Source organism: Pseudomonas sp. KH_050, assembly GCF_057838875.1.
In genome coordinates, this window is the sequence record NZ_CM174478.1 from 6042501 (window position 1) to 6273186 (window position 230686).

Consider the following 230686-nt stretch of genomic DNA (forward strand, 5'->3'; position numbering starts at 1 on the left):
TACCAGCCTGGCAAACATGGGTCGCACCCACTGCATATATATAGGTGCGATCAACCACTTCACCATCTATACGCACACCACCGGAGCCGAGAAGATCGCGCGCTACTGCCGAGTTCTTCACCAGGCCTGCCTTATTAAGGACAGCGGCAATTGGCATATCTTCAGTCGCAGTCAGTTCGATCTCTGGCAGATCATCTGGCAGCTCGCCATCCTTCATGCGATTGCCCGCACCACGATGAGCATTCGCCGCGGCCTCTTCACCATGGAAGCGCGCAACGATTTCTTCAGCCAGCTTGATCTTGATATCCCGCGGATTGGCGCCTGCCTCGACGTCAGCCTTGAAGACTTCGATTTCATCCATCGAGCGGAAGCTGAGCAATTCGAAGTAGCGCCACATCAGCACATCCGGGATCGAAACCAGTTTGCCGTACATGACACCCGGCGCTTCCTGGATCCCGACGTAGTTACCCAGGGACTTGGACATCTTCTTCACGCCATCCAGACCTTCAAGCAACGGCATGGTGAGAATGCACTGCGCCTCTTGTCCGTAAGCGCGCTGCAACTCACGCCCCATCAACAGGTTGAACTTCTGATCGGTACCGCCCAGCTCGACGTCGGCACGTAGCGCTACCGAGTCATAGCCCTGAACCAGCGGATAGAGAAACTCGTGGATGGCAATCGGTTGATTGGTCGAGTAGCGATTGTTGAAATCGTCGCGCTCGAGCATCCGCGCTACGGTGTACTGCGAAGTGAGGCGAATGAAGTCCGCCGGCCCCATCTGATCCATCCAGGTGGAGTTGAACGCCACCTCGGTCCTGGCCGGATCGAGAATCTTGAATACCTGGGTCTTGTAGGTCTCGGCATTCTCGAGAACCTGCTCACGAGTCAGCGGAGGACGCGTCGCGCTCTTGCCGCTCGGATCACCGATCATGCCGGTGAAGTCACCGATCAGGAAGATCACCTGATGCCCCAGATCCTGGAACTGGCGCAGCTTATTAATAAGCACGGTATGCCCCAGGTGCAAATCCGGCGCCGTCGGATCGAAACCAGCTTTAATACGTAGCGGCTGGCCACGTTTGAGCTTCTCGATCAGCTCGGACTCGACCAACACCTCTTCCGCACCACGTTTGATCAGCGCTAGCTGCTCTTCAACCGACTTCATAACAGACCCGCAAGGCTCAGATTCAAAGGGAGCCAACCATACAAGATCACGGACTAATTACAAGTTTTGCCCGGCGTACGGAGGCCATTCCACGAACTGGACGTTCGCGGGCTTGCTTCACAGACGATTTGGTTATATTTTATACAGTTATTTCATCTTCATCATGTCATTCATCTTTTCCAATTCATTTTTCTCAAAGTCAAAACTACCTATGACCTCCAAACCGCCTAAAGCGCCACCGCTTTATCCGAAGACCCACCTGCTCGCCGCAAGTGGTATCGCCGCCTTACTCAGCCTGGCGCTCCTGGTATTTCCTTCCAGTGACGTAGAAGCCAAAAGAACGACTTTGAATCTCGACCTGGAAACCCCGATCGAGCAACTGACACAAGTTCAAGACGCCGCAGAAGCGGAGCAAGCCACAAATGAAGTGGTTGCCCCCCCGTTTGCGCAAATTGAAGACAGCCCTGAAGAAACCCCGCAAACCGCTCTAGCGCAGCCCGCTCCAGTGGTCGCACCAGCGGTCGCGGAAGAGAAAAAAGGCCCCGAACATCGGGAAGTTATTGTTGCCAAAGGCGACACGCTTTCCACGCTGTTCGAGAAAGTCGGCCTGCCCGCGACTTCCGTGCATGAAATCCTCGCCAGCGACAAACAAGCCAAGCAGTTCACTCAGCTCAAGCGCGGTCAGAAACTCGAGTTCGAACTGGACGCTGATGGCCAGTTGAGGAACCTGCATAGCAAGGTCAACGACCTCGAAAGCATCACCCTGACCAAAGGCTCCAATGGCTTTGCGTTCAACCGCCTCACCTCCAAGCCGACGGTGCGCTCGGCCTATGTTCACGGCGTAATCAACAGCTCGCTCTCGCAGTCCGCAGCTCGTGCCGGTCTGTCTCATAGACTGACCATGGACATGGCCAGCGTGTTTGGCTATGACGTCGACTTCGCCCAGGATATTCGTCCGGGTGACCAGTTCGATGTGATCTACGAACAGAAGGTCGTCAACGGCAAGACCGTCGGCACCGGCCCTATCCTTTCCGCCCGGTTCGTCAACCGCGGCAAGACTTATACCGCCGTGCGTTACACCAACAAGCAAGGTACCAGCAGCTACTACACCGCTGAAGGCAACAGCATGCGCAAAGCCTTTATCCGCACACCGGTAGACTTCGCCCGTATCAGCTCGCGCTTCTCCATGGGCCGCAAGCACCCGATCCTGAACAAGATCCGCGCCCACAAAGGCGTCGATTACGCCGCACCACGCGGTACACCGATCAAGGCGGCCGGTGATGGCAAAGTCCTGCTGGCCGGGCGCCGCGGCGGTTACGGCAACACTGTGATCATCCAGCACGGCAATACCTACCGTACGCTCTACGGCCACATGCAAGGCTTCGCCAAAGGCGTCAAGACCGGCGGCAGCGTCAAGCAGGGCCAGGTTATCGGCTACATCGGCACCACCGGCCTTTCCACGGGCCCACACTTGCACTACGAGTTCCAGGTCAATGGTGTGCACGTCGACCCGCTGGGTCAGAAGGTGGCCATGGCCGATCCGATATCCAAAGCAGAGCGCGCGCGCTTCCAGCAACAGAGCCAGCCACTGATGGCGCGGATGGATCAGGAAAAAGCCACCACGCTGGCTTCGAGCAAGCGCTAGGCCATGGCGCTCTATATAGGTGTGATGTCCGGGACCAGCCTTGATGGCCTGGATATCGCGCTGATCGAGCAAACACCGGCGATCAAGCTGATCGCCACGCATTACATCCCCATGCCTGAAACCCTGCGCGCCGAACTGCTTGGCTTGTGCGCCAGCGGCCCCGACGAGATTGCCCGCTCGGCCATCGCCCAACAGAACTGGGTGCAACTGGCCGCTCAGGGCATCCGCGCCCTCCTCGACAAACACCATCTCAAACCTGAAGCGATTCGGGCGATCGGCAGCCACGGGCAAACCATCCGCCATGAGCCTTCAAGGGGTTTCACTGTGCAGATTGGCAACCCGGCGTTGCTGACCGAACTGACCGGAATCACCGTCGTCGGCGATTTTCGCAGCCGTGACGTGGCCGCCGGCGGCCAGGGCGCGCCACTGGTTCCAGCCTTCCACGAGGCGCTGTTTGATCAGCGTGCAGGCCATCGAGCCGTGTTGAATGTTGGCGGGTTCAGCAATCTCAGCCTGATTGAGACTGGCAAACCTGTCGCTGGCTTTGACTGCGGCCCCGGGAACGTTTTGCTGGATGCGTGGATTCAACTGCAACGCGGCGACAACTTTGATCGCGACGGCCAATGGGCTGCCAGTGGCAAGGTGGAACCTGCGCTGCTGAAGGCCTTGCTCAGTGATCCATTTTTCCTGACCAAGGGCCCGAAGAGCACTGGCCGTGAAGTGTTCAACCTGCAATGGCTACAGCGCCATCTGGCGGGCCTCCCAACACTGGCCGCTGAAAATGTACAGGCGACTCTGCTTGAACTGACCGCCTTGACCATCGTCGAATCATTGCGGGCCGCGCAAGACGAAACGCAAGAGTTGCTGGTTTGCGGCGGTGGCGCCCACAACGCTGCGCTAATGAGCCGTCTCGCTGCCCTGTTGCCCAATACCACTGTCAGCAGCACCGCCGCTTATGGCGTCGATCCGGACTGGGTCGAGGCCATGGCCTTCGCCTGGCTGGCGCATTGCTGCCTGGAAGGCATTGCCGGCAATCGTCCGAGCGTCACCGGCGCTCGCGGCTTGCGAGTGCTGGGCGCCATCTACCCGGCCTGATGGACAGACAGCAAAACGCCGCATGGCTCTATGGGAGCCATGCGGCGTTAAGTGAAACCGGTACTGTGCTGTTCGATCAGATCGAGAACGAAGAACCGCAACCACAGGTCGTGGTGGCATTCGGGTTCTTGATCACGAAACGAGAGCCTTCCAGACCTTCCTGATAATCCACCTCGGCACCCGCCAGGTACTGGAAGCTCATCGGATCGACGACCAGACTGACGCCTTCGCGCTCGACGATGGTGTCGTCATCGGCCACATCTTCATCGAAGGTGAAGCCGTACTGAAAACCTGAACAACCGCCGCCCGTAACGAATACGCGCAACTTCAAGCGATCATTCCCCTCTTCATCGACCAGGCTCTTCACCTTGTGCGCGGCACCGTGAGTGAATTGCAAAGCCATGGGGGTGAAGGATTCGACGCTCATGCTGACTATCTCCCGGCGTTACGCCGCCATAATGCGTGATGACGCGCATTATCCGCTTCTCCCAGAAAATCGGTCAACTATTGTTACGGTATATCAATCAACCTGGTTGCCAGTACAGAATGCAAAAAGGCCCGTTCACGGGCCTTTTTGCCGAGTGGGATACAGCCTTACGGCAGCATGCCGGCGTGGGACAAGCCCAGACGCTCATCCAGGCCGAACAGGATATTCAGATTCTGCACCGCCTGACCTGACGCGCCTTTGACCAGATTGTCGATCACTGACAACACCACCACCAGATCACCATCTTGTGGACGGTGCACGGCGATACGGCAGACGTTGGCACCACGCACGCTACGCGTTTCCGGGTGGCTGCCGGCAGGCATGACGTCGACGAACGGTTCGTTGGCATAGCGCTTTTCAAACAGCGCTTGCAGATCCACCGAGCGGTCCACGACCGTTGCATAAAGCGTCGAATGAATACCACGAATCATCGGGGTCAGGTGCGGGACGAAGGTCAGGCCGACATCTTTACCCGCGGCGCGACGCAGTCCCTGGCGGATCTCAGGCAGGTGACGATGCCCTTTGACCGCATAGGCCTTCATGCTTTCGGAGGTTTCGGCGTACAACGACCCCACGCTGGCACCACGACCGGCACCGCTGACACCGGATTTGCAGTCAGCGATCAAGCGGGAGGTATCTGCAAGACCTGCCTCAAGCAATGGCAGGAAACCCAATTGCGTAGCGGTCGGGTAGCAACCTGGCACAGCGATCAGGCGAGCCTGCTTGATCTGTTCGCGATTGACTTCCGGCAAGCCGTAGACCGCTTCTTCCAGCAACTCTGGCGCACCGTGCGGCTGACCGTACCACTTGGCCCATTCATCGGCGTCCTGCAAACGGAAGTCTGCCGAAAGGTCGATTACCTTGGTCCCCGCAGCCAGCAACTCGCCCGCCAGGGCATGGGCAACGCCGTGGGGCGTGGCGAAAAACACCACGTCGCAGGCAGCCAGGGTTTTGATGTCCGGTACGCTGAACGCCAGGCCATCGTAGTGGCCTCGCAGGTTCGGGTACATGTCGGCAACGGCCAGACCTGCCTCGGATCGTGAAGTGATGACCACCACTTCAGCCTGCGGATGCTGTGCCAACAGACGCAGCAGTTCGACACCGGTGTAACCCGTGCCGCCGACGATACCGACCTTGACCATATACCTGCCCTCAACGAACCCACTGGAAAGCCATCGATAATAGGGGCCGCAACGCTCTGCGACAACCGCCAAGGTGACGTGCGGACGCTCATGTGTCCTGTCTCGGGCATACGTTCAAGGTTTGGCAAGTGGATTTTGTTGTCAGACACGGCGCCGCGACGAGCCATAGCCCGCTATGGGGAGGAGCGGCAACGCAGTATGGCGACAAAAGACACTGCCAAAATTGAACAGCTATGTCCGAGACAGGACACTTTCTCTACTATTCGGGCTACCGTGAACCTGGGAATAACCAAAAATGCTTTATCTGTGGCTCAAAGCCTTTCACATCGTCAGTCTGGTCTGCTGGTTTGCCGGCCTGTTTTACCTGCCGCGTCTGTTCGTTTATCACGCGCAAAGCGAGGACAGTATCAGCAAGGAACGCTTCAGCATCATGGAGCGCAAGCTGTACCGGGGCATCATGCTCCCGGCGATGATCGCGACCCTGGTCTTCGGCATCTGGCTGATCGCCCTCAACCCGAGCATCTTCAGCCAAGGCGCCTGGATCCACGCCAAACTCACCCTGGTGGTGCTCCTCATCGGCTACCACCACATGTGCGGAGCACAGGTAAAACGTTTTGCCCGTGGCGAAAACACCCGCAGCCATGTCTTTTATCGCTGGTTCAATGAAGTGCCAGTTCTGATATTGCTGGCTATTGTAATTCTGGTCGTTGTACGACCGTTCTAAATCCTGCCAGTCGCAACTATTCGGGGTACTTCCAATGTCGCTGCCCGCTCTGCTTGAACAACGTTTGCGTCTGCCGGTGGTGGCAGCGCCAATGTTCCTGATTTCCAATCCCCAGTTGGTCCTGGCGTGTTGCCGTAACGGTGTGGTGGGGAGCTTTCCCGCTCTCAACCAGCGTGAAAGCAGCGGTTTCAAGGCCTGGCTGGAGGAAATCGAAGCAGGGCTGGCCGAACTGGAGAATCCTGCGCCCTATGCGGTGAACCTGATCGTCCACCACAGCAACCCGCGCCTGGAAGCGGACCTGGCGATCTGTATCGAACACAAGGTGCCGATCGTCATCACCAGCCTCGGCGCGGTGAAGGAGCTCGTCGATGCGGTACATAGCTATGGCGGACTGGTATTTCACGACGTCACCACCCGGCGCCACGCTGAAAAAGCCGCTGAAGCCGGGGTCGACGGGCTGATTGCGGTTGCCGCCGGCGCCGGCGGGCATGCCGGCACCTGGAGCCCGTTCTCGCTGATTGCCGAAATCCGCCAGTTCTTCGACAAGACCCTGTTACTGGCCGGTTGCCTGAACCATGGCCACGAAATTCTTGCCGCACAACTGCTCGGCGCGGATCTGGCGTACTTCGGGACACGGTTTATCGGCACCAGCGAAAGCCATGCACCCGAGGCCTACAAAGAGATGCTGCTGAACTCCAAGGCCGCCGACATCATTCATACCCCCGCCGTGTCTGGCGTCCCCGCAAGCTTCATGCGCCAGAGCCTGGTCAATGCCGGTTTCGACCTGGATGCGCTGCAGGGCAAGGGCGAAGTCAACTTCGGCTCGAAACTCAAACCCCTCAAAGACGAAGCCAAAGCCTGGAAAACCGTATGGTCGGCAGGCCAGGGCGTGGGTGAAATCGATGATCTGCCGAGTGTCGATCAATTGGTAGCACGGCTGGACGCCGAATACCGCAGTGCGCAAGCGCTGGCTGCGCAATTGCCGAAGCGCTGGCCGCGCTGACGACCTCGGGTGTTTTTGGCCAGACGCTCACGACTGGCCTTAAACTCCATCCCTACCTATTGCAACTGACAAGGATGCCCCTGAATGAGCGAAAACCGTTTCAAGATCGTATTCGACGGGGCCCTGCTACCCGGCGTCGAGATCACCACGGCAAAGCTCAACCTCGCCGAGCTGTTCAAAAGCGATGTGACGGCCATTGAGCGGCTGTTCAGCGGAAAACCCGTCGCCTTGAAGCACGGCTTGTCCCACGCGGATGCACAAACTTACCTTGATGCACTGTCGAAGACCGGTATCGACGCTCGAATCGAAGCCGAGCAGCCTATCGAGCCCAGTATCGCCGAGGTTCGTCTGCCCTCTATCGCCAGTGCATCGTCTTCCAGTGATTCCGAATCGCCCTACAGCCCTCCCCGCGCGGCAGTCGGTGAACCCCTTCCAGTGTTTTCCGAGCTGAAAGTATTCAGTGTCCAAGGACGCATCGGACGCCTGAGGTTTCTGGCCTGGACATTAGTGTCGCTAATGGCCGCAACCGCTGTCGCAGCAGCCATTACCCTGAGTTTGTTCTCTGGCGAGCACTTCATGCTGGGGGGCCTGCTGGGTAGCGTTGCGCTACTAGCCTACCTCTATGTGAATATCACCATTACCGTCCAGCGCCTCCACGACCTTGGCTGGTCAGGCTGGTTATGGTTCCTCAATCTGGTGCCACTGGTGGGGAGCGTATTCCCGATTCTGATAACGGTCATGCCGGGCAATGCCGGCGCCAACCGCTATGGCGCACCGCCGCCACCAAACAGCACCGCAGTCAAAATCCTGTGCTCTCTGTGGCTGGTGTTGCTTGCCGTGCTGATCATCGGCGCACTCGCCGGCGGCCTCAGCACCCTCACACAGGAGTACCAGAGCAGCTCCATGAGCGCCTATGAAAGCGTCGAACCCGCGACAGAAGCAGCCGAACCCGCTCAGCCACCTGTAGACTCTGCGCAAGAATGAAAAGCGCTGCGCGCCTGTGAGACGTCCGTCCCAGACGCGCAGCCGTTGCGATGGAGAACTGCATGACCCGTTACGCTCTGATCACTGGCGCTTCCAGCGGCATTGGCCTGGCCCTGGCCGAAGCACTGGCAAGGCGCGGCCGCAGCTTGATTCTGGTGGCGCGCCAACGTGATCAGTTGGAAAGCATTGCAATCGAACTGACCCAGCGCTTTGGCGTGGAGGTGTTGTTCCGCGCCTGCGACCTTGGCGAACCGCTGCGTCTCTCCGGTTTTCTGCTGGAGCTTGAGGAAGGTGACCGGCAGATTGACCTGCTGGTCAATTGCGCCGGCATGGGCACCTGCGGCCCGTTTCTGGCCCAGGACTGGATGACCGAACAAGACCTGATCGAAGTGAATATTCTGGCCCTGACCCGCCTGTGCCATGCCGTCGGCAACAGCATGGCCTTGCAGGGCGGCGGGCAGATCCTGAATGTCGCCTCAGTCGCGGCCTTCCATCCTGGCCCCTGGATGAGCACTTACTACGCCAGCAAAGCCTATGTCCTGCACTTCTCCGAAGGCTTGCGCGAAGAATTGAAAAAATGCGCGGTCAAGGTCTCGGTATTGTGCCCGGGACCGACGCGCACGGCGTTCTTTCGCACCGCCCAGCTCGACGCCAGCAAGCTGGAACACAGCAATCTGCTGATGAGCCCCGAAGAAGTCGCGCTCTACACCGTGCGCGCGATGGAGAAGAACCGCGCAATCATCATTCCTGGCCGTCGCAACCGCTGGCGCGCCTTCATTCCGCGTCTTGGCTCGCGCTGGCTGACCCGAAAAATCGCCGGTGCAATCAACAAGACTTATTGCCCGCGTTAACTCGCAACCGAGCAAAGGGCTGGGCGCAGGCAAGTCGTCTGAGTACACTCAGTCCGGACCAACACAATGGAGAAACAGCTGTGGATACTCTGTTCACCAAGATCATCAACAGAGAAATACCCGCGAAGATCATCTACGAGGATGACCAGGTACTGGCCTTCCACGATATTGCGCCACAGGCACCGGTGCATTTTCTGGTGATCCCGAAGAAACCCGTCCGCACCCTCAACGACCTTACCGAAGACGATAAGGCGCTGGCCGGACATATGCTGTTCACCGCCCAGCGCCTGGCCACAGAGCTTGGCTGTGAAAAAGGCTTTCGCGTGGTCATGAACTGCAATGAACTGGGTGGGCAGACCGTCTATCACATCCATATGCATGTACTCGGCCAGCGTCAGATGCACTGGCCTCCGGGCTGATTGCTCTAGTACAGACCTTCGCAGCACACCCTTCGCAGCCTTCAAGGTGGAGGGTGCGCTGATCCAGCGCAGGCTTCGCCTCATCGATTGGGGTAAACTGGCCGCCGAGATTCTTCCCGGAGGTATGCATGACTACCCAACGTCACTACTCGCCGATCGACCGTCTGCTGTTGCAAGCCGATACCGCGATGCGCACCCTGCTGCCCTTCAGCGGCCAGCCTTATCGCCCGTCGCCGGCTATCGTAAAGCCGGACGCGCAGATGAGCGACGAGGACACCCGGCACGTTGCCGGTCTGATGCGCATCAACCATACCGGTGAAGTCTGTGCCCAGGCGCTGTACCAGGGCCAGGCCCTGACCGCCAAGCTGCCGCAAGTACGCGCCGCCATGGAGCATGCCGCCGAAGAAGAGATCGATCACCTGGTCTGGTGCGAACAGCGCATCCGCCAGTTGGGCAGCCATACCAGCCTGTTGAACCCGTTGTTCTACGGCATGTCGTTCGGCATTGGCGCGGTTGCCGGGCTGATCAGCGACAAAGTCAGCCTGGGCTTCGTGGCCGCGACCGAACATCAGGTCTGCAAGCATTTGAATGAACACCTTGAGCAATTGCCGGCCGAAGACGAAAAGTCCCGGGCGATTCTCGAGCAGATGCGCGTCGATGAAGAGCAGCACGCCGAAAGCGCGCTGGATGCCGGTGGCTTCCGGTTCCCCGCGCCGGTCAAGTTCGGCATGAGTCTGATGGCCAAGGTCATGACCAAGAGTACCTATCGGATCTGAAAAGTCACCCTACAGAAAAGTAAAAAGGGCGCTATCAAGCGCCCTTTCTTTTTGCCTGCAGATTTTATCTTGTCATGTTGCGAGCGTAGAAGATCTCCAGCATTTCGTGCTTCACCCGCTCAGTGACCTGAGCGCGCTGTTCTGCCGACAAATTGCTGGTTGCGTCACCGAACAGGTAGTTATCCAGTTCGAAGTTCTTGAGCAGCATCTTGGTGTGGAACAGGTTTTCCTGGTACACGTTCACGTCGGTCATCTGGTAACCGTCGCGGGTGTCCTCGGAGAGGTAGTTCTGGATCGAGTTGATCTCATGGTCGATGAAGTGCTTCTTGCCTTCAACATCCCGCGTGAAACCGCGCACGCGGTAATCCACGGTGACGATATCCGAGTCGAACTGGTGAATCAGGTAGTTGAGCGCTTTAAGCGGTGAAATGACCCCGCACGTCGACACATCGATATCCACACGGAACGTCGCGATACCGTCCACCGGATGGATCTCCGGATAGGTATGTACGGTGATGTGGCTTTTGTCGAGATGAGCCAGGATGGTCTCGGGCAGTGGACCCGGGGATTCTTCGATCTGGCTGTCGGTAGGCGTCACCGGCTGCTCGGAAATCAGAATGGTCACGCTGGCGCCTTGCGGATCGTAATCCTGACGGGCGATGTTCAGGATGTTGGCACCAATGATATCGACCACATCTGTGAGAATCTGCGTCAGGCGTTCGGCGTCGTACTCTTGGTTGATGTACTCGACGTAAGCCTGTTGGTCCTGCGGAGTTTCCGCGTAGCAGATGTCATAGATGTTGAAGCTCAAGGTCTTTGTCAGGTTATTGAACCCGTGGAGCTTGAGTTTGCTTTTCACCGTTAGAAACTCTCTGTGAATGCGGCCCGGCCGCGTGATCAAGCATGCCCGTCAGATGCGAACGACGCACCTGCGTAGGACGGTAAACACCTCTTCGCGATGGCGATTTTGGTTATCTGTTCGGAGCCGTGACCTGCCTTGAAAGCAATCACTGCCCTGAAAAAAAGTGGCGCATCATGCAGACCTGGGTCGATGGTCGCCAGAGTCTGCACTGCATTTATGATAGTTGAATGTCGATTCAACCGAGCTCGACGATTTCGTAGTCGTGGGTAATCACCACGCCAGCCGCTCCGAGCATGATCGACGCCGAGCAATACTTCTCCGCGGACAGTTCGATAGCACGTTTGACCTGAGCTTCTTTCAGCGCCCGGCCCTTGACCACAAAATGCATATGGATTTTGGTAAAGACCTTCGGATCTTCAGTAGCACGCTCGGCTTCGAGAAAGGCCTCACAGCTTTCCACTGCCTGACGAGACTTCTTCAGGATGCTGACCACATCGAAATTACTGCAACCGCCCACACCGAGCAGGAGCATTTCCATGGGCCGCACACCCAGGTTGCGGCCACCGCTTTCTGGCGGGCCATCCATTACCACTACGTGACCGCTGCCGGATTCACCGAGGAACATGGCTTCGCCAGCCCATTGGATGCGTGCCTTCATCGCCAAGACTCCACTGCTAAAAAAAGGGTCGCCAGCTTAGCACAAGCCCCTGAAAGGACAGCGTTTTGCCAGCCGATGAGGGGCTGCCATGCCTGATAGATAAATTCTCAAATCTCTACAGAATGTGTCTGTTAAGCTGGCGCCAAATCACTGGCGCATGGCCAGCTGTTTACAGCGCCCTCGCCCTATAAAAAATCCAGACGACACCACACTGCACAGTCTTTTCGGGATACAACCATGGTTGCTATTACCCCCATACCCAAGATCAAGAACCTCGACAAGCTGTTGATGCACTGTCAGCGTCGACGCTACCAGGTCAAGAGCAACATTATCTGTGCCGGCGATCGTTCGGATACGCTGTTTTTCATCATCAAAGGCTCAGTCACGATTCTGATCGAGGACGACGATGGCCGGGAAATGATCATCGCCTACCTCAACTCCGGCGATTTCTTCGGCGAGCTGGGCTTGTTTGAACAAGCCGGCCACGAACAACAGCGCAGTGCCTGGGTGCGGGCCAAGATCGAATGTGACGTGGCGGAAATCAGTTACAGCAAGTTCCGCGAACTGTCCCGGCAAGACCCGGACATTCTCTACGCACTCAGCGGCCAGATCGCCCAGCGCCTGCGCGACACCACGCGCAAGGTTGGCGACCTGGCGTTTTTCGACGTCACCGGCCGGGTAGCCCGTTGCCTGCTGGAGCTGTGCAAGCAACCGGATGCCATGACCCACCCGGACGGTATGCAGATCAAGGTGACGCGCCAGGAGATCGGCCGGATCGTCGGCTGTTCTCGAGAAATGGTCGGACGCGTGCTCAAGGATCTGGAAGAACGCAACCTGGTGAACGTCAAAGGCAAAACCATGGTGGTGTTCGGCACCCGCTAGGGAGCCATCACCTCTGCAAGCATCTGCCGATACAAACTGTCCAAACGCTCGAGGGCATCTGCAGCAGCATATTTTTCATGTAAGGCGATGTGGCTCTCGGCACGTACCCGCTGCTCCAGACCACAGACCTGATTGAAGCGATTGACCGCCGCGACCATCGACTCACGCTCGTCATCCAGCAACAGCGCGCCATGCACCAGCCCCACCGGGCGCTGGCCACCCTTGCTCTGGCGCCAGCGCTGGGCGGTGCCAACCATTTTTCGACCATCAAGGTTGACGTTGAAGCGACCGTCGCAGAACGCGCCCTCTATCTCTCCCAACGAAGCATTGCCGCCGAGCTCGGTGAGCAGCTCGCAAATCGGGTCGCACAAACGCCGATACGCGGTCTCGATCCGCCCTTGGTCGCCTTCACTGCGTGGTGGCGCATAGACCAGCGCAATATTGATGGTCGCCGCAGACTGTGGCACCGGCTCACCGCCCGTTTCACGCAACAGGACTGGCCAACCGCTGGCGGCCGACGCCTGGCTGGCGGCTTCGAAACCTGGCAAGCGACTTAAACGCCTGGGCATGACCAGCGCTCGATCACTCGGCTGCCAGAACAACAGGCCGAACTCTTGTTCTCCAGCGCAAACGGCGGCCAGCAAGTCCTGCTCGGCGCGCAGGCCCGCTTCGACGGTCAAGGCAATGGGTTGAGTCATGGCAGTACGAATCCTTTTGCGATGGCTATAAAAAAGCCGGCATCGCCGGCTTCTTCATTAAATCAGGTTCAATCGAGAGTGGAGCCGCTCACCGGCACACCGCGCTCAGGGAAGAATAACCGTTGCAGCTCCGCGCCCGGGCTCTCGGCGCGCATGAACGCCTCGCCGACCAGGAATGAATACACGTCGCTGATTTCCATCAACTCGACATCGGCTCGATTGAGAATGCCACTCTCGGTGATCACCAGGCGATCACGAGGGATGCGCGGCAACAGGTCGAGCGTGGTTTCCAGATTGACCTCGAAGGTGTGCAGATTGCGGTTGTTAACGCCCACCAGTGGCGTGTCGAGGGTTTTCAAGGCCCGCTCCAGTTCGTCACCGTCGTGCACTTCAACCAGCACATCAAGTCCAACGCTTTTCGCCACGGCAGCCAGCTCGGCCATTTTCACGTCATCCAGCGCGGCGACGATCAACAGCACGCAATCGGCACCCAGCGCCCGGGCTTCAATGATCTGATAAGGATCGACCATGAAATCCTTGCGGATCACCGGCAGCTTGCACGCCGCGCGCGCCTGTTGCAGGTAAGCATCGGCGCCCTGGAAGTAATCGACATCGGTCAGCACCGACAGGCAGGTCGCTCCACCTTTCTCATAGCTCCTGGCGATGTCCGCCGGAACGAAGTTCTCACGGATTACGCCTTTGCTTGGCGAGGCTTTTTTAATCTCGGCAATCACCGCCGGCTGCTTGAGCCTGGCCTGCTTGATCAGTGCCTCGGCGAAACCCCGCGGCGCATCGGCCAATGCCGCCAGACGCTGCAACTCCGCCAGGCTCACCCGGGCGCTACGCTCGGCGACTTCCTCAGCCTTGCGCGCAAGAATTTTTTCCAGAACCGTCGGCACACTCATCCCTCATTCTCCACCTTGAATACCGCGGTAAACGCGCCCAACTCTTCGAGTTTCTCCCGAGCCAGGCCGGTGTGCAGCGCATCGTGAGCCAGGGCCACGCCTTCTTTGAGACTGCTTGCAAGATCAGCGGCATACAGCGCCGCGCCAGCATTGAGCACGATCATTTCCGCCGCCTTCTGGCCGTACTCGGTTTTACGGCGCCCCAGGGCATCGCGAATCAACTCCAGGGATGCCGCCGGGCTTTCGACCACCAGGCCGAACAGGCTCTGACTCTTTATTCCAAGGTCTTCAGGCTGGACCCAGTACTCGGTTATTGCATCATCTTTGAGCTCTGCAACGAAGGTCGGAGCCGCGAGACTGAATTCGTCCAGACCATCCTGGGAATGCACCACCAGCACATGCTTGCTGCCCAAACGTTGCAGGACCTCGGCCAATGGACGGCACAACGCCTGAGTGAACACGCCCACCACCTGATGCTTCACACCGGCGGGATTTGTCAGCGGGCCAAGCATATTGAACAGCGTACGCAGGCCCAGCTCGCGGCGCGGCCCGGCGGCGTACTTCATCGCACTGTGATGGGACTGAGCGAACATGAAGCCAATGCCGACGTTATCAATGCAACGGGCGACCTGAATCGGCGTCAGATTCAGATAAATGCCGGCAGCCTCCAGCAAATCGGCACTGCCGCTTTTACCGGAAACCGCACGGTTGCCATGCTTGGCGACGGTGCAACCGGCCGCGGCGACCACAAACGAGGCCGCTGTCGACACGTTGAAAATATTTGCACCGTCACCGCCGGTACCCACCACGTCGACTACACCGTGGAGGGTTTTCAGTTCGACTTTATCCGCCAGCTCACGCATGACCGAGACCGCGCCGACGATTTCGTCGATGCTTTCGCTTTTCATGCGCATGGCCATCATAAAGGCACCGATCTGCGCGTCGGTGCATTGCCCGGTCATGATTTCGCGCATGACATCGCGCATCTCATCAGTACTCAGGTCCAGGTGGCCGACGATACGGCTCAGGGCAGTCTTGATATCCATGAAAAGTCCTTAGCGCGTGCCGCCGCTCTGCTTGAGGAAATTGGCGAACAGCTCGTGGCCCTGCTCGGTGAGGATCGACTCGGGGTGAAACTGCACACCCTCGATGTTCAGCGTTTTGTGACGAAGGCCCATGATCTCGTCAATGGAGCCATCTTCAAGTTGTGTCCAGGCGGTCAATTCCAGACATTCGGGCAAGGTTTCGCGCTTGACGATCAGCGAGTGATACCGCGTGACCGTCAATGGATGGTTCAAGCCTGCGAACACACCCTTGTCCGCGTGGAATACCGGGCTAGTCTTACCGTGCATGACTTGACGGGCGCGTACCACGTCGCCGCCAAATGCCTGGCCGATAGATTGATGACCGAGGCATACACCAAGAATAGGTAACTTGCCGGCAAAGTGCTTGATGACTTCCAGGGAAACACCGGCTTCAGTCGGGGTGCACGGGCCAGGGGAAACGACGATGCGCTCAGGCTTGAGGGCTTCGATTTCGGCAATGGTCAGTTCATCGTTGCGCACGACCTTCACGTCCGAGCCCAGCTCGCCGAGGTACTGCACAACGTTGTAAGTAAAAGAGTCGTAGTTATCGATCATCAGCAACATGGTTACAACCTCTTGAATTCACTGATTTTTAATACGGCCTTCAGATGATTTACCCGCAGTGTCTTCCGCTCTGTCAGTTGCTGGACTTGAGCCAGCACACGCGGTGTTTCACAGGGGTAGAGAAGGCAAATCGGTACAGGTCCGGGCGGGCCGGCAGAGAAATGTCAGGCGCGCCAACGCCAACGGGCGTGGGCCTTGACTACTCGCATCAAGAGTTTGCTGACGATCAACACGGGGAAGGTCTCATTTATAGATCCCGGCACAGTAACTTAGCTGAGCAGAGGGTGCAATATGGCGCCGCCCTTGCAGGACCAAAGAACTGATGAGGCCATTAGCCATAGCTAAAGCTTAAAAGATTTTGGTACTGTCGTTTCGTTCTATACAACAATAACTAAACGGACTTGCCCATGATCAAACAGACGTTGTTTGTACCGCTTGCAGGCGCTCTTCTCTCCCTGGCCTGTGCCCAGGCGATAGCCGCCCCCTCCCCTTACTCAAACTTTGTGGTGTTTGGCGACAGCCTGAACGACGCTGGACAGTTCACTGATCCGGGCGGCCCCACCGGTGCAACGCAACGTTTTACCAACCGTACCGGTCCGCTCTATCTGGACGGCAGCGGTGAAATCCGCTCCGCCAACTCGACCCAATTGCTGGGCGCAAAACTCGGGTTTTCGCCTGACCAGGTGGCCGCCTCGACCTCGGCAGCCCGTGCCAGCCAAGGCCTGCCGGATGGTAACAACTGGGCGGTGGGCGGCTACCGTACCGATGAGATCCTCGACTCGATTACCACCGAATCCGACACCGGCGAACGCAGTCGTCCGGGTTATCTGGTGGCGAACAACTTCCGCGCCGATCCCAAGGCGCTGTATTACCTTTCCGGCGGCGGCAATGACTTTCTGCAAGGGCGGATTCTCAACGTCGACCAGGCCAACGCGGCCGCCGACCGACTGGTCGATAGCGTCCAGGTTCTGCAGCAGGCCGGGGCCAAATATATCGTAGTCTGGTTGCTTCCCGACCTGGGCCTGACACCGGCCCTCAATGGCGGTCCAGCGCAGGTAATCGGCACCCGGCTCAGCGAAGCGTTCAACCAGCAACTGGTCACGCAACTGGCTCAGGTCAAGGCCGAGGTCATCCCGCTTAACATTCCATTGCTGTTGAAGGACACCTTTGCCGACCCCGCCCGATTCGGCCTGGGCGCGGACCAGAACCTCACCGCCACCTGCTTCAGCGGCAACGGTTGCATCGAAAACGCCACCTATGGGATCAACAGCGCCAACCCTGATCCGACCAAGCTGATCTATAACGACTCGGTTCACCCCACCGAGGCCGGCCAGCGACTGATCGCCGACTACGCCTACTCTCTGCTGGCTGCGCCATGGGAAATAACCCTGCTGCCAGAAATGGCTCAAGGCACCTTGCGCGCCCATCAGGATGAGCTGCGCAGCCAATGGCTGAGCGACTGGGAAAACTGGCAAGGTGTCGGCCAATGGCGGGCAATTGTTGCGGGCGGCGGTCAACACCTGGATATCGACGATCAAAACAGTGCCGCCAGTGCCGATGGTACTGGCTATAACCTGACGGTCGGCGGCAGCTACCGGCTCACCGATGCATGGCGCCTGGGCGTCGCGACGGGTTTCTACCGCCAGGACCTTGAAGCAGGAGACCGCGATTCCGACTACAAACTCAACAGTTATCTGGGCAGCGTTTTCGCCCAGTACCAACAGAATCGCTGGTGGGCTGACGCGGCGCTGACCGGCGGCCATCTGGACTTCGACAACCTCAAACGCAAGTTCGCCCTGGGTGTCAGTGAAGGCGCCGAGAAAGGCGATACCGATGGTGATCTCTGGGCCTTCAGCACCCGCTTGGGTTATGACATCGCGCAACCAGGCAGCGAATGGCATTTGTCGCCTTTTATCAGCGCCGATTACGCGCGGGTTGAAGTCGACGGTTATTCCGAGAAAGGCGCACGTGCAACTTCGCTGACCTATGACGATCAGACGCGCACCTCCAAGCGTCTCGGCGCGGGTTTGCAGGGCAAATACCAGATCACCCGGCAAACTCAGGTGTTCGGCGAATACGCTCACGAACGCGAGTATGAAGACGATGTCCAGCACTTGAACATCGCGCTTAACAGCCTGCCCAATAACGATTTCACCCTGGAGGGCTACACCCCACAGAGCCATCTGAACCGCGTGAGCCTGGGAGTTAGTCATAAGCTGACCGCCGACCTGGCGTTACGCGGCGGTTATAGCTTTCGCAAGGACGATGACTTTACCCAACAGGGCGTGAGCCTTGGGGTCAGCCTGGATTTCTAGGTCTGGCGATCCAAAAGATCAAAAGATCGCAGCCTGCGGCAGCTCCTACATTTACGGTTGTGACAAAAAAAACGCTGCCTCTTTATGGGGGCAGCGTTTTTTTATTGGGCTAACGTCATGGCGTTTGTTCGGCGAGGGCCACGGCGCGGAACATCGCGCGGCGCTTGTTCAGTGTCTCTTCCCATTCCAGGGCTGGCACTGAGTCCGCGACGATACCGCCACCGGCCTGTACATGCAGCTCACCGTTCTTGATCACTGCCGTACGAATCGCAATCGCGGTATCCATGTTCCCGTTCCAGGCGAAATAGCCCACGGCGCCACCATAGACGCCACGTTTGACCGGCTCCAGCTCATCGATGATTTCCATCGCGCGAATTTTCGGCGCGCCGGACAAGGTGCCCGCTGGCAGAATCGCCCGCAGTGCGTCCATGGCCGTCAGGCCGGCTTTCAGTTGGCCGGTGACGTTGGAGACGATGTGCATCACGTTGGAATAGCGCTCGATGACCATTTTCTCGGTGAGTTTCACCGAACCGACCTCCGACACCCGACCGGTATCGTTGCGACCCAGGTCAATCAGCATCAAGTGCTCGGCGATTTCCTTGGCATCGGACAGCAGGTCTTCTTCCAGCGCCAGATCAGCCTCCTCGTTGGCCCCACGCGGGCGGGTGCCGGCGATTGGCCGCACGGTAATCAGATTGTCTTCGACCCGCACCAGTACTTCCGGCGAACTGCCGACGACATGGAAGTCGCCGAAGTTGAAGAAATACATATACGGCGTCGGGTTGAAACAGCGCAGCGCACGGTACAGATCGATGGGTGCGGCCTTGAAATCGATCGACATCCGTTGCGACGGCACCACCTGCATGCAGTCACCGGCGAGGATGTATTCCTTGATGGTGTCCACCGCCCGCTCGTAGTCGTCCTGGGTGAAACTCGAACGAAACACCGGATCAGCGGCCTGTTGCTTGCTGAAGTCCAGACCGCGACGCGGGGTGATCGGCTGACGGAGTTTTTCCAACAACGCTTCCAGTTGCGCCTGGCCATTCTCGTAGGCGTTTTCCTGAGAAGGATCTGCCAGGACAATCGCGTGCATCTTGCCGGCGAGGTTGTCGAACACCACCACCGCATCGGAAACCATCAGCAGAATGTCCGGCACGCCCAGCGGATCCGGGTTCGGGCATTTGCCCAGACGCTTCTCCACATAACGCACACAGTCATAGCCGAAGTAACCCACCAGCCCACCGTTGAAGCGTGGCAAGCCGGCAATGGTCGGTACGTTGTAGCGTGCCTTGAATGCTTCGACGAACGCCAGCGGGTCTTCGACCTGGTGGCTTTCGATCTCCACACCCTCCTGGGTCACACTGACCTGATGATCATGAACACGTAACACGGTGCGGCACGGCAGGCCGATGATCGAATAACGGCCCCACTTTTCACCGCCCTGCACCGATTCCAGCAGGTAGGAGTTCGGCTGGTCGGCCAGCTTCAGGTAGATCGACAACGGCGTGTCGAAGTCAGCCAGGGTTTCGCAGGCAAGCGGAATGCGGTTGTAGCCGGCAGCGGCCAAACGCAGGAATTCTTCGCGGATCATGAGTAGCCTCGTGGCTTGAGGGTCTAACGGTCAGTTGTGCAAACGCGCCGGATAACCGGCCAGAATCAAGTCAGGCGCGCCAACGCCAGCGGGCCAGGGCCTTGATGACTTTCATCCAGAGCTTGCGAGTGACCACCACGATGGAATCTCTAGGAGGGGGTTGAGCAACGTCGGCCAACGTTATCCCAGCGGCAAGATCCAGGCAACCGGGAATTAAATGGCGCAGGTCATCGATCACCAGCGCCGGCGACTCTTCGGCTATCGGTCGGCCGTGGTTGTAGCCATAGCTGAGCGCAACACACTTCACCCCCGCCGCTTTCGCCGCCAGCACATCGCTGCGCGAATCACCGACGAACAACGACTGGGACGCTGGCACGTTGGCCATTTTCATCACGAAAAACAGTGCCGCCGGATCGGGTTTCTTCTGCGGCAGGGTGTCACCACCGATGATCCAGCGGAAATACCGGCCGATCTTCATTTGATCCAGCAAGGGTGCGACAAACCGTTCGGGCTTGTTGGTGATCAGGGCCATTTCCACACCCTGCTTGTGCAACCATTTCAGCGTGTCGCGCACCCCGGGATAGACCACGGTCAGTTCATGGCTCTGCGCATAGGCTTCCATGAAAAGCTCCAATGCCTGCTCGGCTTCGGTATCGTCGACCGCTGAATGATCGAGACTTTCAGCCAGCGCGCGGCGAACCAGCACCGGCGCGCCGTTGCCAACCCATTCGCGCACCGATTCGATACCGGCAGGCGCACGCCCGAGCTTGAGCAGCATGTTATCCACGGCCAGCGCGAGGTCAGGGACCGAATCGACCAGGGTGCCATCCAGATCGAACATCACCAGTCGCGGCAGACACCCGGGGAACAGTTGCTCAAAGCCACTCATGGGCGAGCCAGCGCCAGTTCGGAACGCATCTTTTCGATCACCTCTTGGTAGTTCGGTGCATTGAAGATCGCCGAGCCGGCAACGAAGGTGTCAGCACCTGCTGCAGCGATTTCGCGAATGTTGTTCACATTGACCCCACCGTCGATCTCCAGGCGGATGTCGCGCCCCGACGCATCGATCAGCGCCCGCACTTCCCGCAGTTTGTCGAGGGTCCCGGGAATGAACTTCTGCCCGCCAAAACCCGGGTTGACGCTCATCAGCAGGATCATGTCGACTTTGTCCATCACGTACTTGAGCACGTCCAGCGGGGTAGCCGGATTGAACACCAGACCAGCCTTGCAACCGCCTTCGCGGATCATTTGCAGGGAACGGTCGACATGCAGCGTAGCTTCCGGGTGGAAAGTGATGTAAGTCGCACCGGCGTCGATGAAGTCGCCGATGATACGATCCACCGGGCTGACCATCAGGTGCGCGTCGATCGGCGCGGTGATGCCATATTTGCGCAGAGCAGAACAGACCATCGGGCCGATGGTCAGGTTCGGCACGTAGTGGTTATCCATGACATCGAAGTGCACGATATCGGCGCCAGCGGCGAGAACGTTGTCCACTTCCTCTCCCAGACGGGCGAAATCGGCGGAGAGAATCGACGGAGCAATTGCGAAGGGCTGCATGACGCACCTTTTTTGAGCAGATTCACGATGGCGCGCATTGTATACCGCATGCTTTCCAGCGCGCACTGTGACCTCGATGATTGGATGAAAGGCACTAATAAGCGGCGCGATAAATCTTCTCGATATCAACGGCACTGAGCTTGCGCGGATTGTTGCGCATCAAACGCGATCCCCGCCTTCGCGATAGGCGCGCATGCAGTCTTCGACTTCGGCCGGATCAGGCAGGACCCGATCGAAGATTTCGTACAGACTCATCGGCTCAGCCTCTTTTTATTGTTTTGAGAGCTGGGCACAAGGATAGCTGGGAAATACAACGTCGTAGGAGCTGCCGAAGGCTGCGATCTTTTGATCTTTCGCTTGAAATTCAAGTGAACCCGAGAAAAAGATCGCAGCCTGCGGCAGCTCCTACAGGGGAATGCCGTCAGACCTGAGCCGTACGCAGTTTCTCGCTACGCCCACGCAACCATTCCAGGGTCAGCAGCAGGATCACCGAAAAAGCGATCAACAGGGTGGCGGCGGCGGCGATGGTCGGGCTGAGGTTTTCGCGGATGCCGCTGAACATCTGTCGAGGCAAGGTCGCCTGTTGGGGACCGGCGAGGAACAACGTTACCACCACCTCATCGAACGACGTCGCGAAGGCAAACAGCGCCCCTGAAATCACCCCCGGCGCGATCAATGGCAAGGTCACACGGCGGAATGCCGTCAGCGGCGAAGCGCCAAGGCTGGCCGCCGCACGCACCAGATTCTGATTGAAACCTTGCAAAGTAGCCGACACGGTAATGATCACGAACGGCACGCCCAACACCGCATGCACCACGATCAGCGATATATAGCTGTTGCCAAATCCCAGCGGAGCGAAGGTCAGGTAACTGGCCACGCCAATGATCACCACCGGCACCACCATCGGTGAAATCACCAACGCCATTACCAACGGTTTGCCGGGGAAATCGCCGCGAGTCAGACCGATGGCCGCCAGTGTGCCGAAAATCATTGCGATTACAGTCGCCGCAGGGGCAACGATAATGCTGTTCTTCAGGGACCGCATCCACTCCGCCGAGGCGAAGAAATCCTGGTACCAATGCAGCGAGAAACCTTGCAGCGGGTAAACCAGGAAGCTGCCGGAGTTGAACGACAATGGAATGATCACCAGCACCGGCAGGATCAGGAACAACAGGATCAGCCCGCAGAGAATACGCAAGCTGTAGAACCAGACCCGCTCAACGGGCGACATATAAGGGCTCAGCATTTCGGTTCTCTCCTTAGCTCAGGCGCAGGCGACTGGCGCCCACCAGCCAGTTGTAAATCAGATAGAGCACGACGGTCGCCAACAGCAGCAACCCACCGAGTGCAGTCGCCATACCCCAGTTGATACTGGTGTTGGTGTAGAAGGCGACGAAGTAACTGACCATCTGATCGTTCGGGCTGCCAAGCAGCGCCGGGGTGATGTAGTAACCGATCGCCAGAATGAACACCAACAGGCAACCAGCGCCGACACCGGCATAGGTCTGCGGGAAGTACACCCGCCAGAAGCTGGCGAATGGATGGCACCCGAGGGAGATCGCCGCCCGCATATAGGTAGGCGAAATGCCTTTCATCACGCTGTAGATCGGCAGAATCATGAACGGCAGCAGGATGTGCACCATGGAGATGTAAACCCCGGTGCGGTTGAACACCAGCTCCAACGGTTTATCGATGATGCCCATGGCCATCAGCCCGCTGTTGATCAGCCCGCCCGATTGCAGCAAGACAATCCAGGCCGCCACCCGTACGAGAATCGAGGTCCAGAACGGCAGCAGCACCAGAATCATCAGCAGGTTGCTTTGCCGCGACGGCAGATTGGCCAGCAGGTAGGCCAACGGATAGGCCAGCACCAGGCAGATCGCGGTGATGATCAGACCCATCCAGAAAGTGCGGGCGAAAATATCGAGGTAAATCGCCTGGTCTGGAGTGGCCGGGGCTACTTCACCCAGATCGTCGATACGGTGATCGACAGCGGCCAGCAGGTAATAAGGTGTCAGGCTGCTGGTGTTGCGGCGGATCACCTGCCAGTACGCCGGGTCGCCCCAACGCTCATCGAGACTCTCCAACGCTTCTTTATAAGAGGCTGGCTCGGTCTTGAACGGTAGTGCTCGTGCGGTTTTGGTCAGCAGGCTCCGATAGCCGGCCAACTCCATGTTCAGGCGCTTGGACAGATCGCCCAAGGTTTGATTCTTGCGGGCTTCGGCCAGGTCTTCGCTGGCGGCCTTGTACACCGGCTCGCCCGGCAAGCCTCGACCATCCCAGGCAGCGACAGCTGCAACAGTACGCGGCATTCCGCCAACCACTTCCGGGTTAGCAACGCTCTTGTAGAGCAGCGCCACGATCGGCACCAGGAACACCAGCAACAGAAACAGCACCAAGGGCGCGATCAAGGCTTGTGCCTTCCAGCGGTTGACCCGCTCGGCGCGTGCCAGTCGCTGCTTCAAGGTGGGGCTGGTGACCTCGTTCAGGGGAACGGTGATGGCCATAGCGGACTCCGGAAATCTTTGATCGTTACAGAGGGCGGCATCCGACAACCGGAAGGCCGCCTCTGTTTATGTTTAAAACGTACATCTGTAGGAGCTGGCGTAGCCTGCGATCTTTTGACGGCCTTGAGAGCGCTGAAGATCTAAAGCAAGATCAAAAGATCGCAGACCTGCGATCTTTGGCGGCTTTGAGAGCGCTGAAGATCTAAAGCAAGATCAAAAGATCGCAGCCTGCGGCAGCTCCTACTTGGCCGCCCATGAGTTGAAGCGCTGCTCCAGTTGCTCGCCGTTGTCAGCCCAGAAGCTGACGTCGATCTGCACCTGGTTGGCGATGTTTTCCGGAGTGGTCGGCATGTCTTTCAGGACATCTTTGGCCAACAGCGGAACGGCCTGGGTGTTGGCCGGGCCGTACGCGATGTTTTCCGAGTAGGTCTTCTGCTGTTGCGGCATGACCGAGAAAGCGATGAATTTCTTCGCCGCTTCGGCGCGGGCTTTATCCAGGCCTTTTGGAATTGCCCATGCGTCGAAGTCGTAGATACCGCCGTTCCACACGACCTTCAGGTTGCTTTCTTTCTGCACGGCAGCGATCCGACCGTTGTAGGCCGAACTCATCACTACGTCGCCGGAAGCCAGATACTGCGGCGGCTGAGCGCCCGCTTCCCACCACTGAATGCTAGGCTTGAGCTCTTCGAGTTTCTTGAAGGCGCGGTCCTGGCCGTCCTTGCCGGCCAGCACCTTGTAGACGTCTTTCGGCGCAACGCCGTCAGCCATCAAGGCGAATTCCAGGGTGTACTTGGCGCCTTTGCGCAGGCCACGCTTACCCGGGAATTTCTTGGTATCCCAGAAATCCACCCAACCGGCCGGTGCGCTTTTCAGCTTGTCGGCGTTGTAGGCCAGCACGGTCGACCACACGAAAAAGCCCACGCCGCAAGGCTGGATAGCGCCTTTGACGTAGTCCTCGGTTTTGCCGAACAGCGCCGGGTCGAGTTGCTCGAACATGTCTTCGTCACAGCCGCGAGACAGCTCTGGCGATTCCACTTCCACCAGGTCCCAGGACACGCTCTTGGTGTCGACCATGGCTTTAACCTTGGCCATCTCGCCGTTGTATTCGCCGGCGACGATCTTGCCGTTACCCGCCGCTTCCCATGGTGCGTAGAAGGCTTTGACCTGAGCCGCCTTGTTCGCCCCGCCAAAGGACACCACGGTCAGGTCCGGGCCCGCCGCCATCGCGTGCGCCGCCCCCATCAGACCCAGGGTCAGAGCGGTGAATTTCAGGGATCTCAACATTTATTGTTCTCTCCACGTGCAGGATTGGTGTTGGTAAACCAAGGGGGCGATCAATGCGCCTCTAGAAGTGGGTCGAGCGCGCGAACGTGTTCGACCTGCCAGCCAAGCGGTACCACATCACCGACTGCCAGAGCCGGATCCAGCTCGGCGATCGGTTGTTTCACAAAGAAATCGTTCTTGCCGCAGACTTCCAGGCGAACGCGAACGTGGTCGCCCAGATAGATGAACTCCTCCACCCTGCCCGAGAAGCGGTTGACGCAGGATTCGCTGGAACCGTTCAGACTCACTCGCTCCGGACGAATCGACAGGGTCACTGGTTCGCCGGTCTTGCCGACATTCACCGCCAGCGCCTCGACCTTCTCGCCGCGGCTGAGCTCGACCACGCAACGATCACCGCTCTGACTGTGCAAGCGGCCATTGAGACGGTTGTTCTCGCCGATGAAGTTGGCGACAAAGGTGTTCTTCGGCTCTTCATAGAGGGTGCGCGGAGCTGCGATCTGTTGGATCTCGCCCTGATGAAATACCGCCACCCGATCGGACATGGTCAGCGCTTCACCCTGGTCGTGGGTCACGTAGACCACTGTCAAACCCAGGCGCTGATGCAGGTGCTTGATCTCCATCTGCATGTGTTCACGCAGCTGTTTATCGAGGGCACCAAGGGGTTCGTCCATCAGCACCAGTTGCGGTTCGAACACCAGCGCCCGGGCCAGGGCCACACGCTGTTGCTGGCCACCGGAAAGCTGGGCCGGATAACGCTGGGCGAAGGCGTCGAGCTGAACCATGCTCAGCACGCGTTTTACCCGATCGCTGATGTCGGTCTTGTTCAGGCCACGCACCGACAACGGGAACGCCAGGTTCTCGGCGACGGTCATGTGCGGGAACAGCGCATAGTTCTGGAACACCATGCCGATGTCGCGTTTGTGTGGCGGCACGTTGTTGATCGAGCGCCCGGCCAGCTGGATTTCGCCGGCAGTCGGGGTCTCGAAGCCCGCCAGCATCATCAGGCTGGTGGTCTTGCCGGAGCCGGAAGGCCCTAGCAGGGTGAGGAATTCACCTTTGCGAATCTCCAGGTTGAGGTCTTTGACGATCAGGTTCTCGCCGTCGTAGCTCTTTTGTACCCCACGAAAGCTGACCAGAACATCATTGGCCCCAGCACTTGAATTGACCTCGCTCATACCCACACCTTTTGTTTTGGACTGCCGTGGACTAAGCCTAGTGGAGGCTGGGGAGCACGCAAATCGGGGGGTATGAGAGATTCGCCTAAGCCGGATGGAAGCTTCGGGGTAGGGATTGCCCTACAAGGATGGCGGGATTGGAGAGCGGCAGCGGCAAGCCTCAGGCTGCAAGCCTCAAGAACGGGCGACAGCGGCTTTTCGCGGATGTCGCAAATGGATATGCCTGCACGATCCCCCGTAGGAGCTGCCGCAGGCTGCGATCTTTTTCCCCCTAGCGCCGCGAAAGCAAAAGCAAGATCAAAAGATCGCAGCCTGCGGCAGCTCCTACGGTCAGAGCAGCTTGTGCTCCATCGCGTATTTCACCAGCTCCGCCAGTGACGTGATGTTGAGTTTCTGCATCAGCCGCGCCTTATGGGTACTGATGGTCTTGCTGCTCAACGCCAGTTGCTGGGCGATGTCGTTGACGTTCGCGCCCTGGGCCAGGCGCTCGAACACCGAAAATTCGCGCTCCGATAGCAACGCATGCAATGGCCGCGAATCGGTCAGACCGACTTCGAAGACCATCCGGTCGGCCAGGTCCGGGTCAATGTAACGTCCGCCGGCCGCAACCTTGCGGATCGCGGTCAACAGCAGCGCCGGATCGCTGTCCTTGGTGGCATAACCGGCGGCACCGACTTTCAATGCGCGCGCGGCCATCTGCGCTTCGTCGTGCATCGACAGCACTAGAATCGCCGGAGGATTGTTCAGCGCGCGAATCCGTGGAATCGCCTCCAGGCCGTTGACGCCGGGCATGGAGATGTCCAGCAACACTACTTCACAAGGAATATGGCGCAAGGTTTCGAGCAATTGTTCGCCATTGCTTGCCTCCCCCACCACAATCAGATCCTTGGCCAGGCCGATCAATTGCTTGATGCCTTCACGAACAATGGTGTGGTCTTCGGCTACCAGTACACGGATCACTTTCTTCTCCTGATTAATTCAGACCGCTTCACGACCCTTCGCGGGCAAGCCGGCTTCCACCACCCCTCCACTATCCTGTAGAAGCGGCCGGGCGACGTTCCGCTTGCCCACCAAGACATCAGTGCAAACCAGGCAGCACCCTCAGGACTCACCCAGCGGCACTCGCACGCTCAATGTCGTGCCTTCCCCCAGCTCACTTTCCAGCGACAGACTGCCGCCCATGATCAATACCCGCTCGCGCATGCCGACCACACCAAACGACGTCGGCCGGCCGGTGGTCGGGACGAAGCCCTGACCATCGTCGCTGACCGTCAGGCATAAGTCGCCGCCTTCGAGGGTCAGGCTCAGTTCGACAGTATGCGCCTGAGCATGGCGCATGACATTGGTCAGCGCCTCCTGCAGGATCCGGAACAAACCAATGGCCTTGGCGTCACTGAGGACCGGCAGGTTTTCCGGCACCTGTACCAGGCACGGGATCTGTGTGCGTGCCTCGAAACGCCGCGCCTGCCACTCGATGGCCGAAGCGATCCCCGCATCGAGAATCGGCGGACGCAGCGCCGTGGCTACATCGCGCACTAGCTGGAACAGCTGGGCGATCAAGCGTTTCATGCTGTTGAGCCGCTCGTTCAAGCCTGGATCGAGTTGCGCGTAGGCCAGCTCGCACATTGAGGTTTCGAGCTTGAGAACGGTCAACATCTGACCCAATTCATCATGGACTTCGCGGGCGATACGGGCTTTTTCCTCTTCCCGCACGCTCTCCAGGTGAGCGGACAACTCGCGCAACTGCTCGCGGGAACTGGCCAACTCCAGCTCGATGCGCTTGCTTTCGCTGATGTCCCAGACAATCCCGTCCCAGACCACCGCGCCGTCCTCCAGGCGCCGAGTGATTGCCTTGATTTCCGCCCAGCGCTGCTCGCCCTGGCGGGTCACGATTCGCCCTTGCCAGGACCAGTCGCTGTCGGTATCCAGGGCCCGATCCTGGGTCCGGTGATAGCTGGCCTTGTCGTCCGGATGGACCAGGCTGCGCAAACCCATATCGCGATGGCTGAGTGTCGCCGGGGAATACCCCACCAGGCTCTCGCTGCCTTCACTGATATAGGCAAAATCGATCTGCCCGGTGACCGGCGCCCGCTCCAGACGAAACACCAGCCCCGGGACATTCGCGGCGATACCTTGCAGGCGTGCCTCGCTTTCCTGCAAGGCGGCCAGCGCCCGACGACGCTCGGTGACGTCGTTGAGATAGACCACCAAATACTCACCATCGCGAAAACGCATGAAACTCAGCGATACATCGGTGGGCAGGATACCGCCGTCGGCCCGAACGCAATGGGTCTCAAAACTCTGTGGTCCTTCCTCACTGGCGCGGGCGCGCTTCCACAGCGTCAGCCAGCGATCCATGTGCAGACCAGGTTCGAAGTCGATCAAGGGTCGGTCGATGACGCCACCCGGGGCATAACCGAGCATCGATTCTGCGGCCCGATTGGCATAACGGACATGGCTGTCCCAGTTGACCCAGAGGATGCCCACCGTGCTTTGATCAATGGAAAACTGCGTCAGGCGCAAGGCTTCTTCGCTGGCCTCACGCTGGGCGATGTCTTCTCTGGCTGCCAGCAAACGTTGCTCAAGGCTGCTTTGCTGGCGACGTTGCCAGGCGACGATGGCCATGCTGCTGAACAACAACACCGCCAGCAACAGACAGAGGTTCTGCCAAAAGCCTCGCGACTCGACCAGGCGCGGATACTTGGGTTGCAGCCAGCGATTGTGCAGCTGCTCCAGATCCTTCGCCGCAATGGCATGCAGCGCTCTTTCAACGATCCCTGCCAGCTCGGGCCAATCACGTCGTGTAGCGATCCGCAGCAATTGCGGCAGACCGATATCACCGACCACCACCAGGTCAGCGAACTCCGGCTCGGCGGACAAGCGACCAAACTGCACTTCATCAACCACCGCGTATCGGGCCTGCTGGCTCAACAGCAGCTGCAGCGCCTGGCGCTCCAGGGGGACACCTTGCAGATTGAGATTACCGTAGGTGCTGCGCAGATAATCAGCAACGGTACCGGGCATGCGCACCGCGACGCGGGTCTGACTGTCGAGCTGTTCCAGCTCAACAGCACCGGCCTCCTTCTGAGCACTGACGATCAGTTGCGGAACCCGCATATAGGGATCGGAAAACTGCCAGAGCTTCAGCCCCGCAGGGGTTTGGTTCAGGCCTGGGGCGATGTCGACTTCGCCATTGCGCACCGCGGCCTCCAACTGCGCCTGGTCGGCAAAGTTGCGCCAGCTCAGCTCGACCTGAAGGGCTTTGGCCAGCCATTGCATCAGCTCGACGTTGGCCCCGGACAAGCGCTGCAAGCGGCGATCGTACTGGGCGTACGGCGCTTGCAGCACCAGTCCTACACGCAACTCGGGGTGTTGCTCGAGCCAGTGACGTTGTTCGGCATTCAACTGCGCGCCAGGAACGGAGGGCGCAGGCGCCGCCCATACCATCAAGGGCAGGCAAAAACAGCCGATAACCAACAGGCAGCGAAAACGCATCATCTGAAGTCTCACACACTGACAAATACTGACCAACCCATTAGGCTGCCGGAATTACTTCTGGCCTGGAATATCCGATGCCCCCTGTCTACCGCTCGGCACTGCCTGCATTGTGCCTGTCGCTGATCCTGCCTTGTGCGTTTTCAGTCGAGGCCGCCGACCCGGCTCCCGCCGCCACGGAAAAAGCCGCAGAAGAAAAGCCGCTGGAGCGCCAACCGCTGCTTGAGCGTAGCCAGGAAGAAGCGGCAGCCCTCGAGCGCCAAATCCCGCAGCAGGAGCAACAACAGTTGCTGGCTGGCAACGACAATTTCCTCGCGCTCTGGAAACCGGCCAATACCGGCGAACCCCGCGGCACGGTGATTATCATCCCTGGCGCTGGCGAAACAGCTGACTGGCCTCAAGCAATCAGCCCATTGCGGCGAAAACTACCGAATGCCCACTGGAGCAGTCTGAGCATTACCTTGCCGGACCTGCGCAGCGAGGCCAGCCAGCCGCGGATTGTCGAAGCCGCGCCCGCACCGGCCGCCATGGACACTAGCAGCAAAGATGCCAGCACCGCCGAGCCCAAGCCGATCGAACAAGCGGTCGGTGGTGAGGCGGATGTCGCTGATCGGGCCGTCGCCGAAACTTCCGAAGAGCATATCAAGGCCGACGCCGAGCGGATTTTCGCCCGAATTGATGCGGCGATCGCTTTTGCCGAACAGCAGAATGCACGCAGCATTGTCTTGTTGGGCCATGGCACCGGGGCTTATTGGACCGCGCGTTACCTGAGCGAGAAGCAACCCTCGCAGATAGAGAAGTTCGTGATGATCGCTGCACAAAAACCGCTCAATGGCCAACCGGAACTGGCGGAACTGACCCCGACCCTGAAAGTGGCAACCGCCGACTTCTTCTATAAGGACAAGGCACTGGCGCGCGCCGCTGCCCTGCACCGTCTGCAAGCGAGCAAACGCTTGAAGAGCGCAAACTTCACCCAGATATCCTTGAATGCGGTGCCCGGGAATAACGTCGCCCAACAAGAGCAGCTGTTTCGGCGGGTTCGCGGCTGGCTGAGCCCACAGAATAGCGGCAGCTGAGCGCCCCCGGCCCTATCCCACAGGAGCGACATCATCCCCGGTGTGAAGCGGGCTTGTACCAATGCCGGTCAGTTAACAAAATCTAGAGTCTTGTGAGCACTTGTGGCGAGGGGGCTTGCCCCCGCTGGGGCGCGTATCGGCCCTAAAACCTGCAATCGCGTTGTATCAGGCACACCGCGGTCCCCTACTTTACGACTGCTGCGCAGCCGAGCGGGGGCAAGCTCCCTCGCCACAGGTTTTGCGTTCGGCGCTTCTTTTCTTGACTGCAAATTTTGCTTGCTAACGAAAATCCCGCCGCTGACGGATCAACGCATACGCGTTGTGCAACTCGCGAGTCTTCTCGGTCGCCTCCCGCACCTGCGACGGGTTGGCCCCACTGCCGGCAATCTTGTCCGGGTGATGCCGGCTGAGCAGGCGCCGGTAGGCACGCTTGATCTGCGAGGGCTCACTGGTGGTCGAGACCCCCAGCACTCGCATTGCCTCTTGATAAGCTCCGCTACTATTAATCAGTGGTTTTCTATGCGGTTGGTACTCATTGGCCAGCGCTTGCACCTGCTGCGATGTCCAGCCCAGCCATTTGCCCCACAGTTTGATCAACTCTCGTTCGGCGCTGCTGGCCCGACCATCGGCCCAGACCATCCGCAAGCAGGCGCGCAACACTCCTTCTGCCGCATGCGGCTGAGCACTCAGGCGCCGCAAATAATTACGCAAGTGGTCATGCCCGGTCTTGCCTCGATTGAACGCAGCGATTGCCCGCTGCTGCGCCGGCTCACTCATTTCCAGCGCACGCATCTCCTGACGAGCTTGCTGGATATGGCCCTCGACCACTTGGCCATCGCACTTGGCCAGGCGCCCCAACAAGACGAACAACAATTCATCATTGCGCAGCGCCGCACGTCCACCCAAACGTTCGCGCAGTTGCGCCCAGTCCTGCAGTTGTAACCGTCGGTCCAGTGCCTGTCCCAATAATGCACCGAGCATGGCCCCCGGAATGCTGGCTATGAAAAACCCCGCTCCGGCTCCGATCAGAGTCCCTGGCCATAACATATCAGCGGCTCGCTTCTAGCAGTTGTTCGACCTGTGCCAAACGCTCCAGTGTGCCGACATCGATCCAGCATCCCTGCATGTGTTCACCTGTGACCTGCCCTTGCGCCATGGCCTCGCGCAGCAACGGAGCCAATTTGAAAGGCCCGGCAATGCAGGTCGCGAACAGTTTCGGATGCAGCACCGAGATACCGCTATAGGTCAGCATCGCCGCCCCCGGTTCGGCGTCGCGAACCTGCCCGTCCTGCAGACAAAAGTCGCCCCCGTTCGGGTGATGCGCCGGGTTGTCGACCATCACCAGATGGGCAAGGCCGGTAATCGGTTGGCGCAACGCCGAGAAGTCGTAGTCGGTCCAGATGTCGCCGTTGACCACCAGAAACGGCTCGTCCCCCAACAACGGCAACGCGCGAAAAATACCGCCACCCGTTTCCAGCGGCTCGCCCTCCGGCGAGTACTGGATGCTTAGCCCGAACTGCGAGCCATCTCCCAGGTAGTCCTCGATCTGCTGGCCGAGCCAGGCATGATTGATGACAACCTCGGTAAATCCTGCCGCCGCCAACGCCCGCAGGTGGTGCTCGATTAATGGCACTCCGCCAGCGCGAATCAGTGGTTTGGGCGTGGTCAGAGTCAGCGGACGCATGCGCTCGCCCTTGCCCGCCGCCAGAATCATTGCCTTCATACGCAAGTCCCGACCGGCTGGCGAAGGCTGGTCAATAGCTCGGCCAAGTCGACCAACTCGGGGCGGCGCGCCACGACGGCCTCTATGTAGGCAAAAAAGCGCGGCACATCGCCGAGATAACGTGGTTTGCGGTCGCGATGGCAGATACGGGCAAAGATCCCGATCACCTTCAAATGACGCTGCACGCCCATCAGGTCGCTGGCACGCAGGAAATCTTCGACATCCGCCTGCACCGGAATCCCCAAGGCACTGGCCTGTTGCCAATAGTTTTCCAGCCAGGCCCGTACACGAGCCTCTGGCCAACTGAGGAAGGCATCCTTGAACAAACAGGTCACGTCATAAGTGACCGGCCCATAGACCGCGTCCTGGAAATCCAGCACCCCCGGGTTCGGCTCGCTGAGCATCAGGTTGCGTGGCATATAGTCGCGATGCACCAATACCTTGGGCTGGGCCAGGGCACTGTCGATCAACAGGTCGCTGAGCCGTTGCCAGAGCACCCGTTGCTCCTGGTCAAACTGGATGCCCAACTCACGTCCCACGTACCACTCGGGAAAGAGTTCCAGCTCACGACGCAACAACGCCACGTCATAACTCGGCAGAGGAGCGTCCATCGGCAACTGCTGAAAGGCCAGCAATGCCTGCACGGCGTCCTTAAACAAATTGTCGGCATTTTCGCCGTTTATCACGTCCAGATAGGTCTTGTTGCCCAGGTCATTGAGCAAAAGAAACCCGCGCGGCAGGTCCTGTGCGTAAATTTTCGGCACATTTACTCCGGATGTCGCCAGCAAGTCAGCGATATCGACGAAGGGTTTGCAGTTTTCCTGGGGCGGCGGTGCATCCATCACGATGAAGCTGCGACCCTCCCCTTCCCAGCGGAAGTACCGCCGAAAACTCGCGTCGCTGCTGGCCGCAGTCAATGTAGCCGGGGGCACGGAGCCCCAGCCTTGCGCGGTATAGAGGATTGCCAATTGCTCATCGAGCCAGACTTTCAGGTGTTGCAAGCGTACATCTTGATCAGGCATTGCAAGGGTCTCCGACGGCGCTAGCCGTCAAGCGGGTCATGCTTTATTATCCAGCATCTTTTTCAGACCATCGAGAGGCGTGCGGCCCCCACCGCGGGCAGATGGCACGCAGGAAGCCCGGACTAATAAGATGGCATTGAAATCCCCCGCGTTTCGTAAAAAATTTCCGTTGTTGGTTACCGGCAGTCTGCTGGCCCTGCAACCTCTGGCCACTCAGTTCGTAGTCGCCGCAGAACAGTATGACTGCTCAGTCTCTGCTTCGGGTGCCTGGGACTGCGCGCCGAAAACCAATGCCGCTCAATTACCTCCACGTCCCGTGCATGGCGCAGACGCGGTCAGTGCTACGGGCGAGACCCCGGCAGACAGCGGCGCAAGCGACGAAACAGCTGCCAAGACCACACTGGTCACCGAGGCCAAGGGCCGCGGCCTGCAGTCGCGCAGTGCCGACTACAGCCACCTCGACTGGGTCCCCCGCGAGAATCTCACCGCTGCGCAATTGGCCGAAACCGGTCCTTATTGCTCTGGTTCCTATGTCGAACCGATTCGTCCTGGCATGAATGACAAGACGGATAAAAAAGACGCTCCGACCTTTATCGGCGCGAAAGCCTCGCGTTACGAGCAGGAAAAACAAGTCGCAACCCTGGCCGGTGACGTGGTCATGCGCCAGGGCAGCATGCAGGCCGAAGCCGACGAGGCCAGCCTGTACCAGGCGGAAAACCGCGGCGAGCTGAGCGGCAACGTTCGCGTTCGCGACAATGGCGCGCTGCTGGTCGGCGACCACGCCGATGTGCAGCTCGACACCGGCGAAGCCAAGGTCGACAACGCTGAATACGTGCTGCACAAGTCGCGCGTGCGCGGCAGCGCGCTGTACGCCAAGCGTGCCGAGAACGCCATCATCCGCCTCAAGGATGGTACATACACCACGTGCGAACCGGACAGCAACGCCTGGCAGCTCAAGGGTAACAACATCACCTTGAACCCGGCGACCGGCTTCGGTACCGCGACCAACGTGACCCTGCGGGTCAAAGACATCCCGGTGCTCTACACCCCGTACATCTATTTTCCGATCGATGACCGTCGCCAGTCCGGTTTCCTGCCGCCGACTCTCGGCACCGGCAGCGATACCGGCTTCCTGCTGGTCACCCCGTACTACTTCAACCTGGCACCGAACTACGATGCCACGTTGTATCCGCGCTACATGAGCAAGCGCGGGCTGTTGATGGAAGGCGAGTTCCGTTACCTGACCAAGGGCAGCGAAGGTCAGTTCGGCGGCGCTTACCTCAACGACGAGAATGACGACCGCAAACTGCAGTCCGACTACGAAAAAACCCGTTACATGCTCAATTGGCAGCACAAGGGCGGGCTGGATTCGCGTGTGCTGACTGAAGTCGACTACACCGACATCAGCGATCCGTATTACTTCCAGGACCTGGAAAGTGATCAGATTGGTATCAAAACCAACGAATTCGTGAATCAGCAAGGTGCCGTCAGCTACCGAGGCGACAACTACACCGCGCGGATCAACGCACATGCCTATGAGCTGGCGACTGTTTCGGATATCACGCCGTATAACCGCTTGCCGCAGATCACCTTCAACGGTGCATTGCCGTACCAACCAGGCGGGCTGAATTTCGCGTACAACACAGAAATCGTGCGGTTTGATCGGGATTTGCAGGACGGCGACTACATTGATCAAGATGGTGTCGCAGCGCCACGACTCGATAACAACATTCAGGGTCTGGCACGCGCCAACGGCAATCGTCTCGACCTCGAGCCGGGCGTCAGCCTGCCGCTCAACTGGACCTATGGCTTCCTGAAGCCATCGCTCAAGTACAAATACACCCAGTACGATCTTGACCTCGACGGAACAGGTAAAGACCAGATAGCCTTGCAGAATGCCGAAGCTGATCGTCTCAATGGTACCTTCAGCCAGAATCAAAACCGTGGCGTGCCGATTGCCAGTTTCGACAGTGGCCTGTATTTCGACCGCAATACCCAGTGGTTCGGCAAGAACTACCGCCAGACCCTGGAACCTCGCCTGTTCTATCTCTATGTACCCGAGGAAGACCAGAGCGACATCCCGGTATTCGACACCGGCGAAAGTACATTCAACTACTCCTCGCTGTTCCGCGAAAACCGCTTCACCGGCTCCGACCGTGTCGGCGACGAAAACAAACTGTCGCTGGGCATAACCAACCGCTGGATTGAAGAAAATGGCTTTGAACGCCAAACCATCAGCGTCGGCCAGGCCCTGTATTTCAAGGACCGCGAAGTTCAGTTGCCGGGCATCGATGCAAAAACCCGCGACGATGCACACTCCAGCGTTTCACCCTACGCGCTTGAGTATGCGTACCGCTTCAACCGCGACTGGCGCGCCACCGCTGACTACAACTGGGATCCGGACAGCGGCAGCCCTCGCTCGGGCAGCGCGATGTTCCACTACCAGCCGGAAGACAACCCGAACAAGATCATCAACGCCGGTTATCGTTATCGCAACGACCAGGTCCGTTACGACCAGTCCACCGGCAAGTGGCAGGTTGGCGGCGGCGACTACGGTGTTGAAGGCCAACCAGGCTTCGTGAAGGACTATTACAAAATCAAACAGCACGACTTCTCGGTGATGTGGCCGATCGTGCCGCAATGGAACGCCATCAGCCGCTGGCAGTATGATTACAACCGCAACCGTACCCTGGAAGCCTTCGGTGGTTTCGAGTACGACAACTGCTGCTGGAAACTGCGCCTGATCAACCGTTACTGGATCGACTATGACGAGTTCAGTCAAGACGCTCCGCAAAACGAAAAAGGCGACCATGGCGTCTTCCTCCAAATTGTTCTGAAGGGGCTTGGTGGCGTTGTTGGCACCAAAGTAGAGAGCTTCCTCGACAAAGGCATTCAAGGTTATCGTGAACGTGAAGACCAAGCTTTCTGATTCTCTGCGCCCGCTGCTGCTGGGTGTATTGCTACTGGGTACCGCGGCCAACGCCGCCGTGCAGTCCATCGACAAGGTGGTGGCCATCGTCGATAACGACGTGGTCATGCAAAGCCAACTGGACCAACGGGTCCATGAAGTCCAGCAAACCATCGCCAAGCGCGGCGCTGCCGTGCCGCCAGCTGGCGTACTGGATCAGCAGGTGCTTGAGCGTCTGATCGTCGAAAACCTGCAGCTGCAGATCGGCGAGCGTTCCGGCATCCGCATCACCGATGAAGAACTGAACCAGGCGATCGGCACCATTGCCCAGCGCAACAACATGAGCGTGGAACAGTTCCGCACCGCCCTGAGCCGTGACGGCCTGTCTTACGAAGATGCTCGTGAGCAGGTTCGCCGCGAGATGATCATCAGCCGGGTCCGTCAGCGTCGAGTGGCTGAGCGCATCCAGGTAACGGAGCAGGAAGTGAAGAACTTCCTCGCCTCGGACCTGGGCAAGATGCAGCTGTCCGAAGAGTTCCGCCTGGCCAACATCCTGATCCCGACCCCGGAAAGCGCCAACTCTGAAGCGATCCAGACTGCCGGGCGTCAGGCTGCCGATGTTTATCAGCAGCTCAAGCAAGGCGCTGACTTCGGTCAGTTGGCGATCGCCAAATCCGCCAGTGAGACCGCGCTGGAAGGCGGCGACATGGGCTGGCGTAAAGCGGCGCAACTGCCACCTCCATTCGATCGCATGCTCAGCAGGATGTCGGTGGGTGACATCACCGAGCCAATGCGCACCCCAGGCGGCTTCATCATCCTGAAGATCCTGGAAAAACGCGGTGGCCAGACTCAGGTGCGTGACGAAGTCCATGTCCGCCACATCCTGATCAAACCCAGCGAAATTCGCAGCGAAGAAGAAACCAGACGCCTGGCCGAGAAACTCTACGAGCGGATCGAATCCGGCGAAGACTTTGCTGAACTGGCGAAAAGCTTCTCCGAAGACCCGGGTTCCGCCCTTAACGGTGGCGACCTGAACTGGGTCGACCCGAATTCCCTGGTGCCCGAGTTCCGCGCCGTAATGGCCGATGCCCCCCAGGGTCAGCTGTCGAAACCGTTCAAGAGCCCTTACGGCTGGCACGTTCTGGAAGTCCTTGGCCGTCGTGCCACCGACAGCACCAGCCAGGCCCGTGAACAGCAGGCGATGACCGTACTGCGTAACCGCAAATACGACGAGGAGCTGCAAACCTGGCTGCGTCAGATCCGTGACGAAGCTTATGTTGAAATCAAGCTTCCTGGCGCTGACCAGGCACAGCAGTGAAACCCAAGCGTTTCGCGCTGACCCCCGGCGAGCCGGCCGGCATAGGTCCAGACCTGTGCCTGCTGCTCGCCTCGCTAGCCCAGCCACACCCTCTGATTGCCATTACCAGCCGCGACCTGCTCCTTGAGCGGGCCGCGCAACTGGGCGTGGCTGTCGACCTGCTGGCGGTGACCCCAGACAGTTGGCCGGACTCACCGGCACCGGCTAACAGCCTGTATGTCTGGGACACCCCGCTACAGGCCAAAGTCGTTGCCGGGCAACTGGACAAGGCAAACGCCGGGTTCGTGCTCCAGACCCTGACTCGCGCAGCCCAAGGCTGTGTCGACGGGCATTTCGCCGGCATGATCACCGCGCCAGTGCACAAAGGCGTGATAAACGAGGCCGGGATACCGTTCTCGGGCCACACCGAATTCCTCGCCGACCTGACCCACACTGCGCAAGTCGTGATGATGCTCGCCACCCGTGGTCTGCGCGTGGCCCTGGTCACCACTCACCTGCCCTTGCGGCAGATTGCCGATGCAATCACCCCGGAACGCCTGGAGCGAGTGACGCGGATCCTGCACGCCGACCTGCAACAAAAATTCGGCATTGCCCAGCCGCGCATCCTGGTCTGCGGGCTCAACCCGCATGCCGGTGAAGGCGGGCATCTGGGCCATGAAGAAATCGACATCATCGAACCTACATTAGAGCGTCTGCGCAGTGAGGGCATGGATCTACGCGGCCCCCTGCCTGCCGACACTCTGTTTACCCCCAAATATCTGGAGCACTGCGACGCAGTGCTGGCGATGTACCATGACCAGGGGCTGCCCGTACTGAAATACAAAGGTTTCGGTGCCGCAGTCAATGTGACCCTCGGTCTGCCGATCATCCGCACCTCAGTCGACCACGGCACCGCCCTGGATCTGGCCGGTAGCGGAAAAATCGATACCGGCAGCCTGCAAGTCGCCCTGGAAACCGCCTACCAGATGGCCGAGACCCGTTTATGACCGAGCATTACCAACACCGGGCGCGCAAGCGCTTCGGCCAGAACTTCCTGCACGATGCCGGGGTGATCGACCGTATCCTGCGCGCCATTCATGCCCGCCCTGAAGACCGCCTGCTGGAAATCGGCCCGGGCCAGGGTGCATTGACCGAAGGCTTGCTCAACAGCGGCGCGCAGCTTGATGTGGTGGAGCTGGACAAGGACCTGATCCCGATCCTCAATCAGCAGTTCGCCGGCAAAAGCAATTTCAACCTGCATCAAGGCGACGCCCTGAAGTTCGACTTCACCAGCCTCAATGCCGCGCCCAACAGCCTGCGAGTGGTCGGCAACCTGCCGTACAACATCTCCACCCCGCTGATCTTCCACCTGCTGCGCAACGCCAGCCTGATCCGCGACATGCACTTCATGCTGCAAAAGGAAGTGGTCGAGCGACTGGCAGCAGGCCCTGGCGGCGGTGACTGGGGCCGCTTGTCGATCATGGTTCAGTACCACTGCCGGGTCGAACACCTGTTCAACGTCGGGCCGGGCGCATTCAACCCGCCGCCAAAAGTCGATTCGGCGATTGTCCGCCTGGTGCCCCACGCCGTTCTGCCGCACCCGGCCAAGGATCATCGCCTGCTCGAGCGCGTCGTTCGCGAAGCCTTCAACCAGCGCCGCAAAACCCTGCGCAACACCCTCAAGGCTTTGCTCAGCAATGCCGAGATTGAAGCCGCCGGCGTCGATGGCAGTCTGCGCCCGGAACAGCTCGACCTGGCCGCCTTTGTCCGCCTGGCCGACAAGCTGGGTGAGCAAGTCGTCGAGACGTCCAGCCTCAGCTGACACGCCATGATCGTTTTCGGGTAAGACACCAGGCGCCATGTCTGGTTTACTACCCGATACTTGGCCTAGACTGATCTCATCAGTTATGTCCCGCGCTCCGCTTTGTTTTTAAGGCCTCTTGCATGTCCGATCCTCGTTATCAGGTCGACGTCAGCGTCGTCACCCGCTTTCTGGCAGAACAATCGCTACCCGAGCAAGATCGCTTTGCCTTCGCCTACACCATTACCATCAAGAACAACGGCCAGCTGCCGGCCAAGTTGCTCTCACGGCACTGGGTCATCACCGATGGCGACGGGCACGTCGAGGAGGTCCGTGGCGCGGGCGTGGTCGGTCAGCAACCGTTGATCGGGGTGGGCCAAAGCCATACCTACACCAGCGGCACGGTGATGACCACCCGCGTAGGCACCATGCAGGGCAGTTACCAGATGCTCGCCGAAGACGGCAAACATTTCGACGCTATCATCGCGCCATTTCGTCTCGCGGTGCCCGGAGCCCTGCACTAATGGCGGTGTACGCCGTCGGCGACCTGCAAGGCTGCCTTGAACCGCTGCAATGCCTGCTTGAGCGTGTCGCCTTCAATCCCGCCAAGGACCGTCTCTGGCTGGTCGGCGACCTGGTCAACCGCGGCCCGCAGTCGCTGGAAACCCTGCGTTTTCTCTACAGCATCCGCGAATCGCTGGTGTGCGTGCTGGGAAACCACGACCTGCACCTGCTGGCCGTCGCACAAAATATCGAACGCCTGAAGAAAGCCGACACCCTGCGCGAGATCCTCGAAGCGCCTGATCGCGGCGAGCTGCTCGAGTGGTTGCGCCAGCAAAAACTGCTGCACTACGACGAACAGCGCGACATGCTGCTGGTCCACGCCGGCATACCGCCTCAGTGGTCGCTGCGCAAAGCATTGAAATGCGCGGCGGAAGTCGAAGCGGCCCTGCATGACGACATCCTATTCGCACCTTATCTGGATGGCATGTACGGCAACGAGCCGGTGAAATGGGACAATGACCTCAAGGGCGCTGCCCGCTTGCGAATGATCACCAATTATTTCACTCGCATGCGCTTCTGCACCGCCGATGGCAAACTAGACCTCAAGGGCAAGGAAGGCCCGGATACCGCACCACCGGGTTATGCCCCCTGGTTTTGCCACAAAGAGCGCAAGACCAAGGGCCTGAAGATCGTCTTTGGTCACTGGGCAGCCCTTGAAGGGCGATGCCACGAACCGGGCATCTTTGCCCTCGACACTGGCTGCGTCTGGGGCGGTGCCCTGACGCTGCTGAATATCGACACCGGTGAACGTTTGCAGTGCAAGTGCGATGCCTTGGGCCATGTCAATCCACACGTCGCCCACACTACCCCCGAACAATTGCCGGCCACCGCGAAGCGCTGAACGGCGCTTTCAGCCAGGCTACAGGAGCCCGCCATGAGCGATTTCAAACGCATCCCGCCCGAACAAGCCCAAGCCCTGCGTGAACAGGGTGCGGTAGTGGTCGATGTCCGCGATCCGGCAACCTTTGCCGCGCTGCACATCAGCGGTTCGAAGCATCTGGACAACCACTCCCTGCACGACTTCATCACCGGCGCCGACCTCGACGCGCCAACGGTAGTGGTCTGCTATCACGGAAATTCCAGCCAGGGCGCCGCGGCTTACCTGATCAGCCAGGGGTTCTCCGACGTCTACAGCATGGATGGCGGTTTCGAGCTCTGGCGTACGACTTATCCTTCGGAAACGGCGCAAGGCACTTCCGAATAATTTTTTTCCAGCGCGCAAGCCCCGGCCCCCGTGGGCTAGCGCGGTGGCAGACGAACGGTCTGCCACAACTAATTACGCATTGCGCCTTTACCTCCCGGATTCCGAACTATCCTTAAGCGCAGGCCATCCAAAACAGGGGAGAGCCGGTACACCGGCGCGCGGGTCATCGGGAGTAGCTTTCGGGGTTGTAAGCCCTGGAGGTGTTCTGGGGGGTAAACAGCAGCTGCATATTCAGCTGCTTGCCAGCATCGACTGACTGATCCGGCGTCGGCTCCACGTATCGAGCGAGGTGACGTCATGAGTATCTTTAGCCACTTCCAACAACGCTTCGAGTCCACACGCCAGGAAGAACTCTCGCTGCAAGAGTATCTAGAGCTGTGCAAAACGGATCGCAGCGCTTACGCCTCCGCAGCCGAACGCCTGCTGCTGGCAATCGGCGAGCCTGAGTTGCTGGATACCTCTGCCAACTCGCGCCTGTCGCGTATCTTTTCCAACAAGGTGATCCGCCGTTATCCGGCCTTTGAAGACTTCCATGGCATGGAGGAATGCATCGATCAGATCGTTTCCTACTTCCGCCATGCCGCTCAGGGCCTGGAAGAGAAGAAACAGATCCTCTATCTACTTGGCCCAGTGGGTGGCGGTAAGTCATCCTTGGCCGAAAAGCTGAAACAGCTGATCGAGAAAGTACCCTTTTACGCCATCAAGGGCTCACCGGTTTTCGAGTCACCTCTCGGGTTATTCAACGCCACGGAAGATGGCCAGATCCTCGAAGAAGACTTCGGTATTCCGCGGCGCTACCTGAGTACCATCATGTCGCCGTGGGCCACCAAACGCCTGGCCGAGTTTGGCGGCGACATCAGCCAGTTCCGGGTGGTCAAGCTTTACCCTTCGATCCTCAATCAGATCGCGGTCGCCAAGACCGAGCCTGGGGACGAAAACAACCAGGACATTTCTGCTCTGGTGGGCAAGGTCGATATCCGCAAACTGGAAGAATTCCCGCAGAACGACGCAGACGCCTACAGCTACTCAGGCGCCCTGTGCCGGTCCAACCAGGGCCTGATGGAATTCGTCGAAATGTTCAAGGCACCGATCAAGGTGCTGCACCCATTGCTGACAGCGACCCAGGAAGGTAACTACAACAGTACCGAAGGTCTGGGGGCCATTCCGTTCACCGGGATCTTGCTGGCCCACTCAAACGAATCGGAATGGCACACCTTCCGTAACAACAAGAACAACGAAGCCTTCATCGACCGGATCTACATTGTCAAAGTACCGTACTGCCTGCGGGTCAGCGACGAAGTGAAGATCTACGACAAACTGCTGTTCAACAGTTCGCTGGCCAAGGCCCATTGCGCGCCAGACACCCTGAAGATGCTTGCACAGTTCACCGTACTCTCGCGCCTGAAAGAGCCGGAGAACTCGAATATCTACTCGAAAATGCGCGTGTACGACGGCGAGAATCTCAAGGACACCGATCCGAAAGCCAAATCGATTCAGGAATACCGCGACAACGCCGGTGTCGATGAGGGCATGAATGGTCTGTCGACCCGGTTTGCGTTCAAGATCCTGTCGAAAGTCTTCAACTTCGACCCTCACGAGATCGCCGCCAACCCGGTGCATCTGCTTTATGTACTGGAACAGCAGATCGAACAGGAACAGTTCCAGGCAGAAACCCGTGAACGCTACCTGCGCTTCCTGAAAGAGTACCTGGCACCGCGCTATATCGAGTTTATCGGCAAAGAGATCCAGACCGCCTACCTCGAGTCCTACAGCGAGTACGGTCAGAACATCTTCGACCGCTACGTGCTCTACGCAGACTTCTGGATTCAGGATCAGGAATACCGCGATCCGGAAACCGGCGAGATCCTCAATCGCGTGGCACTGAACGAAGAACTGGAGAAAATCGAAAAACCGGCCGGTATCAGCAACCCGAAAGATTTCCGCAACGAAATCGTCAACTTCGTGTTGCGCGCCCGGGCCAACAACAATGGCAAAAACCCGACCTGGCTCAGCTACGAGAAACTGCGGGTGGTCATCGAGAAGAAAATGTTCTCGAACACCGAGGATCTGCTGCCGGTTATCAGCTTCAACGCCAAGGCCAGCAAAGAGGATCAGCAAAAGCACAACGACTTCGTTACACGCATGGTCGAGCGCGGCTACACCGACAAACAGGTACGACTGCTCTCCGAGTGGTACCTGCGGGTCAGAAAATCACAGTAACCCGCTACCGGTCGCACCGGTTGTCGTTAGCCCGGAGCCTGTGTCAGGATTATCTGGTACACAGGTTCCAGGAAGGTGTCAGAAGTCGGTAGCGAGGTCCTGGCAGTACAAACGGCTCAGGAGGCCCAATGATCGCCTCCGGGCAGTTGGTTTGTCACAGACCCGCTCACCGCTTGCAGGGCAGCTTCTAAGGAGCAGTCATGAGCTATGTGATCGACCGACGTCTCAATGGCAAGAACAAAAGCACGGTGAACCGTCAGCGGTTTCTGCGGCGCTACCGTGACCACATCAAGAAAGCTGTTGAAGAAGCCGTCAGCCGTCGCTCCATCACCGATATGGAGCACGGCGAACAAATCAGCATTCCCGGCCGCGATATCGACGAGCCGGTGCTTCATCATGGTCGCGGCGGCAAGCAGACCGTGGTTCACCCTGGAAACAAGGAGTTCACCAGCGGCGAGCATATTCCCCGTCCACCCGGCGGAGGTGGCGGCCGTGGTCCAGGCAAGGCCGGTAACTCCGGCGAAGGCATGGACGAATTCGTCTTCCAGATCACTCAGGAAGAGTTTCTCGAATTCATGTTCGAAGACCTCGAACTGCCCAACCTGGTCAAACGCAATCTGACCGGAACCGACACCTTTAAAACCGTTCGAGCAGGGATCAGCAACGAGGGCAACCCGTCGCGGATCAATATCATCCGCACATTGCGTTCGGCCCATGCCCGGCGGATTGCGCTGTCCGGCAGCAGCCGGGCAAAACTGCGTGAAGCCAGAGACGAACTGGCACGCCTCAAACGGGAAGAACCGGATAACTTCGGCGATATTCAGGAAACAGAAGCAGAAATCGAGCGATTGATTGCGCGCATTCATCGCGTGCCGTTTCTCGATACCTTCGACCTCAAGTACAACCTGCTGATCAAACAGCCCAATCCCAGTTCCAAGGCGGTGATGTTCTGCCTGATGGACGTTTCCGGCTCCATGACTCAGGCGACCAAGGACATCGCCAAGCGCTTCTTCATTCTGCTGTACCTGTTCCTCAAGCGTAACTACGACAAGATCGATGTGGTGTTCATCCGACACCACACCAGTGCCCGGGAAGTCGACGAGGAGGAATTTTTCTATTCCCGCGAAACCGGCGGCACCATCGTTTCCAGCGCCTTGAAGTTGATGCAGGAAATCATGGCCGAACGCTATCCGAGCAACGAATGGAATATCTACGCGGCCCAAGCGTCCGACGGCGACAACTGGAACGATGATTCACCTATCTGCCGCGACATCCTGATCAACCAGATCATGCCATTTGTGCAGTACTACACTTATGTGGAGATTACCCCCCGCGAGCACCAAGCCCTGTGGTTCGAGTACGAACGGATCGCCGAAGCCTTTTCCGACACTTTCGCTCAGCAACAATTGGTCTCGGCCGGAGATATCTATCCGGTCTTCCGTGAACTCTTCCAGCGCAGGTTAGTGACATGACCGCCAGAGAGCAGAAACGCCTACCCATATCCACCGGCTCGGAATGGACGTTCGAGCTGATCCAGGCTTACGACCGCGAAATAAGCAGGCTCGCGGACCGGTATGCGCTGGATACCTATCCCAACCAGATCGAAGTGATCACCGCCGAACAGATGATGGATGCCTACGCCTCCGTGGGCATGCCATTGGGCTACCACCATTGGTCCTATGGCAAACACTTCCTCAGTACCGAGAAGTCCTACACTCGTGGCCAGATGGGGTTGGCCTACGAAATCGTGATCAACTCGGACCCGTGCATTGCCTACCTGATGGAGGAAAACACCATCTGCATGCAGGCGCTCGTCGTAGCCCATGCCTGCTATGGCCACAACAGCTTCTTCAAAGGCAATTACCTGTTCCGCACCTGGACCGACGCCAGCTCGATCATCGACTATCTGGTGTTCGCCAAGCAGTACATCATGCAATGCGAAGAACGCCATGGGATTGATGCGGTAGAAGACCTGCTGGATTCCTGTCACGCACTGATGAACTACGGCGTAGACCGCTACAAACGCCCCTATCCGATCTCCGCAGAGGAAGAACGGCGGCGTCAGAAAGACCGTGAAGAGCACCTGCAAAAGCAGATCAATGACCTCTGGCGGACTATCCCCAAAGGCGCGGACAAGTTCAGCGACAAGGACAATGCGCGGTTCCCCGCCGAACCCCAGGAAAACATCCTTTATTTCATCGAAAAACACGCACCACTGCTGGAGCCCTGGCAGCGTGAAGTCGTGCGGATCGTGCGCAAGATTGCGCAGTACTTCTACCCGCAACGGCAAACCCAGGTCATGAACGAAGGCTGGGCAACCTTCTGGCACTACACCTTGATGAACGACCTGTATGACGAAGGTCTGGTGACCGATGGCTTCATGATTGAGTTCCTGACTTCCCATACCAGCGTGGTCTTCCAGCCCGGTTTCGACAGCCCCTATTACAACGGCATCAACCCCTACACCCTGGGCTTTGCCATGTACCGCGATATCCGGCGGATGTGCGAAACGCCCACTGAAGAGGACTACCGCTGGTTCCCGGAAATCGCTGGCACCGACTGGTTGTCCAGCATCAAGTTCGCCATGAGCAGCTTCAAGGACGAAAGCTTCATCCTGCAGTACCTGTCACCCAAGGTGATCCGCGACCTGAAGCTGTTCAGCATCCTCGATGACGATCAGAAGGAGGATCTGCTGGTTCCTGCTATCCACGACGAAGACGGTTATCGGATCATCCGCGAAACCCTGGCAGCGCAATACAACCTGGGCAATCGTGAACCCAACATACAGATCTACAGCATCGACCGGCGCGGAGACCGTTCGCTGACCCTGCGGCACCAACAGCACGACCGCAAACCCCTGGGAGATTCCACCGATGAAGTGCTCAAGCACCTGCACCGGCTGTGGGGTTTCGATATTCACCTGGAAACCCTGCAAGGCGACCAGGTAGTGAAAACCCATCACGTCCCCCCACGAGGTGAGCATAGCGAGGGAGATTACGGCCGCCTGGACCTGGCCGTCATCCACCTTTGATTCCAGCCAAACCTCCGAAAGTTCGACGCAAGGTTTATCCTGTCGAGCTAACGGAGGTTTTTTATGCAGATTTATAAAGTCGGCGGCGCGGTGCGCGATCGCTTGCTGGGCAAGCCTGTTACCGATATCGACTGGGTCGTGGTCGGTGCCAGCACAGAAGAAATGCTCGCCAAGGGCTTTCGCCCGGTAGGTGCCGACTTCCCGGTATTCCTGCACCCGCAGAGTGGCGAGGAATACGCACTCGCCCGGACCGAACGCAAGAGTGGTCGTGGCTATGGCGGCTTCACTTTCCACGCGAGCCCCGACGTCACCCTTGAAGAAGACTTGATTCGCCGCGACCTGACGATCAATGCCATGGCCGAGGACAATCAGGGCCGACTGACCGATCCCTATCACGGCCAGCGCGATCTTGATGACCGCATACTCCGCCACGTTTCCCCCGCATTCGCCGAAGATCCTCTCCGGGTCTTGCGAGTCGCTCGTTTTGCCGCACGCTACGCCAGCCTCGGTTTCAGCATCGCTCCCGAGACCCTCGAATTGATGCGCGAACTCAGCCAATCAGGTGAACTCGAGGCGCTGACGGCCGAGCGCAGCTGGAAAGAAATCTCCCGCGCCCTGATGGAAGATCAGCCCCAGGTGTTCATCCAGGTGCTGCGTGATTGCGGCGCACTCAAGGTCTTGCTTCCCGAAGTTGATGCGCTGTTCGGCGTGCCACAACCCGAAGTCCATCATCCGGAAATCGACAGTGGCACACATACCCTGAGCGTCCTCGAACAAACCGCCAGGCATGCCCAACCGCTGACAGTACGCTGGGCTTGCCTGCTCCATGACTTAGGCAAGGGACTCACGCCAGAGACTCAGTGGCCGCAACATATTGCCCACGAACAAAAGGGATTGCGCCTGATCAAGGCGGTGAACGAACGCTTCAAAGCGCCCAGGGACTGTTCGGAACTGGCCTTGCTGGTTGGCCAATATCACACTCATGGACATCGAGCCCTTGAGCTCAAGCCTTCGACTTTACTGGAGCTGCTGCAAAGCTTCGATGTCTATAGACGGCCGCAGCGCTTTGAAGAGTTTGTCGTCGCCTGCGAAATGGACGCCCGAGGCCGCAAAGGCTTCGAACAACGCAGTTATCCACAGGCGGAGTATTTGCGCGGTGCAGCAACCGCAGCGCGGAGCGTGGCCGTAAAGCCACTGCTGGAGCAAGGTTTCAAAGGACCGGAACTGGGTGAAGCACTCAAGGCTGAACGCTTGAAAGCGCTCAAGGCTTACAAGGAACAGCAGTAAGCCAGATCAAAAGATCGCAGCCTGGTACACCCGGCCCCTGTAGGAGCTGCCGCCGGCTGCGATCTTGGCTATTCGAAATACAACGAAGAATTATCGGCTCAGAGCAAGTTCGAGGAAGTCAGCTGCATCCCACGCCACTCAAACGCCACAGGCGCCAAAACCTGGTCAATCTGCGCCTCACTCCACAAAACCGCAAAGCTTTTGCCCACACCCGGGTGCACCCTGTCAGGCGCCATCAATGACAACGGCCACAACACAAAAGCATTTTTCAGGATTTCGGTGCGAGGAAGGATCAATCCGTCGAAATTACCCACCAGATCGCCATAGAGCAGCACGTCGATATCCAGCGGTAAGCCCTTGCGATCCGGTGCATAACGACCGTTATCCGCCTCGATGAATTTCAATCGGCGATCCAGCTCCATCAGCGGCAGATCGGAGTAGGCCGACACCACGAGGTTGAAGAACGGACCACTCTTGATGCCCACTGGCTGGCTTTCAAACACCGCCGAACAACGCATATCCACCAGGAAACCGGCCAGAGCATCCAGCCCCGCCTGCAAATGGGCGTTGCGCTCGATATTGCTACCGAGCCCTAGAAACACCTGAGTTAGCGACATCCGCGCTCGATCTCCACGCCCACACCTGTGGCGGCGGCCACTGCACCAGGCTTGGTCAGCTTGAGGTGCAGCCAGGGAATATGAAATTCGTTCATCAGCACCTCAGCCAGACGCTCGGCGAAGGTTTCCACCAGCTGGAACTGTGCCTGCTCGGCAAACGCCTGAATGCGCGAGGATACGCTGGCATAGTCCAGCGCCAGCGTCAGGTCGTCACCGGCGGCGGCCGGGCGATTATCCCAGGCGAAGCTCAGATCAAGACGCAGACACTGTCGGATGCCCCGCTCCCAGTCGTAGGCACCGATCACTGTGTCGACTTCCAGGCCCTCGATAAACACTCTGTCCAAGCACTTTTCTCCGCAGCACGACAAGGGCGCAATGCGCCGTTAGAATCAGGGCGTCCTCGCCCGGAATAGTTAGCATGTTTTGGTTACTGGCGATCCTCGCCTACCTGCTCGGCTCTCTGTCCTTTGCCATTTTGCTCAGCCGCCTGACCGGCAGCCCCGATCCGCGAATGAGTGGCTCGGGCAATGCCGGCGCCACCAACATGCTGCGCGTAGCGGGCAAAAAACTCGCCACCCTGACGTTGCTCGGCGACCTCTGCAAAGGCCTGCTGCCGGTACTGATCGCCAGCCTGGCAGGGTTGTCACTGCAGCAACAGGCCTGGGTCGGCTTATGCGCCGTCATCGGCCACCTGTTCCCGCTGTACTTTCGCTTCCGCGGCGGCAAAGGTGTGGCCACCGCTGCCGGGATGCTGCTGGGGCTGTACCCGCCGGCTGCTCTCCTGGCCCTTTGCGCCTGGCTACTGACCTTCTACCTCACCCGCACCAGCTCGCTGGCCGCCTTGATCGCCACACCGCTGACCCTGCCACTGCTGGCCTGGCAAGAGCCTGCTGCCTTGCTGCCGATGAGCGCACTGACGGCACTGATCGTCTGGCGCCATCGCGGCAATCTACGCGACCTGTTTGCCGGGCGCGAACGGCATTTTTAAATTCTGATGATGAACGCGGCTCAGGTTCCTCGGCCGCGCCCATCAAAACCACCGCCTACAGCGGCGACAACTGCTCCATCGGCCAGCGCGCCTGCACACTGATTGCCAGGCTTTCTTGCTGCCCGGCCTGTAAACGCTGGCACCCGGCAAAAGCGATCATCGCGCCGTTATCCGTGCAGAACTCCGGGCGTGCGTAGTAAACGTCGCCTTTCATGTCGCCAAGCATTTTCTCCAGCGAAACCCGTAGCGCCTTGTTGGCACTTACGCCGCCAGCGATGACCAGGCGCTTGAGACCCGCCTGTTTCAGCGCCCGCTTGCACTTGATGGTCAAAGTCTCCACCACCGCCTGCTGGAAGGCCAGCGAGATGTCGCAACGGGTTTGCTCACCGTCGTCCCCAGCGCTGACGCATTGCTGCCAGGTGTTCAAGGCAAAGGTTTTCAAGCCACTGAAACTGAAATCCACACCTGGGCGATCGCACATCGGACGCGGGAAGACAAAACGTCCCGCCAAGCCCTGCTCCGCCAATCGAGCGATTTCCGGTCCACCCGGATAATTCAGGCCCATCATCTTCGCGGTCTTGTCAAAAGCCTCGCCGGCGGCATCATCGAGCGTCTCGCCCAACAGCTGGTATTGGCCGATTCCGTCGACCCGAACCAGCTGGGTATGCCCACCAGACACCAACAAAGCGACGAACGGAAACTCCGGAGGTTTTTCCTCCAGCATCGGCGCCAGCAAATGGCCTTCCATGTGGTGCACCCCCAGAGCTGGAATGCCCCAGGCAAACGCCAGCGCCTGAGCACAGGAGGCGCCCACCAGCAGCGCCCCGACAAGCCCGGGACCCGCCGTGTAGGCGATCGCATCGATCTCGGTCGCCACGCAATCGGCCTCTGCCAGAACCTGGCGAATGAGGGGCAGCATGCGCTTGACGTGATCGCGCGAAGCCAGCTCCGGCACCACGCCACCATAGGCTCGATGCAGGTCGATCTGGCTGAATAGCGCGTCGGCCAGCAGGCCGCGTTCACTGTCGTATAGTGCGACGCCGGTTTCGTCGCAGGAGGTTTCTAATCCCAGTACTAGCATGGGTTTGCGCCTTGTAGAGGCTAAATTCGAAGGCGCGCATAATAGTCGCCACTTACAGCGCCTACCAGCGGTTTTCGATCAGAGGCTTTGCATTCCGAGCGATGAGGGGTTAACATCCGCAACCCTTAAAAACCGACGTCTTCAAGTGCATTTATGCCGCGAGGATGTTGATCCCCGGTAATGAATGAAGGTAGCTCTGGATGCCAGCCGTCAAAGTTAAAGAGAACGAACCCTTCGACGTAGCACTGCGTCGTTTCAAGCGCTCCTGCGAAAAAGCCGGTGTTCTGGCTGAAGTTCGTAGCCGCGAATTTTACGAGAAGCCGACTTCTGAGCGTAAGCGTAAAGCAGCAGCCGCTGTTAAGCGCCATGCCAAGAAAGTTCAGCGCGAACAGCGCCGCGCCGTTCGTCTGTACTAATACGCAGACGTTCGTAGCAAGCTTCTGCCAAGCCCGGCCCTCAGCCGGGCTATTGGCATTTGCGGATATCGCTTGATGCTTCACCGTCAAAGCCGCCGATGCGACCGAGACAACCTGCTTCACACGTCAGACCTGGCTCTTTTGCCAGCGGTGCACGTCTTTTCTGACGAGCCTTTCAAGGCTACTGACGAGCACACCTTACTGATTCCTCAACAGACGATCAGCCCAAGGCACGATCTCCCGTGCCCGCTTGTGAGCTATCCGAGGCCTGTCACTGGCCGTTGCCGGACTCAGAGCAACACTTTCAAATAGTCGAATACTGATTGGAACTAACGTCAGTGGATTTTCGACAGATACACTTCCCGACAGCGATCACGCAGACGACATCCGGTCGAGACGCAGACTGTTGCGCCTCAAAACAACGACCAGACTTCGGCGCCCTTCGCCCCGGATCAATTTCCGCGCAGTGATGACGAGAACGCCATGGCCGGGCTAATTCCCCAGAGCTTTATTGACGACCTTCTGAACCGCACCGACATCGTCGATGTGGTCAGCTCGCGCCTGCAAATGAAAAAGGCCGGCAAGAATTACACTGCCTGCTGCCCGTTCCACAAAGAGAAAACCCCCTCGTTCAGCGTCAGCCCGGACAAACAGTTTTACTACTGCTTCGGCTGCGGCGCTGGCGGGAATGCTCTCGGCTTCATCATGGACCACGACAATCTGGATTTCCCCCAGGCTGTCGAAGAACTGGCCAAAGCCGCCGGCATGGAAATTCCCCGAGAGGAAAGCGGCCGACCGCACAAACCCCGGCAACCGACCGACTCGCCGCTCTACCCCCTGCTCACTGCTGCCGCCGATTTCTATCGCCAGGCACTAAAAAGCCATCCGGCGCGCAAGGCTGCCGTCGATTATCTCAAGGGCCGCGGCCTGACCGGCGAGATCGCCCGGGATTTCGGCCTCGGATTCGCCCCGCCAGGCTGGGACAATCTGTTCAAGCACCTGAGCAGTGACACCCTGCAGCAGAAAGCCATGATTGATGCCGGTCTGCTGGTCGAGAATGCCGAAACCGGCAAGCGCTACGACCGGTTCCGCGATCGCGTGATGTTCCCTATCCGCGACAGTCGCGGGCGGATCATCGCCTTCGGCGGCCGGGTACTGGGCGACGACAAGCCGAAGTACCTGAACTCCCCGGAAACCCCGGTGTTCCACAAGGGCCAGGAACTCTACGGGCTGTTTGAAGCTCGCAAGAATAATCGCAACCTCGACGAAATCATCGTCGTCGAAGGCTACATGGACGTCATCGCCCTCGCCCAACAAGGCCTGCGCAATGCCGTCGCCACACTCGGCACCGCCACCAGCGAAGAACACCTCAAACGACTGTTTCGGGTGGTCCCCAACGTATTGTTCTGCTTTGACGGCGACCAGGCCGGGCGCAATGCCGCATGGCGCGCACTGGAAGCGACCTTGCCAAGCCTGCAGGACGGTCGGCGCGCGCGCTTTCTGTTCCTGCCCGAAGGCGAAGACCCGGACACCCTGGTCCGCTCCGAAGGTACAGACGCGTTCCGCGCGCGGATCAACCAGCATGCACAACCGCTGGCCGATTACTTTTTTCAGCAGCTGACCGAAGAGTCCGACCCCCGCTCGCTCGAAGGCAAGGCCCATATGGCCACCCTTGCAGCGCCGTTGATCGACAAGGTTCCAGGGGCCAACCTGCGCACCCTGATGCGCCAGCGACTCACGGAAATCACCGGCCTCAACAGCGAGGCGGTCAGCCAACTGGTGCACAGCGCGCCACAAGAGGCTCCGCCCGCCTACGACCCAGGCATCGATTACGACGCCATGCCGGATTACGCCGATTACCACCAACCTCAAGAGGCCTACGCGCCTCAACAGGAGTGGACGCCGAAAAAACCGGGCAGCGGCGGCAAGAAATGGGAAAATAAACCCTGGGATAAAAAGGGCAAGCGTCAGGGTGATCGCGATCAGCCTCGTGCCCCACGCATTCCCGCAGCTGTAGAGCCACCAACGCTGGCGGCCCTGCGCACATTGCTGCATCACCCGCAACTGGCGGAAAAAGTCGAGGATGCCGGGCACTTTGCTGCCGAGGATCACACCAATACACAACTGTTGGTGGCGCTACTCGAAGCCGTGCAAAAGAATCCCAAGCTAAACTCAATTCAGTTGATTGCTCGCTGGCACGGCACCGAACAAGGGCGCCTGCTCAAAGCGCTGGCAGAAAAGGAATGGCTGATTGAGGGCGATAACCTTGAACAACAGTTTTTCGACACTATAACTAGCTTGTCAGCTCGCCAACGCGAGCGGAGTTTGGAACAACTGCTCAGGAAAGCACGTCAAAGTGAATTGAGTACCGAGGAGAAAAATCAGCTGCGCGACCTCTTGAGTCGCAATGTTTCCGCATCAAACCCGACCTCAACTGGCGCGTGAGGTCATAGCTCAGGTATAATCCTCGGCTTGTTTTTTGCCCGCCAAGACCTTCAGTGGATAGGGTGTTATGTCCGGAAAAGCGCAACAGCAGTCTCGTATCAAAGAGTTGATCGTTCTTGGTCGTGAGCAGGGCTACCTGACTTACGCGGAGGTCAACGACCACCTGCCGGAGGATATTTCAGATCCGGAACAGGTGGAAGACATCATCCGCATGATTAATGACATGGGGATCAACGTATTCGAGGTTGCGCCAGATAAGGATTCCCTTATGCTGGCCGACGCCGACACCGACGAGGCCGCTGCGGAAGAAGCAGCGGCTGCGTTGGCAGCGGTCGAGACCGACATTGGTCGCACCACTGACCCAGTGCGCATGTATATGCGTGAAATGGGCACGGTAGAACTCCTCACACGTGAAGGCGAAATTGAAATCGCCAAGCGTATTGAAGAGGGCATTCGTGAAGTGATGGGCGCAATTGCGCACTTCCCTGGCACGGTTGACCACATTCTCTCCGAGTACACTCGCGTCACCACCGAAGGTGGCCGCCTGTCCGACGTCCTGAGCGGTTATATCGACCCGGACGATGGCATTGCGCCGCCTGCTGCCGAAGTACCGCCGCCCGTCGATACGAAAACCGCGAAAGCGGATGACGATTCCGACGACGACGAAGCCGAAGCCAGCTCTGACGACGAGGAAGAAGTCGAAAGCGGTCCGGATCCGGTCATCGCCGCACAGCGTTTCGGCGCCGTGGCTGACCAGATGGAAGTCACTCGCAAGGCACTGAAAAAGCACGGTCGTGGCAACAAGCTGGCAATCGCCGAGCTGGTGGCCCTGGCTGAACTGTTCATGCCGATCAAACTGGTACCGAAGCAATTCGAAGGCCTGGTTGAGCGTGTGCGTAGTGCTTTGGATCGCCTGCGTCAGCAAGAGCGCGCGATCATGCAGCTCTGCGTTCGTGACGCACGTATGCCGCGTACCGACTTCCTGCGCCAGTTCCCGGGCAATGAAGTCGACGAAAGCTGGTCCGATGCACTGGCCAAAGGCAAAAGCAAATACGCTGAAGCCATTGGTCGCCTGCAACCGGATATCCTTCGTTGCCAGCAAAAGCTGACTGCATTGCAGACCGAAACCGGTCTGACGATTGCCGAGATCAAGGACATCAACCGTCGCATGTCGATCGGTGAGGCCAAGGCCCGCCGCGCGAAGAAAGAGATGGTTGAAGCGAACTTGCGTCTGGTGATCTCCATCGCCAAGAAGTACACCAACCGTGGTCTGCAGTTCCTCGACTTGATCCAGGAAGGCAACATCGGTTTGATGAAAGCGGTGGACAAGTTCGAATACCGTCGCGGCTACAAGTTCTCGACTTATGCCACCTGGTGGATCCGTCAGGCGATCACTCGCTCGATCGCCGACCAGGCCCGCACCATCCGTATTCCGGTGCACATGATCGAGACGATCAACAAGCTCAACCGTATTTCCCGGCAGATGTTGCAGGAAATGGGTCGCGAACCGACTCCGGAAGAGCTTGGCGAACGCATGGAAATGCCTGAAGACAAGATCCGCAAGGTATTGAAGATCGCCAAAGAGCCGATCTCCATGGAAACCCCGATCGGTGATGACGAAGACTCCCACCTGGGTGACTTCATCGAAGACTCGACCATGCAGTCGCCAATCGATGTCGCCACTGTTGAGAGCCTTAAAGAAGCGACTCGCGAAGTTCTCTCCGGCCTCACTGCCCGTGAAGCCAAGGTCCTGCGCATGCGCTTCGGCATCGACATGAATACCGACCACACCCTCGAGGAAGTCGGTAAACAGTTCGACGTTACCCGCGAACGGATTCGTCAGATCGAAGCCAAGGCGTTGCGCAAGCTGCGCCACCCGACGAGAAGCGAGCATTTGCGCTCCTTCCTCGACGAGTGATCACAAAACCCCCAGCCCTGCTGGGGGTTTTGCTTTGTGCAGATAAAATCCTCCAGGCATCCCTCCCGCCGAATTGCCCGTCTACACTCGATCCTACTCCCCGAGCCATAACGAGACCGTTATGCCCAGAATGCCGGCTGTGTTTCTGCTGTGGCTGATGACCTGGACTGCAACGGCTGGCGCGCTGACTCTTACCGACGAAGAACGTAGCTGGCTTGCGGCCCACCCGGACTTGCGTCTGGGGGTCGATGCATCATGGCCACCTTTTGAATATCGCGACGAAGAAGGCCGTTATCAGGGCCTGGCGGCGGATTACATTCGCCTGATCCAGGAACGCCTGAGCATCAAGGTTACTCCCGTGGAGCCGGTCAGCTGGAGCCAGGTGCTGGAACAGGCCAGACAAGGCAAGCTGGACCTGCTGCCAGGGATCATGTCGACTCCCGAACGCCAGACTTATCTGGCCTTCACACGGCCCTACCTCGACTTCCCGATTGTGATCCTGGCCCACGAAGGCGGACCACAACCGCACAACCTCCGCGATCTGTATGGCCTGAAGATTGCCGTCGTGGAAAACTATGCGCCCCATGAACTGTTACGCACCCACCACCCAGACCTGAATCTGGTCGCCCTGCCGAATGTCAGCTCGGCACTCCAGGCCCTGGCCACCGATCAGGTCGATGCTGTAGTAGGTGATCTCGCCTCCAGCATCTGGAGCTTGCGCCAGCTTAAACTCGACGGTCTCTATGTCAGCGGTGAAACACCTTATCGCTACCAATTGGCGATGGGAGTACCACAACAAAACAAAATGCTGGTCGGTATTCTCGATAAAGTGCTGGCCGACCTGAGCCCCGAGGAAATAAGCCGCATCCAGGAACACTGGGTGGGCAATGTCCTCGACCACCGTAACTTCTGGTCCGGTCTTTTGTTGTATGGCCTGCCCGGAGTGCTGCTGCTGTTTACCGTGCTGGCAGTGGTTATTCGCATCAATCGTCGGCTCAGCTCGGAGATCTCGCGCCGGGTCGCGCTTGAGCAGGAGTTGCGCAGCAGCGAATACCACTACCGCGGTCTGGTAGAAAGCCTTTCGGCGATAGCCTGGGAGGCCCGCATAAGCGACTACACCTACAGCTATGTGTCACCCCACGCCGAAGAACTGCTCGGCTATCCCTTGCCTAACTGGCTGATCCCGGGCTTTTGGCTCAACATCATTCATCCCGCCGACCTGACCCGCGCCCAGACCTTTTGCGACCGTGAGATACTGGCCGGCCGCGATCACAGCGTCGATTACCGCGTGATCACCGCCGACGGCCGCTGCCTGTGGGTTCGCGATATCGTCAGCCTGATAGAGCACGGCCATGAGCCAGTTCTGCGCGGCCTGATGATCGACATCAGCGAAACCAAGCGAACCGAAGAAGCCTTGCGCCTGTCCGAGCAGAAATTCGCTTCGGTGTTCCAGCAGTGCCCGGACATCCTGGTTATCGCGCGGCTGTCCGACGGCTGCCTGCTGGAGGTCAATGAGGCCTTTGAGGAACAGATCGGCCTGAGCGCCGAACAGGTCATCGGCCAGACCGCCACAGATCTGAACATCTGGGGCGTACCCGACGTCGGCCCCGGCCTTTTGCAGCGCTTGCAGGCCGGCAGCATCCGCAACCTGGAAATGCCGTTCCGGCGCAACAACGGGCAATTGTTCACCGGGCTGATCTCCGCCGAGCCCTTCGACCTCGACACCACTCCCGCGCTGGTAGTGGTGGTGCGCGACATCAGCCAACTCAAGGAGACCCAGCAACAACTGCAAACCTCCGAAGAGAAATTCGCCAAAGCCTTCCATGCCTCACCCGATGGCTTGCTGCTGACCCGACAGAGCGATGGCTTGCTGATTGAGATCAACGAGGGTTTCAGCCGGATTACCGGCTTCAACAGTGCGATGTCCCTGGACCGTTCCACCCTGGACCTGGGTATCTGGGTCAACCTCAACGAACGCAAACAGATGCTCGACCTGCTGCAACGTGACGGTTTTGTCCGCGACTTCAGTTGCCATATCCGCCGTAGCGACGGGCAGATTCGCTTGTGCGAGCTCTCCAGCCGTCCGCTGCCCATCGCCGGCGAGGATTGCATCCTGACCATCGCTCGCGACATCACCGAGCGCCATCTGATGCAGGAAAAACTGCAACAGGCCGCCACGGTGTTCGAGAGCACCGCCGAAGGGGTGTTGATTACCGACACTCAACAGCACATCAGCGCAGTCAATCGAGCCTTCACCGAGATCACTGGTTACAGCGAAACCGAAGCGCTCGGCCATACCCCCAGGTTGCTTGCCTCAGGCTTGCACGACAGCGCCTTCTACGCCGCCATGTGGCACCAACTGACCGCCGAAGGCCATTGGCAGGGCGAGATTTCCAACCGGCGCAAAAATGGTGAGCTGTACCCCAGCTGGTTGACCATCAGTGCCGTGCGCAACCGGGACAAATTCATTACCCACTTCGTTGCGGTATTCGCTGACATCTCCAGCTTGAAGCACGCCCAGGCGCGCCTCGACTACCAGGCCCACCATGACCCACTGACCGGTTTGCCCAACCGCACCCTGTTCGAGAGCCGGCTGCTGACAGCGCTCAACAGCCAGCAAGAAAACGGCGGCCAGGGCGCCGTGCTGTTCCTCGATCTCGACCGTTTCAAACATATCAACGACAGCCTTGGCCATCCGGTCGGCGACCTGCTGCTCAGGGGTATTGCCGTACGCCTGAAAGAGCAACTGCGTGACATCGACACCGTGGCCCGCCTGGGCGGTGATGAGTTCATCATCCTGTTGCCGGGCCTGCAGCAAGCCAGCGACGCCGAGCACATCGCCAACAAGCTGCTCAACTGCTTTGGAGCCCCCTTCCAGGCCGGCGAGCACGAGTTCTTTATCAGTGCCAGCATTGGCACCAGTCTCTACCCACAGGACGGCTGCGACGTCGCCACGCTGATCAAGAATGCCGACGCGGCCATGTACCGTTCCAAATCCAAGGGCCGCAATCGGGTCGAAAGCTATACCCGCGACCTTACCGCCCAGGCCAGCGAACGCATCGCGCTGGAACATGAGTTGCGCCGGGCTATCGAACGCAACGAGCTATTGCTCTACTTCCAACCGAAAATCAGCCTCAAGGATCAATCCCTGGTCGGTGCCGAAGCCCTGCTGCGCTGGCGTCACCCGACTTTCGGCAACGTACCGCCCGAACACTTCATCCCACTGGCCGAAGAAAACGGCATGATCCTGCAAATTGGCGACTGGGTGCTGGAGCAAGCCTGCCAGCAACTGTACGAGTGGAACCGGATGTATGAGAGTTTTGGCCCCCTCTCGGTCAACCTGGCCGGGGCCCAATTGCGCCAACCGAACCTGCTCAACCGGATCGAGCAGCTACTCAACGACAACGGTCTCATGCCCGGCTTCCTGCAACTGGAAATCACCGAAAATTTCATCATGAGCCAGGCTGAAGAAGCACTGGACGTCCTGCATCAACTCAAACGCCTCGGTGTGCAGCTGGCCATCGACGACTTCGGCACCGGTTACTCGTCGCTGAGCTACCTCAAACGCCTGCCCCTGGACTTCCTGAAAATCGACCAGTCCTTCGTCCGCGGCCTGCCCGATGACCCCCACGATGCAGCCATCGTCCGCGCCATCATCGCCCTGGGCCGCAGCATGCAATTCACCGTAATCGCCGAAGGCGTCGAAACCCAGGCCCAGCAGCAATTCCTCGCGCTTGAGGGCTGTGAAGAGATCCAGGGCTACATCGTCAGCCTCCCCCTCCCCGCCGATGAATTCGCTGCAACCTTTCTTCGTATCAATCTTTCGGATTTTTCGGATAGCACAGCCGAGAAACCATCGTTATAATCCGCGGCCTACTGAGGGCCTATAGCTCAGTTGGTTAGAGCAGGGGACTCATAATCCCTTGGTCGTAGGTTCGAGTCCTACTGGGCCCACCAAACAAATCAAGGGGTTGCATTCGTACCCCCTTATTCTCTGAATTGACTGTCAATCACCGGTCAATCACCACAGCTGAAATCGTGACCGGCCGAGCTTGGCATTTCGTAGTCATCAGCAACAGCTTTTGCTTTGTGCCTCCCTTCGCCGATACAAAATCCCTCAGAACAGCAAGCAGTAGCTCGCGATCTCAAATTGACGGCCACCCTTTGAAATAGCGCACGATTAAACCGTCGAACGAGCTCGCGCGCGTACTGCTTAAGAAACTCTGAATGGTAATCGTGGATCGCTAGAAAAATCAGAACGACTGAAGCCTCGGACGATCAGGCCACTTCGTTGTAAGCGTACGGGGGACACACCTTTGGCCGTAGACGATCAAGATCAGAGCCGAAGTTTTGAATAAATACCGTCCACGGTGCACTCGTCGCCCTCAATCTCCAAAGTGCCGGAGCCGCCGCTGTATAAGTCTAGAACTGCATCCTCGTTCATTGCCATGCTGAAACAGCCGCTGGTATGTACGAACAGGTTCTGGCCGGAGACCTCATACCAGTCATCACCCTCCTGGGTTACCTCGACCTGATACTTTCCGGGAGCCTGCTGGGACATTTGCGAAATTGCACTCCACTTGACCACCTGTTTGCATTCGACCTGAACAGTCATTTGCATTCTCTGACCACCGATTGCATCGGATTTGACCAGCACGCTTTGTAACCATGGTCGGCAGAGAACGGCCCAGGCTGTGTAAAAACGCATGCTCCGTTTTGAAGTCTGCGTTGCTACGTAAAATCTTCCAGCGTTTGGTTAATCAGCAGACCAGAAATTTGCGTAGGAGCGCTATTTTCGTTCCGATTCCGACTGTCAAACCTGTTCTAAAACGTTTTTACACAGCCTCGGCCAAAAGTGGACGGTGGACACGGTGATGGCAAATGGGTAGGGTCATTGGCGCTGCTTTCGACTCTAGAGGGTAGCAGGGCTTGCCGTCATCCATGTCGCGTTTCTCCCTGAGCAATGTCGCGTATGCCGCGACCACCTCTAAGTTAGACAAGGACTTACAGGACGACAAGGAACGTTATACGACACGCCATCGCGACAAGAAACGCGACATGGCATGTCGCCTAAGGAGGCACCATGGATTTCGTAGTCATTGACGTTGAAACCGCCAATCCAGACCTTGCAAGCATCTGCCAAGTTGGCATCGCCGTTTTCTCAAACGGACAATTCTCAGAGTCATGGAGCACGCTCGTTAATCCAAATGACTACTTTGATTCTCACAACGTTTCAGTTCACGGCATAAATGAGGAAATGGTTGCATCGGCACCGCATTGGATAGAAGTACATGATCGCCTGAGAGCCAATTTCTCTAATCAAATATTGGCTAGCCATACGCCATTCGACAGAACTGCAATTCGCAGGGCCTGTGAAAAGTCTTCAACAACCTCACTTGATTGCCAGTGGCTTGATACGGCGCGAGTTGTTAGGCGCACTTGGCCTATTTTTTCGCAATCTGGTTATGGGCTTGCAAATGTTGCCGCTCACTTCGGCATAAGCCTCAAGCATCACGATGCAGAAGAGGATGCGCGTGCTGCGGGTGAAATATTACTTAGAGCAATTCAGGAAACTGGTTCAAGTGCTGCCGATTGGTGCTCTTTGGCATTGCGACCAACTGCTTCATTATCATCCTCCGAGGTTCGCACCGCCAATCCAGACGGCCCACTATTCGGTAATGTGGTTGTGTTCACCGGAGCACTTTCAATACCGCGCCAAGAAGCTGCCAATGTTGCATCGTTAGCAGGCTGCGATGTCGCAACTGGCGTCACGAAACATACCACTCTGCTTGTTGTCGGCGACCAAGACATTCGCATGCTGGCTGGCGCAGAAAAGAGCGCTAAGCATAGGAAGGCCGAAGAACTTATGGCTAAAGGCCAGAAAATTCGCATACTCGGAGAAAGCGACTTTGGCCACCTCATTGGTGTGTAGTCGTCATGACCCATATGGCGCATAACAAGTCATTCAAGGATCGACGTTTTGGAATGCGGCAATACGTGCCCTTAATTCCAAAGATAGGATCAAGAGGATTGCATGGACAAACTCATATCACTGGTTTCAAGCCTGGAAGCAGCAATTCGCTACCTTCTGAGTGGCGCTGTGATTGCGACCATATTGGTGATGAGCCTGAATGATCCTCGGACCATCTTTCAATGGGCTCTGTCCAATCAAGTTCCCACTGCATTGTGTGTGGCCCTTATCGGATTTACAGCTTTCTCAATCTACCGACTCGTTCTGTGGGTTGTTTTCGATTTTATAGCTTGGAAATTCAACGCGTCGGCGCCGGCAGAGTTTTTTGTGGAAGGTGTTAGCTATGCCAAGCCATACGCTAAGTTTCTTCGCTGGAGGCACTCAGAAGACCTGCCTCAGTCGCTTAGCGGCTATCTAACCTACCGCTGGTCTGTCGCACATTTCGCGCTCGTTTCACTTAGCGTTGCTGCGTTCGGCTTCTGGCAGATTTCTTTTCTTTACCGGGTGGAAAGGGAGCAGTGTCGTGATCGCAAACCAGTTGCGGCGGCGCAAGAGCCTAACTAGCGGTTCAAGCCACTCGGGACACCCCTTAAACTGAACGTTATGAATGCCTGCAAAGGGTCGATTACAGCCCTTCGCGACAGACAACAATCGGCCATGAGGAGACATTTGCTGCTTGGCTTGATCAGAGAAATGAAAGACCGCAACACGCCAATGAGCTGACCTTCGCAGAAGCACTTGCGATGTCGGCTCATCGGCCACAGCACCTCACCCGATAACACTGGTTATTTCAATCAGACGACACCGCAGCACCCCACATCCTGTGGCGAACTGGCAAAAACTGATCTTCACTGATTAAACGCGCCACATATCCATGGGGACTGCACCATGCCTAAAACAATGAAAGCCGCTGTCGTTCATGAGTTTGGCAAACCGCTGCAAATCCAGGAAGTGAAGGTACCTACCCCCGGTTCGGGCCAGGTCCTGGTCAAGATTGCCGCCTGCGGCGTATGCCATACCGACCTGCATGCCGCCGAAGGCGATTGGCCAGTCAAACCCAAGCCGCCCTTCATTCCAGGCCACGAGGGAGTGGGACAGGTCGTCGGCGTGGGGGCCGGAGTCAAGCACGTCAAGGAAGGTGACCGGGTAGGCGTCCCCTGGTTGCATTCCGCCTGCGGCCATTGTGAGCACTGCCTGGGCGGCTGGGAAACTCTCTGCCAATCCCAACAGAACACCGGCTACTCGGTGAATGGTGGCTTTGCCGAATATGCCCTGGCGGACGCCAACTTCGTCGGTCACTTGCCGGACAACATCGAATTCATCGAGATCGCCCCCATATTGTGTGCCGGCGTGACCGTCTATAAAGGCTTGAAGATGACCGACACCCGCCCCGGACAGTGGGTAGCAATCTCCGGCATCGGCGGCCTCGGCCATATGGCAGTGCAGTACGCCAAGGCCATGGGCCTGAACGTTGCCGCCGTGGATGTGGACAATCAGAAACTGGAATTCGCCCGGCACCTTGGCGCCACGCTCACCGTCAATGCCCTCGACCAGGACCCGGCAGCCTACTTGAAGAGTGAAATTGGCGGAACCCATGGCGCGCTGGTCACCGCCGTCTCGCCAAAGGCTTTCGCACAAGCTCTGGGCATGACTCGCCGCGGCGGAACCATCGTCCTCAACGGCCTACCGCCGGGCGAGTTCTCCCTGTCGATCTTCGATATGGTGCTCAACGGCACCACAGTGCGCGGCTCCATCGTCGGCACCCGGCTAGACCTGCAGGAAGCGCTGAGTTTCGCTGCCGAAGGCAAGGTCAAGGCGACGGTCCACAGCGAACCCCTGGAAAACATCAACGACATCTTCACCCGTATGCACAAAGGCCAGATCGAAGGCCGCATCGTGCTCGATCTCACAGTCTGATGCGTCGGATGCTGCTCGCCCAGACAGAACCGTGCCGGCAACGTGCTTACTTTAAGCTCTTGGGGTAAGCGATCAGGTACTGGCGGCTCTGCGCGTCGGCCTGCCCAGGGAACATCATCAAGTTGCCCAGCAGCAGGGTGGTTGGGCTCGCTAGCCATTCGTCCAGTGAGCCGACATCGCAAGTGCTTCTGCGAAGGTCAGCTCATTGGCGTGTTGCGGACTTTCATTTCTCTGATCAAGCCAAGCAGCAAATGTCTCCTCATGGCCGTTTTCTGCCTATCGCGAATGACCGGTTTGGGTCGTTCTGTGCCGGTCATGTCTACGAATCGAGCTGGTGAAATCCGATGCAAATGACTGGTCAGCTCGAATGCAAATGCGTGGGCAGGCCTGAGCAATTACCCGCCCAGCCACAGCCAGCGGCGAGTTGATCTAGGCTTCCTGCACCATCACTCAAGGACGATACCCATGTCAGATAACCCAGAAGCCAAGATCGCTACGGCGGACGCTTTGACATTGCTCCTACACAACCAGCACGCCATATGTGCCGCTATAGAAGAGATCACCAAGTGGCTCTCAGAAAATGGAGTGGGAAGTGTTGCCGCTCACGCAACAGCGGCCATGGAAACGCTGGACACAAATGCTCAAGCCATAACAGATGCCATTATGCGGCTACGCCAGTCATAGGCATCATCTAACGTCCCTCCCTCTTGCATAAGCGAATCCCGATTTAGGGTGGAAAAATGGGATTCTGTGGAGAGTGGGAAATTGCATCCCGCTTGACCATCCATTTGAATTGCCACCGACCAGTCCGTTGCATCCGTGCTGACCAACCGTTTGCATTCGACTTGACCAACAGGCGCCGTAGTGAAGACCGGCAAAGAACGGCCGAGGCTGTGTGAAAACGTTTTTGAGCGGATTTTACAGTCAGGATCGGAACGAAAATCGCGTTCCTACGCAAATTTCAGGTCTGCTGATTAACCAAACGCTGGCAGATTTCACGTAGCAACGCAGACTTCAAAACGGTGCATGCGTTTTCACACAGCCTGGGCCAAGAGCTGCCGCACGCCTCGGCGGTCCGGGCGACCATAATGTAATCAAGAGGGGTCATGGTCACTCACACGATTTCGATGCACGTGTAGCGATCGGCCCAGATATGCTGGTGGAATCGCAGACTTGGGATAGCAGGATGAGCAACAAGACCGCTTGGGAGAAAGCAGCTGAGGCACAGGGCACGACCGAATCGGAGCGTGCCCTTGCGCGGCTCGCCCGCAAAGCGTTCCTGAGTCTGTGGAGCTATCCAAATGTTCACAGCGACGAAGGGAGATCAGGCGGCAAGGGTGATGGCAAGGAGTTGGTGGACCTGCTGGTGGTTTTTGGCAACGATGTGCTGCTGTTCTCCGACAAGCACTGCGCGTTTCAGTCGGACGTGGACATCAAGGTTGCTTGGCCGCGTTGGTACAAGCGAGCCATCGAAAAGTCAGCAAAGCAACTTGTAGGGGCCGAACATTTCCTGCGTCGTTTCCCAGGCCGCGTGTTTGTCGACAAGTCATGTCAGACCGAGTTACCCGTGGAACTCCCGAACCCAAGCTTAGCCCGCTACTTCCTGATTGCTGTCACGCGAGGCGGCCATGAGGCAGCAGCTCGATACTTCGGCGGTGGAAGCAGCGGCAGCTTGATGCTCAACAGCATGCTTGAGGGCAACGCCCACTACGAACACCCTTTCGAAGTCGGCTTCCCACTGAAAGGCCGCCGCTTCGTCCACGTCCTCGATGAGGTAACAGTCGACGCCCTCTTAGAGGAACTGGACACCGTCCCGGACCTTGTCGACTACCTAGTCTGCAAGGAGCGCTATTTCGGCGCGAACGGCGTCGTAATGCACGTTGCCGGTGAAGAGGAATTGCTTGCGCAGTACATGTGCACGATGGAGAACGGTCGGCACACCTTGCCTAAAGTGCCACCTGGCACTGGGGCCGTCACCCTCTTGGAGGGCGATTGGCAGTACTACCGCTCAAGCCCTCAACGAGCGGCCAAGCGCGTGGCCGATCAGGGCAGCTACATGTGGGATGCACTCATTGAGTACCAAGCATCCTTCGTTCGCGCAGGGACAGCGATTGGGCTCCCCGAGATCCCCCCGGAGAGCGTCGACCACGAGCGAATCCTGCGTGCCTTCGCATCAGAGCCCCGACTGGCAAGACGCGATCTCGCCAACCAATTCCGCTTCGCTCTCTCGAAGAGCGAGCCCGGCAAGAAGTTCGCCCGCATGATCCTGAGCGGCGACACCATGTCCCGTGGGTACGTATTCCTAACTGTTCCAAAGCCACCAAATGTTGACTACCAGGATTACCGGGAGATGCGCTCGGCTGTACTGCTTGCATACTGCCACGGCATCAAGCTGCGCTTTCCCAGCGCGACCGAAGCGATTGGTATTGCATCCGAGCCCTTTTCCGAGCAAGTAGCTTCGCAAGACTTTTTGTACGTCGACCTTGCTCACGAGCTGAGCCCAGAGGAGTCCGCTCATTGGAAGGGCGTAATGGAGGAGCTCGACGTCCTGCAGACACCGGGCAAGGATGTGCAGTACTTCGGCGGAAGAGATCACGAATTCCCGATGCCGTTCAACTTTGGTGGCCCCAAGTTCTACGAGTACGGTTCTGGCACCCCAATGAACCGAGCTGAGCGTCGCAAAATGGCGAAAGAAGCTCGGAAAAAAGCCAAGAAGGCGAACAAGAAAAAGCGCTAATCGCCGTGGTTCAAGCGATGGAAGTGCGAAAGCGAGCCGACTGCGGGGTTGGCTGTAAGCGTCCTTTAATACCTGACGTTCATGGGGTGCAGGCGATCGGCCGCTATGGGTCGCTTTACCGCAATATGCATTGACAAGGTTGAGCTACCGATACTGTTTGTAGAGGCGCTGACACCTCCTGGGCTTGAGGCAATGCTGAGGCAAAAGTGGTCTTGCTCGGGCCTTGGAAAGAGGCGTTCGATTTCAGCGTAGTTGCGTGTGGGCACCCATCGGATTAAGTTGAAAAAGGCCCTCGACGGAAGCTAGCCAAGGTCGCGAAACCGCCACCGAGGCTGCTCTCAAAAAGGAACTTCAATCAGTGCAATCGCCACGGCCATTGCGCGGATCGGAGATGAACATGAAAAAGCACGCTCAAACGGGCGGGCGCAATGCCCTACCCATGTCAGTACACAACGTTGGATTCCTTCTCGATCGCCTCGGGCAGGACTGTGCCCCATTGCAGTTTCTGAGGGAGCTTACTCAGAACTCGATTGATGCCATCGCTCGAACCGGAAGGCCCGGCCACATCACCTGGGACGTTGACTGGACCCTTTACGACCTCGGCGATGTCATGAAGCTGTCGATCATTGATTGCGGCGACGGAATGACGGGGGAGGAGATGCAAAAGTTCATCAATCAACTTTCCTCTTCTGGGTCCGAACAGTCATTTACCAGCAATTACGGCATCGGCGCGAAGATTGCCGCCGCAACTCGAAATCCCTACGGGGTAATCTACCAGTCCTGGAAGAAAGGAGATGGATTCCAGGTCACTCTCGAAAAAGACCCGGATACGGGCGAGTATGGGCTGTGCCAATGGAAACTGGATGACGGCAGTTATTCCCACTACTTCCCACTGGCGGACGAAGTTAAACCGGACGAAATATCTGAGTCAGGAACCAAAGTCATCTTGCTGGGCAAGTTCAAGGAAGAAAACACAATGGCTGCGCCCGCGGAGGCAGCAGCCCCATCCCGTTGGATTTCCAAGTATCTGAACACTCGTTACTTTGAATTCCCAAGCGACGTAACCGTGAGGGCGCGGGAGGGTTGGGATTTTCCGAGATCTGACGCGGATCGGAATATTCTGAGGACGATCACCGGGCAGCGGCCGTACCTAGAGGCACATGCTGAGGCGTCCGGAGTACATGAGCTCTCGGGCGCACGGATTCATTGGTGGATTCTCAGGGATGAGCCCGCCATATCAAACAACAGCGGGTTCATCGAATCCGGCGGGCACGTTGCTGCCCTGTATCAAAATGAGCTCTATGATCGCGAAACGGCACGTGCGGGTACTGCAAAGCTGCAAAACTTCGGCGTTCTCTTTGGTACTCGATTTGTAGTTCTCTATGTGGAACCTGTTGCTGCGCCCGAGGTAAATCTCACTACGAACACAGCTCGAACGTCGCTTCTGCTCAACGGCTTGCTGCTCCCGTGGGCCGATTGGGCTTACGAGTTCCGTCAGAACATGCCTAAGCAACTGGCAGAGTTCATTCGTGAAAAGGGTTCTTCATCTTCCGACCAAGATCACGTTAAATCAATCAAGGAACGGCTCAAGGGCATAATCGACCTGTACAAAGTTAGTCGGTACCGCCCGAATCCTCAGGGAATCTATCTCTCAGACGAAAGCTCACGCGCACCCACTGGCCCCTCTTCAGACTCAGGCCATAAAGGCAAAGGGGGCGGCGGCGCAGTTGGAACCGCTTCTGGCGGTGATTCTCTCGGACTTCGGGATGGTGAACTCGGAAACATCTACCATTTCTTCGAAAAGAAAGGTGGTGTACCTAGCGATAAGGCAGAAACCGACCCCTTTCCAGTCGTACAGTGGGTGTCACTCCGCGAGGGGACACGCGACGAATATGAGATGGAGGACCGGGCCGCTCGATACCTGCCGGAGCAGAACATCCTGCGCGTGAACGCCGACTTTCGGGTGTTCACAGACATGGTCCGCCGCCTCTGCAAGGAAAGGAAGGACGCGCCGGACGGGACCATTGAGGGGGTGGTTACGGATGTAGTCCACGCATGGTTCGAGCAAGCCTTGATTGAGACAGTCATTGGACTCCAACAGCTCAAGGGCAGTAAGGAGTGGGGGGCGGAGCAAATGGCCGTGGCGCTCTCCGAGGAAGCCTTGACGGCAACCGTCATGCAGCGCTACCACGTGCACAATCAATGTCGCCGCGATCTGGGGGCGAAACTTGGTAAAGCGCTTCAAACAGAGTAACGCGAACGTTTGCGGCTCGGCGCACAACAAGGCCCTCAAGTGCGACGTCCACGCCTTCGACGTGGGAGCGCCTGAGCTTGGGCGCTAGAGACCGCTTTTGGCCGGTTGTTGACGATCGTGAAGTGCGGTCATCGACCCATAGCTGCCGGTGGGAATCGGCAGACACCGGCCAACAGGCGTCGTTCGTGGATCAAAGGAGTTGGCTGCCGACAGCCCCTACACTGGGGCACTCGCATGGCTTGGGGTTCCAACTCAATCAGCAGGGCGTTGTCAGCAGCGGGGCGAGAGGCGACGACTTCGTAGCCTGACCAGAAAGCGGCAAGATCAATAGGATGCACGGCGACAGCAGGGGCAGGTGAAGGGTGTGTTTAGGGACTGCCGATTTACCTGCTTCCCAGACGGTCAACTCGCTCGTACCCCCAGAGTCCGCGAATAACCTTAAATTTTTGCTTCGCTTTACTTTGCTGCGGTCACGGCGTATGGCGCATAAGCCTGTTTGACCGCATATACGGCGGCGGCGCATTCCTGCCATTGTTTGCAATCCAGGGGCAGGCCTGGAGTTTTGATAGCGGAATCGTCCGAGCGTTTCCCCAGCACGTTGTGGTTGTTCATCAGTACCGCTTTTGAGCCATCCATGTTGATGAACCAGCAGTACCGTTCGGTCTTATCCGAAACCTCCCGCGACGCGCAAGTGGCGGCAACAAGTGGCTCATCTGCAGGAAGTGTCAGGCTGAATTTGCCGCTGGCATCGGTCTGAGTGGTGATCGCCGACTCCGGCGCTGCCTCAGCGTAGGGCTTAGCACCGGATACATAGAGTAGATCTTCGTAGGCATATCGCAGGTACCTCTCTTCATCATCCAACATTCCGCGAATTGTTTTATATTTTTTGTATTGCTGTTTCTCTACTACTTCGTTGTATATAGCTTCGGTGGCCGCATATTTCATATACTGTTTTTCAAATTTTTCAGAGTGTTTGGCTACATCGGAGGCCAATGCCTGGTACATTCTAAGTTCATAGTCTTTGATCACTTGCAGGGAATGAAACGACACGAAGAGACCCCCAAGTGGGATGCTTTCACCGCCCCGCGTGACTACAAATATTTGGCCTTGGTAAGTCTTGGCGGATGGTGCAAATTGAGGAGTTTTGGCCAACTGATCTGGTAGGCTGCCGATAGGTTTGCCTTGCTGATTGGTGTACAGCACGTAGGACGTCGAGGCAAAGGCAACTGTAAGTGTGGCGAAGATGAAGAGGAGTGCGTTTTTCATGCTCCAGCTACCTTCAATTCTTAAGTGGAAAACCCCGTTCTCAGTCAAGACCAATTCGCTAGAAAGTTCCAGCCAGGCTGCTTGGCTGTTTTTGTTTGATTCCAAAAGAAACTCGTCACTGAGCGAGTCTAGGTGTCTAACCTGGCCGGGCTTTGCATGATGGCGACGTCTCCCCCGGTTTGAGTAGTGCCAAGCTTTATAGTCAAACCCAAGCAGTCAATCACTGAGACAGCCCCCAAGGTGGCAAGTCCGAGTAGGGTTAGATCTGTCCGCTCCTGGCCGAACTCTGCCGCTGCTGACCGGCAGCTTTGGGTTGCGCCGCCGTTAGCTGATCCAGGCAAAACACAGTGACCGTTGCCTAATCCATCCAAAGAGGCTTCATAAAAGCGTTCGTTGTACTGAGATTTGTGGCTTTGTGCAGTGGCCATCCAAGCGCAGACGGCCATGAACTACTTGCCATGGGTAGACAGCTCTGGCTCACCCTCTTTGGCGGCAATCCCGACCATCCAATGGCCGCCAGGCTCCATGACTGCCGTCAGCAAGTCGTAGGTTTTGATCATGTCGACCAATCCGGAGTGCCCGTACACGCTAGGTGAAAAAGCTGGATCGGTGCGCTTCAGGTAGGCGCCCAGTAAGCCTGCTGTGACCTTACCTTCAGTTGCACCACTGGCCAGTAACGACACAGCCTCAACAACAAACTTGGGCCTGCGCTTAACCACATGAGTTGCAGACTCCTCCTTGCTCGAACCCGTTTTAGGGGAGCAATCTGATTGATTGATTATGGCAGAGGCTGCCATTTGCTCTACAGCGGGGGCCGGACGGTTCCACTCGAAAAACTGATCACTGGCATTTCGCAAAGCATCAGGTGTCTTAGCTTCACCGACAATGCATATTGATGCTCCACGCTCGCGAAGTTTGCGACACAGGTAGGCGAAGTCAGAGTCGCTGGTAACTAGGCAGAACATGTCTGCTCTGTGATCAAAAAGGGCTTCCAGTGCATCGAGCGCAAGGGCGATATCGGACGTGTTTTTGCCGGAGGCGTACTGGTATTGAAGGCAGGGAGTGAAGGCCAGGCGGACCAGAGCTTCCTGCCATTTATTGGCCAGCGTGGCATGGTTGCCATAACCGCGCCGTAGAACGATCCGACCGAACTGCGCGACAACCCGAAGAGCGTGCTCCAAAACGTCGGGTGAAACATTGTCGCAATCTACGAGCACGGCAACGCGCGCATCTCCAGCAGTAGGGTGAGTGGCCATCTTCAACATCCTTGAACGGTCGGTGTTCTTTGTCGATACCCGACACCCTACGATATGTTGGGAAGTTGAACCACAGGCAAACCTTACCCGCCATGAAATTACACTGAGTGGCGGTAGATGTTGAGGATTGAAAATTCTAGCGACTGCCTGCCTCACCCCTCGCGCTAAAAAGACCTTCCGCCCTGTCCTCACTCAATAGGCTCTCGAGCTGGACCCCGACAGCGGTTCATTAGATGAGAGTCTGATGATTGCTACGACGACCAAGTGGTATCGCTTCGGCTACCCAATGGATCACCCCTAATTTACTGGACTGATCCGACTGGCTCCTTTTGGCCGTTCACTGCCGGTCGCCTCTTTGGCGCGCAGCGGTCAACACAAGTGAAAACGGCCGTCAGACCCAAACTGGATGGTGATCGCCCGCCCCAGCTGGCTATACCGTTGACAGATTGCTTGATGATGGTTTATCCGCGCGCTCGCGCGTACTGCTCCGAAAACTATCAAATCCCCTCACCCGTTAGGGCGCTCATAAATCACCAATTTCTTTTGGCAACGACTGAAAACACTTCAGTGGTTCTGCAATCGAACCACTTCAGCTTCTCCTCGACTGGAGCGAGGAGTCCTACGGGATGCTCCAGGGGAGTGTGGTTGTGCTTCTCGCATAAACTCGCTGCTACTGCGCAGTAGCCACCTAAATGCATGGTACGCGCGACAGGCGATGATATGGTTGATGTAAAGATCACAGGCCTAGCGTCACTTGGACGTTGAATTGGCGGCGTTGGAATAGAGGCCTGTCCAAAGCTGGGCGGTGCGTTCGATCAGCTTCATGTACTGATGAATCATGGCGCGATTCGCCATGCTCGGGCTGTCAGTGGCCGATCCTAGTCATTCCGGCGCCATCATCACCGCGAGCGTCATCTTGATGAATTCCTCATTCTTGTCGATGGCTTCAAGGGCGCCGCGCACGTTGTCGGCGACGTCAGCTGCCCCCCCGCTGCTCGACCCAATTCGAAAGCTCCAAGATGGCAGCTTCGAGGGCAAGTTGATTTTCGTTGATTTTAAACAGCAGCGAGGGGAGCAGATCTGAGTTTGGCATGATGTTTCCTCCATGAAGAGGAAAGGTAGCAGGTGTTGACTGGTTGAGAATGGCCTACTGAGCAAAGGTGTATTAGCAGACGACCTTTCTTTCAAGGAGCCCTGAGATATCAATTGTTCGGATTCCCTTCGTAAATGAGCCTCACTGCAGTAAGGCTTTTTTCAGGAATCAACCATGCTCGGTAAGGAGTTTTGTTCAAGGTATTTAGCGCGGATGCCCTCATGTATGGGGACATTCAGTTGGGGTTGCTGGAAGGTGAAGAGTAATCAGTCAGCCACTCCTCCACTGTTTGTTCTTCCGGTAGCTTGCGCGAAAGGACAGGTTCGTTAACTGCCGTGTACCCGCGTGTACTGATTACCGTTTTACCGTGGTTTTCAGTCCCCGTAGTTGGATTCCCTTGGAGGCCTTGGTTTTGCTGGGCTGGAGCCAAATCCTTGTCCGGCACTTTTGTCCGGCAATAGTCCGTCGCTTGTCCGGCAATTGTCCGTCCGTTGTCCGGCTGAAAGGCGTTACGCACCTCAGCAGAAGTGAGGGAAAGGGGGCGGAGCGATGCGGTATCCAGCCGAGTTTTTTGGCCGGCCATCATATCTGCAACGAACAGGATGCCCCGCAGGTTGCCCAGATAGTCATGGAGCGCCGACAGACGCCCGGGCATGGAAAGCCCGGTTGATTGCCAGAAACGATAGAGATGGCTGCGCTTACCAATGCGAAAGTGCCCTTTCGGCAGTGGAGTGCCTTTTTTCCCTGCCTTGATGGTAAGTTTACGATTCAGCTCCGCGTTGAAGATTGCGTGAGTATCCAGGCCACCTACAAACGAGGGAAGCTGGATCGTCACACCAGCCGCCTTGTTTTCGCCGTACAAGCCCGTCGAATAACCACCGTACTCATATGCATCCATTCCGAGCGTGACCAGAATTTCGTGCAGAAGAGCTGGTGAGTATTTGTCCATCCAATCCTGAGGTACAGACTTACCACTGGACGGGCGAATGACAAGCCGACCAAGCTCGATACTGATTTCGTCTCCTCGGCTGAGCAATTTCCCGACGGTAACGGTCATTGGAGCACCAAGGCTTTGGTCAGTTTGTCCTCCAGTGCGATCAGGTCAGCTACAGCGGCCAGCGTCACCCGGTCGACGGCGAGCGGTTGAAGGTGCATCGAAACAGCTACTTTCAACAGGCAAGCAGGGACCGTCACCGCCTCTTGGCAGCGTTGAAAATCCTCCATGGTTTAAACCCCTGACTGAATGGCGTTGCGCTCGTTGCGAGCGGCGATATTGGAGTCGGCCTGGGCACCGAAGTAATGACACGCCACGCCATGATGTGGGTGGCTGTGATTATCGGTCAGCGTGATACGTGGGGTTTTGAGGGCGGGTTCTTGAATATGCAACGCCTTAACAGACGCAGCAGGCATCGGGATGCTCAGCGCAATCTGGGCGATGACCGTAGCCGCCGCGCCAGTTTGCAGGCGAGCCAGAAGGCGGGTGCGCTCTGTGTCGGCACTGGTATCAGTCAAGGTTTCTTTCTTGGGGGCGGCCTGTTGGGCGATCTTATTTTTCTCCAGCATGTTAGGCGACCTCGCCGGTATGGCCTGCAGTGCGATCGACCAGGAACTGCGCCAGATCATTCACGCGATAGCGCACCAGACGGCCAACCTTGACGAAAGGCAGGTTGTAGCGACCAGTAGAACGCCAGACGGCGAGGGTGGTCTCCTTCACGGTGAGGACAACGGAGGTCTCCGCAGGGTCTACGTAGACGGGCGGGTTTTTCGGGTCGTAGCCGAGCTGTGCGGCAATCTCGAGTTTGATCACGGCAATATTGGCGGCATGTGTGGTGGTCATGTGGATAGCTCCGTATTAGCTGGTAATGACGGAGCCAAGGATCACGGTCTGCGATGGGTAGGGCCGACGTACCCAACCCACTACCCACTTACCCACTTACCCGCAGACCCACTTACCCCTTACCCCTTACCCCTTACCCCTTACCCAACATTGCGACTGTGCGAGATACTTGCGAATCGTTTCATCCGAGTCTGGTAGATCGAGATATTCCTTTACCAGTTTCGCTAGTTGGCGAATGGAAGCCGGCTTTTGCCTTCCTCGTTGGATCTCCTCCCCAGCGTCGCACCAGCGTTGATACTCCATCGCTCGGGCATCCCCATCCTCGCGTGGCCTATTGGCGAAAGCTAGATTCTGCTGGCGAGTGCGAATCCCAAGCGCCGCGTCGGACTCGTTGAATTTTCTCGTAGGATGGGGAGTGGTCAGTGTTGGTTGCGTCTTCTGAGCAGTAATCAACTCCTCCAGCGCATCCTCATCGATGGGTATGTCGTGACCAACCCGTGCAGCCCAATCAAAAAATGCTTTGAGCTCCCGAGGAGTGAAGGGAAAGCCCAACGCTGGCTCATTTACTCTGCCTCTGGGGTGCCGGGTAAGTGCAGCCAGCTCCTTCGGTGTCAGATCGATACCTTCTGGGAGCTTTTTGATATATATGCCATCGGCTTTGATTTCAAAACCGTTGCCAAAGTTTTCGGGGTCAAGGTGGCCCGAGCAGTCCGCTTCGGCAAATTCCATGAACTCGGCATATCCCAGCTCCATGCCTTCCAACTCGATGCTATCCAATTCCATATCGTTTCTCAGGCGTCCTACAAAGTGTAACCAGCCAGGTGGGTAGGTGATCCGCTTTCACACCGTCGAGCTAGGCAGACCGTAACTTGATCATACGGGGGCGGTTCGCCCCATCGCTGCAGTGATCTTCTCCAACGCCTCGCGTACCGGATCAGTGGCTAAATGGGCATAGCGGGCGGTGGTCACTGTCGTCGTGTGCCCCAACAGCTTGCCAACCATCGGAAGGCTCACGCCTTGGCCGACCAGCCAGCTTGCCGTTGTATGGCGAAGGTCATGGATGTGAAGGTCTGGAATTTCGGCCAGCGCCAACTCCGCAGCAAAGGCCTTGAGCATGGCATGCCAAGTCTTGCGAATTTCACCCATATGACCCGCCTTGGTCGGTGCGGGAAAAACCCAATCCCGGCTCACACCGACACGCTGGCGCAGAATCTCCAGAGCAGGTGGCGTCACCGGTATCGTATGGATCAGCTTGTTCTTGTGATGACTGCTGGGAATCGTCCAGATAGCAGTATTCAAGTCCAATTGGTCCCAACGCATCGCCTTGACGTTTCCCGACCGCGCCCCCGTGAACAGACACAGCCTGACCATGTCCGCTACGTCTTGGTTGCCTACGGAGTCGATGGCCTTGAACAAGGCCGGCATCTGCGAGGGTTTGATCCACTCTTCTCGCCGAACTTCGTGGTTGTCCTTGAGCGTTGACCAAGGATTGCGAAGGTCCAGGCCGTGATGCTTGATGGCATGGTTCCACATGGCACGGGCCAGCCGTTTCACGTGATTCGCCTCTACCGGCCCACTAACCACCGTGACATCACGAAAAATCTTGCCCACCAAGGCCGCGCTAATCTCACTCACGCGGCGTTTGGCGCGCTCTTTCAGGTGGCAGTCATACAGCCGCTGATCTTTCTTCCAACTGCGCTTGATCGGCTTGTCGGGAGACGGCCCGAGTGCACGCTCGCTTTTCCAGACATCCCACAAGTCGCCAACGGTCAACTCATCCTTTCTGGCAGAGGCAGCAGCGCGAACGCTCTCACCGGCATTCAGGCTCTTGAGCTTCTGCCGGGCTCCGACGCGGGCCTGTTCGACGGTCATGTCTGGAAACGTCCCCAGGCGTATGAACTCGTTATTGCCCTTGCGTCCCATGCCCGCGACGCGACGAATTACATAGAAGGTCTTGGAGCCTGCCGGAGTAACACAAAGGGAAAGCCCTAGGGTCTTGGCGTCCCGATACCAAGCACGCTTATCGGTCGGCTTGATTCCGTCCAAGGCAGTCTTGGTGAAACTGAAAGCGGTTTCTGTCGTGTTCACTGCATGCTTTCCGAACTGGGCTGTCAATCACCGGTCAATCACCAGTGGTCAAAAACCGTTAAACTTCGTAAAACAAGAATATGGCTGAAGCCCAATAAATACAAGGCTTTATCAATACTGGTAAAGCTGGGTAAAACGAAGAAAAAGAGACTCATAATCCCTTGGTCGCAGGTTCGAGTCCTGCTGGGCCCACCATACAAATTAAAGGCTTACGCTTAACGGCGTAGGCCTTTTTTGTTGGGCGGGTGGTTTTCGTACCTATGTAAAGTCTGTAAGGCGGGCCTGCCGCTGGTCTGTTGCGATGGGTAACCACACAGGTAGGTATACGATGGAATTCGCGCCGATTTATTCCCACTTGCCGGGCGCTTGATAAATGCAGGCTAAAACGGAGTAGCTACCATGCCTACCCTTTCGATTGATTCACACACCCGACTGCTTATCGCCAAAGCCATCATCTCTACCACAGGTGAAGCCGAAGCTATTCGTATCGTCCCGCTACCGGACGGCGGGCAATTGTTGGTGATGTTCAACTGTGGGCATATCGCCGTTGACTTCGTTTCAGAGCAGGACGATCTGTTTGACAGCCAGCGCCTCGTGTTCGACGTGTCCGCACTGGTCACGGATGACATGGAAAGCAATCGCGGCGATTGGGTCGGGTTGTTCCGACCCTGAGAAACCAGGCCACCGCAAGGTGGCCTTTTTTTATCGCCGACCGCGCTTGGCCAGCACCACAGGGGGTTGAGGTCGCTAGGGACCTCTCTCAGACACCACTACATAATCCTTTGGTCCACGGTTCAAGTCCGTGTGGGCCCACTGATTTTTGTTTTACGCGGATGCCAGAATATCGGATGACTCCCGTTGAGGTTGTAGGCAAACTCCGAGAATTGCGTAATGGGTGCGTTTGGGCACTTAGCCGCCTTGTTGGCGCTCTCTTCGACGGAATACCCTCCGGACGTCGCTGCCAATGCAGCGATCGGGTGTGGTAACCCGGTGAAACCAGCGCAATAGTGCACTCATCACGAGTACAGGCAGTTTTCTATGCCTGTGATCCTGATATGGCGGCTGTGCGTGGGACGCCCTCGGGCGTGCCGGTTTCCTTGGTTCCCGGTTTACCACCCTGCGTACAGCTGCCACCCCTTCGTGTGGTAACGAAAATGGCGGCTCCTCGAACCCAGGAGTAAAACCATGACCAAAGCAAATCCGTCCGCACCTTCAGAACTGAAAACCATCGGCTTCACGCCTTTCATCTATTGCTCGGATCAGCCGCTGTTCCACGTTTGTCGTGGCATTCCCATTGGCGATGCATTGGCACAGGCCTCCGATCTGCTGTTCCTCGCCAAGTCATTCACCGAGGATGCCGCCTACGCAAAAGACACCGACCGCCACGCCTGGGCTGCGCATTATCTGACGGCTATGAGCAAAGCGGTGATTGATGATGTGGTGAAGGTGCTGACACCGAGCCCCGCTCGGACGGCGACGGAGTCCGAACAATAGCGCGGGCTGATCCTTTGAAATACGCCCCGATTTTTCGGGGTTTCCAGATCGTGATCGGGACCGCCGCTGTAATGCCCGCCCCTTTACTGCGTCCAACGGCGAGCTGGATGCTTACGCCCAAACACTTAACGCTGGAATAGCCTGCACTCGCGGCAGCTGTTCAAGCATTTTGCCCGTCAACACGACCTCATACGAATCCTCAGCTCTCCCCCACAGGTCCACGAGGACCATGCGGTCTACCAGAACCCCTCCCAATCCGGTAATCGTATCGGCCAATTCCTCTACGATTTTTTGGGTCCTCGACCACAAGCGATCATTAATCTCTGTCAGCTCAGCAATGATGCGGTCAGACGACGCCGGATCCGTATCGGGGTAGGCGATATTTCGAAGCAAGTGCCGTAACTCTCTAATTTTCGCGGAATCCTGTTCAGCTCCAAGCCCTCCTTTCAGGATTGCTTCCGCTTTCGGCTCATCGACGTGTTTTTCGGGCGAATGCTTTGGGGGTAGTGTCTGCCCCATCGCTCCGGCGAAGAGGACCATCATCCGACCTTCCAAATGTTCCTTCATTTCTTCGATCGACGAAATTGACCGCGCCAGGGTAATGGAAGCCCCTCCGTGGTGCGCCAAGCCCACGGTAACTTTCAGGGTCACATCACCCGTTTCAAAGCCCAAAGCTCGGGCTACTACGTAGTGCCCCATTTCATGATGCGCAATCTGCAGTGCATAGTCTCGCAGAGCAGCAGGCATGCTCTTCATTTCGATCCTCTCGCTTCAAAGCCCCTGGTTGCGCATTCGACTACGAGTGACAGTTCGTGTCCATTCAATTCACCCGTTGATGGCGTGGAGTGCCTGTAACATGCTCAGCCATTGACGCATGCCGCCGGAGACTACCTTGCCTGACACCCGCCCTCCCGTTCTCGATGAAATCGACCGCCAACTGATTGCGGCGCTGCAGATCAATGCCCGCGAAAGCGTGGCCATGCTTGCCCGGCAGCTGGGCATCGCCCGCACCACGGTCACCTCACGCCTGGCGCGGCTGGAGAAGGCCCGGGTGATTACCGGCTACGGTGTGCGTCTCGGCCAGCGGCTGGTCGATGGCGGGTTGCAGGCCTATGTCGGGATTACCGTGCAGCCGCGCTCCGGCAAGGAAGTGCTGCGCCGGCTCAGTGCCATGGCCCAGGTGCAGCAGCTGTGTGCGGTGAGTGGCGAGTTTGATTACGTGGCGTGGCTGCGCACTGACTCGCCGGAACAGCTCGACCAGTTGCTCGACCAGATTGGCAGCGTCGATGGCGTGGAGAAAACCACCACTTCGATCATTCTCAGCAGCAAGATCGATCGCGGGCAGCCGGGTTAAGGCCGTCCGAAGATCCCCCGTAGCAGCTGGCGAAGCCTGCGTTCGAGCGCGAAGCGGTCGCAGTTCAGTCGACGCGTACTACCTGGGGTAATGCGCTAACAGGTTTACGACCGTTTCGCGGCCGGACGCAGGCTACTACGGAGGCCAGACAGTCATTTAGCTCATTAGCCTCGTCACATTGCTAAACAAGCATTCATATCGACGACACTTTGCGTCTTATTAACGTGTTCTACACTCCCTAGAATGGCGGCTGTCTTTTCCTCCTTCCAAACTCACAGCGGTCACAACCGCGCGAGTCGCCAGCAAGGTCAGCCATGAACAAGAACAATCGCCATCCTGCAGACGGTAAAAAACCGGTCACTATCTTCGGCCCGGACTTCCCTTTCGCGTTCGACGACTGGATCGAGCATCCGGCCGGCCTGGGCAGTATTCCAACGCAGCACCACGGGGCCGAAGTGGCGATCGTCGGTGCCGGGATCGCCGGGCTGGTGGCGGCTTACGAGCTGATGAAGCTGGGCCTGAAACCGGTGGTTTATGAGGCTTCGAAAATGGGCGGGCGTTTGCGCTCCCAGGCCTTTGAAGGCGCCGAAGGCATCATCGCCGAACTCGGCGGTATGCGTTTCCCGGTGTCGTCCACCGCGTTCTATCATTATGTCGACAAGCTTGGCCTGGAAACCAAACCCTTCCCCAACCCGCTGACACCCGCGTCGGGCAGCACGGTTATCGACCTCGAAGGCCAGACCCACTACGCGCAGAAGCTCGCCGACCTGCCCGCACTGTTCCAGGAAGTCGCCGACGCCTGGGCCGATGCATTGGAGGAAGGTTCGCGCTTCGGCGAGATCCAGCAAGCGATCCGCGACCGCGATGTGCCGCGCTTGAAAGAGCTGTGGAACACCCTGGTTCCGCTCTGGGATGACCGCACCTTCTACGACTTCGTCGCCACCTCGAAAGCCTTCGCCAAGTTGTCCTTCCATCACCGTGAAGTGTTTGGCCAGGTTGGCTTCGGTACCGGCGGCTGGGATTCGGATTTCCCCAACTCGATGCTGGAAATTTTCCGCGTGGTGATGACCAACTGCGATGACCACCAGCACCTGGTGGTTGGCGGCGTCGAACAAGTACCGCTGGGCATCTGGCGGCATGTACCCGAGCGTTGCGCTCATTGGCCCGCCGGCACCAGCCTGAGCTCGCTGCACAGCGGTGCGCCGCGCACTGGCGTTAAACGCATCGCCCACGCGGCCAACGGTCGTTTTGCCGTCACCGACAACTGGGGCGATACCCGGGAATACGCAGCAGTGCTGACCACTTGCCAGAGTTGGCTGCTGACCACCCAGATTGAATGCGACGAAAGCTTGTTCTCACAGAAAATGTGGATGGCCCTGGACCGCACCCGCTACATGCAGTCGTCGAAAACCTTTGTCATGGTCGACCGGCCGTTCTGGAAAGACAAAGATCCGGAAACCGGGCGCGACCTGATGAGCATGACCCTCACCGACCGCCTGACCCGTGGCACTTACCTCTTCGACAATGGCGACGACAAACCGGGGGTGATCTGCCTGTCGTACTCATGGATGAGCGACGCGTTGAAAATGCTCCCGCAACCGGTGGAAAAACGCGTGAAGCTGGCGTTGGACGCATTGAAGAAGATCTACCCGAAAGTAGATATCGCCGCGCGCATTATCGGCGACCCGATCACCGTATCCTGGGAAGCCGATCCGCATTTCCTCGGTGCCTTCAAGGGTGCGCTGCCGGGCCACTATCGCTATAACCAGCGCATGTATGCACACTTCATGCAGCAAGACATGCCCGTCGAGCAGCGCGGAATCTTCATTGCAGGCGACGATGTTTCATGGACCCCGGCATGGGTTGAAGGCGCGGTGCAGACTTCGCTGAACGCCGTGTGGGGCATCATGAAACACTTCGGCGGCGAAACTCATGCGCAGAATCCTGGCCCGGGTGATGTGTTCCATGAAATCGGCCCGATAGCCCTGCCCGAGTGACAGGAGTTCGATATGCGAGTAGCCCTTTACCAATGCCCGCCGCTGCCACTGGATGTCGCCGGCAATCTGCAGCGTCTGCAACACCTGGCAATGGAAGCCGGGGACGCGGATCTGCTGGTGCTGCCGGAGATGTTCCTGACCGGTTACAACATCGGCGTCGAGGCCGTCGGCGCATTGGCCGAGGCGCGGGACGGCGAGTCGGCGCAACACATTGCGAGCATCGCCAAGGCCTCGGGCGTCGCCATCCTCTATGGCTACCCGGAGCGCGGCGACGACGGGCAGATCTACAACGCCGTGCAGTTGATCGATGCCAAGGGCCAAAGCCTGTGCAATTACCGCAAGACTCACTTGTTCGGTGAACTCGATCACTCGATGTTCAGTGTCGGCCCGGACAAGTTTCCACTGGTGGAGCTGAACGGCTGGAAGCTTGGGTTCCTGATCTGCTATGACCTCGAATTCCCGGAAAACGCCCGGCGTCTGGCCTTGGCCGGTGCCGAGCTGATTCTGGTGCCGACGGCGAATATGATTCCGTACGACTTTATCGCCGACGTCACCGTGCGGGCCCGCGCCTTCGAAAACCAGTGTTATGTGGCGTACGCCAACTACTGCGGCCATGAAGGCGAGATCCACTACTGCGGTCAAAGCAGCATTGCCGCACCGAACGGCAGCCGCATCGCCCAGGCAGGTCTGGATGAGGCGCTGATCGCTGGAACGCTGGATCGGCAGTTGATGCTCGATTCCCGCGCCGCCAATCGCTACCTCCTTGATCGCCGACCCGAGCTTTATGGCGAGCTGAACAAGCGCTGATCTGTGGTTTTCGCTAGCATGAGCGCTTCTTACGTAGCGGAAGTGCTCATGCCTGCGCCGACCCACCTTCTCCCTCACACCGAAACCCTGGCCAACGGCCTACGGGTTTCGCTTCGTCATGCGCCCGGCTTGAAACGCTGCGCCGCTGCTTTACGGGTTGCCGCCGGCAGCCACGACGTACCGCCGGCCTGGCCTGGCCTGGCGCACTTTCTTGAGCACCTGTTGTTTCTCGGCACCGAACGCTTTCCCGCAAACGATGGGTTGATGGCCTACGTGCAACGCCACGGCGGACAGCTGAACGCTAGCACCCGCGAGCGCACCACCGATTTCTTCTTCGAATTGCAACCTAATGCCTTCGCTGGCGGACTTGAGCGTTTGTGCGACATGCTCGCCCACCCGCGTCTGAATCCGGACGATCAGTTGCGCGAACGGGAAGTACTGGAAGCGGAGTTCATTGCCTGGTCTCAGGATGCTGAGGCGCAGCGACACGTCGCCTTGTTCAACGGGCTCTCGCCCGATCATCCCTTGCGTGGTTTCCATGCCGGCAACCGCGACAGCCTGGCGGTGCAACAACCGGAGTTTCAACAGGCATTAAGCGCGCTTTATCAGCGCTTCTTTCAGACCGGCCAAATGACCTTGAGCCTTGCCGGGCCACAGTCTGTGGATGAATTACTGAGCTTGGCGCAACGCTTCAGCACCGACTTCACCGTCGGTGAGCAGCAACCGCAAAGCGCCCCGCCCACATTGATGACAACCGCAAATGGCCGTTATCAACAGACTGACGAACGCCGATTCAACCTGCTGTTTACGCTTGAACGCTTGCCGGACGCCTCCGGTGAAGCGTTGGATTTTCTCTGCACCTGGCTGAACGCTTCGAAACCGGGAGGCTTGTTCGCCGAGTTACGCCAGCGTCAACTGATCGACAACCTGAAGGCGACGCCGCTGTACCAGTTCGCCGGGCAAGCGGTGCTGCACGTTGAATTCAAGCTGACGGCCAACACCGCAACGCAAACCGGGACAATCAGCGAGCTGCTTGGCGATTGGCTGAGTTTCTTCGCCAGCCATGCCGATTGGTCTGAACTGCGCGAAGAATATGCCTTGTTGCAACGGCGAAAACATCAGGCCAGCAACGCCTTGACGCTTGCCCGTCTGGATTGCGAGAAGTTGAAGCCAGAACTCTCGGAGTCGGGTGCGATTGCCCTCAAGGCGATCTTGCAACAGATGAATCCGATGCCTGTGGATAACTTGACTGTCGCTTGGCAGCTGCCGCCTGCCAACCCTTTCCTACGCACCGCCGAGGCGCCAGCGCCGGCTGGTTTGATCCGTGGACAAACCAGCGCCCATAGGGGCTTGCGCACGTTTGCCCAGGATCGAACGCGCAGTCGCCGTGAACGTTCGCCCATGCAGTTCAGCCCGGCACTGGCGGACGACAGCGGCGAAGCGGCGATTTGCCTGCGCTGGCGTCTCGACACGGCACCGTCAGCCAATCTTCAACCGATACTCGCCCGCAGTCTGCAAAGCCTGTGCGACGACGCCCGTCAGGCGGGCGTCGATCTGTCCTTCAGCGAAACGGGCAACCAATGGCTGCTGAAAATGAGCGGGCTGCATGAGCCGATGCCGGCGATTCTCGAACAGGCGCTGCTGTGTCTGACGAAACCCGCCGCCGATGCCTGGAAAAGCAATGACTCGCCTGTGCCGATGATTGCGATTCGGCAGTTGCTCAAAGAGCTGCCCGAGCAATGCCTGGGACAGAGCCCGCGTCCTGCGCCGCAGCCTGTCAGCCATGAGGATCTGCAACAACAGTGGGCCACTGCACGCTGGGATGGACTGAGCGCAGGTCTGCCGGCAACCGGTCAAACGGCAATCACCCGTGTATTGAGCCGCGTGCCTGGCATTCCCGACAGTAGGATGACAGCGGCCGCCTCCATTGCCGGCCAACACCTCTGGAGTGAAGTGCCCAGCGACGCCAATGAAAATGCGCTGCTGCTGTTTTGCCCTACGCCCACTCAGGCACTGGCCGACGAAGCCGCGTGGCGCCTGCTGGCCCAACTTTGCCAAACGCCTTTCTATCAGCGCCTGCGGGTCGAACTGCAATTGGGCTATGCGGTGTTCAGCGGCGTCCGCCAGATCAACGGGCAGACCGGGCTGCTGTTCGGCGTGCAATCGCCGAACGCATCGGTGAAAGAGATCCTCGAACACATCGAAGCCTTCTTGAAGCAACTGCCCGAACTCATCTCGACGCTCGATGATGCGCCTTTGATCAATCAACGTCAGACCCTGGCCGAACAACTCGACGGCAATACCATGCCGTTTGCCCAGGCCTTTGAACTGCTGTGGCAGGGCAAACTGGGCGGCCATTCGTCGGATTACCTGCTTCAGTTGCAACAGTCCGTTTTGCTACTGGACCGCACAGCGTTGCTCGACGCGGCAAGGCGGTTGATTCACGCAGAAGGTGGCCGTAGATGCCTGGCCAGCGGTGCCTGCCCGGATGGCACCTGGCAACCGACTGCCGGATCATTACCGGGGCTGTAATGAGCTTTCTTCAATAGATATCTCCAATTAGCGGAAACGTTTCAGTAACATAGCCCGGCAAGCATCTGAACACCTCCCACGGGAGGTGGACTATATGTATAGAGTGAATTTTTCTCACCCGCCTGAAGGAACGTTTTTATGACCTGGTCCAAACCTGCTTACACCGACCTGCGTATCGGCTTTGAAGTCACCATGTACTTTGCTAGCCGTTGATGTATAGCGCAGCGCAACGCCTCGGCTAGCCGGGGCGTTTTCATTTTCAGCTTTTGTGTGATGGAGCGGCCATGTTTGTCCAGATTTTAGGTTCCGCCGCTGGCGGTGGTTTTCCGCAGTGGAACTGCAACTGCGTGAACTGCGCAGGTTTTCGCGACGGCAGCCTGAGGGCCGAGGCGCGTACTCAGTCATCCATCGCAATTTCCGATGACGGCGTGAACTGGGTGCTGTGCAATGCCTCGCCGGACATCCGCGCACAGCTGCAAAACTTCGCCCCGATGCAACCGGGCCGCGCCCTGCGTGATACCGGGATCAGCGCGATCATCCTGATGGACAGCCAGATCGATCACACCACCGGCCTGCTCAGCCTGCGAGAAGGTTGCCCACACCAGGTCTGGTGCACCGACATGGTCCACGAGGACCTGAGTACCGGTTTCCCGCTGTTCACCATGCTCACTCACTGGAATGGCGGGCTGAACTGGAACCGCATCGAGCTCGAAGGCACGTTCACCATCCCCGCCTGCCCGAACCTGCGCTTCACCCCGCTACCGCTGCGCAGCGCCGCACCGCCCTACTCGCCCCATCGCTTCGACCCACACCCCGGCGACAACATCGGGCTGATCGTCGAAGACCTGCGCACTGGCGGCAAGCTGTTCTATGCCCCAGGCCTGGGCAAGGTCGATGCACCGTTGCTGGAAATCATGGCCGGCAGCGACTGTTTGTTGGTGGACGGCACGATGTGGGACGACGACGAAATGCAGCGCCGTGGGGTTGGCACCCGTACCGGTCGGGAAATGGGCCATCTGGCACAGAACGGCCCCGGCGGTATGCTGGAAGTGCTGGAACAGTTGCCCAAGCAGCGCAAAATACTTATCCACATCAACAACACCAACCCGATCCTCGACGAAGACTCCGCCGAACGTACCGAACTTCTACGACGAAATGTCGAGGTGGCTTACGACGGAATGAGTATTGAGCTGTAACAGGCAATCGATTCAAGATCACTCGCGGGCACAATACCTGTGGCGAGGGAGCTTGCTCCCGCTCGGGTGCGAAGCAACCGTAAAACCGGCAAATGTGTTCTAGCTGAAGAACTGGTATCGGGCTTGCCCGCAACGCAAATTCACGGCTGTTCCCGGAGAGCCCAGATGACTGACCAACCAATGTCCCCCGCCGAATTCGAACAGGCGTTGCGCGCCAAGGGTGCCTACTACCACATCCATCACCCCTATCACGTGGCGATGTATGAAGGTCGGGCGACCCGCGAGCAGATCCAGGGCTGGGTTGCCAACCGTTTTTATTATCAGGTGAACATCCCGCTCAAGGACGCAGCGATCCTGGCCAACTGCCCGGACCGCGAGGTCCGCCGCGAATGGATTCAGCGTCTGCTGGACCACGATGGCGCGCCCGGTGAAGACGGCGGCATCGAAGCCTGGCTGCGGCTGGGCCAGGCAGTCGGCCTCGACCCGGATCAATTGCGTTCCCAGGAACTGGTCTTGCCCGGCGTGCGTTTTGCCGTCGACGCCTACGTCAACTTCGCCCGTCGGGCCAATTGGCAGGAAGCTGCCAGCAGCTCGCTGACTGAACTGTTCGCCCCGCAAATCCACCAGTCGCGACTCGACAGCTGGCCGCAGCATTACCCCTGGATCGACCCGGCCGGTTATGAGTATTTCCGCACTCGCCTGAGCCAGGCTCGACGTGATGTGGAACATGGGATGGCCATCACCCTGCAGCACTACACCACGCGGGTCGGCCAGGAACGCATGCTGGAAATTCTCCAGTTCAAACTGGACATCCTTTGGAGCATGCTTGATGCCATGAGCATGGCCTACGAACTGAACCGCCCGCCTTATCACAGCGTGACCGAGCAGCGGGTCTGGCACAAAGGGATCACCCTATGAGTTTCGATCGCAGCAAGATCCCGACCTGGCGCACCGGTTACCGTTACCAGTACGAACCGGCGCAAAAAGGCCATGTGCTGCTGTACCCCGAAGGCATGATCAAACTCAACGAAAGCGCCGCGCTGATTGGCGGCCTGATCGACGGAGAGCGTGACGTCGCGGCGATCATTGCCGAACTGGACGCCAAATTCCCCGGCGTCCCCGAGCTCGCTGACGACATCGAGCAATTCATGGAGGTCGCCCGTGCACAGCACTGGATCGAACTTGTCTGAGCAGGCGCTGCGGATACCGCCCAAGCCTGAAACCGGCCTGCCCTTGTGGCTGTTGGCCGAGCTGACCTACCGTTGCCCGCTGCAATGCCCCTATTGCTCGAATCCGCTGGATTTCGCCGAGCAGGGCAAGGAGCTGAGCACCGAACAGTGGATCAAGGTATTCCGCGAAGCACGGGAGATGGGCGCCGCGCAGCTGGGGTTTTCCGGCGGCGAACCGCTGGTGCGCCAGGACCTGGCCGAGTTGATTGGTGAAGCCCGCAAGCTGGGGTTCTACACCAACCTGATCACCTCCGGCATCGGCCTCACCGAGCAGAAAATCAGTGACTTCAAGAAAGCCGGGCTGGACCATATCCAGATCAGTTTCCAGGCCAGCGACGAGCAAGTGAACAACCTGCTGGCCGGTTCGAAAAAAGCCTTCGCGCAAAAGCTCGAAATGGCTCGTGCAGTGAAAGCCCACGGCTATCCGATGGTGCTGAACTTCGTCACCCATCGGCACAACATCGACAAGATCGACCGCATCATCGAGCTGTGCATCGCACTGGAAGCCGACTTCGTCGAGCTCGCCACCTGCCAGTTCTACGGCTGGGCTCAGCTCAATCGAGTCGGCCTGCTGCCAACCAAGGAGCAACTGGTTCGCGCCGAACGCGTCACCAACCAATACCGCGCCAAACTGGAAACTGAAGGGCATCCCTGCAAGCTGATTTTCGTCACCCCGGATTACTACGAAGAACGCCCCAAAGCCTGCATGAATGGCTGGGGCAGCATCTTCCTCACCGTCACTCCGGACGGCACCGCCCTACCGTGTCACGGCGCGCGGCAAATGCCGGTGCAATTCCCGAATGTGCGTGATCACAGCATGCAGCACATCTGGTATGACTCCTTTGGTTTCAATCGCTTTCGCGGCTATGACTGGATGCCCGAGCCCTGCCGCTCTTGCGATGAAAAAGAAAAGGACTTCGGCGGCTGTCGCTGCCAGGCCTTCATGCTCACGGGCGATGCAAGCAACGCCGATCCGGTGTGCAGCAAGTCGGAACATCATGGCGTGATTCTCCAGGCTCGCGAAGACGCCGAGCACGCGACCCAGACCATCGAACAACTGGCCTTTCGCAATGAACGAAACTCACGCCTCATCGTTAAAGGCTGAGCTCTTCAGCGCCGCACGGGCGGTCGCCGCCGGTATCGACTTCGCTGAACTGCAAGTCGGCCGGCACGGCCTGTTCTGGAATGAATACCGCCCCGAAGATGCGGCCTGCCGGATCTGGCACTGGCATGAGGGTCAGGCCCGCTGCCTGACTTCCTCGGGGTTCAGCGTGCGCAGTCGGGTCTATGAATATGGCGGCGGTTCGTTCTGCCTGAGCGATGACGGGCTGGTGTTCGTCAACGAAGCGGATCAGCAGTTGTACCGGCAATCACTCCAAGGTGAGGCTCCCCAGGCATTGACCCAGGGCGTATGCCGTTATGGCGATCTGCAGTTCGCTGCCGGGCAGGTTCTGGCGGTCGAAGAGAACCTTGATCAACACCGATTGGTCGCCATCGATAGCACCAGTGGGCAACGTCAGTTACTGGTCGAAGGCGCGGACTTCTATGCCGCGCCGACCTTGAGTCCAGACGGTCGGCGTCTGGCCTGGATCGAGTGGGATCGTCCCCATCAACCCTGGACCTCTACCCGCCTGATGGTCGCCGAGCATCAGGCTGACAGCGGTTGGAGCCCACCGCGTTGCGTGGCCGGCGATGGCGCCGAAGAGTCCCTGCAACAACCGCGTTTTGATCCGTCCGGTGGTCTTTATTGCCTGACGGATCGCGCAGGGTTCTGGCAACCCTGGAGCGAATCCGAATCAGGCTTGATCCCGCTGCCCGCCGCTGAGGCCGATCACGCACCCGCGCCCTGGCAACTCGGTGGCAGCACCTGGTTGCCACTGGGTGAAGGCGCTTACCTGGCGAGCTGGACCGAAGCAGGTTTTGGCCGACTGGGGCTGCGCCACGGTGATGGCTCGCTGGAGGATTTCACCAGCGACTACAGCCGATTCCGCAATCTGGCGCTGGATGAACAGTTTGTTTACTGCGTAGTTGCGTCGCCCATTAGCCCGGCGGCGGTGGTCGCTATCAATCGCGATACCCATGAAGTCAAGGTACTGGCCGGTGGTGTTGCGCCATTGCCTGCCGAGCAGATCAGTCGTCCGCAAACCTTGCGCTACCCAAGCGGCAAGGGCGAAGCCCATGGCTTTTTCTACCCGGCCATAAATGGTGTGGCCAAACCGCCCTTGGTGGTGTTTATCCACGGCGGCCCCACCTCCGCCTGCTACCCGATGCTCGATCCGCGTATCCAGTACTGGACACAACGAGGCTTCGCCATCGCCGACCTCAACTATCGCGGCAGCAGCGGCTACGGTCGCGCCTATCGACAAGCGTTGCATTTGAGCTGGGGCGAGGTGGATGTCGAGGACGCATGCGCGGTCGTCGCCCACCTCGCCGGGCAAGGGTTGATTGATGGCGAAAACACCTTCATCCGTGGTGGCAGTGCCGGCGGTTACACCACCCTCTGCGCGCTGGCGTTTCACCAGGTTTTCCGCGCCGGTGCCAGCCTGTACGGTGTCAGCGACCCGATCGCCCTGGCCCGCACTACCCACAAATTCGAGGGCGACTACCTCGACTGGCTGATCGGCGACCCCGAGCAGGACGTCGAACGCTACAAGGCCCGTACGCCATTGCTGCATGCCGGCAACATCCGCGTGCCGGTGATATTTTTCCAGGGCGAACTCGACGCCGTGGTCGTCCCGCAACAGACCCGTGACATGCTCAAAGCCTTGCAGGACAACGGCATCCCGGCCCAGGCGCATTACTACCCCGACGAACGCCACGGCTTTCGCAAGGCCGGCAATCAGGCTCATGCACTGGAGCAGGAATGGTTGTTTTATCGAGGGGTGATGGCTCGGGACTGACGGTGCCGATAGATCGCCAAGATCGCAGCCTGCGGCAGCTCCTACGCAAAGCCGGTTTGAGATATCAGGTGTAAACAAAACCCGTAGGAGCTGCCGCAGGCTGCGATCTTTTTTTGGGCACGCAGTACTTAACTGACTGGCACAAAAACCAAACGCCGCAAAATAGTGCGCCAGCTTCTTCGCCGCACCAATCCCACGCAAAACCTACCCATCACTTTCTGACACCCCCCACGTCCTTACAGTGTTTTCCTACATCCAGCTCTGTTGGCAAGACCCTTGCTCTAGCCTCTACAACGTTCCTTGCTGGAAGCTTTCCGATGCTGGTGATTCATCGCAGAATCGACCCTCAACCCCTCTGGGCCGCCGAACTGCACCTGAATTTCGAGGCCCGCAGCAAAAGCCGGTTGCGCTGTTTCAGTGCCGACGGTGAAGACGTCGGACTGTTTTTGGAGCGTGGCCAACCACCCTTGCGTGACGGCGAGTTCCTGCAAGCCGAAGACGGGCGCATCGTGCGAGTCTGCGCTCGCCCCGAGCGGCTGCTGCACGTCACCTGCGCCAATGCCTTTGAGCTGACCCGAGCCGCCTATCATCTGGGCAATCGGCATGTCGCGCTGCAGGTCGGTGATGGCTGGCTACGCCTGCTCGATGACTACGTACTCAAAGCCATGCTTGAACAGCTTGGCGCCCACACCGAGCCCCTCGAAGCGCCATTCCAGCCGGAACACGGTGCCTATGGCGGCGGCCACCACCATTCACGGCATGGCGACGAGGACTTCAACTACCCACCGCGCCTGCACCAGTTCGGCGTACGCCCATGAACCCGGCCTGGGCCTTGCTGCGCCTGGCCAGTCCACAGCTGCCGATTGGCGGCTACAGCTACTCCCAAGGGCTGGAAATGGCCGTGGAACAGGCGCGAGTAAGCGACCCGCAAACGGCCCGACGCTGGATCAGCGATCAGTTGCTGCTCAACCTGGCGCGCTTTGAAGCCCCGCTGTTGCTCGCTCACTGTCGCGCCGCGGCGGATGAAGACTGGGCCGAACTGCTGCAGCGCTGCGAAGAACACCGCGCCAGCCGCGAGACCCGCGAACTGCATCAGGAAAGCCGGCAAATGGGCTACTCCCTGCAACAGCTGCTCAATGGCTTGCCGGAACTCGACGCCCCCGCCCGGGCCTTTCTTGCGCAACATCCAGAACCGCACCTGGCTCTTGGCTGGGCGCTGGCTGCTCGCGCCTGGCAGATCAGCCCGCAGGACGCGCTGGCCGCCTGGCTCTGGAGCTGGCTGGAAAATCAACTGGCGGTGCTGATGAAGACCCTGCCACTCGGCCAACAAGCTGCCCAGCGCCTTACCAGCGAGCTGCTGCCGTTGCTGCAGCAGGCCCAGCACAAGGCTTCGAATATCACTCCCGATCATTACGGCAGCGCCACTTTTGGCCTGTCCCTGGCGTGCATGGCCCATGAACGCCAGTACAGCCGTCTATTCCGCTCCTAGGAGAACTACATGAACGCACAACCGTTGCGCGTTGGTATCGGCGGCCCGGTCGGTTCCGGCAAGACCGCCCTGACGCTGGCCCTGTGCCTGGCCCTGCGCGAACGCTACAACCTGGCGGTGGTCACCAACGACATCTACACCCGCGAAGATGCAGATTTTCTGGTTCGCAATGCGGCGTTGGCGCCGGAGCGGATCATCGGCGTGGAAACCGGTGGCTGCCCGCACACGGCGATTCGCGAGGATGCTTCGATCAACCTCGAAGCAGTGGATCAGTTGAATCGGCGCTTCCCGGGCCTGGATCTGATTCTGGTGGAGTCCGGCGGCGACAACCTGTCCGCGACCTTCAGCCCCGAACTGTCGGACTTGACCATCTATGTGATCGACGTCTCGGCCGGTGACAAGCTGCCACGCAAGGGCGGCCCGGGGATCTGTAAATCCGACCTGCTGGTCATCAACAAGATCGACCTTGCCCCACTGGTGGGCGCGTCCTTGGAGCTGATGGACAGCGACACCAAGCGCATGCGCGGCGACAAGCCGTTCGTTTTCAGCAACCAGAAAACCGGTTTCGGGCTGGACGCGATCGTCGCCTTTATCGAACGCCAGGGGCTGCTGACCGCGGCTTGATGCCTTCATTAACAAAGAACATCAACAAGGAAGCTTATTCATGACACTCAAACGTATCCTCGGCGCCGTCGCCTTGCTGCTCACTCCCGCTCTCGCCTTCGCCCACCCCGGCCATGGCGACAACGGTTTGATCGCTGGCATCAGCCACCCGATCGGCGGCCTCGATCACCTGCTGGCGATGCTCGCGGTCGGTCTGTGGGCCGCACAGCAGCAAGGCGCAGCGCGCTGGGCGCTACCCTGCACCTTTGTCGGCACTATGTTGATCGGTGGCATGCTCGGTTTTGAAGGGCTGAACCTGCCTGCGCTGGAAAGCGCGATCGCCGCTTCGGTGCTGGCGCTGGGCCTGGCCGTGGCGCTGGCAGTGCGTCCGCCGTTAAGTCTGGCGCTTGGCGCAACAGCCCTGTTTGCCCTGTTCCATGGCGCGGCGCATGGCCTGGAGCTGCCGGAGATGTACAGCCCTTGGCTCTATGCCGCAGGTTTCGTTGCTGCCACCGCGGCGCTGCATGCTGCCGGTTACGCAGTAGTGCGAGTATTGCCGCAAGCAGTTGCGCCCCTGGTGCGGCTGGCTGGAGCAGCGGCGGCGGCGACCGGGGTCTGGTTGTTGGCGGGTTGAATCTTTGGTGTTTGCTCGCGATGGGTGGTCTGAAAGACACCTCCTCTCTCAAGGCAACCTCTCTGCTACCATGTCGCGCAAACACCCCTGCCGTGACGACGCCAGCCGATGCCCGATGTTTCCAGCTCCGCCTCCCAGCCTGAATTGACCGCTCTGTTCGCGGCCGTGCAGCAGCATTTCCATGATGTGATCGTGCCGCTTTGGCAGGGTCCTGGCTGGAATGCCGAGCTGGCGCTGCCCTATGAAGCGCTGGATGCCGAACATCGGCCATTGCCGCCACAGCGCTACCGGGCCATGGCCTGCGCGCGGCAGTTGTACCTGTTTTCCAGCCTGATCGGCGAACCCGGGTTTCCCGCTGCCCGGGACCACGCTGCGGCGCTGTTTCGCGCGTTGCAGCGGCATTTCCACGACGCCGAGCATGGCGGCTGGTTCTACAGCATCGACGCCAAAGGCGCGCCGCTGGACCAGCGCAAAGACCTCTACACCCACGCGTTCATCATCTTTGCCTGCGCCCATTACTGGGACAAAGTTCGCGAACCGCTGGTGGAGTCGGCGCTCAATACCGCTCTGGAAGTGGTGGACGAGCGCTTCGCCGCCGACGACGGTTTGTATGAAGCCAGTCTCGACCGGGACTGGTCATCGCTCAAATCCGGGCCGTTGCAGAACCCCCTGATGCACCTGGCGGAAGCCTTCCTTGCCACGCTATCGGTTCGCCAGGACGCGGCCGTGCAATCGGCGCTTGGCTCACTGTGCGATGGCATGCAAAGGCGCTTCATCGACCGCCAGCACGGCGTAATGATGGAGAAGCCGTTGGGGGCTGTGGATAACTGGTTCGAGCCGGGGCATCAGTTCGAGTGGTTCTTCCTGCTCGAGTCATCCCCATTGCTCAAAGGTTCGCCGTTACACGCCTCGCTGGAACGCGCCTTCGTCTATGCCGAACAGGTCGGCGTCGATCCGCAAACCGGCACCGTCACTGGCATGCTGGATATCGACGGCAGCGTTCGCGACGGCACTCAGCGGATCTGGGCTCAAGCCGAGTACCTGCGTGCCCTGACATTGTGGCCTGACAACCAGGCGCTGCTGCAACGCCAGTTGAACGCGCTGCGACAGCGGTTTCTGCATACCGGTGGCTGGTATGAGTGCCTGGATGCGGCTGGCATCGTCAGCCGTCGGGATATGCCATCGACCACGCCTTATCATCTGGCGACCTGTTATCGCGGCCTGGTCGAATACTTCGGCTGACCATCAGCCCCCTGTGGTGAGGGGCTTGCCCCCGTTCGGCTGCAAGCCCCTCACCACAAAAGCAACCCGGTCTTAACCCTTGGCACCACGCTCAATGGCAAAACCACCCCAGGTCTGGCTCACCGGCATCAGCTCGAGGCTGTTGATGTTGATGTGTGCCGGGGTGTTGAGGACCCAGAAGATCGTCTCGGCGATGTCCTGCGGCTGGATCGGCTCGGCGCCAGCGTAGGTGGCATCGTAACGGGCCTGGTCACCGGCAAAGCGCACCAGGGAGAACTCGCTTTCGCACAGGCCCGGCTCGATGTTAGTCACCCGCACACCGGTGCCCTGCAGGTCGCAGCGCAGGTTCAGCGAGAACTGTTTGACGAAGGCTTTGCTCGCGCCATAGACGTGGCTGCCCGGGTACGGATAGTTACCGGCGATGGAACCCAGGTTGATGATCCCTGCACCGCGACCGTGGGCGATCAAGCGTGGCAGCAACAAGCGAGTGCTGTACATCAGGCCCTTGATGTTGGTATCGACCATGGTGTCCCAGTCGTCCAGATCGCACTTGGGTGCCGGGTCGACGCCCAGCGCCAGGCCGGCGTTGTTGATCAGCCCGCGCAGCTTGCTGAAGGACGGCGGCAGATTGGCAATCGCCTCCTCCATCGCCTTGCGGTCACGTACATCGAGCACCAGTCCGTGGACTTCGGTCTGTTTCGAGAGTTCGGCGCACAAGGCATTCAGGCGCTCTTCACGACGGCCTGTCAGCACCAATGACCATCCCGCCTCGGCAAAACGCCGGGCGCAGGCTTCACCAAAACCGGAGGTCGCGCCGGTAATAAACAGGGTGTTGGACATCGTGTTCTCCTTGCAGGGCCTGAATCAGCCGTCATTGAGTAAAAGTCGCCTTGCAGCATGCCCGGCTGGCGCCATAGCGGCAACCGAAGCGAAGGAAAAGTATGCGGTACAACCCTTCGCCAGCTGCTACGAAGAGCATGATCACTGTACGAAATTTGATCACACCATCCAAAGCCCGGCCCACCGTGGCCTGCAGCCATGTGCACGCATCTTATCCACAGCCCCGTCCACAGTCTTTGGGGGCAAGTGCAATTTCCTCAAAGCCGCTATCCACAGGGCCTGCAGCGGACTTTGCAAGTATTTTGCTTGACCCGCGGGAGCGTCACATGTAGCAGTCTGCAATCACTGCGCCCTTACCGTTCTCTGTACGATGGCGCCAAGCCAGTAATTACGCCGTCTTGCCGAGTCTTTCCAGAGTTTAACCACAGACTTATCCACAGGCTGTGCAACGTCTTTTCGGTCCATCTGCTGCGACAATAAAAAGATTGACAACGCCCGCCGCAAGCCACGTAAAAACCAATGATCAAAAAACAACCACAAGCCTGCAGGCCACGTAAACCAAGGCGTACAGCCAGATACTCCCACGTTACCCACAGCCAGTTCCACAGCAAACGGGGACAAGTCAAAACTGTGACAAAACAGTTATTTGCAGCGGCTATATGTCGCGCTTTAACAGGTTGTTAAATTTGTTTTCCACAATTTGCCGGAACACCTATGGGCGCCTGAAAAGTCTCGGACCGCAGGAGCTGCCGCAGGCTGCGATCTTTTCAAGCCACCACCGTATGTATAAAGGGGAGAATCAAAAACAAACACAAAAAAACGCCCTGACGCGGAATACGTCAGGGCGTTTTCTTATACGGACTAAATCTTAATGACCGCCGAGATAGGCGTTGCGCACCTCTTCATTGACCAGCAGCTCCTTGCCGGTACCGCTCAAGCGGATTTCGCCGTTCACCATCACGTACGCCCGATCCGACAACTTGAGCGCATGGTTGGCGTTCTGCTCCACCAGAAAGATCGTCATACCGGTTGCCGCCAGCTGGCGCAGGGTGGCAAAGATCTGTTTCACCACGATAGGCGCCAGCCCCAGGCTCGGCTCGTCGAGCAACAGCAGCTTGGGTCGACTCATCAGCGCCCGGGCGATGGCGAGCATCTGCTGCTCGCCGCCGGACATGGTCATGGCTCGTTGAGTACGCCGTTCCTTGAGCCGTGGAAACAGCTCGAACATGCGCTGCATGTCCTCGGTGGCGTACTTGTCACCGATCGGAATGGTGCCCATCAGCAGGTTTTCCTCGACCGTCATGTCGGGGAAAACCCGCCGTCCTTCCGGTGATTGAGCGATACCGTTGGAGGCGATGTAATGGGACGACTTGTGGGTAATGTCGACGCCCCGGTAGACAATCTGCCCATCCTCAGCCCGTGGCTGCCCGAAAATCGACATCAGCAGCGTCGACTTGCCGGCCCCGTTGGAGCCGATCAGGGCGACGGTTTCACCTTCATTGATGTGCAGCGAGACCTTCTTCAGGGCCTGGATCGGCCCGTAGAACACATCGACCTCTTTCAGTTCGAGGATCGGTTGACTCATACCAGTTCCTCTTCGTCAGCGCCCAGGTAGGCAGCGATCACCTTCGGATCGTGGCGGATCGCTTCAGGACCGCCTTCGGCAATCACGTTGCCGTGGTCCAGCACCACGATGTGGTCGGAAATGCTCATTACCATGCCCATGTCGTGTTCGATCAGCACCACGGTCAGATCATGCTCATCGCGCAGCAGCCGGATCATCGCGCTCAGCGCTTCGGTTTCTTGAGGGTTGAGGCCGGCAGCCGGTTCGTCGAGACAGATAAGCTTGGGCCGGGTGCACATGGCCCGGGCGATTTCCAGGCGCCGTTGCTGGCCGTAGGACAGCTCACCGGCCAGACGGTTGGCGCAGTCCATCAGATCCACCACTTCCAGCCAATAGAACGCGTGATCCAGCGCATCGCTTTCAGCCTTGCGATAGCTCTTGGTGTTGAGAATGCCCGACAGCAAGCTGCGGTTAACCCACATGTGCTGAGCCACCAGCAGGTTTTCCACCACCGACATTTCCCGGAACAGGCGAATGTTCTGGAAGGTCCGCGCCAGTCCGGCGCGGTTGATCAGGTGAGTGCCGCCAAACATCTTGTAGAACAGCCGGCTGGCGAATCTTCTCGGCGACACGAAATCGGTCGCGCGAAATGGCTCGCCAAGCATCTTGATGACGTTGATGGGCTCGCCACGGGTGTTGAGTTCGATCTTGCCACCGGAGGCTTTGTAGAAGCCGGTCAGGCAGTTGAACACCGTGGTCTTGCCTGCACCGTTGGGGCCAATCAGGGCGAAGATCGAGTTGCGTTTGACCTGCAGGCTGACGTCACTCAGGGCTTTGATGCCGCCGAAGTGCATCATCAGGTTCTCTACCGAGAGAATGACTTCATCGTTCATGGCGCCACTCCTTTACGCGGGGTCACACCGGTACGGCTGATGCGAATCAGGCCGCGTGGTCGCCAGATCATCATCACCACCATCAACACGCCGAACAGCAGCACCCGATATTCGGAGAAGGCGCGCAGCAACTCCGGCGCGACCGTGAGCACGAACGCGGCGATCACCACACCGACCGTCGAACCCATGCCGCCCAGTACCACGATGGCGAGAATCAGTGCCGATTCGAAGAAGGTGAACGATGACGGGTTGACGAAGCCCTGGTAGCTGGCGAAAAACACCCCCGCCAGACCGGCGGTGGAAGCACCGATGGTGAAGGCCGAGAGCTTGACCAGCACGTGGTTCAGGCCCATAGAGCGACAGGCGATTTCGTCTTCACGTAGCGCTTCCCAGGCCCGGCCGACCGGCATGCGGGTCAGGCGATGCTTGATATAGAGCACCAGCAACACCACCAGGAACAACACGATGTAGATGAACAGGAACTTGATGTTGGGGTTGTATTCGAGGCCGAAGAACTCATGGAACGGCACCCCTCCTTCCTTGGCCCGGCGTCCGAATTCCAGGCCGAAAAAGGTTGGCGATGGCACTGGCATGCCGTTCGGTCCGCCAGTGAAGGACAGCCAGTTGTTGAGGATCAGACGAATGATCTCGCCGAACCCCAGGGTCACGATAGCCAGGTAGTCCCCATGCATTCGCAAGACCGGGAAGCCGAGCAGGCATCCCGCGAGCCCCGCCGCGAGGGCCGACAATGGCAACACTGTCCAGAACCCCAGTCCGAGGTATTGATAACCCAACGCCAGGCCATAGGCACCGATGGCATAGAACGCCACATAACCCAGATCGAGCAGGCCGGCCAGGCCGACCACGATGTTCAGTCCAAGGCCGAGCAACACGTAGATCAGCCCGAGAATGACCACGGTCAGAATGTACTTGTTGGCAAAGAACGGAAACACGATGGCGATCACGATCAGCGCCGGAATGATCCAGCGCAGCCGTGACTTGTAGTCCGGCGCCAGCACATGCACGCCTGAGCCAGTGCTTTCGAAGCCATGGAGGACTTTCAAGCCTTTGGGAGTTTGCATGAACACGCTCATCGCGAAGCGTCCGAGCATGACGATCGCCACCAGCCAGCCAACGCGCGCCGGCTGGAGGTTGAAGCTGTAGCCTTCGAGCACCACGCCGACAATCGGCCCGAACACGATCAGCGAGATCAGCCCGGCCAGAATGGCGTCAATGACACTTTGTTTGATATCAATCGTTTTTTTGGCAGCAGACATACTTACACCTTCGCCACGAGTGGGCGACCCAGCAGGCCTTGAGGACGGAAGATCAGGATCAGCACCAGCAGCGAGAAACTGAACACGTCTTTGTAGTCAGAGTTGATCAGACCGGAGAACAGCGACTCGGAGATCCCGAGAATGATCCCGCCGAGCATGGCCCCGGGCAACGAACCGATCCCGCCCAGTACCGCCGCGGTGAACGCCTTGATGCCAATGACGAAGCCGGCATAGAAGTCAAACGTGCCGTAGTTCATGGTGATCAGCACGCCGGCCAAGGCCGCCATGGCTGCACCGATGATAAACACGTAGGAAATCACTCGGTCGGTGTTGATCCCCAGGATCGAGGCCATCTTGCGGTCTTGCTGGGTGGCGCGGCACATACGGCCGAGCTTGGTGTACTTGATGATGTAGGTCAGCACCGCCATCCCGGCAAATGCTGCGATCAGAATGAAGATCTTGGTGTAGGTGAGCTGGACGAAACCCGTGCCGATGTCGACTTTCAGCGCACCGGCAAGCAGCGTCGGCACCCCCTGTTGTTTTGCACCCTGACTGATCTGCGCGTAGTTCTGCAGGATCAACGAGATGCCGATAGCGCTGATCAGCGGCGCCAGGCGGGTGGAGTTGCGCAGCGGTTTATAAGCGACACGCTCGATGACCCAGCCGTAGATCCCCGTCACAACGACGGTGAACACCAGGGTTCCGAGAATGAGTAGCGGAAAGGATTCGATACCGAAGTAGGCCAGCAGAGCCAGACTGATTGCCGCGAGGTAAGCGGAAATCATGTAAACCTCGCCGTGGGCGAAGTTAATCATGCCAATGATGCCATAGACCATTGTGTAGCCGATGGCGATCAGACCATAGACGGACCCGAGGGTCAGTCCATTGATCAGTTGCTGCAGGAAAATACCATCCATAACGCAATCTCACACACTTGAGAGACTGCACAAACACCTGCTGCGACGGCTTGGGGTTCAACCACCCGGCAACACACACTTGTGCAGCTCTACGAGAAAAGACAGGTACTACACGGACACGCTTTGCGTCTGGCCGACACCGGGGCGTCGGCCAGATCAGAGGTTCATGTCACTTCTGTTTTTCCAGCTGGTGGTATTTGCCGTCCTTGTCCCACTGGTAAACCACGTAGTCGGAAACCTTCAGGTCGCCTTTGGCGTCCCAGGTCTTCTCGCCCATCACGGTTTTGACAGCGTTCGCTTTCAGCCATTTGGCCGCGTCTTCGCCCTTGGTGGATTTGGCACCGGTGAAGCCGGCGGCCAGTGCCTGGACTGAAGCGTAGGCGTACAGGGTGTAGCCCTCTGGCTCGTAACCCGACTTACGGAATTGCTCTACAACAGCCTTGCTCTCTGGCAGCATCCGCGGGTCGGCGCCGAAGGTCATGTACACACCGTCGACATACTGAGGACCGCCAGCAGTGGTCACTAGTTCGTCGGTAACAATGCCGTCATCGGACATGAACTTGACGTCTTTCAGACCTTGTTCGCGCAGTTGGCGAACCAGCGGCCCGGCTTCCGGGTGCAGGCCACCGAAGTAGACGATGTCGGCACCCGCGGCGCGAATCTTGGTAACCACGGCGCTGAAGTCTTTTTCCCCACGGGTCAGGCCTTCGTACAATACCGGAGTCACGCCGCGCTTGCTCAGCTGCGCCTTGGTGGCATCCGCCAGACCCTGGCCGTAGGTGTCCTTGTCGTGCAGTACCGCGACTTTCTTGCCCTTGAGCACGTCGACGATGTAGTCGCCGGCAACGATACCTTGCTGATCGTCACGCCCGCACATACGGAACATGGCGCTCAGGCCACGTTCGGTCACTGCCGGGTTAGTGGAGCCTGGGGTGATCGCGATCACGCCGGCATCGCTGTACACCTCGGAAGCCGGAATGGTCGAGGATGAGCAGAAGTGCCCGACCACGCCCGCCACCTTGTCCTGGTCAACCATGCGGTTGGCCACAGCCACGGCCTGTTTCGGCTCGCAAGCGTCATCGCCTTTCACCAACACGATCTTCTCGCCGTTGACGCCACCCTTGGCGTTGATCTCGTCAGCCGCTGCCTGTGCTCCTCTCATGTACTGCTCGCCGAACGATGCGTTAGCACCGGTCATTGGACCCGCTACCCCGAACTTGATGTCAGCCTGAGCAAACGCAGAAACACCCAACGCAGCTGACACTGCGAGGGCCAGAAAGCCTTTTTTGTAAAACGTCTGGGACATGAGGTGGTGCTCCATGGTTTTTTTAGTTGGCACTGCGACTTCACTGAATGCTCAGAGCAAGGGCCGTGCCATTGGTTTTTTATTCTGAAAAAAGTCGCTCTTTTATTGTTATATCGACTGTTTTGAGCCCATTTTCATTGGGCGTGCAACCGTCTAAACCGCGGAAGGTGAAACCTTTATTTTAAAAAGGTGCAACCTCAAAGTGCCATCATTGCAACCACGGCACCTAACGGCGTGCAACCACCCTGTAACAGACTGCGTCACCGAAGTGCACACTGTCGGTGCAAGACTGCTACAACCCGCACCACTACAGGCTAGTCGCTTCGCTGAAAAGCGCCGCTTCCAGCAACACATTTCGACAATCAGATAACGATCCGCAGGCACTGGCCCGCGTGATACAGGGAGAAGCCCGCCTCGTACAGGCAGCTGCGCAGCCCCACTCCGGCCAATGGCTGCATGGGCGCAAAGGGAATCGGCAAGGCTTGAGGATTTCCGTTACACAGGTAATCGGCAAAGGCTTTGCCGACCACGCTGCCAGTGGTCACGCCGCGGCCGTTATAGCCGGTGACTGCCACTAAACCGGGCGCCGGCTCGAACAGGCGCATCAAGTGATCAGGGGTAAAGGCAATACAGCCGGTCCAGGTGTACTCCCATTCCACCGGTTTGAGGTAGGGAAAGTAATGCTGCTGGACCCGGTCCGCCCAGGACTTCAAGAACCAGGTCGGCTTCTGATTGCCATTACCCAGGCTGCCAAGCAACAAGCGTCCCTCGGCATCCCGGCGAATGCTGCTCAGTACCTGACGGGTATCCCATGAGCCCTGGCCGCCAGGCAGAATCTGCTGTGCCGCCTCTTCGGTCAGCGGCTTTGAAGCCACCTGATAGTAATAACCGGGGAAGAAGTTGCGACGCAATTCCGTCCACTCGCCTTCGGTGTAGGCATTGGACGCAATCACCACCTGTTCGGCCAGTACGGAACCCTGTGCAGTCTGCACCGACCAGCGCTGACCCTGACGTTCCAGCTGGGTGACCGGCGAATGATCGAACAACTGACCGCCCAGACCCACTGCCGCCTTGGCCAGACCGCTGGTATAGGCCATCGGGTTCAAGGTGCCTGCACGCCGGTCGAGCAAGGCGGCGGCGATCTTTTTGGTGCCGGTGGCGGCTTCGCAGGCGGATCCGGTCAATAACTCCACCGGGGCACCGCGACGCTTCCATTGTTCTTCTCGACTGCGCAGGTCGGCTTCGCCGCGGGCGTTGTGGGCCATGTGCAAAGTGCCCTCGCGACGCAACTGGCAATCGATGTGGTATTTGTCGATCAGGCTGAACACCAAGGATGGCGCGGCGCCGAGCATGCGATTGAGCTGGCTGCCCACCGCGTTGCCGAAACCGGCTTCGATTTCGTCCGGAGGAATCCACATCCCGGCATTCACCAGCCCGACATTGCGTCCGGAGCCACCATGGCCCGTACGATGGGCTTCGAGTACACACACCCGCTTGCCTTGCTCAAGCAAATGAATCGCCGCCGACAGCCCGGTGATGCCGGCGCCGATCACGCAGACATCCACCGTCAGCTCGCCCTGAAGTAGCGCATTGTCAGGCCTTTGCGGCGTCAGTTTTTCCCATAGACATTCTTCGCGTAACGGCATTGCCAGACTCCGAAATGAAACCTAACCAACCCACGTTGTGTAAGAGCCCTGCGGCAGCTCCTACGCCGACCGGGGGCACCTGCAAAACCGCAGCCGTACGCAAATCCCCGTAGGAGCTGCCGCAGGCTGCGATCTTTTCAGGCGCACCAACATTCCATCAGTCGAACGTGATGCCCTGCGCCAACGGCAACTCCAGCGAATAGTTGACGGTATTGGTCTGGCGACGCATATACCCGCGCCATGCGTCGGAGCCGGACTCACGCCCGCCGCCGGTTTCCTTCTCGCCACCGAAGGCGCCGCCGATTTCCGCGCCGCTCGGGCCGATGTTGACGTTGGCGATGCCGCAGTCACTGCCCACCGCCGACATGAACTGCTCGGCCTCACGCACGTCTGTGGTGAAGATGCACGACGACAGGCCTTGTGGCACAGCGTTGTTCAGGCGCAGCGCGTCGGCGAAATCCGTGTAACCCACCACGTACAGAATCGGCGCGAAGGTTTCAGTGCAGACCACATCGCTCTGCTCCGGCATCTCGACGATGGCCGGCGACACGTAATAGGCGTTGGGGAATTGCTCTTCCAGCTGACGCTTGCCACCGAACACCCGGCCGCCTTCGCTCAGTGCCTGCTCCAGCGCGTCCTGCATGTTCTCGAAGCTGTGCTTGTCGATCAGCGGACCGACCAGATTGCCTTCCAGCGGGTGGCCAATGCGCACTTTGGAATAAGCAGCCTTGAGGCGGGTGACAATTTCTTCTTTCACCGATTCATGAGCGATCAAGCGACGCAGGCTGGTGCAACGCTGACCGGCAGTACCGACCGCGCTGAACAGAATCGCCCGCACCGCCATATCGAGGTCGGCACTTGGACCGAGGATCATCGCGTTGTTGCCACCCAGCTCAAGAATGCTGCGGGCGAAACGCGCGGCGATTTTCGGCGCCACTTCACGGCCCATGCGGGTGCTGCCGGTGGCACTGATCAAGGCCACGCGCGGATCGTCGACCAGGGCTTCACCGGCATCACGACCGCCGATGATCACTTGGCTGAGGTACGGCGGCGCATCGCTGAAGTTCTTCAGCACGCGTTCGAACAGCGCCTGGCAGGCCAGTGCGGTCAGCGGGGTTTTCTCCGACGGTTTCCAGATCACTGCGTTACCGCAAACCAGCGCCAGCGTGGTGTTCCAGGCCCAGACCGCGACCGGGAAGTTGAACGCACTGATCACCCCGACCACCCCCAGCGGATGCCAGGATTCACGCATATGGTGGCCAGGACGTTCGGAAGCGATGGTCAGACCGTACAGCTGACGAGACAGGCCCACGGCGAAGTCGCAGATGTCGATCATCTCCTGCACTTCACCCAGACCTTCCTGAGTGATCTTGCCAGCTTCCCAGGATACCAACTCACCGAGATCGGCCTTGTATTCGCGCAGAATATCGCCCAACTGACGCACCAGCTCGCCACGACGCGGTGCCGGAACCTTGCGCCAGAGTTCGAACGCATGCTCTGCGCGACTGACCTGCTGCTCGACTTCGGCCGCGCCCTCCCAGTTCACGGCGGCAATACGACTGCCGTCAATCGGTGAGTGCACAGGCTGTTTACCGTTCTGGTACAGCGCCGGGTTCACACCAAGACGATCAAGCAATGCGGCAACCATGGGTCACTCCTCAAACATGAAAAACAAAAATTTCGTAGCCCGCAAACGCGGCTATTCAGGCCTCTAGTTGTAGCCGGACTGAGACTTGTCAACAAACGACCTTTAGGCGAGATATCATTCCGTTTATTCATGCTGCGTCGGCATCGCTGCGCTGAGACAAGAACAAGGGATCACCCATGCTGAATAAACGCCACCTGCCATCGATCACCGCACTGCAGTGCTTCGAGGCGGTCACCCGCCACTTGAGCTTCACCCGCGCCGCCGAAGAGCTGAACCTGACCCAAAGCGCCGTCAGCAAACAGGTCGCGCAGCTTGAGGAGTTGTTACAGCACTTGCTGTTCCGGCGTGTTCGCCGACGCCTGCAAATGACTCCGGCCGGTGACCTGTACCTGGTCGAAGTGCGCAAAATCCTCACCCAGGTCGAGATGTCGACCCACTACCTGCGCTCCTACGGCGGTGAAACCGAAGTGCTGCGGGTGTCGACGCCATCGACCTTCGGTGCGCGCTGGCTGGTGCCGCGGCTCAAGGGCTGGCGTTTGCGCCATCCGCATATCCATCTGGACCTGTGCAACGAGCAGGAAGCCGACGCCCTGCTGCAGGGGCGCAGCGATCTGGCGTTCTACTTCGGCCAGGGCTCGCGCCCCGGCACCGAGAGCCTGAGGTTATTCGGCGAAGAGCTGGTGCCGGTGTGTGCCCCCGGCAGCCTGCCGGAGACCCCCTTCACCGATCCGACGCAACTCAGCGAACTGGTGCTGCTGCAAAATGCCTCCCGTCCACAAGCCTGGCACGATTGGTTCGACAGCCAGGGCTACCAAACCGAGCACAGCTATCACGGCCCGCGTTTCGAAACCTTTTACATGTGCATCCGCGCCGCCCAGGTCGGTTGCGGCGTAGCGCTGCTGCCACGATTCCTGGTGGAAGAAGAACTGGCCGACGGCAAGCTGGTAATCCCATGGCAGCACGCAATGCCCAGCAGCGACGCCTATTACCTGGCCTACCCCGAGCATTCGGCGGAAGTGCCCAAGGTCCGGGATTTTGTGCGCTGGATGCTGGAGCAGGTGTAGGAGCTGCCGGAGGCTGCGATCTTTTGATCTTGGTCGTTAACGCAAGACTTACCTGCGCGGCGCTCTTGAAAAGATCGCAGCCTTCGGCAGCTCCTACCGGGGATATGTCTTCTCGGGAATCTTTGGGAACGCAAAAAACACTGGCAAAGCAGGCCATTGATATGCGCCACTAGCCCATTCATTGAAACAGCTGTGATGTCGCGACCCAAGCGGCGACCAGCCTGGAGATTCCCATTATGAGCGAGAGTGTGTTTGCCGAGCGCATCGTGCAGAACCTGCTCGACACCGACTTCTACAAGCTGACCATGATGCAGGCGGTGCTGCACAACTATCCCAACGTTGAAGTCGAATGGGAGTTCCGTTGCCGTAACAGTGAGGATTTGCGGCCGTATCTGGCCGAGATCCGTTTTCAGATCGAGCGTCTGGCCGAATTGAGCCTGAGCGCTGATCAATTGAGTTTCCTCGAACACATCAGCTTCCTGAAGCCGGACTTCCTGCGTTTTCTCGGCTTGTTCCGCTTCAATCTGCGCTACGTCCACACCGGTATCGAAAACGGCGAGTTGTTCATCCGCCTGCGCGGTCCGTGGCTGCACATTATTCTCTTCGAAGTGCCGCTGCTGGCGATCGTCAGTGAAGTGCGCAACCGCTATCGCTACCGCGAAATTATCCTGGAGCAGGCCCGCGAGCAGCTGTACCGCAAGTTTGACTGGCTGACGGCCAACGCCAGCGCCGATGAACTGGCGCATCTGCAGGTCGCCGACTTCGGCACCCGCCGGCGCTTCTCATACCGGGTCCAGGAAGAAGTGGTCAACGTGCTCAAGCATGACTTCCCGGGGCGGTTTGTCGGCACCAGCAACGTTCATCTGTCTCGTGAACTGGGCATGAAGCCGCTGGGCACCATGGCCCACGAATGGATCATGGCCCATCAGCAACTCGGCCCACGGCTGGTCGATAGCCAGATCGCCGCGCTCGATTGCTGGGTCCGCGAGTACCGCGGCCTGCTGGGGATCGCCCTGACCGATTGCATCACCACCGATGCCTTTCTCAGCGATTTCGATCTGTACTTCGCCAAGCTGTTCGACGGCCTGCGCCATGATTCCGGCGACCCGATCCTCTGGGCTGAAAAGGCCATCGCCCACTACCACAAGCTGGGCATCGAGCCGATGAGCAAGACCCTGGTGTTCTCCGACAGCCTGACACTGCCCCGGTCGTTGGAGATATTTCGTGCTTTACGTGGTCGGATCAATGTCAGCTTCGGGATCGGCACCAACCTGACGTGCGATATTCCTGGTGTCGAGCCGATGAGCATCGTGCTTAAAATGACCGCCTGCGATGGTGAGCCCGTCGCCAAGATTTCCGATGAACCGGGCAAGACCCATTGCACGGATCCTAATTTTGTCGCTTATTTGCGCCACGTTTTCAAAGTACCTGCCGCCCTATCCGGCAAAATCTAGCAAGGAGTGAATCATGCAAGCCGTACAGCGTGAGATTGCTGAACAGCTCAAGGTCCAACCGCCCTTTACTGACCAGGCCGCCCTTGAGGCGGAAATCGCCCGACGGATTACCTTTATCCAGGATTGCCTGCTGAACTCGGGGCTCAAAACTCTGGTGCTGGGTATCAGCGGTGGCGTCGACTCCCTGACCGCCGGTCTACTGGCTCAACGGGCCATGGAACAACTGCGCGAACGGACCGCGGACCCGCAATACCGTTTTATCGCGGTGCGGTTGCCCTATGAGATCCAGTTCGATGAACCCGACGCCCAAGCGGCGGTGGACTTCATCGCGCCGGACGAGCGCCACACCGTGAACATCGGCCCGGCGGTCAAGTCACTGGCCAATGAAGTGGCGGCCTTTGAAGGCAAGCACGCGGTCTCGGTGGATTTTGTCCTGGGCAACACCAAGGCGCGGATGCGTATGCTTGCGCAGTACACCATCGCCGGCGCTGCTCAAGGCCTGGTGATCGGCACCGACCACGCCGCGGAAGCGGTGATGGGCTTCTTCACCAAGTTCGGCGACGGCGCCTGCGATCTAGCGCCACTGAGCGGGCTGGTGAAAAATCAGGTCCGGGCTATTGCCCGGCATTTCGGTGCGCCGGAGTCGCTGGTGGAAAAAATCCCCACCGCCGACCTGGAAGATCTGTCTCCGGGCAAACCGGATGAAGCCTCCCACGGCGTGACCTATGCCGAGATCGATGCGTTCCTGCACGGCCAACCGGTGCGAGAAGAAGCCTTCAAGATCATCTGCGACACCTACAGGAAAACCCATCACAAGCGCGTAATGCCGTTCGCGCCGTAACCAGCGGCCGGGCAGTCGACAAAAAGCCCACTGACAGGTTGACCGTCAGTGGGCTTTTTTTTGGCTGAATCTTGCGGTGATCATTCAGCCGTCATCGTGAGCAATCGATCACTTCAGAACAACAGCGCCTTTCATCATCGAGTTGTGGCCCGGGAACGAGCAGAAGAACTCGTAGCTTTCGCCAGCAGTCAGTTTCGAGACGTCGAAGGTCACCGAGTCTTTCTCGCCACCGCCGATGATCTTGGTGTGGGCGATGATGCGAGCGTCGCCTTCCTTCAGGTAGCTCTTGTCGATACCGGCGGCCATGCCATCGGTGGCGACGCCCGCCATGTCTGCGCTTTTGCTCAGTACCCAGTTATGGCCCATGACGTTTTTCGGCAACTTGCCGGAGTGACCCAGGTTGACGGTGAAAGTCTTGCAGCTCTTGTCGATGGTGATCTCCTTGGTATTGAAGGACATCTGATCGGTGGAGTCGACCAGCGGTACCTATGAAAAGACCCAGCGCGAGGTTTAATCCTTGGAGAGCCATCAGCCAGCCATTACTCTGAGGTCATCACTGACCACGGAGTAAGGCATGTCTTTAGCGTCTGTTTGTGTATTTTGTGGTGCCAGTACCGGCACCCATCCGGCTTACCGCGAAGCAGCAATTGCCTTGGGACAGGAACTGGCCCGGCGCAAGCTGACCCTGGTCTATGGCGGCGGCGCGGTCGGTTTGATGGGAATCGTCGCCGATGCCGCGCTGGCGGCGGGCGGTGAAGTGATCGGGATCATTCCCCAAAGCCTGAAGAGCTCGGAAATCGGCCACGAAGGCCTGACCCGCCTGGAGGTGGTCGACGGCATGCATGCGCGCAAGGCCCGCATGGCTGAGCTGAGCGACGCCTTTATTGCCCTTCCGGGTGGTTTGGGCACTCTGGAAGAACTGTTCGAAGTCTGGACCTGGGGCCAGCTCGGCTACCATGGCAAACCGCTTGGCCTGTTGGAAGTGAGTGGCTTTTACCAGAAACTCACCGGTTTTCTTGATCATGTCGTCGGTGAAGGCTTCGTTCGCGACCATCACCGTGCCATGCTGCAAGTGAGCGAATCGCCGCAATTATTGCTCGATGCGCTGGATGCCTGGAAACCCTCGGTACCGCCAAAATGGGCCGGGCAAAAACCCAGCTAACCCTTGAGCCCTGTTTAAAGGCAGAATACGCGCCGCTCAACCTCACCTTCGACCCCAGAGGATCGCCCATGGCTAAACCTAATTACTCGTTCGCCAAACGTCAGAGAGACTTGGCTAAAGAGCAGAAGAAAGAGGAAAAGCTTCAACGCAAGAAAGCTACAGCTGAAGAAGAGGCCACCGCACTGAACCCGGATGCAGAGGGTGAAGTGGTTGCCGATGACGTTGAAGCACCGAAAGATCAGGCGCCTGACGCCTGAGTCCCTCCGGGCCGGATGATCTGATCAGGCCCATCGGATCTGTGTCCAGGGTCAGCAGTTACGCTGCTGACCCTCACAGCGCCACACTCCAATTGCACAAATCCCCAAATCGATCGCGGACCTTGTGGCGAGGGAGCTTGCTCCCGCTGGAACGCGAAGCGGTCCTAAAACCTGCATCCCCGTTTAATCAGATACACCGCGCTCACCGTTTTTGCGACTGCTGCGCCCGAGCGCGGACCGGCCAGCGGGAGCAAGCTCCCTCGCCACAATGACCGCGCCAGCTCATGAATCGTGTTCATCCAACGGCATCACCGTCACCCGAACCTCGGGATCATGACTCCCTCCCCCCAGAATCACTCCGCGTAACGGCGACACATCGGAAAAGTCCCGACCCCAAGCCAGGGTGATGTGCTCCAGCGCTGGCTGCACATTGTTGGTGGGGTCGAAGTCGACCCAACCCAGCACCGGACAAAACACCGAGACCCAGGCGTGGGACGCATCAGCTCCGATCAGCCGCGGCTGACCCGGTGGTGGCTGGGTCAGCAGGTAGCCGCTGACATAACGCGCCGCCAGCCCACGAGAGCGCAGGCAGGCGAGCATCAGGTGGGCAAAATCCTGGCACACCCCGCGTCGACGCTCCAGCACTTCCACCAGCGGCGTGGCGACCTGGGTCGCCTCGGCATCGAAGGTGAACTCGCTGAAGATTTTCTCCATCAAGGCCTGAACCCCCAGCATCAACGGCCTACCGAGGGGAAAGCAGCTCTCGGAAAACTCGACGAAGCTGCTCTTCAGATGCACGTAAGGCGATTCGAAGCGATAGCGACAGGCGTCTAGCAACGCCGAGGAAACCGGCTGGCCGCTGTAAGTCAGCGCACTACGGGTCAGGTCCCAAGCCAGTGACTGATTGAACTCCAGCGCGGGCCTGGCCAGCACCTCAATTCTGAGCCGGGCATTGACCCGCAGTTCATCGTGAGGCCGTTCGAAAGCCAGGCGGGTCAGCGGGTTGCCGAACACATCCAGCTCATCGCGACGCGAAGTCGGCTCCGGGCCGATCAGCAGTTGCTGTTCGGTGCAGCGCTGCCAGACACAAGGTCGCGGCCATAGGTGCGCAAGCTGCTGGGCCAGCGACACCGGGCTGTCGTAGTGATAGTGGGTGTCGTGAAGAATCTGGTAATGGGCGCTCATCAGACCGACACCGTTTGTTGGCTGACATCATCGACGTGAGCGAAATGCCGCAATGCCAGGCGATCGGACACCTGACCGCTGGCCTCGGCGACTTCCTGCAGCAGGTCCGCCAGGCCATCAAGGGCGGAGCGCACACTGGCCTCGCCGAACAGCGGATTCTCCAGGCATCGAAGATCGAAGCACGCCAGGCGATCTACCAACCTGGGCAGCCCGACCTCGCGCGGTACGCCAAAATCATCGTTCAAGCGCTTGAGGGTGTGGGTCACCAGTTTCAACTGAAACAGCACCGCGTGGGGGTTCTGCTCATCGAGCAGCAACAGGTCGAGCACTGGAATCAGCTGCGCCACCGCCAGGTAGCGCGAGCGATAGGTAATGCTGCTGTTACCCAGCTCCAGCAACCATTCCAACCCGGCCTGATCGAATGCCGCAGCGCCACGCAGGAACGCCGCCAGGCTGCTGCTGAGAAATTGCAGCCGCTCGAGTCGCCGACCGATCATCAAGAAGCGCCAGCCTTCGTCGCGAGTCATGTCGTCCAGGGCAAAGCCGGACAGTGCCGCCAGCGACATGACCAAGCGGTTGAGAAAATCCAGCAGCTCGCCAAAGTCCGGCTCTTCGGTTTCCAGCTCCAGGGCTTCGCGTTGCAGCTCCACCAACGCCTGCCAGTTCTCCCGCGAGAGTTTGCCGCGCACCTGGGAGGCTGCCCACTGCAAGCGCTGCAGATTGGAGCGCAGGCTGAATGACCAGTCGTCACCGAGCAACGCCGCCAGCAGCCGCTCAGGCAACTCGCCCTCCTCCGGCAGCAGCATCAGGCTCTCACCGAGATCGATCGCGGCCTGCAGCGCCTGCGGATCATCTCCGTCGACATACCGTGCCAGCATGATTCGCAGCAGCCGGGCGCTGTCGTCGCATCGCTCGCAATAACGGCCGAACCAGAACAGGTTTTCCACCACCCGCGAAGGCAGGTATGGATCGCGCCGTACCAGGTCCTGCACGCCAATGGTCCGCTGGGCCTTCCATTGCTCGCCACTCGGCGCACGCTCACCCAGCACCCAGGTGTCCTTGCTCGCGCCGCCGCGCTGCATCGATACCACCTCGGCGTCTGCCTCGGCCGCGACCCGGGTCAAGCCACCGGGCAGCACCCGATACCCCTTGGCACTGGCCACCGCATAGACTCGCATGCCGATCGCTCGCGGCTGCAACTGGCCGTCTTCGGCTTGCCAGATCGGCGCTTGGGACAACTGCGCCAACTCCTGAGCGACATACGCATAGGGCCGGGCCTGCATGCGCTCGGCCAGGGCCTGACGTTGCTTTTCACTCAGGTCGCGACCTAATACCGGGGCAAAACTCTGTGAAGGAAAAGCCGGTTTGATCAGCAGCTCCGGCAGTTTTTCCAGTGCCTGAGCCAATACCGGCGCTTCACCGCACCACCAGGTGGCGATGGACGGCAGCAGCAGTTCTTCGCCGAACAGGAACTGATTGATCCGTGGCAGAAACCCCAGCAACCCCGGCGACTCCAGTACCCCACTGCCCAAGGCATTGGCCACCAGCACCCGCCCCTGACGGACTGCTTCGAGCAGACCCGGGACACCCAGGGCCGAGTCGGTGCGCAGTTCCAGCGGGTCGCAGAAGTCATCGTCGAGCCGGCGCATGATGGCGTGCACCCGACGCAGACCGCTCAGGGTCTTCAGGTAGACCGTGGCGTCGCGCACGGTCAGATCACCGCCCTCGACCAACGGATAGCCGAGCTGGCGCGCCAGATACAGATGCTCGAAGTAACTCTCGTTGAAACGCCCCGGCGTCAGCAGCACTACCAGCGGCGCTTCATCATCACTCGGCGCCTGGCGAGCCAGGGTTTCCTGCAGGGTGCGGAAGAACCCGGCCAGATGCTGCACTTTCAGATCGCGGTACTGCTCGGGAAAGGCGCGCGAAACGATGGTGCGGTTCTCCAGGGCATACCCGGCACCAGACGGGGCCTGAGTCCGATCGGCGGTTACCCACCAGCGCCCGTCGGGCGTGCGCGCCAGATCCACGGCGTAAAGATGCAGGAAGGTCCCGTCAGGCGGCGCAATGCGCTGACAGGGCCAGAGGAAGTTGTTGTGACCGAATACCAGCTCCGCTGGCAGCAAACCTTCAGCAATCAGGCGCTGTGGACCGTACAGGTCCGCCAATACCGCATTGAGCAAGCGGGCGCGCTGGGCAATGCCAGCGGCGAGCTGCTGCCACTCATCGGCCGCAATCACATGGGGCAGCAAATCCAGCTCCCACGGACGATCAGCGCCCTTGGGGTCTGCGTAGACGTTGTAGGTCACGCCGTTTTCCTGGATCTGCCGGGCCAGCAGCGCCTGACGCTGAACCAACTGCGCCGGGGTGCTGCGTTGCAATTGCTCGAACAGTCGACGCCAATGCGGGCGTACCGCGCCGCTGTCGTCGAGCAATTCGTGATAAGTGCCCGCCGTCAGCGGGTAGCGGTCAAGCAGATCAGGCATGGAGTGCTCGGCAGACTGCAAGGAGATGGCAGATTAGCGCAGACAGATGACGCCCGGATACGCGAAAAAACCGGGCGTCGTGTCTGCTTTAGAAACGTCGCAAATCGAGCGTCATTGGCAGCTCGTCGTTGATCGTCAGGGTCGGTACCGGCAATGTCCCGGGGCTGTGACCGAGGCGGAAGAAGCGCGCCATCCGCCGGCTCTCGGCTTCGTTGGCGTTCACCGGCAAGCTGTCGTAGTTGCGTCCACCCGGATGAGCGACGTGGTACTGACAACCACCCAACGAGCGCTGCATCCAGGTATCGAGCAGGTCGAACACCAACGGCGCATGCACCGGGATAGTAGGATGCAGGCAGTTGGCCGGCTGCCAGGCGCGATACCGCACGCCAGCGACAAATTCACCGACCCGCCCGGTCGGATGCAGTGGCACCGGAATGCCATTGCAGGTCAGCACATAGCGCTGGGTTGGCAGGCCGGTCAGTTTGACCTGCAAGCGCTCCAGGGAGGAGTCGACATAGCGCACCGTGCCCCCGGCCGCACCCTCCTCACCCAGTACATGCCAGGGTTCGAGAGCTTGACGCAGCTCCAGCCCGATTCCACTGACCGCGTAATCGCCGACTTTCGGAAAGCGGAACTCCAGGTGCGCGGCAAACCACTCGGCACTTAGTGCATAGCCCGCGGCATTGAGATCGACAATAACGTCGGCGAAGTCCTGCTCGATAAAATGCGGCAACAGGAAGCGGTCATGCAGTTCGGTGCCCCAGCGCGCCAGCTTGACCGGCGCATAGGGCTCACGCCAGAACCGCGCCACCAGCGCCCGCAACAGCAGTTGCTGGGCCAGGCTCATGCGGGCATGAGGTGGCATTTCGAATGCTCGCAGCTCCAGCAGCCCGAGGCGGCCGGTAGCGCCATCCGGCGAATACAGTTTGTCGATGCAGAACTCGGCGCGATGAGTGTTGCCAGTGACGTCGATCAGGAGGTTGCGCAGCAGTCGGTCTACCCGCCATGGAGGGCATTCTTCGCCAGGCGCGGGCATCTGCGCGAAGGCGATCTCCAGCTCATACAACGCGTCGTTACGCGCTTCGTCCACCCGGGGCGCCTGGGAGGTCGGGCCGATGAACAATCCGGAGAACAAGTAGGACAGCGACGGGTGGTTGTGCCAGTAGCTGATCAGGCTGCGCAGCAAGTCTGGGCGACGCAGAAACGGCGAGTCGGCCGGCGTCGCGCCACCCAGTACGAAATGGTTGCCGCCACCGGTGCCGGTGTGGCGACCGTCGATCATGAATTTCTCGGTGGTCAGCCGGGTCTGCCGCGCTTCCTCGTAGAGAAACTCGGTGCGTTCCACCAGTTCGTCCCAGCTGGCGGACGGCTGCACATTGACCTCGATCACGCCCGGATCCGGGGTAATACGGAAGTTGCTCAGACGTGGATCGCTGGGCGGCTCATAGCCTTCCAGCAACACCGGGCAATGCAGCTCCTCGGCGGTGGCCTCGATGGCGCTGACCAGTTCCAGATAGTCTTCGACCCGTTCCAGCGGCGGCATGAACAGATACAGGCGTCCTTCCCGTGCCTCGGCGCAGAACGCCGTGCGGGTCAGCCAATCAGCGGATTCATCGAGTTCCGGCGTACGCTCGACAGCCTGTGCCGGTTCGCCGTGGGCCTGCAGCTGCGCCGTACCGGGCAACGCCGACAAGTCCTGATTCGGATCGGTGCCATGCACGAACGGGTACTCCACTGCTGTCACCCAAGGCTGCGAGGCCAGTGGCAAGCGATAACCCAGCGGCGAATCGCCCGGCACCAGTCGGCAATGGTTCTCTCGCAGATACCAGCGCCCGCTCTGCCATTGATCGCCCTTGGCGGTGCGTGCCAGTGGCAGGACCTGGCCGATAACCTTGTCCAGACCCTGGCTGAAGACTTTATGCAGGCGCGCCCGTTCGAGTTCATCGCCCAGCCTTGAGTCTTCGGCACTGACATTCAGCGGCAAGGCGCCTTCCCGCCAGAGGTAATAGAAATTGTCTTCGTAGGCCGGAAACACGAAGCGTGTCGGCAGCTTCAAGCGCTCGGCCACACTCGCCAGAAAACGTCCAGCCAGCTCACCGTCGGCGCCATAGTCTTGCTGTTCATCGGCAATCAGCGCGCTGTTGTGCCAGATCGGCACTCCGTCGCGGCGCCAGTACAGGTTGAGCGACCAGCGTGGCAGTTGCTCACCGGGGTACCACTTGCCCTGGCCGAAATGCACCAGGCCCTTGGGCGCGTAGCGTTTGCGCATACGCTGGAACAGCTCGGCGGACAACGTGCGCTTGGCCGGCCCCAAGGCGGCGGTGTTCCATTCAGCACCATCCGGATCGTCGATAGACACAAAGGTCGGCTCGCCGCCCATGGTCAGGCGCACATCGCCCTCCAGCAGGTCGGCATCGATCTGCCGCCCCAGCGCCTGAATCGCCAGCCACTGCTCTTCGGTGTAGGGTTTGGTCACCCGTGGGGCTTCCCAAATCCTTTCCACCGACATTACGTGGGTAAATTCACACTCACAGGGCTCGACCAAACCACTGATCGGCGCCGCAGAGGACGGATCGGGACTACAGGCCAATGGAATATGCCCTTCACCGGCAAACAACCCGGAGGTGGCGTCCAGGCCGATCCAGCCGGCGCCAGGCAAGTACACCTCGCACCAGGCGTGCAGGTCGGTGAAGTCCACTTCGGTGCCCGACGGCCCGTCGAGAGCTTTGACGTCGGCGGTCAGTTGAATCAGGTAGCCAGAGACAAAACGCGCTGCCAGACCGAGGTTGCGCAGCAGTTGCACCAGCAACCAGGCCGAGTCGCGACAGGAACCCGAGGTATTTTCCAGGGTGTGCTCGGGGGTTTGCACACCGGGTTCCATGCGGATCAGATAGCCGATGTCGTCGCTCAGTCGCTGATTCAGCGCCACCAGAAAGTCGACGCTGGGCAGCGGCGTACGGTCGATACCCTCGAGGTAGGCCTGGAACTTCGGCGTTAGTGGCAACGTTTCCAGGTACGGCGCCAGTTCGCGTTGTTCGTCTGCGGCGTAGGTGAAAGGAATCTTTTGCGCGTAGGGCTCAAGGAAGAAATCGAACGGATTGAACACCGCCATCTCGGCCAACAGATCGACCTCGATCCGCAGTTCATCGGTTTTCTCCGGGAACACCAGCCGCGCCAGGTAATTGCCTTGGGGGTCTTGCTGCCAGTTGATGAAGTGCTGTTCGGGCAGAACCTTCAGCGCATAGGACAGAATCCGGGTGCGACTGTGGGCAGCCGGACGAAGACGAACGATCTGCGGGCCGAGTTCAACCGCACGGTCGTAGCGGTAATGCGTGACATGATGCAATGCGACATGGATCGACACGGCGTGCCTCCTGCGAGCCTGGGCGTTTCGAAAGCGGCGCAAGACTTATGCCATTCAGGCAAGTCAGGCGCTTTCTTCGGTTGCTTGAGGCAGTACAGCACCAAAATCGGGCGATGCTGGATTTTGCGCTGGGAGAGTTGCACGCAAATGTGGCGAGCCCCTGAAAAGATCCTGTAGGAGCTGCCGCAGGCTGCGATCTTTTGATCTTTTGGCAAAACGCAAAACGCCAACCCGAAGGTTGGCGTTCTGTTTAAAGCAGGCTGCGCTTAACGCGGTACAACTGGCTTGCGATCAGGCTTTTTGCCTTTGCCCTTGGCCGCGTCCATACGTTCCTTGGCTGCCTGCTTGTTGCGGGCGAACGCCGCGGCCTTGGCTTGTTCACGCTTGTCCCACGGATTGCCGCCGTCGCTGGCGCGCGGTGGCAGGCCGGTGTGCTGGGTCAGGATCTTCGTAGTCTTTTCCTGGGCCACTTTATGGCTGCCGGCCGGTGTCGAGTTTTTGCGACGGGCACTCTGGTAGCTGTCGGTCGCCGGTTGATGCAGCGGGATCAACTGGTTCTTGCCCGGCCCGATCAGGTCGGCACGGCCCATGCGGGTCAATGCTTCACGCAGCATCGGCCAGCCTTTCGGATCGTGGTAACGCAAGAACGCCTTGTGCAGACGACGCTGCTCCTCGCTCTTGACGATGGTCACTGCATCGCTCTTGTAAGTGACCTTGCGCAGCGGGTTCTTGCCCGAATGGTACATGGCGGTGGCGGTGGCCATCGGCGACGGGTAGAACGCCTGCACCTGGTCGGCGCGGAAGCCGTTGCCCTTGAGCCACAGAGCCAGGTTCATCATGTCTTCGTCGGTGGTGCCCGGGTGCGCGGCAATGAAGTACGGAATCAGGTACTGCTCTTTGCCGGCTTCCTTGGTGTACTTCTCGAACATCCGCTTGAACTTGTCATAGCTGCCGATGCCCGGTTTCATCATCTGGTTGAGCGGACCTTCCTCGGTGTGTTCCGGGGCGATCTTCAGGTAACCACCAACGTGGTGGGTCACCAGTTCCTTCACGTATTCCGGAGACTCGACCGCGAGGTCATAGCGCAGGCCGGAAGCAATCAGGATCTTTTTCACACCCGGGAGTGCACGGGCGCTGCGATAGAGCTGGATCAGCGACGAGTGGTCGGTGTTCAGGTTCGGGCAGATACCAGGGAACACGCACGAAGGCTTGCGGCACGCGGATTCGATTTCCGGGGCCTTGCAGGCGATGCGGTACATGTTCGCGGTCGGGCCGCCGAGGTCGGAAATGACGCCGGTGAAGCCTGGGACCTTGTCGCGAATCTCTTCGATTTCGCGAATGATCGATTCTTCGGAGCGGTTCTGGATGATCCGCCCTTCGTGCTCGGTGATCGAGCAGAAGGTACAGCCACCGAAGCAGCCGCGCATGATGTTCACCGAGAAACGGATCATGTCGTAGGCCGGGATCTTCTCCTTGCCGTACGCCGGGTGCGGAACACGCGTATAGGGCATGCCGAACACGTAGTCCATTTCTTCGGTGGTCATCGGAATCGGAGGCGGAGTGAACCAGACGTCGACGTCGCCATGCTTCTGAACCAATGCGCGGGCGTTGCCCGGGTTGGTTTCCAAGTGCAGCACGCGGTTGGCGTGGGCATAGAGCACCGCGTCGGCGCGAACCTTTTCTACCGATGGCAGACGGATCACGGTTTTGTCACGGGTTATCCGCGGGCTCGCCAGGATCTGCACGACCTTGGCTTCTTCCGGATCTTCGACCGGCCGCTTCTCCTGCTCGATGGCGCAGGCCTGGGTGTCTTGCGTGTTGACGTACGGATTGATGATCTTGTCGATCTTGCCCGGACGGTCGATGCGCGTGGAGTCGATTTCGAACCAGTCTTTGGGCGTGTCACGACGAATGAACGCGGTACCGCGAACATCGGTAATGTCTTCGATCTTGTGACCGTAGGACAGACGCTGGGCGACTTCGACGATCGCGCGTTCGGCGTTGCCGTAGAGCAGGATGTCGGCGCAGGCGTCGATCAGGATCGAGTTGCGAACCCGATCCTGCCAGTAATCGTAGTGGGCGATACGGCGCAGCGAAGCCTCGATGCCACCGAGTACGATCGGCACGTTCTTGTAGGCTTCCTTGCAGCGCTGGCTGTAGACCAGGCTTGCGCGATCCGGACGTTTGCCAGCCATGCCACCGGGGGTGTAGGCGTCATCGGAACGGATTTTCTTGTCGGCGGTGTAGCGGTTGATCATCGAGTCCATGTTGCCGGCCGCGACGCCGAAGAACAGGTTCGGCTCGCCAAGCTTCATGAAGTCGTCTTTGGACTGCCAGTTCGGCTGCGCAATGATGCCGACACGAAAGCCCTGGGACTCCAGCAGACGACCGATGATTGCCATGCCAAACGACGGATGGTCGACGTAGGCATCACCGGTGACAATGATGATGTCGCAGGAATCCCAGCCAAGCTGATCCATCTCCTCCCTGCTCATCGGCAGGAATGGCGCTGGTCCGAAACATTCGGCCCAGTACTTGGGATAGTCAAATAACGGCTTGGCTGCTTGCATGTCGATGACCGGTGTTGGTGTAAAAGGATGGAAAATCGCGGGCGCGAAATATAGCACAAAAAACGACCAATTCCGACGGTAATGGTCGGAATTGATATCGACCTCTTCGCAACAGACCTGGCATTCGCAAATTGAACGAAGGTCCTTCGGCCCTTATCGCAGCCTGCGGCAGCTCCTACAAAACTCGCATTACTCGTCGTCGAAGTTGTAACTGCCCGGCGCAAGGTTTTCGAAGCGGGTGTATTTGCCGATGAATGCCAGGCGCGCGGTACCGATCGGGCCGTTCCGCTGCTTGCCGATGATGATCTCGGCAATGCCTTTGTGCTCGGTTTCCGGGTGGTACACCTCGTCCCGGTAAACGAACATGATCACGTCGGCATCCTGCTCGATCGCTCCGGATTCCCGCAAGTCGGAGTTGATCGGGCGCTTGTTCGGACGTTGTTCCAGGGATCGGTTGAGCTGCGACAGCGCAACCACCGGGCAGTTGAATTCCTTGGCCAGGGCTTTCAACGAGCGGGAGATCTCGGAAATCTCGTTGGTCCGGTTATCGCCGCCAGAGCCTGGAATCTGCATCAATTGCAGGTAGTCGATCATGATCAGGCCAACCTCGCCATGCTCACGCACCAGTCGACGAGTTCGCGCACGCATCTCCGACGGGCTGATGCCGGCGGTATCATCGATGAACAGCTTGCGATCGTTGAGCAGGTTCACCGCCGAGGTCAGACGGGGCCAGTCATCGTCTTCAAGGCGACCGGCCCGGACCTTGGTCTGGTCAATCCGCCCCAGCGACGACAGCATACGCATGATCAGCGATTCGCCTGGCATCTCCAGCGAGTAGACCAATACGGCCTTCTCGCTACGCAATACGGCGTTCTCCACCAGGTTCATGGCGAAGGTCGTCTTACCCATGGACGGACGGCCGGCGACGATGATCAAGTCCGACGGCTGCAGGCCGCTGGTCATCCCGTCGAGGTCGGTGTAACCGGTGGACAGGCCAGTGATGGCATTGTCGGTGTTGAACAGCGTGTCGATACGGTCGATGGCCTTGGTCAAGAGGTCGTTGACGCTCACCGGGCCGCCGGTTTTCGGCCGGGCTTCGGCGATCTGGAAGATCTGCCGTTCGGCTTCGTCGAGGATTTCTTCGGCGGTGCGGCCTTCGGGGTTGAAGGCGCTGTCGGCGATTTCAGTGCTGATGGCGATCAGCTGACGCAAGGTGGCCCGCTGCCGGACGATCTGCGCATAGGCCTTGATGTTGGCGACCGACGGCGTGTTCTTCGCCAGTTCGCCCAAGTAGCCGAGGCCGCCGACCTGGGAACTTTGGCCTTCCTTATCCAACTGTTCGGACAGGGTCACCACGTCGATCGGTGAATTCTGATCCGCCAGTTTGGCAATTGCCCGGAAGATCAGGCGGTGGTCATGTCGATAGAAATCGCCGTCTGAGACTTGATCGAGCACGCGCTCCCAGGCGTTGTTGTCCAGCATCAGACCACCGAGCACGGCCTGTTCGGCCTCGATGGAGTGCGGCGGCACCTTCAGGGCAGCGGTTTGCAGATCGTATTGCTCAGGAGCGGAGATATCGTTCATGGCCACTTGAAATCAGGGTTAAAAAAAACAGGATCAGCAGAAAGACAAAGGGCACGACCTGTAAACAGGATCGTGCCCGATGTTACCGGCAAGCACCCATGGGTGCCAGCCGACAAGTACTGCTTAAGCTGCTACCACGACAACGCGTACGGTGGCTTCAACTTCAGCGTGCAGGTGCACGGCTACGTCGAATTCGCCTACGTTGCGGATAGTGCCGTTCGGCAGACGAACTTCGCTTTTTGCAACTTCAACGCCAGAGGCGGTCAGTGCATCAGCGATGTCGTGGGTGCCGATCGAACCAAACAGCTTGCCTTCGTCACCGGCGGTGGCAGTGATAGTCACTTCCAGCTCAGCCAGTTGGGCAGCGCGGTTTTCAGCCGAAGTTTTACGGTCTGCTGCGGCTTTTTCCAGCTCAGCGCGACGCTCTTCGAACGCAGCCAGGTTGGCAGCGGTCGCAGCGGTAGCTTTGCCGTAAGGCAGCAGGTAGTTACGACCGTAACCAGCCTTAACGTTCACTTTGTCACCCAGGTTGCCCAGGTTGGTGACTTTTTCCAGAAGGATCAGTTGCATGTGAAAATCCTCTTAACTTTTAACCTTCACCGTTCGCGTTATCGGCGTCTTTCGGCGCAGAACGACCGCGAAAATCAATCAGGCTGTCGACAATGGCCAACACCACGAGTAACGGATAGAGCAGCTGCATAAACAGCAACAGCGTGACGTACAACCCCACCAGCCAGAACCTGGCCAGTCGCTTTTCAGCCACCAGCCCGTGAATCAGGGCCAGCCCGGCGAACACCAGCGGTACGCTGCACAACGGCGTCAACATGGCCATCTGCGAACCGAAATTCGGCCCCAGAAGCATGCACGCCAGCAGCATCATCGCCGGCCCCAGCGGGATTCGGATGGCGCGAAACTCGCGACCAAAACCACCCGGGTTGTACAACAACGCCTGCCAGTAGCGCCCAACAATCAGGCTCAGCACACTGACGATCTGCAGCAAAGCCGCTATCAGGCCGGTCAGAATCGGCGCAATCAGTGAAGCCAGGCGCGCTCGCTCTTCTACCGAAAACTGCTGGTAGAGATCACCGAGCGCCAGCGGCAGGATTTTTACCAACTCCTGCGCCAGGCTTTCGATCTGAGGGCGGTAAACCGCACCCAGCACCACTGAAAACACCAACCCCATCGCTATGCTGACCAGCAGCACGCGGTTCCAGGATTCACTTGCGCGCAAAACCAACGCAAGGCCCGATGACCCGAGCAACACCATAAGTGCGCGCGGGTCGTCGGAATAAAGCCACCAGATCAACGCCGGCAGCATTCCCAGAGCAAGGACGCCAAGGGCATCCTTCAATCCGCGCCGCAGAAGCACGAAGCTTCCCGCGGCAGCACCCAACCAATACAACATCGGCAATGCGGCACATCCAGCCACTACCAGAGTGGCCTGCATACGACCGCGCATGATGAACTCAGCTAAGGCGCGCATGCATTCAATCCCTTACTACGTGTCGACTGCCCGGTCTCAGCGGCCGTGGCTGTCGGTGTAGGCCAGCAGGGCCAGGAAGCGGGCGCGCTTGATAGCGGTGGCCAGCTGACGCTGATAACGAGCTTTGGTACCGGTGATGCGGCTTGGAACGATTTTGCCGGTCTCGGATACATATGCTTTCAGGGTGTTGAGATCTTTGTAATCGATCTCTTTCACGTCTTCAGCGGTGAAGCGGCAGAATTTACGACGACGGAAGAAACGTGCCATGTAATTGGCTCCTCAAAAGGTCCGTGGATTACTCGTCAGCGTTATCGCTGGCGTCGCTGTTGTCACCGTCATCGCCATCGGCGCTGTCGGAGTGCTCAGGACGGTCACGACGCTCACGGCGCTCACTGCGGTTTTCTTCAGCCTTGAGCATCTCGGATTGGCCGGTAACGGCTTCTTCGCGACGGATGACCAGGTTACGGATCACAGCATCGTTGTAACGGAAGTTGTCTTCCAGCTCAGCCAGGGCTTTGCCAGTGCACTCAACGTTCAGCATCACGTAGTGAGCCTTGTGAACATTGTTGATTGCGTAAGCCAGTTGACGACGGCCCCAATCTTCCAGACGGTGGATTTTGCCGCCGTCTTCTTCGATCAGCTTGGTGTAACGCTCTACCATGCCGCCGACTTGCTCGCTTTGATCCGGGTGGACCAAAAAGATGATTTCGTAATGACGCATGAATGCTCCTTACGGGTTGTAGCCTGCCGCTCAAAAGCGGTCAGACAAGGAGTGAATGACACTATGGACTTGCTTGCGATAGACACATGCGTGCCTGCCGTCACAGCAAGGGGCGCAATTGTAGAGAAGGGATAGAAAGGGTGCAAGGCAATTGGTGATTATTTGAACAACCACCTTAGCTGGAAAGCCGAACACTGTAGGAGCTGCCGCAGGCTGCGATCTTTTGACCCTCTAAAAAGCTGCGATCTTTTGATCTTCTAAAAAGCAAAATCAAAAGATCGCAGCCTGCGGCAGCTCCTACCGGAGGTGTGTCAGGGCTTTTTGGCAGTAGCCTTGACGCCGCGCTGACGCAGGGCTTCGAACAGACAGACACCGGTCGCCACGGAAACGTTGAGACTGCTGACGCTGCCAGCCATCGGCAGGCGTACCAGGTAGTCGCAAAGATCGCGAGTCAGGCGGCGCATACCGCTGCCCTCCGCGCCCATGATCAGGATGGTAGGGCCGGTCAGGTCCTGCTGATACAGATCCTGTTCAGCCTCGCCCGCCGTACCGACGACCCACAACCCACGCTGCTTGAGTTTTTCAAGGGTGCGCGCCAGGTTGGTCACCGCCACCAGGGGAATCACTTCCGCTGCGCCACAGGCGACTTTTCGTACCGTTGGGGTCAGCGTGGCTGACTTGTCTTTCGGAACGATCACTGCCAGCGCGCCGGCCGCATCGGCGGAGCGCAGGCAAGCGCCGAGGTTGTGCGGATCGGTCACGCCGTCGAGCACCAGCAAAAGCGGTGCGCCTTCGGTGCGATCGAGCAGCTCGTCGAGCATCGCCTCGCCCCAGACCTGGCTCGGGCTCACGTCCGCCACCACGCCCTGGTGCACGCCTTCGACCCAGGCATCCAGCTCACGCTTTTCAGCCTGACCGACAGCCACGCGATTTTCGTTCGCCAGCTCAATCAGCGTCTGAACCCGCGGATCACTGCGGCCTTCAGCCAGCCAGATCTGCTTCACGCGCTTCGGGTGATGACGCAACAACGCTTCTACAGCATGCACGCCGTAGATTTTTTCCAACTGACTCATGGCTTGGCCTTAGGTTTACGCACTCCGCCGCTTTTCGCGGCTGGAGCCGAGCCCGCTTTCGGCGGGCCTTTACGGTGTTTACTCGGTTTGGCTGGCTTGCCCGTGGAACTGGCTGGCCCCGACCTTCCGGACTTTCCCTCAGACGCCGCTTTACCGCCGCTCTTCGCTTCGTTCAACAACGCCTGCTTCATTTCACGACTTTTGCGCAGCTCGGCGTTTTTCGCCGCGGCATCGCTTGGACGGTAAGCTTCGCTGGACTTTTTTTCCGCCGCGGTACGCCGCCCGGTCTTGGCCGCTGCCGGCTCAGGAACAGGTTTCGCCGCAGGTACATCGACACCCGCCGTACGTTTTTTGCGACCGATCGGCGCGCTGATGGTTTTTTCGGCCATCTCGAAGTCGATCTTGCGCTCGTCCAGGTCAACCCGCATGACCCGCACTTCGACGGTGTCACCCAAACGGAAGCTGCGACCAGTACGCTCACCGGCCAGGCGGTGATGCACAGGGTCGAAGTGGTAGTAGTCACCCGGCAAGGCAGTGACGTGCACCAGACCTTCGACGTAGATATCGGTCAGCTCGACGAACAAGCCAAAACCGGTCACGGCGGTGATCACACCCGGGAACGACTCGCCGACGCGGTCTTTCATGAACTCGCACTTGAGCCAGTTCACGACGTCGCGGGTTGCTTCATCGGCACGCCGCTCGCTCATCGAGCACTGCTCGCCGAGCTGCTCCAGCGCCGCTTCGTCGTACGGATAGATACGCGCTTTCGGAATGGTCATCGCACCGGCGCGCTTGACGTGCGGGGTGTTTTGCTTGGAATGGATCACACTGCGGATCGCCCGGTGCGTGAGCAGGTCCGGGTAACGACGAATCGGCGAAGTGAAATGGGTATAGGCTTCGTAATTCAGACCGAAGTGGCCCTGGTTATCGGCGCTATAAACCGCCTGGCTCAACGAGCGCAGCATGACGGTCTGGATCAGATGGAAATCCGGACGATCCTTGATCCCGGCCAGCAGCGCCTGGTAATCCTTCGGCGACGGGCCGTCCTTGCCTTTGTGCAGCGACAGACCGAGCTCACCCAGAAATGCGCGAAGCTTTTCCAGACGCTCCGGCGGCGGGCCGGCATGGACCCGGTACAGCGCAGGGATTTCGTGCTTTTTCAGGAACTCGGCGGTGGCCACGTTGGCGGCCAGCATGCATTCCTCGATCAGCTTATGCGCATCGTTACGAACGGTCGGGGTGATTTCAGCGATTTTGCGCTCGGAGCCGAAGATGATTCGGGTTTCCATGGTTTCAAAATCGATCGCGCCCCGGACATGCCGTGCGCCGAGCAACACTTTATACAGCGCATACAGCTGCTTGAGGTGCGGCACGACGCCTGCGTATTCGCCACGCAGTTGCTTGGCTTCGCTGGTTTTCGGCTGTTCGAGCATGGTACTGACCTTGTTGTAGGTCAGGCGCGCCTGCGAGTGAATCACCGCTTCGTAGAACTGGTAATCCGTCATCTCGCCGGTTTTCGAGATAGTCATCTCGCAAACCATGGCCAGACGATCGACGCGCGGATTCAACGAACACAGGCCGTTGGACAGCTGTTCAGGCAGCATCGGTATCACGCGCTCGGGGAAATACACCGAGTTGCCACGTACCTGACCTTCGGCATCCAGCGCCGAACCGAGCTTCACATAGCTGGAAACGTCGGCAATCGCCACGTACAACTTCCAGCCACCAGAGAACAGACGCAGTTTGCCCGGCTTGGCTTCGCAGTAGACCGCGTCATCGAAGTCGCGCGCATCTTCACCGTCGATGGTAACGAAGGGTAGATGGCGCAGGTCAATGCGCTTCTCTTTGTCTTTCTCTTCGACTTCCGGCTTGAGCCTGGCGGCTTCTTTCAAGACCGCTTCCGGCCATACGTGGGGAATATCGTAGGTACGCAGGGCGACATCGATTTCCATGCCCGGCGCCATGTAGTTGCCCACTACTTCCACCACGTCGCCTTGCGGCTGAAAGCGTGGCGTTGGCCAGTGAGTAATCTTCACTTCGACGAACTGACCGACTTTCGCGCTGGCATTGCGACCCGGCGTGACCAGCACTTCTTGCTGGATCTTCGGGTTGTCGGCAACCACGAAACCGATGCCGCCTTCTTCGAAGTACCGGCCGACGATGGATTCGTGGGCACGAGTAACCACTTCGACAATCACGCCTTCGCGGCGACCACGACGGTCCAGGCCAGAAACCCGGGCCAGCGCACGGTCGCCGTCGAACACCAGGCGCATTTGCGCCGGGCTCATGAACAGGTCGTCGCTGCCGTCGTCCGGAATCAGAAAACCAAAGCCATCGCGGTGACCGCTGATGCGACCGAGGATCAGATCGAGCTTGTCCACCGGCGCGTAGGTGCCGCGACGGGTGTAAATCAGCTGAGCATCGCGCTCCATGGCGCGCAGGCGGCGACGCAGGGCTTCGATCTGGTCTTCTGTGGTAAGACCAAACTCCTCCACCAACTGCTCGCGGTTAGCCGGCGAACCCCGATCAGCAAGATGCTTGAGGATCAGTTCGCGGCTAGGAATAGGGTTTTCGTATTTTTCCGCTTCACGAGCGGCCTCGGGATCGAGGGACTGCCAATCGGCCATTAGAGAGTTTTCACCTTGTCTATATGCGGGTTAGTTTGGCATACGCGTATTGAAACGGGAAATTTCAGGCTCGGACAGCGCTCGAAACGCCCTTTGCCAAGCATAGAAAGCTCACATGAATGCCGCTCGCGAAATTTTCCAGGTATTTTTCATAACAGGGGTTTACAGTTAAAAAGGTGGTCCGTATAGTGCGCGCCATCGACGACGCAGACGCATGTCGATACTGCCCAGATGGTGAAATTGGTAGACACGCCAGCTTCAGGTGCTGGTGACCGCAAGGTCGTGGAAGTTCGAGTCTTCTTCTGGGCACCAATTCAAGAGCTGGAGATTACATCAATCTCCAGGCTCTCACAAAAACCCGCGAAAGCGGGTTTTTGCATTCCAGGTTTTTGATTTAATAAAACCAAAACAGGGGTTTACAGATCAAAAGGCTCTCCGTATAGTGCGCCTCATCAACGGCGGACAACGCTGCTGATACTGCCCAGATGGTGAAATTGGTAGACACGCCAGCTTCAGGTGCTGGTGACCGCAAGGTCGTGGAAGTTCGAGTCTTCTTCTGGGCACCAATTCAAACTTCAAAGCATTGCTTTGAAGCTTCACAAAAACCCGCGAAAGCGGGTTTTTGCGTTTCAGGCATTCGAAAACTCATGGACGCCCCCCTGTAGGAGCTGCCGCAGGCTGCGATCTTTTGACCTTTAGCAATTTCAGTTCCGCCAACAATCAAGATCAAAAGATCGCAGCCTTCGGCAGCTCGTCCGAGACTGCTTTAGCAAACCCTCACCCGCCCTGCAAAGACGCACATGAGAAACAATATCGTTTATCATTGTAACAAGATTTTGCAAAACGCCAGCGAGGAACCCTGCGAATGATGTTTCAAAATACGCTTGTGGGGCATGGTGCTCTGCCTGCCGTTCGCAGTACCGGCCTTTGTCAGCAGTTTCACCTGGGTGTCGCTGAGCGCGAACTTCGAAGGCCTCGGCGGCGCCATTCTGGTCATGACTCTCTCCAAGTACCCCTTGGTTTTCTTGCCCGTGGCAGCCACCTTGCGCAACCTCGATCCATCCCTGGAAGAGTCTGCGCGGACACTGGGGCAAAACCGTTGGGGGGGTGTTCTTCAGGATTACCCTGCCCTTGCTCTGGCCTTCGCTACTGGCCGGCTCCCTGCTGATCGCCCTGCACATGCTGGTGGAATCCGGCGCCCTGTCGATCATCGGCCTGCAAACCTTTACCACGGCTGTCTATCAGCAGTTCGAACTGGAGTTCAGCAACGCCAATGCGGCGATGCTGCCTGCAGTGCTGCTTGCACTGTGCCTTGTGCTTTTGTGGCTGGAGTTGCGGGTTCGCGGCAAGGGGCGTCACGTGCGCATTGGCCAGGGCGCGGCGCGGCATGCCGAGCAGGTACACCTGGGTAAATGGGCGGCTGCGGGCCAGCTATATTGCCTGCTGCTGGCGAGCATCGGCAGTGGCGTTCCGCTCGGCATGCTCGTGCATTGGCTGGCCGTGGGCTCGTCAGCGGCATTCCCGGTCGCTGCCATCAGCGAAGCCTTGCTGTCTTCGCTGGCGCTGTCCCTGGGCGGTGCAGCACTGTGCCTGGTGCTGGCAGTGCCGGTCGGCCTGCTGGTAGTTCGTTACAAGGGCCGAGTGGCCCTGTGGGCGGAGCGCCTGCCCTACCTGCTGCATGCACTGCCAGGCTTGGTAATTGCGCTGACACTGGTGTTCTTCGCCTTGCACTATGTACCGGCGCTGTATCAGACGTCCGCCCTGCTGCTGATTGCTTATGCCCTGCTGTTTCTGCCACTGGCTCAGGCGCCGATCCGCACCACCCTGAACAAGGCCGCACCGCAACTGGAGGAAGCGGCCCGAACCCTCGGAGCGTCTTCTTTCAGCGCATTTGTCCGGGTGACCCTGCCGATCATCTTCCCGGCGCTGGGAGCAGCGTTTGCCTTGGTGTTTCTGGATGCGATGAAGGAGCTGACGGCAACCTTGCTGCTCAGCCCGACCGGGCTCAACACCTTGGCAACGGAAGTCTGGGCGCATACCGCAAATGTGGAGTTTGCGGCAGCGGCGCCTTATGCGGCGCTGTTGATTCTGGTGTCGGGGTTGCCGGTTTATCTGCTGACGACGCGGATGTACCTGAGCCGCTGAAAACGCCAAGATCGCAGCCTGCGGCAGCTCCTACGCCGACCGAGTACACCCGCAGCATTGTGGATGCACACAAAACCGTAGGAGCTGCCGCAGGCTGCGATCTTTTTGGGCCCCTCAGGCTCTGAACTGCCCCAGACTCGCTTTCAACTGCGCCGCCAGGCCATCCAGCACCTCGCCGCTGGCCGTGGTTTCTACCACTGCCTGAGCCGCCCGCTCAGCCTGGGCATGAATGGTTTCAACCCGCCCACGCACCGCATGTGCGCCTTTCGCCTGATGGGCGGCCGCCTGGGTCGCCAGGCCAATCGCCGCATGCACCTGCTCGACCGAGGCCTGCACCGACTGCTGCAGCCGCGCGCTGTCGCGCAGCACCAGCAAACCTTCGCTGGCTTGACGACCTGCTTGACCAATCGCCGCTACCGCCTCACGGGCACCTTGCTGCAAGGCGCCGATATGCGCCTGGATGTCGCCGGTAGAGCTTTGGGTCTTGCTCGCCAGAGCCCGCACTTCATCGGCCACCACCGCAAAGCCACGCCCGGTCTCACCGGCACGGGCTGCTTCGATGGCTGCGTTGAGCGCCAGCAGGTTAGTCTGCTCGGCAATTCCGTGAATCACCGTCAACACCACTTCGATCTGCTCGCTTTGTTGCGCCAGCCGCTCGATCACTTTGGACCCGGTCTCCACTTGCCCGGCCAAGGCCTCGATCAGACTGCCGACCTGAGCCGAGGTACGAGTGTTCTCGTCGGTCGCCTGACGGATATCCACCACTTGCTGCAAGGCTGCCTGCATGGCATTACTTTCGGCCTGCGCCTCATCAGCCATTTGCGACAGCGCCCGCAAGCTCTCGGCCACCTCGTCGCGCTGCGCCGCCGCCGCCGCATCGGCACCGGCATTGCGCAAGGTCATGGCGCCGATTTCCACGCCCGTACGCTGCGCTACATCACCCGCCTCGCGAACGATCGGCTGCAACTTGTCGACAAAGCGATTGACCGCCGAGGCCATTTCGCCAATCTCGTCCTTGCTGTTGAGTTGCACGCGCTTGGTCAAATCCCCTTCGCCGGCGGCCAGGTCATTCAGCGCCGCGATCAGCAGATGCAACCTGTTGACCACTCGACGTCCCAGCACCACCGCCAGCAACAGCAAGACACCAAAGCCGACCAGCGCCAGGCCCATGCCGATCCGCCAGCGCAAGGTTGCCGCAGCTTCCTGCACAGTGCTGGTGGTGTTGTCCTTCATCTCGGAGGCGGTGGCTTGGGCCGACTGCAAGCGCGCCCGCATGGCCGTGGCGCTGTCTGCCGCCGCCCCCTTGAGGCTGTCGCCGACCAGTTGATCACCGCTGGCGATCAAGGCCGAGAAGCGCTTGTCCAGCGCCGCCAGATCGGTTTCCACCGACGCCGTGGAGACGCCCATCAGGACCTTGCCGATTTCCACGCCATTGGGGTTGATCGAGGCTTCGAGGTAATAGACCGAAGGATCTTTTTTCGCCGCATCGAGGATTTTGTCCATCGCGCGGTCGCCCTGGCCCTTTTCCAAAAGGGCCTTGTTGATCGGGTTTTCCCGGTTCATATAGCGAGTCAGATGCTGGCCGGTGGCGTCGTCATACACCACGAACAGCACGCTGGGATTGCGCTGGGCACGTCGAGCGAACTCGGAAAGAGTCGGCACATCACTGTCCCACATGGCTCGCGGAGCCACGGATGCCAGCAACTGGGCCATATCATTGGCCGAGTCCTTCAGGCCCTTTTCCAGCGTCGCGCGCAATTGCGCCTGCTCGTCTTCCAGCCGCGAGGATAATCCTGCGGTCAGACGTTGACGGGTACTGGCGGACAGGCTGTCGAGACTCGACGTGACTTCACGTCCCGCTTGCTCGAGCTCGCCAGCGAGTTTTTGGCTATCGACGCCCAGGCTATTGCCGAGATCGGCCTCCAGCGCGGTCACCGTGCTCCGGGTCAGGGCGACAGCCACCAGTACTTGTACCAAGAGAGCGATACCAAGGGTAACGAACACAGGCCGCAGTAAACGGCTTTGTAACAATGAGAGAACGGCCGACACAGGAAATCCCTCTGCTAGGACGCCATTAAATTGATGGCAACCAGAAAAAGGGAATCACAGCAAGGGTCGTGCCGTTTGGTCGACAGAAACGAAAAAGGGCCCCAAGAAGGGCCCTTTGTCTTTTACATCAACGACTTATTAAGCGAACGGATGACGCAGAACGATGGTCTCGTTGCGGTCCGGGCCCGTCGAAATAATGTCGATCGGCGCGCCGACCAGCTCTTCGACGCGTTTGATGTAGTTGCGAGCAGCTTGAGGCAGCTCTTCCAGGGTCTTGGCACCGAGGGTCGACTCGGTCCAGCCCGGCATTTCTTCGTATACCGGCTCCAGGCCGATGTAGCTGTCGGCGTCGGTCGGCGCGTCGATCACTGCACCATCCTGATTCTTGTAGCCCACGCAGATATTGATGGTCTCAAGACCATCAAGCACGTCGAGCTTGGTCAGGCACAGGCCGGAGATGCTGTTGACGTCGATAGCGCGACGCAGGATCACGGCATCGAACCAGCCGCAACGACGGGCACGGCCGGTGGTAGCGCCGAACTCGTGGCCACGCTTGGCCAGGAATGCACCGACATCATCGAACAGCTCGGTCGGGAACGGACCCGAGCCCACGCGAGTGGTGTACGCCTTGGTGATGCCGAGGATGTAATCCAGGTACATCGGACCAAAACCCGAACCGGTGGCAATGCCGCCAGCAGTGGTGTTGGAGCTGGTGACGTACGGGTAGGTACCGTGGTCGATGTCCAGCAAGGAACCCTGGGCGCCTTCGAACATGATGTCTTTACCTGCGCGACGCAGTTCGTGCAGCTCGGCGGTGACGTCGAGCATCATCGGCTTGAGCAGCTCGGCGTATTCCATGCACTCGTCGAGAGTCTTCTGGAAATCGATCGCTGGTTCTTTGTAGTAATTGACCAGTACGAAGTTGTGGTAATCCAGCAACTCGCCCAGCTTGGCGGCGAAACGTTCGCGGTGGAACAGATCACCGATACGCAGGCCGCGGCGGGCAACCTTGTCTTCGTAAGCCGGGCCGATGCCACGACCGGTCGTACCGATCTTCAGCTCGCCACGGGCTTTTTCACGGGCCTGGTCCAGCGCCACGTGGTAGGACAGGATCAACGGGCAGGACGGGCTGATGCGCAGGCGCTCGCGCACCGGCACACCCTTCTCTTCCAGCTTGATGATTTCACGCAGCAAGGCGTCAGGTGCAACCACTACACCGTTACCGATCAGGCACTGCACGCCATCGCGCAGGACGCCCGACGGAATCAGGTGCAAGACGGTTTTCTCGCCATCGATCACCAGCGTGTGACCGGCGTTGTGGCCACCCTGATAGCGCACTACGGCGGCAGCATGTTCGGTCAGCAGATCAACGATCTTGCCTTTGCCCTCATCACCCCATTGGGTGCCCAGGACTACGACATTCTTACCCATAACACTTGTCCTCATTCGCGCAAACTTGGTGCCGGCAACGGCCGGCAGGAAAACTCAAGAAGCCAGCGGCAATATTTGCCAAAGCCCGTTCTGCTGAATCAATTGCCGGTCGCAGTCCGCTTCACGGGCGGCGGCCAAAGGTTGCCCAGGCAACGCCTGAACGACACGCTGACCCTCACTGCGCAACTGGCAAACCTGCTGCCAGAGTGCTGCGTCCGTACTGTCAGGCATCCAGATACCGCCAGACGGTAGCTCGACTTCAGCACGCCCCAGGGTCACCAGGGTTTTCAAATCGGTAGAGAAACCAGTCGCCGGACGAGCACGACCGAAGTCAGCGCCGATGTCGTCATAACGACCGCCCTGAGCAATGGACTGGCCAACGCCCGGTACGAATACCGCGAACACCACACCCGTGTGGTAGTGGTAACCGCGCAATTCACCCAGGTCGAAGTACAGCGGCAACTCGGGGAAACGCGCGGACAATCGCTCGGCAATCGCCAGCAAATCGTCCAGCGCCGCCAGTACGGGAGCCGGCGCATTGGCCAAACGCTCGCGGGCGGCAGGCAGTACTTCACGACCGCCACACAAATCAACCAGGGCCCGCAGCATGCCCGACAAATCGCCGGGCAGGCCTTCGGTCAAGGTAATGACCTCATCGATCGCCTTGCGTTGCAGGGCGTCGAACAATTGTTGTTCCACTTCACCGGACAAACCGGCGGCACGGGCCAGGCCGCGATAAATGCCGACATGACCGAGGTCCATGTGTACATCCGGCACGTCGGCCAGTTGCAGCATAGCCAGCATCAGGCTGATGACTTCAACGTCGCTGCTCGGACTGGCATCGCCATACAACTCGGCACCCAGCTGGATCGGGCTGCGCGAGGACGACAAGGCCCGCGGCTGGGCATGCAGGACACTGCCGGCGTAGCACAGACGGCTCGGCCCTTCGCGACGCAGGGTGTGCGCATCGATGCGCGCCACTTGCGGCGTGATGTCGGCACGAAAGCCCATCTGCCGGCCCGATTGCGGGTCGATCACCTTGAAGGTTCGCAGATCGAGATCCTGGCCTGCGCCTGTCAGCAGGGATTCCAGGTATTCGATATGCGGGGTGACGACGAACTCATAGCCCCAGCCCTGGAACAGATCCAGCACCTGACGACGCGCCACTTCTATGCGCGCCGCTTCCGGCGGCAGTACTTCTTCGATGCCATCTGGCAGCAGCCAGCGGTCTACCGTTGCCATTACGCCATTCCCCTATGATCCGGGCGGCCAGCCCTCGGGCGAGCCTTGAGTGAAGCAGAAAATGGTTACCTCCCGCGCATGAACAACGGGACGAACAGCCTGCAATCGGCTTCGCCAACCACTTTCCTCGAAAAAACTGTCGAGTCATTCAACTCGACGCCGTGCAATAAAAAACAGCAATCAAACATGCAGACGCAAAAAAGCCGGGAATTTCCCGGCTGCCGCATCATACACCCGTTTTCCCAAAGGATCACCCCGCCAAGCGCTTTAGCCGCTCGACGGGGTGTTGCCGGATGAGTACTGAATCAAGGCTTGGGCTTTTCCAGATAACGGAAGAAGTCGCTGCTTGGGTCCAGGACCATGACGTCGGTTTTGTTCGCAAAGCTTTCACGGTAGGCGCGCAGGCTACGGTAGAACGCGTAGAACTCCTGATCCTGACCGTAGGCCTTGGAATAGATCGAAGCGGCCTGGGCGTCTCCATCACCGCGAACCTCTTCCGACTCGCGATAAGCCTCGGCCAGCAGCACGCGACGCTGACGATCGGCGTCGGCACGAATACCTTCCGCCAGCTCGTTACCTTTGGCGCGATGCTCGCGAGCCTCACGCTCACGCTCGGTGCTCATACGCTCGAACACGCTGCGGTTCACTTCCTTCGGCAGATCGATAGCCTTGACCCGAACATCGATCACTTCGATGCCCAGTTCCTTGTTGGCCATCTTGTTCAGCGAAGCCGTGATGTCAGCCATCAGCGCGTCACGTTCACCGGAAACCACTTCATGCAGGGTGCGCTTACCAAACTGGTCACGCAGGCCCGATTCCAGACGACGCGAAAGGCGTTCGTCAGCAATCTGCTTGAGGCCGGAGGTCGCGGTGTAGAAGCGCTCGGCATCTTTCACCCGCCACTTGGCGTAGGCATCGACCATGACGGCTTTCTTTTCCAGCGTCAGGAAGCGCTGTGTCGGTGCATCCAGTGTCATCAGGCGCGCGTCGAACTTGCGCACTTTGTTAACGTAAGGCACTTTCACATGCAGGCCCGGTTGAACGTCCGCCTGGACCACTCGGCCGAACTGCAGCAACACCGCACGCTCGGTCTGAGCCACGATGTAGAAGCAGTTCCAGGCAGCGATGGCCACGACGACGCCGACAATAAGGGCGATCAGCGATTTATTGCTCATCAGCGACTCTCCCTGGAACGCGTTGGCTGTTGCTGCGAATCCGCTGCGCTGCGCGTGCTCACATCAGTGCCGCCCACTGCTGCCGCGCCCGTTACCGGCGCAGAGCCGCTACGGCCACTTTCGATCATTTTGTCCAGCGGCAGGTAAAGCAGATTGCTCTGGCCATTCTTGTTGCCGCTCACAAGCACCTTGCTGGTGTTGCTGAAGACTTCCTGCATGGTGTCCAGGTACAGACGCTCACGGGTGACTTCAGGGGCTTTGCGATATTCGGCCACCAGCTTGGTGAAGCGATCGGCCTCACCCTTGGCACGGGAGACGACTTCGTCGCGATAACCGTTGGCATCCTCAAGGATACGCTGGGCCTGACCACGGGCTTCCGGCACGACGCCGTTGGCGTAGGTTTCAGCCTGGTTACGCGAGCGCTGCTCATCTTCACGAGCGCGGATCACGTCATCGAAGGCTTCCTGGACTTCACGCGGTGCTGCTGCGCTCTGAACGTTGACCTGAGTGACGGTGATACCGGTGCGATAGGTATCGAGGAAACGTTGCAGACGCTCCTTGATCTCGCTGGCCATCAGTTCACGACCTTCGGTCAGCACCTGGTCCATCTCGGTGGAACCCACCACGTGGCGCAAGGCGCTCTCGGTCGCGTGCTGCAAGCTGATTTCCGGCTGATCGACGTTCAGCACGAAGTCCTGCAGGTTGCTGATCTTGTACTGCACGGTCAGCGGCACTTCGACGATGTTCTCGTCTTCAGTCAGCATTTGACCCTGCTTGGTGTACGCACGCTCACGCGTGACGTTTTCCATGTACTTGCGATCGATCGGCGGGAAGTAGATGTTCAGGCCCGGGCCAACGGTTTCGTAGTATTTACCGAAGCGCAGCACCACGGCCTGCTCCTGCTCGTCGACTACGTAAACCGCGCTATACAGCCAGACAGCCGCCAGCACGACAAGGCCGATGCCGAGCAAGCCGTAACCACCGCCCTTGCCCGACCCACCGCCGTCGTCACCACGTTTTTTACCACCACCGAACAACCCATTCAGGCTTTCCTGTAGCTTTCGGAAGGCCTCGTCGAGATCTGGCGGCCCCTTGCGGTCGCCGTTATTGCGGCGTTTACCACCCCAAGGATCCTGATTATTCGAGTTGCCACCCGGCTCATTCCAAGCCATAGCGCTCTCCATCTGATAAAGCAAAGACGCACCCACGGCGCGCCGACCAATGCTACAGAATGCCTGCCACAGCGGCACAACCGCTTTTTCAGGCTTTTATTGCAAAGTGTGTTGCTCGATGAATTCCAGCGGCTGCAGGCCTTCGCGACTCACCAGTCGATTCAACTCGACCCGTGGCAAGCGAACAGCCAGCAAACTGATGCCTTCTTCGTCGTGTTCTTCTTTCTGAACTGCGCCCAAGGCGAAGAACTGAGCGCGCAGTCGAGCAAAACGCTGAGGCAAGCGCAAGGTGCCAACGAATATTTCATTGCCGAGCAGCTCCGCGACAGCCTGTTTGAGCAAGTCCAGACCCGTACCGTCCCGCGCCGACAACCAGACCCGCTGCGGCTTGCCATCGGCATCCCGCTGGATCTGCGGCTCTACGCCCTCGAGCAAATCGAGTTTGTTATAGACCTCCAGGATCGGCAAGTCTTGAGCACCGATCTCGCCCAGCACCACCATGACCTGCTCAATCTGCGCCATACGCTCCGGCTCATGGGCATCGATCACGTGCAGCAACAGGTCGGAGTTACTCGACTCCTCGAGCGTTGCCCGAAATGCCTCGACCAGTTTATGCGGCAAGTGACGGATGAAACCCACGGTGTCGGCCAGCACGATCGGACCGAGGTCGTCGAGTTCGAGACGGCGCAGGGTCGGGTCGAGCGTGGCGAACAGCTGATTGGCCGCGAAGACGTCGGAATCGGTCACCGAGTTGAACAGCGTCGATTTGCCGGCGTTGGTATAGCCCACGAGTGAAACCGTCGGGATGTCGGCACGTTTTCGGCCGCGACGCGACTGCTCACGCTGACTGCGGACCTTTTCCAGTCGCCCCTTGATCTGCCGCAGGCGAACCCGCAGTAGACGCCGGTCGGTTTCGAGCTGGGTTTCACCCGGGCCGCGCAGACCGATACCGCCTTTCTGCCGCTCAAGGTGAGTCCAGCCGCGAACCAGTCGCGTACTCATGTAGTCAAGCTGGGCCAGTTCGACCTGGAGCTTGCCTTCATGGGTGCGGGCACGTTGGGCGAAGATATCGAGAATCAGGCCTGTGCGGTCAATCACGCGACACTCGAAAACACGCTCGAGGTTACGTTCCTGACTGGGCGTGAGGACGTGATTGAAAATTACCAGATCTACCTGCTCGGCTTTGACCAGGTCGCGTAATTCTTCGACCTTGCCACTGCCAATCAGGTATTTGGCGGTTGGCCGATGACGCGGCACGTTAAAAAACGCGACGGTCTCGGCGCCGGCCGATATGGCCAACTCCTGAAACTCCTGCGGATCTTCGCGCGCCTCAGGGTCCTGACCATCCAAGTGAACGAGTATTGTCCGTTCACCACCACCGTGGCGCTCAAAGAACAAAGGAGACTCCTATCAGGCGTTACCTGGCTCAGCGTCAGCTTGTTCGGTTTCGGTTGCGCTAGGCAGACGAATTGGACGAACCGGCACTACTGTCGAGATAGCATGTTTGTAGACCATCTGGCTGACGGTGTTCTTCAGCAGGATCACGAACTGGTCGAAAGACTCGATCTGACCTTGCAGCTTGATCCCGTTGACCAGATAGATAGAAACCCCAACTTTCTCTTTACGTAAAGTATTCAGGTAAGGGTCTTGTAGCGAATGCCCTTTTGACATGTGCCGCACTCCTTTAAGGATCAATAATAAAAAAATTTAGAAAAACAAATAGCTTAGGCCGTCACACCCCCAAAGGATAGACGGCAATTGCAGGGACTCAGCTCAATATGGAGACCGTTCCCAAGTATTTCAAGGCGCGTGGCAGATTGTCGCAATCCAGGCTGTCCAGCCAATGCAGGTCAGCCCAGCTGCGTAGCCAGGTGAACTGGCGCTTCGCCAATTGGCGCGTGGCAATGATTCCACGCTCCTGCATCTCGGCTGACGTCAGCTTGCCATCCAGATGATCCCAGACTTGTCGGTAGCCTACAGCACGTATAGACGGCAACCCGATATGCAGGTCACTTCTAGTACGCAGAGCTACGACCTCGTCAATGAACCCCTGTTCCAACATTTGTGTGAATCTTTGTGCAATTCGCTCGTGCAGTACCTGACGGTTCGCTGGAGCGATGGCCAAGTTCGCGACAGTATAGGGCAATTGTCCACGTCCCGAAGCGGCTGCTTCAGTACTTTGCGCAGATTGTCGCTGCCGGAGGGCCGTCATGCTCAGGCCGCTGACGCGATAAACTTCCAGCGCCCGGCTCAATCGCTGCGGATCATTGGGGTGAATTCTCGCCGCCGATTCCGGGTCGATCACCGCCAACTGGTCGTGCAGGGCTTGCCAGCCGAGGCGTGCAGCCTCTTGTTCGATTTCTGCGCGCACCTGCGGATCGGCCGCCGGCATGTCTGCCAGGCCTTCGAGCAAAGCCTTGTAATAGAGCATCGTGCCACCTACCAGCAGCGGAATATTGCCGCGCGCGGTGATGTCGGCCATGGCGGCCAGAGCGTCATTGCGAAAATCAGCCGCTGAATAACTCTGTGCCGGGTCACGAATGTCGATCAATTGATGGGGGAACTCGGCCAACAGCGCTTTCGAAGGCTTGGCGGTGCCGATGTCCATGCCGCGGTAGACCAGCGCCGAATCGACGCTGATCAACTCGCAGGGCAGCACCTTGCTCAGTTCGATGGCCAGATCGGTCTTGCCAGCGGCCGTCGGCCCCATCAGGAATATGGCGGGAGGGAGCTGGCTCATCAACGACCGCGCAAGAACAGTTTGTCCAGATCGTCCAGGCCCAATTGGGTCCAGGTCGGTCTGCCATGGTTGCATTGACCGCTGCGCTCGGTGTTTTCCATGTCACGCAGCAAACCGTTCATTTCCGGCAAGGCCAGGCGCCGGTTGGCGCGAATCGCGCCATGGCAGGCCATGGTTCCGAGCAACTCGTTCAGATGCGCCTGAATCCGGTCACTGGTGCCGTACTCCATCAGGTCTGCCAGCACGTCGTGCACCAGCCGGTTGGCCTCCGCCTGCTTCAACAGCGCCGGTATCTGCCGAATCGCCAGGGTTTCCGGGCCTAGTCGCTGCAACTCGAAACCGAGCCGCTGGAACCAGTTCATGTGTTCTTCGGCGCAGTCCGCTTCGCGCTGGCTGACGGCAATCGACTCTGGCACCAGCAACGGCTGGCCACTCAAGCCTTCGCTGGCCATCGCGACTTTCAGTCGCTCATACATGATCCGCTCGTGGGCTGCATGCATGTCCACCAGCACCAGCCCCTGGGCGTTCTCCGAGAGAATATAGATGCCTTTAAGCTGCGCCAGCGCATAGCCCAAGGGCGGGATATCGCCCTGGCCGTCCGGCAGCGCAGCCGCCGCGTTTTCTGGCAAAGGCGCATAAAATTCGCGATAAGCGCTCTGGGCTTCGGCCACCGGCAAGGTCGATTGTGGCCGTGGCGTGTACTGGTACTGATAACCCGCGCCAGCGCCTGAACCCGGCGCGCTGAATGTCGGTTGCGGCTGTGGCTGTTCCAGCAGCAAATTGGCTGCCAGACGCATTTCGCCCTGTGGGCCGAACTCGCCGGCCTCAATACCTGTAGGGCGGGCCATACCGGCAACCGCGACGGGTGCAGCCAGATGGTCTTCCGGACGCACGTCGCCCAAGGCACGGTGCAAGGTGCCGTAAAGGAAGTCGTGAACCATGCGCCCGTCACGGAAGCGTACTTCGTGCTTGGTCGGGTGCACGTTGACGTCCACTACCGCCGGATCGACTTCGAAAAACAGTACGAACGTTGGATGCCGTCCGTTGAACAACACGTCGCGGTAAGCCTGGCGCACTGCGTGGGCGACCAGCTTGTCGCGCACGGCTCGACCGTTGACGTAGAAATACTGCAAATCCGCCTGGCTGCGGGAGAATGTCGGCAAGCCGACCCAACCCCATAGGTGCAGACCGTTACGCTCGACCTCGATCGGCAGCGCCTGCTCGAGGAACCCCGCACCGCAAACAGCTGCCACGCGCCGGGCGCGAGCCGCGTCGTCATGGGCTTCGTGCAGGCTGAGTATCGTTTTACCGTTGTGGCGCAAGTGGAAGGCTACGTCGAAACGCGCCAGCGCCAGGCGCTTGATCACTTCTTGCAGGTGATCGAACTCGGTTTTTTCGGCCTTGAGGAATTTGCGCCGTGCCGGCGTGTTGAAAAACAGATCGCGCACTTCCACCGACGTGCCCACTGGATGGGCGGCCGGCTGGACCCGAGGCGCCATGTCACGGCCTTCGGTCTCGACTTGCCAGGCTTGCTCGGCACCGCGAGTGCGGGAGGTCAGGGTCAGACGTGCGACAGAACTGATGGACGCCAGTGCTTCGCCGCGAAACCCCAGGCTCATCACCCGTTCGAGGTCTTCCAGGTCGCGAATTTTACTGGTGGCATGTCGCGCCAGGGCCAGCGGCAGGTCATCCGAGGAGATACCGCTGCCATCGTCACGCACGCGCAACAACTTGACCCCGGCCTGCTCGACGTCCACGTCGATACGCTTGGCACCGGAATCGAGGCTGTTTTCCAGCAACTCCTTGATCACCGAAGCCGGGCGCTCGACCACCTCACCGGCGGCAATCTGGTTCGCCAGCCGTGGGCTGAGCAGCTCGATACGAGCGCCGCCGATCATTGCTTCGCTCATTCCTTGACCGCCAGTTCCGAACTCGGAATGTTAAGGGTCTGACCGATCTTCAACTCATCGTTCTTCAGGTTATTGGCGCTGCGCAACGCCGCTGGAGAAACCTGATAGCGCACGGCGATCATCGCCAGTGTCTCACCCGGGTTCACCCGATGATCACGTGCACCCTGGGCAATCTTGCCGGAATCGCGCAGCCAGGCAATGTAGGTGCCTGGCGGTGGATTTTGCTGGAAGAACTGCCGCACACCACCACTGATGGAACGAGCCAACGCTTGCTGGTGGCTGGCCGCCGCCAGTTTCGAGGCTTCGTTGGCGTTGGAGATAAACCCGGTTTCCACCAGGATCGACGGAATATCCGGGGATTTCAGCACCATGAACCCGGCCTGCTCGACGCGCTGCTTGTGCAACGGCGTAACCCGGCCGATGTTGCTCAGCACTTTCTGGCCGACGTTCAGGCTTGAAGTCAGCGAGGCAGTCATCGACAAATCCAGCAACACCCCAGCCAGCATCCGGTCCTTGTCGTCGAGGCTGACGTTGCCGGCACCACCGATCAGGTCGGAGCGGTTTTCACTGTCGGCCAGCCAACGGGCGGTCTCCGAGGTGGCACCGCGGTCGGACAGGGCGAACACTGAAGCGCCAAAAGCCGCCTTGGACGGCGCCGCATCGGCGTGGATCGACACAAACAGGTCCGCGCCCTTCTTGCGGGCAATCTCGGTACGGCCGCGCAAGGGAATGAAGTAGTCGCCGGTGCGGGTCAGCTCGGCGCGAAAACCTTTCATGCCATTGACCTGACGCTGCAGCTCCCTGGCGATCGCCAGCACCACGTCTTTTTCCTTCTGGCCTCGGGAGCCGGAAGCGCCCGGGTCTTCGCCGCCGTGACCGGCGTCGATCACCACGATAATGTCACGCTTGCCGGCTGGCGCGGGCGGCAACTTGACCGTTGGCTCGACCGGGGTCACCGGCACCACAGGCACCGTGGCAACGTTGGTCGGCGGCGGAGTTGGCGCGGCATCGGCGGGGTTGTCGAACAGGTCGACCACCAATCGGTTGCCGTACTGCGCATTCGGCGCCAGGGTGAAGCTCTTCGGAGTAACGGCCTGTTTCAGGTCGATGACCACCCGCAGGTCGGTCGGCGTGCGCTGGGCCGAGCGCATAGAGGTAATCGGGGTGTTAGCGCTGGAGACATTCAGCGGACCGCCAAGCGTCGCGCCATTAATGTCGATGACCAGACGGTCCGGTGCCGTAAGGGTAAAAACGCTGTGCTGGACCGGACCGGTCAGGTCGAACACCAGTCGGGTGTTATCCGGTGCGCGCCACAGGCGTACGCTGCGGACCTGTGTTGCAGCCACAGCGTCGACGGCCAGTGCCGTAAGCAATAGTCCTACGACAGCAACCAACGCGCGAAAGCGCATACCTAACCCCATCATTTATTTGAATTCCAATGCCAAAGCGGCACACCACGACTCGCCACGCGAGCCCTGGGGCAACAAACTCAGCGAACGTCCGCTGTTATGCGGGCTAATGGTAATGGTCAGGTCGGGCTTTGGCAAAAAGCCTGCACCACGCTGGGGCCATTCGATCAGACACAACGCATCGCCTTCGAGGTAATCACGGATGCCGAGATATTCCAGCTCCTCCGGATCGACCAGTCGATAGAGGTCGAAATGGAAGGCCCGAACCTCGCCGATCTCATAGGGCTCGACCAGGGTAAAGGTCGGACTCTTGACCGCCCCCACATGCCCCAATCCACGGATGATGCCCCGCGACAAGGTGGTTTTCCCCGCCCCCAGGTCACCGTCCAGAAAGATCACCCCGAGCCCTTCGGTGACTTGAGCGATACACGCCCCCAACTTGATCATCGCCTCTTCGTCGGGCAGATACAGGGTTACTTCAGACACGGTGATTGCTCCTCCAGCAACTGACGAATGGCTGGAATCAAATCACTGGCCGCCAGCCCCCGGCCCAACTTGCCTTGACGCTCGCCGGCGCTGGCATGCAACCAGACCGCGAGGCAGGCCGCATCGAAAGCGTCCATGCCTTGTGCCAGCAGTGCGCCAATCAGGCCCGCCAGCACATCCCCCAGACCTGCCGCGGCCATCGCCGGATGGCCGCGATCACACAGTGCCAGACGACCATCCGGACTGGCGATCAGACTACCGGCACCTTTGAGCACCACAACAGCTGAATATTTCTTGCTCAATTGGCGCGCAACAGTAAAGCGATCAGCCTGAACGTCCGCTGTCGAAATGCCTAACAGACGCCCCGCCTCGCCTGGATGCGGAGTTATCACGCAACCCTCGGGCAGTTCCAGTGCGTCTTTGGACAGCAGGTTCAGCGCGTCGGCATCCCAGACTTGCGGCACAGGCGCATTGACCGCCGCAGACAACAGGCTGCGACCCCACGCGGCTTGACCCAGCCCTGGGCCTACCACCACCACCGAAGCCTGTTCAAGCAACCCCATCAGCTGGTTCGCCGAATGTGTGCCCGCCGTCATGACTTCCGGCAAACGCGCCAGGGCCGCCGCGACATGCTCGCTGCGGGTAGCCAGCGACACCATACCCGCGCCGCTACGCAGGGCGCATTCGGCACTTAACAGAATCGCCCCACCCAGGCCGCGATCGCCGCCGATCAGCAACACATGGCCGGATTGACCTTTATGGGCAGTGGGCCGCCGCTCTGCCAGATGCGGCAGATTGCCCGGCATCAAGCGTTTGGCGCTGACGCAAGCCTCGGCCAGCAGTTCAGGCGAGGCTTGCAGATCATTGAACAGTAGCTCGCCAACGTAATCCGGAGCCTGGGCGGTGAACAACCCAAGCTTCAAGCCAATGAACGTTACCGTCAGGTCAGCCCGTATCGACACGCCCAGGACTCGCCCGGTGTCGGCACACAGGCCCGAAGGAATATCCACCGCGGCGACTGGCAGACCGCTGGCATTGATCGCGGCGATGATACTGGCGTAAGGCTCACGCACTTCGCCGGCCAGCCCCGTCCCCAGTAGCGCATCCAGCAGAACCCCGCGCAATGCGACGGGCCCGGTCCAGGGCTGGACGGTGACGCCGACCGCCAAAGCCTCGGCATAGGCCAAGGCCGCATCGCCCTGCAACCGCTGCGGATCCCCAGCGGCAAGAACCTGTACCTGCCAACCGCCACGCAGGGCCAACGCGGCGACCAGATAGCCATCGCCGGCGTTATTCCCATGCCCCGCGACAACACTGAGCTCCCGCGCATCTGGCCAGCGTCTGACCATGGCTCGCCACACGGCCCGAGCGGCGCGCTGCATCAATTCGAAGCCCGTTGTGCCCGCCGCAATCAGGCTGGCATCAAGGTCGCGAACTTGAGCGGCGCTATACAGCGCGTCGGGTAAATCGTCTTTAATGTGCGGCATGCGTCTTCAGGCTCCGATGTCTGGCAGAATTATACGCACCTCAGCCCCGGTTTCTCTCGTCTCATGCCTGCAATTACTACTGACCTCGCCGCTCTCGCCCAATCGATCAAGGATTGGGGGCGCGAACTGGGTTTCCAACAAGTCGGCATCAGCGGCCTGGACCTGGCCGAGCATGAGCAGCACCTGCAACGTTGGCTCGACGCCGGCTATCACGGCGAGATGGACTACATGGGTGCCCATGGCAGCAAGCGCTCCCACCCTGAAGAGTTGGTCCCCGGCACCTTGAGAGTAGTTTCTCTGCGCATGGATTACCTGCCCGGCGATACCCAGATGGCGCAACGTCTGGCTCAGCCGGAAAAAGCCTACGTCTCGCGTTATGCCCTGGGCCGCGATTATCACAAGCTGATTCGCAAGCGCGTGCAACAGCTTGCCGAGCGGATTCAGGCAGTTATCGGCCCCTTCGGCTACCGCGCCTTTGTCGACAGCGCCCCGGTGCTGGAAAAAGCCATCGCCGAACAGGCCGGACTCGGCTGGATCGGCAAGAACACCCTGGTGCTGAACCGCAAAGCCGGCAGCTATTTCTTTCTGAGCGAACTGTTTGTCGACCTGCCGCTGCCCGTGGACCCGCCCCACGCCACCGAACATTGCGGCCGCTGCACCGCGTGCCTGGACATCTGCCCGACCAACGCCTTCGTCGGCCCCTATGTGCTGGACGCCCGGCGCTGCATTTCCTACCTGACTATCGAACTGAAAACCGCCATCCCCGAGGATTTGCGGCCACTGATCGGCAATCGGGTGTTCGGTTGCGATGACTGCCAGATCGTCTGCCCGTGGAACCGCTTCGCCCGCCCGTCGGGAGAGAGCGACTTCAAGCCCCGGCACAACCTGGACAACGCGGAACTGGCCGAGCTGTTTATGTGGGATGAAGACAAATTCCTCAGCAGCACCGAGGGCTCGCCACTGCGCCGCGCCGGCTACGAGCGCTGGCTGCGCAACCTGGCGGTCGGGCTGGGAAATGCGCCTTCAACGATTCCGGTGCTGGAAGCGTTGAAGGCGCGACGGGACTATCCGTCGGAGTTGGTGAGGGAGCATGTGGAGTGGGCATTGAATGAACATGCACGGCGCGGGGCGTAATCCGCGCGCCTTATTGTGCGCAACAGTCAATGTCAGGATGGACCGACAATCATCGGTCAGCCTATCCTGATGTCGGCCCGCAGAAAAAATCATGCATAGCCGCTAACCGCATTATTACGACAGTCTGCGCACACCGATTGCCGATGTTTGCGGATGAACATCAAAAGCCATTCGATCCTTGCCTGCAAGGCGCGCACCGACACGATCACGCCCCCGCTCCGCAGAAGCAGCGTTGTTCCAGGTGTCTGAGCCAGAACGACCGGCATTACTCTGTTTTCCAGTATTTTGATCTTTCGAGGTTTCCGACGGGGCCCTGACAGGCTCGTCGCTCTTGGTGGCTCCACCACTTTCCCCTCCCGAGCCAGAATCGAGCAGTTTACCGACGCTACCAATACCAATTGAAAGTGCGGCAACCCTTTCTCCAGGACCGATTATCGCCGAGAAGACCTTACCGAATGTCGCCCCCCGACTGGCCAGCTTCGATGCACCACCGACGGCGCCAGCCGCCCCGACACCCAAGGATGCCACGCCCAACCCCAGGCTCACCCATCCCAAAATGCTGGCGGCTTCGGATCCTGGTGCGACTTCATTCACAATAACTTCTGCGATACCAGCGACGGCTGAAGCAAGACCCAGCCCGATACTCAACACCCCAAGCGGCGTCGCCGCCCCCAGAGTCGCCACACTGAGTGCAACACCGATCAGCGTTAGAACAATCGACGTGAAGATGCTCCAAAACGAATGCCCCGTCGGGTCAAACCGGTTAATCGGATCGCCTGCACAATAGGCGTAAGGGTTCAAGCCACCCTCACCGAACGGACTCAAGCTATCCGGGCTGAAAAAACGCATCAACGTCGGACTGTAGGCCCGGTAGCCATTGCCCAGCAGATACAAGCCCGTCACCGGATCAAGTTGTTCTCCACTAAAACCCAACAGAGAAAACAACCCACCTTCCACTGGACGATATCCATAAGGGCTATAGGCAACATCTTGGTATTGCGCCCCTTTCAATTTGCACAACACACTCTGCTGCTGGTCCGTGCTGTATAGCTTGGTCCCAGCCTCCAGCCCCTGCTGATGCTGGCCCAACAAAATTGCGGCCTGACGCAAGCAGGTGCTCTTGTCGTCGCCGCGCACTTCGTTTATCACCCGCTCGTCGCGGTAGAAGCGCTGGATAGGCGCCCCTTCGGGCTGCGATAGTTCAACCAACTGATCCTGGGAGTCATAGTGGTAACCGCGCACCACCGCCTTTACCGCGCTGGCCACTTGGGTCAGGCGACCCAAGGCATCGTAGGTCAAGGTACGTTCCTGATCATCCTTGATCAGCCGACCATTGGCGTCGTATTGCAAGACTACCGGCGCCGGATAATCCTTATGCGTATGCGTTATGCCGATCAACTGGGTCGGATCGTTGGCGCTGTACTGGTAGCTCGCAAGGTTCTCACCGCCGGGAAACCCGGTTTTCAGCGTGAGGATATTGTCCATCGCATCAAACACGTAGGTTTGTTTAAGGATCTCCTTGCCGCAAGCGTCTCGTGGCAGCTGCGTGCCCCCGCAGGTGTACAGGCTCAGCCGGCCGCGCTTGTCATAGCTGAACAGTTCATTACGCAGGACAACGTCCCCGCTCTTCAGTGTTTTTTGCGCAAGCTTGTTGGCTTGGGTGTAACTGGATGTCAGGACTTGCGTGGGCGAACCATTGATCTCAAAGACACGCGAGACCTCGCGCCCCAGGTCGTCATAGGCCAGCCTGGTGATCAGGGAAGCCTGACCGCTCTTCTCTTGGGCATTGACCGCTGTCAGTTGGTTCAAGGTGTTGTAAGAAAACGTGGTTTTGAGCGCGTCGTGTTCAAATGACTTCGGGCGACCCCATTCATCATATTCAGTCTTGTGTTCATTCCCGAACACATCGGTGCACGTCAGCGGGCGTCCGGCCAGGGAATAGGCATAGAGGGCATTCTTCTGCGCCGTGCCACGGGTCGACGTTTCCTTCTTGAGCCGTCCGGACGGGTAATACTCATAACGGGTTTCGTATCCTTGCTCGATGTGCCTCACCGGCAAGCCAGATTGGGGGTCGTAGGTAAAGCTGGCGACCGATTCTCCAGTCTTTCCAGTAGCCTTGCGCAAGGTCACCCGCTTGCCAAGGTTGCGCTCATAAGTGTATTCAACCTTGTCAGTGTTCGGCATCTGACTCCAGGCCGGCAGGCTGAAGCCAGCATCGTATCCTGACGTGGTTGTCCGACCACCGACCGTGCTCTTGGTCAAACGCCCCAACCCATCGAAGACCTGCTGGCCCAGGCTACGCCCAGCTACCTTTATCTCGATCGGTAACAGTGCTTGGCTATGGGCCGCGTACTGCGTCTGCACCGCATTACCATCAGGCAGAACACTGCGGTGCAGCCGATTAAACACGTCGTACTCATAAGTGGTTTCGTTGCCGACCGGATCCGTCTGGCTGACAGCGCGACCCAGACCGTCATACATATGGAGGGTCTTGCCCTGGCTGTTGTCCCTGATGTCGAACACCTCGACACTGTCAGGCTTGCCAAAGTCATTATGGATCGTGACCTTTTTGCCCATACCCTCCAGCCAACTCGTCTCACTCCGGGTCACGGGGTCGAGTTCACGGTGTTCCTTTCGCCCATCCGCATGGCGGGTGGTTTTTACCTGCCCCCAATCATCAAAGACAAATCCGGTTTTCAGCACGAGAGGCGCGCCCCGTAGCCAATCGGTCCGGATCGACTCGATGAGCTGGCCAACGGCATTGTGCTGCGCCGAATAGACCGTACGGAGCGGGCCATTGGCCTGATTGTCGGCGTCTTGTTCTTCAATACGGACCGTACGCCCCAGCCCGTCATAAGTGATCCGCTGTTGCAGGCCGCTGACATCCGTACTGAGCATCGTCGCGGGTGTACTACTGCCGACGGCCAATTGATAGGACGTACGGCGTCTGGCTTCGAAGGGCGTACCAGGTGCCACGGTCTCACTCACGACCCGGCCAATGGTGTCGTACTCGAAAACAACGATCCCTTCATCCTCATTCTGCTCGGACAACTTCACGCCGTTCAGCACCGAGTACGTCCGCGCAGCCGTTGTGCGAGTGCCATCCCTCCCTGTCAGGATGGTTTGCAGGGTGCGGTCTGTGTCACTGAAGGTGTAAAGGAACTCGGATTGAGTCGATTCGCCGTTCTGAGTGACGGTTTGCTTTTGCAGCAGGCCATGTCGCAACGGGTCGGCCTGAGCACTGAAATAAACCAGGTCGGTCTGTGAGCGTAATGCTTCGCGACTTCCTGTCTGCTCAAAGAATTGTTCTCGCACAGGCACGACGTTCTGCACTGTTGCGCCAGTCAATCCGGGCTGCAATTGATAGCTATAGCGAGTGACAGTAGTCGCAGCCGCGGCCAACCCTGTCGCCGGGAAGACTGTCCGCTGCTTTTCGAAGCGCACAAACCCCAAGGGATCGGCGGGACAGCCATCGGCACCGGTTGCCGGGTAGAATTCGGAAACGGTTGTCACGCCGTTCGGATCGACTTGCTTGAGCAAATTGCCCAAGGTGTCGTACTCGGTACGAGTCACTTCCTCCCTAAACTTTCCGGTTGCGCGGTTTTCATAGCGTTGCGTCTGGACTTTTGGCAAACGAAATTGCGCAGGTTGCTGGGCGAAACTCTTGCGTGGATCGAGGTGATATTCAATCAATTGCGAGGTGACCATCTTGTTGCAAGTCGTCACCTCCGATACCCGCAAATGGTACTGGTTGTAAGTGCGTGTCGTTGAACTGTAAACCTTGCCTTCCGATGTCAAGGATTCCGTCGAGGTGTATTCATAATCGGAAGTCGTCTGGTAAAGATTGTCTCCCTCCGTTGACCATCTGATGTCTTCAGCGCCGAAACCCAGGAAGTTATTGTCGGAAAACTCATAATTTTTCGTTATGGCGGGCTGATTGTGTCTCGGAAAAACAGTATGCGAGTTCACATAAGGCAGGGAGCGCAGGGGCGAACCCCGCGGGAGTCGATGGCCTATACCCTGATAGCCAATGACTTCGCGCGCTCCAAGCGGCGAATCGATCGCCGTCAGGTAACTGAGGCGATCATAATCCTCATACTCAAGCTTCCAGGATCCACCTGTGGGCAAGTCAATGGATACAACTCTATCGTTGGCGAGCGTCAGGATAAACTTCGCCTCGCACTCCGTGCCGGGATACTGCACAAGCGTGACGCGTCCCTGGGAACGGGAAACACTCAGCAAAATGCGCTGAGTGTCCCGCACTTCCTTGAGTATCGGCTGCTCATTGATCGAGGTATAGTCGAACGTAATACTCGCACCATTCGCAGCAACGATTCGCGTTGGCACCGCCACTTCGCTTGCGCCGTAGACTTTTAGCTCTTCGCGCTGGCCATTCTTGTGAACAAGGTCATAGCGATTGGGTGCAGGCCGGCTGGTTTTGATAGTTTCAAGTTTAAGCTCTTCGAAACTCAGCCCGGCGATGGTCTCCTTTGCCTTGTAACTTTCACCCGAGGACAGTGTGAGTGTCTCATTTTCTTTGTCATATCGGGTTAATGCCAGCGACCAGCCCACCCCTAACCCTATATCCGCGCCGTTGATCGGATTGAAATATAAATTAATCGGCAGGGAGGGCCCATTCAAGCTTCCAGACTTGATCTCCCCCAATGTTAGTGAGCAGGTATAAATTCCGGTACGAGGGTCGACACCACCGACCATGAAGTCATGAAAATTAAAGGCGTTCGAATAAATGTCCGTTGAGTTTTTGACAGTCATTAAAAGATTCTCACTGATAACAGACTCTAAACAGCAATCGATGAAGACAGTGCTGGATGCGTCGCGACTTCTAACGGAAGCGCGCAATGCACTAGAGCAGCGCTAGCCTCTTTGCAAGGTAAACGCAGTGTTATTCATATTGATCGCAATCGACAGCTTATGATCATTACCAAACTCATCCGTCACCGTAAAATAGAACGGTGCCGTTCTGACGGGTGAACTCATGGGATACTTTGTCGAAACCCCCTGAACAAACGTGAGCTCTCCCGAACGCTGATTGATGTCAACCACATACTGATTTTCTGGCAGGTTAACCTGTACTTGTTTGGCGGTAGCCAGAGGAAACTCACCGCAGAAACCTTTGACACCAGGGATATTATTGATCAACCCAGTATTACAAAACAGTATTGGGTACTGGTAACCCGTATTGTACTGCGCACTTTCCCAAGCCACCAATTTAACCTGACTTTCGTTTGGATATAACCCCAGATAATATCGATAAAGACTGTCACCGCCCCGCTCTTGCCCGACCCTTTCCGCCTGCATTCTGAATTGACTGATGGCGTAGGTTGGTTTTGCGTCGGCTTGAATGATGATGCTTTTATTTATTTTTTTACCGTCTGGATTTGTGGTGTTGTTGCTCCTGTAGGTTTTTCCCTGCAAGGTCACCTCTGCCGCGATTTGTGCTTGCCCCACTTCAGAGGAAGATACCCAGAAAACAAATGGCTCCGCAGCGGATTGAATACCTCCAGGCGTCTCATGAGAAAAGGAGTTTACAAAGCGACTTGAATTCCATCCTGCCAACGGTTTGCCCGTGTACACGTCGCTTCTCAATGGCAGGCCGTTGTGATACCGAATCAACTTTGCCGTGATCAAATCAGGGTAAAAGGACAGTGGAACATCATTACCATCAGAATCTACCGCTTCTATGAATACCCAGACACGCACCTGCATCCTGCCATTGGCATATAACTTCTTGGACTCAATACCAGGCGCTTCGAACCTGACATCAAGACGGGTCACTTTATCAATACGTCCCGCTGCCGGGGGCGGCGACACAACCATTTCAGAAATCGGCTGACCACTAATGTTTTTCGAATCGCTCATGCATGCCTTCCTTGCTATTTATTTCAATCGCGGCTTTTTTTGACCGCACTAAAGGTAACAACCGAGACTCGCTCGGCGTCGCGCCACTTAGTAATAGCAAGGAATGAGCAACGCTTCTACCCGGCAGAAGCGGACCATTTTTCTCCGCCCACCGGCATTTCAAACCTCATGTTTCATTATTTTATTACATATGTCGAAAACAGGATTCTTGTTTAACACAAAATTTCCAGCCCCGCACAAACACCCAGGCTTTATTTCAACATAAAATACCGCCACCTTATTACCAGCTTCAAAACCAACAAAGCGTAAAGCACTGCGCGCAGACTTTTGGATCCATTTCAAATTGGTTCAATACTTTTCGATAAACGCCTGCATTCTTGATATATCAAGTAATAAGCTTTTTTCAGAGTTCCACAGACTGTTTTCAAGAGCCGGATTTATGATCAGTCAGGGATAGAGTCTTCGATCACTGCTCATCGTTATAAACAAACTTAGGCATGTCCCAATGAAAGCGAATCGCCAGCAAGCGCAGCAGGAAGCCGCCAAACAAGGTCAGCAGAATCGCCTGCTCGCTTGGCAATTGCAGATAGACGCAGAGCAGATAACACCAGGCGGCGGCGAACGAGACGCTGGCGTAGAGTTCACGGCGGAAGATCAGCGGAATGTCGTTGCAGAAGATGTCCCGCAGAATGCCACCGAATACCCCGGTGATCACGCCGCTGACCGAGGCCACTAGCATGCCGTGGCCCATTTCCAGGGCGATCATGCAGCCGATCAGGGTGAAGGCCACCAGGCCTGCGGCATCGAGCACCAGGAACAGCGAACGCAGGTGACGCATCCAGCGCGCGATGAAGATTGTCACCAATGCCGCGATCGAGGTCAGTACCAGATATTCCGGGTGTTTGACCCAAGTCAGCGGATAGTGCCCCAGCAGTACGTCGCGCACCGAACCACCCCCAAGCGCCGTCACGCAAGCGATCAGCACCACACCGAACCAATCCATGCCGCGGCGGCCAGCGGACAAGGCACCGGTCATGGCTTCGGTAGTAATGGCAATCAGGTAGAGCATGAGCAACATGGCGGGCAGTCCTTGCGAGAAGGCGCGCAGTCTAACCAGTTGGCGGGGGCACCAAAAGAGGGCAACCGTTAATCCCAACCATTGAACAGGCGTAGTAGCTGCCGCAGGCTGCGATCTTTTCAGGATCACCGCTGATTTTGGGAAAGATCAAAAGATCGCAGCCTGCGGCAGCGCCTACGTCGTCAACCGAGTTCCTCCATCAAAATTTGATGAAGTGCTGACGGTAGTGCTGCAGCTCGGCGATCGACTCACGAATGTCGTCCAGTGCCAGGTGGGTACTGCCCTTCTGGAAACTGTCACGTACTTCCGGCGCCCAGCGTGCGGCCAGTTCTTTCAAGGTCGACACGTCGAGATTGCGGTAATGGAAGTAGCTCTCCAGCGCCTTCATGTGGGTATAGAGGAAGCGACGGTCCTGGCAAATGCTGTTGCCACAGATCGGCGATTTACCCTTGGGTACCCATTTTTCCAGGAAAGCAATGGTTTCGGCTTCCGCTTCAGCCATGCTGATAAGGCTGTCGCGCACTCGCTGGGTCAGGCCGGAACCGCCATGTTGTCGGGTGTTCCACTCATCCATGCCAGCGAGAATTTCGTCGCTGTGGTGGATGGCAATGACCGGACCTTCAGCCAGGGTATTGAGATTGCTGTCGGTGACAATGGTCGCCATCTCGATGATGACGTCGGTGTCGGGGTTCAGACCGGTCATCTCCAGATCGATCCAAATCAGATTCTGCGGGTTTTGCATGTGTCGGCTCCTCGGCGTAGTTGCGCAGTTTAGCCTAGAGAACCTGCCCGGCGTGCTAAACTCGCGGCCGTTTTACCTAACCGCTGCATTATCGACACGGAACACCAATGGCCAAACGCCAGCTCAATCGTCGCCAAAACTGGCGCATCGAAAAGATTCAAGGTGAACGCGCTGCCCGCGCCGCCAAACGCGAATCCTCTGCCGTGGAAGCACTCGAGGGTGGCGATCTTGGTCCCGAGCAAACCGGGCTGGTGATCGCTCACTTCGGTGTGCAGGTCGAGGTCGAAGCCCGCGACGGCGAACTGGCCGGTCAGGTTTTCCGCTGCCACTTACGCGCCAACCTGCCTGCGCTGGTAACCGGCGATCAGGTGGTCTGGCGTGCTGGCAACCAGGGTATCGGGGTGATCGTGGCGCAACTGCCGCGCAACACCGAACTCTGTCGCCCGGACAGTCGCGGCCAGCTCAAGCCGGTTGCGGCCAACGTCGACATGATCGTGATCGTCTTCGCTCCGCTGCCTGAACCCCACGCCAATCTGATCGACCGTTATCTGGTGGCCGCCGAGCATGCGGGCATACACCCGCTGCTCTTGCTGAACAAGGCCGACCTGATTGATGAGCAAAATGCTCCGGCGCTGAATGCCTTGCTGGCGGTCTACCGGCAGCTGGGTTATCCATTGCTGGAAGTGTCTGCACATCACGGCGACGGCATGGAGAAGTTGCAAGCGCTACTGGACGGCCATATCAGCGTGTTCGTCGGCCAGTCCGGCGTCGGCAAGTCCTCGCTGGTGAACACCCTGCTGCCGGAAGTCGAAGCCCGAGTCGGGCCGCTTTCCGAACTGTCCGGCCAGGGCACCCACACCACCACCACCGCCCGGCTGTTCCACTTCCCGCGCGGCGGCGAACTGATCGACTCCCCCGGGATTCGCGAATTCGGTCTCGGCCATGTCAGCCGCGCCGACGTCGAAGCCGGCTTCATCGAGTTCAACGATCTGATCGGCACCTGTCGCTTCCGCGACTGCAAGCATGACCGCGAACCCGGCTGCGCACTGCTCAAGGCCCTGGAAGAAGGTCGCGTGCAGCAGCAGCGGATGAACAGCTATCGCTCGATCATCGCCAGCTTGCCTGAAAACAGCTATTAAACAGACTGCGAGCAAGCCTGTACTTATGCAGGCTTGCTCGCTGTTCTGCATGTCCTACACAACACACCCTCCCGTTAAACAAAAGAACCTTCCGTAGGACTTGCATCCTTCATAAAGAAGGACACTTCTCTTTGTCTCCAGGCGCCTTGTCGCCTCGAATTATCCGAATACATTCAGCCCCTTGTGACGCGGTCAACCGGACCGTACAAGTGCTACTTCGCCCGTGCGAAACCTGGGGTAACTCATGCAGACATTTCATTTGTTCATCAGCCATTCGTGGAACCACCCGGATGCTCACGACAACCTGGTAAAGCTTCTCAACGCACACCCTGACTTCACCTTCAAAAACTTTTCTGTGCCGCCACACAATCCCATCATCGGCGCACAGACCGATAAACAGTTGGAAGAGGCCATAGAAAACAAGATTCGCCCCTGTTCGGCTGTGCTGATCATGGCCGGGATGTATTCCACCTACAGCAAGTGGATCAATAAGGAAATCGAGATCGCCGAGCGGATGGGCAAGGTCATCATCGCGGTCAAGCCCTTTGGCGCCGAGCGGATATCCACGGTGGTTCGCAACGCCGCCCACGCCGAGTGCGCCTGGAACACCAAAAGTATTGTCAGTGCCATTCAATTGCATGCGGCGGGTTAAACCATGCGCAAGGCACTCTTTATTGGGATTAACAACTACACACATATCTCGACACTGTCAGGCTGCAATAACGACGCCATGGCCATGGCTTCGGTATTGGAGCGCCACGCCACAGGCAAGCCCAACTTCAAAAATATAGTACTGACTTCTGCCGAGGAAAATCTCACTCGCCATACCCTGGAAGAAAACATCAAGGCGCTGTTCTCCGGCGACTGTAATGTTGCCCTGTTGTATTTCGCCGGACACGGTCATTTCGAGACCAGCATCGATGAGGGAATGCTGATTCCTCAAGACTATCGAACCAGTCACGATGGTATCCGGATCAGCGACATCCTCCAGTGGGCGAACAATGCCGACAAGATCAAAAACAAAATCATCATTCTCGACTGCTGCCAGGCTGGCGCGGCTGGAGAAACACGCAGCCTGAGTGGTGGAGCCAGCGTCATTGGCGAAGGCATGACTATCCTCACCGCCTGCAAGAAAGAACAACCTGCCCAGGAACAGTCCGGTCACGGCGTATTCACCAGCCTCCTGCTGCAAGCGCTGCACGGTGGTGCAGCCAATGTTCTGGGAGAAATCACTCCCGGCAGCCTGTATTCATTTGTCGACAACGCTCTTGGTGCCTGGGAGCAACGTCCTGTGTTCAAGACCAACGTTTCGCAGTTCATCGCCTTGCGAGAGGTGCCTCCTCTTATCCAGGAAGAGATTCTGCGCAAGCTGCCGGACTGGTTTCCGGAAGCCGAGTCTGTCTACCCCCTCGACCCCAGCCATGAACCCACCGAAACAGCAGTATTTAATGCCGAGAACGGCGAAACCTTCGCCCAGTTACAAAAGTGCAACCGCCATAGCCTGATCGAACCGGTAGACGCCGAACACATGTATTACGCCGCCATGAACTCCACCGGCTGCCGCCTGACGGCGCTCGGTGCCTATTACCGCGAACTCGCGATCAAGGGACATTTCTAATGCCAGTCTTCATTAGCTACCGCCATACCGACCGCCCCCAGGCAATGACGATCGACGCCCGGTTGAGGCTCGCCAACATCAGCACCTACCTGGATGTGCTGGATAGCGAGTCCCTGACCACCGACGATATAACGGGCGTCATTACTCGCAACATAACCGAGTGCACCCACCTGATCGCGGTCGTCTCGCAACAAACGGCATTGTCGTGGTGGGTACCTTTTGAAATCGGTGAAGCGACCATCAGCGATCGCCGAATCTGTACATTCAAGACTGGCGACAGCGAACTGCCGCTGTACCTCGACAAGTGGCCAAAAATGACCAGGAACGCGGATATCGAGATGTTTATCGAGGCCTACAAACTTGAAATGACCAGCCAACGCTCGATGTCGCTCGAATCAATGACGGGTAACGAGTCGCTGCGCAGCACGAACAGGAAAAACGCCGAACATTTCCACGCCGAGCTCAAAAACAAAATCCGCCGTGGCTTTTAGCCACTGAGATTACTCCGCGAAAACAACCAGGCCGCGATGATCGCGGCCTGGTTGTTTGTCAGGGTTTTGGGCTGTCCGGCACTTTTCCGGGCTCATCCATCTTCAACACACCATCCTCGAAAATGTTCAGCCGCTGCCGTACCTCATGGGCCGGCAGTGGCTCCTGGTCCGCCGGCAAGGCATTCGGGTCGATTGCGGCACCCGGCACCTCACCTGGCGCGCTCTGGCCAGGCGCCGGGGGTTGCGGGGTGTTTTGCTCGCCTTCGATGGCCCGCTGGGCTTTTTTGGTCAAGACCACAATGTCGATCCGGCGGTTGACCGGGTTGAACGGGTCAGCGCGGTCGAACAACGCCGAAGAGGCGTAACCGATCACCCGCGCCACCTGCGTATCCGGATAACCACCGGCAACCAGCGCACGGCGGGCGGCATTCGCGCGGCTGGCCGAAAGCTCCCAGTTACCGAAGCCGCCGGTGCCCGAGTAGGGTTTGGCATCGGTATGACCGCTGACGCTGATCTTGTTCGGCACCGCTTTAATGGTGTCCGCCATCGCCAGCAGGATGTCTTCGAAATAAGGCTTGAGGCGCGCACTGCCAGAATCGAACATCGGCCGGTTCTCGGCATCCATGATCTGGATCCGCAAACCATCCTGAGTGATCTCGAACAGGATCTGGTCCTTGAATTTCTGCAGCTGCGGGTTCTCATTGACCTTGTTCTGCAACTCTTGCAGCAACAGCTCCAGGCGTTCTTTCTCAACCTGTTCGGCCATGCCCTCGACTTGCTCGGCGTCGACGGTGATCTTGTCAGGTTGCGGCTGGGACTTGAGCTCGGGATTGATGGTGGTCTCCGGCGCCAGTTCTGGCGAACCGCCCAAGTCGATAATGTAGGGCGTGCCGCTCTCGGTAAAACCGATCGGATCCTTGAAGTAACCGGCAATGGCGATCTTCTGTTCCGGGGTTGCCGTGGACAACAGCCACAGCACCAGGAAGAACGCCATCATCGCCGTCGCGAAGTCGGCGAAGGCGATTTTCCAGGAGCCCCCGTGATGTCCGCCAGCAAAGCGCTTGACGCGCTTGATGATAATCGGCTGATTATTTTCCATGACTCAGCGACCGCGAACCGCTTGTTCCAGCTCAGCGAAGCTAGGACGGTGCGACGGATACAGAACCTTGCGGCCGAACTCCACCGCCAGCGACGGCGGCATGCCGGAGGCCGATGCCACCAACGAGGCCTTGATGGCCTCATAGACGTTCAGTTCTACTTTGGCATCGTGAGCCAGGGCGTGGGCCAGCGGGCCAAAGAAGCCGTAGGCCGCGAGAATACCGAAGAATGTACCGACCAGCGCCGCACCTACGTGCAGGCCGATGGACTTCTGGTCACCGTCACCGAGAGAGGCCATCGTCACCACGATACCCAATACCGCAGCGACGATACCGAAGCCCGGCATGGCGTCGGCGATACCATTGACCGCATGGGAAGGATGCTCAAGGTCTTCCTTCATGCTGAACAGTTCCATGTCGAACAGACCTTCCAGCTCATGAGGAGCCATGTTGCCGGAGGACATGATGCGCAGGTAGTCGCAGATGTAGGCGGTCATGCGCTCATCTTTGAGCACGGCCGGGTACTTGGCAAAAATCGGGCTGGCGGCGGCGTCTTCGATATCGCCTTCAATCGCCATCATGCCTTCGCGACGGCTCTTGTTGAGGATCTCGTAGATCAGGCCAAGCACCTCCAGATAGAAGGTGTGGGTGAAGCGCGAACTGAACATCCCCAGGGATTTCTTGATCACATGCTTTGTCATGTGGCCGGGGTTGGCCTGGAGAAATGCACCGAAGGCCGCTCCGCCGATGATCAAGACCTCGAAAGGCTGAATCAAGGCGGCAATTTTGCCGTGGGAGAGCACGTATCCGCCGAGCACACTCGCGAACACGACGATGATGCCGATAATTTTAGCCATAGGTAGAAAGTACTTACTGAGTCGGGTTCAAGGTCATATTCGGAAGTTAAAAAACTCTTCTTCTACTTATCGGCAAAACTGCGCCAGACTATAGGCCGTTAAGGCGAAAAGCCAGCTTGCCCCTTTTGGGCGTGTTAATTGTGAATGATGATCGCGCCCAACTATGGCTAATGAAACGACAGTCCCAACTGCCAGACCCGACACCCTCGAAGGCTGGATAAAGCTCCTCGACGACGTGGTTTTGCCGGTGCCGCAAGTCAGTCATGACCGCGTGTGCAAAGCCATCGCCAATAGCCGCAGCTCGATGCGCGATATCGCCGAGTTGATGCAAGACAGCCCCGCGCTGGCCCTCAGCGTGATTCGCGAAGCCAACCTGCACACTCACGGCAGCATGGCCGAGCCGGCCGAGAACCTTGAGATCGCCATCAATCGCCTCGGTCTGAAGCGCACTGAAGAATTACTCGCGCGCCTGCCGGCGTTGGCCGAGGGCGCAATCCCGGTCGCATTGCGCCAGTTACAATTGATTAGCCAGCACGCGACGCAGCAGGCCAACGGTCTGTTCGCCGGCCGTCTGGCGCGACTCTGGCAGGACATCCACTGGGGCAGCTTGCTGTTCCTTTCGCCGCTCTGGCCGCTGGCGCTGACCCATCCACAACTGCTCGAACAGTGGGAGCTGCGGGTGGTTCACAAGAGCGAATCGGCAAGCAAGGTTGAACAGGAACTGTTCGGCGTTCGCCTGCTGGACCTCTGCCAGACGCTGGCCGAACGCTGGCATTTGCCGATCTGGATACTGCAGGGTTACCGCCTGCTGCTCCGCGAGCAACACCTACTGGTCAAGGTCCTGCGCATTGCCCGTGATAGCGATCACCCGTTGCGCCAGCAGCAGCGGCTGGATGACGATCCGGTCTTGCGCCGCTGGCTGAGCCAGCAGCAGCGGCTGGATGACGATCCGGTCTTGCGCCGCTGGCTGAGCCAGCCGGCCAATAGCGTACTGCTGGCCAACAGTCTGGCGCTGTCGGCGCAACATGTCTGGGACAGCCCGCACAGCCTGCGCTGGCAGCTTCTGACCAGCCTGTACCTGCAGATGCCGATGGATGAATTGCAACAGCAATTGCACCAGCAAGCGGTCCAAAGTGCCCGCCAGCATACGATGCCCGACCTCTGGCACCCGGCCCAGGCATTACTCTGGCCGTGGCCCACCAGCCGCAAAAATAGCGCCCTGCTGCCTGCGGCACCGCCTTCGGCGGAAGATCTGGTGGTCTGGCGCAAACACTGCGCCGAGTTGCTGGCAGAGCCGAGCCGCTTCACCAATGCGCTGCACCTGACCACCTCTGCCCGCGACGCGCTGGTGGCCTGCGGGATGCGGCGGGTGATGCTGTTGATGGCCGACCGCAGCCAAAGCAGTCTGCGCGTCCATCAGATCGCCGGCCTCTCCAGCGATGCGGCCATGCTGAATCTGCAGGTCAGCCAGAGCAGCGTGCTGCAACGCCTGCTGGCACAGCCGGCACAAATTCGCCTGACACCCGCCAACAACGCCCGACTTTCGGCGCTGCTGCCCGAAAGCCTGCGCAGCCGGTTCGGCGGTGAGCATCTATTGGTACGCTCACTGAGTAATAACGGCCGGGTGGTGATGCTGGTGCTGGCCGATCAGGGCGGTGGTCCGTTCTCGGAAATCACCGTGCAGGCCTTTGGTAAAACTGCGCAGTGCATCGAAAAAGCCCTGCACAGCTTTACCAACCGCGGTAACTGACGCTGCGCTACAATCCTTCCCTTTGTGCTCTGGAGACCTCACATGTCTGACTTCTCTGGCTTGGCGCTGGTGATCGAACCCAGCGACCTGCTCGCTCGTCTCGACGCCCGCGAACTGATCCTGGTCGACCTGACCAGCAGCGCCCGCTACGCCGCGGGACACATCCCCGGCGCACATTTCGTCGACCCCAAACGCACTCAGCAAGGCCTGCCACCTGCGCCGGGCCTGCTGCCGACACATGCCGCTCTTGAAGCGTTGTTCGGCGAACTGGGGCATAACCCCGATGCGGTCTACGTGGTCTATGACGACGAAGGCGGCGGTTGGGCCGGGCGCTTTATCTGGCTGCTGGATGTCATCGGCCACAGCAACTACCACTATGTCGACGGCGGCCTGTCGGCCTGGCTGGCAGAAGGCTTGCCAATGTCGATCCAGGTCCCGGCAGTGGTCGGCGGCCCGGTCGCCTTGACTCTGCACGACGAACCCACCGCGACCCGCGAGTACCTGCAAAGCCGTTTGGGCGCCGCCGACCTGGCGATCTGGGATGCGCGCGGGCCGCTGGAGTATTCCGGCGAGAAAGTGCTCGCGGCCAAAGCCGGGCATATCCCCGGCGCGGTCAATTTCGAGTGGACGGCGGGCATGGATACGGCGCGCAACCTGCGCATCCGCTCCGACATGCCGCAGATCCTCGAGAAACTCGGCATCACTAAAGACAAAGAAGTCATCACCCACTGCCAGACTCACCACCGCTCTGGCTTCACCTATCTGGTGGCCAAGGCGCTCGGTTATCCGCGAGTCAAAGGTTACGCCGGCTCCTGGGGCGAATGGGGCAACCACCCCGACACGCCTGTAGAGATTTAAGGTTTTTTAAGGACAGTTAATGAAAAAGCGTTTGTTTATCCTCAGCCAGTACCTGCTGCCCCATCACCTGTTGTCGCGCCTGGCCGGCTGCATTGCCGAATGCCGCGTGCGCTGGTTCAAGAATGCCTTCACCGCCTGGTTCGCCAAGCGTTATCAGGTGGACATGTCGCAAGCCCTGGTCGAAGACCTGACCGCTTATGAGCACTTCAACGCTTTCTTCACCCGAGCCTTGAAAGACGGTGCACGGCCGCTGGACCCGACTCCGGGCGCGATCCTCAGCCCGGCCGACGGCGCGGTGAGCCAGCTCGGCCCGATCGAACACGGTCGCGTGTTCCAGGCCAAGGGCCACAGTTTCAGCGTACTGGAACTGCTCGGCGGTGATGCCGCGGCCGCAGCACCGTTCATGGGCGGCGACTTCGCCACCATCTACCTGTCGCCGAAAGACTACCACCGCGTACACATGCCGCTGGCCGGCACCCTGCGCGAGATGGTCTACATCCCGGGGCGGATTTTCTCGGTCAATCAGACCACCGCCGAAAACGTCCCTGAACTGTTCGCCCGCAACGAGCGCGTAGCCTGCATTTTCGACACCGAACGCGGGCCGATGGCCGTGGTGCTGGTGGGCGCGATGATTGTCGCCTCGATCGAAACGGTCTGGGCCGGGCTGGTCACTCCGCCCAAACGCGAGCTGAAAACCGTGCGCTACGACGAAGCCGCGCGTGCGCCGATCCATCTGGAGAAAGGTGCCGAACTGGGGCGTTTCAAACTCGGCTCTACCGCGGTCGTGCTGTTCGGGCCGGATCAGGTGAAATGGGCTGAAGATCTGGTGGCCGGTTCGCCGGTGCAGATGGGCCAGGGAATGGCCTTGCCTTCGGCATAAGCGGCCGACAGGCATTGTTGTTAGAGTCGGGACGTCAGAAGTCGGCCCGACTTCTGCAACCGGCTCGAGTATCAATCGCTGGAACAACCCCGGATTGACAACGCCGCGAGTAGCGGCGCGTAGTGCTGAAGAGGAATTTGCTTCGTTGTGGAAGTCGCTTTAGCTATGTGGCGAGGGGGCTTGCCCCCTCGCCACAGAAGGTCACTCAAGCCGCTCAAAGCTGCCCGTCGCGATCCCTGAATCCCAGCAAATACAGCACTCCATCCAGTCCCAGGGTCGAGATTGCCTGCTTGGCCGATTGCTTGACCAGTGGCTTGGCGCGGAACGCGACACCGAGACCGGCGATCGCCAGCATCGGCAGGTCGTTGGCACCGTCGCCCACCGCGATAGTCTGCTCCAGGCGCAGGCCTTCCTTGTGGGCCAGTTCGCGCAGCAGATCGGCTTTGCGCTGTGCGTCGACGATCGGCTCGACCGCCACCCCGGTGACCTTGCCATCCACTACTTCCAACTCATTGGCAAACACGTAGTCGATGCCCAGCTTGGCCTGCAGTTGTTTGGCGAAGTAGGTGAACCCGCCAGACAGAATCGCGGTTTTGTAGCCCAGGCGCTTGAGCTCGGCGAACAGCGTCTCGGCGCCTTCGGTCAGCCGCAGCGAAGCGCCGATCGAGTCCAATACGCTGACGTCCAACCCTTTCAGCAAGGCCAGGCGTTCCTTGAAGCTGGCGCGAAAATCCAGCTCGCCGGCCATTGCACGCTCAGTGATAGCAGACACAAGATCGCCAACACCGGCGGCCTTGGCCAATTCGTCGATCACTTCTGCTTCGATCAGGGTCGAGTCCATGTCGAACACCGCCAGGCGCCGGTTGCGGCGGAACAGCGAATCCTCCTGGAAGGCGATATCGACGTTCAACTCCTGGGCCACGCTGAGGAATTCGGCACGCAATGCTTGCGGGTCGGCCGCTTCGCCGCGAACGGAAAACTCGATGCAACCCTTGCCTTGGTCCGCCGGGGTGTCCAGCGGCATGCGGCCAGACAGCCGATCGATGTGATCGATGTTCAAACCGTACTTGGCAGTAATCGAACTGACTCGCTGCAATTGCTCAGCCGTCACTTTGCGGGTCAGCAAGGTGACAATGTGGCGTTTTTTGCCCTGGCCGCCGACCCACAGCTGATAATCCTCCTCCGATACCGGAGTGAAGCGCACTTGCTGATCCAGCTTGTAAGCAGTGAACAGAATATCCTTGAGCACCGACGAGGCTTGCTCGGTACTCGGGATTTCAACCAGGATGCCAAACGACAGGGTGTCGTGGATTACCGCCTGACCGATGTCGAGAATGTTCACACCACCCTGGGCCAAAACGCCGGTAATGGCTGCAGTCAGACCCGGACGGTCGACACCAGTGATGTTTATCAGGACGATTTCACGCAAGGCGCACCCCCGCAGGTGGAAAAAAACCGCATTCTACCTACTTTCAGTGACCATCGGGCACAGCGAGCGCTTTGCCGGTCCAGGGCCTGTCGCTATACTGCGCCTCAACTTCACGGACAAAAGAGCCGAGCTCAGTGAACCGGCCTACGCCAGTTAAAACCGATAACTTCTTTCTGCTGATCTTCCGGGCACTGCGCCATCGCCGTGTACCGATCGCATTACGCATTGCCAGCCATAACGTGATCCTGGTCGCCCTGGCCCTGGTGATCTATGCCTGCGTGATGGGTCTGCAGTTCAAACAGGCCATGCACGAGCAGGCAGATGCCCTCGGCCAGAGCCTGACCATCCAGACCGCCACGTCAGCGACCGAACTGCTGGTGTCCAACGACATCCTCAGCCTCAACGTGCTGCTCAACAACCTGACCAAGAACCCGTTGGTGGCCCACGCTGCGATCTACAGCGTCGACAACCGGATTCTGGCCGAAGCCGGCCAGCGCCCGAAACACGGCCTGCTGGGTGAAGCCGAAGGCCTGTACCAGAGCAAGATCACCTTCCAGGATGTGACCGCCGGACACCTGCGGATCAGCCTCGATATGGAGCAGTTCCAGCAGCCGATGACCATCAGCCTGCAAAGCATGGGCATCCTCAGCGCGATTCTGCTGGCACTCTCCCTGGCCTTGAGTTTACGCCTGGGTCGGCATATCTCCACGCCACTGATGCAATTGCGCGTCTGGTTGCGCGATATTGACGAACATACCCCGGCCACTCTGCGTCAGGATGAGATCGGTGATCTGGCCCGTCAGCTGCACGCCAGCTACGCCCCTGAAAAGGTTGATCCCGAACCTGAGCCTGAAACCGAATTCGATGACGAAGAGGACGTGGAACCGGCTTTCGAGGTGCGCAACCTGCGCGATCCGGGCTTCGACGAAACCGCTCCGATCGCCGGGCTAAAACCGGTGCCACGGCATATCGTCAGTGGCGAAGAAGACGAGCAGGACGAAGAAGATCCGTTCGCCGACCTGCGCGACGATGCGGTAGCCACAGCGCCTAAACGACTGACCAAACCGCTTGCCTCGTCGCAACCACAGCACAGTGCGGTCCTGGCTGTACAACTTGGCGCTCAGGACCAACTGCGGCGCCTGCCCCGGGCACGCCTGACGGAGTTGCTGGAACGCTATCGCGACTGCCTGGATCAGGCCGCTTCGCTCTACCAGAGCGAACTGCACACCCTGAATGACGGCAGCACGCTGATGCTGTTCCACAGCGAAGACAGCGGCGACGATTACCTGACCAACGCCATATGCTGCGGTGAACTGCTCAGGGCCCTGGGCCATGCCCTGCAAATCGAAGTCGCGGACAGTGGCATCACCTTGCAGCTGCAGCTGGGACTAACCCTGGGCAACGAACTCTTCGGCCTGAGCCAGATCGATCTGCTGCTGACTGAAACCGCCCAGGACGCCCTCGCCCTGTCCCAACACAGCCGCAACCTGCTGCTGGTGGAACGAAAGATCAGCGATGATGCACTGATCCGCCAGCGCGCACGTATTCGACCGATCGCCAGCCCTGAAGGCGCCTGCTGCGTAGAACGCCTGATGGAGCCTTATCCATCGATGCTCGAACGACAACTGGCGCGAATGCACGAGAACCGGGCGTAGGAGCTGCCGCAGGCTGCGATCTTTTGCGGCCCGGTTATGCTCTGCGCCCTGCTCAAAAGGCCGAAAGAACAAAGCCCGCAGACGAGTGATCGCTGCGGGCTTTTTGTTGATTCGGCAAAAGTCTGGGGGGCGCCCGAAAAGATCGTAGCCTCGCTTCGCTCGGCAGCTCCTACGGGATCTGTCATCCAGTCACCGCGTTGCCTCTGCCTCACCGCGGTGGCAGGTTTTGCATCTGCTGCGGTCGAGCGCGACCCCGGGCCGAACGCAGGCTTCGCCAACAGCTACATTTCCGACCTGCAGAAACAACAAAGCCCGCATCAGCGCGGGCTTTTGTTTTGCAGCAAACACCTTAGAACCGGAATACTTCCATATCCGTACGAATCGGCGAGGCCATCGGGATCTTCGGCTGTTTGTCTTTTTCGGCGGGTTTTGCCGCCACAGGTGCCGATTTACGCGGTGTTTCAGCTACCGGCGGCTGGTTGGCCAGCGGTTTGAGCGCCACCGACAGTTGCTCCGCCAGGCGCTGCAGCAGTACACCCTGGGCCTGGACCTGAGAAGCAGTGCTGCCGGCATGCTGTTCCTGCAAATGAATGATGCGGTTGTCGCGGACCTGGCCGCGGCGATCGATCAAGCGCCATTGAGCATCGAGAATCGCCGGTTGCGAGGCACCCGAATCCAGTCGGGTGATCGACAGCAAGACCTGCACATCGGGCGCAAAGCCGAGAGTTGCCGGTGCCAGGACCACTCGCTGACTGTCCAGATGACCTGCCACCTGACGCAACAACAATTGATTGATATCGGAAGACAGGCTACCTGCCCAACGACCGTCTGTCGCCGCTTGCAGGCTGCCGTCAGGCTGGCGCTGCAACAAAGTTTCCCGTTGCAGGTAATCAGCTACCGACACCGGCCCGATCAATACAGCCATACCAGCGCTTTGCGCCGGTTGAGTCGGACTTCCGCTGTCCAACTGATACAGCGACACCGGCTGGTGTGTGCTGCAGCCCGCCAGGCCAAGTACGCCAGCGAGCAACAAAATAAAAGGAAGGCGTAGCGCAATCATCATCCCGTCCAAGTGGCTGCCACAAGGCGAAACCACAGTGTAAATACTAAAAAATTCTAAATAACGCTCAGCCACGCCGGCGCTTGAAAGGCTATATCATCCGCGAATATGCGCCGCGACTCCAGCCCGAATGCGTCGATCTACGGGTTAAATCGCAGATCGAGCGCTCTAGACTGCTTGATTCGGAGTTTCAACCAATAGTGCATCTACCCGCTGGAAGCCACGTGGCAGCTTGTTGCCACGGCGTCCACGCTCACCTTTGTAGTGTTCGAGGTCATCGGCTTTCAATGACAGAGTACGCTTACCAGCCTGTAACACCAGCGTTGCACCCTCCGGCAGCACCGCGATATCGGTAACGTATTCCTCACGACTGGCCACTCGCTCACCGGAGATACCGATGATCTTGTTGCCCTTGCCTTTGCCCAGTTGTGGCAGATCGCTGATCTTGAAGATCAACAGGCGACCTTCGGTCGTTACCGATGCCAGCCAGTTTTGTTCCCGATCGCTTACCGGACGTGGCAGGATCACTTTGGCATTGTTCGGCAAGCTCAGCAGCGCCTTGCCTGCCTTGTTTTTGGCTTGCAGATCTTCACCCTTGACCACAAAACCGTAGCCGGCGTCGGACGCGATGACGTACAGCGCATCGTCTTCAGGCAGCAGCACGCACTCGAAAGTGGCCCCTGGCGGTGGCGTCAAGCGACCGGTCAGCGGCTCGCCCTGGCCCCGTGCCGATGGCAAGGTGTGCGCCGCCACCGAATAACTGCGCCCGGTAGAGTCAATAAACACTGCAAATTGGTTGGAGCGCCCGACGGCAGAGGTCTTGAAGCCGTCTCCGGCTTTATAGGACAGCCCGGTAGCGTCGATATCGTGACCTTTGGCACAACGGACCCAGCCTTTTTCCGACAGGACAATGGTCACAGGCTCGGTCGGCATCAGCTCGTTTTCCGACAATGCCTTGGCTTCGGCGCGGGAAACGATTGGCGAACGACGGTCGTCGCCATAGGTTTCGGCGTCTTTGATCAGCTCGGTGCGTACCAGCTTCTTCAACTTTGTTTCGCTGCCGAGCAATGACAGCAACTTGGCCTGCTCCTTGAGCAGCTCATCCTGCTCGGAACGCAGTTTCATTTCTTCCAGGCGCGCCAACTGCCGCAAGCGGGTATCGAGAATGTAGTCGGCCTGGATTTCACTCAGGGCAAAACGCTCGATCAGCTTGGCCTTCGGATGCTCCTCGGTACGGATGATATGAATCACTTCATCCAGGTTGAGGTAAGCAATCAGCAAACCGTCCAACAGGTGCAGGCGACGCTCGACCTTGTCCAGGCGGAACTGCAAGCGACGACGTACCGTATTGACACGAAACTCCAGCCACTCCACCAACAGCGTGCGCAGGTTTTTCAGCTGCGGCTTGCCGTCCAGGCCGATGATATTGACGTTGACCCGATAGCTCGATTCCAGCTCGGTGGTCGCGAAAAGATGCTGCATCAGCTCATCGAGATCAATCCGGTTGGAGCGTGGAATGATCACGATGCGGCACGGATGTTCGTGGTCCGACTCATCACGCAGGTCGGCAACCATTGGCAGCTTCTTGGCCTGCATCTGTGCGGCGATCTGCTCCAGCACCTTGGCGCCGGAGACCTGATGCGGCAGCGCCGTGACGACGATGTCGCCATCTTCGATGCGATACACCGCACGCATGCGGACCGAACCACGGCCGGTTTCGTAGATTTTCAGCAGGTCGGCACGCGGCGTGATGATTTCCGCTTCGGTCGGATAATCCGGGCCCTGAATGTGTTCGCAGAGCTGCTCGACCGTGGCTTTTGGCTCATCCAGCAAACGCACGCAGGCCGTGGCGACTTCCCGCAGGTTGTGCGGCGGTACGTCGGTGGCCATGCCCACGGCAATGCCGGTGGTGCCGTTAAGCAGAATATTCGGCAAACGCGCGGGCAACACCAGCGGCTCGTCGAGAGTGCCGTCGAAATTCGGGCCCCAGTCCGCGGTACCCTGGCCCAATTCACTGAGCAGAACTTCGGAGTAACGCGACAACCGCGCCTCGGTATAACGCATGGCGGCAAAGGACTTGGGATCATCCGGCGCACCCCAGTTGCCCTGGCCATCCACCAGCGTGTAGCGATAGCTGAACGGCTGGGCCATCAGGACCATGGCTTCGTAGCAGGCCGAGTCGCCATGGGGGTGGAACTTACCGAGCACGTCACCGACGGTCCGCGCGGATTTCTTGTGCTTGGAGTCAGCGTCCAGCCCCAGCTCGCTCATGGCGTAGATGATGCGCCGCTGTACTGGCTTCAGGCCGTCGCCGATATGCGGCAAGGCACGGTCCATGATTACGTACATGGAGTAGTTGAGGTAGGCATTTTCGGTGAAGTCAGCCAGCGATCGGCGTTCAACGCCATCTAAGCTGTCTGCAAGGATGTCACTCATGCGGGCCTCATTTATTCGTTGTCTGGCGCAGCAGCAAGGTGCCACCACGCTGGGTAAATTCAAGTTTTTTCAAGGCACTCATGCCCAGCAGCACTTGTTCGCCGCCGAGCCCTGGCGCCACCAGCGCGCGGACATCGCGCAAGACGATATCGCCCAACTGCAGGCGGTCGAGACGCGTTCGATAGCCCTCGCTACGACCATTGGCGGTGCTCAGGATTACCGGAGCACCTTTCTCCAGGCCAAGTCGCTCGGCCAGCCTGGAAGGAATCGACACATCGGTCGCCCCGGTATCGAGCATGAAATCCACCGGCTGGCCATTGATCTGGCCGCTGGCGACGAAATGCCCCTGACCGTTGCCGACCAGCTTCACTTCGACATACCCCTCGTGCTGTTGCGAGCTGACGACAGCGTTGGGGTTTTCCTGACGCTGCTCCCACTGCCCGAAAAACCGAGTCGCCAAAAACAGCCCGGCCCCCCAGGCCAGCACCAGCAGCACCCGGCCGGCGCGCTTGCCCGGTGGTTGCTGACTCATGACTTGGCACTCCAGCCACCCTGCGGCGCAGCGAAGCGCCAGACAATCGGCCGCTTTTCGCCATCGGCACGGATATGATTGCCATTATCGACACCGATCCATGCGCCGCCATCATCGATGGCCAGTGCCTCCGTTGTACCGTATCGAGTGTTGTAACGCCGGTTGTCGGTCAGGGCCACGTCGGCAAATGACCAGCAGCGCTCGACCTCTCCGGTTTCCGGGGTGCGGCGGCAAACACGGTAAGCCATGCGCTCGAGGGTGAACAGCTTGTCCTGGTAGAACACCAGATCGCTGAAATCCTTCTGCTGGCCGCGAGTCGTCGGGACCTGGGCCGGCGGCCGTTCAAGTCCGCCTTCGCTCATCAGTACACAATTGCTGTCGCAACCCCACCCCGCCTGCCGTTTGTGCACGGCAAGCAGACCGCGATGCCTGCGTTCGGCCGCCAGCCAGAGCAGGTTGCCGGCAGGGTCGACGGCAAGCCCTTCGAACACCGCGTTGAAGTGCAGCAACATGCCATTGGCCCGCGCCTGACTGACCAGCAACGGCGAGATGTTCAACCACTCCGGTTTGCCCGTCGTCGGAACTTTCAGGACTGCCGCATGGGCTTCGCTGACCACATACCGATAGCCTGCCGAGTCGCAGGTAATGCCTTCGAAATCCAGATCGCCGCCACGCAAAGGGCCGATCGCCCAGGTAAGCATATCCAGCCTCCACGGCAGGCCGCTGTCCGGCACGGGGGGTACCTCGATACGCACGGTTTCGGCCTGCCAGACCGTCTCGCGGGTATCGAGCCGATAGATCTGATCGTCATCGCGGTCGGACACCGTCCACAGCTCGTTACCGCACAGCGCCAGCCCCGAAAGGTTGGCGCCACGCATGCCTTGCACCGGATGCTCGGCAAGCAACGCCAACTCGGGCAACGGCGCCGCAGCAGCCGAAGCCGCCCACAACAAAAATGCCAGGGCGAAACCGCTCCGCATCAGGCCAGAACCTCGGCCAGGTTGCCTTTGGATTCCAGCCAGGATTTGCGATCGCCGGCGCGTTTTTTCGCCAGCAACATGTCCATCATTTCCGAGGTCGCCTCGAAATCATCCAGGGTCAGCTGCACCAGACGCCGGGTGTTCGGGTCCATGGTGGTTTCGCGCAGTTGGGGCGGGTTCATTTCACCCAGGCCTTTGAATCGGGTGACCTGTGGCTTGCCGCGTTTCTTCTCGGCCACCAGGCGATCGAGAATGCCATCGCGCTCGGCTTCGTCCAGGGCGTAGAAAATCTCCTTGCCCAGGTCGATCCGGTACAACGGCGGCATCGCGACGTAGACGTGTCCGGCGTCCACCAACGGGCGGAAATGCTGGACGAACAACGCACAAAGCAGGGTCGCAATGTGCAGACCGTCGGAGTCGGCGTCGGCGAGGATGCAGATTTTGCCATAGCGCAGCTGGCTGATGTCCGCCGCGCCCGGATCGACGCCGATGGCCACGGCGATGTTGTGTACTTCCTGGCTGGCGAGCACTTCGCTGCCATCGACTTCCCAGGTATTGAGGATCTTTCCGCGCAACGGCAGGATCGCCTGGAACTCTTTGTCTCGCGCCTGCTTGGCCGAGCCGCCGGCGGAATCACCTTCCACCAGAAACAGTTCGGAGCGCATCGGGTCCTGTCCGGCGCAGTCAGCGAGCTTGCCCGGCAGCGCCGGACCTTGAGTGATGCGCTTGCGCTCGACCTTTTTGCTGGCCTTGAGGCGACGACCGGCGTTGTTGATCGCCAGCTCGGCCAGCTGCATGCCCAGCTCAGGGTGTGTATTGAGCCACAGGCTGAAGGCATCCTTGACCACCCCGGAAACGAACGCTGCCGCCTCACGGGAGGACAGCCGCTCTTTGGTCTGGCCGGAGAACTGCGGCTCCTGCATTTTCATCGAGAGAACGAACGCGATCCGCTCCCAAACGTCTTCCGGCGCCAGTTTCACGCCCCGCGGCAGCAGGCTGCGGAACTCGCAGAACTCGCGCATGGCATCCAGCAAACCCTGACGCAGGCCATTGACGTGGGTACCGCCCTGGGCAGTCGGGATCAGGTTGACGTAACTTTCCTGGACGCTGTCGCCACCTTCGGGCAGCCACAGCAAGGCCCAGTCCACCGCTTCTTTATTGCCCGCAAGGCTGCCGCAGAACGGCTCGTCCGGCAGGCGTTCGAACTCGGCGACCGCATCCACCAGGTAGGAGCGCAGGCCGTCTTCGTAATGCCACTCGACTTTTTCGCCGGTGGCCTTGTCTTCGAAACTGACCAGCAGTCCCGGGCACAGTACAGCTTTGGCCTTGAGCACGTGCTTGAGGCGGCTGACGGAGAATTTCGGCGAATCGAAGTACTTGGGATCCGGCACAAAATAGACGCTGGTGCCGGTGTTGCGCTTGCCCACAGTGCCAACCACTTCCAGATCGGTGGCCTTGTAGCCATCGGCGAAGGTCATCTGGTACTCGTTGCCGTCACGCTTGACGCGCACCCGCACCTGGGTCGACAGGGCGTTGACCACGGAAATACCGACCCCGTGCAGACCGCCGGAGAACTGGTAGTTCTTGTTGGAAAATTTGCCACCGGCGTGAAGCTTGGTGAGGATCAGCTCGACACCCGACACACCCTCTTCCGGGTGAATGTCCACCGGCATGCCACGGCCGTCATCGCTGACTTCCAGGGAGTGGTCGGCATGGAGGATGACCTGCACCGATTTCGCGTGCCCGGCCAAGGCTTCGTCGACGCTGTTGTCGATGACTTCCTGGGCAAGGTGGTTCGGCCGACTGGTGTCGGTGTACATGCCCGGGCGTTTGCGCACCGGGTCGAGGCCCGAGAGGACTTCGATGGCGTCTGCGTTATAAGAGCTAGCGCTGGGAGTGGCCATGGGGTCTCGTCGTTAGTCGTTCAATGAAAATAGAGGCCAGGAAATTCACAGTGTAGTGAAGTCGATCGCCTGGTATTGATCCGCGCCGATGCCGGCAAAACTCAACAGGGCCGGCAGTTGCCCGGCGAATCCCTGGAAACCATGGTCGCCGCCGGCCTGGATGCGCAAGGCGCAGGCTCGGTAATACTGTTGGGCAAGACGATAGTCCAGGGTCTCGTCACCTGTCTGCAACCATACCTGAAACCGCTGCGGATCCTGGGGGGCCGGTACTTCCAGCTCGGTCAGGGCCGTCACATGGTCGTGGGTCAACTCCCAGACTTCATCGGTATACAGGTTCTTCTGGCTGCCCAGGTGCCCGTCGAACATCCGATGGGGACTGACGGCGGGGTTGATCAACAAGGCTTTGAGACCATGGCGCTCGGCAAGGTGAGTGGCATAGTAGCCGCCGAGGGAGCTGCCGACCAGCAGTGGCCGATCAAGCTCGGCGATCGCCTGTTCCAGCTGGCCAATCGCCTCTCGCGGGTGGTGATGCAAGGCCGGAACCTGCAGTTGCTCGCTCAAGCCCAGGCGATCCATCACGCTGATCAATTGACAGGCCTTCTTCGACGCGGGCGCGCTGTTGAAACCGTGGATATACAGGATCGAACCGGACATGCGAGTTCCCTCTGTGCATTAGCCAAAGATGAGGCAGTTTACAGGGACTGTCGTCGAGTTTGGCGGCTGAATACCTCGAAAAACCACAACATCCGTAGGAGCTGCCGCAGGCTGCGATCTTTTCCGCGGTCAATGGGGTGCGGGTGGCCGGACGAACGTAAAGATCAAAAGGTCGCAGCCTTCGGCAGCTTCTACAGGGGGCACCTCAGTAGCCCTTGGCACCGTAATCGACCTGGAAATCGAACCCTGTCACCCGTTCAACCCCGGTTTCCAGCCGTCCATCCGGCAACAGCCGCAACCAACGATAGCCGGGGGCCAGGTCATCGACCTTGAAATCCTCGCTGCCAGGTTCGAACTGGATGCAAGTCGACGGCGAAGCCAGAAGACGCACGCCATTGCGCAATTGGTCGATTTCCTGATGGACATGCCCCCACAGCACTGCGCGAACCTGAGGAAAGCGGTCGAGCACGGCGAACAACGCCTCAGGATTGCGCAGGCCGATCGGCTCCATCCAGGCGCAACCGATGGAGACCGGATGATGGTGAAAAACCACCAGATGATGACGCTCCGGGGCTTCGCTCAAGGAGCGGGCGAGCAACTGCAGCTGCTCGTCCTGCAAGTACCCCGGTACCGAGCCAGGCACTGCGGAATCCAGCAGGGTGACCCGCCAGCTGCCGAGGTCCACCACCGACTCAAGTAGCTGGCTCTGGGTGGCTGCCTCGGCCATGACCTGCGGCTCATCGTGATTACCCGGTATCCAGCGCGCTGGCGCGTCGATCTGCCGGGTCATGTCGCGAAACCGCTGATAGGACTCAAGCGAGCCGTCCTGGGACAGGTCGCCGCTGGCGATCATCAGATCTACCTGCGGCTGCTGCGCCCGGACCAGTTCGATCACCTTTTGCAGGCTGTCGCAGGTATTCATGCCCAGCAGCGTTTCCTCTGCCTTGGCGAACAGATGGCTGTCAGAGAGTTGCACCAGCAACGCTGAATCGGCAGAGGTCAGAGTGGATACGCTCGGCAAGGCGTTCTCCCAGGGCATGATCATGGAAATGATGAATGGCACAATTATGCTGGGGGAAACTTAAAAGGGGAAACCTGAGAAATGGACGCAGTTCACATCTAGCGCACCACCTCGACTTCGTGCCCGCAGGCCAGGCAGTGGCTCAGCCATTCGCCGAGGAACACATTGAGCTGGGCCTTTTCGTCCGGCTGGTGCATGAAAGCATTCGGATATGGGTAGATCCCGCGAAAGCGCCGGGCATGCTCGGCACTGATGACTTCCGCCATGCGTGCGTCGTGATAGACCTGGACTTCCAGTTGCGGCACCGGCAGCCAGGGCAGGCTGTGTTCCTGGCGCACTCGCAGGGTGGTGGTGTAGGGACAGGCCAGCAGCACCTCCAGTGCCAGTACACCGAGCATCTGGTCACCCTGGGTGACGGCAATTCGCCGCGCGAGCGGTTGCTCGCGCATGTCTGGCAACAGGCGCATCAAACGAGCGTAGTTCGCCTCGCAGGAAGCTTGCAGCCCCACCAGATCGACCCGATAGCGATCGCGCTGCTTGTTTACGACCATAACCCCCTCACTTCAACGCGATTCAAAGCCAGCCATTGCAGGGCAATGATGCTTGCCGCGTTGGAAATCCGTCCGTCGCGTACGGCCTGCAGGGCATCTTCGAACGCCCAGACCGTCACCCGGATATCTTCTGCCTCTTCCTCCAGCCCATGTAAGCCGCCGGCCCCGGTACTGTCACAACGCCCCAGAAACAGGTGTACGTATTCGGTGCTGCCACCCGGTGATGGAAAATACTGAGTCATCGGCCAGAGTGCGGAGAACACAAGTCCAGCTTCCTCCTGCGCTTCGCGGTGAGCAACTTCTTCCGGTTGCTCATCCTTGTCGATCAGACCGGCTACCAGTTCCACCAGCCACGGATTGGCGACCTTGCCCAAGGCCCCCACCCGAAACTGCTCGATCAACACCACTTCGTCACGCTGCGGATCGTAGGGCAGGACACAGACCGCATCATGGCGAACAAAGAGTTCACGACTGATCTCACGACCCATTCCGCCGGCAAACAGCTCATGGCGCAGATGCACGCGATCAAGCTGGTAGAAGCCTTGAAAGCATTTCTCGCGCCGAACGATATCGACGGCTGTCGGAATGGTATTGGCAACGTCAGTCATATCAATCCTCGTGCTTGCGGTCCGATCCGAGGCTCCCCCTCGGCTTCGCGCCATCCTAACGCGCTCTCGCCTGTTGATGCAGCCCCTTTACAGTCAGCAGGATAGACGGCGGGGGGCGAAACCAACTCTAATTAGCTTAGTGGCGAACTGACCGTCCCGCTGATAGTCGAAGCGGATAACTTTTTGCCTTTCCCTGATTCATGAAGGACGCCCATGTCGCTTGTCAAAATCGTCTCCATGACCTGTATCGCCCTGACCCTGGGCGCCTGTCAAAGCCTGTTCCAGCCCAATTACCGGGCACCACTGGAAACCACTCGCGACGCCTCGGAGCAGATCAAGCCGGGCTGCAGCGCCGCTGATTGCCCTCTGGTGAACATCGATACGCTGCGTTTTCCTGCCGAACCGCAACTGGACGCCATCATTGAAAAGCGTCTGCTGCAAATGACCCGCACCTCGCCGGACGCACCGCTGCCGACGTCGCTGAACGCCTATCGGGAGCAGTTCCTGCGTGAGGCCGGTGGCCGCCACAGCAGCTACCTGCAAGCCAAGGTACGTGAGCAGCATGACGGACTGGTGATTGTCGAACTGTCCAGCTACCTGGATACCGGCGGCGCCCATGGCCAGCCAGGCCGTGGTTTCATCAACTATTCGCGCCAGCAGCACAAGGTGCTGAGTCTTTCGGACATGCTGCTGCCGGGGCAGGAAGAGGCGTTCTGGAAGGCCGCTCAAGTGGCGCACAACAGCTGGCTGATCAGCACCAAGCTGGATCAGGAAGCCGAGTTCGTGAAAAGCTGGCCGTTCCAGAAAACCGCGAATGTGGCGCTAACCTACGGTGGGGTGATCCTCAAGTACGAAGTGAGCACCATAGCGCCTTACGCGCTCGGCCACATCGAACTGAAGATCCCCTACCCGCGCCTCAACGGTATTCTCAAGCCCGAGCTGTTTCCCGGCCGTAGCTGAAAGCCCGGCCCAGCACCCACTGCAACAGCCCTGCCAGTACCAGTGACGGCAGGGTTGCGCCGATCTCCGGATAGAGATTGGCCAGCAGGTGATAGGTGCTCACCCCGCCCAACCAGGCCAGCAATGCCGGCCAGCGCAACATCGACGACGCCACTTGCGCACTGCGCTTGCGCAGGATGAAGTGATCCACCAGTACCACACCAAACAACGGCGCGAATACCGAGCCGATCAACAACAGGAAGTTCTGGTACTGCGCCAATGGCGCGAAGCAAGCGATCAGCGTGCAGATCACGCCGATGGCCAATGCCAGATGCTCGACTTTCAAGCGCAACAGAATCCCGCTGGACACTGCTGCCGAGTGAATGTCGGCGAAAGCGTTTTCCGACTCATCCAGCAGAATCAACAGCAACGGAATCCCCAGGCCTGCGCCGGCCAGCGCCAGCAGCAAGGCATTCACTTCACCGCTCGGCGCAAATGCCAGGGTGTAGGCGACGCCCAGGCTCATCAGCCAGAAGTTACCGATAAAGAACCCCACGGCGGTACCGCCGAATACGTTTCTGGCGCGCTTGCCGAAACGCGAGTAGTCGGCAATCAGTGGCAACCAGGACAGCGGCATGGCAATCGCGATATCAAAACCCACCGCAAACGGCAGCGAACCGTCACCGGCCTGAGCCCACAATGCGGCCAGATCAGCCTTGGCGAACAGGTTCCAGGTCAGCCAGATACAGGCCGCCAATAGTACCCAGATGCCCCATTTGCGCAGAATCTGCCGCACGAAGGTCAGCGGGCCGCTGACGGCCAGCAAGGTCGCCAAACCACCGAAGAACAAGGTCCAGAGCAGAGGATTCGACAGCAGACTGCCTTCGCTGAAGGCACGGGTGCCCAACAGGCTGGCGGCATCGCGCATGACGATGATTTCGAACGAACCCCAACCGATCAGTTGCAGCAGGTTCAACACCGCCGGCAGGCTCGCGCCACGACTGCCGAGGCTGAGCTTGAGCGCTGCCATCGACGACAGACCGGTGTCACTGCCGATTACGCCAACCGCGGCCAGCAGCAGGACGCCCACTGCGGTGCCGAGAAAAATTGCCAGCAACGAACCGCTAAGGCCCAGGCCCGGCGCGAGCAAAGCGCCGGTCTGCAAGACCATCAGGCCGATGCCGAGGGAAAACCACAGGGAAAACAGATCACGGGCACCGAATACGCGCCGGGCCAGAGGCACGGCGTGGTCGGGAGAGTAAGTGCTGGGTTGAATGCTCAAGGGTGTTATCTCAGAGGGACATTTGTTGTTGTGGTGATCGCCATCGCGAGCAAGCTCGCTCCCACAGGGGATGTGTGTACGACACAAATCAAATGTGGGAGCGAGCTTGCTCGCGATGAGGCCCTTTCAGGCCCCGCAGGTCAGATCAAACCTTTTGGTACAGCTGACTGCCTTCTTTCTTGAACCGCTCGGACTGTTCCGCCATGCCTTGCGCCACGTCTACATCGACCGCTTCAATCAACTGGTTGGCCGCGTATTCACGGACTTCCTGGGTGATTTTCATCGAGCAGAACTTCGGCCCGCACATGGAGCAGAAGTGCGCGACCTTGGCCGAATCCTTCGGCAGGGTTTCATCGTGATATGAACGTGCGGTATCCGGGTCCAGGCCAAGGTTGAACTGGTCTTCCCAACGGAATTCGAAGCGTGCCTTGCTCAAGGCATTGTCGCGAATCTGCGCGCCCGGGTGACCCTTGGCCAAGTCGGCCGCGTGGGCAGCGATCTTGTAGGTAATGATCCCGGTCTTCACGTCATCCTTGTTTGGCAGGCCCAAGTGTTCCTTCGGCGTGACGTAGCAGAGCATGGCGCAACCGAACCAGCCGATCATTGCCGCACCGATCCCGGAGGTGATGTGGTCGTAACCGGGTGCGATGTCGGTGGTCAGCGGGCCGAGGGTGTAGAACGGCGCCTCGTCGCAGCACTCGAGCTGCTTGTCCATGTTCTCTTTGATCAACTGCATAGGCACATGGCCCGGGCCTTCGATCATGGTTTGCACGTCGTGTTTCCAGGCGATCTTGGTCAGTTCGCCAAGGGTTTCCAGCTCACCGAATTGCGCTTCGTCGTTGGCGTCGGCAATCGATCCCGGACGCAAGCCATCACCCAGCGAGAAGCTGACGTCGTAGGCCTTCATGATTTCGCAGATATCTTCGAAATGAGTGTAGAGGAAGTTCTCTTTGTGATGCGCCAGGCACCACTTGGCCATGATCGAACCGCCACGGCTGACGATCCCGGTGACGCGCTTGGCGGTCATCGGCACGTAACGCAGCAGGACGCCGGCGTGGATAGTGAAGTAGTCGACGCCCTGCTCGGCCTGCTCGATCAGCGTGTCGCGGAACAACTCCCAGGTCAGGTCTTCAGCGGCACCGCCGACTTTTTCCAGGGCCTGATAAATCGGCACGGTACCGATCGGCACCGGCGAGTTGCGGATGATCCACTCGCGGGTTTCGTGAATGTGCTTGCCGGTGGACAGGTCCATGACCGTGTCCGAACCCCAGCGAATACCCCAGGTCAGTTTCGCCACTTCTTCTTCGATGGAAGAGCCCAGCGCACTGTTGCCGATGTTGCCGTTGATCTTCACCAGGAAGTTACGGCCGATGATCATCGGTTCCAGTTCGACGTGGTTGATGTTCGCCGGGATGATCGCGCGACCGCGGGCGATTTCTTCACGGACGAATTCCGGGGTGATGATTTTCGGTACGCTGGCACCGAAACTGTGGCCCGGATGCTGCTGCTTCAGCAGGCCGGCAGAGCGGGCCTCTTCAAGCTTCATGTTCTCGCGGATGGCAACGTATTCCATCTCGGCGGTGATGATGCCCTGACGCGCATAGTGCATCTGGCTGACGTTGGCACCGGCCTTGGCCCGACGCGGGTTGTTCACATGGGCAAAACGCAGCGCGGTCAATTCCGCATCGGCAAGGCGTTCCTGGCCGAAGTTCGAACTCAGGCCGGCGAGGCGCTCGGTGTCGCCACGGGCGTCGATCCACGGCGAACGCACGTCGCCCAGACCTTTGCGCACATCGATGATCACGTTTGGGTCGGTATAGGGACCGGAGGTGTCATAGACCACGACTGGCGCGTTGATCTCGCCGCCGAACTCGGTCGGGGTGACGTCGAGGCTGACTTCGCGCATCGGCACGAGGATGTCCGGGCGCGAACCCTGGACGTAGATTTTTTGCGAGCGGGTAAAGGGCTGAACCGATTGCAGATCGACCTTGGCCGAGTCACTCAAGTTAGCGGTATTTTTTGATTTTGTACTCATCACGGGCTCTCCAGACAGCATCCAGGCATTGGATTTTTGTCGGAGCGAACTTGATATGCACGGACGCACCAGGACGGGTGCTGTGCTCAGTCTCGAAAGGGTTGTTCGATTGTCGAACAACATCCCGGACGAAGCACAAGAGGTCTCGCCGGGTGACGAGAAATCTTGTTCCCTACGCAGGCGCTAACCTGATCAGGTTCAACGGGATCCGGAATTATCCGATCTCAGCCTCATAGCAAGGCACCCCGACAAGAACGTGGCCAGTCTAGACAGAACTCACAAAGAACGCCAACACCGGTGCAAACAGCGTGATGAATGGCGCAATTACAGGATTGTTGCCGCAAGCCTGCGCAACTACACTCGCTACGCTGTGCCCGACCTTGACGCTCTGCATGGTGCGCCGTAGCCTTGGCGTCTAAATTATCGGTGTAATATTCACTCTAGGGATCGCCTCATGCTGCGCAAACTCTCACTGGCCATTGCCGTGTCTTGTGCGTCCAATGGAATGGCCTGGGCAGTAGAAGCGCCCTTATCGACCAAGACCGACCTGGTCAGCGTCTACCAGGAAGCGGTGGACAACAACGCCGACCTCGCCGCCGCCCGCGCCAATTACGATGCGCGCAAGGAAGTTGTGCCCCAGGCCCGCGCCGGCCTGTTGCCGAACCTCTCGGCCGGTGCCGACCTGAACAATACCCGGACCGACTTCGACCAGCCGTCGATGACCGCCAACCGCAGTGGCACGTCCTATCAGGCGACCCTGGCGCAACCGATCTTCCGCGCCGATCGCTGGTTCCAGTTGCAAGCCGCCGAGGCGGTGAATGAACAGGCCGCCCTGGAGCTCTCGGCAACCGAGCAGAACCTGATTCTGCAAAGTGCCGATAGTTACTTCACGGTGTTGCGTGCTCAGGACAACCTGGCCTCGACCAAGGCCGAAGAAGCCGCGTTCAAGCGTCAGCTCGATCAATCCAACGAACGTTTCGATGTCGGCCTCTCGGACAAGACCGATGTGTTGCAATCCCAGGCCAGCTACGACACCGCACGGGCCAACCGGATCCTTGCGCAACGCCTGGTGGATGATGCGTTCGAAGCGCTGATCACCCTGACCAACCGCCAGTACAATTCGATTCAGGGTATCGTCCACACGTTACCGGTGCTGGCGCCAACGCCGAACGACGCCAAGGCCTGGGTCGACACCGCCGCCAAGCAGAACCTCAATCTGTTGGCCAGCAACTATGCAGTCAGCGCCGCCGAAGAAACCCTCAAGCAACGCAAGGCCGGCCATGCGCCGACTCTCGATGCGATCGCGCAATACAAGAAAGGCGACAACGACGCCCTCGGTTTTATCAACCCAAGCCCGATCCCGGGGCAACGTTATGGCAGTGACGTCGAGCAACGCACCGTCGGCCTGCAATTGAATATTCCGATCTTCAGCGGTGGCCTGACCAGCTCCCAGGTTCGCGAGTCCTACTCCCGGCTGAACCAGACTGAACAGCAACGCGAAGCCTTGCGGCGGCAGGTGGTGGAAAACACCCGCAACCTGCACCGTGCAGTGAATACCGATGTCGAACAGGTGCAGGCGCGCCGCCAGTCGATCATCTCCAACCAGAGTGCGGTGGAAGCCACGGAGATCGGCTATCAGGTGGGGACGCGCAATATCGTCGACGTGCTGGACGCTCAGCGCCAGCTCTACACTTCGGTGCGCAACTACAACAACACTCGCTACGACTACATCCTCGACAACCTGCGCCTGAAGCAAGCGGCCGGCACCTTGAACCCGGGGGATTTGCAGGAGTTGTCGCGCTACCTGAAAGCCGACTACAACCCGGACAAGGACTTCCTGCCACCGGACCTGGCCAAGGCCGCGCAGGAACAGCTAAAGGCTAATCCAGGGTATTAAAATCAAAAAATCGCAACCTACGACAGATGTCCACCCGTAGGAGCTGCCGCAGGCTGCGATCTTTTTCGCCAGAGCAACTCGATTTAACGGTCGATCAACCTTCCCAACCCATCCAGCAAACGCTTCAGCGCCCCCTGATTGGCGCGCATCACCTTCAGCCCCGCTTCAGCCATTTTCTGCGCATCACTCGGCAACTCGAACAGCCGCTGCACCGCCACTGCCAACCCCTGGGCATCCTCCACTTCCTGCAACGCCCCGGCTTCGCGCAACAGCGCGGCGATCTCGAGAAAGTTGAACAGGTGCGGGCCGCTCAGTAGCGGCTTGGCCAGGGCTGCCGGCTCCAGCAGGTTATGTCCGCCGTTGGGCACCAGGCTGCCGCCGACAAAGGCGCTGTCCGCCAGGGCGTAGAGAAACAGCAATTCACCCATGGTGTCGCCGAGCAGCACCGAAGTGTTGGCGCTGACCGGTTCCGCCGTGGAGCGGCGCACGGTGGCGAAGCCCTGCTGCCGGCACAACTCAAAGACTGTGTTGAAGCGTTCTGGATGGCGTGGCACCAGAATCAGCAAAGCGTCCGGATAATTGGCGAGCAACTGCCGATGGGCCGCCAGCACCACTTCGTCCTCACCTTCGTGGGTACTGGCGGCGATCCACACCGGACGCTGCGCAGCCTGCCATTGACTACGCAATTGCGCCGCGCGTACCAGCAATTGCGGATCGATGCTCAGATCGAACTTGATCGAAGCGGTCACCTCGACCGTTTCCGGCCGCGCCCCCAGATTAAGAAAGCGCTGGGCCTCCGCCTCGGTCTGCACTGCGAACCAGCTCATTTCACTGAGCATCGGCCGGGTCAGTTTGGCAAAACGCCCGTAGCCCTTGGCCGAACGTTGCGACAGCCGCGCATTGGCCAGCGCCACCGGAATCCCGCGTTTGGCGCACTGGTGAATATGGTTGGGCCAGAGTTCGGTTTCCATGATCACTGCGAGCTTCGGCTGGACCCGCTCGAGAAACCTTGCCGCCGCGCAAGGCAAGTCATACGGCAGATAACAGTGTTGAATCCGCGGTTCATTGGCGAACAGCGCTTTGATCCGCTCCGAACCGGTCGGGGTCATGCAAGTCACGGTGATGGGCAGCTGTGGATAACGTTCGAGCAAACCCCGAATCATCGGCGCCGCAGCGATGCTTTCGCCGACCGAGACTGCGTGCACCCAGATTCCGCCTGGGCGCATCACTGGCAAGCCAATGGAAAAGCGCTCGCCGATTCGCTTGGCGTAGGCTGGCGCCTTGCGCGCCCGCAACCACAGACGCAACGCCACCAACGGCAGCCCGAGATAAAACAGCAAGGTGTAGAGAGTTCTATTCATGGCGGCGGAGTTTATCGGGTTTTCAGCCGATCGCCTGCAAGTGCACGGCAAAACGTTCCGCCAGCCAGCGCGCGGCCGGGCCAAGGGGCTCGTCGCGGCGCCAGACCAGTTCTACCACCAGCGCCGGCGGGGTCCATTCGCTGACCAGCTCGACCATCTGCCCTTGATACGCCGGATACTGCACCACGTGCCGCGGTAGCCAGGCCCAGCCGAGACCACGCATCAGCCATTCGGCCATCACATAAAAGCTGTCGGCGCGCCAGACCTGCGGGCTGGCCTGCTCACTGCCGGGATAGACACTGGACTGGGTGGCCATCAGCAACTGTCGATGCTGCGCCATTTGCTGGCAGTCGACCTTTCCTTCGGCCGCCAGTGGATGCCCGACCCCGCACACCGTGACCATTTCGACACTGCCCAGCACCCGCCGCTCGAGGGCTTCGGGTATCTGGTCATGATAAAACAGCAAACCCAGATCGGCCCGACGCTCCACCAGCTTGCGCGCCACATCACCCTGGGCCGCGCTGGTCAATTGCACTTCAAGGCTGGGAAATTGTTCGGCCAGGGATTCGAGGCTGTCGATCACCGGTTGATAAGGCATCGCTTCATCCTGAGCCAGGCGCAGGCGTGCCTCCTCACCGCGCATCAACGCCAACGCCCGCCCGTTGAGGCGCTCGCACTGACGCAAGACTTCCCGGGCCTCTTCTAGCAGGGCTTGCCCCGCTTCGGTCAATTTCGGCTGACGACCGCTGCTACGGTCGAACAGGCTGACCCCAAGGTCTTCCTCCAGCATCGCGATAGCACTGCTGATCGCCGACTGTGCCTTGCGCTGGTCCCGGGCCACGGCAGAAAACGAACGTTGTTCGGCTACGCTGACGAACAAGCGCAGTTGCTCCAAGTTCCATTGCACATTCATGGCTCAACCCATCTTTAAAACAGATAGGTAATGACTTTACCCCATCTGTGCAATCTCTAGAATGCCGACCTTGGAAAGCAGCACTCAACACGAGGATTCGCCCATGAACGCTTACTACTATCTGGCCATCGCCATCTGCGCCGAAGTGATCGCCACTGTTTCGATGAAAGCGGTCAAGGGCTTCAGCACACCCATCCCTCTGTTGCTGGTCATCGTTGGTTATGGCATTGCGTTCTGGATGCTGACCCTGGTGGTGCGCACCATTCCGGTCGGTGTGACCTACGCGGTCTGGGCCGGCATGGGCATCGTGATGGTGAGCATCGCCGCGCTGCTTATCTACGGGCAGAAACTCGACATCCCGGCCATCATCGGCATGGGCATGATCGTGCTGGGGGTGGTGGTGATTCAGCTGTTCTCGAATACGGCGGGGCATTGATTGCCAGTCACCCAACCTTGAGCCAACCTTGAGTCGGTCCCAATCCCTGTGGCGAGGGAGCTTGCTCCCGCTGGAGCGCGCAGCGGTCCTGAAATCTGCGACTGCGTTCCAACAGATAAAAACGCATTCATAGAATTTTTACGACCGCTTCGCAGCCGAGCGGGAGCAAGCTCTCTCGCCACAGGTTTTGTGTTCGATTCAGATACCCCATTGATCGCCAACAAAGCCTGCGATCTTCGAGTCTGTATACTGCGCCCCTAGTCTTGAACACTGAGGTCGCTGCATGCCATCCGTTATTTCCACCGACGTTCTGATTGTCGGCGCCGGGGTTGCCGGCCTCTGGCTGAACGCACGCCTGCGTCGCCAGGGCTTTTCGACTGTGCTGGTGGAAAGCGCCAGCCTCGGTGGCGGGCAAAGCGTCAAGTCCCAGGGGATCATCCACGGCGGCGCCAAATACGCACTGCACGGAGCGCTGACCGGCGCCTCGGAAGCCATCGCCGACATGCCACGGCGCTGGCGTGAAGCCCTGGCCGGTAACGGTGAACTGGACCTGTCCGGCGTACGCCTGCTCTCCGAAGCCCATTACCTCTGGTCCCCTGGAACGATTGCCGGCAACCTCACCAGCTTCTTCGCCAGCAAAGCCGTGCGCGGCCGGGTCGACCAGGTCAAGGGCGAGCAACTGCCACCGGCCCTGCAAGACAAACGTTTCAAGGGCAAGGTCTATCGTTTGGCCGAACTGGTGGTCGACGTACCGAGTCTGATCCAGCGTCTGGCCGAGCTGGCCGGTGATGGCCTGCTGGCAGGCCAGACCATCGAGCCCCTGCTGGAAAACGCTGAACTGGTCGGCCTGCGGGTCGATGGGCGGGAGATCCGCGCGCAACGCATCGTCCTCAGCGCCGGCGCTGGCAACGCGGACTTGCTGACCGCCCTGGGCCTGAGCCAGCCGGCGATGCAACGACGGCCATTGCACATGGTCATCGTCAAAGGCCCGACCCTCAAACCACTGTACGCCCACTGCCTGGGCGGCGGACCAAAGCCGCGGATCACCGTCACCACCCACCCGGCGGCCGATGGTCAATGGGTCTGGTACCTGGGCGGTGATATTGCCGAAGCAGAAGGCGTCGCCCGTGAACCGGCGGCACAAATCGCTGCCGCGCAAAAAGAACTCGGCAACCTGCTACCGTGGGTCGACCTGAGCCAGGCGCAATGGGCGACCTTGCGGGTGGATCGGGCGGAGCCGGCGCAATCGGGGCTGACCCGCCCGGACAACGCCTTTCTCGCCGAGCAGGATCGACTGTTGGTGGGCTGGCCAACCAAGCTGGCCCTGGCGCCGGACTTCGCCGATCGGGTGTTGGCCGCCTTCGACCGCGACGACATTCTACCCAGCCACCCGCCGGCCTTGCCCGAACTGCCAAAGCCGCCGATGGCCCAACCGGCCTGGGAGCAATTGTTGCCATGAACCAACCGACCTTGCACGATCTGCATCGCCCCCTCGGCAGCACCGGCCTGTTGGTCTCGCCGCTGGGCCTGGGCACCGTCAAACTCGGTCGCGATCAGGGAGTGAAATACCCAAGCGGCTTCCAGATCCCCGACGATGATCAGGCGCGCATGCTGCTCAAGCTGACTCGCGACCTGGGCATCAATCTGATCGACACTGCCCCAGCCTATGGCCGCAGCGAAGAACGCCTCGGGCCATTGTTGCGTGGCCAGCGCCAGGACTGGGTAATCGTCAGCAAGGTCGGCGAAGAGTTCGTCGATGGCCTGTCACACCACGACTTCAGTGCCGAACACACGCGATACTCGGTGGAGCGCAGCCTGCAACGCCTGGAAACCGATTTTATCGATCTGGTGCTGGTGCACTCGGATGGCAACGATTTGGCTATTCTTGACGACAGCGAGGTCTACCAGACCCTTGCCGAGCTGAAACGCGAAGGAAAAATCCGTGGATTCGGCTTTTCCGGCAAGACCGTCGATGGCGGATTGAAGGCTCTGGAGCAAGGCGATTGCGCCATGGTCACCTACAATCTCAGCGAACAAGCCGAGCGACCGGTCATCGACTATGCTGCCGCCCACGGCAAAGGCATTTTAGTGAAAAAAGCCCTGGCCAGCGGCCATGCCTGCTTGAGCCCGGGAGTCGACCCGGTCCGCGCCAGCTTCGAATTGTTGTTTGAACATCCCGGTGTCGCCAGTGCTATTGTCGGGACCATTAATCCGCTGCACCTCGCCCACAATGTGGCGACTGTTGCGCAGGTCCTCCGTAGAAATTGAAGCCGCCGACGCGGCCGACCCCGACGCAAGAAGGAGCCGACATGCCGCGAACCCTTATAAGAAAGAACCCAAGCAACTTCAAGACACTGCCGTTGTTCGTCGAAGCGACCCCCGAAGGCCTGAACTATCAGAGCGTCGGGATGCCGCTGAATTTTTCGCAAACCCTGCAGCGTCGTCGTCCGGTGACGATCGCCGATGCCGAGCGCTTCTCACTCGAACTGGCCAATCTGGGGGTTTCAGTTCGCCTGACCCTGCATTGGCAGAACCGCGATTACTGGGTCCTGGTTCGCCAGCAACGTCAGGACCGTGGCGACGTGGTGCTCAAGTTGATCTCCGGTTATGTGCCGGCCCACGAATTGAACCTGCCGCTGCATACCGCGATTCAGGAGATTGCCGAAGAGTGTCTGCTGGAAACCCCGGAGGGCTGGCTCGGTGGGCGCTTCAACGACACCTGGTTGCCAGCGCCTTATTCGACTGCGTTGCATTATCGCGAAGCCCTGCCCTTTCGCCTGACCCCGTTGTCCGGTTCGGCACGGCCGGTGCGTTGCGCCAGGATGCAACTGATCGAACGCCCCAGAGCCTACGTGCACCTGCCCACGGCTTCGCTGCAGTTGATCTACGATTTGCGCCTGGATGTGCCGAAAGAGGCCAAGTCCCTCAGCCTGTTCCATGTCGATGAGCGTCTGGAAGGGGACCAACTGGTGGCTCGGCTGGACCGCAAACGGCCAGACCTGTACCTGATGCCACTTGAGGATGGTCAGCCCCAGGCCGAACTCTATATCTTGAAAAAGGATCAGCTCCACCCGGCCAGTACCCGCGGACTGTATCTGGCGGAAAGCTTTGCCAGGCAGGAAGGCTGGCTGGTACGCGATGAGCGGATTCGCTGGAAGGACTGGCTCAAGCAGCAGGGCCTGAGCCAACCGGGCAAGGTCTCAGGCTTCAAGCGCCTGACCGGCAGGGCGCGGCAGTTGTTGAAGAAGATCGTGCCCAGAAGCGTGGCGCGCTAAACGCAAAAGATCGCAGCCTGCGGCAGCTCCTACTGGATTTGTATACACCTTTAATGACGGGTGTACGCGGTTCAATGTGGAGCTGCCGCAGGCTGCGATCTTTTCGGTGCACCCGTCACTTAATTATTGCGGATCTTCTCCACAATCGCCGTGGTCGAGCTGTTCTCGACCAGCCCCAGCACTTTCACCTTGCCGCCATAGGCGCTGACGATATCGGCACCGACCACCTGATCGATATCGTAATCACCCCCCTTGACCAGCACATCCGGCTTGACCTGGGTCAGCAGGTTTTCCGGCGTTCCTTCAGAGAAGCTGATCACCCAATCCACCGCGCCCAGACCGGCCAATACCGCCATGCGGCGGTCGACGCTGTTGATCGGTCGACCCGGCCCTTTCAGGCGGCTGACCGAGGCATCGTCATTGACCGCAACGATCAAGCGATCGCCTTGTGCCCGAGCTTGCTCCAGGTAGGTCACGTGCCCGGCATGCAGAATGTCGAAGCAACCGTTGGTGAAGACGATTTTCTCATTGTGCGCACGGGCATCGTCGATCGCCAGCAACAACTGATCGAGACTCAGCACTCCACGTTCCGAACCTTCCTCGCGCTGGATCGCACGACGCAGTTCAGGCGCGCTGATCGCCGCCGTACCGAGCTTGCCGACCACAATGCCCGCGGCCAGGTTGGCCAGGGCCACGGCATGGGGCAATTCCTCACCGGCGGCAATTGCTGCCGCCAGAGTGGAAATCACTGTGTCGCCGGCACCGGTCACATCGAATACTTCGCGAGCCCGAGCCGGCAAGTGCAGCGCCGGGTGATCGGGCCGCAACAGGGTCATACCGTGTTCGCCACGGGTTACCAGCAAGGCCCCCAACTCGAGATCGTGCATCAGCTGGGCGCCTTTGCTCACCAACTCATGTTCATCGGCGCAACCGCCGACAATAGTCTCGAACTCACTGAGGTTGGGCGTGATCAGACTCGCACCGCGGTAGATCGAAAAGTCCTTGCCTTTCGGATCCGCCAGCACCGGAATGCCACGCGCACGCGCAGCCTGGATCAGCACCTGATGGTTTCTCAACGCACCTTTGCCATAGTCGGACAGCACCAGAACCTTGATGCCTTCAAGCAGGTTGTCGACCTCACCAGCCAATGCCAGCGCATCGGTGGCAAAGGGTTCTTCGAAGTCGATCCGCAGCAGTTGCTGGTGACGACTCATGACCCGCAGCTTGACGATGGTCGGCTGGTGAGCAATGCGCTGGAACAGCGCCCGCACGCCTGCGCCACGCAAGCTGTTGGCCAGGCTGTCGGCGGCCTCGTCGTCCCCGGTCACCCCGACCAGCGACGCGGGCGCGCCGAGAGCGGCGATGTTCAAGGCAACGTTGGCAGCACCACCCGGGCGGTCCTCGATCTGTTCGACCTTGACCACCGGCACCGGTGCCTCAGGAGAAATCCGTGAGGTACCACCATGCCAGTAACGGTCGAGCATGACATCGCCGACCACCAGGACAGGGGCCTGATTGAATCGTGGCATGGACAACTTCATGGAAACTCCAGAGGCGATAAAAACGTCGCGGATAATAACATAGCGAAAGAAGGCGACCGAACGCGAGCAAACGGCTCAGCGGCGGCCATCATTTACAGGACAATCCAGCGGGCGCACCCAGAACAGCTCATGTCGGCGCACCGCCTTGCGGAAAAACTCGTCTTCCCCGGTGGCCGGCCAACGACGGCCCGCCAATAGGCGCTGAATCAACCGGCGCAGACGTTTCTTCAACGGTGGGCGACCTTGCAGATCATGCTGCATGCCCAGCGCCATGGCCTTGTCCAACCGGGTCTCGGCACCCAGCGAGGGACTCCACAGCACATCTGCCGGCAACGGTTCGATGGTCGGAGGCAAGGCAATACCATAGTCCGCCGGCCCCATCGGCCAACGATCGTTATCGTGCAGGTGATTGGCGTAGAGCAGCAGCGTGCGTGGCCGCCAGGCGCTGACTTCGATCGCCTCGAGCAAGGCACGCGTGCTGGCGACATGATCACTGTGCGGGTCCAGCTCCGGGTGAGGAGTCACCACCACCTCGGGACGGAAATGCTCAAGCGAGCGAGCCAGATCGGCCACCAGATTGCGCCAGTGCGGCTGGCCATCGAGATCGCCGGGCAGCTTCAGCGGATTGTTGCGACGCGCCCCACGGATGTCACTGTCTCCCGACTCCCGCGAAGCAAAACCTTGCTCTGGTTGTTGCGCCATTGCGCTCAGTTGCAGGCAGTAATAGCCCAGCTGAACGCAATTATGTTGTGGCACACCGCCCCAGAGCGGCACCGCCAGACTGTCCCAACTGCGCAGACGCCCCTTGAGGCGCGCAGCCTGCGCCGTATCCAGGCCCAGGTTTCGATAGTTCTCGGCTTCGATCTCGCCCTGGGTCAGGGTGATGATCGAAACTTCGGCGGCCCGGCTATACAGACCGAACGCGGCCAGCTCGGCGTCATCGGCATGGGGAGCGATAATCAGCAGCCGTTGCTGGCCATAGTCAGGGTTACTCAGGGCATGCAAAGTGGCCTGTTGCGCGACACTGCAGAAGCGCCCGCGCAGCGACAGCTGCCCGGCTTTCAGTGTGGTGCCCTGTCCAGACAGATTGAGAAAGCGTTCGCCATCGACACCGCGTTCGAGATCCTGGCGATCGTCGCCGATCCAAACCTGCGGATCGAACAACCGACCCAGCCAGCTGGCCTTGACGCGCACTTGCAGGACGAGCGTTTCGGCCTCGGCAAAGTCGCCCGTCACTTGCAGGCAACCCTGCTGCAGCGTCACTGGAAACTGCGGAGTGCCCGGCGCAAAGTCATAACGGTAATCGTCGCCTGGGGCATAGAACAAGTGGTCGGCAAACCACGCTTCATGGGCGACCCAGCCGAGCAGCAGCAACAGCGGTAACGGCCACCATGCGACGAAAATGCCAAACAACATCAGAATCACCGACGCCCCGAGCAACACCAGGCGTTTGTGCCGTCGGTGGCGCTTGAGCAATTGCTGCTTGCGTGCGCTCATGGCTGCATGACCTCGTTCAAACCTGGTAGACCGGGACCCGGTTACACCAGCGATCCTTGTATTCGCGATCGGCACGGCCGAATGAGTAACGCAACGGCTTGCCGATTGCACGGGCCTGTTCCCACGCTGCCTGGGTATTGACGAAACTGAGCACGCTACCGGGGCTGAACTCACGGTTCTGTGGATCCACGCCGCCGTTGATGTACTCCAGACTGATCCATTTGGGTGACTCCACCCGGTACAGAATCTGGATGGCTACCGGTTCATCGTTCAGGTAGATCAGCGAGCCGGTCATGAACTCGCGCAACTGCGTGAACACCTCGGTCAGAAGCTGCTTGCCCGGTGCCTCGAAATTCCAGCGCCGCTGGAACAGGTCAGCATAGATCGTCGCCTGTTCACTGGCGGTCAGCTCCAGCATGGGCCTGATAACACCGCCCGCCTCTTCCAGCAAACGCTGTTCGCGACGCTGGTTGTAGCGAAACTTCTTGCTGTAGTCCTCAGGCAGACGCGCCAACGCCAGGCCTTCCGGCTGCTCGGCAAGATTTGTGACAGTCTGGGCGTTGAGCTCGGACACATAGCGCATACGGTGGCGCACGCGAATCCGCGCATCGTCGGCAACGGGCAGAATGATTTCGGCATTACCGAGGTCGAACAGGCCGCGCTTGCCCTCGCGCTTGAGTACGTCCTTGGACAATGCCAGGTAACGGCCCCAGGTCGGGATCGCGGCGCGCAGTTCACCGGCGACGAACCAGCCCAGATAGCGCACCGGAATCCCCGCCAGCCCGGCGAGGCGCTCGACCACGTCGGGGTGGCTCGCGACACTGCCTCCGAACTGATGCCAGGCCTTGGCATAGGCAGTGACATCGATAGGCGTCCAACCGTTTTCTCGCCAGGCACGCAGATAACTCAGAATCAAACGTGAGACTCCGTCATAGCCTCATCGGTGCTTTCGATGAAATCCTTTTCGTGCAGGCGTGCGTAGTAGCCATTGAGCGCCAACAGTTCGGCATGAGTACCACGTTCGACAATGCGCCCCTGATCCATCAACAGGATCAGATCGGCCTTCTCGATGGTCGACAGACGGTGGGCGATGACCAGCGTTGTACGACCTTGCATCACTTGGTCCAGGGCGGCCTGAATGTGCCTCTCGGACTCGGTATCCAGTGCCGAAGTGGCTTCATCGAGGATCAGCAGCGGGGCGTTCTTGAGCAGTGCCCGGGCAATCGCCAGACGCTGGCGCTGGCCGCCGGACAGCAATACCCCGTTCTCACCCACCAAGGTGTCGTAACCCTGGGGCATTTGCTCGATGAACTCCGCGGCGTAGGCATCTTCAGCAGCCTTGCGGACAGCGTCCATCGGCGCACCGGCCAGATCGCCATAGGCGATATTGTTGGTGACGCTGTCGTTGAACAGCGTCACTTGCTGGGTCACCAGGGCGATATGCCGACGCAGGTTGATCAGCTTGTATTCCTCGACATCGAGCCCATCGAGCAGGATCTGGCCCTGGTCATGGTGGTAGAAACGCGGAATCAGGTTGGCCAGGGTCGACTTGCCGCTGCCCGAGCGACCCACCAGGGCGACCATCTGCCCAGCCTCGGCGGTGAACGAAATATCGTTGAGCACGACTTTTTCCGTGCCCGGGTACTGGAAGCTCAGGTTACGGACTTCCAGACGCCCGCTGACCTGCTCGAGCTCCTTGGTGCCCTTATCGACCTCCGGTGCCTCATCCAGTTGTTCGAAAATGCTCTCGGCACCTGCCAGACCCTTCTGAATCGTGGCGCTGACCTCGGACAACTGGCGGATCGGTTTCGGCAGCAAGCCGGCCGCAGTGATGTAGGCGATCAGTTCACCGGCAGAGGCATCGCCGCGAAGGTACAGGACCAGATACATCAGTACGGCCATGCCGATGTAGATCACCAACTGCAGTACCGGCGTGTAGATCGCCTGGGTACGGGTCATGCCCAGGCTACGGTTCATGTTGTCGGCGCTGGCCGAATGGAAACGTTGGGTCTCGTAAGGCTCGCCGCCGAAGCTGCGGACCACTCGGTAACCCTGAATGGTCTCCGAGGCCACGTGGGTCACGTCACCCATGGCCACCTGGATTTTCTTGCTCTGCTTGCGAAATTTCTTGCTGGCACTGCTCACCAGGATCGCAATCACCGGCAGGATCGCCAGCAGAACCAGAGTCATTTTCCAATTGCTGTACAACAGGTAGCCGAACAGGAAGATCACCGTCAGCCCTTCGCGGATGACCACTTTGATCGCGTCGGTCGCGGCACCCGTGACCATGGTCACGTTATAGGTGATCCGGGAAATCAGGTGACCCGAATTATGGTTGTCGAAATAGCGGTTAGGCAGGGTCAGCAAGTTGTCGAACAAGGCACAACGCAGGTCGTGAACCACGCCGCGGGCGACCTTGGCCAGGTAATAGTTGCCGAGAAATGAGCCTATGCCTTGATAGACTGCAATGAGTACAATCAATAACGGCACGCCGAGGACCAGGGAAACCCCCATAAATTGGGTATCCGATGGTTTTTGCAGGGCATCGAGAAAATGCTTGAGCATATCCGCCAGCATTGGCTGACTGGAGGCGAACAGCACGAAGCCCACAATACTGATGGCGAAAGCCCCCCAGTACGGAAGTACGTATTTCAGCAATCGCAGGTAGATCTTCATGCTGGATTGCTGGGCGGAATTGGCCATGCGGCGAGCCTCGTACGTTTGAAAAGAGAGACAAGATGCGGATTGTAACAGCGAACGAATTACAAAATTGGCTAAGCCAGGGCGAGCTGCTGGAAAAAGACAGCCACGGCCCCAAGGTTGTGCGACTGGCCAGCGGTGAACTGTTGAAGATATTCCGTAGTCGACGCCACCCTCTGATCGCCCGCCTTCGCCCGGATGCCCAGCGCTTCGCCGAACAAGGCCGGCGCCTGCAGGAACGCGGCATTCACACGCCACAGATCCTCGAATGCTGCTGGATCGACCGTAAAAAGGCCGTCAGCGCCTGCCTTTACCAGCCGTTGGACGGCGTGGGGATGGACTCGTTGTTCAAGGGCTCACGGGCCCGGTTCGATGCCCTGCTCCCTGAGCTGGCCGGTTACATCCACAGGCTGCATCAGCGCGGTATCTACTTCCGCTCACTGCACCTGGGCAATGTCCTGCGCACTCCGGACCAGGATTTCGGCCTGATCGACTTCCTGGATATTCGTTTCAAAAAGCGTCCATTACGAAGCATGCTGGTAAAGCGTAACTTTCAACACCTGCGCAATTACCTGCAACGACGCAATATCCAGAACTTCCCATGGGACGAACTTTTGCACGCCTACGACGAGGCGAGCAAGAGCCCCAGCTGACAGAACAGTGCCTGAAGTGTGACGGACGGCTACTGCAAACTATCCAGATCACTCGGGAGCTATTCCCTCGTCGCCCCCGGCGCAACGCCTTTCGAACCACCGCGTGGCAGATCCTGATCGGCCACGCTCCGGCAAGCCAGCACCGCGCTCAAGGCAATCGGCAGCCAGATGATCAGCCAGTCGGCATTGGGCTTAAGCCACAGACCGATGCCATCCGTCAGCAACGACACCCCGGAAAAAACCCAGAGTGCAAGTAGCGCCTGACCCAACGGCATCGTTCGCGATATCCAGCCGCGCCAGCCGACCGACATCCACAGCAGCAGGAACAGCAGCAGGCCCGGCACGCCCAGACGCACTCCAATGTCGAGAAACAGATTATGCGGATGCTTGAACTCCTGACCGATTTCCGGAACCAGGATACGGTACTCGTGAAAGCCCAGGCCCATCGCCCAATTATCCAGCATCAGCCGAACACCGCCGCTCCATAGCTCCGGACGGTACGACACGCCGCGCTGCAGCAGGATTTCCATTTTGAAAATGGCAATGGTCCCTACCCCCACCACTGTCAGCAACAGCAGGCCGATACTCAGTCGCGATGGACGTGCCAGCGCCATCACCAACAGACTGACCAGCAGGCCGATCCACACGCCACGGGTCTGACTGAATCCCAGGAACAACGCGTAGCCTATCGCTGGGACCAGCAACAGCAACATCATCCAGGGCTTCAGACGTTGGGTTTGCACCATGAACAGGCCAAGAATGAACAGCGCACCGACGGCATGCGCCGCCATGATGGCCGTGTCCCACAAGCCAAGCGCAACCAGCCGGCCACTGAGCGGCTGCGCCGACACCCCATAGAAGTAGATCCAGGACGCACCGGCAAACAGACCGCCGACCACCGAGGAATAAAGCAGCAGCGTCTCGATCCGCCACTTGCGACTTTGCGTGGCCAGCACCACGCCCACCAGGGTGAGCGTCACATAGAGCGTCACCTTGATCTTGCCGATTTCGTTGCCTGTCGCACCGTCTACCATCAACACCACTAAGGTCCAGGCGGCGAAAATCGCAAATAACAGGAACTCGGGCTGTTTCAGGCTCAGCCGAAAGTCACGATGAACCAGCGCCAGTGAAGCAGGCAGCCAAAGCAGGAAAATGATGAGTTGATGGTAAAGCTTGTTGCTCGGCAGCACCCATGCCCCGCAGAGCAGCACTAGCAGACCGATAGCAGCCCAGATTGACAGGACGTCTTTACGAATCAACGACAGTTTCTCCAATGCGATTAGCATTCGCGTTTGCCCAGCATTCGATTCGCCACTCTGAGTAACTGAGCTTTGTCGGCGTTTTGCCAGCTGCCTTGTATGCAGTACTCCTGAGCGATGTAGCGCAAAAAATTATGTCGCAGGCGCTCATCCAGCGACCAGTCGGGGAACGCGTTGACCAGGCTCACCGCTTCATCGGCGCAATCGGCGTGCATCACCAGGCCGGGGATATTGAAAAACGCCTGGCCCAGGGTCAGCACCGGCTTGCCCAATAGCAGGCTTTCCAGGCCGACGGTCGAATTCAGGGTAATGACGAACTGACTGGACTCAATCAACTCCTGAGTGGCGTTGCCGTTGGCGAACAACAGCCGCTCATGGGTGCGCTGATGGAGTTCGGGGTACGACTCGCGACTCGATGGATGCTCCTTGAAGACCACGGTCATGCCGGTATCTCTCGCCAGACGCTCACCGAGGGCGAACATCTCGCGCATATCCTTGATCCAGGGCGAAAACAGCCGAACCTGAGTGTCGCGGTCATCCTGAAATGGAATGAAGACGAAACGCTCCGGCAGAACAATCGGCGTCAGCCCGGTGTTGCGCGGTTTACGTGGAACCAGCGTGATGTCCGCCGGCTCCGTGACCTCTGGAGCCTGGTAATTCAGATAGAACTGCGCCTCTCGCGGCACCGAGTTGCGATAGTTGACGCCTTTCGCATCCAGGGTCGTGGTATTGGGCAACAGGCCATTCTCGAAGAAAAAGGTTTTGCAGTCGGTCGGTGCCAGCGCCAGCAATAATTGGCAGTAGCGGTGCGAGCCATTCCACATCACCAGTGTAGCCGGCCGATCGCGATCGAGTAGCGCCTGTACCCGCAATGCGATCCAGGCGAGCTCCAGACTTAACAGCATCCGATAGAACTTGCCGTCGGACTTGCCCTTGACCCGGCGCTCCTGGCATTTCTCTTCGATCAGGTGTTTCCAGTCGATGCGTGAAACCACTCGCGACCATTGCCACGGCCTGGGCCAAGGCATTTGCCCTGGAACGACTACCTTGCCGTCGAGCTCGGTCTCATCGAGCAGGCGCTGGAAATAAAGGCTCTGATGCTTGGCAAGAGAAAAAAACAAAAAGTTCGTCATCATGCGTCCGGAATTCACTCAGGCCTGAAGTCGCTCGGCCCGGGCATATTGAAGTAAGACAGAATGCTTATCTGGAGCCGGTCAATCTGCACTGCTCTACATCGTCCGGCAGGACCGAGCCTTGAAGCAGGCTTTCCAGCACCTCGACAGTCTTGTGCAGGCCGTGCGACCCATGGGCCAGATGAAAAAGAGCAAACGACTGCGCCCGACTGACATGCCCGGCATAGTCCAGGTCAATTTCCTCCAGACGCTGCTGCAGCCCCGCCACGCTATCGACCTGGGGCCCAATGAATCGCTCCTGAGAGAAAATGTCGCGCTCGCCGCTGACGTTGACATGAATCACCGGCCGCGCCGCCAGGCCCGCCTCGATGACCGCGTTGGACATGATATTGATGACCACCGAAGCCTGCTCCAGCGCTTGCGCCAGGGAGCATTCTGCCGGCAGCACGATAATCTGCTCAAGGCTCGCGGCCGCCTGCTGCCAGAACGGCACCTGACTGCGCGGATGACGCTTGACCAGCACCCGATACTGAGGATTCGCCGCAGACCAGTCACGCAACATCGCGTAGGTTCGCTGGTAGCCTGGCTCCTTTTCTTTATCCGGTCCCACGCCAAGGATCAGTACGGTGCGTAATACCGGGTCAGCCGCAGGCAGGTCAAAAGAATCGTCGATCATGTGCGAGCCGGCGAGCACCGTGGTTGACTCGCCGAAACGCAAGGCCCGCGCCTGCAGCGCTTCCAGTGAGCTGCGCCCAAACAACAGGTAATAATCATAGTCGTTCATACCCAGGCGTCGCGACGACTCCACGGTAGAGGCATGGGCCAGATGGACCAGTGGCCGCCCCGTGGCCGTCAGCGCCAGACGCAGGAATGGCGCATACAGGCTGCCATTGCGGTCGTTGAGCAATACCTTCGGCGCATAGCGCTCCACCAGCCATTGGGCATGCGCGGCATAGCCGAAATAACGCAGCGGCACAGGCTGAGGGGGAACAGCCAGCAGGCGCTCCCGACACACTTGCCGTGTCTCGGGCAGTGCGGTTTCCACCAGCGAATGCCCACGGTCACGCAACGCCTTGATCAGCAGTTTCTTGCGTTGCAGGGCGATGACTTTAGGGGCCGATTGCAGCAGTAGAACGTCACAGGGCTCGACGTCGATCCGCTTTGCCACGCTGGCCCTGGCACACCAGCCAAAGCGCAGGTCTGCGAGAGCATCACGAACAAAGCGCAAGGCACTGGCGAACGAACCATGGCGTTCACGCAGCAGTCGCCAGCGGTAAAGGTCCAGGGCTCGGGCCTTGTCGACCCAACTGCTGGCTGCGCTATTGCCCTGGCCAGTCGAAGCACCACAAGCAGCCAGAACCATCGGTAGCGACCAGAAATGTTGCCGGACTGGCTCATCGGCAAAACGTTCACGCAACGACTGTTCCATGCGCGTACGAATGGCTGGAAGCTCTGCGGTTTCGCCGGATTGTTCGATGAGGGCCCTGGAAAGCGCGTCGGCATCGCCCAGGGGAAACAGTTTGCCAACACCCGCCACGACTTCGCGGCCACCCCCACAATCCGTGCAGATAACCGGTACGCCGGCCGCCATGGCTTCCAGCAGTACCATGCCGAAAGGCTCGTGGTCGGAACTGAGGGCAAACACATCGAACGCGCGAAAATAACGTCGGGCCTGCGGCACCTGACCGAGGAATAGCACCCGCTCGGTAATTCCCAGGCTTTGAGCCAATGCTTTGAGGTCCGGTTCCAGGCGACCACTACCGATGATCACCAGCTGGCTTTCCTCTGGCAGACGCGGCAACGCAGCAGCAAAACCCCGCAACAGCGTGGCCTGGTCCTTGTCTGGATGCAGCCGCCCGACGTTGCCGACAATCCATGCCCTTGGCGACAGCCCGAGCGCCTCGCGAGCCTGCGCGGCCGGCAACTGGCTGGCCTGCAAAGCGTCGATATCGATGCGGTTATAGAGGGTCTGGATGCGTTCAGCCGACCATGTCGGCAGGCAACGACGCATGTCGTCACGCACCGCATCGGAGACTCCAAGCAGGCTCAGGCGCTTGCGAAACAGATGAACAAACAGCTTGCGGCTACGCCGCTGGTAATCAGCAAAGGCATGGTGCACACCAATCACCGGCAAGTCGGTGGCCAACAAGGCGATATAGATCGGCTTGAACCGGTGAGCGATGCACAGGCTGAAGTTGCGCGAGGCAGCAATTTCGCGCAACTCGCGGATGGCTTCGAGCTTCAGCCCACGGATGGCCTTGGAGCTGTACTCGAGGAACAACACTTCATCCGACGCGCAACCCGCCGCGACCTCGGCATCGGCCGCGCCGGTCAGAAAGACCGTAGTGACCCGATAACCGGTCCCCGCGAACAGGCTGGCATATTGTCTGGCGCAATCCAGAAACGGCCCGTCATAGCCGTGACAGAACTGCAGAACCTGGCGCTCAGACGAGCGCGTCATACGCGTCCACGCCGTCCTTGACCACCAGGATATCCTCCATGATCAAATATTGCAGGTCGGAACCGTAGAACATATTCAGCGCGTCGGTCGGCGAGCAAATCATCGGCTCGCCACGACGGTTCAGCGAGGTGTTCAACGACACACCGTTACCGGTCAGTACTTCCAGCGCTTTCATCATGTCGTAGTAGCGCGGGTTGTACTCGCGCTTGAGCACCTGGGCCCGGGACGTACCGTCTTCGTGAACCACTTCCGGCACGCGGGCTTTCCACTCCTCGGACACTTCAAAGGTGAAGGTCATGAACGGCGCCGGATGATCGATCTTGATCATTTGCGGGGCTACGGTGTCGAGCATCGACGGGCAGAAAGGCCTCCAGCGCTCGCGGAACTTGATCTGATGGTTGATCCGGTCAGCCACGCCAGTGGCGCTCGGGCAACCGATGATCGAACGACCACCCAAGGCTCGCGGACCGAACTCCATACGACCCTGGAACCACGCCACCGGGTTGCCATCGACCATGATTCTGGCGATGCGCTCCGGCGTGTTGTCGATCTGACGCCAGGCAGGCTTGCTCGGATGACGGGCACAGGCTGCGATCACATCTTCATTGCTGTAGGACGGGCCGAGATAGACGTGTTCCATCTTCTCTACCGGTACGCCACGAGCGTGGGAAACGTAGGCCGCCGCACCGACCGCGGTGCCGGCATCGCCGGACGCCGGCTGCACGAACAGCTCCTTGATGTCGTCACGGGCGATGATCTTCTGGTTCAACTTGACGTTCAGCGCACAGCCGCCGGCGAAGGCCAGCTTGCCGGTTTCCTTGAGGACGTCACCCAGGTAGTGGTCGATCATCTGCAATGCCAGTTTCTCGAACAGCGCTTGCATGCTCGCGGCGTAATGGATGTAAGGCTCGTCGGCGATATCGCCTTCGCGTTTCGGGCCCAGCCACTCGATCAGCTTCGGCGAGAAGTAGAAGCCTTTGCCCTTCTCTTTGTAGCGGCGCAGGCCGATGACGTTGGCGTATTCGGTATTGATCACCAGCTCGCCGTTTTCAAAACTGGCCAGACGCGAGAAATCATACTTGCTGGCATCGCCGTACGGCGCCATGCCCATGACCTTGAATTCGCCGTCGAGCATCTCGAAGCCGAGGAATTCAGTGATCGCGCCGTACAGGCCGCCGAGGGAATCCGGGTCGAAGAATTCCTTGATCTTGTGAATCTTGCCGTTTTCGCCATAACCGAAGAAGGTCGTGGCGTACTCACCCTTGCCGTCGATGCCAAGGATCGCGGTTTTCTCTTTGAAACCGGAACAGTGGTAAGCGCTGGAGGCGTGGGCCAGGTGATGCTCGACCGGCTCGATCTTGATTTTCTTCGGATCGAAGCCCAGTTGCTCGAGGCACCAGACAATCTTGTTGCGATAGCGTTTATAACGGCGGTTACCCATCAGAATCGCGTCAAGGGCGCGGTCCGGGGCGTACCAGTAACGCTTGGCGTAGTGCCAGCGAGCCTCGCCGAACAGGCTGATCGGGGCGAACGGAATCGCCACCACATCAACATCGGAAGGTTTGATACCGGCCTGCTCAAGGCAGAACTTCGCCGATTCGTAGGGCATGCGGTTCTTTGCATGTTTATCGCGTACGAAGCGCTCTTCTTCAGCCGCTGCAACCAGCTTGCCGTCGATGTACAGGGCTGCGGAAGGATCATGGCTAAGGGCGCCGGACAGGCCAAGAATCGTCAATGCCACAGGGGTCTAGCCTCTTTTGTCTGCATGCAGGCGGTGATTGCCTGAGAAAAGTGTGTCCTCGCAAGGGGCGAGAAACAGCTAAAGCGCGGGATTATAGCGTAAAGATGGACGCGATGACCCTGTCGTTATTCAGGGCTGTCGGAGCGCCATTTCAAGTAAACGCCCTCCCGCCAGGCCTACCGCCTATGGAAAGGGCATGACTCGATCGAGGATCAATCGATATTGATACTTCCGTCTTTGCCCTGACGGTAAACCGTATAAGGCAATACCAGGGTGTCGAGAACGCCGGAGGCTACAAAATCAAAAAATATCAACGGAACGAACCCAACCGCGACGACCTCCTGCACCCCCTGAGCCCCCTTTACCCCGGGTGGTCCATTCAGCACACAAAAGTCGTATGCCAGGCCGCTGTATATGCGAGGTATAGACCCACAGTAGGTTCGTTTTTTCTTGAGTTCGCTGCTCGCTACGGAATCATCGCGAAATACTGTGTTAGTTGTTCCGCAGCCGACGAACGTCAACGATAGAACGCAAATTAAAACAGCGATTTTATTATTCAAAGGCAATCCTCCCAGTCGTCAGGCAGCCTAACGTTGGGACTCTTCGAGATAACAGAGCGACCGTCCTGAAATATCAGTAAGAAATTTCGCAATTACTTAGCCGAAGCGTGCATGGACTGGGCAAGCGAAGCGTCGGCCGGCCCTTCCCACAGGTTCTACGCGGTCTGCCGAACACCCAAGGTCATGGGCATATCGCAGATCTTTTGGCCAACCACGGTCGGCGTAGGAGCTGGCGCAGCCTGCGATCTTTTGGCGGTTCTGGAAATTGCCCAGAAGCAAGATCAAAAGATCGCAGCCTGCGATCTTTTAGCGGCTCTGGAAATTGCCCAGAAGCAAGATCAAAAGATCGCAGCCTGCGGCAGCTCCTACTGGGCGCTATCGATGGTCTTGGGCAAGCGCTGATCAATCACTTGATACAACGCACTGCTCTCGGGCCAATTGCGCATGAACCGTGCGCGGTCCCGGGCATAGGCCGGGGCGAAGCTGCTGGCGGAGTGGTGCTGACACATCGAATCCAGATCGATCAGCGCCCAACGGTGATGATCCCAGAACAGGTTATGCCCCTTGAAGTCACCGTGGCTGATGCGTTCGCTGATCAATTCGGCAAACAACTGATCGAGCGCGCGCAACTCCGGTTCCGGGGCATCACCACTCTCGACGAAGGGTGCGAAGCGCTCAATGATGTCCGGCCCCGGCAGGTATTCGGTGATCAGGTAAGCACGACTGCGCAGCCAGAAAAATCGCTTCTCCAGCAAGGCCAGCGGCTTGGGCGTGGCAATCCCGAGGAACACCAGGCGATTGCCTTCGCGCCAGGAATGCCAGGCCCGGCTCGGGCGCCAGAAGCGCTTGAGCCAATGGGCGAAGCCCTTGATGTTGTAGCGTTTGACCAACAGCGTACGGCCTGCCAGCTCGACCCGCCCGACACTCGCCGCGCCGCCAGTCTTGTACAAGTGGCCTTGATCGAGCAAGGCATCGGCCTGGTCCAGTACCGGCAACATCGCGGCCTCTTCCTCGCGACGAATCGCGCGCAAGGCGAACGCTCCCCGCTGCACACTGAACAAGGTGCACTCGCGGCCAATTTTGTTCAGGAAGTCTTTCAAGCGCCAGCTACGGACTTTGCTCACCTGCTTTTGCAGGGCTTCCAGTGGCAACGCGTGTTCGCCGTTGCTCAACAGGTAATGCACCAGCAGCTCTTCGGTGTACGGTTCGAGCGCCTTGGGTAATTGAGCGAAAAATACCCCGAGGTTCTCCAGGACTTTTTGCCGGGACAGGGGTTTCCCCGCCTGCTCGATACAGATCCCTGCACCATCGATCAAATGCAGCCGACCTTGATGACGCAGCAGGTTGTCCAGGTGCAGATCTTCCTGCCACAGACCTTTGCTGTGCAATTGTCCGATGGCCGCTAGCGCCTCAGCCAGCACCGCCTGCTGCTCGTCGGCCAAAGCCGGCAGCGCTTCGACGTTTTTCCAGGCATCGCCGAGGCTTTCGGCACCTTCCAGAAAATCAAACAAAAGCCAGCCGCCCTCGCCGTCCTTCAAGCCATCGGCCAACAGCAGTGGCGTGGTTATGCCTTGCTCCGCCAGCAAACGTGCGCCCGTTAGCTCACGCTGGAAATGCCGGGCGGCCTTGGCGCCCACCAGCAGTTTGGCCAGGACCGGTCGCCCGCGCCAAACGCCGGCACCAACATAACGCTGGCCCGGCAACACTCGCAACAAGCTGAGCAGTTGCAATTGGGCCGGGCCGGCAGCATCCGCCAATTCAAGGCTCAGTGGCAGGCGCGGAGTGCGGCCGGCATTCTTCAGTTCGGACAAACGCATCAGCGGGCCTCCTTGTGACTGCGTCGCGCGGTCAGACGCTGAACCCAGGCATCAACCATTGGACTGTTAGCAGGTTGCTCCAGATAGGCTGCGAGCAACTCTCGTACTTCGTCTTCGCTCCAGACGTGCGCCCGGCGCAGCAGGGGTTCGAGATCCTTGACCCGATCACGCTGACCGAACAGCAACGGCCGGGTCTTTTCCAGGTCGATCAACCGTGCCTGATAATCGTCGCCGCAGGCCTGTACGAAGATATGTTTAGGATAGAAGCAACCATGCACCAGGCGCACCGCGTGCAGCCGTCGCGCCAGCACACCACAGGCCCGAAGAATCGCCATCCGCTGCGCAACGCTGAGCTGCGTCCATTGCGGCAATAGTGACTCCAGATCGTCCGAGCCATCCAGCGCGCGAGTCAGCAGGATCGCCCGGGTCTCGCCGGGCACTTTTCGCTCGCCGAAAAACACGGCCTGCAAGGCCGGAATACCCAGCTGTCGATAGCGCTGGATGGTGCGAAATTCCCGAGCAAAACTGGGCTCGCCAAATGGCCGCTGCAAGGAACGGGTCAGGTAGTTGCTCTGGCGTTTAACGTAAAAACCCTGACCTTCCAGGTCCAGCCGATAGACGCTGCTCCAGCCACCGTGCAGGGTATTGGGTTCATCGACCGCGTCGAGTTGCTTGGCCCACAGCGCATCGAAGTTACCAAGGCCGTGGCGCTCGAGCAGGGCACGGTCTTCTGCGGCCAGGAAATCATTCATTCGCGCCCCTCGAAAAATCTCACGACATGCCGGATCCGACGCTTGTCGGCCGCGTTGAGCCTGTTCCGTTGACAATATTGCAGATAGAAGCGCAGGCGTTGGGTGGCTGACAAGTGATACTTGGCCACCTTGTCGAGGCAGGCAAGGTCCTTGGTGATTCGATACTTGAGCCAGAATCCGCGCCAGAAGTCGCCATTCGGGCAGTCGATCAGGAACAGCTGCGCCTGGTCGTCGATCAGCAAATTGCGCCACTTCAAATCATTATGAGTGAAGCGTTGTTCGTGCATGATCCGGGTGTAGTCAGCCAACTGCCGGCTGACCCTATCGACCCAAGCCCGGTCGGCCAACAAGGGATCGTTGCGAGCGGCCAGGGCCGCCAGGTCTTCGGTTCGCGGCAGTTCGCGGGTGATCATCGCCCCGCGATCATAGGTTGCGCCCCGGCGCTCCAGGCCCCAAGCGACGATCTCGGCGGTCGGGATACCCCACTTGGCAAAACGTTTGAGGTTCTGCCATTCGGACTTGACTCGCGGCTTGCCCAGGTAGCGGCGCAAACCCTTGCCGGCACCGCTATAGCGTTTGACGTAATAGTTGACGCCATTGCGCTCGACGCGGATCACCTCGGACAACGGATCGCGGGTCAGTCGCTCACCCTGCAGAGCAAACACTGCGCCCAGGCTACCAAAGTCTTCTGCCAGATCGCTGTAGCCGGGCTCAAGCTTCCAGCCCGCCATCAGAGCGCATCTCCGTAGCGCTGTTTGCGCTCGTAGAGCTTGTTGGCCTTGCCCTCCAGACGTGCAAGCAATGGCGCCTCATCGCGCAGAATCTGGCGCAATGGCTGTTGAAAGTAGCCCCTGAGAAAACGCAACTTGTCACGCCGGGTCAGGCCGATGTCCAGCGCCGAGAAATACAACGCCGCCAGGTCCTTGTTGCGCCAGCGCTTGGTGATGGCCGGACGGGTCTGGGCACGGTGCAGGTCGATCACCGAGAGTTTGAAGTCGTCGGCAGTCACCGGTTTATCGGTGTGCAGCAGGAAATGGCAGATATAGCAGTCGCGGTGGTTGACCCCGGCACGGTGCATCATGCCCGTCATGCGCGCCACTTCAGCGATCAGCGCGCGTTTGAGCCTGGGCTCTGGCGGTTGCTTGACCCAATCGATACTGAAATCTTCGAGACTGACGGTCGGCGCCAGCTCTTCGGTGACGATAAACGAATGCTGATCCGCCGGGTTGCTGCCACGCTCGCCGTAAGCAACCGCGGTCATGGTTGGCACGCCAACTTCGTGCAGGCGCTCCAGCGCCTGCCATTCCTGACCGGCACCGAGCACCGGGAGTTTGGCGGTGAGTAAATTCTTGAAGATTTCGCCCCAACCGATCCCACGATGGATTTTCACAAAATAACCGCGACCCGCAACTTCGGTACGCAAGGTACGACGTGCTTCCAGCTCACGGTACACCTGACCGCTCAGCGCCTCGACATCGGCGAACGCATCGCGCCCGGCCCAAAGGGTCTTGAACGGTTCGGCAAGAATCAACTTCATCAGTGTTGCTCCGCCAAAATCACATCCGCAGCGTGCTGCGGCATGCTATAGAGGTCAGCCGTATCGGCGAAGGCCAAGCCATTACGACTCCAGGCTTTACGCGCTGCATCGTCGGCCAACATGCTGCTCAGGTAGCTCGTGAGCTGTGCCTGGTCAAACGGCTCGTCCAGCACCAGACCGCTGTCGGCCTCGGCAATGTAATGGGCGTAACCGCAGACCGCGCTGACCAGTACCGGCAAACCGGCGACCAGCGCTTCGAGCAGGACAGTACCGGTATTTTCGTTGTACGCCGGATGGATCAACAGATCGGCGCCCAGCAGAAACCGCGGAATGTCGCTGCGGCCCTTGAGAAATTGCACCTGATCACCCAGGCCCAGCGCCGCACTCTGCAATTGGAATACTTTGGGGTCGTCCTGGCCAATTACAAATAGCCGGGTGCGCTTCTTCAGTTCGGCCGGCAGTGCCGCCAGTGCCTTGAGGCTGCGATCGACGCCTTTGGTCTTGAACCCGGAACCGATCTGCACCAGCAACAGATCGTCGTCGGTCAGCTTGAATTCGCGGCGGAACCCGGCGCGAATTTCAGCCGCGTCGGGCGGTGCGCGACGATCCTGAGCAATGCCCGGCGGCAGCAGATGAAAACGCTGCAACGGGGTGTCGTAATGTTTGATGAACAGCGGCTGCTGGACTTCGGAAATCATCAGGATTTCGGTTTTGGCGTCCCGGGCGAACACCGCACGCTCGTACTCGGCGAAGTGCCGGTAGCGGCCCCAGCGGCGATACAGCGAATTGCGCAGGTTCTGCGCCTTATCCTCGAAGCAGCCGTCGGCGGCGTAATACACGTCCAGGCCCGGCATCTTGTTGAAACCGATCAAGCGGTCCACCGGACGCTTGGCCAGGTCGGCCTCCATCCAGGCGCTGAGCTTTTCGTTGCGTCGATGGTTGAAGATCGCCTTGACCGGTGCCACCAGTACTTCAAAACCCGGCGGAATATCGCCTTCCCAGATCAAGGTGTAGACGCGAATCCGATGCCCGCGCTGCTGGCATTCAAGGGCGATGCGCATGAAATCGCGCTGCAGACCGCCAAACGGGAAATATTTGTACAAGACGAAAGCCAATTGCATCAACGCAGCTCCTCAGCCAGTAACAACGTGCTTAATCGGCTCGCGACACGCTCGGGATTCAGGCGAGTGAAACACAGTGGCCACTCGCGCTTCAGGTCAAACCGCTGCTGATCTTCAGCAGTCGGTTGATAGGTGCATTTCTTTTGCAGGCAAGGCGCGCAACTTGGAAAGTCGCTCGCCAGATGGATCTGGCTCTTGCCGTAAGCGCCGGTCAGGCCGGGATTGGTCGGACCGAACAACGACAGAGTCGGCACGTCCAGTGCTGCCGCCAGGTGGCCGAGACCGGTATCCACCGCGACGCACGCCTGCGCGCCGGCCAGAACCTTGGCTACTCCGGCCAGATTCAGCTTGGGCAGCACCTGGGCATTTTTCAGTCCGCTGGCAATACGTTCAGCCCGGGCCTTCTCCGCCGGGTTGCCCCACGGCAGCTTCACCTCGACACCCAGCTGGCCCATGCGCTCGGTGAGTTCACGCCAATAGGCTTCGGGCCAGTGCTTGGTGTCCCAGGTGGTGCCATGCAGGAACAGTACAAAGGGATTCTTGCGCGGCAGTTCGACCAGTTTCTCGACGCTCAGGCCGTAATCACCCAGACCTTTGGGCAAGTCATAACCCAGCGCCACCGCGAACAACTGACGCAAACGCTCCACTGCGTGTTGCCCACGGGCCACAGCGAGACGCCGCGAATAAAAGCGCGCGGCCAAAGGTTCGCGGGCCGAGTCACGATCGAAGCCGGCCACCGGAGCCCTGACGTAACGAGTCAGCCAGGCGCTTTTGAGCAACCCCTGAGCATCGATCACCAGATCGTATTCAGTTGCCCGAATGCTTTGCTTGAAGCGCCGCCATTCGCCACTTTTGATGGTCTGCCAGATGTTCTGGCGCCAGCGTCGAATTGCCACTGGAATTACCCGTCCCACGGCCGGGTGCCAGGTCGGAATCTCGGCAAAGCCTTCTTCCACCACCCAGTCGAAGGTGATCCCGGGGATCGCCCGCGCGGCATCGGTCAATGCCGGCAACGCATGAATGACGTCCCCCAGAGAGGAGGTCTTGATCAACAATACCCGCAACTTACTTGACCTCGACCACGGAGCCCTGCAACCGCTGCAAGGCATCGACCACCGATTGCGGCAAGAGCTGGCGCAAGCAGTTGTAATGGCCGAAACGGCAGGTGCGATCAAAGCATGGACTGCACTCGATCCCCAGCCGGACAATTTCGACCTTCTCGGCCAACGGTGGGGTGAAGCCCGGCGAGGTCGAACCGTAGACTGCCACCAGCGGCCGGTTCAACGCAGCTGCCACGTGCATCAGGCCGGAGTCGTTGGACACCACCGCATCCGCGCAGGACATCAGATCGATGGCCTCGGCCAGCGAGGTACCGCCACTGAGGTTCACTGACTCTTCACGCAGGCCGGGAATCAGCCGTGCGCGAATGTCTTCGCCCACCGAGTGATCATTTTTCGAACCAAACAGCCAGACCTGCCAGCCCTCGCGAATCTTCGTCTCGGCAACTTTGGCGTAATACTCGGACGGCCAGCGCTTGGACTCGCCAAACTCGGCACCGGGGCACAAAGCCAGCACCGGACGGTCCAGCGCCAGGCCGAACCTGCCCAACGCAGCGTCGCGAGTGCCGTGGTCAATTTGCAGCGATGGCCGCGGATAGGGTTGGGGCAACTCGACGCCGGGCTCATAGGCCAGGGCCATGAAGCGCTCGATCATCAGCGGGTAACGTTCTTTATCGAGGGTGCGTACATCATTGAGCAAGCCGTAGCGGAACTCGCCCCGCCAACCGGTACGTTTCGGGATACCGGCAAAAAACGGCACCAGTGCCGACTTCAGCGAATTGGGCAGCAAAATCGCCTGATCGTACTGACCGGCCAGGGATTTGCCGATACGCCGACGGGTCGCCAGTTCGAGCACCCCATGGCCGAGCGGAAAGCTCAGGGCCTGCCGCACTTCGGGCATGCGCTCAAGGATCGGCCGGCTCCACTCGGGGGCCAGTACGTCGATCTCGCACTGTGTGTGGCGTTGCTTCAGACACTGAAAGAGTGTCTGTGCCATCACCATGTCACCGACCCAACTGGGCCCAACGATCAGAATTTTCATGTGGTTTCCAAAAACGAACCGGGGAGGCATACGCCTCCCCGCCTCGATAATCCAGCACCTGCAGCCAACGCTGCCAGGTCATTTGGACGAGCCGTCTGGGGCTCGTCGGATCAATTTTCTTGCACATCATGCCAGTCAGCATAAACCCACATAAAGCCTCGCCACTCTGCAAATCAGCTTCAGCTTAGCCCCAGCTCACGCCAGATCCGCGACACTTGTCGCCGTTCGTCCACGAACTGGTCGCCACCGATCACCCCAGCCTCATTCTGCAGGGCCTGCCGGTGAGCGGCCGCACGATAAGCTTTATAGGCCTCGCGCAACAGACTGGCATCTTCGACGGGCATCAGCCCGACCTCCTCCAACCCTTCAAGAATACGGATGTTGTCGGTATAGCGCAGCAGCGACGGGTGCTCTTCGGACCACGCCAGAGCCGCGTATTGCACCATAAATTCAATATCGACGATACCTCCGGCGTCTTGCTTGATATCGAAGGGCGCCGTGGCTTCGAAGGCATTTGCCGCAGTCCCGGCGGCGGTGACTTTCGTGCCCAGGTTATCGCGCATCTTGGCGCGCATCTCACTGACCTCCTGACGCAGCTTGGGCAAGTCACGCTGGCGTCCCAGCACGGCGGCGCGGACTTTCTCGAAGGCCGCCCCGACCTGCTTGCAACCGACCAACACCCGCGCCCGCACCAGCGCCTGATGTTCCCAGGTCCAGGCTTCATGCTGCTGATAACGCTCGAAAGCGCCGAGGGAACTGACCAGCAGCCCCGACACCCCGGAAGGTCGCAGGCGCATATCCACTTCATACAACTGACCGGAGTTGGTCTGGGTGGTCAGCAGATGAATGATCCGTTGACCCAGCCGGGTGAAGAACTGCGCACCATCGATGGGTTTAAGGCCATCGGTTTCCGCCTGTGGATCGCCGTCGTGGATGAATACCAGGTCCAGGTCGGAACCATGCCCGAGCTCCAGGCCACCGACTTTCCCGTAACCGACAATGATGAAGCCCGGATCGCACAAGGTGCCATCCGCGCGTTGCGGCGATCCGTATTTGGCCACTGTCTGGCGCCAGGCCAGCGTCAGCACTTGTTCGAGAATCGCTTCAGCCAGCCAGGTCAGGTAGTCGCTGACCTTCATCAGTGGCAGGCTGCCGGCGATTTCCGAGGCGGCCACTCGCAGTCGATGAGCCAGTTTGAAGTGGCGCAAGGCTTCCATCTGCTGTTCCAGGTCATCCTCGGGGATCCGCGTCAGCCGTTCGCGCAACTCGGCAGCCAGCTCCGGTGCCAACGGCGGCTTGAACAAGCGACCTTCGTTGAGCAACTCGTCGAGCAGCAGCGGGAAGCGGGTGATCTGTTCAGCAATCCACGGACTGGCCGCGCACAAGGTCAGCAGTCGGCGAAGCGCTCCCGGGTTTTCCGTGAGCAGCACCAGATAAGCCGATCGCCGCGCCACCGCTTCCACCAACGGCAACACCCGTTCAAGCACCAGATCCGGATTGGCATGCTCCACGGCCTGGGCCAGCAAACGCGGAATGAACGCATCAAGCCGTTCACGACCCAGACGCTGCATGGCACGCAGCTGCGGGCTGGCACGCAGGCCGGCCAAGGCTCTCAAAGCATTCGGCCCATCGACGAAACCACCTTCCTCCAATTGTCGGCAGGCGGCATCTTCATCCTGGGCTTGTTCCCACAGCGGCAGCCATTCACCGCCGACCACCACTTCGCTTTCGTCACCCTCGTCTTCATCCGGGTCAGCGATCACCTGACGGAAGTGCCAGTCCACCCGGCCGCGCCAGTACATAAGCTGTTCATGGAAGGCCTTCCAGTCAGCAAAGCCGAGCATAAAGGCAATTCGCGCCTGATCCCGCTCATTGTCAGGGAGCATTTGCGTCTGCCGGTCGGCGATCGCCTGGATGGCGTGTTCGGTGTAGCGCAGGAACTCATAACCTTCGCGCAACTCACTGACCACCATGGGTGGCAGATAACCCTGCCCTTCCAGGGTGCTCAGCACTTTTAACAGCGGACGCTGCTGCAAGCTAAGGTCGCGGCCACCGTGAATCAACTGGAATGCCTGAGCGATAAACTCGACTTCGCGGATCCCACCGGAACCGAGCTTGATGTTCTCGGCCATGCCTTTGCGCCGGACTTCCTGCTGGATCAGCTGCTTCATGGTGCGCAGCGCTTCGATCGCGGAAAAGTCCAGATAGCGCCGGTAAACGAACGGACGCAACATATCGAGCAATTGCGCGCCGGCGACCTGATCACCGGCCACCACCCGCGACTTGATCATCGCGTAGCGTTCCCAGTCGCGGCCCTGGTCCTGGTAGTACTGCTCCAGCGCGTTGAAGCTCAGCACCAGAGCACCGGACGACCCATAAGGCCGCAGGCGCATGTCGACGCGGAACACGAAGCCATCGACGGTCATCGGGTCGAGCGCCTTGATCAGTCGCTGACCAAGACGAATGAAAAACTCCTGGTTATCCATCGCCCGCTTCACACCGACGGTCTCGCCACCTTCCGGGTAGGCGAAGATCAGATCGATGTCTGACGACAGGTTGAGCTCCACGGCGCCAAGTTTGCCCATGCCGAGGATGACCATCTGCTGTGGCTCGCCACTGCGCCGGCCAGTGGGCATACCGAACTGTTGGCAATGGCGTTGATACAACCATTGATAAGCCTGATCGATGCTGGCATCGGCCATGTCCGACAGATCCTGGCAGGTCTGCACCAGGTCCGCCTGGCGGTTCAGGTCGCGCCAGATGATCCGCACTTGATGACGGGTGCGCTGGCGACGCAGGGCCCGACCGAGCTCTTCGTCGCTTTGCGCCAGTTGCGCGGCGGCGGCGATCTGGCCGCACAGTTCGCCGGGGGCATAACTGCGGTCCAGTTCACCGGACTGCACCAGATCGAGCAACATCACCGGGTCGCGCACGCTCTGCTCAATCACGAAGTCGCTGGCCGCGGCAACGCGAGCGAATTGCGCCCGGCGCTCGGGTGACCAGGCTGATAAACCATGATCGTTTTCCAGTGCGGCAACAGCGCCACGCAACGATTGCTCGGCGCGGCTGACCAATGGCAGAAGATTCGCCGGAAGTTCGGCAAGCGTGGGCAGGCTCATGGTCTATCCTTGATCGGCGTGTAAAGGACGGTCTGTAGTGAATGCGCGAAACGCACTACCTGATCGACTGTCGAACAAAAGTTATAAATAGCTGAAAATTCTGCTTTCTTGGCAGGCAACATCAAGCTTCACCCTATTTCAGTTGACCCCATACCAACATTAACGATTATTCTCACAACACAGCAGGAGGCCATGAGCCGTTCATCTGTAGTTTTACTACTCGTATATACATTCGACAGGCTGAAATGGCCGACGATTTGTAGTAAAACTACACGCCGCCAGAACAACCGCTGGCAATCCAAGAATTTATATCGTCTGCCCACAAGGCCAGTCGCAAAACTCAGGCAACCGATTCTGGAAGCCTTTCCGCCCTGGAGCAAGCCATGCAAGACCTCGATCCCGTCGAAACCCAGGAATGGCTGGACGCCCTGGAATCGGTTCTCGACAAAGAAGGCGAAGACCGTGCTCACTATCTGATGACCCGTATGGGCGAACTCGCGACCCGCAGCGGCTCGCAACTGCCCTACGCCATCACCACGCCGTACCGCAACACGATCCCCGTTACCCACGAAGCACGCATGCCTGGCGACCTGTTCATGGAACGCCGCATTCGCTCGCTGGTACGCTGGAACGCGTTGGCCATGGTCATGCGTACGAACCTGAAAGATTCTGACCTCGGTGGTCACATCTCCAGCTTCGCCTCCAGTGCGACCCTGTATGACATCGGCTTCAACTACTTCTTCCAGGCTCCGACCGACGAGCACGGCGGCGACCTGATCTACTTCCAGGGTCACGCTTCTCCTGGGGTCTACGCCCGCGCCTTCATGGAAGGCCGAATCACCGAAGACCAGATGAACAACTTCCGCCAGGAAGTCGATGGCAAGGGCCTGTCGTCCTACCCTCACCCTTGGCTGATGCCAGACTTCTGGCAGTTCCCGACCGTTTCCATGGGTCTGGGTCCGATCCAGGCGATCTACCAGGCACGCTTCATGAAGTACCTGGAAGCCCGTGGCTTCATCCCGGCCGGCAAACAGAAAGTCTGGTGCTTCATGGGCGACGGCGAGTGTGACGAGCCGGAATCCCTGGGCGCGATCTCCCTGGCCGGCCGCGAGAAGCTGGACAACCTGATCTTCGTCATCAACTGCAACCTGCAGCGCCTCGACGGCCCGGTTCGCGGCAATGGCAAGATCATCCAGGAACTCGAAGGCGTGTTCCGTGGTGCCCAGTGGAACGTGAACAAGGTCATCTGGGGCCGTTTCTGGGACCCACTGCTGGCCAAGGACACCGACGGCATCCTGCAACGTCGGATGGACGAAGTCATCGACGGCGAGTACCAGAACTACAAAGCCAAAGACGGCGCGTTCGTGCGTGAACACTTCTTCAACTCGCCAGAACTCAAGGCAATGGTTGAAGACCTGTCCGACGACGAGATCTGGAAACTCAACCGTGGCGGCCACGACCCGTACAAGGTCTATGCGGCGTACCACGAAGCAGTCAACCACAAAGAACAACCGACCGTCATCCTGGCCAAAACCATCAAGGGTTATGGCACTGGCGCCGGCGAAGCGAAGAACACCGCGCACAACACCAAGAAGGTCGATGTCGAGAGCCTGAAGTTGTTCCGTGATCGTTTCGACATTCCGGTCAAGGACAGCGAGATCGAAAGCCTGCCGTTCTTCAGACCTGAAGAAGGCAGCGCCGAAGCCCGTTACCTGAGCGAACGTCGCACCGCACTGGGCGGTTTCGTGCCTCAGCGTCGCGCCAAGAGCTTCAGCCTTCCGACCCCGCCACTGGAAACCCTCAAGGCTATCCTCGACGGTTCCGGCGACCGCGAAATCTCCACCACCATGGCCTTCGTGCGGATTCTTTCGCAACTGGTCAAGGACAAGGAAGTCGGCCAGCGCATCGTGCCGATCATCCCGGACGAAGCCCGTACCTTCGGTATGGAAGGCATGTTCCGTCAGCTGGGCATCTATTCCTCCGTCGGCCAGCTCTACGAGCCAGTCGATAAAGACCAGGTGATGTTCTACCGCGAAGACAAGAAAGGCCAGATTCTCGAGGAAGGCATCAACGAAGCGGGCGCCATGAGCTCCTTCATTGCCGCCGGTACTTCGTACTCCAGCCACAACCAGCCGATGCTGCCGTTCTACATCTTCTACTCGATGTTCGGCTTCCAGCGTATCGGCGACCTGGCCTGGGCCGCTGGCGACAGCCGCACCCGTGGCTTCCTGATCGGTGGCACCGCCGGCCGTACCACGCTTAACGGCGAAGGCCTGCAGCACGAAGACGGTCACAGCCACTTGCTGGCAGCGACCATCCCGAACTGCCGCACCTTTGATCCAACCTACGGCTACGAGCTGGCGGTGATCATTCAGGACGGCATGAAGAAGATGACCGAAGAGCAGCAGGACGTCTTCTACTACATCACCGTGATGAACGAGTCTTACCAGCAGCCAGCCATGCCGGCCGGTGTAGAGGAAGGCATCATCAAGGGCATGTACCTGCTCGAAGAAGACACCCGCGAAGCGGCGCACCACGTACAGCTGATGGGCTCCGGCACCATCCTGCGTGAAGTCCGTGAAGCAGCGAAGATTCTGCGTGAACAGTTCAACGTCGGCGCTGACGTCTGGAGCGTTACCAGCTTCAACGAACTGCGTCGCGATGGCCTTGCCGTGGAACGCACCAACCGTCTGCACCCGGGTCAGAAGCCTAAGCTGAGCTACGTCGAAGAGTGCCTGAACGGCCGTCAAGGTCCGGTCATTGCTTCTACCGACTACATGAAGCTGTTTGCTGAACAAATTCGTCAGTGGGTCCCGTCCAAGGAATTCAAAGTCCTGGGCACCGACGGTTTCGGTCGCAGTGACAGCCGCAAGAAGCTGCGTCACTTCTTCGAAGTCGACCGTCATTTCGTGGTGTTGGCAGCCCTGGAAGCCTTGGCTGACCGTGGCGATATCGAACCTAAAGTGGTGGCTGAAGCCATCGCCAAGTTCGGTATCAACCCGGAAAAACGCAACCCACTGGACTGCTGAGGAGATTTTCTGTGAGCGAACTCATTCGCGTACCTGACATCGGCAGCGGTGAAGGTGAAGTAATTGAACTGATGGTCAAGGTCGGCGATCGCATCGAAGCCGACCAGAGCATCCTGACGCTTGAGTCGGACAAGGCGAGCATGGAGATCCCTGCGCCAAAGGCCGGGATCGTCAAAAGCCTGAAAGTGAAGCTCGGCGATCGCCTGAAAGAAGGCGACGAGTTGCTGGAACTGGAAGTCGAGGGTGCCGCTGCTGCGGCGCCAGCGGCTGCCGCGCCGGCGGCCAAGGCCGAACAAAAACCAGCTGCCGCCCCTGCTCCTGCAGCGGCTGCGGCCGCTGCTCCAGCCGCTGCAACCACTCAGCAAGTGCACGTGCCGGACATCGGTTCGTCGGGCAAGGCCCAGATCATCGAGATCCAGGTCAAGGTCGGCGACACCGTCGAGGCTGATCAGTCGCTGATCACCCTGGAATCCGACAAGGCCAGCATGGAAATCCCTTCGCCCGCCGCTGGCGTGGTCGAAAGCATCAGCGTCAAGCTCAACGACGAAGTCGGCACTGGCGACCTGATTCTGGCGCTGAAAGTGGCGGGTGCTGCTGCACCGGCTGCTGCCGCGCCAGCCCAGGCCGCAGCTCCGGCCGCCGCAGCTGCAGCGCCAGTCGCTGCGGCCCCGGCTGCACCGGTAGCTGACAGCGTTCAGGACATTCACGTCCCGGACATCGGCTCGTCGGGCAAGGCCAAGATCATCGAAGTCCTGGTCAAGGCCGGCGACACCGTTGAAGCCGATCAGTCGCTGATCACCCTGGAATCCGACAAGGCCAGCATGGAAATCCCATCGCCAGCCGCTGGCGTGGTGGAAAGCGTTTCCATCAAACTGGATGACGAAGTCGGTACCGGCGACCTGATCCTGAAGCTGAAAGTCAAAGGTGTCGCTGCGGCGGCTGCCCCGGCTCCTGCCGCCGCTCCTGCACCTGCTGCCAAGGCTGAAGCGGCTCCCGCAGCCGCTGCTCCGGCACCGGCCGCACCTGCTGCTGCACCGGCCAAGCCGGGCGCCAAGGTTCACGCAGGTCCTGCGGTGCGCCAACTGGCCCGTGAATTCGGCGTCGAGCTGGGCGCGGTCAGCCCAAGCGGCCCGCACGGCCGCCTGCTGAAAGAAGACGTGCAGACTTACGTCAAAGCCATGATGCAGAAGGCCAAGGAAGCACCGGCCGCTGCTGCCGGCGTAACCGGCGGCGCGGGAATCCCGCCGATTCCGGTCGTGGACTTCAGCCGCTTCGGCGAAATCGAAGAAGTGCCGATGACTCGCCTGATGCAAATCGGCGCATCGAGCCTGCATCGCAGCTGGCTGAACATTCCGCACGTAACGCAATTCGACTCGGCCGATATCACCGAGCTGGAAGCCTTCCGTATCGCTCAGAAAGCAGTTGCAGAGAAGGCTGGCGTCAAACTGACCATCCTGCCGCTGCTGCTCAAATCCTGCGCGCACCTGCTCAAGGAACTGCCGGACTTCAACAGTTCGCTGGCGCCAAGCGGTAAAGCGATCATCCGCAAGAAGTACGTGAACATCGGCTTCGCCGTCGATACTCCAGATGGCCTGCTGGTACCGGTCATCAAGGACGTCGACAAGAAGAGCTTGCTGCAATTGGCCGCCGAAGCCGCCGTTCTGGCGGAAAAGGGCCGGACCAAGAAGCTCACCGCTGACGACATGCAAGGCGCCTGCTTCACCATTTCCAGCCTCGGGCACATTGGCGGCACCGGCTTCACGCCGATCGTCAACGCTCCGGAAGTGGCGATCCTCGGTGTTTCCAAGGCCACCATCCAGCCAGTCTGGGACGGCAAAGCCTTCCAGCCGAAACTGATGCTGCCACTGTCGTTGTCCTACGATCACCGAGTGATCAACGGCGCCGCTGCTGCACGCTTCACCAAGCGTCTGAGCGATCTGCTGGCGGACATCCGTACCATCCTGCTGTAAGACCGACCGGCCCTCCTTCAACAGAGGGCCTGCCGCGCTCCACGTTTTCCGAGCGCCACGCTCGTACCTCAACCCCGCCAGTTTGGCGGGGCTTTTTTTGTCTGAAATTAACCCCCCCTATTGGCTCAATTCTGCGAGCCAGCACATCAAATAAAAATTCGTACAACGTTTAATACCAACGCCTACCGACCTACATCCTGGTTACTACTTAATAAACTTAAACAAGCCACGCACCCTAACGCCTTATTGAAAGCAAGTTTTATGCATTGACAACTAACGTTAGTCAAGCCACCCCCATCAACCACTTCAGGGCGGTAACTATTAAGCACATCGATACTTCGAAAGGATTCGAAAATGCTCAAACCCACGGTCGGCCCTATTATTGGCTTTACCACCACCCATCACGTTCGCATTTTTCTACGCGGCAACCATGATAATAATCCTTTGGTATTCGGCGCAATTCGTTATCGGGTAAAAGGCCAGGGACAATGGACGCAAGGTAAGTTTGCGTTACTGATACCATCGAACGACATGTCCGAAGTCATTACGCTAAATAACCTGAGCGAAGACACGGAACATGAATATCAAGCAGGCTGGTTCACCTCCTCCAGCCCGCTGCACACGCCAGATACGGTACAAGAGCTGGACCTGCAGTGGCCCCATGAGACTTTCTCATTCAAGACAGCCTCCAGCAAAAAAACCACTCCTCGCTCCTACGTCATTGGTTCATGCCGTTATTTACGCATGACGCTTGGGCGACCTTGCGATCCGGAGCTCGGCGACCGCATCTTTGCCGCTATCGACACGCTGGCGCTGAACCCCTCCACGCCGGTCCATGGCATGGTAATGACCGGAGATCAGGTCTACGTCGACGACCTGAATTTTTTTGCACCTGATCGCGACTACAAATCCATTTTGAGCAAATACCAGGCGGCTTTTTCTCAACCCAATATTCGAAATCTCATGTCGCACGTTCCTACTTACATGATTCTCGACGACCATGAAATTGAAGACAACTGGCCCGCTAAAGCAAGCAGAGAGGATCGGTCGTTGTTCAACAATGCCATTAGCGCCTATCAAATATATCAATGCAGCCACAGCCCCGCCCACACCCTATTAACTTCCGGGCAGATCGATCGCGAGATAACACACTATTGGTATCAATTTGCCGACGGCGATACCGAGTGGTTTGTTCTTGACACTCGTACGGGCAGGAATCTCTCGATTCAAGACAGACGAATACTTGATATAGAGCAGGAGCAGGCCCTATACAAATGGCTTATCAATAGCCGGGCAAGCGTCAAGTTAATCGTCACCAGTGTCATGTTCTATCCCGACCTCAAGAACGACGGCGGTGACACCTGGAAATCTTTCCCTGCTCAGCGCGAGCGGATCCTCGAAACCATACGTTCGAACAAGGTCAAGAATGTTGTCTTCATTTCGGGTGATGTGCACGGTTCGATGACCAGCCAACTGACTCACTCAGAGGACAAGGACTTCGTGGTCCACACCATCGTTTCGTCGCCCTTGCGCAACACCAGGCTTTTGCCTTATGCCAAGGCCGCCGATTTCATTCTCGACCACCCCCTCACCACGCAGGGCAGAGGCAGCTATAACCATGCACTGACCAGTGAAGTGGTCAGCCAGGACAACTTTGCACGTATCACCCTCGATCAACAGCAGATCAACGTCGACTTCCACGACCACGAGGGAGAGCGCCTCCAATCAGTGACCATTGCGCTTCGCTGATACCGAAGACGTGTCGTTCATGCTGGCCGGTTCGCCTTCCGCGCCAGCATGGACATCAATTTCTGCCCCCTCTGTAGAAATCCTCTACCCTGCCGACAAACGTTTATAGCACTTAGCCTTCATCCTCTCTTGTCAGTCTGTGTCGCATGATGCAACCTTGCCCGCAGGCAACAGTACAGAGGGCGCGAGCCCGGCGCGATCAGCATCTTCGAAGCGAGTTTCCTCCATGAAAAGCCAACCCGATGCCGTCAGCCGTATGGCGGCCGAGGTAGTGACGCAGTTGCCTGTGCCCTCGCGGCTCGGCATGCTGCGTTTCGAACGGTTGAATGAGGTTAGCTGGGCGCTGTTGTTTCTTGATCCCAACTGCGAGCGCCAGTTCGGCATAGCCGCCGTCGAACTCTGTGCACTGGTAGGTTCACCCTATGCCAGCCTGATGGAACCTGAAGCGCGCTATCAACTGCATGACGCGATCCAGCAGCAGTTGAGCGCAAGCCCGCATTATCTGATCCGCTATACACTGCATACCGCCCAAGGGCCATTGAACCTGCTCGAACTGGGCGAAGCCTACAAACAACATAATCGGCATCTGCTGCGCGGTTACCTGCTCGTGGTCGACGACCTGTTCAGCGACACCCCGCAACTGCCGATGCTGGATCAGTTCCAGCACCTTGAACGGGTGCGTGCCCAGCAAGACCTGATCCTGCTCCTGGCTCGCCAGCGCTACAGCACCAATAATTCCCTGCAAGAAGCCGCCAAACTGATTACTCGCAGCGCCTGCGACATCTATGAGATCGATTGCGCCAGCATCTGGAACCTCGAAGGCCAGCAACTGACGCCGATTTCCGCGTACCACCGTGCCTCCCGGGAATACTGGATGCCGGACGTCATCGATGCGAGCGGCTTCCCCTGCTATCTGGAAGCCCTGCACACCAGCCGCGCAATCGATGCCCACAATGCGATGCGCGACCCCCGCACCCGGGAAATGGCCGAAAGCCTGAGATCGCGCGACGTCAACGCCATGCTTGACGCCAGCATCCGCGTCGATGGCCAGGTGGTCGGTGTGTTGTGCCTGGAGCAGATTGGTATCACCCGCGCCTGGCAGTCGGATGAGATCGCTTTCGCCGGGGAACTGGCCGATCAATTCGCCCAGGTCATCAACAACCACAACCGGCGCACCGCCACCAGCGCCTTGCACCTGTTCCAGCGCGCTGTCGAGCAGAGTGCCAACGCCTTTCTGCTGGTCAATTGCGACGGTGTGGTGGAATACGTCAACCCGAGCTTTACCGCGATCACCCAATACACCACCGAAGAAGTCCACGGTCAAAAGCTGTCGGAACTGCCGGCGCTGGAAAACCTCAGTGAATTGCTGTTCGACGCACCATCGAGCCTGGCCAAGAGCAATAGTTGGCAGGGCGAATTCAAGAGTCGGCGTAAAAATCTCGAACCTTACTGGGGTCAGCTGTCGATTTCCAAGGTCTACGGTGACAACCGCGAGCTGACCCACTACATCGGCATCTACGAAGACATCACCCAGACCAAGCTTGCCCAGCAGCGCATCGAACGTCTGGCCTACACCGACAACCTGACCAATCTGGGCAACCGTCCGGCGTTCATCCGCAACCTCGACGAACGCTTCGCCCGTGACAGCGACACCCCCATCAGCCTGTTGCTGGTGGACATCGACAACTTCAAGCGGATCAACGACAGCCTCGGTCACCAGACCGGCGACAAACTGCTGATCAGCCTGGCCCGGCGTTTGCGCAACAGCCTCAGCCCGAGTGGCAGCCTGGCGCGCTTCGCCAGTAACGAATTCGCCGTGCTGCTCGACAACACCGATCTTGAGGCCGGCCAGCATGTCGCCCACCAATTGCTGATGACCCTCGACAAGCCGATGTTCGTCGACAACCAGTTGATCAGTGTCACCGGCTCCGTGGGCCTGGCCTGCGCGCCGCTGCATGGCCGCGAACCGCAAACCCTGATGCGCAACGCCGGGCTGGCCTTGCACAAGGCCAAAGCCAACGGCAAGCACCAGGTTCAGGTGTTCACCGAAGCGCTGAACGCCGAGGCCAGTTATAAGCTGTTCGTCGAGAACAACCTGCGGCGCGCCCTGACCCAGAACGAGCTGGACGTGTTCTACCAGCCCAAGCTCTGCCTGCGCAGTGGTCGCCTGCTGGGGATGGAAGCCTTGTTGCGCTGGAACCATCCGGAAAAAGGCATGATCCGCCCGGACCAGTTCATCAGCGTCGCCGAAGAGACCGGGCTGATCATTCCCATCGGCAAATGGGTCGCCCGCCAGGCCTGTCGCATGAGCAAGCAGCTGACCGCTGCGGGTCTGGGCAATCTGCAAGTGGCGATCAACCTGTCGCCCAAGCAGTTTTCCGACCCGGACCTGGTGGCCTCCATCGCCGGCATTCTCAAGGAAGAACAGCTGCCCTCCTCCTTGCTGGAGCTGGAGCTGACCGAAGGCCTGCTGCTGGAAGCCACCGAAGACACCCACTTGCAGCTCGACCAGTTGAAACGCCTGGGCCTGACCCTGGCCATGGACGACTTCGGCACCGGTTACTCGTCGCTTAGCTACTTGAAAAAATTCCCGATCGACATCATCAAGATTGATCGTAGCTTCATCCACGAAATCCCGGACAACCAGGACGACATGGAGATCACCTCCGCGGTGATTGCCATGGCCCACAACCTCAAAATCAAAGTGGTCGCCGAAGGCATCGAGACCGCCGAACAGCTGGCATTCCTGCGCCGCCACCGTTGCGACGTCGGCCAGGGCTACCTGTTCGACCGGCCAATCCCGGGGTCGGAGCTGATCGAAAGGCTCAAACGCTACCCGCGTGGCCCAAACGCCTGACAGCGCTGTAACACTCGGGCACACTGGTCGTCTGACTCTTTACTGTTAACTCAATCTGACTGAGAGGACTGATCATGGTCTTGCGCTCGGAAATTCTGGTGAACAAAAACGTGCTCCCAACCAAAGAACAAGCCCTGCCTGGCCGCGAAACCCCAATGACCGTGCCGGCCGAACATTTCGTCAACGGCAACCCCTTGCTCGGCCCATTCCCGGGCAGTGTGGACTTCGCGATCTTCGGCCTGGGTTGCTTCTGGGGCGCGGAACGTCGCTTCTGGCAACGCGAAGGCGTGTTCAGCACGTCGGTGGGCTACGCCGGCGGTTTCACGCCGAACCCGACCTATGAAGAAGTCTGCTCGGGCCTGACCGGTCACAGCGAAGTCGTGCTCGTGGTCTATGAGCCGGAAAAAGTCAGCTACCAGGAACTGCTGGCGATGTTCTGGGAACTGCACAACCCGACCCAAGGCATGCGCCAGGGCAACGACATCGGCACTCAGTATCGCTCGGTGATCTACGCCACCAACCCCAGCCAACTGGAAGCGGCGAAGGCCAGCGAGAAAGTGTTCCAGGCTGAACTGACCAAAGCCGGGCTGGGCACCATCACGACTGAAATCGAAGAAGCCCCGACTTTTTACTACGCCGAGGCGTATCACCAGCAGTACCTGGCGAAGAACCCCGAGGGATATTGCGGGATTGGCGGTACAGGCGTGACCTGCCCGATTTGATGGCATAAAGCAAAAAGATCGCAGCCTTCAGCAGCTCTTACGGGTGTATCGAAATCCCTGTAGGAGCTGCCGCAGGCTGCGATCTTTTGATCTTGCTTTTTATTCGGCGATCAACCAATCCATCTGCCACCCACCCTGGGTCTGCCCCAGCTTCTTCGACAACCACGGCAACAACTCGCGCAACTCCTCCTCCAGCCCCCACGGTGGATTGGCGATCGCCAGCCCTGAACCGTTCAAGCTATTGGGCGTATCCAGCGGATGCACCAGCAACTCCACCCGCAGCAGCTTCGGCGCACCGGTGCCGGCCAGATCCTGGTAGAACCGGCGCAACATCCGTTGATCCTTCACCGGGTACCAGATCGCGGCTACCGTCTGACGCATCCGGCCAATCGCCTCTTTCAACGACGCCGCACAGCGCTGCATCTCATCGAGCTGCTCGAATGGCGGATCGATCAACATCACTGCGCGCTTCTCCGGCACTGGCAACATCGCCCGCGGCACATGCCAGCCTTCGCCCAGATGCACCTTCACCCGACGATCACCCTTCATGTTGTCCTTGAGCAACACACCATCTTGCGGGTGCTTCTCGTTGAGCAACACCCGGTCCTGCGCACGGGTCAGACGCCGCGCCAACTCCGGCGACCCCGGGTAATAGCGCAACTGGCCATCGGGGTTCATCTCGTGCAACACCTTCATGTAATCGGCGGTCAACGCCGGCAGGTCCGGCTGATCCCACAGACGCGCAATGCCTTCCAGGTACTCACCGGTACGGCTGGCCTGATCACCCTGCAGGTCATACAGACCAATGCCGGCGTGGGTATCGAGATAGGCAAACGGCTGCTCCTTGCGCGACATCAAGGCGATGAGGCGGGTCAAGGTCAGGTGTTTGAAAACGTCGGCGTGGTTGCCGGCGTGGAAGGCGTGGCGATAGTTCATGGTTGCTCCTGCGCAGGAGGCGAAGTTTACCTTGTACGACGCAGAACGTCAGGGCTTCACAGCCAAGCGGACAAACACCGCTTCCCTTGTGGCGAGGGAGCTTGCTCCCTCGCCACAAGGATTGTTCCTACTTCGAGATCTGCGTCTGCAACCGCCGCCCAATCACATCCAGCAAATCACACCCATCGCGCAACGCAATGGCGCACAGCCGCGCAAAGTCGTGAAGGATCACCGCATCGGTATGAATCTCCTCGCGCATGGCCAGGTTTTCCACCAGCTGAGTGACGGCGCGGATGCGGTAATCGGCAGCGTCTTGCAGCACATCGAGCGGCGCCTGGGTGTCGACGAACAAGGTCGGGATATCGCAATCGTTGCTGGTGAGGGGCATGTAGCGGTGAGCGGTATCAGTGGAAAAGGGTGGACCGGGGGTGATGGTTCTCACGAGTCTGACTCCTAACGTATGGTTGGAGCCGCCAGAAATTACTTCCACATAATAGGTGGCGGCTGTACGCAGGTGTGGAAGACCGGGCCGTTAGGCACCCGGCGCACTCAAGAGTGCCCCGCGCACAGCCACCATAAAAACACAGACGATAAAAAACGCCATGCAGGTGGCGCTTTGTGCGCCTAACGATATAAGGGCTTCCACACCCTGTCACTGATTTTGCAGCGACTCATAAAGATTATCGATGCAGCCAATCCCCCGCCAGTTCACATAAACCGCCACAACCTGCGGGAAATGTCCGATGGCTTCGCCCAGAAATTTGCTCGCCTTGAGTACGCCCTCACGCCCTGAGCATTCCCTGACACCGAGGTCCCCTGACAAAGCGAAACCTCTTACATCGAAAAAAGGCTGATCCGATTTAAATATTCTAATCGCTCCTCCAGAGTCCCATGTCTTCAAAACGTACAAAGGACTTGCGGATGGACCACCCTGCCGATCAGAAGCCAACGCGGGGCTCAACAACCTGCTCGGCTAAACGGTACTGACGGCGGTTTCTCAACGTGGGTCGCGTCAATACCTCAACACAACGGCTGAAAATGGAATGACCACACGTTACGCAAAGATCACTATCACCTTGGTACTCGCTGCTTTCGCCTTCATGGCAGCGCTCAACAACATCACGGACTATGGCTCCAACTTTGCCTTTGTCCGGCACGTACTGAGCATGGATACCCTGTTCCCGCACAACAATGCCATGTATCGCGCCATCACCACTCCATGGATCTGGCATGCAGCTTATTGGCTGATCATTGCCGGCGAGACCCTTACTGCAGTGCTGCTGACCTACGGTGCGTTGGTGTTGTGGCGCTCACGGCATGGCACCGGCCTGGCATTCGACCGCGCAAAAAAGTGGGCAATCGTTGGCGTTACAGCGGGTTTTCTGCTGTGGTTCTTCGGCTTCATGGTGGTGGGTGGCGAATGGTTCATGATGTGGCAATCACAGATATGGAACGGCCAAGAAGCGGCCTTCAAGTTCTATATGGCGATCTTGGGTGTGCTGATTTTCTTGAACCAGGCTGACCCCGATCGGACCTGAGCAAAACGACGGCACAAAAAAACGGCCCGCCTCCAGAAGGACGCGGGCCGTTTTTATGTCGCCTGATGCCTAGAGCATCAGCTCATCTCACTCAGCTGTTCAGCTGGAAGTCTTTCTCGGCAGCGGCGAAACGCTTGAGCATGCCGGCAGTCGGAGCGCCCATTTTGCTGACGAAGTAAATCGCAAGGCTGGCGAAGATGAAGCCCGGGATGATTTCGTACAGACCCAGCAGTTCGAAATGCTTCCAGACGATCACGGTGATTGCGCCGACCAGGATACCGGCCAGTGCGCCGTTACGGGTCATGTCTTTCCAGATGACCGAAATCAGTACAACTGGACCGAAGGCGGCACCGAAACCGGCCCAAGCGTAGCTGACCAGACCCAACCACCGTAATTAAGGTACTTGGAAGCCTTGGCTACCCCCTCAAGATGGCTGGCATACACCGGTATATGCCCCACGCCACCAACCTCGGTCCAGCGGTGAACCAAACTGCGACTTGAACTACCCAGCGCACGATTCAAATTGGGATGGTCCGAGAAACCGATACCTTTGCGCGTCAGGCTTGTCATGTGGGCATCGAGTTTTGCGAGCAGGCGTTGGCGCTCTGCCAGGAACGTCGGTGAGTTGATGCCCATTTTGGGGATCAATTATTTGAGCGCTCCTGATTCCCACAACGCGACGAGTAGCGCTAAAGCGGCGAATAGTCCTATAGCACTCCACATGAGCACTATGAGCTTGCGCCTGAGTGAAAGGGGAAAGCTCTCTATATCCTCAGCACCGGCGATACCGTGTTTCACAAAAAAGCGGAAAAATGTAACGACGCTGCATGCTGAACCCACCAGCTGCAGCTTTCCCCAAGGACCAGTGTGTATGCGCGTAGAAATGGTTATGGCTGAAGAACTGTTCTTGAAAGAATCCAGCAACGCATCAGTTTTTGTGTAGCCAAGATATAGCGCAACCGCGAGCCAGACAAACATGCTGATGAGCACTACTCCACATAAACTACCAACAACCAGTTCCGCAGTAGTCATTTCAAACTCTCGTACACAATTTCGCCAATACCCCCTTCCCACCCAACTTACCACCCGCATGAGTGCCAGCACCAACTGCAATCTTTAAGAGCACATAGACAGCTTAGAAAACCTCCATTTCAATCATCGCTGCGAGGCAGAACATGATCAGCAGCAGAACGATCACAGACCACTGCAAAACAATCAGCCTATACCGAAGTGATGAGGGCAATCGTTCAATATCGTCAGCACTGACACGACCGCGTTTAATGTAAAAACCGGGAAACGTTACAAATCCGGAGATCCCACCAACCACCATTAATTTTTCCCAGGGCCCACCGTAGCTGAGAGGCACAAGGCTTACAACGGCAGGGCTATTTTGGAAATAACTCAGCAAGACCTCCATTTTTGTATAGGCTAGGTACAGAGTAAACCCGATGCACGCTATGAGCCCTCCAAAATCAATTAATCCGACTACAAGAAATAATTTATCACCCGTGCTCAGGGTCACTTCACTGACTCATAAATTTTTTCAGCTATATTCTCACCAACTTTCTCACCGAGTTGACCTACTGAAAAGGACGTCGTTCCGACCACTAAAACTCCGCAAACCAATATAGATACACCTCCGGTAGGAACACCGAGCCCCACACAGAGTCCTCCAACTACCGGGGCACTTAACGCAATACCGGCTGCCCAGCCGCCAACCAAACCTCCAGCAAAGCTTCCCGTCTCAGTAAACTTGACTCGCTCGCAAGCTTCGGTATTTCCCGCCGTACATACATTCTGAACCTTCAAGGCAGATGCCCCTCCGCCAACAGCTGTGCCGACCCAGCCACCGTACTTGAGGTACTTTGACGCTTTGGCTACGCCTTCAAAATGATTGGCATACCTCGGTATTTGCCCTACGGCACCAGCTTCGGTCCAGCGGTGAACCAGGCTGGGAGGAGCGATGAACATCGCACGTTTCAAGTTGGGGTGGTCCGGGAAACCTATACCTTTGCGCGTCAGGCTTGTCAGGTGAGTATCGAGTTTAGCGAGCAGGCGCTGGCGCTCTGCCAGAAACGTCGGTGAGTTCAGGTGCCCGTCCTGCAGGAATGAACGCTGATGCAGCGCTTCGATTTCACGCAAGGTTCCGCTGACGTTTTCCAGGTTGTTACTGAAAATGCTCTGGCCAATGCCGGTTGCCTTCGAGCCATAGGCCAGGAAGGTCTGAATGGCATCACGGTGTTGCATCATGAAGTCCGCTTCTTCCGGGCTAAGGGTTTCAAGCACCTGATTGGTCTTGGCCGCCACGTCCATGAGCAGGGCTTCTTCACGGGTGCACTGGAAGTTGTTGGGATCGCTCAGCACAATCATCGAGCCGGCTTTGACGTCGCGCAGATTGGGATTGAGCAGCTTGAATTTGCCCATCACCGCCGGGTCGCGCAGGGTGAACAACGAGGCCTCGAGTTGTTCACGGGTGGTGCTCTTGGGCACGATGTAGAAGCCTGGTTCCTGGACGTCGAGACTGGTGAACCGTGGCGCAAAAGAAGCATTTGTCGCTGATGCAAAGCCAGATGACCGCGGCGTAGTCGGATGCCCAGTAGATGTCGGCGATGGTGCGGCCGTGGCCAGCTGAGTGAATGTCTTGGCAGTTTTCACGACAGGTGGTTCATTCTCATAACTGCCCTCGAAGTTCGAGGGAATCAGTTGGGCTTTACAGGGGCAGCCGCTAAAGCTATCAAGCGTGCCCGCAACTCGCTTGCCATTGCTGATGACGTGAGAAACCCCTCCGTGGATCTGATAACGCTCATCGTCTTCCCCGCAGGTGACCAAGTCTCCTTCGCAGGCATGAACGAGGCCGAACAAACTGAAGGTGACATCTCCTTCCAGAACCGTGCCACCACAGGTGGTTTTATCACCCGGTCCAATGTAATACCCAGTCGCCATGTCTTGATCTCCCTCTCTGCTGGCATCCCGACCATGGGAGGCGCGCCGTCATTAACGATGAGTTACCCCAACTCGGAAATGAGCCGGGCTAACGCAAAGTACGTGCATACAGAGAGAATTCAAGGCGCCCGAGCACAATAGGAAATGTCCCACGAGCAGTACAGAATAAGGCGGCGGAGTTGGAGATAAGGGCCAATGCCCGAAGAAAAAAAACGGCCCGCCTCCTGTAGGAGACGGGCCGTTTTTGTGAAAGCTCAGAGCCTCAGCTCATCCCCATCACTTGTTCAGGCGGAAATCACTCTCAGCCGCAGCGAAGCGTTGCAGCATACCGCTGGTTGGTGCGCCCATCTTGCTAACGAAGTAAATCGCAAGGCTGGCGAAGATGAAGCCCGGGATGATTTCGTACAGACCCAGCAGTTCGAAATGCTTCCAGACGATCACGGTGATTGCGCCGACCAGGATACCGGCCAGTGCGCCGTTACGGGTCATGTCTTTCCAGATGACCGAAATCAGTACAACTGGACCGAAGGCGGCACCGAAACCGGCCCAGGCGTAGCTGACCAGACCCAGTACGCGGTTTTCCGGGTTGGCAGCCATGGCGATGGCGATCAGGGCAACCAACAGCACCATGGCGCGGCCGACCCATACCAGTTCGAGCTGGGAAGCATTTTTACGCAGGAAGGTCTTGTAGAAGTCTTCGGTCAGGGCACTCGAGCACACCAGCAACTGGCAGCTCAAGGTGCTCATTACGGCAGCCAGAATGGCCGACAACAAGACACCGGCAATCCATGGGTTGAAGAGGATTTTAGCCAGCTCAATGAACACCCGCTCGTGGTTATCACTCACTGGCATCGCCACTGCAGGGTTCGCCGCGAAGTAGGCAATACCGAAGAAACCAACAGCAACGGTGCCGCCCAGGCACAGGATCATCCAGGTCATGGAGATGCGACGTGCGTTGGCAATCGACTTGACCGAATCCGCCGCCATGAAACGCGCGAGGATGTGCGGCTGGCCGAAGTAGCCCAGGCCCCAACCCATCAGCGAGATCACGCCAATGAAAGTGGTGTTTTTCAGCATGTCGAAATTGCTTGGATCTTGCGCTTCGATAGCCAGGAAAGTGGTATCGACGCCACCGGTGGCCAGCAGCACGATGATCGGCGTCAGCAGCAGGGCAAAGATCATCAGCGTGGCTTGTACGGTGTCAGTCCAGCTCACTGCCAGGAAGCCACCAACGAAGGTGTAGGCAATAGTCGCCGCAGCACCGGCCCACAGGGCAGTCTCGTAGGACATGCCGAAGGTGCTTTCGAACAGACGGGCACCCGCAACAATGCCGGAAGCGCAATAGATGGTGAAGAACACCAGAATCACGATAGCCGAAATGATTCGCAGCAGACCGCTAGTGTCTTCAAAACGGCTGGAGAAGTAATCCGGCAGAGTCAGTGCATCGCCGTTGTGCTCGGTCTGCACCCGCAGACGACCGGCCACGAACAGCCAGTTCAGGTAGGCACCGACGATCAGGCCGATGGCGATCCAGCTTTCCGACAGGCCGGACATATAGATAGCGCCCGGAAGGCCCATCAGCAACCAGCCGCTCATGTCGGAGGCACCGGCGGAAAGCGCGGTCACCACGCTGCCCAGGCTACGGCCGCCCAGAATATAGTCAGAGAGGTTGTTGGTGGAGCGATAGGCCATGAAGCCGATCAATACCATTGCCGCGATGTAGATCACGAACGTGATCAGGGTTGGATTACTTACGCTCATTGAGTTGCGCCCTGGCATTGTTTTTATGTAGCGGCGGTCTGTCGGACCGTCTCTCTGCACCTGAGTGGATAGACGATTCTGTTTGCCGCGCATTTATGACTGACGTTTCCCCAGGAAAGCCATCAGCCGATGAACCGTTCTTTTGGACTGGTTGCACCTTGGGCGCGAATGCTATTCAACAAAGCAAATAAGGTGCAACCTGTTTCGGCCGAATAAGTTGCACCTAGTCGGATTTTTTATTGAATTCGCCGTTTTTGCTCCTTTTCGGAGCAAAAAACCTGATACCCAGAAGCAAACAGCACCAAGCAGGCGCGACTTTTACCTACTGGAAATTATTTCCTGACGAGCCGTCTATTTTTCCGACAAAAAAAGGTTGCACCCGGTTGCACCTCGGTCTGCTCACGGCTAACCTTGCCGCCAGCTGATGCCACGCAGTCGTGGCAAACATGAGGATAAAAATATGGCTACCACCACCCTTGGGGTCAAACTCGATGACCCTACCCGCGAGCGCCTCAAAGCCGCCGCGACCTCGATTGATCGCACGCCGCACTGGTTGATCAAGCAGGCAATTTTCAATTACCTGGAAAAACTCGAGGGTGGTGCAACCCTGACCGAGCTGAACGGTTTGACCGGTAAAGACGCTGATGACGCCGGTGACGTGCAAGCTGACCACGCACACCAGTGCTTCCTCGAGTTCGCCGAGAGCATCCTGCCGCAATCGGTCCTGCGCGCTGCAATCACTGCCGCCTACCGTCGCCCGGAGCCGGAAGTGGTGCCGATGCTGATCGAGCAGGCGCGCCTGCCTGCGACCATGGCCGAAGCCACCAACAAATTGGCGGCCTCGATTGCCGAGAAACTGCGCAATCAGAAGAGCGCCGGCGGCCGTGCCGGTATCGTTCAGGGCCTGCTGCAGGAATTTTCCCTGTCGTCCCAGGAAGGCGTGGCACTGATGTGCCTGGCCGAAGCGCTGCTGCGTATCCCGGACAAAGGCACCCGCGACGCACTGATCCGCGACAAGATCAGCACCGGTAACTGGCATCCGCACCTGGGCAACAGCCCATCGCTGTTCGTCAACGCCGCTACCTGGGGCCTGCTGCTAACCGGCAAACTGGTCGCTACCCATAACGAAGCCGGCCTGACTTCGTCCCTGAGCCGCATCATCGGCAAGAGCGGCGAACCGATGATCCGCAAGGGCGTCGACATGGCCATGCGCCTGATGGGCGAGCAGTTCGTCACCGGCGAAACCATCGCCGAAGCCCTGGCCAATGCCAGCAAGTTCGAAGCCAAGGGCTTCCGCTATTCCTACGACATGCTCGGTGAAGCCGCACTGACCGAACATGACGCACAGAAATATCTGGCTTCCTACGAGCAGGCCATTCATTCGATCGGCAAGGCTTCCCACGGTCGCGGCATTTATGAAGGCCCGGGCATCTCGATCAAGCTTTCGGCCCTGCACCCTCGCTATAGCCGCGCCCAGTACGAGCGGGTGATGGACGAGCTGTACCCGCGCCTGCTGTCGCTGACCCTGCTGGCCAAGCACTACGACATCGGCCTGAACATCGACGCCGAAGAAGCCGACCGCCTCGAGCTGTCGCTGGATCTGCTGGAGCGACTGTGCTTCGAGCCGCAACTGACTGGCTGGAACGGCATCGGCTTCGTCATCCAGGCCTATCAGAAACGTTGCCCGTACGTGATCGACTACGTGATCGACCTGGCTCGTCGCAGCCGTCATCGCCTGATGATTCGTTTGGTAAAAGGCGCGTACTGGGACAGCGAAATCAAGCGCGCCCAGGTCGAAGGCCTGGAAGGCTATCCGGTCTATACCCGCAAGGTGTACACCGACGTTTCCTACATTGCCTGCGCACGCAAACTGCTGTCGGTGCCGGAAGTCATCTACCCGCAGTTCGCCACCCACAACGCCCATACCCTGTCGGCCATTTACCATATCGCCGGTCAGAACTACTACCCGGGTCAGTACGAGTTCCAATGCCTGCACGGCATGGGTGAGCCGTTGTACGAACAGGTTGTAGGCAAGGTTTCCGAAGGCAAACTGAACCGTCCATGCCGTGTCTACGCGCCGGTCGGCACTCACGAAACCCTGCTGGCCTACCTGGTCCGTCGCCTGCTGGAAAACGGTGCGAACACCTCGTTCGTCAACCGCATCGCCGACCAATCCATCTCGATTCAGGAGCTGGTGGCCGATCCAGTGGCCAGCATCGAGCAGATGGCGACGCTGGAAGGCGGCTTCGGCCTGCCACACCCACGTATCCCGCTGCCGCGTGATCTGTACGGTACTGAACGTGCCAACTCCAGCGGCATCGACCTGGCCAACGAACATCGTCTGGCGTCGTTGTCTTCCTCGCTCCTGGCCTCCGCGCACAACCACTGGAAAGCCGCGCCGATGCTCGGTTGCGCATCGAGCAACGAAGTTGCTGCACCGGTACTGAACCCGTCCGATCTGCGTGACGTGGTCGGTCATGTGCAAGAAGCCAACATCGAAGACGTCGACAACGCCATCCAGTGTGCGCTGAACGCAGCACCGATCTGGCAGGCCACTCCACCCGCCGAGCGCGCTGCGATTCTGGAACGCGCCGCCGATTTGATGGAAGGCGAGATCCAGCCGCTGATGGGCCTGCTGGCTCGCGAAGCGGGCAAGACCTTCACCAACGCCATCGCCGAAGTGCGTGAAGCCGTGGACTTCCTGCGTTACTACGCGGTACAGGCGCGCAACGATTTCACCAACGACGCCCACCGCCCGTTGGGTCCAGTGGTGTGCATCAGCCCGTGGAACTTCCCACTGGCAATTTTCAGTGGCCAGGTCGCCGCAGCGCTGGCTGCCGGTAACCCGGTACTGGCGAAACCTGCAGAACAAACTCCACTGGTGGCGGCTCAAGCCGTGCGCCTGATGCTTGAAGCCGGGATCCCTGAAGGCGTGCTGCAACTGCTGCCGGGCCGTGGCGAGACCGTTGGCGCCCGCCTGGTCGGCGACGATCGGGTCAAAGGGGTGATGTTCACCGGCTCGACTGAAGTCGCTCGCTTGTTGCAACGCAGTGTCGCCGGCCGCCTGGATACCCAGGGCCGTCCGATCCCGTTGATCGCTGAAACCGGCGGCCAGAACGCGATGATCGTCGACTCCTCGGCGCTGACCGAACAAGTGGTCATCGACGTCGTATCCTCGGCCTTCGACAGCGCTGGTCAACGTTGCTCGGCCCTGCGCGTACTGTGCCTGCAGGAAGATTCCGCCGACCGCGTCATTGAAATGCTTAAAGGTGCCATGGCCGAATGCCGTCTTGGCAACCCGGAACGCTTGTCCGTGGACATCGGCCCGGTGATCGACGCCGAAGCCAAGGCTGGCATCGAGAAGCACATCCAGGGCATGCGCGACAAAGGTCGCAACGTGTACCAGGTGGCAATCGCCGACATTGAAGAATGCAAACGCGGCACCTTCGTCATGCCGACCTTGATTGAACTGGAAAGCTTCGACGAGCTGCAACGGGAGATCTTCGGTCCGGTGCTGCACGTGGTGCGCTACAAGCGTAAAGAGATCGATCAGCTGATCGGCCAGATCAACGCTTCCGGCTACGGCCTGACCCTGGGCGTGCACACCCGCATCGACGAAACCATCGCCAAGGTGATCGACAACGTCAATGCCGGTAACGTCTACGTTAACCGCAACATCGTCGGTGCCGTGGTCGGCGTGCAGCCGTTCGGTGGCGAAGGCTTGTCGGGTACCGGTCCGAAAGCCGGTGGTCCGCTGTACCTGTACCGCCTGCTGTCGACTCGTCCTACCGATGCGATCGAGCAATCCTTCGTTCGCGGCGACGCGCTGAACGCACCGGATGTTCGTCTGCGCGATGCCATGAGCAAGCCACTGACCGCTCTGAAAACCTGGGCTGATAGCAATAAACAGGCCGACCTGAGTGCGCTTTGCCTGCAATTCGCAGCACAATCGCAAAGTGGTATCACTCGCCTGCTGAGCGGCCCGACCGGCGAACGCAACAGCTACGCCATCCTGCCGCGCGAGCATGTGCTGTGCCTGGCGGAAGTCGAAGCGGATCTGCTGAGCCAACTGGCTGCGGTACTGGCCGTCGGTGGTTCGGCGATCTGGCCGGATGCCGAACTGAACA

Annotated in this window: 187 protein-coding genes, 3 tRNA genes, 5 pseudogenes and 1 riboswitch (2 of these 196 only partly in view); of the genes and pseudogenes, 83 read left to right on the plus strand and 112 right to left on the minus strand. The window is 58.9% G+C overall.

What is annotated here, in order from left to right:
- Positions 1–1162, minus strand: the 5' portion of a protein-coding gene (gene tyrS, locus AC3IUA_RS27875; protein WP_489357982.1) for a tyrosine--tRNA ligase. Its footprint begins 38 nt before the window's first position; only the first 1162 of its 1200 coding nucleotides appear in the window; it begins with the start codon at positions 1160–1162; its stop codon lies off the left edge, out of view.
- Between the two features lie 211 nt (positions 1163–1373).
- Between tyrS and AC3IUA_RS27880 the strand changes: the two genes are divergently transcribed.
- Together AC3IUA_RS27880 and AC3IUA_RS27885 are read left to right on the plus strand one after the other, a co-directional pair.
- Positions 1374–2807: a peptidoglycan DD-metalloendopeptidase family protein gene (locus tag AC3IUA_RS27880; protein ID WP_489357983.1), complete on the plus strand. Its 1434-nt coding sequence runs from the start codon at positions 1374–1376 to the stop codon at positions 2805–2807.
- 3 nt (positions 2808–2810) lie between these two features.
- Positions 2811–3902, plus strand: a complete 1092-nt coding sequence (locus AC3IUA_RS27885; protein WP_489357984.1) for an anhydro-N-acetylmuramic acid kinase — start codon at positions 2811–2813, stop codon at positions 3900–3902.
- Positions 3903–3978: 76 nt separating this feature from the next.
- Here AC3IUA_RS27885 and erpA read toward each other — a convergent pair whose 3' ends face one another.
- Together erpA and argC are read right to left on the minus strand one after the other, a co-directional pair.
- Complete coding sequence (gene erpA / locus AC3IUA_RS27890) at positions 3979–4329, minus strand: iron-sulfur cluster insertion protein ErpA (protein WP_489357985.1); 351 nt, start codon at positions 4327–4329, stop codon at positions 3979–3981.
- Between the two features lie 167 nt (positions 4330–4496).
- Positions 4497–5531, minus strand: coding sequence for an N-acetyl-gamma-glutamyl-phosphate reductase (argC, locus tag AC3IUA_RS27895; protein WP_489357986.1), 1035 nt, complete (start codon positions 5529–5531; stop codon positions 4497–4499).
- 295 nt (positions 5532–5826) lie between these two features.
- Here argC and hemJ point away from each other — a divergent pair, with 295 nt between their 5' ends.
- The 6 genes from hemJ (at position 5827) to coq7 (ending at position 10288) form a co-directional block, all read left to right on the plus strand.
- Entirely contained in the window at positions 5827–6255 is a 429-nt protein-coding gene (gene hemJ / locus AC3IUA_RS27900; protein WP_489357987.1) for a protoporphyrinogen oxidase HemJ, read from the plus strand.
- 34 nt (positions 6256–6289) lie between these two features.
- Positions 6290–7258 carry an NAD(P)H-dependent flavin oxidoreductase gene (locus tag AC3IUA_RS27905; RefSeq protein WP_489357988.1) on the plus strand — a complete coding sequence of 323 codons (969 nt, stop codon included), beginning with the start codon at positions 6290–6292 and terminating at the stop codon, positions 7256–7258.
- An 84-nt stretch (positions 7259–7342) separates the two neighbouring features.
- Positions 7343–8242: a DUF805 domain-containing protein gene (locus AC3IUA_RS27910; protein ID WP_489357989.1), complete on the plus strand. Its 900-nt coding sequence runs from the start codon at positions 7343–7345 to the stop codon at positions 8240–8242.
- A 62-nt stretch (positions 8243–8304) separates the two neighbouring features.
- On the plus strand, positions 8305–9093 hold the full coding sequence (locus tag AC3IUA_RS27915; protein WP_489357990.1) for an SDR family NAD(P)-dependent oxidoreductase: 789 nt from the start codon (positions 8305–8307) through the stop codon (positions 9091–9093).
- 80 nt (positions 9094–9173) lie between these two features.
- Positions 9174–9512, plus strand: coding sequence for a histidine triad nucleotide-binding protein (locus AC3IUA_RS27920; protein WP_489357991.1), 339 nt, complete (start codon positions 9174–9176; stop codon positions 9510–9512).
- 128 nt (positions 9513–9640) lie between these two features.
- A complete protein-coding gene (coq7, locus tag AC3IUA_RS27925) occupies positions 9641–10288 on the plus strand; it encodes a 2-polyprenyl-3-methyl-6-methoxy-1,4-benzoquinone monooxygenase (RefSeq protein WP_489357992.1) in 648 nt (215 codons plus the stop codon).
- A 64-nt stretch (positions 10289–10352) separates the two neighbouring features.
- Here coq7 and speD read toward each other — a convergent pair whose 3' ends face one another.
- A complete protein-coding gene (speD, locus tag AC3IUA_RS27930; protein WP_489357993.1) occupies positions 10353–11147 on the minus strand; it encodes an adenosylmethionine decarboxylase in 795 nt (264 codons plus the stop codon).
- A 238-nt stretch (positions 11148–11385) separates the two neighbouring features.
- Entirely contained in the window at positions 11386–11808 is a 423-nt protein-coding gene (locus AC3IUA_RS27935; protein WP_489357994.1) for an OsmC family protein, read from the minus strand.
- Positions 11809–12045: 237 nt separating this feature from the next.
- Here AC3IUA_RS27935 and crp point away from each other — a divergent pair, with 237 nt between their 5' ends.
- Entirely contained in the window at positions 12046–12690 is a 645-nt protein-coding gene (gene crp, locus AC3IUA_RS27940) for a cAMP-activated global transcriptional regulator CRP (RefSeq protein WP_489357995.1), read from the plus strand.
- On the opposite strand, the gene AC3IUA_RS27945 is transcribed toward crp, so the two are convergent.
- From AC3IUA_RS27945 to AC3IUA_RS27960, 4 genes are all read right to left on the minus strand, one after another.
- Entirely contained in the window at positions 12687–13388 is a 702-nt protein-coding gene (locus AC3IUA_RS27945; protein ID WP_489357996.1) for a lipoate--protein ligase family protein, read from the minus strand. The two genes, crp and AC3IUA_RS27945, sit on opposite strands and share 4 nt — an antisense overlap.
- Positions 13389–13456: 68 nt before the next feature.
- The gene (gene trpC, locus AC3IUA_RS27950; RefSeq protein ID WP_489357997.1) at positions 13457–14293 is read right to left on the minus strand and encodes an indole-3-glycerol phosphate synthase TrpC; all 837 of its coding nucleotides are present in this window, start codon (positions 14291–14293) and stop codon (positions 13457–13459) included.
- On the minus strand, positions 14290–15339 hold the full coding sequence (gene trpD / locus AC3IUA_RS27955; protein WP_489357998.1) for an anthranilate phosphoribosyltransferase: 1050 nt from the start codon (positions 15337–15339) through the stop codon (positions 14290–14292). The genes trpC and trpD overlap by 4 nt, the downstream gene beginning before the upstream one ends.
- 9 nt (positions 15340–15348) lie before the next feature.
- Positions 15349–15942: an aminodeoxychorismate/anthranilate synthase component II gene (locus tag AC3IUA_RS27960; protein ID WP_489357999.1), complete on the minus strand. Its 594-nt coding sequence runs from the start codon at positions 15940–15942 to the stop codon at positions 15349–15351.
- Between the two features lie 407 nt (positions 15943–16349).
- On the opposite strand from AC3IUA_RS27960, the gene estP reads away from it, so the two are divergent.
- Complete coding sequence (gene estP / locus AC3IUA_RS27965; RefSeq protein ID WP_489358001.1) at positions 16350–18257, plus strand: esterase EstP; 1908 nt, start codon at positions 16350–16352, stop codon at positions 18255–18257.
- Positions 18258–18372: 115 nt separating this feature from the next.
- Here estP and trpE read toward each other — a convergent pair whose 3' ends face one another.
- The 9 genes from trpE to AC3IUA_RS28010 all read right to left on the minus strand — a co-directional run bounded on the left by trpE (position 18373) and on the right by AC3IUA_RS28010 (position 29872).
- Positions 18373–19848, minus strand: a complete 1476-nt coding sequence (gene trpE / locus AC3IUA_RS27970) for an anthranilate synthase component I (RefSeq protein ID WP_489358002.1) — start codon at positions 19846–19848, stop codon at positions 18373–18375.
- Between the two features lie 70 nt (positions 19849–19918).
- Entirely contained in the window at positions 19919–20737 is an 819-nt protein-coding gene (locus tag AC3IUA_RS27975; protein ID WP_489358003.1) for a phosphoglycolate phosphatase, read from the minus strand.
- On the minus strand, positions 20734–21408 hold the full coding sequence (rpe, locus tag AC3IUA_RS27980) for a ribulose-phosphate 3-epimerase (protein WP_489358005.1): 675 nt from the start codon (positions 21406–21408) through the stop codon (positions 20734–20736). Before rpe ends, AC3IUA_RS27975 begins: the two co-directional genes overlap by 4 nt.
- 421 nt (positions 21409–21829) lie before the next feature.
- Entirely contained in the window at positions 21830–22654 is an 825-nt protein-coding gene (locus tag AC3IUA_RS27985; protein WP_489358006.1) for an ABC transporter permease, read from the minus strand.
- 13 nt (positions 22655–22667) lie between these two features.
- Entirely contained in the window at positions 22668–23915 is a 1248-nt protein-coding gene (locus AC3IUA_RS27990) for an ABC transporter permease (protein WP_489358007.1), read from the minus strand.
- Positions 23916–24155: 240 nt separating this feature from the next.
- The gene (locus AC3IUA_RS27995; protein WP_489358008.1) at positions 24156–25199 is read right to left on the minus strand and encodes an ABC transporter substrate-binding protein; all 1044 of its coding nucleotides are present in this window, start codon (positions 25197–25199) and stop codon (positions 24156–24158) included.
- Between the two features lie 50 nt (positions 25200–25249).
- On the minus strand, positions 25250–26374 hold the full coding sequence (locus AC3IUA_RS28000) for an ABC transporter ATP-binding protein (RefSeq protein WP_489358009.1): 1125 nt from the start codon (positions 26372–26374) through the stop codon (positions 25250–25252).
- Positions 26375–26704: 330 nt separating this feature from the next.
- Positions 26705–27334 carry a response regulator gene (locus AC3IUA_RS28005; RefSeq protein WP_489358010.1) on the minus strand — a complete coding sequence of 210 codons (630 nt, stop codon included), beginning with the start codon at positions 27332–27334 and terminating at the stop codon, positions 26705–26707.
- 141 nt (positions 27335–27475) lie between these two features.
- Positions 27476–29872 (minus strand): PAS domain-containing sensor histidine kinase, encoded by a 2397-nt coding sequence (locus AC3IUA_RS28010; RefSeq protein ID WP_489358011.1) that lies wholly within the window; start codon positions 29870–29872, stop codon positions 27476–27478.
- Between the two features lie 74 nt (positions 29873–29946).
- Between AC3IUA_RS28010 and AC3IUA_RS28015 the strand changes: the two genes are divergently transcribed.
- On the plus strand, positions 29947–30945 hold the full coding sequence (locus AC3IUA_RS28015) for an alpha/beta hydrolase family protein (protein ID WP_489358013.1): 999 nt from the start codon (positions 29947–29949) through the stop codon (positions 30943–30945).
- Between the two features lie 279 nt (positions 30946–31224).
- Here AC3IUA_RS28015 and AC3IUA_RS28020 read toward each other — a convergent pair whose 3' ends face one another.
- Genes AC3IUA_RS28020 through AC3IUA_RS28030 form a run of 3 tightly spaced genes read right to left on the minus strand, consistent with a single transcriptional unit; the run spans position 31225 to position 33690 of the window.
- Complete coding sequence (locus AC3IUA_RS28020) at positions 31225–31992, minus strand: DnaJ domain-containing protein (RefSeq protein WP_489358014.1); 768 nt, start codon at positions 31990–31992, stop codon at positions 31225–31227.
- 1 nt (position 31993) lies between these two features.
- On the minus strand, positions 31994–32668 hold the full coding sequence (murU, locus tag AC3IUA_RS28025) for an N-acetylmuramate alpha-1-phosphate uridylyltransferase MurU (protein WP_489358015.1): 675 nt from the start codon (positions 32666–32668) through the stop codon (positions 31994–31996).
- Positions 32665–33690: an aminoglycoside phosphotransferase family protein gene (locus tag AC3IUA_RS28030; protein ID WP_489358016.1), complete on the minus strand. Its 1026-nt coding sequence runs from the start codon at positions 33688–33690 to the stop codon at positions 32665–32667. Before AC3IUA_RS28030 ends, murU begins: the two co-directional genes overlap by 4 nt.
- 130 nt (positions 33691–33820) lie before the next feature.
- Between AC3IUA_RS28030 and AC3IUA_RS28035 the strand changes: the two genes are divergently transcribed.
- The 11 genes from AC3IUA_RS28035 to AC3IUA_RS28085 all read left to right on the plus strand — a co-directional run bounded on the left by AC3IUA_RS28035 (position 33821) and on the right by AC3IUA_RS28085 (position 48002).
- Positions 33821–36619 (plus strand): LPS-assembly protein LptD, encoded by a 2799-nt coding sequence (locus tag AC3IUA_RS28035; RefSeq protein WP_489358017.1) that lies wholly within the window; start codon positions 33821–33823, stop codon positions 36617–36619.
- Positions 36600–37916: a peptidylprolyl isomerase SurA gene (gene surA / locus AC3IUA_RS28040; RefSeq protein ID WP_489358018.1), complete on the plus strand. Its 1317-nt coding sequence runs from the start codon at positions 36600–36602 to the stop codon at positions 37914–37916. Before AC3IUA_RS28035 ends, surA begins: the two co-directional genes overlap by 20 nt.
- Positions 37913–38902: a 4-hydroxythreonine-4-phosphate dehydrogenase PdxA gene (gene pdxA / locus AC3IUA_RS28045; protein ID WP_489358019.1), complete on the plus strand. Its 990-nt coding sequence runs from the start codon at positions 37913–37915 to the stop codon at positions 38900–38902. The genes surA and pdxA overlap by 4 nt, the downstream gene beginning before the upstream one ends.
- Entirely contained in the window at positions 38899–39717 is an 819-nt protein-coding gene (gene rsmA / locus AC3IUA_RS28050; protein WP_489358020.1) for a 16S rRNA (adenine(1518)-N(6)/adenine(1519)-N(6))-dimethyltransferase RsmA, read from the plus strand. The genes pdxA and rsmA overlap by 4 nt, the downstream gene beginning before the upstream one ends.
- Positions 39718–39839: 122 nt before the next feature.
- Positions 39840–40220 (plus strand): Co2+/Mg2+ efflux protein ApaG, encoded by a 381-nt coding sequence (gene apaG, locus AC3IUA_RS28055; RefSeq protein WP_489358021.1) that lies wholly within the window; start codon positions 39840–39842, stop codon positions 40218–40220.
- Positions 40220–41101 carry a symmetrical bis(5'-nucleosyl)-tetraphosphatase gene (locus AC3IUA_RS28060; RefSeq protein WP_489358022.1) on the plus strand — a complete coding sequence of 294 codons (882 nt, stop codon included), beginning with the start codon at positions 40220–40222 and terminating at the stop codon, positions 41099–41101. Before apaG ends, AC3IUA_RS28060 begins: the two co-directional genes overlap by 1 nt.
- Before the next feature lie 33 nt (positions 41102–41134).
- Positions 41135–41464: a thiosulfate sulfurtransferase GlpE gene (gene glpE, locus AC3IUA_RS28065; protein WP_489358023.1), complete on the plus strand. Its 330-nt coding sequence runs from the start codon at positions 41135–41137 to the stop codon at positions 41462–41464.
- Positions 41465–41761: 297 nt separating this feature from the next.
- Positions 41762–43684 (plus strand): PrkA family serine protein kinase, encoded by a 1923-nt coding sequence (locus tag AC3IUA_RS28070; RefSeq protein WP_489358024.1) that lies wholly within the window; start codon positions 41762–41764, stop codon positions 43682–43684.
- Positions 43685–43884: 200 nt separating this feature from the next.
- On the plus strand, positions 43885–45156 hold the full coding sequence (locus AC3IUA_RS28075; protein ID WP_489358025.1) for a YeaH/YhbH family protein: 1272 nt from the start codon (positions 43885–43887) through the stop codon (positions 45154–45156).
- A complete protein-coding gene (locus tag AC3IUA_RS28080) occupies positions 45153–46715 on the plus strand; it encodes a SpoVR family protein (protein ID WP_489358026.1) in 1563 nt (520 codons plus the stop codon). Before AC3IUA_RS28075 ends, AC3IUA_RS28080 begins: the two co-directional genes overlap by 4 nt.
- A 63-nt stretch (positions 46716–46778) precedes the next feature.
- On the plus strand, positions 46779–48002 hold the full coding sequence (locus AC3IUA_RS28085) for a multifunctional CCA addition/repair protein (RefSeq protein WP_489358027.1): 1224 nt from the start codon (positions 46779–46781) through the stop codon (positions 48000–48002).
- Between the two features lie 98 nt (positions 48003–48100).
- On the opposite strand, the gene folK is transcribed toward AC3IUA_RS28085, so the two are convergent.
- Positions 48101–48619 (minus strand): 2-amino-4-hydroxy-6-hydroxymethyldihydropteridine diphosphokinase, encoded by a 519-nt coding sequence (gene folK, locus AC3IUA_RS28090; RefSeq protein WP_489358028.1) that lies wholly within the window; start codon positions 48617–48619, stop codon positions 48101–48103.
- Positions 48610–48963 (minus strand): dihydroneopterin aldolase, encoded by a 354-nt coding sequence (folB, locus tag AC3IUA_RS28095; RefSeq protein ID WP_489358029.1) that lies wholly within the window; start codon positions 48961–48963, stop codon positions 48610–48612. Before folB ends, folK begins: the two co-directional genes overlap by 10 nt.
- Positions 48964–49037: 74 nt before the next feature.
- Here folB and plsY point away from each other — a divergent pair, with 74 nt between their 5' ends.
- Positions 49038–49607 (plus strand): glycerol-3-phosphate 1-O-acyltransferase PlsY, encoded by a 570-nt coding sequence (plsY, locus tag AC3IUA_RS28100; RefSeq protein ID WP_489358030.1) that lies wholly within the window; start codon positions 49038–49040, stop codon positions 49605–49607.
- A 55-nt stretch (positions 49608–49662) separates the two neighbouring features.
- Here plsY and tsaD read toward each other — a convergent pair whose 3' ends face one another.
- Complete coding sequence (gene tsaD, locus AC3IUA_RS28105) at positions 49663–50688, minus strand: tRNA (adenosine(37)-N6)-threonylcarbamoyltransferase complex transferase subunit TsaD (RefSeq protein ID WP_489358031.1); 1026 nt, start codon at positions 50686–50688, stop codon at positions 49663–49665.
- A gap of 200 nt (positions 50689–50888) precedes the next feature.
- On the opposite strand from tsaD, the gene rpsU reads away from it, so the two are divergent.
- From rpsU to AC3IUA_RS28130, 5 genes are all read left to right on the plus strand, one after another.
- Positions 50889–51104 (plus strand): 30S ribosomal protein S21, encoded by a 216-nt coding sequence (gene rpsU, locus AC3IUA_RS28110; protein ID WP_002551877.1) that lies wholly within the window; start codon positions 50889–50891, stop codon positions 51102–51104.
- A 483-nt stretch (positions 51105–51587) separates the two neighbouring features.
- Positions 51588–53549 (plus strand): DNA primase, encoded by a 1962-nt coding sequence (gene dnaG, locus AC3IUA_RS28115; protein WP_489358032.1) that lies wholly within the window; start codon positions 51588–51590, stop codon positions 53547–53549.
- Between the two features lie 67 nt (positions 53550–53616).
- Positions 53617–55467, plus strand: coding sequence for an RNA polymerase sigma factor RpoD (gene rpoD / locus AC3IUA_RS28120; protein WP_489358033.1), 1851 nt, complete (start codon positions 53617–53619; stop codon positions 55465–55467).
- Between the two features lie 121 nt (positions 55468–55588).
- The gene (locus AC3IUA_RS28125) at positions 55589–59332 is read left to right on the plus strand and encodes a bifunctional diguanylate cyclase/phosphodiesterase (protein WP_489358034.1); all 3744 of its coding nucleotides are present in this window, start codon (positions 55589–55591) and stop codon (positions 59330–59332) included.
- A 15-nt stretch (positions 59333–59347) separates the two neighbouring features.
- Positions 59348–59424, plus strand: a tRNA-Ile gene (locus AC3IUA_RS28130).
- 379 nt (positions 59425–59803) lie between these two features.
- Here the strand turns inward: AC3IUA_RS28130 and AC3IUA_RS28135 are convergent.
- Entirely contained in the window at positions 59804–60124 is a 321-nt protein-coding gene (locus tag AC3IUA_RS28135; protein WP_489358035.1) for a hypothetical protein, read from the minus strand.
- 426 nt (positions 60125–60550) lie between these two features.
- Between AC3IUA_RS28135 and AC3IUA_RS28140 the strand changes: the two genes are divergently transcribed.
- From AC3IUA_RS28140 to AC3IUA_RS28165, 6 genes are all read left to right on the plus strand, one after another.
- Complete coding sequence (locus tag AC3IUA_RS28140; RefSeq protein WP_489358036.1) at positions 60551–61399, plus strand: exonuclease domain-containing protein; 849 nt, start codon at positions 60551–60553, stop codon at positions 61397–61399.
- A 102-nt stretch (positions 61400–61501) separates the two neighbouring features.
- Positions 61502–62002, plus strand: coding sequence for a hypothetical protein (locus AC3IUA_RS28145; protein ID WP_489358037.1), 501 nt, complete (start codon positions 61502–61504; stop codon positions 62000–62002).
- 324 nt (positions 62003–62326) lie between these two features.
- Complete coding sequence (gene adhP, locus AC3IUA_RS28150) at positions 62327–63355, plus strand: alcohol dehydrogenase AdhP (protein WP_489358038.1); 1029 nt, start codon at positions 62327–62329, stop codon at positions 63353–63355.
- Between the two features lie 465 nt (positions 63356–63820).
- Positions 63821–64039, plus strand: a complete 219-nt coding sequence (locus AC3IUA_RS28155; protein WP_489358039.1) for a hypothetical protein — start codon at positions 63821–63823, stop codon at positions 64037–64039.
- Positions 64040–64541: 502 nt separating this feature from the next.
- The gene (locus AC3IUA_RS28160) at positions 64542–66092 is read left to right on the plus strand and encodes a hypothetical protein (protein WP_489358040.1); all 1551 of its coding nucleotides are present in this window, start codon (positions 64542–64544) and stop codon (positions 66090–66092) included.
- A gap of 397 nt (positions 66093–66489) precedes the next feature.
- A complete protein-coding gene (locus tag AC3IUA_RS28165; protein ID WP_489358041.1) occupies positions 66490–68346 on the plus strand; it encodes a hypothetical protein in 1857 nt (618 codons plus the stop codon).
- Positions 68347–68802: 456 nt separating this feature from the next.
- Here the strand turns inward: AC3IUA_RS28165 and AC3IUA_RS28170 are convergent, their stop codons facing one another.
- The 9 genes and pseudogenes from AC3IUA_RS28170 to AC3IUA_RS28210 form a co-directional block, all read right to left on the minus strand.
- Entirely contained in the window at positions 68803–69612 is an 810-nt protein-coding gene (locus AC3IUA_RS28170) for a hypothetical protein (RefSeq protein WP_489358042.1), read from the minus strand.
- 449 nt (positions 69613–70061) lie between these two features.
- Positions 70062–70868, minus strand: a complete 807-nt coding sequence (locus tag AC3IUA_RS28175; protein ID WP_489358043.1) for an NYN domain-containing protein — start codon at positions 70866–70868, stop codon at positions 70062–70064.
- An 882-nt stretch (positions 70869–71750) separates the two neighbouring features.
- A pseudogene (locus AC3IUA_RS28180) lies at positions 71751–71961 on the minus strand (hypothetical protein).
- A gap of 235 nt (positions 71962–72196) precedes the next feature.
- The gene (locus AC3IUA_RS28185; RefSeq protein WP_489358044.1) at positions 72197–73018 is read right to left on the minus strand and encodes a hypothetical protein; all 822 of its coding nucleotides are present in this window, start codon (positions 73016–73018) and stop codon (positions 72197–72199) included.
- Complete coding sequence (locus AC3IUA_RS28190; protein WP_489358045.1) at positions 73015–73185, minus strand: hypothetical protein; 171 nt, start codon at positions 73183–73185, stop codon at positions 73015–73017. The genes AC3IUA_RS28185 and AC3IUA_RS28190 overlap by 4 nt, the downstream gene beginning before the upstream one ends.
- A 3-nt stretch (positions 73186–73188) precedes the next feature.
- Positions 73189–73524, minus strand: a complete 336-nt coding sequence (locus AC3IUA_RS28195) for a helix-turn-helix domain-containing protein (protein WP_489358046.1) — start codon at positions 73522–73524, stop codon at positions 73189–73191.
- Between the two features lies 1 nt (position 73525).
- A complete protein-coding gene (locus AC3IUA_RS28200) occupies positions 73526–73798 on the minus strand; it encodes a helix-turn-helix domain-containing protein (RefSeq protein ID WP_489358047.1) in 273 nt (90 codons plus the stop codon).
- 126 nt (positions 73799–73924) lie between these two features.
- The gene (locus AC3IUA_RS28205) at positions 73925–74581 is read right to left on the minus strand and encodes a hypothetical protein (protein WP_489358048.1); all 657 of its coding nucleotides are present in this window, start codon (positions 74579–74581) and stop codon (positions 73925–73927) included.
- A gap of 90 nt (positions 74582–74671) precedes the next feature.
- Entirely contained in the window at positions 74672–75886 is a 1215-nt protein-coding gene (locus tag AC3IUA_RS28210; protein ID WP_489358049.1) for a tyrosine-type recombinase/integrase, read from the minus strand.
- A gap of 399 nt (positions 75887–76285) precedes the next feature.
- Between AC3IUA_RS28210 and AC3IUA_RS28215 the strand changes: the two genes are divergently transcribed.
- Both AC3IUA_RS28215 and AC3IUA_RS28220 read left to right on the plus strand, forming a co-directional pair.
- A complete protein-coding gene (locus AC3IUA_RS28215; RefSeq protein ID WP_489358050.1) occupies positions 76286–76558 on the plus strand; it encodes a hypothetical protein in 273 nt (90 codons plus the stop codon).
- 513 nt (positions 76559–77071) lie between these two features.
- On the plus strand, positions 77072–77380 hold the full coding sequence (locus tag AC3IUA_RS28220) for a DUF3077 domain-containing protein (RefSeq protein WP_489358051.1): 309 nt from the start codon (positions 77072–77074) through the stop codon (positions 77378–77380).
- A 111-nt stretch (positions 77381–77491) separates the two neighbouring features.
- On the opposite strand, the gene AC3IUA_RS28225 is transcribed toward AC3IUA_RS28220, so the two are convergent.
- A complete protein-coding gene (locus AC3IUA_RS28225) occupies positions 77492–78136 on the minus strand; it encodes a peptidase M41 (RefSeq protein ID WP_489358052.1) in 645 nt (214 codons plus the stop codon).
- Between the two features lie 136 nt (positions 78137–78272).
- Between AC3IUA_RS28225 and AC3IUA_RS28230 the strand changes: the two genes are divergently transcribed.
- The 15 genes from AC3IUA_RS28230 (at position 78273) to AC3IUA_RS28300 (ending at position 93363) form a co-directional block, all read left to right on the plus strand.
- On the plus strand, positions 78273–78734 hold the full coding sequence (locus tag AC3IUA_RS28230) for an Lrp/AsnC family transcriptional regulator (RefSeq protein WP_489358053.1): 462 nt from the start codon (positions 78273–78275) through the stop codon (positions 78732–78734).
- Between the two features lie 314 nt (positions 78735–79048).
- Positions 79049–80731, plus strand: coding sequence for a flavin monoamine oxidase family protein (locus tag AC3IUA_RS28235; RefSeq protein ID WP_489358055.1), 1683 nt, complete (start codon positions 79049–79051; stop codon positions 80729–80731).
- Between the two features lie 12 nt (positions 80732–80743).
- A complete protein-coding gene (locus AC3IUA_RS28240; RefSeq protein ID WP_489358056.1) occupies positions 80744–81538 on the plus strand; it encodes a carbon-nitrogen hydrolase family protein in 795 nt (264 codons plus the stop codon).
- A 48-nt stretch (positions 81539–81586) separates the two neighbouring features.
- Positions 81587–84070 carry a pyrroloquinoline quinone biosynthesis protein PqqF gene (gene pqqF / locus AC3IUA_RS28245; RefSeq protein WP_489362509.1) on the plus strand — a complete coding sequence of 828 codons (2484 nt, stop codon included), beginning with the start codon at positions 81587–81589 and terminating at the stop codon, positions 84068–84070.
- A 138-nt stretch (positions 84071–84208) separates the two neighbouring features.
- Positions 84209–84283 carry a pyrroloquinoline quinone precursor peptide PqqA gene (gene pqqA, locus AC3IUA_RS28250; protein ID WP_003194766.1) on the plus strand — a complete coding sequence of 25 codons (75 nt, stop codon included), beginning with the start codon at positions 84209–84211 and terminating at the stop codon, positions 84281–84283.
- Between the two features lie 71 nt (positions 84284–84354).
- Positions 84355–85266 carry a pyrroloquinoline quinone biosynthesis protein PqqB gene (gene pqqB / locus AC3IUA_RS28255; RefSeq protein WP_489358057.1) on the plus strand — a complete coding sequence of 304 codons (912 nt, stop codon included), beginning with the start codon at positions 84355–84357 and terminating at the stop codon, positions 85264–85266.
- A gap of 165 nt (positions 85267–85431) precedes the next feature.
- Complete coding sequence (gene pqqC / locus AC3IUA_RS28260) at positions 85432–86184, plus strand: pyrroloquinoline-quinone synthase PqqC (protein WP_489358058.1); 753 nt, start codon at positions 85432–85434, stop codon at positions 86182–86184.
- The gene (gene pqqD, locus AC3IUA_RS28265; RefSeq protein ID WP_489358059.1) at positions 86181–86456 is read left to right on the plus strand and encodes a pyrroloquinoline quinone biosynthesis peptide chaperone PqqD; all 276 of its coding nucleotides are present in this window, start codon (positions 86181–86183) and stop codon (positions 86454–86456) included. Before pqqC ends, pqqD begins: the two co-directional genes overlap by 4 nt.
- Before the next feature lie 7 nt (positions 86457–86463).
- Complete coding sequence (pqqE, locus tag AC3IUA_RS28270; protein ID WP_489362511.1) at positions 86464–87600, plus strand: pyrroloquinoline quinone biosynthesis protein PqqE; 1137 nt, start codon at positions 86464–86466, stop codon at positions 87598–87600.
- Positions 87566–89395: a S9 family peptidase gene (locus AC3IUA_RS28275; protein ID WP_489358060.1), complete on the plus strand. Its 1830-nt coding sequence runs from the start codon at positions 87566–87568 to the stop codon at positions 89393–89395. Before pqqE ends, AC3IUA_RS28275 begins: the two co-directional genes overlap by 35 nt.
- A gap of 317 nt (positions 89396–89712) precedes the next feature.
- Positions 89713–90213, plus strand: a complete 501-nt coding sequence (gene ureE / locus AC3IUA_RS28280) for an urease accessory protein UreE (protein WP_489358061.1) — start codon at positions 89713–89715, stop codon at positions 90211–90213.
- Positions 90210–90884 (plus strand): urease accessory protein UreF, encoded by a 675-nt coding sequence (locus AC3IUA_RS28285; RefSeq protein ID WP_489358062.1) that lies wholly within the window; start codon positions 90210–90212, stop codon positions 90882–90884. Before ureE ends, AC3IUA_RS28285 begins: the two co-directional genes overlap by 4 nt.
- Before the next feature lie 9 nt (positions 90885–90893).
- On the plus strand, positions 90894–91508 hold the full coding sequence (gene ureG, locus AC3IUA_RS28290) for an urease accessory protein UreG (protein ID WP_489358063.1): 615 nt from the start codon (positions 90894–90896) through the stop codon (positions 91506–91508).
- 40 nt (positions 91509–91548) lie between these two features.
- Positions 91549–92121: a HupE/UreJ family protein gene (locus tag AC3IUA_RS28295; RefSeq protein WP_489358065.1), complete on the plus strand. Its 573-nt coding sequence runs from the start codon at positions 91549–91551 to the stop codon at positions 92119–92121.
- A gap of 108 nt (positions 92122–92229) precedes the next feature.
- Positions 92230–93363, plus strand: coding sequence for an AGE family epimerase/isomerase (locus AC3IUA_RS28300; protein WP_489358066.1), 1134 nt, complete (start codon positions 92230–92232; stop codon positions 93361–93363).
- A gap of 72 nt (positions 93364–93435) precedes the next feature.
- Here the strand turns inward: AC3IUA_RS28300 and AC3IUA_RS28305 are convergent, their stop codons facing one another.
- The 8 genes from AC3IUA_RS28305 to amaB all read right to left on the minus strand — a co-directional run bounded on the left by AC3IUA_RS28305 (position 93436) and on the right by amaB (position 103454).
- Positions 93436–94203 (minus strand): SDR family oxidoreductase, encoded by a 768-nt coding sequence (locus tag AC3IUA_RS28305; RefSeq protein ID WP_150803081.1) that lies wholly within the window; start codon positions 94201–94203, stop codon positions 93436–93438.
- Positions 94204–95071: 868 nt separating this feature from the next.
- Positions 95072–95788 carry an ABC transporter ATP-binding protein gene (locus tag AC3IUA_RS28310; RefSeq protein WP_489358067.1) on the minus strand — a complete coding sequence of 239 codons (717 nt, stop codon included), beginning with the start codon at positions 95786–95788 and terminating at the stop codon, positions 95072–95074.
- Complete coding sequence (locus tag AC3IUA_RS28315) at positions 95785–96660, minus strand: ABC transporter ATP-binding protein (RefSeq protein ID WP_489358069.1); 876 nt, start codon at positions 96658–96660, stop codon at positions 95785–95787. The genes AC3IUA_RS28310 and AC3IUA_RS28315 overlap by 4 nt, the downstream gene beginning before the upstream one ends.
- A complete protein-coding gene (gene livM, locus AC3IUA_RS28320; protein ID WP_489358070.1) occupies positions 96657–97937 on the minus strand; it encodes a high-affinity branched-chain amino acid ABC transporter permease LivM in 1281 nt (426 codons plus the stop codon). Before livM ends, AC3IUA_RS28315 begins: the two co-directional genes overlap by 4 nt.
- Positions 97938–97939: 2 nt before the next feature.
- Positions 97940–98854, minus strand: coding sequence for an ABC transporter permease subunit (locus AC3IUA_RS28325; RefSeq protein WP_150640417.1), 915 nt, complete (start codon positions 98852–98854; stop codon positions 97940–97942).
- Between the two features lie 169 nt (positions 98855–99023).
- Entirely contained in the window at positions 99024–100160 is a 1137-nt protein-coding gene (locus tag AC3IUA_RS28330) for an ABC transporter substrate-binding protein (protein ID WP_489358071.1), read from the minus strand.
- Between the two features lie 362 nt (positions 100161–100522).
- Entirely contained in the window at positions 100523–101806 is a 1284-nt protein-coding gene (gene amaA, locus AC3IUA_RS28335; RefSeq protein WP_489358072.1) for an L-pipecolate oxidase, read from the minus strand.
- Between the two features lie 157 nt (positions 101807–101963).
- A complete protein-coding gene (gene amaB, locus AC3IUA_RS28340; protein ID WP_489358074.1) occupies positions 101964–103454 on the minus strand; it encodes an L-piperidine-6-carboxylate dehydrogenase in 1491 nt (496 codons plus the stop codon).
- 176 nt (positions 103455–103630) lie between these two features.
- On the opposite strand from amaB, the gene AC3IUA_RS28345 reads away from it, so the two are divergent.
- The 3 genes from AC3IUA_RS28345 (at position 103631) to nadE (ending at position 106813) form a co-directional block, all read left to right on the plus strand.
- Complete coding sequence (locus AC3IUA_RS28345; RefSeq protein ID WP_489358075.1) at positions 103631–104518, plus strand: LysR family transcriptional regulator; 888 nt, start codon at positions 103631–103633, stop codon at positions 104516–104518.
- Between the two features lie 236 nt (positions 104519–104754).
- Positions 104755–105972, plus strand: a complete 1218-nt coding sequence (gene pncB, locus AC3IUA_RS28350; RefSeq protein WP_489358076.1) for a nicotinate phosphoribosyltransferase — start codon at positions 104755–104757, stop codon at positions 105970–105972.
- Positions 105973–105985: 13 nt separating this feature from the next.
- The gene (gene nadE, locus AC3IUA_RS28355) at positions 105986–106813 is read left to right on the plus strand and encodes an NAD(+) synthase (RefSeq protein ID WP_489358077.1); all 828 of its coding nucleotides are present in this window, start codon (positions 105986–105988) and stop codon (positions 106811–106813) included.
- A gap of 108 nt (positions 106814–106921) precedes the next feature.
- Here the strand turns inward: nadE and azu are convergent.
- Positions 106922–107290, minus strand: a pseudogene (gene azu / locus AC3IUA_RS28360) (azurin); the annotation flags it as partial.
- A 97-nt stretch (positions 107291–107387) separates the two neighbouring features.
- On the opposite strand from azu, the gene AC3IUA_RS28365 reads away from it, so the two are divergent.
- Together AC3IUA_RS28365 and AC3IUA_RS28370 are read left to right on the plus strand one after the other, a co-directional pair.
- Positions 107388–107975 (plus strand): cytokinin riboside 5'-monophosphate phosphoribohydrolase, encoded by a 588-nt coding sequence (locus AC3IUA_RS28365; protein ID WP_489358078.1) that lies wholly within the window; start codon positions 107388–107390, stop codon positions 107973–107975.
- 68 nt (positions 107976–108043) lie between these two features.
- The gene (locus AC3IUA_RS28370) at positions 108044–108232 is read left to right on the plus strand and encodes a hypothetical protein (RefSeq protein ID WP_489358079.1); all 189 of its coding nucleotides are present in this window, start codon (positions 108044–108046) and stop codon (positions 108230–108232) included.
- 282 nt (positions 108233–108514) lie between these two features.
- On the opposite strand, the gene AC3IUA_RS28375 is transcribed toward AC3IUA_RS28370, so the two are convergent.
- From AC3IUA_RS28375 to rnr, 11 genes are all read right to left on the minus strand, one after another.
- Positions 108515–109417 carry a transglutaminase family protein gene (locus tag AC3IUA_RS28375; protein ID WP_489358080.1) on the minus strand — a complete coding sequence of 301 codons (903 nt, stop codon included), beginning with the start codon at positions 109415–109417 and terminating at the stop codon, positions 108515–108517.
- Positions 109417–111903: a circularly permuted type 2 ATP-grasp protein gene (locus AC3IUA_RS28380; protein WP_489358081.1), complete on the minus strand. Its 2487-nt coding sequence runs from the start codon at positions 111901–111903 to the stop codon at positions 109417–109419. Before AC3IUA_RS28380 ends, AC3IUA_RS28375 begins: the two co-directional genes overlap by 1 nt.
- An 88-nt stretch (positions 111904–111991) precedes the next feature.
- Positions 111992–115267 (minus strand): transglutaminase family protein, encoded by a 3276-nt coding sequence (locus AC3IUA_RS28385; RefSeq protein ID WP_489358082.1) that lies wholly within the window; start codon positions 115265–115267, stop codon positions 111992–111994.
- Positions 115268–115533: 266 nt separating this feature from the next.
- Positions 115534–117837, minus strand: coding sequence for a YgiQ family radical SAM protein (locus AC3IUA_RS28390; RefSeq protein WP_489358083.1), 2304 nt, complete (start codon positions 117835–117837; stop codon positions 115534–115536).
- Between the two features lie 189 nt (positions 117838–118026).
- Positions 118027–119421 carry a replicative DNA helicase gene (gene dnaB, locus AC3IUA_RS28395; protein WP_489358084.1) on the minus strand — a complete coding sequence of 465 codons (1395 nt, stop codon included), beginning with the start codon at positions 119419–119421 and terminating at the stop codon, positions 118027–118029.
- Between the two features lie 123 nt (positions 119422–119544).
- Entirely contained in the window at positions 119545–119991 is a 447-nt protein-coding gene (gene rplI, locus AC3IUA_RS28400; RefSeq protein ID WP_008157007.1) for a 50S ribosomal protein L9, read from the minus strand.
- Between the two features lie 19 nt (positions 119992–120010).
- Complete coding sequence (locus tag AC3IUA_RS28405; RefSeq protein WP_489358085.1) at positions 120011–120904, minus strand: hypothetical protein; 894 nt, start codon at positions 120902–120904, stop codon at positions 120011–120013.
- 36 nt (positions 120905–120940) lie between these two features.
- A complete protein-coding gene (gene rpsR, locus AC3IUA_RS28410) occupies positions 120941–121171 on the minus strand; it encodes a 30S ribosomal protein S18 (RefSeq protein WP_002551829.1) in 231 nt (76 codons plus the stop codon).
- A gap of 28 nt (positions 121172–121199) precedes the next feature.
- A complete protein-coding gene (gene rpsF / locus AC3IUA_RS28415) occupies positions 121200–121625 on the minus strand; it encodes a 30S ribosomal protein S6 (protein WP_489067859.1) in 426 nt (141 codons plus the stop codon).
- A 311-nt stretch (positions 121626–121936) separates the two neighbouring features.
- Entirely contained in the window at positions 121937–122698 is a 762-nt protein-coding gene (rlmB, locus tag AC3IUA_RS28420; protein WP_489358086.1) for a 23S rRNA (guanosine(2251)-2'-O)-methyltransferase RlmB, read from the minus strand.
- Positions 122695–125325 (minus strand): ribonuclease R, encoded by a 2631-nt coding sequence (gene rnr, locus AC3IUA_RS28425; RefSeq protein WP_489358087.1) that lies wholly within the window; start codon positions 125323–125325, stop codon positions 122695–122697. The genes rlmB and rnr overlap by 4 nt, the downstream gene beginning before the upstream one ends.
- Before the next feature lie 225 nt (positions 125326–125550).
- On the opposite strand from rnr, the gene AC3IUA_RS28430 reads away from it, so the two are divergent.
- From AC3IUA_RS28430 to AC3IUA_RS28440, 3 genes and pseudogenes are all read left to right on the plus strand, one after another.
- Positions 125551–125637: transfer RNA gene (locus AC3IUA_RS28430), tRNA-Leu, on the plus strand.
- Positions 125638–125804: 167 nt separating this feature from the next.
- A tRNA-Leu gene (locus AC3IUA_RS28435) sits at positions 125805–125891 on the plus strand.
- 315 nt (positions 125892–126206) lie between these two features.
- Positions 126207–127470, plus strand: a pseudogene (locus AC3IUA_RS28440) (ABC transporter permease); the annotation flags it as partial.
- A 114-nt stretch (positions 127471–127584) separates the two neighbouring features.
- On the opposite strand, the gene AC3IUA_RS28445 reads toward AC3IUA_RS28440, so the two are convergent.
- The 12 genes from AC3IUA_RS28445 to AC3IUA_RS28500 form a co-directional block, all read right to left on the minus strand.
- A complete protein-coding gene (locus AC3IUA_RS28445) occupies positions 127585–129519 on the minus strand; it encodes a methyl-accepting chemotaxis protein (RefSeq protein WP_489358088.1) in 1935 nt (644 codons plus the stop codon).
- 138 nt (positions 129520–129657) lie between these two features.
- Entirely contained in the window at positions 129658–130950 is a 1293-nt protein-coding gene (locus tag AC3IUA_RS28450; RefSeq protein WP_489358089.1) for an adenylosuccinate synthase, read from the minus strand.
- 54 nt (positions 130951–131004) lie between these two features.
- On the minus strand, positions 131005–132192 hold the full coding sequence (locus AC3IUA_RS28455; RefSeq protein ID WP_489358090.1) for an ATP phosphoribosyltransferase regulatory subunit: 1188 nt from the start codon (positions 132190–132192) through the stop codon (positions 131005–131007).
- Positions 132193–132497: 305 nt separating this feature from the next.
- A complete protein-coding gene (gene hflC, locus AC3IUA_RS28460) occupies positions 132498–133367 on the minus strand; it encodes a protease modulator HflC (RefSeq protein ID WP_489358091.1) in 870 nt (289 codons plus the stop codon).
- On the minus strand, positions 133367–134539 hold the full coding sequence (hflK, locus tag AC3IUA_RS28465) for an FtsH protease activity modulator HflK (RefSeq protein ID WP_489358092.1): 1173 nt from the start codon (positions 134537–134539) through the stop codon (positions 133367–133369). The genes hflC and hflK overlap by 1 nt, the downstream gene beginning before the upstream one ends.
- A 96-nt stretch (positions 134540–134635) precedes the next feature.
- Positions 134636–135937, minus strand: a complete 1302-nt coding sequence (gene hflX, locus AC3IUA_RS28470) for a ribosome rescue GTPase HflX (protein ID WP_489358093.1) — start codon at positions 135935–135937, stop codon at positions 134636–134638.
- Positions 135938–135949: 12 nt separating this feature from the next.
- A complete protein-coding gene (hfq, locus tag AC3IUA_RS28475; RefSeq protein WP_150640442.1) occupies positions 135950–136210 on the minus strand; it encodes an RNA chaperone Hfq in 261 nt (86 codons plus the stop codon).
- A gap of 97 nt (positions 136211–136307) precedes the next feature.
- Positions 136308–137279: a tRNA (adenosine(37)-N6)-dimethylallyltransferase MiaA gene (gene miaA, locus AC3IUA_RS28480; protein WP_489358094.1), complete on the minus strand. Its 972-nt coding sequence runs from the start codon at positions 137277–137279 to the stop codon at positions 136308–136310.
- On the minus strand, positions 137279–139177 hold the full coding sequence (gene mutL, locus AC3IUA_RS28485) for a DNA mismatch repair endonuclease MutL (RefSeq protein WP_489362513.1): 1899 nt from the start codon (positions 139175–139177) through the stop codon (positions 137279–137281). Before mutL ends, miaA begins: the two co-directional genes overlap by 1 nt.
- An 8-nt stretch (positions 139178–139185) precedes the next feature.
- Complete coding sequence (locus AC3IUA_RS28490; RefSeq protein WP_489358095.1) at positions 139186–140598, minus strand: N-acetylmuramoyl-L-alanine amidase; 1413 nt, start codon at positions 140596–140598, stop codon at positions 139186–139188.
- A gap of 15 nt (positions 140599–140613) precedes the next feature.
- Complete coding sequence (tsaE, locus tag AC3IUA_RS28495; protein WP_489358096.1) at positions 140614–141084, minus strand: tRNA (adenosine(37)-N6)-threonylcarbamoyltransferase complex ATPase subunit type 1 TsaE; 471 nt, start codon at positions 141082–141084, stop codon at positions 140614–140616.
- The gene (locus AC3IUA_RS28500; protein WP_489358097.1) at positions 141072–142571 is read right to left on the minus strand and encodes an NAD(P)H-hydrate dehydratase; all 1500 of its coding nucleotides are present in this window, start codon (positions 142569–142571) and stop codon (positions 141072–141074) included. The genes tsaE and AC3IUA_RS28500 overlap by 13 nt, the downstream gene beginning before the upstream one ends.
- A 63-nt stretch (positions 142572–142634) precedes the next feature.
- Between AC3IUA_RS28500 and queG the strand changes: the two genes are divergently transcribed.
- Complete coding sequence (gene queG / locus AC3IUA_RS28505; protein ID WP_489358098.1) at positions 142635–143705, plus strand: tRNA epoxyqueuosine(34) reductase QueG; 1071 nt, start codon at positions 142635–142637, stop codon at positions 143703–143705.
- A gap of 114 nt (positions 143706–143819) precedes the next feature.
- Here the strand turns inward: queG and AC3IUA_RS28510 are convergent, their stop codons facing one another.
- The 4 genes from AC3IUA_RS28510 to orn form a co-directional block, all read right to left on the minus strand.
- The gene (locus AC3IUA_RS28510) at positions 143820–148478 is read right to left on the minus strand and encodes an RHS repeat-associated core domain-containing protein (protein WP_489358099.1); all 4659 of its coding nucleotides are present in this window, start codon (positions 148476–148478) and stop codon (positions 143820–143822) included.
- A gap of 102 nt (positions 148479–148580) precedes the next feature.
- Positions 148581–149585, minus strand: a complete 1005-nt coding sequence (locus tag AC3IUA_RS28515; RefSeq protein ID WP_489358100.1) for a hypothetical protein — start codon at positions 149583–149585, stop codon at positions 148581–148583.
- A 466-nt stretch (positions 149586–150051) separates the two neighbouring features.
- Positions 150052–150663, minus strand: coding sequence for a trimeric intracellular cation channel family protein (locus AC3IUA_RS28520; protein WP_489358101.1), 612 nt, complete (start codon positions 150661–150663; stop codon positions 150052–150054).
- Positions 150664–150862: 199 nt separating this feature from the next.
- Positions 150863–151405 carry an oligoribonuclease gene (orn, locus tag AC3IUA_RS28525; protein ID WP_489358102.1) on the minus strand — a complete coding sequence of 181 codons (543 nt, stop codon included), beginning with the start codon at positions 151403–151405 and terminating at the stop codon, positions 150863–150865.
- 107 nt (positions 151406–151512) lie between these two features.
- Between orn and rsgA the strand changes: the two genes are divergently transcribed.
- The 4 genes from rsgA (at position 151513) to AC3IUA_RS28545 (ending at position 154653) form a co-directional block, all read left to right on the plus strand.
- On the plus strand, positions 151513–152544 hold the full coding sequence (gene rsgA / locus AC3IUA_RS28530; protein WP_489358103.1) for a small ribosomal subunit biogenesis GTPase RsgA: 1032 nt from the start codon (positions 151513–151515) through the stop codon (positions 152542–152544).
- A 244-nt stretch (positions 152545–152788) separates the two neighbouring features.
- Complete coding sequence (locus AC3IUA_RS28535; RefSeq protein ID WP_489358104.1) at positions 152789–153196, plus strand: TIR domain-containing protein; 408 nt, start codon at positions 152789–152791, stop codon at positions 153194–153196.
- A 3-nt stretch (positions 153197–153199) separates the two neighbouring features.
- Positions 153200–154162 (plus strand): caspase family protein, encoded by a 963-nt coding sequence (locus AC3IUA_RS28540; protein WP_489358105.1) that lies wholly within the window; start codon positions 153200–153202, stop codon positions 154160–154162.
- Positions 154162–154653 (plus strand): toll/interleukin-1 receptor domain-containing protein, encoded by a 492-nt coding sequence (locus tag AC3IUA_RS28545; protein ID WP_489358106.1) that lies wholly within the window; start codon positions 154162–154164, stop codon positions 154651–154653. Before AC3IUA_RS28540 ends, AC3IUA_RS28545 begins: the two co-directional genes overlap by 1 nt.
- 58 nt (positions 154654–154711) lie before the next feature.
- Here AC3IUA_RS28545 and motB read toward each other — a convergent pair whose 3' ends face one another.
- Together motB and motA are read right to left on the minus strand one after the other, a co-directional pair.
- Positions 154712–155752 (minus strand): flagellar motor protein MotB, encoded by a 1041-nt coding sequence (motB, locus tag AC3IUA_RS28550; protein ID WP_489358108.1) that lies wholly within the window; start codon positions 155750–155752, stop codon positions 154712–154714.
- A gap of 3 nt (positions 155753–155755) precedes the next feature.
- Entirely contained in the window at positions 155756–156607 is an 852-nt protein-coding gene (gene motA / locus AC3IUA_RS28555; protein ID WP_489358109.1) for a flagellar motor stator protein MotA, read from the minus strand.
- 163 nt (positions 156608–156770) lie between these two features.
- Here motA and AC3IUA_RS28560 point away from each other — a divergent pair, with 163 nt between their 5' ends.
- From AC3IUA_RS28560 to asd, 3 genes are read left to right on the plus strand one after another with little or no spacing between them, the layout of a single operon-like run.
- A complete protein-coding gene (locus AC3IUA_RS28560; RefSeq protein ID WP_489358110.1) occupies positions 156771–158357 on the plus strand; it encodes an HDOD domain-containing protein in 1587 nt (528 codons plus the stop codon).
- A gap of 42 nt (positions 158358–158399) precedes the next feature.
- Entirely contained in the window at positions 158400–159215 is an 816-nt protein-coding gene (gene rhdA / locus AC3IUA_RS28565; protein WP_489358111.1) for a thiosulfate sulfurtransferase, read from the plus strand.
- A 19-nt stretch (positions 159216–159234) separates the two neighbouring features.
- Positions 159235–160095, plus strand: a complete 861-nt coding sequence (asd, locus tag AC3IUA_RS28570; protein WP_489358112.1) for an archaetidylserine decarboxylase — start codon at positions 159235–159237, stop codon at positions 160093–160095.
- 214 nt (positions 160096–160309) lie between these two features.
- On the opposite strand, the gene serB is transcribed toward asd, so the two are convergent.
- Complete coding sequence (gene serB, locus AC3IUA_RS28575) at positions 160310–161524, minus strand: phosphoserine phosphatase SerB (RefSeq protein WP_489358113.1); 1215 nt, start codon at positions 161522–161524, stop codon at positions 160310–160312.
- A 134-nt stretch (positions 161525–161658) separates the two neighbouring features.
- On the opposite strand from serB, the gene AC3IUA_RS28580 reads away from it, so the two are divergent.
- The gene (locus AC3IUA_RS28580) at positions 161659–163179 is read left to right on the plus strand and encodes an AhpA/YtjB family protein (RefSeq protein WP_489358114.1); all 1521 of its coding nucleotides are present in this window, start codon (positions 161659–161661) and stop codon (positions 163177–163179) included.
- A gap of 349 nt (positions 163180–163528) precedes the next feature.
- Here the strand turns inward: AC3IUA_RS28580 and AC3IUA_RS28585 are convergent, their stop codons facing one another.
- The 9 genes from AC3IUA_RS28585 to AC3IUA_RS28625 all read right to left on the minus strand — a co-directional run bounded on the left by AC3IUA_RS28585 (position 163529) and on the right by AC3IUA_RS28625 (position 172925).
- Positions 163529–164239, minus strand: a complete 711-nt coding sequence (locus AC3IUA_RS28585) for a PqiC family protein (RefSeq protein ID WP_489358115.1) — start codon at positions 164237–164239, stop codon at positions 163529–163531.
- A gap of 168 nt (positions 164240–164407) precedes the next feature.
- Positions 164408–166675, minus strand: a complete 2268-nt coding sequence (parC, locus tag AC3IUA_RS28590; protein WP_489358116.1) for a DNA topoisomerase IV subunit A — start codon at positions 166673–166675, stop codon at positions 164408–164410.
- A 7-nt stretch (positions 166676–166682) separates the two neighbouring features.
- Positions 166683–167207, minus strand: a complete 525-nt coding sequence (locus AC3IUA_RS28595) for a retropepsin-like aspartic protease family protein (protein WP_489358117.1) — start codon at positions 167205–167207, stop codon at positions 166683–166685.
- Entirely contained in the window at positions 167204–168187 is a 984-nt protein-coding gene (locus AC3IUA_RS28600) for an esterase-like activity of phytase family protein (protein WP_489358118.1), read from the minus strand. The genes AC3IUA_RS28595 and AC3IUA_RS28600 overlap by 4 nt, the downstream gene beginning before the upstream one ends.
- Complete coding sequence (gene parE, locus AC3IUA_RS28605; RefSeq protein ID WP_489358119.1) at positions 168187–170091, minus strand: DNA topoisomerase IV subunit B; 1905 nt, start codon at positions 170089–170091, stop codon at positions 168187–168189. The genes AC3IUA_RS28600 and parE overlap by 1 nt, the downstream gene beginning before the upstream one ends.
- A 45-nt stretch (positions 170092–170136) precedes the next feature.
- Positions 170137–170745 (minus strand): YqiA/YcfP family alpha/beta fold hydrolase, encoded by a 609-nt coding sequence (locus AC3IUA_RS28610; protein ID WP_489358120.1) that lies wholly within the window; start codon positions 170743–170745, stop codon positions 170137–170139.
- A 205-nt stretch (positions 170746–170950) separates the two neighbouring features.
- Positions 170951–171766 carry a 3',5'-cyclic-AMP phosphodiesterase gene (gene cpdA, locus AC3IUA_RS28615; RefSeq protein ID WP_489358121.1) on the minus strand — a complete coding sequence of 272 codons (816 nt, stop codon included), beginning with the start codon at positions 171764–171766 and terminating at the stop codon, positions 170951–170953.
- Positions 171767–171864: 98 nt separating this feature from the next.
- A complete protein-coding gene (locus AC3IUA_RS28620) occupies positions 171865–172317 on the minus strand; it encodes a DUF1249 domain-containing protein (protein ID WP_150640466.1) in 453 nt (150 codons plus the stop codon).
- The gene (locus tag AC3IUA_RS28625; protein ID WP_489358122.1) at positions 172308–172925 is read right to left on the minus strand and encodes an NUDIX domain-containing protein; all 618 of its coding nucleotides are present in this window, start codon (positions 172923–172925) and stop codon (positions 172308–172310) included. Before AC3IUA_RS28625 ends, AC3IUA_RS28620 begins: the two co-directional genes overlap by 10 nt.
- 213 nt (positions 172926–173138) lie before the next feature.
- Here AC3IUA_RS28625 and AC3IUA_RS28630 point away from each other — a divergent pair, with 213 nt between their 5' ends.
- Entirely contained in the window at positions 173139–173885 is a 747-nt protein-coding gene (locus AC3IUA_RS28630) for an RsiV family protein (protein WP_489358123.1), read from the plus strand.
- Here AC3IUA_RS28630 and cytX read toward each other — a convergent pair.
- A complete protein-coding gene (gene cytX / locus AC3IUA_RS28635) occupies positions 173854–175146 on the minus strand; it encodes a putative hydroxymethylpyrimidine transporter CytX (RefSeq protein WP_489358124.1) in 1293 nt (430 codons plus the stop codon). The two genes, AC3IUA_RS28630 and cytX, sit on opposite strands and share 32 nt — an antisense overlap.
- A 145-nt stretch (positions 175147–175291) precedes the next feature.
- Entirely contained in the window at positions 175292–177181 is a 1890-nt protein-coding gene (thiC, locus tag AC3IUA_RS28640; protein WP_489358125.1) for a phosphomethylpyrimidine synthase ThiC, read from the minus strand.
- Between the two features lie 152 nt (positions 177182–177333).
- A riboswitch (TPP riboswitch) is annotated at positions 177334–177439 on the minus strand.
- 196 nt (positions 177440–177635) lie between these two features.
- On the opposite strand from thiC, the gene AC3IUA_RS28645 reads away from it, so the two are divergent.
- Positions 177636–179078: a TolC family outer membrane protein gene (locus tag AC3IUA_RS28645; RefSeq protein ID WP_489358126.1), complete on the plus strand. Its 1443-nt coding sequence runs from the start codon at positions 177636–177638 to the stop codon at positions 179076–179078.
- A gap of 83 nt (positions 179079–179161) precedes the next feature.
- Here AC3IUA_RS28645 and waaA read toward each other — a convergent pair whose 3' ends face one another.
- Together waaA and AC3IUA_RS28655 are read right to left on the minus strand one after the other, a co-directional pair.
- Positions 179162–180439 (minus strand): lipid IV(A) 3-deoxy-D-manno-octulosonic acid transferase, encoded by a 1278-nt coding sequence (gene waaA / locus AC3IUA_RS28650; RefSeq protein ID WP_489358127.1) that lies wholly within the window; start codon positions 180437–180439, stop codon positions 179162–179164.
- A 22-nt stretch (positions 180440–180461) separates the two neighbouring features.
- Positions 180462–181352, minus strand: coding sequence for a LysR family transcriptional regulator (locus AC3IUA_RS28655; protein WP_489358128.1), 891 nt, complete (start codon positions 181350–181352; stop codon positions 180462–180464).
- A 103-nt stretch (positions 181353–181455) separates the two neighbouring features.
- On the opposite strand from AC3IUA_RS28655, the gene AC3IUA_RS28660 reads away from it, so the two are divergent.
- The 4 genes from AC3IUA_RS28660 (at position 181456) to AC3IUA_RS28675 (ending at position 185063) form a co-directional block, all read left to right on the plus strand.
- On the plus strand, positions 181456–181788 hold the full coding sequence (locus AC3IUA_RS28660) for a DMT family transporter (RefSeq protein ID WP_489358130.1): 333 nt from the start codon (positions 181456–181458) through the stop codon (positions 181786–181788).
- Between the two features lie 283 nt (positions 181789–182071).
- Positions 182072–183247, plus strand: coding sequence for an NAD(P)/FAD-dependent oxidoreductase (locus AC3IUA_RS28665; protein WP_489358131.1), 1176 nt, complete (start codon positions 182072–182074; stop codon positions 183245–183247).
- The gene (locus AC3IUA_RS28670) at positions 183244–184056 is read left to right on the plus strand and encodes an aldo/keto reductase (protein WP_489358132.1); all 813 of its coding nucleotides are present in this window, start codon (positions 183244–183246) and stop codon (positions 184054–184056) included. Before AC3IUA_RS28665 ends, AC3IUA_RS28670 begins: the two co-directional genes overlap by 4 nt.
- 41 nt (positions 184057–184097) lie before the next feature.
- Positions 184098–185063 carry a metal ABC transporter ATPase gene (locus AC3IUA_RS28675; RefSeq protein ID WP_489358133.1) on the plus strand — a complete coding sequence of 322 codons (966 nt, stop codon included), beginning with the start codon at positions 184098–184100 and terminating at the stop codon, positions 185061–185063.
- Between the two features lie 119 nt (positions 185064–185182).
- Here the strand turns inward: AC3IUA_RS28675 and hldE are convergent, their stop codons facing one another.
- The 4 genes from hldE to msbA all read right to left on the minus strand — a co-directional run bounded on the left by hldE (position 185183) and on the right by msbA (position 190804).
- Positions 185183–186604, minus strand: coding sequence for a bifunctional D-glycero-beta-D-manno-heptose-7-phosphate kinase/D-glycero-beta-D-manno-heptose 1-phosphate adenylyltransferase HldE (hldE, locus tag AC3IUA_RS28680; protein WP_489358134.1), 1422 nt, complete (start codon positions 186602–186604; stop codon positions 185183–185185).
- A gap of 75 nt (positions 186605–186679) precedes the next feature.
- Positions 186680–188101: a PIG-L deacetylase family protein gene (locus AC3IUA_RS28685; protein ID WP_489358135.1), complete on the minus strand. Its 1422-nt coding sequence runs from the start codon at positions 188099–188101 to the stop codon at positions 186680–186682.
- A gap of 16 nt (positions 188102–188117) precedes the next feature.
- The gene (locus AC3IUA_RS28690; RefSeq protein ID WP_489362514.1) at positions 188118–189014 is read right to left on the minus strand and encodes a GNAT family N-acetyltransferase; all 897 of its coding nucleotides are present in this window, start codon (positions 189012–189014) and stop codon (positions 188118–188120) included.
- The gene (gene msbA / locus AC3IUA_RS28695; protein ID WP_489358136.1) at positions 189014–190804 is read right to left on the minus strand and encodes a lipid A export permease/ATP-binding protein MsbA; all 1791 of its coding nucleotides are present in this window, start codon (positions 190802–190804) and stop codon (positions 189014–189016) included. Before msbA ends, AC3IUA_RS28690 begins: the two co-directional genes overlap by 1 nt.
- Before the next feature lie 35 nt (positions 190805–190839).
- On the opposite strand from msbA, the gene AC3IUA_RS28700 reads away from it, so the two are divergent.
- On the plus strand, positions 190840–191454 hold the full coding sequence (locus AC3IUA_RS28700; protein WP_489358137.1) for a lipopolysaccharide kinase InaA family protein: 615 nt from the start codon (positions 190840–190842) through the stop codon (positions 191452–191454).
- 59 nt (positions 191455–191513) lie between these two features.
- Here the strand turns inward: AC3IUA_RS28700 and AC3IUA_RS28705 are convergent, their stop codons facing one another.
- The 5 genes and pseudogenes from AC3IUA_RS28705 to AC3IUA_RS28725 all read right to left on the minus strand — a co-directional run bounded on the left by AC3IUA_RS28705 (position 191514) and on the right by AC3IUA_RS28725 (position 198608).
- Positions 191514–192740, minus strand: a complete 1227-nt coding sequence (locus AC3IUA_RS28705) for an O-antigen ligase family protein (RefSeq protein WP_489358138.1) — start codon at positions 192738–192740, stop codon at positions 191514–191516.
- Entirely contained in the window at positions 192734–193846 is a 1113-nt protein-coding gene (locus AC3IUA_RS28710) for a capsular polysaccharide export protein, LipB/KpsS family (RefSeq protein WP_489358139.1), read from the minus strand. The genes AC3IUA_RS28705 and AC3IUA_RS28710 overlap by 7 nt, the downstream gene beginning before the upstream one ends.
- 1357 nt (positions 193847–195203) lie before the next feature.
- Positions 195204–196307: pseudogene (locus tag AC3IUA_RS28715) on the minus strand (glycosyltransferase); the annotation flags it as partial.
- Positions 196291–198048: a carbamoyltransferase family protein gene (locus tag AC3IUA_RS28720; protein WP_489358140.1), complete on the minus strand. Its 1758-nt coding sequence runs from the start codon at positions 198046–198048 to the stop codon at positions 196291–196293. The pseudogene AC3IUA_RS28715 and the gene AC3IUA_RS28720, both read right to left, overlap by 17 nt.
- A gap of 212 nt (positions 198049–198260) precedes the next feature.
- Positions 198261–198608: a YceK/YidQ family lipoprotein gene (locus AC3IUA_RS28725; RefSeq protein ID WP_489358142.1), complete on the minus strand. Its 348-nt coding sequence runs from the start codon at positions 198606–198608 to the stop codon at positions 198261–198263.
- Between the two features lie 111 nt (positions 198609–198719).
- Here AC3IUA_RS28725 and AC3IUA_RS28730 point away from each other — a divergent pair, with 111 nt between their 5' ends.
- Positions 198720–199010 carry a hypothetical protein gene (locus tag AC3IUA_RS28730; RefSeq protein WP_489358143.1) on the plus strand — a complete coding sequence of 97 codons (291 nt, stop codon included), beginning with the start codon at positions 198720–198722 and terminating at the stop codon, positions 199008–199010.
- Here the strand turns inward: AC3IUA_RS28730 and AC3IUA_RS28735 are convergent.
- From AC3IUA_RS28735 to glnE, 8 genes are all read right to left on the minus strand, one after another.
- Positions 198974–200425 carry a lipopolysaccharide kinase InaA family protein gene (locus AC3IUA_RS28735; protein WP_489358144.1) on the minus strand — a complete coding sequence of 484 codons (1452 nt, stop codon included), beginning with the start codon at positions 200423–200425 and terminating at the stop codon, positions 198974–198976. The genes AC3IUA_RS28730 and AC3IUA_RS28735 overlap by 37 nt on opposite strands.
- The gene (locus AC3IUA_RS28740; protein ID WP_489358145.1) at positions 200425–201177 is read right to left on the minus strand and encodes a lipopolysaccharide kinase InaA family protein; all 753 of its coding nucleotides are present in this window, start codon (positions 201175–201177) and stop codon (positions 200425–200427) included. The genes AC3IUA_RS28735 and AC3IUA_RS28740 overlap by 1 nt, the downstream gene beginning before the upstream one ends.
- The gene (locus AC3IUA_RS28745; RefSeq protein WP_489358146.1) at positions 201174–201908 is read right to left on the minus strand and encodes a lipopolysaccharide kinase InaA family protein; all 735 of its coding nucleotides are present in this window, start codon (positions 201906–201908) and stop codon (positions 201174–201176) included. Before AC3IUA_RS28745 ends, AC3IUA_RS28740 begins: the two co-directional genes overlap by 4 nt.
- Positions 201908–202714, minus strand: a complete 807-nt coding sequence (gene rfaP, locus AC3IUA_RS28750; RefSeq protein ID WP_489358147.1) for a lipopolysaccharide core heptose(I) kinase RfaP — start codon at positions 202712–202714, stop codon at positions 201908–201910. Before rfaP ends, AC3IUA_RS28745 begins: the two co-directional genes overlap by 1 nt.
- Positions 202714–203835, minus strand: a complete 1122-nt coding sequence (locus tag AC3IUA_RS28755; RefSeq protein WP_489358148.1) for a glycosyltransferase family 4 protein — start codon at positions 203833–203835, stop codon at positions 202714–202716. The genes rfaP and AC3IUA_RS28755 overlap by 1 nt, the downstream gene beginning before the upstream one ends.
- A complete protein-coding gene (gene waaC / locus AC3IUA_RS28760; RefSeq protein ID WP_489358149.1) occupies positions 203835–204899 on the minus strand; it encodes a lipopolysaccharide heptosyltransferase I in 1065 nt (354 codons plus the stop codon). Before waaC ends, AC3IUA_RS28755 begins: the two co-directional genes overlap by 1 nt.
- A gap of 1 nt (position 204900) precedes the next feature.
- Complete coding sequence (gene waaF, locus AC3IUA_RS28765) at positions 204901–205935, minus strand: lipopolysaccharide heptosyltransferase II (protein ID WP_489358150.1); 1035 nt, start codon at positions 205933–205935, stop codon at positions 204901–204903.
- A gap of 179 nt (positions 205936–206114) precedes the next feature.
- Positions 206115–209054 (minus strand): bifunctional [glutamate--ammonia ligase]-adenylyl-L-tyrosine phosphorylase/[glutamate--ammonia-ligase] adenylyltransferase, encoded by a 2940-nt coding sequence (gene glnE, locus AC3IUA_RS28770; RefSeq protein ID WP_489358151.1) that lies wholly within the window; start codon positions 209052–209054, stop codon positions 206115–206117.
- Positions 209055–209437: 383 nt separating this feature from the next.
- Between glnE and aceE the strand changes: the two genes are divergently transcribed.
- From aceE to msrA, 5 genes are all read left to right on the plus strand, one after another.
- On the plus strand, positions 209438–212083 hold the full coding sequence (aceE, locus tag AC3IUA_RS28775) for a pyruvate dehydrogenase (acetyl-transferring), homodimeric type (protein WP_489358152.1): 2646 nt from the start codon (positions 209438–209440) through the stop codon (positions 212081–212083).
- A gap of 11 nt (positions 212084–212094) precedes the next feature.
- Positions 212095–214053 carry a dihydrolipoyllysine-residue acetyltransferase gene (aceF, locus tag AC3IUA_RS28780; protein ID WP_489358153.1) on the plus strand — a complete coding sequence of 653 codons (1959 nt, stop codon included), beginning with the start codon at positions 212095–212097 and terminating at the stop codon, positions 214051–214053.
- 354 nt (positions 214054–214407) lie between these two features.
- Positions 214408–215802, plus strand: coding sequence for an alkaline phosphatase D family protein (locus tag AC3IUA_RS28785; protein WP_489358154.1), 1395 nt, complete (start codon positions 214408–214410; stop codon positions 215800–215802).
- A 226-nt stretch (positions 215803–216028) separates the two neighbouring features.
- On the plus strand, positions 216029–218659 hold the full coding sequence (locus tag AC3IUA_RS28790; RefSeq protein WP_489358155.1) for a sensor domain-containing phosphodiesterase: 2631 nt from the start codon (positions 216029–216031) through the stop codon (positions 218657–218659).
- Between the two features lie 74 nt (positions 218660–218733).
- Positions 218734–219381 (plus strand): peptide-methionine (S)-S-oxide reductase MsrA, encoded by a 648-nt coding sequence (msrA, locus tag AC3IUA_RS28795; RefSeq protein ID WP_489358156.1) that lies wholly within the window; start codon positions 218734–218736, stop codon positions 219379–219381.
- Positions 219382–219480: 99 nt separating this feature from the next.
- On the opposite strand, the gene AC3IUA_RS28800 is transcribed toward msrA, so the two are convergent.
- A complete protein-coding gene (locus AC3IUA_RS28800) occupies positions 219481–220317 on the minus strand; it encodes a 23S rRNA (adenine(2030)-N(6))-methyltransferase RlmJ (protein WP_489358157.1) in 837 nt (278 codons plus the stop codon).
- 127 nt (positions 220318–220444) lie between these two features.
- Complete coding sequence (locus AC3IUA_RS28805; protein ID WP_489358158.1) at positions 220445–220759, minus strand: hypothetical protein; 315 nt, start codon at positions 220757–220759, stop codon at positions 220445–220447.
- 601 nt (positions 220760–221360) lie between these two features.
- Here AC3IUA_RS28805 and AC3IUA_RS28810 point away from each other — a divergent pair.
- Positions 221361–221855: a DUF2165 family protein gene (locus AC3IUA_RS28810; RefSeq protein ID WP_489358159.1), complete on the plus strand. Its 495-nt coding sequence runs from the start codon at positions 221361–221363 to the stop codon at positions 221853–221855.
- Between the two features lie 91 nt (positions 221856–221946).
- On the opposite strand, the pseudogene AC3IUA_RS28815 reads toward AC3IUA_RS28810, so the two are convergent.
- The 6 genes and pseudogenes from AC3IUA_RS28815 to putP form a co-directional block, all read right to left on the minus strand.
- Positions 221947–222246, minus strand: a pseudogene (locus AC3IUA_RS28815) (sodium:solute symporter family transporter); the annotation flags it as partial.
- Positions 222180–222503 carry a hypothetical protein gene (locus AC3IUA_RS28820; RefSeq protein ID WP_489358160.1) on the minus strand — a complete coding sequence of 108 codons (324 nt, stop codon included), beginning with the start codon at positions 222501–222503 and terminating at the stop codon, positions 222180–222182. The pseudogene AC3IUA_RS28815 and the gene AC3IUA_RS28820, both read right to left, overlap by 67 nt.
- Positions 222504–222887 carry a hypothetical protein gene (locus AC3IUA_RS28825; RefSeq protein WP_489358161.1) on the minus strand — a complete coding sequence of 128 codons (384 nt, stop codon included), beginning with the start codon at positions 222885–222887 and terminating at the stop codon, positions 222504–222506.
- 103 nt (positions 222888–222990) lie between these two features.
- On the minus strand, positions 222991–223377 hold the full coding sequence (locus AC3IUA_RS28830) for a hypothetical protein (protein ID WP_489358163.1): 387 nt from the start codon (positions 223375–223377) through the stop codon (positions 222991–222993).
- Positions 223374–224798, minus strand: coding sequence for a PAAR domain-containing protein (locus AC3IUA_RS28835; protein ID WP_489358164.1), 1425 nt, complete (start codon positions 224796–224798; stop codon positions 223374–223376). The genes AC3IUA_RS28830 and AC3IUA_RS28835 overlap by 4 nt, the downstream gene beginning before the upstream one ends.
- A 276-nt stretch (positions 224799–225074) precedes the next feature.
- On the minus strand, positions 225075–226559 hold the full coding sequence (gene putP / locus AC3IUA_RS28840; RefSeq protein WP_489358165.1) for a sodium/proline symporter PutP: 1485 nt from the start codon (positions 226557–226559) through the stop codon (positions 225075–225077).
- A gap of 460 nt (positions 226560–227019) precedes the next feature.
- Here putP and putA point away from each other — a divergent pair, with 460 nt between their 5' ends.
- Positions 227020–230686 carry the 5' portion of a trifunctional transcriptional regulator/proline dehydrogenase/L-glutamate gamma-semialdehyde dehydrogenase gene (gene putA, locus AC3IUA_RS28845; RefSeq protein ID WP_489358166.1) on the plus strand. Its footprint extends 287 nt past the window's final position, so 3667 of the gene's 3954 nt are visible here — the first part of the coding sequence; it begins with the start codon at positions 227020–227022; its stop codon lies off the right edge, out of view.

Excerpts from the sequence above, each read along its gene's own strand:
- AC3IUA_RS28455 (WP_489358090.1), bottom strand. The coding sequence starts at position 132,192 with ATGGCAACGGTAGACCGCTGGCTGCTGCCAGATGGCATCGAAGAAGTA.
- AC3IUA_RS28685 (WP_489358135.1), bottom strand. The coding sequence starts at position 188,101 with ATGAGCGCACGCAAGCAGCAATTGCTCAAGCGCCACCGACGGCACAAA.
- AC3IUA_RS28745 (WP_489358146.1), bottom strand. The coding sequence starts at position 201,908 with ATGGCGGGCTGGAAGCTTGAGCCCGGCTACAGCGATCTGGCAGAAGAC.
- AC3IUA_RS28220 (WP_489358051.1), top strand. The coding sequence starts at position 77,072 with ATGACCAAAGCAAATCCGTCCGCACCTTCAGAACTGAAAACCATCGGC.
- AC3IUA_RS28500 (WP_489358097.1), bottom strand. The coding sequence starts at position 142,571 with ATGCCGCACATTAAAGACGATTTACCCGACGCGCTGTATAGCGCCGCT.
- AC3IUA_RS28800 (WP_489358157.1), bottom strand. The coding sequence starts at position 220,317 with ATGAACTATCGCCACGCCTTCCACGCCGGCAACCACGCCGACGTTTTC.
- AC3IUA_RS28450 (WP_489358089.1), bottom strand. The coding sequence starts at position 130,950 with ATGGGTAAGAATGTCGTAGTCCTGGGCACCCAATGGGGTGATGAGGGC.
- AC3IUA_RS28520 (WP_489358101.1), bottom strand. The coding sequence starts at position 150,663 with ATGTTGCTCATGCTCTACCTGATTGCCATTACTACCGAAGCCATGACC.
- AC3IUA_RS28175 (WP_489358043.1), bottom strand. The coding sequence starts at position 70,868 with ATGGCCACTCACCCTACTGCTGGAGATGCGCGCGTTGCCGTGCTCGTA.
- AC3IUA_RS28200 (WP_489358047.1), bottom strand. The coding sequence starts at position 73,798 with ATGACCACCACACATGCCGCCAATATTGCCGTGATCAAACTCGAGATT.
- AC3IUA_RS27905 (WP_489357988.1), top strand. The coding sequence starts at position 6,290 with ATGTCGCTGCCCGCTCTGCTTGAACAACGTTTGCGTCTGCCGGTGGTG.
- estP (WP_489358001.1), top strand. The coding sequence starts at position 16,350 with ATGATCAAACAGACGTTGTTTGTACCGCTTGCAGGCGCTCTTCTCTCC.
- AC3IUA_RS28275 (WP_489358060.1), top strand. The coding sequence starts at position 87,566 with ATGAACGAAACTCACGCCTCATCGTTAAAGGCTGAGCTCTTCAGCGCC.
- rplI (WP_008157007.1), bottom strand. The coding sequence starts at position 119,991 with ATGCAACTGATCCTTCTGGAAAAAGTCACCAACCTGGGCAACCTGGGT.
- AC3IUA_RS28015 (WP_489358013.1), top strand. The coding sequence starts at position 29,947 with ATGCCCCCTGTCTACCGCTCGGCACTGCCTGCATTGTGCCTGTCGCTG.
- AC3IUA_RS28155 (WP_489358039.1), top strand. The coding sequence starts at position 63,821 with ATGTCAGATAACCCAGAAGCCAAGATCGCTACGGCGGACGCTTTGACA.
- crp (WP_489357995.1), top strand. The coding sequence starts at position 12,046 with ATGGTTGCTATTACCCCCATACCCAAGATCAAGAACCTCGACAAGCTG.
- AC3IUA_RS28540 (WP_489358105.1), top strand. The coding sequence starts at position 153,200 with ATGCGCAAGGCACTCTTTATTGGGATTAACAACTACACACATATCTCG.
- parC (WP_489358116.1), bottom strand. The coding sequence starts at position 166,675 with ATGAGTGACATCCTTGCAGACAGCTTAGATGGCGTTGAACGCCGATCG.
- erpA (WP_489357985.1), bottom strand. The coding sequence starts at position 4,329 with ATGAGCGTCGAATCCTTCACCCCCATGGCTTTGCAATTCACTCACGGT.
- AC3IUA_RS27975 (WP_489358003.1), bottom strand. The coding sequence starts at position 20,737 with ATGAGTGGCTTTGAGCAACTGTTCCCCGGGTGTCTGCCGCGACTGGTG.
- AC3IUA_RS28330 (WP_489358071.1), bottom strand. The coding sequence starts at position 100,160 with ATGTCCCAGACGTTTTACAAAAAAGGCTTTCTGGCCCTCGCAGTGTCA.
- AC3IUA_RS28710 (WP_489358139.1), bottom strand. The coding sequence starts at position 193,846 with ATGACGAACTTTTTGTTTTTTTCTCTTGCCAAGCATCAGAGCCTTTAT.
- pncB (WP_489358076.1), top strand. The coding sequence starts at position 104,755 with ATGAGCGAGAGTGTGTTTGCCGAGCGCATCGTGCAGAACCTGCTCGAC.
- AC3IUA_RS28375 (WP_489358080.1), bottom strand. The coding sequence starts at position 109,417 with ATGAGCGCCCATTACCAGATTCTTCACGACACCCACTATCACTACGAC.
- AC3IUA_RS28190 (WP_489358045.1), bottom strand. The coding sequence starts at position 73,185 with ATGGAGGATTTTCAACGCTGCCAAGAGGCGGTGACGGTCCCTGCTTGC.
- hflC (WP_489358091.1), bottom strand. The coding sequence starts at position 133,367 with ATGAGCAATAAATCGCTGATCGCCCTTATTGTCGGCGTCGTCGTGGCC.
- ureE (WP_489358061.1), top strand. The coding sequence starts at position 89,713 with ATGCTGGTGATTCATCGCAGAATCGACCCTCAACCCCTCTGGGCCGCC.
- AC3IUA_RS28020 (WP_489358014.1), bottom strand. The coding sequence starts at position 31,992 with ATGTTATGGCCAGGGACTCTGATCGGAGCCGGAGCGGGGTTTTTCATA.
- AC3IUA_RS28085 (WP_489358027.1), top strand. The coding sequence starts at position 46,779 with ATGCAGATTTATAAAGTCGGCGGCGCGGTGCGCGATCGCTTGCTGGGC.
- hemJ (WP_489357987.1), top strand. The coding sequence starts at position 5,827 with ATGCTTTATCTGTGGCTCAAAGCCTTTCACATCGTCAGTCTGGTCTGC.
- AC3IUA_RS28215 (WP_489358050.1), top strand. The coding sequence starts at position 76,286 with ATGCCTACCCTTTCGATTGATTCACACACCCGACTGCTTATCGCCAAA.
- AC3IUA_RS28310 (WP_489358067.1), bottom strand. The coding sequence starts at position 95,788 with ATGAGTCAACCGATCCTCGAACTGAAAGAGGTCGATGTGTTCTACGGG.
- AC3IUA_RS27935 (WP_489357994.1), bottom strand. The coding sequence starts at position 11,808 with ATGAAGGCACGCATCCAATGGGCTGGCGAAGCCATGTTCCTCGGTGAA.
- hflK (WP_489358092.1), bottom strand. The coding sequence starts at position 134,539 with ATGGCTTGGAATGAGCCGGGTGGCAACTCGAATAATCAGGATCCTTGG.
- AC3IUA_RS28535 (WP_489358104.1), top strand. The coding sequence starts at position 152,789 with ATGCAGACATTTCATTTGTTCATCAGCCATTCGTGGAACCACCCGGAT.
- trpD (WP_489357998.1), bottom strand. The coding sequence starts at position 15,339 with ATGGATATCAAGACTGCCCTGAGCCGTATCGTCGGCCACCTGGACCTG.
- AC3IUA_RS28145 (WP_489358037.1), top strand. The coding sequence starts at position 61,502 with ATGGACAAACTCATATCACTGGTTTCAAGCCTGGAAGCAGCAATTCGC.
- AC3IUA_RS28545 (WP_489358106.1), top strand. The coding sequence starts at position 154,162 with ATGCCAGTCTTCATTAGCTACCGCCATACCGACCGCCCCCAGGCAATG.
- trpC (WP_489357997.1), bottom strand. The coding sequence starts at position 14,293 with ATGAGTGTGCCGACGGTTCTGGAAAAAATTCTTGCGCGCAAGGCTGAG.
- AC3IUA_RS28810 (WP_489358159.1), top strand. The coding sequence starts at position 221,361 with ATGACCACACGTTACGCAAAGATCACTATCACCTTGGTACTCGCTGCT.
- AC3IUA_RS28070 (WP_489358024.1), top strand. The coding sequence starts at position 41,762 with ATGAGTATCTTTAGCCACTTCCAACAACGCTTCGAGTCCACACGCCAG.
- AC3IUA_RS27885 (WP_489357984.1), top strand. The coding sequence starts at position 2,811 with ATGGCGCTCTATATAGGTGTGATGTCCGGGACCAGCCTTGATGGCCTG.
- AC3IUA_RS28125 (WP_489358034.1), top strand. The coding sequence starts at position 55,589 with ATGCCCAGAATGCCGGCTGTGTTTCTGCTGTGGCTGATGACCTGGACT.
- rpsU (WP_002551877.1), top strand. The coding sequence starts at position 50,889 with ATGCCAGCCGTCAAAGTTAAAGAGAACGAACCCTTCGACGTAGCACTG.
- AC3IUA_RS28390 (WP_489358083.1), bottom strand. The coding sequence starts at position 117,837 with ATGCAAGCAGCCAAGCCGTTATTTGACTATCCCAAGTACTGGGCCGAA.
- plsY (WP_489358030.1), top strand. The coding sequence starts at position 49,038 with ATGTTTTGGTTACTGGCGATCCTCGCCTACCTGCTCGGCTCTCTGTCC.
- AC3IUA_RS27990 (WP_489358007.1), bottom strand. The coding sequence starts at position 23,915 with ATGGCCATCACCGTTCCCCTGAACGAGGTCACCAGCCCCACCTTGAAG.
- amaB (WP_489358074.1), bottom strand. The coding sequence starts at position 103,454 with ATGGTTGCCGCATTGCTTGATCGTCTTGGTGTGAACCCGGCGCTGTAC.
- AC3IUA_RS28000 (WP_489358009.1), bottom strand. The coding sequence starts at position 26,374 with ATGAGCGAGGTCAATTCAAGTGCTGGGGCCAATGATGTTCTGGTCAGC.
- AC3IUA_RS28060 (WP_489358022.1), top strand. The coding sequence starts at position 40,220 with ATGGCGGTGTACGCCGTCGGCGACCTGCAAGGCTGCCTTGAACCGCTG.
- AC3IUA_RS28655 (WP_489358128.1), bottom strand. The coding sequence starts at position 181,352 with ATGAATGTGCAATGGAACTTGGAGCAACTGCGCTTGTTCGTCAGCGTA.
- AC3IUA_RS28490 (WP_489358095.1), bottom strand. The coding sequence starts at position 140,598 with ATGCGCTTTCGCGCGTTGGTTGCTGTCGTAGGACTATTGCTTACGGCA.
- argC (WP_489357986.1), bottom strand. The coding sequence starts at position 5,531 with ATGGTCAAGGTCGGTATCGTCGGCGGCACGGGTTACACCGGTGTCGAA.
- rsgA (WP_489358103.1), top strand. The coding sequence starts at position 151,513 with ATGGCCAAACGCCAGCTCAATCGTCGCCAAAACTGGCGCATCGAAAAG.
- putP (WP_489358165.1), bottom strand. The coding sequence starts at position 226,559 with ATGAGCGTAAGTAATCCAACCCTGATCACGTTCGTGATCTACATCGCG.
- AC3IUA_RS28625 (WP_489358122.1), bottom strand. The coding sequence starts at position 172,925 with ATGACTGACGTTGCCAATACCATTCCGACAGCCGTCGATATCGTTCGG.
- AC3IUA_RS28225 (WP_489358052.1), bottom strand. The coding sequence starts at position 78,136 with ATGAAGAGCATGCCTGCTGCTCTGCGAGACTATGCACTGCAGATTGCG.
- amaA (WP_489358072.1), bottom strand. The coding sequence starts at position 101,806 with ATGCCGTTACGCGAAGAATGTCTATGGGAAAAACTGACGCCGCAAAGG.
- AC3IUA_RS28675 (WP_489358133.1), top strand. The coding sequence starts at position 184,098 with ATGCCGCGAACCCTTATAAGAAAGAACCCAAGCAACTTCAAGACACTG.
- AC3IUA_RS28740 (WP_489358145.1), bottom strand. The coding sequence starts at position 201,177 with ATGAATGATTTCCTGGCCGCAGAAGACCGTGCCCTGCTCGAGCGCCAC.
- AC3IUA_RS28380 (WP_489358081.1), bottom strand. The coding sequence starts at position 111,903 with ATGCCTGATCTGCTTGACCGCTACCCGCTGACGGCGGGCACTTATCAC.
- rpoD (WP_489358033.1), top strand. The coding sequence starts at position 53,617 with ATGTCCGGAAAAGCGCAACAGCAGTCTCGTATCAAAGAGTTGATCGTT.
- AC3IUA_RS28785 (WP_489358154.1), top strand. The coding sequence starts at position 214,408 with ATGCTCAAACCCACGGTCGGCCCTATTATTGGCTTTACCACCACCCAT.
- rhdA (WP_489358111.1), top strand. The coding sequence starts at position 158,400 with ATGTCTGACTTCTCTGGCTTGGCGCTGGTGATCGAACCCAGCGACCTG.
- rpsF (WP_489067859.1), bottom strand. The coding sequence starts at position 121,625 with ATGCGTCATTACGAAATCATCTTTTTGGTCCACCCGGATCAAAGCGAG.
- glpE (WP_489358023.1), top strand. The coding sequence starts at position 41,135 with ATGAGCGATTTCAAACGCATCCCGCCCGAACAAGCCCAAGCCCTGCGT.
- AC3IUA_RS27880 (WP_489357983.1), top strand. The coding sequence starts at position 1,374 with ATGACCTCCAAACCGCCTAAAGCGCCACCGCTTTATCCGAAGACCCAC.
- AC3IUA_RS28645 (WP_489358126.1), top strand. The coding sequence starts at position 177,636 with ATGCTGCGCAAACTCTCACTGGCCATTGCCGTGTCTTGTGCGTCCAAT.
- orn (WP_489358102.1), bottom strand. The coding sequence starts at position 151,405 with ATGCAAAACCCGCAGAATCTGATTTGGATCGATCTGGAGATGACCGGT.
- AC3IUA_RS28235 (WP_489358055.1), top strand. The coding sequence starts at position 79,049 with ATGAACAAGAACAATCGCCATCCTGCAGACGGTAAAAAACCGGTCACT.
- mutL (WP_489362513.1), bottom strand. The coding sequence starts at position 139,177 with ATGATCGGCGGCGCTCGTATCGAGCTGCTCAGCCCACGGCTGGCGAAC.
- AC3IUA_RS28035 (WP_489358017.1), top strand. The coding sequence starts at position 33,821 with ATGGCATTGAAATCCCCCGCGTTTCGTAAAAAATTTCCGTTGTTGGTT.
- AC3IUA_RS28515 (WP_489358100.1), bottom strand. The coding sequence starts at position 149,585 with ATGAGCGATTCGAAAAACATTAGTGGTCAGCCGATTTCTGAAATGGTT.
- AC3IUA_RS28700 (WP_489358137.1), top strand. The coding sequence starts at position 190,840 with ATGCGGATTGTAACAGCGAACGAATTACAAAATTGGCTAAGCCAGGGC.
- AC3IUA_RS28660 (WP_489358130.1), top strand. The coding sequence starts at position 181,456 with ATGAACGCTTACTACTATCTGGCCATCGCCATCTGCGCCGAAGTGATC.
- AC3IUA_RS28080 (WP_489358026.1), top strand. The coding sequence starts at position 45,153 with ATGACCGCCAGAGAGCAGAAACGCCTACCCATATCCACCGGCTCGGAA.
- AC3IUA_RS28370 (WP_489358079.1), top strand. The coding sequence starts at position 108,044 with ATGGCTAAACCTAATTACTCGTTCGCCAAACGTCAGAGAGACTTGGCT.
- parE (WP_489358119.1), bottom strand. The coding sequence starts at position 170,091 with ATGGCCACTCCCAGCGCTAGCTCTTATAACGCAGACGCCATCGAAGTC.
- AC3IUA_RS28510 (WP_489358099.1), bottom strand. The coding sequence starts at position 148,478 with ATGACTGTCAAAAACTCAACGGACATTTATTCGAACGCCTTTAATTTT.
- rsmA (WP_489358020.1), top strand. The coding sequence starts at position 38,899 with ATGACCGAGCATTACCAACACCGGGCGCGCAAGCGCTTCGGCCAGAAC.
- trpE (WP_489358002.1), bottom strand. The coding sequence starts at position 19,848 with ATGATCCGCGAAGAATTCCTGCGTTTGGCCGCTGCCGGCTACAACCGC.
- coq7 (WP_489357992.1), top strand. The coding sequence starts at position 9,641 with ATGACTACCCAACGTCACTACTCGCCGATCGACCGTCTGCTGTTGCAA.
- pqqB (WP_489358057.1), top strand. The coding sequence starts at position 84,355 with ATGTTTGTCCAGATTTTAGGTTCCGCCGCTGGCGGTGGTTTTCCGCAG.
- waaF (WP_489358150.1), bottom strand. The coding sequence starts at position 205,935 with ATGAAAATTCTGATCGTTGGGCCCAGTTGGGTCGGTGACATGGTGATG.
- AC3IUA_RS28075 (WP_489358025.1), top strand. The coding sequence starts at position 43,885 with ATGAGCTATGTGATCGACCGACGTCTCAATGGCAAGAACAAAAGCACG.
- AC3IUA_RS28630 (WP_489358123.1), top strand. The coding sequence starts at position 173,139 with ATGTCGCTTGTCAAAATCGTCTCCATGACCTGTATCGCCCTGACCCTG.
- msbA (WP_489358136.1), bottom strand. The coding sequence starts at position 190,804 with ATGGCCAATTCCGCCCAGCAATCCAGCATGAAGATCTACCTGCGATTG.
- dnaG (WP_489358032.1), top strand. The coding sequence starts at position 51,588 with ATGGCCGGGCTAATTCCCCAGAGCTTTATTGACGACCTTCTGAACCGC.
- miaA (WP_489358094.1), bottom strand. The coding sequence starts at position 137,279 with ATGAGCCAGCTCCCTCCCGCCATATTCCTGATGGGGCCGACGGCCGCT.
- rnr (WP_489358087.1), bottom strand. The coding sequence starts at position 125,325 with ATGGCCGATTGGCAGTCCCTCGATCCCGAGGCCGCTCGTGAAGCGGAA.
- msrA (WP_489358156.1), top strand. The coding sequence starts at position 218,734 with ATGGTCTTGCGCTCGGAAATTCTGGTGAACAAAAACGTGCTCCCAACC.
- apaG (WP_489358021.1), top strand. The coding sequence starts at position 39,840 with ATGTCCGATCCTCGTTATCAGGTCGACGTCAGCGTCGTCACCCGCTTT.
- AC3IUA_RS28735 (WP_489358144.1), bottom strand. The coding sequence starts at position 200,425 with ATGCGTTTGTCCGAACTGAAGAATGCCGGCCGCACTCCGCGCCTGCCA.
- AC3IUA_RS28755 (WP_489358148.1), bottom strand. The coding sequence starts at position 203,835 with ATGCAATTGGCTTTCGTCTTGTACAAATATTTCCCGTTTGGCGGTCTG.
- AC3IUA_RS28140 (WP_489358036.1), top strand. The coding sequence starts at position 60,551 with ATGGATTTCGTAGTCATTGACGTTGAAACCGCCAATCCAGACCTTGCA.
- rlmB (WP_489358086.1), bottom strand. The coding sequence starts at position 122,698 with ATGAGTCAGTTGGAAAAAATCTACGGCGTGCATGCTGTAGAAGCGTTG.
- motB (WP_489358108.1), bottom strand. The coding sequence starts at position 155,752 with ATGGAAAATAATCAGCCGATTATCATCAAGCGCGTCAAGCGCTTTGCT.
- AC3IUA_RS28195 (WP_489358046.1), bottom strand. The coding sequence starts at position 73,524 with ATGCTGGAGAAAAATAAGATCGCCCAACAGGCCGCCCCCAAGAAAGAA.
- rpe (WP_489358005.1), bottom strand. The coding sequence starts at position 21,408 with ATGCAGCCCTTCGCAATTGCTCCGTCGATTCTCTCCGCCGATTTCGCC.
- AC3IUA_RS27945 (WP_489357996.1), bottom strand. The coding sequence starts at position 13,388 with ATGACTCAACCCATTGCCTTGACCGTCGAAGCGGGCCTGCGCGCCGAG.
- pqqD (WP_489358059.1), top strand. The coding sequence starts at position 86,181 with ATGAGTTTCGATCGCAGCAAGATCCCGACCTGGCGCACCGGTTACCGT.
- hldE (WP_489358134.1), bottom strand. The coding sequence starts at position 186,604 with ATGAAGTTGTCCATGCCACGATTCAATCAGGCCCCTGTCCTGGTGGTC.
- AC3IUA_RS28610 (WP_489358120.1), bottom strand. The coding sequence starts at position 170,745 with ATGTCCGGTTCGATCCTGTATATCCACGGTTTCAACAGCGCGCCCGCG.
- rfaP (WP_489358147.1), bottom strand. The coding sequence starts at position 202,714 with ATGAAGTTGATTCTTGCCGAACCGTTCAAGACCCTTTGGGCCGGGCGC.
- asd (WP_489358112.1), top strand. The coding sequence starts at position 159,235 with ATGAAAAAGCGTTTGTTTATCCTCAGCCAGTACCTGCTGCCCCATCAC.
- AC3IUA_RS28205 (WP_489358048.1), bottom strand. The coding sequence starts at position 74,581 with ATGGAATTGGATAGCATCGAGTTGGAAGGCATGGAGCTGGGATATGCC.
- AC3IUA_RS27985 (WP_489358006.1), bottom strand. The coding sequence starts at position 22,654 with ATGCTGAGCCCTTATATGTCGCCCGTTGAGCGGGTCTGGTTCTACAGC.
- AC3IUA_RS28325 (WP_150640417.1), bottom strand. The coding sequence starts at position 98,854 with ATGGATGGTATTTTCCTGCAGCAACTGATCAATGGACTGACCCTCGGG.
- AC3IUA_RS28665 (WP_489358131.1), top strand. The coding sequence starts at position 182,072 with ATGCCATCCGTTATTTCCACCGACGTTCTGATTGTCGGCGCCGGGGTT.
- glnE (WP_489358151.1), bottom strand. The coding sequence starts at position 209,054 with ATGAGCCTGCCCACGCTTGCCGAACTTCCGGCGAATCTTCTGCCATTG.
- AC3IUA_RS28170 (WP_489358042.1), bottom strand. The coding sequence starts at position 69,612 with ATGAAAAACGCACTCCTCTTCATCTTCGCCACACTTACAGTTGCCTTT.
- livM (WP_489358070.1), bottom strand. The coding sequence starts at position 97,937 with ATGTCTGCTGCCAAAAAAACGATTGATATCAAACAAAGTGTCATTGAC.
- AC3IUA_RS28620 (WP_150640466.1), bottom strand. The coding sequence starts at position 172,317 with ATGGTCGTAAACAAGCAGCGCGATCGCTATCGGGTCGATCTGGTGGGG.
- AC3IUA_RS28295 (WP_489358065.1), top strand. The coding sequence starts at position 91,549 with ATGACACTCAAACGTATCCTCGGCGCCGTCGCCTTGCTGCTCACTCCC.
- AC3IUA_RS28405 (WP_489358085.1), bottom strand. The coding sequence starts at position 120,904 with ATGCGCGCCTTAGCTGAGTTCATCATGCGCGGTCGTATGCAGGCCACT.
- nadE (WP_489358077.1), top strand. The coding sequence starts at position 105,986 with ATGCAAGCCGTACAGCGTGAGATTGCTGAACAGCTCAAGGTCCAACCG.
- AC3IUA_RS28585 (WP_489358115.1), bottom strand. The coding sequence starts at position 164,239 with ATGATTGCGCTACGCCTTCCTTTTATTTTGTTGCTCGCTGGCGTACTT.
- AC3IUA_RS28730 (WP_489358143.1), top strand. The coding sequence starts at position 198,720 with ATGGACTGGGCAAGCGAAGCGTCGGCCGGCCCTTCCCACAGGTTCTAC.
- AC3IUA_RS28790 (WP_489358155.1), top strand. The coding sequence starts at position 216,029 with ATGAAAAGCCAACCCGATGCCGTCAGCCGTATGGCGGCCGAGGTAGTG.
- hfq (WP_150640442.1), bottom strand. The coding sequence starts at position 136,210 with ATGTCAAAAGGGCATTCGCTACAAGACCCTTACCTGAATACTTTACGT.
- AC3IUA_RS28300 (WP_489358066.1), top strand. The coding sequence starts at position 92,230 with ATGCCCGATGTTTCCAGCTCCGCCTCCCAGCCTGAATTGACCGCTCTG.
- motA (WP_489358109.1), bottom strand. The coding sequence starts at position 156,607 with ATGGCTAAAATTATCGGCATCATCGTCGTGTTCGCGAGTGTGCTCGGC.
- waaA (WP_489358127.1), bottom strand. The coding sequence starts at position 180,439 with ATGAATAGAACTCTCTACACCTTGCTGTTTTATCTCGGGCTGCCGTTG.
- ureG (WP_489358063.1), top strand. The coding sequence starts at position 90,894 with ATGAACGCACAACCGTTGCGCGTTGGTATCGGCGGCCCGGTCGGTTCC.
- pqqF (WP_489362509.1), top strand. The coding sequence starts at position 81,587 with ATGCCTGCGCCGACCCACCTTCTCCCTCACACCGAAACCCTGGCCAAC.
- AC3IUA_RS28345 (WP_489358075.1), top strand. The coding sequence starts at position 103,631 with ATGCTGAATAAACGCCACCTGCCATCGATCACCGCACTGCAGTGCTTC.
- rpsR (WP_002551829.1), bottom strand. The coding sequence starts at position 121,171 with ATGGCACGTTTCTTCCGTCGTCGTAAATTCTGCCGCTTCACCGCTGAA.
- AC3IUA_RS28240 (WP_489358056.1), top strand. The coding sequence starts at position 80,744 with ATGCGAGTAGCCCTTTACCAATGCCCGCCGCTGCCACTGGATGTCGCC.
- queG (WP_489358098.1), top strand. The coding sequence starts at position 142,635 with ATGCCTGCAATTACTACTGACCTCGCCGCTCTCGCCCAATCGATCAAG.
- adhP (WP_489358038.1), top strand. The coding sequence starts at position 62,327 with ATGCCTAAAACAATGAAAGCCGCTGTCGTTCATGAGTTTGGCAAACCG.
- aceE (WP_489358152.1), top strand. The coding sequence starts at position 209,438 with ATGCAAGACCTCGATCCCGTCGAAACCCAGGAATGGCTGGACGCCCTG.
- AC3IUA_RS28030 (WP_489358016.1), bottom strand. The coding sequence starts at position 33,690 with ATGCCTGATCAAGATGTACGCTTGCAACACCTGAAAGTCTGGCTCGAT.
- AC3IUA_RS28365 (WP_489358078.1), top strand. The coding sequence starts at position 107,388 with ATGTCTTTAGCGTCTGTTTGTGTATTTTGTGGTGCCAGTACCGGCACC.
- AC3IUA_RS28705 (WP_489358138.1), bottom strand. The coding sequence starts at position 192,740 with ATGCTAATCGCATTGGAGAAACTGTCGTTGATTCGTAAAGACGTCCTG.
- AC3IUA_RS27995 (WP_489358008.1), bottom strand. The coding sequence starts at position 25,199 with ATGTTGAGATCCCTGAAATTCACCGCTCTGACCCTGGGTCTGATGGGG.
- murU (WP_489358015.1), bottom strand. The coding sequence starts at position 32,668 with ATGAAGGCAATGATTCTGGCGGCGGGCAAGGGCGAGCGCATGCGTCCG.
- AC3IUA_RS28825 (WP_489358161.1), bottom strand. The coding sequence starts at position 222,887 with ATGACTACTGCGGAACTGGTTGTTGGTAGTTTATGTGGAGTAGTGCTC.
- AC3IUA_RS28185 (WP_489358044.1), bottom strand. The coding sequence starts at position 73,018 with ATGACCGTTACCGTCGGGAAATTGCTCAGCCGAGGAGACGAAATCAGT.
- AC3IUA_RS28600 (WP_489358118.1), bottom strand. The coding sequence starts at position 168,187 with ATGCGGAGCGGTTTCGCCCTGGCATTTTTGTTGTGGGCGGCTTCGGCT.
- AC3IUA_RS28165 (WP_489358041.1), top strand. The coding sequence starts at position 66,490 with ATGAAAAAGCACGCTCAAACGGGCGGGCGCAATGCCCTACCCATGTCA.
- AC3IUA_RS28305 (WP_150803081.1), bottom strand. The coding sequence starts at position 94,203 with ATGTCCAACACCCTGTTTATTACCGGCGCGACCTCCGGTTTTGGTGAA.
- AC3IUA_RS28285 (WP_489358062.1), top strand. The coding sequence starts at position 90,210 with ATGAACCCGGCCTGGGCCTTGCTGCGCCTGGCCAGTCCACAGCTGCCG.
- AC3IUA_RS28835 (WP_489358164.1), bottom strand. The coding sequence starts at position 224,798 with ATGGCGACTGGGTATTACATTGGACCGGGTGATAAAACCACCTGTGGT.
- AC3IUA_RS28595 (WP_489358117.1), bottom strand. The coding sequence starts at position 167,207 with ATGAGTCAGCAACCACCGGGCAAGCGCGCCGGCCGGGTGCTGCTGGTG.
- AC3IUA_RS27915 (WP_489357990.1), top strand. The coding sequence starts at position 8,305 with ATGACCCGTTACGCTCTGATCACTGGCGCTTCCAGCGGCATTGGCCTG.
- pqqC (WP_489358058.1), top strand. The coding sequence starts at position 85,432 with ATGACTGACCAACCAATGTCCCCCGCCGAATTCGAACAGGCGTTGCGC.
- tsaD (WP_489358031.1), bottom strand. The coding sequence starts at position 50,688 with ATGCTAGTACTGGGATTAGAAACCTCCTGCGACGAAACCGGCGTCGCA.
- AC3IUA_RS27960 (WP_489357999.1), bottom strand. The coding sequence starts at position 15,942 with ATGTTGCTGATGATCGATAACTACGACTCTTTTACTTACAACGTTGTG.
- AC3IUA_RS28315 (WP_489358069.1), bottom strand. The coding sequence starts at position 96,660 with ATGAACGATGAAGTCATTCTCTCGGTAGAGAACCTGATGATGCACTTC.
- AC3IUA_RS28160 (WP_489358040.1), top strand. The coding sequence starts at position 64,542 with ATGAGCAACAAGACCGCTTGGGAGAAAGCAGCTGAGGCACAGGGCACG.
- dnaB (WP_489358084.1), bottom strand. The coding sequence starts at position 119,421 with ATGAACGATATCTCCGCTCCTGAGCAATACGATCTGCAAACCGCTGCC.
- folK (WP_489358028.1), bottom strand. The coding sequence starts at position 48,619 with ATGTCGCTAACTCAGGTGTTTCTAGGGCTCGGTAGCAATATCGAGCGC.
- AC3IUA_RS28560 (WP_489358110.1), top strand. The coding sequence starts at position 156,771 with ATGGCTAATGAAACGACAGTCCCAACTGCCAGACCCGACACCCTCGAA.
- AC3IUA_RS27910 (WP_489357989.1), top strand. The coding sequence starts at position 7,343 with ATGAGCGAAAACCGTTTCAAGATCGTATTCGACGGGGCCCTGCTACCC.
- AC3IUA_RS28670 (WP_489358132.1), top strand. The coding sequence starts at position 183,244 with ATGAACCAACCGACCTTGCACGATCTGCATCGCCCCCTCGGCAGCACC.
- AC3IUA_RS28010 (WP_489358011.1), bottom strand. The coding sequence starts at position 29,872 with ATGATGCGTTTTCGCTGCCTGTTGGTTATCGGCTGTTTTTGCCTGCCC.
- thiC (WP_489358125.1), bottom strand. The coding sequence starts at position 177,181 with ATGAGTACAAAATCAAAAAATACCGCTAACTTGAGTGACTCGGCCAAG.